219 protein-coding genes, 2 tRNA genes, 1 pseudogene, 2 CRISPR repeat arrays and 1 other annotated feature (2 of these 225 cut by a window edge) are annotated in these 230,686 nt (G+C 53.6%); of the genes and pseudogenes, 100 read left to right on the forward strand and 122 right to left on the reverse strand.

The window, feature by feature from the left end; all coding sequences use genetic code 11:
* Nucleotides 1-7: the 5' end (the start) of a LysR family transcriptional regulator gene (locus tag ACMV5I_RS00965; RefSeq protein ID WP_024486679.1), read on the reverse strand. It extends 896 nt beyond the left edge of the window; only the first 7 of its 903 coding nucleotides appear in the window; the start codon lies at nt 5-7; its stop codon lies beyond the left edge, outside the window.
* Between the two features lie 144 nt (nt 8-151).
* Between ACMV5I_RS00965 and ACMV5I_RS00970 the strand changes: the two genes are divergently transcribed.
* On the forward strand, nt 152-1,408 hold the full coding sequence (locus ACMV5I_RS00970; protein WP_174334074.1) for an MFS transporter: 1,257 nt from the start codon (nt 152-154) through the stop codon (nt 1,406-1,408).
* Between the two features lie 125 nt (nt 1,409-1,533).
* Here ACMV5I_RS00970 and ACMV5I_RS00975 read toward each other — a convergent pair whose 3' ends face one another.
* From ACMV5I_RS00975 to ACMV5I_RS00990, 4 genes are read right to left on the reverse strand one after another with little or no spacing between them, the layout of a single operon-like run.
* Nucleotides 1,534-2,103, reverse strand: a complete 570-nt coding sequence (locus ACMV5I_RS00975) for a TetR/AcrR family transcriptional regulator (protein ID WP_414823454.1) — start codon at nt 2,101-2,103, stop codon at nt 1,534-1,536.
* A complete protein-coding gene (locus ACMV5I_RS00980; RefSeq protein WP_414823455.1) occupies nt 2,024-2,458 on the reverse strand; it encodes a DUF4158 domain-containing protein in 435 nt (144 codons plus the stop codon). The genes ACMV5I_RS00975 and ACMV5I_RS00980 overlap by 80 nt, the downstream gene beginning before the upstream one ends.
* 23 nt (nt 2,459-2,481) lie before the next feature.
* A complete protein-coding gene (locus ACMV5I_RS00985) occupies nt 2,482-4,872 on the reverse strand; it encodes a TOTE conflict system archaeo-eukaryotic primase domain-containing protein (RefSeq protein WP_414823456.1) in 2,391 nt (796 codons plus the stop codon).
* A 28-nt stretch (nt 4,873-4,900) separates the two neighbouring features.
* Entirely contained in the window at nt 4,901-5,476 is a 576-nt protein-coding gene (locus ACMV5I_RS00990) for a recombinase family protein (protein WP_368444284.1), read from the reverse strand.
* 2 nt (nt 5,477-5,478) lie between these two features.
* Between ACMV5I_RS00990 and ACMV5I_RS00995 the strand changes: the two genes are divergently transcribed.
* From ACMV5I_RS00995 to tus, 4 genes are all read left to right on the forward strand, one after another.
* Nucleotides 5,479-6,546 (forward strand): MFS transporter, encoded by a 1,068-nt coding sequence (locus ACMV5I_RS00995; RefSeq protein ID WP_414823457.1) that lies wholly within the window; start codon nt 5,479-5,481, stop codon nt 6,544-6,546.
* Entirely contained in the window at nt 6,543-7,268 is a 726-nt protein-coding gene (locus ACMV5I_RS01000; protein WP_197724499.1) for a hypothetical protein, read from the forward strand. The genes ACMV5I_RS00995 and ACMV5I_RS01000 overlap by 4 nt, the downstream gene beginning before the upstream one ends.
* Complete coding sequence (locus tag ACMV5I_RS01005; protein WP_414823458.1) at nt 7,256-8,323, forward strand: metal-dependent hydrolase; 1,068 nt, start codon at nt 7,256-7,258, stop codon at nt 8,321-8,323. The genes ACMV5I_RS01000 and ACMV5I_RS01005 overlap by 13 nt, the downstream gene beginning before the upstream one ends.
* Nucleotides 8,324-8,503: 180 nt before the next feature.
* Entirely contained in the window at nt 8,504-9,439 is a 936-nt protein-coding gene (gene tus, locus ACMV5I_RS01010) for a DNA replication terminus site-binding protein (RefSeq protein WP_414823704.1), read from the forward strand.
* Between the two features lie 88 nt (nt 9,440-9,527).
* Here the strand turns inward: tus and ACMV5I_RS01015 are convergent, their stop codons facing one another.
* The 3 genes from ACMV5I_RS01015 to ACMV5I_RS01025 all read right to left on the reverse strand — a co-directional run bounded on the left by ACMV5I_RS01015 (nt 9,528) and on the right by ACMV5I_RS01025 (nt 11,559).
* A complete protein-coding gene (locus tag ACMV5I_RS01015; RefSeq protein WP_261147508.1) occupies nt 9,528-9,899 on the reverse strand; it encodes a VOC family protein in 372 nt (123 codons plus the stop codon).
* Between the two features lie 82 nt (nt 9,900-9,981).
* Nucleotides 9,982-10,668 (reverse strand): helix-turn-helix transcriptional regulator, encoded by a 687-nt coding sequence (locus tag ACMV5I_RS01020; RefSeq protein ID WP_414823459.1) that lies wholly within the window; start codon nt 10,666-10,668, stop codon nt 9,982-9,984.
* A gap of 3 nt (nt 10,669-10,671) precedes the next feature.
* Nucleotides 10,672-11,559, reverse strand: coding sequence for a LysR substrate-binding domain-containing protein (locus ACMV5I_RS01025; protein ID WP_414823460.1), 888 nt, complete (start codon nt 11,557-11,559; stop codon nt 10,672-10,674).
* Between the two features lie 106 nt (nt 11,560-11,665).
* Between ACMV5I_RS01025 and ACMV5I_RS01030 the strand changes: the two genes are divergently transcribed.
* Entirely contained in the window at nt 11,666-12,322 is a 657-nt protein-coding gene (locus ACMV5I_RS01030) for a peroxiredoxin-like family protein (protein WP_121606767.1), read from the forward strand.
* A 41-nt stretch (nt 12,323-12,363) separates the two neighbouring features.
* On the opposite strand, the gene fumC is transcribed toward ACMV5I_RS01030, so the two are convergent.
* Entirely contained in the window at nt 12,364-13,761 is a 1,398-nt protein-coding gene (gene fumC, locus ACMV5I_RS01035; RefSeq protein WP_414823461.1) for a class II fumarate hydratase, read from the reverse strand.
* Between the two features lie 204 nt (nt 13,762-13,965).
* On the opposite strand from fumC, the gene manA reads away from it, so the two are divergent.
* The gene (gene manA, locus ACMV5I_RS01040) at nt 13,966-15,144 is read left to right on the forward strand and encodes a mannose-6-phosphate isomerase (RefSeq protein ID WP_414823462.1); all 1,179 of its coding nucleotides are present in this window, start codon (nt 13,966-13,968) and stop codon (nt 15,142-15,144) included.
* 135 nt (nt 15,145-15,279) lie between these two features.
* Nucleotides 15,280-16,839 (forward strand): YdgA family protein, encoded by a 1,560-nt coding sequence (locus tag ACMV5I_RS01045; protein ID WP_414823463.1) that lies wholly within the window; start codon nt 15,280-15,282, stop codon nt 16,837-16,839.
* Between the two features lie 38 nt (nt 16,840-16,877).
* Here the strand turns inward: ACMV5I_RS01045 and ACMV5I_RS01050 are convergent, their stop codons facing one another.
* Complete coding sequence (locus ACMV5I_RS01050; RefSeq protein ID WP_414823464.1) at nt 16,878-18,017, reverse strand: serine hydrolase domain-containing protein; 1,140 nt, start codon at nt 18,015-18,017, stop codon at nt 16,878-16,880.
* Nucleotides 18,018-18,117: 100 nt separating this feature from the next.
* Here ACMV5I_RS01050 and ACMV5I_RS01055 point away from each other — a divergent pair, with 100 nt between their 5' ends.
* Nucleotides 18,118-19,035: a LysR family transcriptional regulator gene (locus tag ACMV5I_RS01055; protein ID WP_284121589.1), complete on the forward strand. Its 918-nt coding sequence runs from the start codon at nt 18,118-18,120 to the stop codon at nt 19,033-19,035.
* Nucleotides 19,036-19,104: 69 nt separating this feature from the next.
* Here the strand turns inward: ACMV5I_RS01055 and ACMV5I_RS01060 are convergent, their stop codons facing one another.
* On the reverse strand, nt 19,105-20,142 hold the full coding sequence (locus ACMV5I_RS01060; RefSeq protein WP_414823465.1) for an alpha/beta hydrolase family protein: 1,038 nt from the start codon (nt 20,140-20,142) through the stop codon (nt 19,105-19,107).
* Nucleotides 20,143-20,263: 121 nt separating this feature from the next.
* Nucleotides 20,264-21,295 (reverse strand): Mal regulon transcriptional regulator MalI, encoded by a 1,032-nt coding sequence (locus tag ACMV5I_RS01065; RefSeq protein WP_046808213.1) that lies wholly within the window; start codon nt 21,293-21,295, stop codon nt 20,264-20,266.
* Nucleotides 21,296-21,519: 224 nt separating this feature from the next.
* Between ACMV5I_RS01065 and malX the strand changes: the two genes are divergently transcribed.
* From malX to ACMV5I_RS01085, 4 genes are all read left to right on the forward strand, one after another.
* Nucleotides 21,520-23,103: a maltose/glucose-specific PTS transporter subunit IIBC gene (malX, locus tag ACMV5I_RS01070; protein WP_029711750.1), complete on the forward strand. Its 1,584-nt coding sequence runs from the start codon at nt 21,520-21,522 to the stop codon at nt 23,101-23,103.
* Between the two features lie 46 nt (nt 23,104-23,149).
* Nucleotides 23,150-24,331 (forward strand): MalY/PatB family protein, encoded by a 1,182-nt coding sequence (locus ACMV5I_RS01075; protein WP_021178043.1) that lies wholly within the window; start codon nt 23,150-23,152, stop codon nt 24,329-24,331.
* Between the two features lie 294 nt (nt 24,332-24,625).
* Nucleotides 24,626-25,624: an adenosine deaminase gene (gene add, locus ACMV5I_RS01080; protein WP_414823466.1), complete on the forward strand. Its 999-nt coding sequence runs from the start codon at nt 24,626-24,628 to the stop codon at nt 25,622-25,624.
* A gap of 230 nt (nt 25,625-25,854) precedes the next feature.
* The gene (locus ACMV5I_RS01085) at nt 25,855-26,757 is read left to right on the forward strand and encodes a LysR family transcriptional regulator (protein WP_202673134.1); all 903 of its coding nucleotides are present in this window, start codon (nt 25,855-25,857) and stop codon (nt 26,755-26,757) included.
* A 14-nt stretch (nt 26,758-26,771) separates the two neighbouring features.
* On the opposite strand, the gene ACMV5I_RS01090 is transcribed toward ACMV5I_RS01085, so the two are convergent.
* The 8 genes from ACMV5I_RS01090 to ACMV5I_RS01125 form a co-directional block, all read right to left on the reverse strand.
* Nucleotides 26,772-28,049, reverse strand: a complete 1,278-nt coding sequence (locus tag ACMV5I_RS01090; protein WP_414823467.1) for an MFS transporter — start codon at nt 28,047-28,049, stop codon at nt 26,772-26,774.
* Between the two features lie 181 nt (nt 28,050-28,230).
* Complete coding sequence (locus ACMV5I_RS01095) at nt 28,231-28,536, reverse strand: NIPSNAP family protein (RefSeq protein ID WP_414823468.1); 306 nt, start codon at nt 28,534-28,536, stop codon at nt 28,231-28,233.
* 16 nt (nt 28,537-28,552) lie between these two features.
* Nucleotides 28,553-29,548: a bile acid:sodium symporter family protein gene (locus ACMV5I_RS01100; protein ID WP_059200737.1), complete on the reverse strand. Its 996-nt coding sequence runs from the start codon at nt 29,546-29,548 to the stop codon at nt 28,553-28,555.
* A gap of 74 nt (nt 29,549-29,622) precedes the next feature.
* Nucleotides 29,623-30,663 carry an oxidoreductase gene (locus ACMV5I_RS01105; RefSeq protein WP_414823469.1) on the reverse strand — a complete coding sequence of 347 codons (1,041 nt, stop codon included), beginning with the start codon at nt 30,661-30,663 and terminating at the stop codon, nt 29,623-29,625.
* A gap of 270 nt (nt 30,664-30,933) precedes the next feature.
* Nucleotides 30,934-31,851, reverse strand: a complete 918-nt coding sequence (gene araC, locus ACMV5I_RS01110) for an arabinose operon transcriptional regulator AraC (protein WP_414823470.1) — start codon at nt 31,849-31,851, stop codon at nt 30,934-30,936.
* 438 nt (nt 31,852-32,289) lie between these two features.
* Entirely contained in the window at nt 32,290-33,273 is a 984-nt protein-coding gene (gene araH / locus ACMV5I_RS01115) for an L-arabinose ABC transporter permease AraH (RefSeq protein ID WP_024486688.1), read from the reverse strand.
* A 17-nt stretch (nt 33,274-33,290) separates the two neighbouring features.
* Complete coding sequence (gene araG / locus ACMV5I_RS01120) at nt 33,291-34,814, reverse strand: L-arabinose ABC transporter ATP-binding protein AraG (RefSeq protein ID WP_414823471.1); 1,524 nt, start codon at nt 34,812-34,814, stop codon at nt 33,291-33,293.
* A 60-nt stretch (nt 34,815-34,874) separates the two neighbouring features.
* Entirely contained in the window at nt 34,875-35,858 is a 984-nt protein-coding gene (locus ACMV5I_RS01125) for an arabinose ABC transporter substrate-binding protein (RefSeq protein WP_024486690.1), read from the reverse strand.
* A 359-nt stretch (nt 35,859-36,217) separates the two neighbouring features.
* Between ACMV5I_RS01125 and ACMV5I_RS01130 the strand changes: the two genes are divergently transcribed.
* The 7 genes from ACMV5I_RS01130 (at nt 36,218) to rsxC (ending at nt 45,117) form a co-directional block, all read left to right on the forward strand.
* Nucleotides 36,218-37,897 (forward strand): ribulokinase, encoded by a 1,680-nt coding sequence (locus ACMV5I_RS01130; protein WP_174332901.1) that lies wholly within the window; start codon nt 36,218-36,220, stop codon nt 37,895-37,897.
* A gap of 54 nt (nt 37,898-37,951) precedes the next feature.
* On the forward strand, nt 37,952-39,457 hold the full coding sequence (araA, locus tag ACMV5I_RS01135) for an L-arabinose isomerase (protein ID WP_414823472.1): 1,506 nt from the start codon (nt 37,952-37,954) through the stop codon (nt 39,455-39,457).
* 101 nt (nt 39,458-39,558) lie between these two features.
* Entirely contained in the window at nt 39,559-40,971 is a 1,413-nt protein-coding gene (locus tag ACMV5I_RS01140; protein ID WP_021178054.1) for a glycoside hydrolase family 1 protein, read from the forward strand.
* A gap of 189 nt (nt 40,972-41,160) precedes the next feature.
* Complete coding sequence (locus tag ACMV5I_RS01145) at nt 41,161-41,601, forward strand: DUF2569 domain-containing protein (RefSeq protein ID WP_024487067.1); 441 nt, start codon at nt 41,161-41,163, stop codon at nt 41,599-41,601.
* Between the two features lie 144 nt (nt 41,602-41,745).
* A complete protein-coding gene (gene rsxA / locus ACMV5I_RS01150) occupies nt 41,746-42,327 on the forward strand; it encodes an electron transport complex subunit RsxA (RefSeq protein WP_021178056.1) in 582 nt (193 codons plus the stop codon).
* Entirely contained in the window at nt 42,327-42,902 is a 576-nt protein-coding gene (gene rsxB, locus ACMV5I_RS01155) for an electron transport complex subunit RsxB (RefSeq protein ID WP_021804523.1), read from the forward strand. Before rsxA ends, rsxB begins: the two co-directional genes overlap by 1 nt.
* Nucleotides 42,895-45,117: an electron transport complex subunit RsxC gene (gene rsxC / locus ACMV5I_RS01160; protein WP_414823473.1), complete on the forward strand. Its 2,223-nt coding sequence runs from the start codon at nt 42,895-42,897 to the stop codon at nt 45,115-45,117. Before rsxB ends, rsxC begins: the two co-directional genes overlap by 8 nt.
* A 34-nt stretch (nt 45,118-45,151) precedes the next feature.
* On the opposite strand, the gene ACMV5I_RS01165 is transcribed toward rsxC, so the two are convergent.
* Nucleotides 45,152-46,045 carry a helix-turn-helix domain-containing protein gene (locus tag ACMV5I_RS01165; protein WP_121606745.1) on the reverse strand — a complete coding sequence of 298 codons (894 nt, stop codon included), beginning with the start codon at nt 46,043-46,045 and terminating at the stop codon, nt 45,152-45,154.
* Nucleotides 46,046-46,340: 295 nt separating this feature from the next.
* Between ACMV5I_RS01165 and rsxD the strand changes: the two genes are divergently transcribed.
* The 6 genes from rsxD (at nt 46,341) to ACMV5I_RS01195 (ending at nt 51,949) form a co-directional block, all read left to right on the forward strand.
* Entirely contained in the window at nt 46,341-47,426 is a 1,086-nt protein-coding gene (gene rsxD / locus ACMV5I_RS01170; RefSeq protein ID WP_141132151.1) for an electron transport complex subunit RsxD, read from the forward strand.
* A gap of 9 nt (nt 47,427-47,435) precedes the next feature.
* Nucleotides 47,436-48,065 (forward strand): electron transport complex subunit RsxG, encoded by a 630-nt coding sequence (rsxG, locus tag ACMV5I_RS01175; RefSeq protein ID WP_196062534.1) that lies wholly within the window; start codon nt 47,436-47,438, stop codon nt 48,063-48,065.
* Entirely contained in the window at nt 48,062-48,763 is a 702-nt protein-coding gene (locus tag ACMV5I_RS01180; RefSeq protein WP_024486620.1) for an electron transport complex subunit E, read from the forward strand. Before rsxG ends, ACMV5I_RS01180 begins: the two co-directional genes overlap by 4 nt.
* The gene (gene nth, locus ACMV5I_RS01185; protein ID WP_121606743.1) at nt 48,760-49,401 is read left to right on the forward strand and encodes an endonuclease III; all 642 of its coding nucleotides are present in this window, start codon (nt 48,760-48,762) and stop codon (nt 49,399-49,401) included. The genes ACMV5I_RS01180 and nth overlap by 4 nt, the downstream gene beginning before the upstream one ends.
* 594 nt (nt 49,402-49,995) lie before the next feature.
* Nucleotides 49,996-51,504: a dipeptide/tripeptide permease DtpA gene (dtpA, locus tag ACMV5I_RS01190; RefSeq protein WP_024486618.1), complete on the forward strand. Its 1,509-nt coding sequence runs from the start codon at nt 49,996-49,998 to the stop codon at nt 51,502-51,504.
* Between the two features lie 292 nt (nt 51,505-51,796).
* Complete coding sequence (locus ACMV5I_RS01195; RefSeq protein ID WP_414823474.1) at nt 51,797-51,949, forward strand: Hok/Gef family protein; 153 nt, start codon at nt 51,797-51,799, stop codon at nt 51,947-51,949.
* Between the two features lie 103 nt (nt 51,950-52,052).
* Here the strand turns inward: ACMV5I_RS01195 and ACMV5I_RS01200 are convergent, their stop codons facing one another.
* Nucleotides 52,053-52,616, reverse strand: coding sequence for a helix-turn-helix domain-containing protein (locus ACMV5I_RS01200; RefSeq protein WP_046808208.1), 564 nt, complete (start codon nt 52,614-52,616; stop codon nt 52,053-52,055).
* A gap of 109 nt (nt 52,617-52,725) precedes the next feature.
* Between ACMV5I_RS01200 and ACMV5I_RS01205 the strand changes: the two genes are divergently transcribed.
* Nucleotides 52,726-53,910: a benzoate/H(+) symporter BenE family transporter gene (locus ACMV5I_RS01205; RefSeq protein WP_414823475.1), complete on the forward strand. Its 1,185-nt coding sequence runs from the start codon at nt 52,726-52,728 to the stop codon at nt 53,908-53,910.
* Between the two features lie 6 nt (nt 53,911-53,916).
* On the opposite strand, the gene ACMV5I_RS01210 is transcribed toward ACMV5I_RS01205, so the two are convergent.
* Nucleotides 53,917-54,771 carry an aminoglycoside phosphotransferase family protein gene (locus tag ACMV5I_RS01210; RefSeq protein ID WP_121608966.1) on the reverse strand — a complete coding sequence of 285 codons (855 nt, stop codon included), beginning with the start codon at nt 54,769-54,771 and terminating at the stop codon, nt 53,917-53,919.
* A gap of 126 nt (nt 54,772-54,897) precedes the next feature.
* Between ACMV5I_RS01210 and ACMV5I_RS01215 the strand changes: the two genes are divergently transcribed.
* A complete protein-coding gene (locus ACMV5I_RS01215; RefSeq protein ID WP_098931222.1) occupies nt 54,898-55,275 on the forward strand; it encodes a RidA family protein in 378 nt (125 codons plus the stop codon).
* A gap of 12 nt (nt 55,276-55,287) precedes the next feature.
* Here ACMV5I_RS01215 and ACMV5I_RS01220 read toward each other — a convergent pair whose 3' ends face one another.
* Nucleotides 55,288-55,668: a nuclear transport factor 2 family protein gene (locus ACMV5I_RS01220; protein ID WP_021804535.1), complete on the reverse strand. Its 381-nt coding sequence runs from the start codon at nt 55,666-55,668 to the stop codon at nt 55,288-55,290.
* 31 nt (nt 55,669-55,699) lie between these two features.
* Nucleotides 55,700-56,011 carry a hypothetical protein gene (locus tag ACMV5I_RS01225; protein WP_414823476.1) on the reverse strand — a complete coding sequence of 104 codons (312 nt, stop codon included), beginning with the start codon at nt 56,009-56,011 and terminating at the stop codon, nt 55,700-55,702.
* 187 nt (nt 56,012-56,198) lie between these two features.
* Between ACMV5I_RS01225 and ACMV5I_RS01230 the strand changes: the two genes are divergently transcribed.
* The 5 genes from ACMV5I_RS01230 to gstA all read left to right on the forward strand — a co-directional run bounded on the left by ACMV5I_RS01230 (nt 56,199) and on the right by gstA (nt 59,458).
* Entirely contained in the window at nt 56,199-56,468 is a 270-nt protein-coding gene (locus tag ACMV5I_RS01230) for a hypothetical protein (RefSeq protein ID WP_121606739.1), read from the forward strand.
* A gap of 38 nt (nt 56,469-56,506) precedes the next feature.
* Nucleotides 56,507-57,172, forward strand: coding sequence for an HD domain-containing protein (locus tag ACMV5I_RS01235; RefSeq protein WP_202810973.1), 666 nt, complete (start codon nt 56,507-56,509; stop codon nt 57,170-57,172).
* A gap of 83 nt (nt 57,173-57,255) precedes the next feature.
* Nucleotides 57,256-57,519 carry a DUF3811 domain-containing protein gene (locus ACMV5I_RS01240; protein ID WP_024486509.1) on the forward strand — a complete coding sequence of 88 codons (264 nt, stop codon included), beginning with the start codon at nt 57,256-57,258 and terminating at the stop codon, nt 57,517-57,519.
* A 357-nt stretch (nt 57,520-57,876) separates the two neighbouring features.
* Nucleotides 57,877-58,758: a 4-hydroxy-tetrahydrodipicolinate synthase gene (gene dapA / locus ACMV5I_RS01245; RefSeq protein WP_121606738.1), complete on the forward strand. Its 882-nt coding sequence runs from the start codon at nt 57,877-57,879 to the stop codon at nt 58,756-58,758.
* A 97-nt stretch (nt 58,759-58,855) separates the two neighbouring features.
* The gene (gene gstA, locus ACMV5I_RS01250; RefSeq protein ID WP_021178076.1) at nt 58,856-59,458 is read left to right on the forward strand and encodes a glutathione transferase GstA; all 603 of its coding nucleotides are present in this window, start codon (nt 58,856-58,858) and stop codon (nt 59,456-59,458) included.
* A gap of 54 nt (nt 59,459-59,512) precedes the next feature.
* Here gstA and tyrS read toward each other — a convergent pair whose 3' ends face one another.
* From tyrS to anmK, 4 genes are all read right to left on the reverse strand, one after another.
* Nucleotides 59,513-60,787, reverse strand: coding sequence for a tyrosine--tRNA ligase (gene tyrS, locus ACMV5I_RS01255; protein ID WP_261444721.1), 1,275 nt, complete (start codon nt 60,785-60,787; stop codon nt 59,513-59,515).
* 141 nt (nt 60,788-60,928) lie between these two features.
* Nucleotides 60,929-61,582 carry a pyridoxamine 5'-phosphate oxidase gene (pdxH, locus tag ACMV5I_RS01260; protein WP_021804541.1) on the reverse strand — a complete coding sequence of 218 codons (654 nt, stop codon included), beginning with the start codon at nt 61,580-61,582 and terminating at the stop codon, nt 60,929-60,931.
* A 230-nt stretch (nt 61,583-61,812) separates the two neighbouring features.
* Nucleotides 61,813-62,130, reverse strand: coding sequence for an MliC family protein (locus ACMV5I_RS01265; protein WP_024486512.1), 318 nt, complete (start codon nt 62,128-62,130; stop codon nt 61,813-61,815).
* A gap of 44 nt (nt 62,131-62,174) precedes the next feature.
* Nucleotides 62,175-63,296: an anhydro-N-acetylmuramic acid kinase gene (anmK, locus tag ACMV5I_RS01270; RefSeq protein WP_414823477.1), complete on the reverse strand. Its 1,122-nt coding sequence runs from the start codon at nt 63,294-63,296 to the stop codon at nt 62,175-62,177.
* Between the two features lie 368 nt (nt 63,297-63,664).
* Here anmK and ACMV5I_RS01275 point away from each other — a divergent pair, with 368 nt between their 5' ends.
* Entirely contained in the window at nt 63,665-64,129 is a 465-nt protein-coding gene (locus ACMV5I_RS01275; protein WP_021178081.1) for a glycine zipper 2TM domain-containing protein, read from the forward strand.
* An 89-nt stretch (nt 64,130-64,218) separates the two neighbouring features.
* Here ACMV5I_RS01275 and slyA read toward each other — a convergent pair whose 3' ends face one another.
* Nucleotides 64,219-64,653 (reverse strand): transcriptional regulator SlyA, encoded by a 435-nt coding sequence (gene slyA, locus ACMV5I_RS01280; protein ID WP_021178082.1) that lies wholly within the window; start codon nt 64,651-64,653, stop codon nt 64,219-64,221.
* 179 nt (nt 64,654-64,832) lie between these two features.
* Between slyA and ACMV5I_RS01285 the strand changes: the two genes are divergently transcribed.
* Genes ACMV5I_RS01285 through ACMV5I_RS01295 form a run of 3 tightly spaced genes read left to right on the forward strand, consistent with a single transcriptional unit; the run spans nt 64,833 to nt 67,967 of the window.
* Nucleotides 64,833-65,069 carry a DUF1656 domain-containing protein gene (locus tag ACMV5I_RS01285; RefSeq protein WP_024486868.1) on the forward strand — a complete coding sequence of 79 codons (237 nt, stop codon included), beginning with the start codon at nt 64,833-64,835 and terminating at the stop codon, nt 65,067-65,069.
* Between the two features lie 3 nt (nt 65,070-65,072).
* Complete coding sequence (locus tag ACMV5I_RS01290; RefSeq protein ID WP_121606735.1) at nt 65,073-65,936, forward strand: HlyD family secretion protein; 864 nt, start codon at nt 65,073-65,075, stop codon at nt 65,934-65,936.
* 3 nt (nt 65,937-65,939) lie between these two features.
* Nucleotides 65,940-67,967: an FUSC family protein gene (locus ACMV5I_RS01295; protein WP_174332891.1), complete on the forward strand. Its 2,028-nt coding sequence runs from the start codon at nt 65,940-65,942 to the stop codon at nt 67,965-67,967.
* A 14-nt stretch (nt 67,968-67,981) separates the two neighbouring features.
* Here the strand turns inward: ACMV5I_RS01295 and sodC are convergent, their stop codons facing one another.
* From sodC to ACMV5I_RS01315, 4 genes are all read right to left on the reverse strand, one after another.
* Nucleotides 67,982-68,506: a superoxide dismutase [Cu-Zn] SodC gene (sodC, locus tag ACMV5I_RS01300; protein ID WP_284121601.1), complete on the reverse strand. Its 525-nt coding sequence runs from the start codon at nt 68,504-68,506 to the stop codon at nt 67,982-67,984.
* 515 nt (nt 68,507-69,021) lie between these two features.
* The gene (locus ACMV5I_RS01305) at nt 69,022-69,918 is read right to left on the reverse strand and encodes an aldo/keto reductase (protein ID WP_414823478.1); all 897 of its coding nucleotides are present in this window, start codon (nt 69,916-69,918) and stop codon (nt 69,022-69,024) included.
* A 108-nt stretch (nt 69,919-70,026) separates the two neighbouring features.
* Nucleotides 70,027-70,266 carry a DUF1289 domain-containing protein gene (locus ACMV5I_RS01310; RefSeq protein ID WP_414823479.1) on the reverse strand — a complete coding sequence of 80 codons (240 nt, stop codon included), beginning with the start codon at nt 70,264-70,266 and terminating at the stop codon, nt 70,027-70,029.
* Between the two features lie 21 nt (nt 70,267-70,287).
* Entirely contained in the window at nt 70,288-71,217 is a 930-nt protein-coding gene (locus tag ACMV5I_RS01315; protein WP_414823480.1) for a LysR substrate-binding domain-containing protein, read from the reverse strand.
* A gap of 138 nt (nt 71,218-71,355) precedes the next feature.
* Here ACMV5I_RS01315 and ACMV5I_RS01320 point away from each other — a divergent pair, with 138 nt between their 5' ends.
* The 6 genes from ACMV5I_RS01320 to rnt all read left to right on the forward strand — a co-directional run bounded on the left by ACMV5I_RS01320 (nt 71,356) and on the right by rnt (nt 77,294).
* Nucleotides 71,356-71,997 carry an NAD(P)-dependent oxidoreductase gene (locus ACMV5I_RS01320; protein WP_414823481.1) on the forward strand — a complete coding sequence of 214 codons (642 nt, stop codon included), beginning with the start codon at nt 71,356-71,358 and terminating at the stop codon, nt 71,995-71,997.
* A gap of 122 nt (nt 71,998-72,119) precedes the next feature.
* Nucleotides 72,120-73,754, forward strand: coding sequence for a phosphoethanolamine transferase EptA (eptA, locus tag ACMV5I_RS01325; protein ID WP_414823482.1), 1,635 nt, complete (start codon nt 72,120-72,122; stop codon nt 73,752-73,754).
* 194 nt (nt 73,755-73,948) lie between these two features.
* On the forward strand, nt 73,949-74,554 hold the full coding sequence (locus tag ACMV5I_RS01330) for a TetR/AcrR family transcriptional regulator (RefSeq protein ID WP_037413224.1): 606 nt from the start codon (nt 73,949-73,951) through the stop codon (nt 74,552-74,554).
* A gap of 81 nt (nt 74,555-74,635) precedes the next feature.
* The gene (locus tag ACMV5I_RS01335) at nt 74,636-75,733 is read left to right on the forward strand and encodes an alkene reductase (protein ID WP_021178092.1); all 1,098 of its coding nucleotides are present in this window, start codon (nt 74,636-74,638) and stop codon (nt 75,731-75,733) included.
* A 394-nt stretch (nt 75,734-76,127) separates the two neighbouring features.
* Nucleotides 76,128-76,535 carry a lactoylglutathione lyase gene (gene gloA / locus ACMV5I_RS01340; RefSeq protein ID WP_021178093.1) on the forward strand — a complete coding sequence of 136 codons (408 nt, stop codon included), beginning with the start codon at nt 76,128-76,130 and terminating at the stop codon, nt 76,533-76,535.
* A 69-nt stretch (nt 76,536-76,604) separates the two neighbouring features.
* On the forward strand, nt 76,605-77,294 hold the full coding sequence (rnt, locus tag ACMV5I_RS01345) for a ribonuclease T (RefSeq protein WP_121606728.1): 690 nt from the start codon (nt 76,605-76,607) through the stop codon (nt 77,292-77,294).
* 197 nt (nt 77,295-77,491) lie between these two features.
* Here the strand turns inward: rnt and ACMV5I_RS01350 are convergent, their stop codons facing one another.
* Complete coding sequence (locus ACMV5I_RS01350; RefSeq protein ID WP_172413932.1) at nt 77,492-77,839, reverse strand: Grx4 family monothiol glutaredoxin; 348 nt, start codon at nt 77,837-77,839, stop codon at nt 77,492-77,494.
* Nucleotides 77,840-78,249: 410 nt separating this feature from the next.
* Here ACMV5I_RS01350 and ACMV5I_RS01355 point away from each other — a divergent pair, with 410 nt between their 5' ends.
* The gene (locus ACMV5I_RS01355; protein ID WP_021804551.1) at nt 78,250-79,065 is read left to right on the forward strand and encodes a C40 family peptidase; all 816 of its coding nucleotides are present in this window, start codon (nt 78,250-78,252) and stop codon (nt 79,063-79,065) included.
* Between the two features lie 214 nt (nt 79,066-79,279).
* A complete protein-coding gene (gene sodB / locus ACMV5I_RS01360; RefSeq protein WP_021178097.1) occupies nt 79,280-79,858 on the forward strand; it encodes a superoxide dismutase [Fe] in 579 nt (192 codons plus the stop codon).
* A 64-nt stretch (nt 79,859-79,922) separates the two neighbouring features.
* On the opposite strand, the gene ACMV5I_RS01365 is transcribed toward sodB, so the two are convergent.
* Nucleotides 79,923-80,012 (reverse strand): YnhF family membrane protein, encoded by a 90-nt coding sequence (locus tag ACMV5I_RS01365; RefSeq protein ID WP_158006235.1) that lies wholly within the window; start codon nt 80,010-80,012, stop codon nt 79,923-79,925.
* A gap of 324 nt (nt 80,013-80,336) precedes the next feature.
* Between ACMV5I_RS01365 and purR the strand changes: the two genes are divergently transcribed.
* Entirely contained in the window at nt 80,337-81,362 is a 1,026-nt protein-coding gene (purR, locus tag ACMV5I_RS01370) for an HTH-type transcriptional repressor PurR (RefSeq protein ID WP_021804552.1), read from the forward strand.
* Nucleotides 81,363-81,394: 32 nt separating this feature from the next.
* On the opposite strand, the gene punR is transcribed toward purR, so the two are convergent.
* Nucleotides 81,395-82,315 (reverse strand): DNA-binding transcriptional activator PunR, encoded by a 921-nt coding sequence (gene punR, locus ACMV5I_RS01375; protein WP_414823483.1) that lies wholly within the window; start codon nt 82,313-82,315, stop codon nt 81,395-81,397.
* 125 nt (nt 82,316-82,440) lie between these two features.
* Between punR and punC the strand changes: the two genes are divergently transcribed.
* Complete coding sequence (gene punC, locus ACMV5I_RS01380; protein WP_046808203.1) at nt 82,441-83,646, forward strand: purine nucleoside transporter PunC; 1,206 nt, start codon at nt 82,441-82,443, stop codon at nt 83,644-83,646.
* A gap of 340 nt (nt 83,647-83,986) precedes the next feature.
* Nucleotides 83,987-85,138 (forward strand): cyclopropane fatty acyl phospholipid synthase, encoded by a 1,152-nt coding sequence (gene cfa / locus ACMV5I_RS01385; protein WP_046808202.1) that lies wholly within the window; start codon nt 83,987-83,989, stop codon nt 85,136-85,138.
* 40 nt (nt 85,139-85,178) lie between these two features.
* Here the strand turns inward: cfa and ACMV5I_RS01390 are convergent, their stop codons facing one another.
* Both ACMV5I_RS01390 and ACMV5I_RS01395 read right to left on the reverse strand, forming a co-directional pair.
* Complete coding sequence (locus ACMV5I_RS01390; protein ID WP_037374799.1) at nt 85,179-85,472, reverse strand: I78 family peptidase inhibitor; 294 nt, start codon at nt 85,470-85,472, stop codon at nt 85,179-85,181.
* 36 nt (nt 85,473-85,508) lie between these two features.
* Entirely contained in the window at nt 85,509-86,159 is a 651-nt protein-coding gene (locus tag ACMV5I_RS01395; protein WP_024486163.1) for a riboflavin synthase, read from the reverse strand.
* A gap of 279 nt (nt 86,160-86,438) precedes the next feature.
* On the opposite strand from ACMV5I_RS01395, the gene ACMV5I_RS01400 reads away from it, so the two are divergent.
* The 6 genes from ACMV5I_RS01400 (at nt 86,439) to ACMV5I_RS01425 (ending at nt 90,996) form a co-directional block, all read left to right on the forward strand.
* Nucleotides 86,439-87,815: an MATE family efflux transporter gene (locus ACMV5I_RS01400; protein WP_414823484.1), complete on the forward strand. Its 1,377-nt coding sequence runs from the start codon at nt 86,439-86,441 to the stop codon at nt 87,813-87,815.
* Between the two features lie 192 nt (nt 87,816-88,007).
* Nucleotides 88,008-88,084, forward strand: a tRNA-Val gene (locus ACMV5I_RS01405).
* Nucleotides 88,085-88,105: 21 nt separating this feature from the next.
* Nucleotides 88,106-88,182: transfer RNA gene (locus tag ACMV5I_RS01410), tRNA-Val, on the forward strand.
* Between the two features lie 122 nt (nt 88,183-88,304).
* A complete protein-coding gene (locus ACMV5I_RS01415; protein ID WP_202727219.1) occupies nt 88,305-88,610 on the forward strand; it encodes a cupin in 306 nt (101 codons plus the stop codon).
* Between the two features lie 429 nt (nt 88,611-89,039).
* Nucleotides 89,040-90,452, forward strand: coding sequence for a pyruvate kinase PykF (pykF, locus tag ACMV5I_RS01420; RefSeq protein ID WP_414823485.1), 1,413 nt, complete (start codon nt 89,040-89,042; stop codon nt 90,450-90,452).
* A gap of 307 nt (nt 90,453-90,759) precedes the next feature.
* Nucleotides 90,760-90,996, forward strand: coding sequence for a major outer membrane lipoprotein (locus tag ACMV5I_RS01425; RefSeq protein ID WP_005165631.1), 237 nt, complete (start codon nt 90,760-90,762; stop codon nt 90,994-90,996).
* Between the two features lie 152 nt (nt 90,997-91,148).
* On the opposite strand, the gene ACMV5I_RS01430 is transcribed toward ACMV5I_RS01425, so the two are convergent.
* From ACMV5I_RS01430 to sufA, 7 genes are all read right to left on the reverse strand, one after another.
* Nucleotides 91,149-92,168 carry a L,D-transpeptidase family protein gene (locus ACMV5I_RS01430; RefSeq protein WP_414823486.1) on the reverse strand — a complete coding sequence of 340 codons (1,020 nt, stop codon included), beginning with the start codon at nt 92,166-92,168 and terminating at the stop codon, nt 91,149-91,151.
* A gap of 280 nt (nt 92,169-92,448) precedes the next feature.
* The gene (sufE, locus tag ACMV5I_RS01435; protein WP_121606723.1) at nt 92,449-92,865 is read right to left on the reverse strand and encodes a cysteine desulfuration protein SufE; all 417 of its coding nucleotides are present in this window, start codon (nt 92,863-92,865) and stop codon (nt 92,449-92,451) included.
* A 17-nt stretch (nt 92,866-92,882) separates the two neighbouring features.
* Nucleotides 92,883-94,103: a cysteine desulfurase SufS gene (sufS, locus tag ACMV5I_RS01440; RefSeq protein WP_121606722.1), complete on the reverse strand. Its 1,221-nt coding sequence runs from the start codon at nt 94,101-94,103 to the stop codon at nt 92,883-92,885.
* A complete protein-coding gene (gene sufD, locus ACMV5I_RS01445; protein ID WP_414823487.1) occupies nt 94,100-95,386 on the reverse strand; it encodes a Fe-S cluster assembly protein SufD in 1,287 nt (428 codons plus the stop codon). Before sufD ends, sufS begins: the two co-directional genes overlap by 4 nt.
* The gene (gene sufC / locus ACMV5I_RS01450) at nt 95,361-96,107 is read right to left on the reverse strand and encodes a Fe-S cluster assembly ATPase SufC (RefSeq protein WP_021804565.1); all 747 of its coding nucleotides are present in this window, start codon (nt 96,105-96,107) and stop codon (nt 95,361-95,363) included. Before sufC ends, sufD begins: the two co-directional genes overlap by 26 nt.
* A 43-nt stretch (nt 96,108-96,150) precedes the next feature.
* Nucleotides 96,151-97,650, reverse strand: coding sequence for a Fe-S cluster assembly protein SufB (sufB, locus tag ACMV5I_RS01455; protein WP_414823488.1), 1,500 nt, complete (start codon nt 97,648-97,650; stop codon nt 96,151-96,153).
* 14 nt (nt 97,651-97,664) lie between these two features.
* The gene (gene sufA / locus ACMV5I_RS01460; RefSeq protein WP_021178114.1) at nt 97,665-98,036 is read right to left on the reverse strand and encodes a Fe-S cluster assembly scaffold SufA; all 372 of its coding nucleotides are present in this window, start codon (nt 98,034-98,036) and stop codon (nt 97,665-97,667) included.
* Between the two features lie 475 nt (nt 98,037-98,511).
* Between sufA and ACMV5I_RS01465 the strand changes: the two genes are divergently transcribed.
* Nucleotides 98,512-98,916: a hypothetical protein gene (locus ACMV5I_RS01465; RefSeq protein WP_024486172.1), complete on the forward strand. Its 405-nt coding sequence runs from the start codon at nt 98,512-98,514 to the stop codon at nt 98,914-98,916.
* A gap of 36 nt (nt 98,917-98,952) precedes the next feature.
* Here ACMV5I_RS01465 and menI read toward each other — a convergent pair whose 3' ends face one another.
* Nucleotides 98,953-99,369 carry a 1,4-dihydroxy-2-naphthoyl-CoA hydrolase gene (gene menI, locus ACMV5I_RS01470; RefSeq protein ID WP_021178115.1) on the reverse strand — a complete coding sequence of 139 codons (417 nt, stop codon included), beginning with the start codon at nt 99,367-99,369 and terminating at the stop codon, nt 98,953-98,955.
* Nucleotides 99,366-102,422, reverse strand: a complete 3,057-nt coding sequence (locus ACMV5I_RS01475; RefSeq protein WP_414823489.1) for an FAD-binding and (Fe-S)-binding domain-containing protein — start codon at nt 102,420-102,422, stop codon at nt 99,366-99,368. Before ACMV5I_RS01475 ends, menI begins: the two co-directional genes overlap by 4 nt.
* A 376-nt stretch (nt 102,423-102,798) precedes the next feature.
* On the opposite strand from ACMV5I_RS01475, the gene ydiK reads away from it, so the two are divergent.
* Nucleotides 102,799-103,899: an AI-2E family transporter YdiK gene (gene ydiK / locus ACMV5I_RS01480; protein ID WP_121606718.1), complete on the forward strand. Its 1,101-nt coding sequence runs from the start codon at nt 102,799-102,801 to the stop codon at nt 103,897-103,899.
* Between the two features lie 453 nt (nt 103,900-104,352).
* Here ydiK and ppsA read toward each other — a convergent pair whose 3' ends face one another.
* Complete coding sequence (gene ppsA / locus ACMV5I_RS01485; RefSeq protein WP_414823490.1) at nt 104,353-106,728, reverse strand: phosphoenolpyruvate synthase; 2,376 nt, start codon at nt 106,726-106,728, stop codon at nt 104,353-104,355.
* Nucleotides 106,729-107,200: 472 nt separating this feature from the next.
* Here ppsA and ACMV5I_RS01490 point away from each other — a divergent pair, with 472 nt between their 5' ends.
* Entirely contained in the window at nt 107,201-108,022 is an 822-nt protein-coding gene (locus tag ACMV5I_RS01490) for a pyruvate, water dikinase regulatory protein (RefSeq protein WP_021804571.1), read from the forward strand.
* Nucleotides 108,023-108,191: 169 nt separating this feature from the next.
* Nucleotides 108,192-109,238: a 3-deoxy-7-phosphoheptulonate synthase gene (locus ACMV5I_RS01495; protein ID WP_414823491.1), complete on the forward strand. Its 1,047-nt coding sequence runs from the start codon at nt 108,192-108,194 to the stop codon at nt 109,236-109,238.
* Nucleotides 109,239-109,320: 82 nt separating this feature from the next.
* On the opposite strand, the gene ACMV5I_RS01500 is transcribed toward ACMV5I_RS01495, so the two are convergent.
* Complete coding sequence (locus tag ACMV5I_RS01500; protein WP_414823492.1) at nt 109,321-109,632, reverse strand: hypothetical protein; 312 nt, start codon at nt 109,630-109,632, stop codon at nt 109,321-109,323.
* 348 nt (nt 109,633-109,980) lie between these two features.
* Between ACMV5I_RS01500 and ACMV5I_RS01505 the strand changes: the two genes are divergently transcribed.
* The 7 genes from ACMV5I_RS01505 to ACMV5I_RS01535 all read left to right on the forward strand — a co-directional run bounded on the left by ACMV5I_RS01505 (nt 109,981) and on the right by ACMV5I_RS01535 (nt 116,694).
* The gene (locus ACMV5I_RS01505) at nt 109,981-110,466 is read left to right on the forward strand and encodes a glutathione peroxidase (protein WP_141132125.1); all 486 of its coding nucleotides are present in this window, start codon (nt 109,981-109,983) and stop codon (nt 110,464-110,466) included.
* A gap of 155 nt (nt 110,467-110,621) precedes the next feature.
* On the forward strand, nt 110,622-110,816 hold the full coding sequence (gene hemP / locus ACMV5I_RS01510) for a hemin uptake protein HemP (RefSeq protein ID WP_414823493.1): 195 nt from the start codon (nt 110,622-110,624) through the stop codon (nt 110,814-110,816).
* A 94-nt stretch (nt 110,817-110,910) separates the two neighbouring features.
* On the forward strand, nt 110,911-112,983 hold the full coding sequence (locus ACMV5I_RS01515; RefSeq protein WP_414823494.1) for a TonB-dependent hemoglobin/transferrin/lactoferrin family receptor: 2,073 nt from the start codon (nt 110,911-110,913) through the stop codon (nt 112,981-112,983).
* 67 nt (nt 112,984-113,050) lie between these two features.
* Nucleotides 113,051-114,085, forward strand: coding sequence for a hemin-degrading factor (locus ACMV5I_RS01520; RefSeq protein WP_414823495.1), 1,035 nt, complete (start codon nt 113,051-113,053; stop codon nt 114,083-114,085).
* Nucleotides 114,082-114,912: a heme/hemin ABC transporter substrate-binding protein gene (locus ACMV5I_RS01525; protein ID WP_414823496.1), complete on the forward strand. Its 831-nt coding sequence runs from the start codon at nt 114,082-114,084 to the stop codon at nt 114,910-114,912. The genes ACMV5I_RS01520 and ACMV5I_RS01525 overlap by 4 nt, the downstream gene beginning before the upstream one ends.
* Nucleotides 114,912-115,916 carry a FecCD family ABC transporter permease gene (locus ACMV5I_RS01530; RefSeq protein ID WP_024530002.1) on the forward strand — a complete coding sequence of 335 codons (1,005 nt, stop codon included), beginning with the start codon at nt 114,912-114,914 and terminating at the stop codon, nt 115,914-115,916. Before ACMV5I_RS01525 ends, ACMV5I_RS01530 begins: the two co-directional genes overlap by 1 nt.
* The gene (locus ACMV5I_RS01535; protein ID WP_414823497.1) at nt 115,909-116,694 is read left to right on the forward strand and encodes a heme ABC transporter ATP-binding protein; all 786 of its coding nucleotides are present in this window, start codon (nt 115,909-115,911) and stop codon (nt 116,692-116,694) included. Before ACMV5I_RS01530 ends, ACMV5I_RS01535 begins: the two co-directional genes overlap by 8 nt.
* Nucleotides 116,695-116,721: 27 nt before the next feature.
* On the opposite strand, the gene ACMV5I_RS01540 is transcribed toward ACMV5I_RS01535, so the two are convergent.
* The 23 genes from ACMV5I_RS01540 to thrS all read right to left on the reverse strand — a co-directional run bounded on the left by ACMV5I_RS01540 (nt 116,722) and on the right by thrS (nt 139,482).
* Nucleotides 116,722-118,164 carry a protein adenylyltransferase SelO gene (locus ACMV5I_RS01540; RefSeq protein ID WP_414823498.1) on the reverse strand — a complete coding sequence of 481 codons (1,443 nt, stop codon included), beginning with the start codon at nt 118,162-118,164 and terminating at the stop codon, nt 116,722-116,724.
* Nucleotides 118,165-118,448: 284 nt separating this feature from the next.
* Nucleotides 118,449-119,186, reverse strand: a complete 738-nt coding sequence (locus tag ACMV5I_RS01545) for an EAL domain-containing protein (RefSeq protein WP_141132120.1) — start codon at nt 119,184-119,186, stop codon at nt 118,449-118,451.
* 299 nt (nt 119,187-119,485) lie between these two features.
* Nucleotides 119,486-120,499 carry a lipoate--protein ligase A gene (locus ACMV5I_RS01550; protein WP_121608964.1) on the reverse strand — a complete coding sequence of 338 codons (1,014 nt, stop codon included), beginning with the start codon at nt 120,497-120,499 and terminating at the stop codon, nt 119,486-119,488.
* A gap of 57 nt (nt 120,500-120,556) precedes the next feature.
* Nucleotides 120,557-121,015, reverse strand: a complete 459-nt coding sequence (locus ACMV5I_RS01555) for an NlpC/P60 family protein (RefSeq protein ID WP_021178133.1) — start codon at nt 121,013-121,015, stop codon at nt 120,557-120,559.
* 168 nt (nt 121,016-121,183) lie between these two features.
* Nucleotides 121,184-121,573 (reverse strand): 4-amino-4-deoxy-L-arabinose-phosphoundecaprenol flippase subunit ArnF, encoded by a 390-nt coding sequence (gene arnF / locus ACMV5I_RS01560; RefSeq protein ID WP_024486712.1) that lies wholly within the window; start codon nt 121,571-121,573, stop codon nt 121,184-121,186.
* The gene (gene arnE, locus ACMV5I_RS01565; protein WP_261457775.1) at nt 121,570-121,914 is read right to left on the reverse strand and encodes a 4-amino-4-deoxy-L-arabinose-phosphoundecaprenol flippase subunit ArnE; all 345 of its coding nucleotides are present in this window, start codon (nt 121,912-121,914) and stop codon (nt 121,570-121,572) included. Before arnE ends, arnF begins: the two co-directional genes overlap by 4 nt.
* Nucleotides 121,911-123,575, reverse strand: coding sequence for a lipid IV(A) 4-amino-4-deoxy-L-arabinosyltransferase (gene arnT / locus ACMV5I_RS01570; RefSeq protein WP_414823499.1), 1,665 nt, complete (start codon nt 123,573-123,575; stop codon nt 121,911-121,913). The genes arnE and arnT overlap by 4 nt, the downstream gene beginning before the upstream one ends.
* Nucleotides 123,572-124,483 (reverse strand): 4-deoxy-4-formamido-L-arabinose-phosphoundecaprenol deformylase, encoded by a 912-nt coding sequence (gene arnD, locus ACMV5I_RS01575; protein WP_414823500.1) that lies wholly within the window; start codon nt 124,481-124,483, stop codon nt 123,572-123,574. Before arnD ends, arnT begins: the two co-directional genes overlap by 4 nt.
* The gene (gene arnA / locus ACMV5I_RS01580; protein ID WP_414823705.1) at nt 124,480-126,462 is read right to left on the reverse strand and encodes a bifunctional UDP-4-amino-4-deoxy-L-arabinose formyltransferase/UDP-glucuronic acid oxidase ArnA; all 1,983 of its coding nucleotides are present in this window, start codon (nt 126,460-126,462) and stop codon (nt 124,480-124,482) included. The genes arnD and arnA overlap by 4 nt, the downstream gene beginning before the upstream one ends.
* The gene (arnC, locus tag ACMV5I_RS01585; RefSeq protein ID WP_174332860.1) at nt 126,462-127,442 is read right to left on the reverse strand and encodes an undecaprenyl-phosphate 4-deoxy-4-formamido-L-arabinose transferase; all 981 of its coding nucleotides are present in this window, start codon (nt 127,440-127,442) and stop codon (nt 126,462-126,464) included. The genes arnA and arnC overlap by 1 nt, the downstream gene beginning before the upstream one ends.
* Nucleotides 127,429-128,583 (reverse strand): UDP-4-amino-4-deoxy-L-arabinose aminotransferase, encoded by a 1,155-nt coding sequence (gene arnB / locus ACMV5I_RS01590; protein WP_414823501.1) that lies wholly within the window; start codon nt 128,581-128,583, stop codon nt 127,429-127,431. The genes arnC and arnB overlap by 14 nt, the downstream gene beginning before the upstream one ends.
* A 396-nt stretch (nt 128,584-128,979) precedes the next feature.
* Entirely contained in the window at nt 128,980-129,735 is a 756-nt protein-coding gene (gene btuD / locus ACMV5I_RS01595; protein WP_414823502.1) for a vitamin B12 ABC transporter ATP-binding protein BtuD, read from the reverse strand.
* Between the two features lie 16 nt (nt 129,736-129,751).
* Entirely contained in the window at nt 129,752-130,303 is a 552-nt protein-coding gene (locus ACMV5I_RS01600; protein ID WP_414823503.1) for a glutathione peroxidase, read from the reverse strand.
* Nucleotides 130,304-130,373: 70 nt separating this feature from the next.
* Nucleotides 130,374-131,381: a vitamin B12 ABC transporter permease BtuC gene (btuC, locus tag ACMV5I_RS01605; RefSeq protein ID WP_414823504.1), complete on the reverse strand. Its 1,008-nt coding sequence runs from the start codon at nt 131,379-131,381 to the stop codon at nt 130,374-130,376.
* A 174-nt stretch (nt 131,382-131,555) separates the two neighbouring features.
* Entirely contained in the window at nt 131,556-132,005 is a 450-nt protein-coding gene (locus ACMV5I_RS01610) for a DUF2502 domain-containing protein (RefSeq protein WP_414823505.1), read from the reverse strand.
* A 235-nt stretch (nt 132,006-132,240) separates the two neighbouring features.
* Nucleotides 132,241-132,537, reverse strand: coding sequence for an integration host factor subunit alpha (gene ihfA / locus ACMV5I_RS01615; RefSeq protein WP_004943604.1), 297 nt, complete (start codon nt 132,535-132,537; stop codon nt 132,241-132,243).
* Between the two features lie 4 nt (nt 132,538-132,541).
* Nucleotides 132,542-134,929, reverse strand: a complete 2,388-nt coding sequence (gene pheT / locus ACMV5I_RS01620; protein ID WP_174332858.1) for a phenylalanine--tRNA ligase subunit beta — start codon at nt 134,927-134,929, stop codon at nt 132,542-132,544.
* Between the two features lie 14 nt (nt 134,930-134,943).
* Nucleotides 134,944-135,927: a phenylalanine--tRNA ligase subunit alpha gene (gene pheS / locus ACMV5I_RS01625; RefSeq protein ID WP_021804595.1), complete on the reverse strand. Its 984-nt coding sequence runs from the start codon at nt 135,925-135,927 to the stop codon at nt 134,944-134,946.
* 139 nt (nt 135,928-136,066) lie between these two features.
* Nucleotides 136,067-136,191 (reverse strand) — a sequence feature (Phe leader region).
* Nucleotides 136,141-136,185, reverse strand: coding sequence for a pheST operon leader peptide PheM (gene pheM / locus ACMV5I_RS01630; RefSeq protein WP_121608962.1), 45 nt, complete (start codon nt 136,183-136,185; stop codon nt 136,141-136,143). (Overlaps the previous feature by 45 nt.)
* Nucleotides 136,192-136,303: 112 nt before the next feature.
* On the reverse strand, nt 136,304-136,660 hold the full coding sequence (gene rplT / locus ACMV5I_RS01635) for a 50S ribosomal protein L20 (protein ID WP_004963673.1): 357 nt from the start codon (nt 136,658-136,660) through the stop codon (nt 136,304-136,306).
* Between the two features lie 43 nt (nt 136,661-136,703).
* Nucleotides 136,704-136,901 (reverse strand): 50S ribosomal protein L35, encoded by a 198-nt coding sequence (rpmI, locus tag ACMV5I_RS01640; RefSeq protein ID WP_024485856.1) that lies wholly within the window; start codon nt 136,899-136,901, stop codon nt 136,704-136,706.
* 97 nt (nt 136,902-136,998) lie between these two features.
* Nucleotides 136,999-137,550 carry a translation initiation factor IF-3 gene (gene infC, locus ACMV5I_RS01645; protein WP_071683678.1) on the reverse strand — a complete coding sequence of 184 codons (552 nt, stop codon included), beginning with the start codon at nt 137,548-137,550 and terminating at the stop codon, nt 136,999-137,001.
* A 3-nt stretch (nt 137,551-137,553) separates the two neighbouring features.
* Nucleotides 137,554-139,482: a threonine--tRNA ligase gene (gene thrS, locus ACMV5I_RS01650; protein ID WP_021178149.1), complete on the reverse strand. Its 1,929-nt coding sequence runs from the start codon at nt 139,480-139,482 to the stop codon at nt 137,554-137,556.
* A gap of 304 nt (nt 139,483-139,786) precedes the next feature.
* On the opposite strand from thrS, the gene ACMV5I_RS01655 reads away from it, so the two are divergent.
* From ACMV5I_RS01655 to ACMV5I_RS01665, 3 genes are all read left to right on the forward strand, one after another.
* On the forward strand, nt 139,787-140,365 hold the full coding sequence (locus ACMV5I_RS01655) for a DUF2239 family protein (RefSeq protein WP_414823506.1): 579 nt from the start codon (nt 139,787-139,789) through the stop codon (nt 140,363-140,365).
* A gap of 77 nt (nt 140,366-140,442) precedes the next feature.
* Nucleotides 140,443-141,807: an MATE family efflux transporter gene (locus ACMV5I_RS01660; protein WP_024485854.1), complete on the forward strand. Its 1,365-nt coding sequence runs from the start codon at nt 140,443-140,445 to the stop codon at nt 141,805-141,807.
* Nucleotides 141,808-141,879: 72 nt separating this feature from the next.
* Nucleotides 141,880-142,566, forward strand: coding sequence for a MarC family NAAT transporter (locus ACMV5I_RS01665; protein ID WP_202671059.1), 687 nt, complete (start codon nt 141,880-141,882; stop codon nt 142,564-142,566).
* A gap of 37 nt (nt 142,567-142,603) precedes the next feature.
* Here the strand turns inward: ACMV5I_RS01665 and ACMV5I_RS01670 are convergent, their stop codons facing one another.
* The 6 genes from ACMV5I_RS01670 to ACMV5I_RS01695 all read right to left on the reverse strand — a co-directional run bounded on the left by ACMV5I_RS01670 (nt 142,604) and on the right by ACMV5I_RS01695 (nt 150,738).
* Entirely contained in the window at nt 142,604-143,887 is a 1,284-nt protein-coding gene (locus tag ACMV5I_RS01670) for an HAAAP family serine/threonine permease (protein WP_414823507.1), read from the reverse strand.
* A gap of 355 nt (nt 143,888-144,242) precedes the next feature.
* A complete protein-coding gene (locus ACMV5I_RS01675) occupies nt 144,243-145,127 on the reverse strand; it encodes a PHP domain-containing protein (protein WP_121606699.1) in 885 nt (294 codons plus the stop codon).
* Between the two features lie 782 nt (nt 145,128-145,909).
* Entirely contained in the window at nt 145,910-147,244 is a 1,335-nt protein-coding gene (locus ACMV5I_RS01680) for a cytochrome c (RefSeq protein WP_186580298.1), read from the reverse strand.
* Between the two features lie 11 nt (nt 147,245-147,255).
* On the reverse strand, nt 147,256-149,040 hold the full coding sequence (locus tag ACMV5I_RS01685) for a GMC family oxidoreductase (RefSeq protein WP_202727199.1): 1,785 nt from the start codon (nt 149,038-149,040) through the stop codon (nt 147,256-147,258).
* A gap of 2 nt (nt 149,041-149,042) precedes the next feature.
* Nucleotides 149,043-149,768 carry a gluconate 2-dehydrogenase subunit 3 family protein gene (locus ACMV5I_RS01690; protein ID WP_202671093.1) on the reverse strand — a complete coding sequence of 242 codons (726 nt, stop codon included), beginning with the start codon at nt 149,766-149,768 and terminating at the stop codon, nt 149,043-149,045.
* Between the two features lie 307 nt (nt 149,769-150,075).
* A complete protein-coding gene (locus tag ACMV5I_RS01695; RefSeq protein ID WP_021804606.1) occupies nt 150,076-150,738 on the reverse strand; it encodes a transglycosylase SLT domain-containing protein in 663 nt (220 codons plus the stop codon).
* 109 nt (nt 150,739-150,847) lie between these two features.
* On the opposite strand from ACMV5I_RS01695, the gene ghoS reads away from it, so the two are divergent.
* From ghoS to ACMV5I_RS01720, 5 genes are all read left to right on the forward strand, one after another.
* Nucleotides 150,848-151,147, forward strand: coding sequence for a type V toxin-antitoxin system endoribonuclease antitoxin GhoS (gene ghoS / locus ACMV5I_RS01700; RefSeq protein WP_098931367.1), 300 nt, complete (start codon nt 150,848-150,850; stop codon nt 151,145-151,147).
* Between the two features lie 129 nt (nt 151,148-151,276).
* Nucleotides 151,277-152,215 carry a metal ABC transporter substrate-binding protein gene (locus tag ACMV5I_RS01705; protein ID WP_273543228.1) on the forward strand — a complete coding sequence of 313 codons (939 nt, stop codon included), beginning with the start codon at nt 151,277-151,279 and terminating at the stop codon, nt 152,213-152,215.
* Entirely contained in the window at nt 152,212-153,102 is an 891-nt protein-coding gene (locus tag ACMV5I_RS01710; RefSeq protein ID WP_202727197.1) for a manganese/iron ABC transporter ATP-binding protein, read from the forward strand. Before ACMV5I_RS01705 ends, ACMV5I_RS01710 begins: the two co-directional genes overlap by 4 nt.
* Nucleotides 153,102-153,965 carry a metal ABC transporter permease gene (locus ACMV5I_RS01715; RefSeq protein WP_024486841.1) on the forward strand — a complete coding sequence of 288 codons (864 nt, stop codon included), beginning with the start codon at nt 153,102-153,104 and terminating at the stop codon, nt 153,963-153,965. The genes ACMV5I_RS01710 and ACMV5I_RS01715 overlap by 1 nt, the downstream gene beginning before the upstream one ends.
* Complete coding sequence (locus tag ACMV5I_RS01720; protein WP_202727196.1) at nt 153,965-154,825, forward strand: metal ABC transporter permease; 861 nt, start codon at nt 153,965-153,967, stop codon at nt 154,823-154,825. Before ACMV5I_RS01715 ends, ACMV5I_RS01720 begins: the two co-directional genes overlap by 1 nt.
* 20 nt (nt 154,826-154,845) lie before the next feature.
* Here the strand turns inward: ACMV5I_RS01720 and ACMV5I_RS01725 are convergent, their stop codons facing one another.
* Nucleotides 154,846-155,295, reverse strand: a complete 450-nt coding sequence (locus tag ACMV5I_RS01725; RefSeq protein ID WP_202810995.1) for a GNAT family N-acetyltransferase — start codon at nt 155,293-155,295, stop codon at nt 154,846-154,848.
* Nucleotides 155,296-155,529: 234 nt separating this feature from the next.
* On the opposite strand from ACMV5I_RS01725, the gene ACMV5I_RS01730 reads away from it, so the two are divergent.
* The gene (locus ACMV5I_RS01730; RefSeq protein ID WP_046808194.1) at nt 155,530-156,399 is read left to right on the forward strand and encodes a fructosamine kinase family protein; all 870 of its coding nucleotides are present in this window, start codon (nt 155,530-155,532) and stop codon (nt 156,397-156,399) included.
* 39 nt (nt 156,400-156,438) lie between these two features.
* Here ACMV5I_RS01730 and ACMV5I_RS01735 read toward each other — a convergent pair whose 3' ends face one another.
* Nucleotides 156,439-156,999, reverse strand: a complete 561-nt coding sequence (locus tag ACMV5I_RS01735; protein ID WP_021178205.1) for a YniB family protein — start codon at nt 156,997-156,999, stop codon at nt 156,439-156,441.
* Between the two features lie 214 nt (nt 157,000-157,213).
* Here ACMV5I_RS01735 and hxpB point away from each other — a divergent pair, with 214 nt between their 5' ends.
* The 7 genes from hxpB to ACMV5I_RS01770 all read left to right on the forward strand — a co-directional run bounded on the left by hxpB (nt 157,214) and on the right by ACMV5I_RS01770 (nt 164,058).
* Nucleotides 157,214-157,879 carry a hexitol phosphatase HxpB gene (gene hxpB, locus ACMV5I_RS01740; protein WP_248945673.1) on the forward strand — a complete coding sequence of 222 codons (666 nt, stop codon included), beginning with the start codon at nt 157,214-157,216 and terminating at the stop codon, nt 157,877-157,879.
* A gap of 211 nt (nt 157,880-158,090) precedes the next feature.
* Nucleotides 158,091-158,852 carry a 2-dehydro-3-deoxy-D-gluconate 5-dehydrogenase KduD gene (gene kduD / locus ACMV5I_RS01745; protein WP_414823508.1) on the forward strand — a complete coding sequence of 254 codons (762 nt, stop codon included), beginning with the start codon at nt 158,091-158,093 and terminating at the stop codon, nt 158,850-158,852.
* Nucleotides 158,853-159,051: 199 nt separating this feature from the next.
* A complete protein-coding gene (locus tag ACMV5I_RS01750) occupies nt 159,052-159,600 on the forward strand; it encodes a metal-dependent hydrolase (protein ID WP_021804614.1) in 549 nt (182 codons plus the stop codon).
* A 183-nt stretch (nt 159,601-159,783) separates the two neighbouring features.
* A complete protein-coding gene (locus ACMV5I_RS01755; protein ID WP_414823509.1) occupies nt 159,784-161,175 on the forward strand; it encodes an L-cystine transporter in 1,392 nt (463 codons plus the stop codon).
* A 115-nt stretch (nt 161,176-161,290) separates the two neighbouring features.
* On the forward strand, nt 161,291-162,211 hold the full coding sequence (locus tag ACMV5I_RS01760) for a LysR substrate-binding domain-containing protein (protein WP_414823510.1): 921 nt from the start codon (nt 161,291-161,293) through the stop codon (nt 162,209-162,211).
* 82 nt (nt 162,212-162,293) lie between these two features.
* A complete protein-coding gene (locus ACMV5I_RS01765) occupies nt 162,294-163,172 on the forward strand; it encodes an SDR family NAD(P)-dependent oxidoreductase (RefSeq protein WP_414823511.1) in 879 nt (292 codons plus the stop codon).
* A complete protein-coding gene (locus ACMV5I_RS01770) occupies nt 163,165-164,058 on the forward strand; it encodes an SMP-30/gluconolactonase/LRE family protein (protein WP_414823512.1) in 894 nt (297 codons plus the stop codon). The genes ACMV5I_RS01765 and ACMV5I_RS01770 overlap by 8 nt, the downstream gene beginning before the upstream one ends.
* 98 nt (nt 164,059-164,156) lie before the next feature.
* On the opposite strand, the gene kdgR is transcribed toward ACMV5I_RS01770, so the two are convergent.
* The gene (gene kdgR, locus ACMV5I_RS01775) at nt 164,157-164,948 is read right to left on the reverse strand and encodes a DNA-binding transcriptional regulator KdgR (RefSeq protein ID WP_021178210.1); all 792 of its coding nucleotides are present in this window, start codon (nt 164,946-164,948) and stop codon (nt 164,157-164,159) included.
* Nucleotides 164,949-165,176: 228 nt separating this feature from the next.
* Here kdgR and ACMV5I_RS01780 point away from each other — a divergent pair, with 228 nt between their 5' ends.
* Nucleotides 165,177-166,568 carry an MFS transporter gene (locus tag ACMV5I_RS01780; protein ID WP_414823513.1) on the forward strand — a complete coding sequence of 464 codons (1,392 nt, stop codon included), beginning with the start codon at nt 165,177-165,179 and terminating at the stop codon, nt 166,566-166,568.
* Nucleotides 166,569-166,739: 171 nt separating this feature from the next.
* Here ACMV5I_RS01780 and htpX read toward each other — a convergent pair whose 3' ends face one another.
* From htpX to ACMV5I_RS01800, 4 genes are all read right to left on the reverse strand, one after another.
* Nucleotides 166,740-167,618 (reverse strand): protease HtpX, encoded by an 879-nt coding sequence (htpX, locus tag ACMV5I_RS01785; protein WP_414823514.1) that lies wholly within the window; start codon nt 167,616-167,618, stop codon nt 166,740-166,742.
* Nucleotides 167,619-167,884: 266 nt separating this feature from the next.
* Nucleotides 167,885-169,933: a carboxy terminal-processing peptidase gene (gene prc, locus ACMV5I_RS01790; protein ID WP_202811202.1), complete on the reverse strand. Its 2,049-nt coding sequence runs from the start codon at nt 169,931-169,933 to the stop codon at nt 167,885-167,887.
* A 19-nt stretch (nt 169,934-169,952) separates the two neighbouring features.
* Nucleotides 169,953-170,666, reverse strand: a complete 714-nt coding sequence (gene proQ, locus ACMV5I_RS01795; RefSeq protein WP_021804621.1) for an RNA chaperone ProQ — start codon at nt 170,664-170,666, stop codon at nt 169,953-169,955.
* 95 nt (nt 170,667-170,761) lie between these two features.
* Complete coding sequence (locus tag ACMV5I_RS01800) at nt 170,762-171,259, reverse strand: GAF domain-containing protein (protein ID WP_021178215.1); 498 nt, start codon at nt 171,257-171,259, stop codon at nt 170,762-170,764.
* Nucleotides 171,260-171,499: 240 nt separating this feature from the next.
* On the opposite strand from ACMV5I_RS01800, the gene yebS reads away from it, so the two are divergent.
* The 3 genes from yebS to rsmF all read left to right on the forward strand — a co-directional run bounded on the left by yebS (nt 171,500) and on the right by rsmF (nt 176,954).
* Nucleotides 171,500-172,747 (forward strand): membrane integrity lipid transport subunit YebS, encoded by a 1,248-nt coding sequence (gene yebS / locus ACMV5I_RS01805; RefSeq protein ID WP_202671207.1) that lies wholly within the window; start codon nt 171,500-171,502, stop codon nt 172,745-172,747.
* Nucleotides 172,716-175,349 carry a PqiB family protein gene (locus tag ACMV5I_RS01810; RefSeq protein ID WP_024486121.1) on the forward strand — a complete coding sequence of 878 codons (2,634 nt, stop codon included), beginning with the start codon at nt 172,716-172,718 and terminating at the stop codon, nt 175,347-175,349. The genes yebS and ACMV5I_RS01810 overlap by 32 nt, the downstream gene beginning before the upstream one ends.
* Nucleotides 175,350-175,517: 168 nt before the next feature.
* Nucleotides 175,518-176,954, forward strand: a complete 1,437-nt coding sequence (gene rsmF, locus ACMV5I_RS01815) for a 16S rRNA (cytosine(1407)-C(5))-methyltransferase RsmF (protein WP_414823515.1) — start codon at nt 175,518-175,520, stop codon at nt 176,952-176,954.
* 3 nt (nt 176,955-176,957) lie between these two features.
* On the opposite strand, the gene ACMV5I_RS01820 is transcribed toward rsmF, so the two are convergent.
* The 7 genes from ACMV5I_RS01820 to ACMV5I_RS01850 all read right to left on the reverse strand — a co-directional run bounded on the left by ACMV5I_RS01820 (nt 176,958) and on the right by ACMV5I_RS01850 (nt 182,947).
* Complete coding sequence (locus ACMV5I_RS01820; protein WP_065685977.1) at nt 176,958-177,929, reverse strand: spore coat protein U domain-containing protein; 972 nt, start codon at nt 177,927-177,929, stop codon at nt 176,958-176,960.
* Nucleotides 177,926-179,674, reverse strand: a complete 1,749-nt coding sequence (locus ACMV5I_RS01825; protein ID WP_414823516.1) for a fimbria/pilus outer membrane usher protein — start codon at nt 179,672-179,674, stop codon at nt 177,926-177,928. Before ACMV5I_RS01825 ends, ACMV5I_RS01820 begins: the two co-directional genes overlap by 4 nt.
* A gap of 39 nt (nt 179,675-179,713) precedes the next feature.
* A complete protein-coding gene (locus ACMV5I_RS01830) occupies nt 179,714-180,448 on the reverse strand; it encodes a hypothetical protein (RefSeq protein ID WP_414823517.1) in 735 nt (244 codons plus the stop codon).
* Nucleotides 180,449-180,466: 18 nt separating this feature from the next.
* Entirely contained in the window at nt 180,467-181,264 is a 798-nt protein-coding gene (locus tag ACMV5I_RS01835) for a molecular chaperone (protein WP_021804627.1), read from the reverse strand.
* A gap of 18 nt (nt 181,265-181,282) precedes the next feature.
* Nucleotides 181,283-181,807 carry a spore coat U domain-containing protein gene (locus tag ACMV5I_RS01840; protein ID WP_121606684.1) on the reverse strand — a complete coding sequence of 175 codons (525 nt, stop codon included), beginning with the start codon at nt 181,805-181,807 and terminating at the stop codon, nt 181,283-181,285.
* 12 nt (nt 181,808-181,819) lie between these two features.
* Nucleotides 181,820-182,338, reverse strand: coding sequence for a spore coat U domain-containing protein (locus ACMV5I_RS01845; RefSeq protein WP_065685973.1), 519 nt, complete (start codon nt 182,336-182,338; stop codon nt 181,820-181,822).
* A gap of 63 nt (nt 182,339-182,401) precedes the next feature.
* A complete protein-coding gene (locus ACMV5I_RS01850) occupies nt 182,402-182,947 on the reverse strand; it encodes a spore coat U domain-containing protein (protein WP_202727186.1) in 546 nt (181 codons plus the stop codon).
* 508 nt (nt 182,948-183,455) lie between these two features.
* Here ACMV5I_RS01850 and ACMV5I_RS01855 point away from each other — a divergent pair.
* The gene (locus tag ACMV5I_RS01855; protein WP_021178226.1) at nt 183,456-183,704 is read left to right on the forward strand and encodes a DUF1480 family protein; all 249 of its coding nucleotides are present in this window, start codon (nt 183,456-183,458) and stop codon (nt 183,702-183,704) included.
* 53 nt (nt 183,705-183,757) lie between these two features.
* On the opposite strand, the gene ACMV5I_RS01860 is transcribed toward ACMV5I_RS01855, so the two are convergent.
* Both ACMV5I_RS01860 and ACMV5I_RS01865 read right to left on the reverse strand, forming a co-directional pair.
* Entirely contained in the window at nt 183,758-184,363 is a 606-nt protein-coding gene (locus tag ACMV5I_RS01860; RefSeq protein WP_414823518.1) for a hypothetical protein, read from the reverse strand.
* Between the two features lie 3 nt (nt 184,364-184,366).
* Nucleotides 184,367-184,753 (reverse strand): ASCH domain-containing protein, encoded by a 387-nt coding sequence (locus ACMV5I_RS01865; RefSeq protein WP_021804633.1) that lies wholly within the window; start codon nt 184,751-184,753, stop codon nt 184,367-184,369.
* A 338-nt stretch (nt 184,754-185,091) separates the two neighbouring features.
* Here ACMV5I_RS01865 and yniD point away from each other — a divergent pair, with 338 nt between their 5' ends.
* The gene (gene yniD, locus ACMV5I_RS01870; RefSeq protein ID WP_223499378.1) at nt 185,092-185,199 is read left to right on the forward strand and encodes a small membrane protein YniD; all 108 of its coding nucleotides are present in this window, start codon (nt 185,092-185,094) and stop codon (nt 185,197-185,199) included.
* On the opposite strand, the gene ACMV5I_RS01875 is transcribed toward yniD, so the two are convergent.
* Nucleotides 185,196-185,384 (reverse strand): hypothetical protein, encoded by a 189-nt coding sequence (locus tag ACMV5I_RS01875; protein WP_024486130.1) that lies wholly within the window; start codon nt 185,382-185,384, stop codon nt 185,196-185,198. The genes yniD and ACMV5I_RS01875 overlap by 4 nt on opposite strands.
* A 172-nt stretch (nt 185,385-185,556) precedes the next feature.
* Between ACMV5I_RS01875 and ACMV5I_RS01880 the strand changes: the two genes are divergently transcribed.
* On the forward strand, nt 185,557-185,766 hold the full coding sequence (locus ACMV5I_RS01880; RefSeq protein WP_024486131.1) for a DUF2767 family protein: 210 nt from the start codon (nt 185,557-185,559) through the stop codon (nt 185,764-185,766).
* Between the two features lie 152 nt (nt 185,767-185,918).
* Here the strand turns inward: ACMV5I_RS01880 and ACMV5I_RS01885 are convergent, their stop codons facing one another.
* Together ACMV5I_RS01885 and ACMV5I_RS01890 are read right to left on the reverse strand one after the other, a co-directional pair.
* Complete coding sequence (locus ACMV5I_RS01885; RefSeq protein WP_414823519.1) at nt 185,919-186,491, reverse strand: HutD family protein; 573 nt, start codon at nt 186,489-186,491, stop codon at nt 185,919-185,921.
* Nucleotides 186,491-187,861 carry a formimidoylglutamate deiminase gene (locus tag ACMV5I_RS01890; RefSeq protein ID WP_414823520.1) on the reverse strand — a complete coding sequence of 457 codons (1,371 nt, stop codon included), beginning with the start codon at nt 187,859-187,861 and terminating at the stop codon, nt 186,491-186,493. Before ACMV5I_RS01890 ends, ACMV5I_RS01885 begins: the two co-directional genes overlap by 1 nt.
* Nucleotides 187,862-188,044: 183 nt before the next feature.
* On the opposite strand from ACMV5I_RS01890, the gene hutC reads away from it, so the two are divergent.
* The 5 genes from hutC (at nt 188,045) to ACMV5I_RS01915 (ending at nt 193,522) form a co-directional block, all read left to right on the forward strand.
* On the forward strand, nt 188,045-188,800 hold the full coding sequence (gene hutC, locus ACMV5I_RS01895) for a histidine utilization repressor (protein ID WP_021178234.1): 756 nt from the start codon (nt 188,045-188,047) through the stop codon (nt 188,798-188,800).
* 194 nt (nt 188,801-188,994) lie between these two features.
* Nucleotides 188,995-190,215 (forward strand): imidazolonepropionase, encoded by a 1,221-nt coding sequence (hutI, locus tag ACMV5I_RS01900; protein ID WP_414823521.1) that lies wholly within the window; start codon nt 188,995-188,997, stop codon nt 190,213-190,215.
* Nucleotides 190,212-191,012, forward strand: a complete 801-nt coding sequence (hutG, locus tag ACMV5I_RS01905; RefSeq protein ID WP_414823522.1) for an N-formylglutamate deformylase — start codon at nt 190,212-190,214, stop codon at nt 191,010-191,012. Before hutI ends, hutG begins: the two co-directional genes overlap by 4 nt.
* Before the next feature lie 348 nt (nt 191,013-191,360).
* Nucleotides 191,361-192,914, forward strand: a complete 1,554-nt coding sequence (locus tag ACMV5I_RS01910; protein WP_414823523.1) for a serine hydrolase domain-containing protein — start codon at nt 191,361-191,363, stop codon at nt 192,912-192,914.
* A gap of 425 nt (nt 192,915-193,339) precedes the next feature.
* Complete coding sequence (locus ACMV5I_RS01915) at nt 193,340-193,522, forward strand: hypothetical protein (protein WP_202811211.1); 183 nt, start codon at nt 193,340-193,342, stop codon at nt 193,520-193,522.
* Nucleotides 193,523-193,575: 53 nt separating this feature from the next.
* Here ACMV5I_RS01915 and ACMV5I_RS01920 read toward each other — a convergent pair whose 3' ends face one another.
* The 5 genes from ACMV5I_RS01920 to ACMV5I_RS01940 form a co-directional block, all read right to left on the reverse strand.
* A complete protein-coding gene (locus ACMV5I_RS01920; protein ID WP_121606676.1) occupies nt 193,576-194,454 on the reverse strand; it encodes a nucleoside-specific channel-forming protein Tsx in 879 nt (292 codons plus the stop codon).
* Nucleotides 194,455-194,845: 391 nt separating this feature from the next.
* Nucleotides 194,846-195,118 (reverse strand): hypothetical protein, encoded by a 273-nt coding sequence (locus ACMV5I_RS01925; RefSeq protein ID WP_021804644.1) that lies wholly within the window; start codon nt 195,116-195,118, stop codon nt 194,846-194,848.
* 84 nt (nt 195,119-195,202) lie between these two features.
* Entirely contained in the window at nt 195,203-196,096 is an 894-nt protein-coding gene (yddG, locus tag ACMV5I_RS01930; protein ID WP_024486745.1) for an aromatic amino acid DMT transporter YddG, read from the reverse strand.
* Nucleotides 196,097-196,189: 93 nt separating this feature from the next.
* On the reverse strand, nt 196,190-197,560 hold the full coding sequence (locus ACMV5I_RS01935) for an APC family permease (RefSeq protein WP_098931394.1): 1,371 nt from the start codon (nt 197,558-197,560) through the stop codon (nt 196,190-196,192).
* 127 nt (nt 197,561-197,687) lie between these two features.
* On the reverse strand, nt 197,688-199,106 hold the full coding sequence (locus ACMV5I_RS01940) for a glutamine synthetase family protein (RefSeq protein ID WP_046808188.1): 1,419 nt from the start codon (nt 199,104-199,106) through the stop codon (nt 197,688-197,690).
* Between the two features lie 236 nt (nt 199,107-199,342).
* On the opposite strand from ACMV5I_RS01940, the gene puuD reads away from it, so the two are divergent.
* From puuD to ACMV5I_RS01965, 5 genes are all read left to right on the forward strand, one after another.
* A complete protein-coding gene (gene puuD, locus ACMV5I_RS01945) occupies nt 199,343-200,104 on the forward strand; it encodes a gamma-glutamyl-gamma-aminobutyrate hydrolase (RefSeq protein ID WP_024486944.1) in 762 nt (253 codons plus the stop codon).
* Nucleotides 200,101-200,658 (forward strand): HTH-type transcriptional regulator PuuR, encoded by a 558-nt coding sequence (puuR, locus tag ACMV5I_RS01950; RefSeq protein WP_024486945.1) that lies wholly within the window; start codon nt 200,101-200,103, stop codon nt 200,656-200,658. Before puuD ends, puuR begins: the two co-directional genes overlap by 4 nt.
* Before the next feature lie 15 nt (nt 200,659-200,673).
* A complete protein-coding gene (gene puuC / locus ACMV5I_RS01955) occupies nt 200,674-202,170 on the forward strand; it encodes an aldehyde dehydrogenase PuuC (RefSeq protein ID WP_414823524.1) in 1,497 nt (498 codons plus the stop codon).
* A 10-nt stretch (nt 202,171-202,180) separates the two neighbouring features.
* Nucleotides 202,181-203,461, forward strand: coding sequence for an NAD(P)/FAD-dependent oxidoreductase (locus ACMV5I_RS01960; protein WP_046808186.1), 1,281 nt, complete (start codon nt 202,181-202,183; stop codon nt 203,459-203,461).
* A 339-nt stretch (nt 203,462-203,800) separates the two neighbouring features.
* Nucleotides 203,801-204,448, forward strand: a complete 648-nt coding sequence (locus ACMV5I_RS01965) for a winged helix-turn-helix domain-containing protein (RefSeq protein ID WP_174332827.1) — start codon at nt 203,801-203,803, stop codon at nt 204,446-204,448.
* A 57-nt stretch (nt 204,449-204,505) separates the two neighbouring features.
* Here the strand turns inward: ACMV5I_RS01965 and ACMV5I_RS01970 are convergent, their stop codons facing one another.
* Nucleotides 204,506-205,135, reverse strand: coding sequence for a LysE family translocator (locus tag ACMV5I_RS01970; protein WP_024487014.1), 630 nt, complete (start codon nt 205,133-205,135; stop codon nt 204,506-204,508).
* Between the two features lie 538 nt (nt 205,136-205,673).
* Here ACMV5I_RS01970 and ACMV5I_RS01975 point away from each other — a divergent pair.
* On the forward strand, nt 205,674-205,835 hold the full coding sequence (locus tag ACMV5I_RS01975; RefSeq protein ID WP_021178250.1) for a YnfU family zinc-binding protein: 162 nt from the start codon (nt 205,674-205,676) through the stop codon (nt 205,833-205,835).
* A gap of 495 nt (nt 205,836-206,330) precedes the next feature.
* Nucleotides 206,331-206,838: a CRISPR direct-repeat array (repeat unit 28 nt; unit sequence TTTCTAAGCTGCCTATACGGCAGTGAAC).
* Nucleotides 206,839-206,967: 129 nt separating this feature from the next.
* Here ACMV5I_RS01975 and cas6f read toward each other — a convergent pair.
* The 14 genes and pseudogenes from cas6f to ACMV5I_RS02045 all read right to left on the reverse strand — a co-directional run bounded on the left by cas6f (nt 206,968) and on the right by ACMV5I_RS02045 (nt 225,414).
* Complete coding sequence (gene cas6f, locus ACMV5I_RS01980; protein ID WP_414823525.1) at nt 206,968-207,522, reverse strand: type I-F CRISPR-associated endoribonuclease Cas6/Csy4; 555 nt, start codon at nt 207,520-207,522, stop codon at nt 206,968-206,970.
* A gap of 11 nt (nt 207,523-207,533) precedes the next feature.
* Nucleotides 207,534-208,535, reverse strand: coding sequence for a type I-F CRISPR-associated protein Csy3 (csy3, locus tag ACMV5I_RS01985; protein WP_414823706.1), 1,002 nt, complete (start codon nt 208,533-208,535; stop codon nt 207,534-207,536).
* Nucleotides 208,536-208,546: 11 nt separating this feature from the next.
* Nucleotides 208,547-209,470, reverse strand: a complete 924-nt coding sequence (gene csy2 / locus ACMV5I_RS01990) for a type I-F CRISPR-associated protein Csy2 (RefSeq protein WP_414823526.1) — start codon at nt 209,468-209,470, stop codon at nt 208,547-208,549.
* A complete protein-coding gene (gene csy1, locus ACMV5I_RS01995) occupies nt 209,467-210,819 on the reverse strand; it encodes a type I-F CRISPR-associated protein Csy1 (RefSeq protein WP_202811218.1) in 1,353 nt (450 codons plus the stop codon). The genes csy2 and csy1 overlap by 4 nt, the downstream gene beginning before the upstream one ends.
* A 31-nt stretch (nt 210,820-210,850) precedes the next feature.
* Nucleotides 210,851-214,117 carry a type I-F CRISPR-associated helicase Cas3f gene (cas3f, locus tag ACMV5I_RS02000; protein WP_414823527.1) on the reverse strand — a complete coding sequence of 1,089 codons (3,267 nt, stop codon included), beginning with the start codon at nt 214,115-214,117 and terminating at the stop codon, nt 210,851-210,853.
* Nucleotides 214,114-215,094, reverse strand: a complete 981-nt coding sequence (gene cas1f / locus ACMV5I_RS02005; RefSeq protein ID WP_414823528.1) for a type I-F CRISPR-associated endonuclease Cas1f — start codon at nt 215,092-215,094, stop codon at nt 214,114-214,116. The genes cas3f and cas1f overlap by 4 nt, the downstream gene beginning before the upstream one ends.
* Before the next feature lie 243 nt (nt 215,095-215,337).
* A CRISPR array of direct repeats spans nt 215,338-217,772; the repeat unit is 28 nt; unit sequence TTTCTAAGCTGCCTGTACGGCAGTGAAC.
* A 302-nt stretch (nt 217,773-218,074) separates the two neighbouring features.
* Nucleotides 218,075-220,654 carry a fimbria/pilus outer membrane usher protein gene (locus ACMV5I_RS02010; RefSeq protein WP_414823529.1) on the reverse strand — a complete coding sequence of 860 codons (2,580 nt, stop codon included), beginning with the start codon at nt 220,652-220,654 and terminating at the stop codon, nt 218,075-218,077.
* Between the two features lie 60 nt (nt 220,655-220,714).
* Nucleotides 220,715-221,419: a fimbria/pilus periplasmic chaperone gene (locus ACMV5I_RS02015; protein ID WP_414823530.1), complete on the reverse strand. Its 705-nt coding sequence runs from the start codon at nt 221,417-221,419 to the stop codon at nt 220,715-220,717.
* Nucleotides 221,420-221,478: 59 nt separating this feature from the next.
* Nucleotides 221,479-222,024: a fimbrial protein gene (locus ACMV5I_RS02020; protein WP_065685954.1), complete on the reverse strand. Its 546-nt coding sequence runs from the start codon at nt 222,022-222,024 to the stop codon at nt 221,479-221,481.
* A gap of 905 nt (nt 222,025-222,929) precedes the next feature.
* Entirely contained in the window at nt 222,930-223,346 is a 417-nt protein-coding gene (locus ACMV5I_RS02025) for a fimbrial protein (protein WP_414823531.1), read from the reverse strand.
* 315 nt (nt 223,347-223,661) lie between these two features.
* Nucleotides 223,662-224,033, reverse strand: coding sequence for a hypothetical protein (locus ACMV5I_RS02030; RefSeq protein WP_024485967.1), 372 nt, complete (start codon nt 224,031-224,033; stop codon nt 223,662-223,664).
* Nucleotides 224,034-224,039: 6 nt separating this feature from the next.
* A complete protein-coding gene (locus ACMV5I_RS02035; protein WP_024485966.1) occupies nt 224,040-224,558 on the reverse strand; it encodes a hypothetical protein in 519 nt (172 codons plus the stop codon).
* A 339-nt stretch (nt 224,559-224,897) separates the two neighbouring features.
* A pseudogene (locus ACMV5I_RS02040) lies at nt 224,898-225,077 on the reverse strand (isocitrate/isopropylmalate family dehydrogenase); the annotation flags it as partial.
* A 130-nt stretch (nt 225,078-225,207) separates the two neighbouring features.
* Entirely contained in the window at nt 225,208-225,414 is a 207-nt protein-coding gene (locus tag ACMV5I_RS02045; protein ID WP_414823532.1) for a hypothetical protein, read from the reverse strand.
* Nucleotides 225,415-225,658: 244 nt separating this feature from the next.
* Here ACMV5I_RS02045 and ACMV5I_RS02050 point away from each other — a divergent pair, with 244 nt between their 5' ends.
* Complete coding sequence (locus tag ACMV5I_RS02050) at nt 225,659-225,895, forward strand: DinI-like family protein (protein WP_223538503.1); 237 nt, start codon at nt 225,659-225,661, stop codon at nt 225,893-225,895.
* Between the two features lie 298 nt (nt 225,896-226,193).
* Here ACMV5I_RS02050 and ACMV5I_RS02055 read toward each other — a convergent pair whose 3' ends face one another.
* The 4 genes from ACMV5I_RS02055 to ACMV5I_RS02070 form a co-directional block, all read right to left on the reverse strand.
* Nucleotides 226,194-226,457: a hypothetical protein gene (locus ACMV5I_RS02055; protein ID WP_414823533.1), complete on the reverse strand. Its 264-nt coding sequence runs from the start codon at nt 226,455-226,457 to the stop codon at nt 226,194-226,196.
* A 229-nt stretch (nt 226,458-226,686) separates the two neighbouring features.
* Nucleotides 226,687-228,009 (reverse strand): phage tail protein, encoded by a 1,323-nt coding sequence (locus ACMV5I_RS02060; RefSeq protein WP_414823534.1) that lies wholly within the window; start codon nt 228,007-228,009, stop codon nt 226,687-226,689.
* Nucleotides 228,010-228,023: 14 nt separating this feature from the next.
* Complete coding sequence (locus ACMV5I_RS02065; protein WP_223535725.1) at nt 228,024-229,049, reverse strand: DUF6453 family protein; 1,026 nt, start codon at nt 229,047-229,049, stop codon at nt 228,024-228,026.
* Nucleotides 229,046-230,686: the 3' portion of a host specificity protein J gene (locus tag ACMV5I_RS02070; RefSeq protein WP_414823707.1), read on the reverse strand. The gene runs 1,563 nt beyond the window's last position; only the last 1,641 of its 3,204 coding nucleotides appear in the window; its start codon lies beyond the right edge, outside the window; the stop codon is at nt 229,046-229,048. The genes ACMV5I_RS02065 and ACMV5I_RS02070 overlap by 4 nt, the downstream gene beginning before the upstream one ends.

Raw genomic sequence — 230,686 nt, forward strand, 5'->3', positions numbered from 1 at the left:
TATTCATACTTTAAACATCTTAATTAGGATGATTAATATATTAGACAAAAAACTGATGGCTCCCTATGATTTTGTGATTCAAGACGTATTTTTCATCTCCCGAACCCGGTAAGGAACCGCTGTGACAACCGCTTCGCGTTCTGCGGCCAGTATGCCAAAAACGCTGCCAGCCCCTGACAGTGCCCCAACAACCAAACGCACCACGCTGAATAAACTCCCCTACATCGAACGCGGTACACCGCAGTTTATGCGTGTGACCTTGGCGCTGTTCTCTGCCGGGCTGGCTACCTTTGCACTGCTGTACTGTGTGCAACCGATCTTGCCGGTGCTTTCGCAAGATTTTGGCATCTCCCCCGCGGAGAGCAGCCTTTCCCTCTCCTTCTCCACTGGGATGTTGGCCATCGGCCTGATGTTTACCGGCCCGCTGTCAGATGCTATCGGCCGTAAGTCGGTGATGGTGGTGGCCCTGCTGTTGGCGGCGATCTGTACGCTGATTTGTGCCTTCATGACCAGTTGGCACGGCATCTTGGTGATGCGGGCGTTGATTGGGCTTTCGCTGAGCGGGGTTGCGGCAGTCGGTATGACCTATCTGAGCGAAGAGATCCACCCGAGCTTCGTGGCCTTTTCTATGGGCCTCTATATCAGCGGCAACTCGATCGGTGGAATGAGTGGGCGTCTGGTGACCGGGGTGCTCACCGACTTCTTCTCCTGGCGGATCTCGCTGGCGGTGATTGGGGTGTTCGCCCTGGCGGCGGCCTGCATGTTCTGGCGCATTCTGCCCGCCTCCAAGCACTTCCGCGCCAGTTCGTTGCGGCCAAGAACGTTGCTGATTAACTTTAAGCTGCATTGGCACGATAAGGGGCTGCCGCTGCTGTTTGCCGAAGGTTTCCTGCTGATGGGCAGCTTTGTGACAATGTTCAACTACATTGGCTACCGCCTGCTGAGCGATCCTTATCATCTTAGCCAGGCAATTGTAGGCCTGTTGTCGGTGGTGTATCTCACCGGTTCTTACAGTTCCCCCAAAGCGGGTGCCCTGACCTCAAAGTATGGCCGCGGCCCGGTGCTGCTGGCGTCCATTATCATTATGCTGATCGGGATACTGATCACCGCCCTGGCCCCTGTCACTGTGATCTTTATTGGCATGATGCTGTTCACCGCCGGTTTCTTTGCCGCCCACTCGGTTGCCAGCAGTTGGATTGGCCGCCGCGCACGCCGGGCCAAAGGCCAGGCTTCTTCGCTCTATCTGTTTTGTTATTACGTGGGTTCCAGCGTTGCCGGTACGCTGGGCGGCGTGTTCTGGCATAACTTTGGCTGGGGCGGCGTAGTTGCCTTTATCAGCGTGATGCTGTTGCTGGCCCTGCTGGTTGGCCACTACCTGAAGAAATTGCCGGAAGCCGCGCGTATTTAATATCCTGCTCAGGGAAAACCAAGGGGCGCACATGCAGCGCCCCTTCTGCGCTTATTATGACTGAGGAAAGCTACTGTCATGATTTTGCTTAATGGGTATTACCCGTGCTTTTTCCAACATTCATTTTATGGGGCTGTCGCCAGGCGCCGGGCAGCCTCTACGACAGAAGCTCTCCGTCTGGCATGCTCTTCAGCGCTGTCTGGCCCCGTTAACATACGCGCGACCTGTGGTACTGCAGACCACCATCCAGCAAGAGCCAATATCAGAAAAGCCAGGTGATCGGCGTCAAGGGCCCGGGTAACAACTCCCTGGTGCTGCCCATCGGTCACGGCCTGAACCTTATAACCATAATATTCACGTCGCAGTTCTTCGTCCGGCACCTCTCCGTCGTAAGCTAGTCCTTCCCAGCGCATAAGCCTGCTAAGCTCAGGGTTTTCGAGGTGATAGTCATAAGCACGCCCCGCGTAATCTCCAATATCTTCAACAGCAAAGGATTGTACAGGCACAGCCAGTGCCACCTTGGCTAGTTCATTGCGTAACACGGCTGCGAATAACGCCGGCTTCAGATGGAGTTCAAACTGTTGGAAAGACGAACGTACCAGCCGTTCCAGCTCCTTATCGGCGGGACATTCGACCTGGCGTTGCTGGAACCAGCCAAATGGCAGCCTCGGTGGCGTCAGCAGGATCAGAGCCATGAGGATAAAGGGTGGCAATCAGCCAGTCTGAAAACGCGTGTTTATCTGTTGCTGATATCCGGCGGATGCCCAGGAAGCTAAGGATCTCCTTGCGATGCCGTGCCCCGGTTCGCCCGGACCACTCATATTCCTGAACCCCGAAAACATCCACTTCCAGCTGCTCGGCTAAATAGTGGAGTGGCGTTTCCGGGATCTCATTGATTGCCGAAGGGAAACGTCCGGTGTTCTGATAAAACTTAAGCTGAACGGCAAATGGCAGGTGGTTTCTGGCGGGCTTGGTTTTGAGCAGTCGGGTTTCTTCAAACTTCAGACTCCAGTGTTCTGCCAGCTCATCAATATCCCAGATCCGTTTCATTCAGCCGTCCCATTATCAGTGTCTTACCATAATGTTAATTTGACTGGGGTTTCAGGATCGGGTTCTGCATCATTTTCAGCCACGATCCGGTACCCCATCGCCTTATAACCCCGCTGACGTTTATCCCACATCCTGAGCAGCGCAGGATAACCTGTATCCACAAAGTCGATTATTCTGACATCAGTTTTGCCCGAATGCTCCCTGTGGAGGCGGCCAGCATACTGCTGTAGTGTGCCTTTCCACGACACGGGCATGGCGAGAACCAGCGTATCCAGTGGAGGATGGTCAAACCCTTCGCCAACCAGTTTACCCGTTGACAGCAGAATACGGGGCGCATCCGGTGGCAGGGCATTCAGCTCGGAAATAAGCATCGTACGCTTTTTTTTCGATAACCGTCCGTGAAGAACAAATGGTGATAATTTCAGTAATGCCAGTTCGGACGCTATGTCATCCAGGTGATCGGTACGTTCGGTCAACACCAGAACTTTACGTCCCTGTCCGAAAGCGCTCCTGGCCTCGCCAGCAATAGCTGACGTTCTTTCCTGATCCAGCGTTATTTCTCTGAAAACATCCTGTATTCTGGCATCAGATGGCAGATTCCCGCGTGTAAAACGGGTACGGGGAGCCACTTCCAGATTATGGGGACTTTCTTTTGGGCGGGCTGCTGTATGGCGAATGGGTCCACAGTGCATAAATATGATGGGATGCAAGCCATCCCGTCGAACCGGCGTTGCAGTCAGTCCCAGCACATATCTGGCATTTGCCTCTTTCAGTATCGCATCGAAAGAAGCCGCGCCAATATGATGGCACTCATCAACGATGATTTGCCCATAATTCTTAACCAGCGGATCCACCTCTCCATGCCTGGATATTGACTGCATCACCGCAATATCAATATCACCGCCAGGTTTGTTTTTGCCGCCCCCGATAACACCAATATCGTTACTGGTTTGCAGAAACAGACGGAGGCGCTCCTGCCATTGTTTCAACAATTCAGTTCGATGTACCAGCACAAGCGTATTGACTTTTCGACGGGCGATAGCTGCCGCCGCAATGACCGTTTTACCAAAAGCGGTTGGCGCGCAAAGCACACCGCAATCATGGCGCAGTAACTCAGAAACCGCAGCGTCCTGGTCTGGCCTCAGTTTTCCCAGGAAAGCCACATCACATGCTGTTCCTGCGAACCGCTCATCTGTTATTTCACAGGCAATGCTGTTGTCGTGCAGTAAAGATAACGCCGTATCCAGACACCCACGGGGCAAAGCAATATGCTGGGGATAATTCTCAGCACAGCCTATTACACGGGGCTTATCCCATACTGACATGCGCATGGCCTGAGCTTTATAAAACTCAGGGTTCTGAAATGCTGCCAGCCGGATCAGTCGGTTGGCCAGCGCCTGGGGTAATTGTGCTTTTTCGAAGTAGATCAGGTTAGCAAGCGTGACCTTCAGTGAATCCGGTAGCGGAAGGTTAAGCCTGGTATCTGATGATTTTTCGGGCTTCCATGGTGTGGCCAAATCCTCTTCGTTGATAAAGGTCACATCAAGAGGATGAGTATTTCCGGTAGCCCGTAATATCGTCGGCTCAATATCATGAGCGTTCATGGGTATCACCGATGCCAGGAAAGCCCACTGGTCAGGATAAGGCTGGAGGGTAGCATCAACAAAAATACTCCCACCCGACTCTCGCGGCCCTTTTTGCAGAGGCAGCGCAATCAGGTTACCGAATCCACCTTTTGGCATAATATCCTGATTCGGAAACAACCGGTCATAGGAGCCCAACTGGAGCTGTCGGGTCCGGTTACAGGTATGACTGATAATAGCCGTCCCCAGACGGCGGGCATCCCTGGCCAGAACGCGGGACGCAAAAAACACCCAGATATGAGCCCCCTGACGCGATCTTGATACTTCCAGTGCTGCTGGCACACCGAGTTCATCGCAGGATTGCATGAACGCTGACGCATCGGCCTGCCATTCTGCTTCGTCAAAATCAACGGCCAGAAAATAACAGAAGTCATCTTCAAGCAAAGGATATACACCGATGGTGTGTTCGCCAGCCAGATGCCGGTAGATAACGGGATACGATACGGGAATGAGCCGACGGTGAGAGCAGTCGCTACATTTTATCCGGGGTTTACCACATATACCTGGCTGCCATTCGTTGGCACAGGCGGGAGAATAGCCCGACTTTCCGCTGTTTTTACTTTCCCAGCGCAGAGCCCATACATCGTCCCGCCCCCGGAACAGTCGGCGAAACAGCGCAACCTTGTCGTCAGTAGATAAGGTTGATAATTTTTGCACCGAAACCTGCCGCTTAAGTCGCCACTCGATCCCATGGGCATCAAGTAACGAAATCAATCGGGCATTTTCTGCCCGCAGTGCCGATAATTCATCGCTGTCAGATTGGCGAACCATACTCTGCTGTAAATACCTCCGAATCGATTTATGTCTGTCCGATCTCAGTCATCCGATGTCTGGCAAGAAGCCGCACCACGGTGGAAGGGTGAACACGGAACAGACGTGCAGCATCAGCGCCAGTTTTCTGCCCCGATGTGACGAGCGAGACAATCTCTTTTTGCTGCTGAGGTGTTAATTTGGGGCGTCGTCCACCAACCCGACCATCCTGGCGTGCCGCCTCAAGCCCGTTCCTTGTTCGTTCACGAAGCATGGCGCGTTCAAATTCAGCAAAGGAGCCAACGATCTGCATCATCATCCTTCCTGCCGGAGTTGATGTGTCAATATTTTCGGTAATACTGCGGAAATCAGCCCCCGTGTTTTCAATCTTCTCCAGCGTCAGCAATAAATCCTTCAGAGAACGGGAAAGACGATCCAGTTTCCATACAATAACCTGATCATCTTTGCGTAGCTGCTGTAAAAGACGTTGTAGCTCGGGTCGATCCCATCGTCCTCCCGAAGCTTTTTCCTGGAATATCAGTTCACACCCGGCTGACTTTAGTGCTGATATCTGAGACTGAGTATCCTGTTCCTGTGTCGAAACCCGGGCATAACCAATGAGCATGATTGCGATTTCCTGTTGCCATTTGCTTTTATATTGCAATACATTTTTGCAACGCACAAGGCCGCATCATTACGTTGGGACAGGGATGGTTGCACAAACGTTCGTTTATGCGTGAAGGTGGAGGGAAGAAAAGTTGGCAGTTATCGCAGCTACCCGGTCACTACCCCTTCTGGGGGCCGTTATCCGATCAGTATGGTCGTCGGCTAATCATGCTGGTCGGGCTGAGTGCGCTGTCGGTTGCCACACTCGCCTGCGTTTTTGCGCCTTCCTTGCCCTGGTTGGCGGGGCTACGGATGTTGCAGGGGCTCGCTGCATCCAGTTTCGCCCCTGTGGCACTGGCCTATCTTGCCGAAGCGGTATTGCCACGCCATCGGGCAATTGCCATCGGGGCCATGTCTACGTCTTTTCTCGTGGCGGGTATCCTAGGGCAAGTGTTCGCTGCCTGGGTGGCGCTACAATGGGGTTGGATCTGGGTATTTATAGCCACGGGAACTGGCCTGATGGCCGTGCTCCCATTCATTGTGCTACTGATCCAGGAACCCGTCCGCACCGCCGTTGATGGCCACCTGGGCCATCGTTTCATCGCACTAGGCAAGATTGCCATGCGGCCCGCCATTGTGCTGCTTTCATGCGCGCATATCACACTTCTCCTGTCTGGATTGCCAGGTATGTTCATGGCCTTGCTGGTTGGACCGCTTGCAAACAGATTCGGGATGCCGGGAGTCGCAAGTGTGGGTTACCTGGTTGCAGCTGTCGGCCTCACCCTGGAGGCGATTTTGTCGCAGACGATAATAGGTATTGGCATCGGGAGCCTGCTCTTCGTTACCGGTGTCGCTTTGGCTGTCCCGGCAATGATTAGCCGATTTGGCGATCTGGCCGCACCTGACCGCGCAGCTGGCATGGCACTGAATGGCTTTGTCTTGTTCATCGGCGCCAGTATTGGCCCGCTTATCGCGTCATGGGTACCCGGTTTCGTCCCGCTCCTTGCGGGGCTCACGGTGGCGCTTTTACTGGCCAGTATCTGCGTGATGAAAAGCGCATCACTTACCTCATCCCCGAGGAAATCATGAACGCTAAACGTTCTTCGCTCACTTCAGTCCTCGCTGTCTGGTGGAACCTCTACCGCTTTGTCCTGGTGTTCCACATCGGTATTGGGCTTACTGCTGGTTTTTCCTCGTTCGCCTTGCAGGCAGCTACTGGCGCAGTTGATCATGACTCAGCCAGCATCCCTGATACTCATCACCTCACCAGTCAGCGTTCAGTGACTCTGGATAGTAAGCCCGTCGTGCTTAGCCGCTACGAGAGGCGTGACGGACGGAATGCCTTCCTGGAGGGGGAACACTTTAGTACTGTGTTCGCCTCCGATGGAACACTCAAAGGTTTTGCTAACATCTCGCTAGAGCTGGCAGGAAAACCTTTACCATCCCGAGAACGCTCTGAGCAGATTGCAACAGAATTCCTGCGCAGGGCTGCGCCCGATTTGCTGGTCAACATGAAGGTGGCCTCTGTCGCTCCCCACAGTGAACCGGTGCGTATTACACACGCTGGCCGTAGTGAGACAGTTCAGGTCACCGGTATAAAATTCAAGGCACGTAATCTTGCTGATGGGAGTTGGTTCTGGGTCATAGTCGGCAGCGATGAGAAACCCATGTTGTTCGAGCGAGATTTGCAATGGGCAACCCTGCTTGCTCGCCGTAAATCGGAACAATGGCTGCATGACCGGTGGATAAAGGCACAGCTTGCCCAACAGAACGATAAAACAGACCGTTGGAACCTACCATGGACTCATTAACACAAATTGTTCTTGGCAGCAGCGTTGCTGCACTTGTCGTCCCTCCACGCCATCGGCGCATGGCGATACTGGCTGGAGGTATACTCGGGACTTTGCCCGATCTGGACGTGGTTTGGTTTAAACTGTTCAGCCGCGATGTTGTTACAGAAGTGACCTGGCACCGGGGGCCATCGCATTCACTTTTGCTGTTAACGGTGTTGGGATTATTGCTCTGGTTAGTGCTTAAATCCCGCAGCAGCCTAGTGCAAAGATCCCCGCTGCGGTGGCTATTGGCGATCTGGCTTGCCTTGATAACGCATCCTCTACTGGACGCTTTTACCGTCTACGGTACCCAGTTGTTCTGGCCCATGAAGACCCCGCCAGTGATGTGGGCGACAATCTTCATCATTGATCCGTTGTATACCGTACCCTTGCTGGCAGGGGTTATTGCTGCCTGGCGGCTAACCTACCAACCCTCGCAGCAAACAAATGAGCCAGGTCGAGACAAGGCGGCACGCAACTGGCTGGTCGCGGGTTTGCTGGTGAGCTCGGTTTACCTGGCGTGGAGTGTCGGCGCCAAAGCACTGATCGACAGAGCGGCATCACAAAGCCTGGCGGTCCTCAACTTACAGAACGCACCTCGTTTTTCAACCCCCCTGCCGTTCAACACCCTGGCATGGCGAGTGATCGTGATGGAGCCAAAAGGTTACTGGATCGGTGACCGGTCCCTTGTTGCAGATCGAGAAGCAATGCCATTTACTTTTTACCCAAGCGACAACGTTATACTGGAGCAGTTGATATCCGAGCCAAAGTTGGAACGTCTGCGGTGGTTCACACATGGATTTTTCGCTGCCCATACGCAACAACGAAACGATGGTGAGCTTCGTCTGATCCTTGCCGATCTACGCATGGGATTAGAACCCGACTATCTTTTCCGTTATGACATTGCTGGCAAAGATGAACATGGCGTTTGGTCCGTCACCCCCGAAATTACCCAATTATCCACATCTGCTAATTTCTCCAACACGCTAAGCTGGGTGTGGCGGCGCATTTTTGACAGTAAAGCAATACCGTGATTAGGGCGCATCAATGGAGCGGTTCATGCTGGATTAGTTTCGTGCTCCTCACCTCCGCATGCAGACAGGATTAAGCGCGGGATATTTTCCGCTCCTAAGCGGCCCCTACACTTAGGCCGAAGTTGCCACCTTGGTTACTCTGCCCTACAATGTATGTTGTAACTAAAATGCGAGGTAATGATGGATAAGTACAGCCTGATCGGCAGAATGAATGCGCGTTTTAGCGAGCTGGAACAGGCATTGGCGCAACTCCACCAGCAAATCCAGCCGTTGCGGTTGCTGGCAGCAAGGGTGTTCAGCCTGCCAGAAATCGAGAAAGGTAAGGAGCATAGCGCCATCGAACAGATCAGCGTGGAGCAACATGTGGGCCAGGCTGCCCGTGACCTTGCCCTGGAACACTACCAACGGCTGTTTATCCACCACAACCGCCAGCATATCAGCAGCAAGGCGGCGGTAAGATTGCCCGGTGTCATTTGCCTTGAGACCGAACGAGCCGAGTATCTGGTGCTACAACAGCAGATCGCCTTGATCAACCGGCTGAAGGCGGAGCTGGAACAGATCATTACCGTAGAGTCTGGCCTGGCCCCCGAGCAACGTTTTGAGTTTGTGCACACCCACCTGCACGGTTTGATCACCCTCAGCGCCTATCGCTCCATCACCCTTCTCACCAACCCGGACTCGGTACGTTTTGGCTGGGCCAACAAGCACATCATCAAGAAGGTGAAACGCGACGATATCCTGGCGCAATTAGAGAAAAGCCAGAAAGCCGGGCGCGCCGTTCCGCCCTACAACCGCGAACAGTGGGCCGAGTTGGTGGGCCGTGAAATTGACGACGTCAGCCGCCTGCCGCAGAACGCCATGCTGAAAATCAAACGGCCGGTAAAGGTGCAGCCAATCGCGCGCGTCTGGTATCAACCACAGCAAAAACAGGTACAGCACCCCTGCCCGCTGCCGCTGATTGCCCTGTGCCAACCAGAGAGGGGCGCACAGGTACCGAAGATCGGTGAACTGCTCAATTACGACGTGACGGCGGTAAAACACAAATATAAGCCGGAGGCTAAGCCGCTGCGCCTGCTGGTGAAACGCCTGCATCTGTATACCGACATTGAGGAATAATTAACGGGCGTAAAATCAGTTTATCGGGGTATTTTGTTGAACGGGCACAGCATGTGTGCCCTACATGGCGTATCGAGCAGTGAAAGAATTACTCGTCGTTAAGCTTGTAAACACGCAGACGATGGCCATCAGGATCGGTCGCAACAAAGGTGTAGCCGAAGTCGAGCTCGACCGGAGATTGCACGATAGTTAACCCTTTATCCCGCCACTGTTGATAGAGTGCATCGACCTGTTGTGGTTGTTCACACATAAAGCAGATCTCTGTGCCGCCACCGGTCGTCGCTGGCGCAGGCTCTACGGTATGTTTTGACCACATGCCCAGTTTGAAACCGTTATTGAAGATAAATAAGGCAAAGGTGGGAGACTGCTCGACAGGTTCAGTGCCCAACAGTTGGCGATAAAATTCGGCGCTTTTTTCTGGGCTGTCGACATAAATCATGGTCATGCTTGGGGTAGTCATCACGTTATCCTCTGAATGGGAACCGGCTGGCTCCTGATAACGTCACTCTAGTGCACCCTACTGTCAGTTTATGGCAGCAGGATCATTGGGCAATACCCTCACTTTCACGCCACAGCTTCATCAATGCCCGGCGGCCGCGCGGGTAACGGTGCTCCAACAGCGTTAACCGGCCAATACGGTCAAGGCGGAAATGGCGTATCGAGCCACGCAATTCACACCAGGCCATCAGGATCTGCACCTGTTCAAAGTAGCCCATGGCAAACGGCCACAAGATACGCTCACTGCCATTACCGGCATAATCCCGATACTCCACCTTGATCTTACGCTCCAAACGGATGGCTTCACGGATCGTCACCAGCGTCTCATCCGCCACATAGGCGGTAGGCACCGGGCCGATCAGCAGCGTATTGGCATCCAGCTCTTCACGCAGTTCCGCAGGCAATACGGCGGCAATTTTTGCCAACGCATTGGTCGCCGCGCCGGCAAGCTGGCTGTCACCCCGGCGTTCCACCCAGCGCATACCCAGAACCAGCGCCTCGATTTCAGTTTGCGAGAACATCAGCGGCGGCAGCATAAATCCCGGCCGTAATACATAACCGATCCCCACTTCGCCAACAATATCCGCCCCCTGTTGCTGCAAGGTGGCAATATCACGGTATAAAGTGCGCATACTGATCCCCAGCTCTTCGGCCAGGGAATGCCCGGCGACCGGGTAACGATGGCGGCGCAGGATCTGCATCAGATCGAGCATGCGTTGAGTGCGGGACATGGGTTACTCTCGTTGCAGCAGTTGTTGAATAAAGTCGGCAAAGGCACGGGCCTTGGCCGAGATGAAGTGCCCACTGGGAAACACCGCCCACATCGCCAACGGCGGTAGCTGCCATTGCGGCAAGACGGCAACCACCTTGCCCTCACGTAATTCGCTACGAAACAGCCCTTCACAGGCTACCGTCGCACCAAAGCCAGCCACCACCATTTCACGTAAGCATTCGGTAGCACTCACGCGCACCCGGCCCTGTAATCGGACCTGTTGCTGCTGTTGTTCATGGGTGAACAGCCACTCCTCAGCGCCACCAGCACGGTGATGGATCACCATATCATGCTGTAGCAACTCCCGTGGCATTTGGGGCATCCCCGCCCTGGCAAAATACGACGGTGCCCCGATGACTCGTTGTGTTGCTGAGCCCAATTTGCGGGCGGTAAAGCCGGAGTCAGCTAAATCACCAATACGCAAAGCGATATCGATCCCCTCAGCGATCAGCCCTAACTCGCCTTCATCAAGCAGCAGATCCATTGCCAACTCAGGGTTGTCGTGTAGAAACCGGGTCAAGTCCGGCAGTTCAATCATGCGGGAAAACACCGCAGACGAAGCGACCCGCAGCCGGCCGGTCAACACCTCGGCCACGCCTGACACGGCTGATTCGGTTTCCGCGACCTCATGCAAGATGTGCTTGGCCCGTAGATAGAGCTGTTGCCCAGCTTCCGTCGGCCGTAAACCGTGAGTGGAGCGAAGTAGCAAGCACGTATTCAGCTGTTGTTCCAACCGGACAATCGCCTTGGATACCGCCGGTTGACCAACGTTAAGCCGCCGGGCCGCAACGGAAAACGATCCCGCCTCAAACACGCTGATATAGGTAGCATAGTCGCCTAGCTTGTCCATCCTGTCATTCCCCGTTGGAATAACCATTAGTGATCACCGCACTCTACCCCCATACAACGACAATAGGCAAACTGGTTGCTGTCCATTCGTCATCTTAAGGAACAACATGAAACTTCAGGATCAGCTCGACGCGTTCAAGGCCGCTTTTGAAGCAGGCCAACTGCCCTTCAAGCTTGCGCCCTCGGATCATGAACTCTTGCGTCAGGGTATCGACGAGCTTATCAGTACAGAAATGGCCAACAACGCCTTGTCGGTCGGAGATCGAGCCCCTGAGTTTACGTTGCCGGATACCCAGGGTAACCCAGTCTCTTCCCGGCAATTGCTGGCGCAAGGACCGCTGGTCATCAGTTTTTATCGGGGAGGATGGTGCCCATACTGCAATATGGATCTCCAGGCACTGCAGGCCGTTCTGCCTGAGTTGCGTGACCGTGCCAACCTGGTGGCCATCTCGCCACAGTTGCCGGTTAACGGCCTACAAATGCAGCAAGCGCATGGCTTAACGTTTCCTTTGCTGACGGATAGCGGCAATAGCCTGGCAGCACAGTTTGGTTTACGTTTCGCGTTGGCGGATGATCTTGTCGAGCTGTACACCAACAGCTTAGGTATCGACCTGACCAAGCTTAACGACGAAAGTGGTTGGACATTGCCGATGCCTGCCCGCTTCGTTATCGCGCCTGGCGGTGACATCATTTATGCCGAAGTTAACCCGGATTATACCCAACGTGCGGATCCGTGGGCGTTGGTTTCATTGCTGAAAGGTTGAGCCGCGCTGCCAGGCGCTATCACCGCGCCTGGCCTTTGGCGTTATTTCCTCATGCTGCCGACCATCTCCTCTGGCCGTACCCATTCGTCAAACTGCTGCTCGGTCAGATAGCCCAACTTCAGCGCCGAGGCTTTCAGGGTTAATCCTTCCTTGTGGGCCTTTTTGGCGATTTCCGCCGCCTTGTCATAACCGATATGGGTATTCAAGGCGGTAACCAACATCAGCGACTCGTTAAGCAACTGGCCGATGCGTTCGCGGTTCGGTTCAATCCCCACCGCGCAGTGCTCATTGAAGCCGCTCATGCCGTCTGCCAGCAAACGAATAGATTGCAGATAGTTGTGAATAACCAGCGGACGGAATACGTTCAGCTCAAAGTTACCGGACGCGCCGCCAATGTTCACCGCCACGTCGTTGCCCATCACCTGTGCACAGAGCATGGTCATGGCTTCACACTGCGTTGGGTTGACCTTCCCCGGCATGATTGAGCTGCCTGGTTCGTTTTCAGGGATAGAAATTTCACCGATGCCGCAACGTGGGCCAGAGGCCAGCCAGCGCACATCGTTGGCGATCTTCATCAACGAGGCGGCCAAGCCCTTCAAAGCACCGTGGCCATGCACCAGCGCATCGCAGGTTGCCAGGGCTTCGAACTTGTTCGGCGCGGTGACAAAAGGCTGACCGGTCAGTTCTGCCAAAGCCTTCGCCACCCGCACCGCGTATTCGGGATGAGTATTCAGCCCAGTCCCTACAGCCGTGCCACCCAAGGCCAACTCACTGAGATGCGGGATGCTGGCTTCGATATGTTTGAGGTTATATTCCAACATCGCCGCCCAGCCGGAGATTTCCTGGCCCAGCGTCAGTGGCGTAGCATCTTGAAGATGGGTGCGACCGATTTTAACGATATCGTGGAAAGCTTCCGCCTTGGCATGCAGCGTGCGGTGCAGCGCCTTCAGCTCAGGGATCAGATGCTCGCGCACCGCGATAACCGCCGCCACATGCATTGCGGTAGGGAAAACGTCGTTGGAACTCTGGCTTTTGTTGACGTCGTCGTTGGGGTGGACCCGCCGCGCTTCACCACGTTCGCCCCCCAGCAACTCGCTGGCACGGTTGGCCAGCACTTCATTCATGTTCATGTTGGTCTGGGTACCGGAACCGGTTTGCCAGATCGACAATGGGAATTCATTGGGGTGCTTGTCCGCCAGCACTTCATCGGCAGCCAGGATAATCGCCTTGCCCCGCTCTGCAGGCAGCAATCCCAGCTCCATATTGACGCTGGCTGCCGCACGCTTGGTCATCGCTAACGCATGGATCAGCGCCGGAGGCATTTTTTCTGATGAGATACGGAAATGTTCCAACGAACGCTGAGTCTGAGCACCCCATAACTGATCGGCGGGTACTTCGATGGGGCCCATTGAGTCTTTTTCAATCCGAACGCCTGCCATCACGGTCTCCTTAGCACAATTCCTAAAAATGAAAGGGTATGCCAACGAGTGACAACCCGTTGGCGAGCCACCTCAGTATAGCCAGATAATAACTATTCGCATTAACGCCCAGACTAAAGAGCATTTTTAGCCATCTTGGCTTGCATGCGCCTGCGCCACATTGTTTACTTAGCGCAATTTTCTTGAGAAAGCAGGGATACGATCATGCAAAAAATGACTAATGCCATCCAAAACTACGCCTGGGGCAGCGTTGATGCGTTAACCAAGCTGTATGGCATTGCCAACCCGACGGGCAAACCAATGGCCGAACTGTGGATGGGTGCCCACCCTAAAAGCAGCTCACAGGTCACGGATCAGGCGGGGAACCTGCGTTCTCTGCGTGAGGTGATTGATGCCGACCAGCCTAAACAGCTGGGTGCCGAAGTGGCACAACGCTTTGGTGAACTGCCGTTCCTGTTTAAGGTGTTGTGTGCCGACCAGCCGCTCTCCATCCAGGTTCACCCAAGCAAGAGTGCCGCAGAGGTGGGCTTTGCCAAAGAAAATGCCGCCGGTATTCCGTTTGACGCCGCTGAGCGTAACTATAAGGATCCGAATCACAAGCCGGAGCTGGTGTTTGCCCTGACGCCGTTCCTGGCGATGAATGGCTTCCGCGAACTGGACGATATCGTTGCGCTGTTACAACCCCTTTCCGGCGCACATCACGATATCGCCGCCTTCCTGCAACAGCCGGATACCGCCCATCTGGCGACCCTGTTTGCCAGCCTGCTGGGGATGAACGGTGAGCAAAAAACGCTGGCGCTTGGCGTGCTGAAAGCCGCTTTGAACAACCAGCAGGGTGAGCCTTGGGACACCATCCGCTTTATCGCGCGTTTCTATGCCGACGACAGCGGCCTGTTCTCTCCGCTGCTGTTGAACGTGGTCAAACTGGCACCAGGTGAAGCCATGTTCCTGTATGCCGAGACCCCACATGCCTATCTGAACGGCGTCGCGCTGGAAGTGATGGCAAACTCTGATAACGTGCTACGCGCGGGTCTGACGCCAAAATTCATCGATATTCCTGAACTGTTGGCCAACCTGCAGTTCCGCCCACAACCGGCATCTGGCCTGCTGACTCAGCCAGAGCAACGTGGCAAAGAACTGTTCTTCCCGATCCCCGTTGAGGACTTCGCCTTCTCGCTACACGATCTCGATGCCACACCGCAGCCACTGGCGCAAAACAGCGCGGCAATTGTGTTCTGCGTTGAAGGTGAAGCAACGCTGGAGAAACAGGGCCAACAGGTCATCTTGCAGCCAGGTGAATCGTGCTTTATTGCTGCCTTTGAATCCCCGGTTACCGTCACCGGGAGCGGCCGTATCGCCCGCGTTTATAATCAGTTGTCCTAATTGACGGTAAAATATAGGTAAATAAGTTGCTAAGATGATTAGTTTACCTACACAATAAAACGCCTACGGGCGTTTTTTTGCAGACCCAATTGGTCGCCCTGCCCTCTACCGGCTTAACAAAGGAAGAACAGAACTATGAAAAAATCGTTAGTCGCTGTCAGCGTCATTGTGGTGCTCGGCGCAGCATGGACTGGGGCCTCTTGGTACACCGGCAAGCTTATCGAGCAACGGATGGGGGAAATGGTAGACACAGCCAATAGCCAGTTGAAAACCCTACTGCCTAAGGCTGGGGTCAAGATGAGCTATGAAAACTACCAACGCGGGATTTTCAGCAGCCAAGCCCGTTTTGTGCTGCGTGCCGATGGTAACATCACCACCGACGATGCCCTGCTGAAGTCCGGCGAAGAAGTGGCCTTCATTGAAACCGTCGATCACGGCCCATTCCCGCTGGCCCAGTTGAAAAAATTCAACCTGATCCCAAGCATGGCTTCGGTACATACCGAGCTGGAAAACACGCCAAAAGTCAAAACCCTGTTTGAAATCACCAAAGGCAAGTCGCTGTTCAGCGCCGATTCACGCATTGCTTACAGCGGCGATGTCGCCAGCTCCATCGATGTGATCCCGGTGGAATACCAGAAAGACAAGTCCTCACTGAAATTCAGCGGTGCAAAAATTGACGCGGATATCGGCAAGGATATGCAAACCGCTGTCCTGGACGCCAGCAGTGATAGCCTGGTGATCAGTGGCCCAAATCAGTCCGGCCAGAACGAACAGATGACGATGCAAGGGCTGACGCTCAAAAGCAACACCCATCTGGGCCAATACAGTCTGAGCCTGGGTGAGCAAGCGCTGGGCATGAAGCAACTGACCATGGCTATCGACGGTAAAGACGCCATGACGATGGAAGGCTTCAACCTGGCCAGCCAGTTCGGCGAGAAAGGCAACAGCCTCGCAGGCCAGCTGGACTACACCATGGCAGCGTTGAAAATTCAGGGTACCGATTTTGGCGCGGGTAAGCTGCTGCTGAAAATCGACAACCTGGACGGTAAAGGGCTGAAAGAGTTTGCCGATCGTTACAACCAGCAGGCCATGGCCTTGCTGCAACAGGCAGAAACGCTGTCACCAGAAGCCTACCAACAACAAACGGCTGAGATGCTGGTGCAAAACCTGCCGCTGTTGCTGAAAGGCAACCCAACCATCAGCATCGCACCGCTGAGCTGGAAAAATGCCAAGGGTGAAAGCGCCTTTACCCTTAACCTCGATCTGCTGGATCCTTCAAAGGCTGGCGCTGCGGCCGAATCACCGGACCAACAGCTTGCCCGTTCGGTCAAGAAAATCGACGCGCAGTTGACTATTCCGGTCGCTATGGCGCAGGAAACCATGGCCCAAGCGGCACAGCTGCAAGGTGCCAGTGCACAACAAGCACAGCAGCAGGCCGAGCAGCAGGTGAAAAGCCTGGCGGCAATGGGCGAGATGTTCAAGATCACCACGCTGAAAGATAACGTGATTAGCAGCAGCTTCAAGTATGCCGATAACCAGATTGAGCTGAACGGCAGCAAAATGTCGCTGCCGGAGTTCGTGGGTATGTTCGGGATGCTGGGCGGCGCTTCCGCTCCAGAAGAAGATAGCGCTCCAGAACCCGATCAGCAGGATGCCGCTCCGGCACCTGAGCAGCCAACTCTGCAAGGGCAATAAAAATACTCTAGGGCCAGGCGATATCTGGCCCTTTATTTTTACCCATAAACAGCATCGCGGATCTGCACGGGATATAAACCGCTCATACCCTCAATTGCGGTGTTGGTCAGCGCTACCACGCTCAACTGCGCGACCGGATCGTAAAACCAGCTGTGCCCATATACGCCGCCCCACTGCATAGTGCCATTATTCTGCGGCGTTGCTGCCAATGCGGCATCCACCAGCACCGCGCCACCAAAACCAAAGCCCCAACCCGGCCCCTGAATTTCTGCCTGCGCTCCTACATGGGGTTGTCGCATCAATGCGGCGGTTTCTGGCTGCAAAACTCCGTCGCTACCATTACGCAGCGTCTCCACCAGGCGCAGCATATCGTCAGCGTCGCCAACCATTCCCGCGCCAGCCGAAGGATAAGCGTGGTGGTCAAGCGCTCGCGAAGGCGCAAACTCTACGTCAAAACCAAACTCCTCAGGAAGCCTCAGCAGAAAGCCGTCATACATCGCTGCCGGTTGCGGTTCAGTATTGTAATAGGCCGTAGCCAGCTTATCGGCGTTCAACGCATAAAAACCGGTATTCCCCAGCCCTAGCGGTTGACCAGCCCAGCGCTCGAATAGCTGTGGCAAAGGCACACCAGCCACCTGCTCTAGCACCGCACCCAATACGTCAATGGCCAGTGAATAGCTGAATTCGCTCCCCGGCTCTGTCTGCAATGGTGCCTGCGACAACCGACGCAGATTTTGCTCCAGCGTTAACGAGGACATCTCCAGGCCATCGTGGATCCCTAACCGCTGATAGATCCCGCCCTCTGGTTGCTTGAAACGGTAGTCCAGCCCGGCGGTGTGGGTTAACAGGTGGCGAATAGCGATCGCTGGCCGACGTCCATCGGGCAACGCCGGAGTAAACCACGGTAGCCAACGGCTCACGGCATCATCCAGACTCAGCAATTGCTGTTCTATCATGCGCATCGCTACCAGCGTGATGTAGGGTTTAGAGACCGAAGATAGCCTGAATTGGCTGTTACGCTGCATGGGTTGCCGCTGCTCGCGATCGGCATAGCCGCTGGCACCGGCGTAAATCACCGCCCCCTGTTGAGCCACCAGCACCACGCTACCTACGATCCGCCCTTCGGCGATCGCCTGCTGATTAACTGCCTCTATCCGTTGTGTCAATGCCTGAGCCATAACTGTGATCCTCTTAAGGTAATCAGGCCAGTCTACGGTTTCGATCATTAAATAAAATAGGCTAAAATTTAATGAATCATTAAGTTGGAATTATTAATAGATGAGCTCACTGCTGCAATTACTGCCATTTTTCGACGCCGTTGCCAAATTGGGCAGCTTTACCCAGGCGGCCAATCATCTGGGCGTCACACCGCCTGCGGTTTCACAAAATATCCGCGCGCTAGAGGCCCTTTTGGGAGTACGCCTGTTCAACCGCACCAGCCGTTCAGTCAGGCTAAGCGATGAAGGGCTGGCATTTTATGAAAAAATCGCCCCCGCGATGGGCCAGATTGAGATCGCGGCAGAAAATGCCAGCAGCCAACGTGGTGAACCAAGCGGATTATTACGTATTACCTTGCCGCAGTTGGCCGCGTCGATGCTGGTCATGCCCTATCTGCCGGAGTTCCATGCGCGCTATCCTGAGCTTAAGCTGGAGATGTTTACCGACGACCGTTTTGCCGATCTGGTGCTGGATAATTTTGATGCGGGCATCCGCATGCAGCGCATGTTGCAAAAAGACATGGTGGCCGTCCCTATCGACAATGGCCAACAACATGTGATCGTGGCTTCTCCGGGCTATCTGGCACAACACGGTCAGCCCGAAACGCCGCAGGAGTTACAGCAGCATGACTGCATGCGCTACCGCTTTCCCGGCAGTGGCAAACTGGAACCCTGGTATTTCAGCAACGGTACTGAGCATTTGACGCTGGAGGTCAACGAGCGGCTGATCTTCAATGAAAACCAGCTGCTTAAAGACGCGGCGATAGCGGGATTAGGACTCACCCAACGCTTTCGGGCTGCCGTACACCAAGAGTTGCAGAGCGGGCAACTGCAAGAGGTTCTGCAGGACTTTAGCAACGTCGCGCCGGGGTTCTTTATCTACTTTCCGGCGGGCCGCCATATGCCGCTCAAGCTGCGCGCCTTTATCGATTTTATGCGGGAAAAACGCGAGCAGCAGATCAAGCCGATCCGCGCTTGAGCCTCTGGGTATTGAAGGCCTGGGAGGGATCTTTCACTTTTTGCTTTCAGCGTGGCATCAGAATGCGATTCACTCATGGCATTGCTGATTAAGTATCCAGGCAGAAATTGCACTTAGGGAACCCGGCGAGTAAGCCTGTTGTCCGGCCAGCAGAAATCCCCCTTGCTTCCACCAAGGCCACTGAGAGGATAGCTGGTAGTCAAACCATTCGCTCCGTAATAGCCCATGGGTAGCATCAGCGACCCGTCTGATGCAGCGAGGTGTTTTGGCCGGTAGTTCTTCGCTCCAGACAGCAATCGTTTCGTGAGGATCGACATTCCGATCGTCCGCCCCCATCAGGATCATTACCGGCGTTTGCATCGCTGAAATAGCTTTCCTTGCATCGGCCTGTGAGTTTCGACGCTCAAAGTCCTCCCGGGTACAACGAGAAATACAGGGAGATGCGGCTGCTTCCTGCGTAAACTGCCTGTCAAAAGCGGTGGCTTCTCGTGCTTGCGCCTTCACGATATTTTCAGCTGACAGGCCCTCAGATTGCAGACGTTGCCCCGTATAATAAATCCCCTGAGCTCGCCAATTTATCGCCGCCCCCACCAGAATAACAAAGTCGGCTTTTACCTGTTGGCTGGCCTTTGGCACGACCCAACCCGCCTGAGAAAAGCCAAGAAAGCCTATATCGCTGTGGTTAAACTCCGGTTCCTGTTTCAGTTTTCTCAGAGCAGATGCCGCTTCATCTGCACGATCTGACAGGGTTTGTGCCAGCCAGTTACCACTGCTTGCCCCAACGCCGGGTTTATCCCATGAATAAACCGCGATCCCCTGGGCAACCAGGAAATTCACCAACGGAATATAGCCGCCTTCAGACCAACGGTCTTGAGCGCCATCGCCATGAACCAGCACGATAAGCGGTGGGGATATCTTCCCAGGTGGGAGGATTAATGTGCCTTCCAGAATGTCCTGATGATGCTCAAAGCTGATAGTTCGTTGGTGCGCATCATCGGGAAGTTCAAATTCAGATAACCGAATCAGCGAAAAAACGACCAGGAAGCTCACCATGCAGAAACCAAATATCCCATATCTGTTCATAGCTGCTCCCAAATTAAATCTCATATCGTGTCGGTTATATCAAAATTTCGCTTTAATTTAATCAAGCATCAGAGCAAGGCTGTTTAGAGACACCTGAGAATTTATAATACTGGGACAACAGCAAGATTGGAGATATAGCTGCGGATCAGGCCGATCCGCGCTTGATCAGCTCTGGGGACAGGATCACATTCTGCGGTGCTAATGAATCATCGCCAATACGTTGTAACAACCGCAGAGCAGCACTGCGTCCAACTTCTCGAGCCGAGCTGGAGATAAAGGTCAGCGGGGGTTCGGTCAGTTCGGCCTCCGGCACATCGCCAAAACCGATCAGCGCCACCTGTTGACCATAAAAACTGTCCATCCCTTCCGAGCCAATACTACGGCCACTGCGCACGATACCAAAATAGGCACCCAACGCCACCGAGGCCTTATGGCACACCAACGCACTGATATTGGGATACTGACGCAACAGGTTTTCGGCAGCTTCAGCGGCAGCCCGTTGATGACAATCGCATTCGACGATCCACTCTGAGCGGAATGGCAGGCCGTATTGCACCAGAGTGGCACAGAATCCCCCCAGGCGTTCGGCGCGGGTGAGTGAATCGCTTTGTCCACCAAGGTAAGCGATCTGGCTATGACCCCGTTTGATCAGAAATTCGGTGGCCATTTTTGCGGCCTGCATATTATCGGGCCGCACCACGTCTACACCTTCCAGCCCATTGGAGCGCGCGGCACACACCAGCGGCACCCCTTGAGCTTCGGCTTTCTCTTTCAACCCTTTCGCGGTACGTACCCCACCCGCCAGCACCATGCCGTCGACGCCGTGCTCCAGAAGCATATCAAAACAGCGCATCAGCCCTTTACCTTCGCGCCCGCTTTGGGTCAAAAACAGCACTTTGCCATTGGCTTCCAGTACCTCACTCACCCCGGCGGTCATCTCGGCATAAAACGGTTCGCAGATATCACGCAGGATCAGCCCTACCACCCCCGATTCGCCACCGCGCAGCGTCGCGGCCTGACGGTTGCGAACATAGCCAAGCTGCTCGATCGCCTGATTCACACGGGTCATGGTGGTGGGAGAAATACGCCCTTTGCCGCTCAGCACCAGGGAAACGGTGGTCACGGATACGCCTGCCAACTGCGCGACGTCAGTGATAGTGATCTTTTTGATGGTAATAACCTCTGCAATGCCCTATCAGGGCGAGTTTCACCCTGATAGCAAATGGTATACCGAATCTCTCAATGCAGTAAAACGATTTACCCACATAAGTATTGTCACCGCAAAGCACCGTTCATAATTGTGATTAGGGACGCATTTTTACTAGGTAAAACGTTTTATCTTATTTTTACCTAATCGGGTACACACAACATTGCATGCTTTTTCGCCAGGAGTCGTCGGTTATGCCAGCGTCTAAAAAACAAAAAATTACGCTTTGGGAGTTTTTCCAAAGCCTGGGCAAGACATTTATGCTGCCCGTTGCACTGCTTTCATTCTGCGGCATCATGCTGGGGATCGGTAGCTCACTAAGCAGCCGTGACGTGATCACCTTGCTGCCTTTCATTGGTCATCCGGCTTTCCAACTGCTGTTCACCTGGATGAGCAAGATCGGTTCCTTTGCTTTCAGCTTCCTGCCGGTGATGTTCGCCATTGCCATTCCTTTGGGCATGGCGCGTGAGAACAAAGGCGTGGCCGCCTTCTCTGGTTTTGTCGGCTTTGCCGTGCTGAACCTGGCGACCAACTTCTACCTGACCACGTCAGGCGTACTGCCTACCGTCGATCCACTGGTGCTGAAAGCCAATAACATCCAGAACATCCTGGGCATTCAGTCTATCGATACCGGTATCCTCGGTGCGGTGATCGTCGGGATCATCGTTTATCTGCTGCACGAGCGTTTCAACACCATCCGCCTGCCGGATGCGCTGGCGTTCTTCGGCGGTACCCGCTTCGTCCCAATCGTCACTACCGTGGTACTGGGCCTGTGCGGCCTGATTATCCCGCTGATCTGGCCTTGGTTCGCTGCCGGTATTAACGGGTTGGGCCGTATGATTAACGGCGCTGGCATGTTTGGGCCGATGATTTTCGGCTCCGGCGAACGTCTGTTGCTGCCGTTCGGGCTGCACCATATTCTGGTGGCACTGATCCGCTTTACTGAAGCGGGTGGTACGCTGGACGTCTGCGGCCGTGAAGTCAGCGGTGCCTTGACCATCTTCCAGGCGCAGCTCTCTTGCCCAACCACCCACGGCTTTGCCGAAAGCGCTACCCGCTTCCTCTCCCAGGGTAAAATGCCTGCCTTCCTCGGCGGCCTGCCGGGTGCAGCGTTAGCCATGTACCACTGTGCCAAACCGGAGAACCGTCACAAGATCAAAGGGCTGCTGATTTCCGGTGTCGTGGCTTGTGTCGTCGGCGGTACCACCGAACCAATCGAATTCCTGTTCCTGTTTGTGGCTCCGTTCCTGTACCTGATCCACGCGATCCTGACCGGTCTGGGCTTCACCGTGATGGCCTTACTGGGCGTCACTATCGGTAACACCGACGGCAACATTATCGATTTCGTGGTGTTTGGCATCCTGCACGGCACCGCAACCAAGTGGTACCTGGTGCCGTTGGTGGCCGCCATCTGGTTCGTTGCCTACTATGCGATCTTCCGCTTCGCCATCCAGCGCTGGAACATTAAAACGCCGGGCCGTGAGACGGAAACCACCGCGACACAGAGCGCCCCTGTCGGTGCCGTGGGTAAATCCGGCTATAACGTGCCAGCTATCCTGGCGGCGTTGGGCGGTAAAGAGAATATCGTTTCGCTGGATAACTGCATTACCCGCCTGCGTATGTCGGTTAACGATATGAGCAAGGTGGATGACGCGGTGCTGAAAGCCAACCGGGCTATTGGCGTGGTGCACCTTAATGACCATAACCTGCAAGTGGTCATTGGCCCGCAGGTGCAATCGGTGAAAGATGAGTTAGAATCACTGATGGCCAACGCATAACCTTCCCCCCGGGCGCAGCCTGCTGCGCCCTTGTTCGGAGTTTCACATGTTTGATTTTTCTACCCCGGTAGATCGTCACGGTACCTGGTGCACCCAGTGGGACTACATCGCCGACCGGTTTGGTACCGCAGATCTGCTGCCTTTCACCATCTCCGATATGGATTTCGCCACCGCCCCCTGCATTCTTGAAGCCCTGCAACAGCGCCTGCAACACGGCGTGTTGGGCTATAGCCGCTGGCAGCATGAAGACTTTCTTGGTGCGGTACGGCATTGGTATCAACAGCGCTTCAATGCCCCCATCGATACGACCAAGGCGGTCTATGGCCCTTCGGTGATTTACATGGTGGCGCAGCTGGTGCGTATCTGGTCGGCTCCGGGAGAATATGTGGTCACCCATACGCCAGCCTATGATGCGTTCTATAAGGTGATCCTGGGTAATCAACGCCAGGTGTTACCTTGCCCGCTACACAAAGTGGATAACGATTGGCAATGCGATATGGCGCATCTGGAAGCCCTGCTAGCACGGCCGCAAACCAAGATCCTGCTGTTATGCAGCCCGCAGAACCCCACCGGCAAGGTGTGGACACAGCAGGAACTGGAGCAGATGGCAGAGCTGTGCGAACGCCATGACGTGAAGGTGATCAGCGATGAGATCCATATGGATATGGTTTGGGGGGAACATCGTCATACGCCATGGAGCCAGGTGGCCACCACCCCGTGGGCATTGCTGACTTCCGGCTCTAAAACCTTCAACATTCCGGCGCTCACCGGGGCCTATGGCATTATCAGCGATGATAGTGCGCGGGATAGCTATGTTCAGGCGCTGAAAAGCCGCGATGGATTATCCTCTCCGGCGGTGCTGGCGGTTGCAGCCCATATTGCCGCCTATCGCCACGGCGAGCCTTGGCTAGACGCACTGCGCGACTACCTGCAAGATAACCTGACCTACGTTGCAGAACGGCTCAATCAGGCGTTGCCACAGCTAAACTGGCAGCCACCGCAGGCCACCTATCTGGCGTGGATCGATATACGCCCGTTAGGCATTGACGACCGCGAATTGCAGCAGGTGCTGATCGAACGTGAGAAAGTCGCCATCATGCCTGGCTTTACCTATGGCGAAGAGGGCCGTGGTTTCCTGCGCTTGAACGTCGGCTGCCCACGCAGCAAGGTTGAGGCCGGGATGGATAAGCTGATCGCCGCGTTGCAATTTGTCCTGGATGCAAAATAAGTTATATCGCCAGGGGCGTAGTGCCCCTGGTTTTTCATTGAGTGCCAACTCCCCTCAGCATTGTCATGCTACCCGTTAAAACCAGAACCATTGCGATTGACCTGATTTCATCGACTAATGACCTGAAAGCATGCCTCTGCTTACCCGCCTTATACATCTTCCTCTTATCCTGAAGTGCGAACTTACGATTTAATGTGACTACAATCACTTTTTTATGCAACTCAATAGCTATTTTCATTCGTTTGTTTTTATACTGATCTGCACTTTACCTATACAAAAATAATGAGTGCCGCCATGATTGACTCCCGCTTGCCCCTTACCGATATTCACCGTCACCTGGACGGTAACATCCGCGCGCAAACCATTCTTGAACTGGGCAGCCAGTTCAATCTAGCCCTGCCTGCCAACGAGCTGGCTGCCCTGCTTCCCCATGTGCAAATCACCCAGACTGAACCCGATCTGATGAGCTTTTTACAAAAGCTGGACTGGGGCGTAGCGGTGCTGGGCGATCTGGATGCCTGCCGTCGCGTGGCCTATGAAAACGTGGAAGATGCAGCAAACGCTGGATTGCACTACGCCGAACTGCGTTTCTCCCCATACTACATGGCGATGAAGCACCAGTTACCGGTGGCTGGCGTGGTGGAAGCGGTGATTGATGGCATTCGCTCTGGTTGCAGCGACCGCGATATTGACGTGCGCCTGATTGGCATCATGAGCCGTACTTTCGGCGAAGCGGCCTGCCTGCAAGAGCTAGACGCTTTGCTGGCCCACCGCGACGGCATTACCGCGTTGGATCTGGCCGGTGATGAGCTGGGCTTCCCTGGCAGCCTGTTCCTCAGCCATTTCAACCGTGCTCGTGACGCAGGCCTGCGCATTACCGTTCATGCCGGTGAAGCCGCTGGCCCAGAAAGCATCTGGCAGGCGATCCGTGAGTTGGGTGCAGAGCGCATCGGACACGGGGTTAAAGCGGTAGAAGATCCGGCACTGATGGATTACCTGGCGCAGCATGCCATCGGCATTGAATCGTGCCTGACCTCGAATATACAAACCAGCACTGTAGCTTCGTTGGCACAACATCCGCTGGCCACCTTCCTGCGCCATGGCGTGGTGGCCTCAATCAATACCGACGATCCGGCCGTGCAAGGCATTGAGATTGAGCACGAATATCGCGTAGCGGCTCCACAGGCGGGATTAACGCCGCAGGAAATCCGCACCGCGCAGGAAAACGGCCTGAAGATGGCCTTCCTCAGCGAGCAGGAAAAACAGGCGTTACGCGCGAAAGTACTTGGCTAATCCCCTGTTGCAGACTCAGCGGCCTTGCCCGTTGGGTCTGCTCTCAGGACCTTGCCCTGGCGGTTCTGGATATTTTCATCTCATAACGTAAAACTCAGTAAACCTGAATTTTCACTCTAAAAGTATCAGACTATAGCCCCAGAATAAAATGTGTTATGGTTGATTTTTGAACTCATCATTTGTCCTCAACAGCATAAACGTCAGAAACGAAAGTTATAAATGGTGTGCATATGGACTTGTACAGATATACGGAAAACTTATCGCTATTTATTGATATTGCCAGAAATGGTTCATTTTCTTCTGTTGCACGCAGGCACGGGGTGAACCCATCCTCGATCATGCGCAAAATAAACAGGCTTGAAGATGTGATGAGGATAAAGTTATTTATCCGTTCTCCCCGTGGACTGATGCTTACCGATGCCGGAGAGGCCTTATATCTTCGATCAATAAAAATCCTTGATGCTCTCAGTGATATGTATAGTGAAATAGGCTCAATGAACACAGGGCTAAAAGGAATTTTACGTGTTAGCTGTTTGCCCACCTTCGCCAAACTTCATATATTCCCATGGCTGTCTGAGTTCAAGAAAAATTTCCCTGATATTGATCTTGCGCTGGATTTGACGGAACGGTTGGCCAATCCATCGATCGAACGACTTGATGCCGTCATCAGAATTGGTCCCCTAAAAGATAGCGCACTGTATGCCACTCATATTGCGGACCAGTATTGGATAGCATGTGCAAGCCCGTTTTATCTGCAGAACCATGGTCATCCAAGCGGGCTTGATGAACTTGAAGGGCATCATCTGCTAGATAAATTTCAGGATCCCTATTCGATATGTTGGCGGAGAGTGATCTATCAGGATCCAGAGAGGAAGCACCATATCTATTTACGCTGCAATGATTTTGACGCACTGCGCATTTCGGCTGTCCATGGATTAGGTATTGCATTCCTGCCTAACTGGGTGGTCGGTACTGATATTAACGCAGGGCGACTCGTGAAAGTCTTTGATGATCCTCAACAGCAGACTCAGGAAATCCACCTCTTACGTGCCGAACCAAAAGTTTCCCCTAGGTTGACAGTGTTTCTTCAGGCGCTATATAAACACCTGGCCAACGAATTGGGGAAACCTTAGGAATAATTCTCATATTATAACGAAGGGGGAGACGGTCGCCGGAACAAAGACAGCATCCCTTTGAAGTTGAAGAATATGACGATCAGGGAGGTGATAACGCCAAGCAACGCAATGCCAAACCATCCAAATCGCAGGCTTAGCTCTGCACCTATGCGTGTGCCTAAGGCTCCGCCGAGAAAATAGCAAAACATAAAGACAGTATTGAGCCTACTGCGGGCGGTTTCCGACAGTGCCAGAGCACGTAACTGATTGCCAACTAGGCCTGCCCGTCCTCCAACATCTAGAAAAATGACGCTGATGATGAGTGCGGTCAAGTAGTGTCCTGACATTGCCAGCAGTAAAAAACCGACTATAGCGCAGAGGCTGCCTAATATAACAATCGCCTGTGGAGTATACCTGTCCGCCAAATTACCGATAATCGGCGTCATCAGGATCCCTGCGATTCCTGCAAAACCGAAAGCACCAACAATATCACTACCGAAATGATAGGGAGGACGAGACAGAAGCAAAGCCAGGGCCCCCCATAATGCACTGAAAGAACCAAACATTAACGCTCCAGAAAGACAGGCTTTGCGTAACTCGCTCTCTTGCCGGAAATAGGCTAAAAGCGATACGATTAACTGTCGGTAAGGCATCGGATTTTTTGATGGGCAGTTATGAGGCAGTAAACGATAGATTATCACTATCATTATCACATTGATGGCTGCTGCCACGATGTACATGACACGCCATCCCCAATGCTCACCAATAGTCCCGGAAAGGATACGAGCAAACAGCACTCCGGCCATCAGTCCACTCATCACTATTCCGACAGCCCGTCCCCGTTGTTCCTGGGGCGCCAACAAAGTCGCCATAGGAATAATTATTTGTGCACCCACTGCGGTCATACCAATGGCGACATTACTTATCAGCAGTTGTGCAATATCTTGAGCCATAGCGGCGAACAGTGAAGCAACAGCATTAATCCCCAACAAAATGCCCAGCAGCCTTCGCCGCACAACGCGATCGCCCAAGGGGACAAAAAAGACCAATCCTGCGGCATAAGATAACTGAACAACCATCGCAATTGAGCCTACCGTCTTGGCATCAGCGCTGAATTCCCTGGAAAACAACTCCAGCAACGGTTGGTTATAATAAATATTCGCCACAGACAGCGCGCACAAACAGGCTAACGAAAAGTAAACCCTCGTTTCTATCATAGTAAATTCACCATTATCATTAACTGCTTCAGTCGAATTAAAATGAGGCCAAAATAGTAAATACCCTGCCTTCATTTTATTTACTGATGACAATAGTGGAATACCATTAAATCAGATAATGGCTTTGCAGGTATCGCAAAGCTCATGCAAGAAAATAAGAGATTTATCCAAAGTTTACAATCCGTTTGCCAGTTGGAGATGGCACCGATCCGATATCAACCAGTGCCACCTCCCCCGACCGGACAATCCCGTTTAGCCCACAACCCACGGCAGGTCAGGGCTGATACGGCAGCACCACCCGGTGGCTCTCCTCGATCAAGGCCACAATCTCGGTACGTGGCCCCTCCAACCAGGCTTGGCTGCGGTAGAAGGCCTGCAATACCTGTTCCATTTCCGCCATGCCGTCAAACCGCCGCATCAGGTAGTAGGCATCAGGATCGTGTAGCGAGACACCGTGCTCCAGCACGGTGATCCCTGCGGCATTATGCAGCGGCACGCTATCATGCTGCATGAGGTGGTGAAAACGCTTGCCACTGCCCGCTTGTAAACGATATTGCAAAATCTCGACTACCTTGCTCATGCTACGTCCTTGTCTTTTATTTAGTTACGGCAACTTCGCGTTGCTGTGCTGTTTTACGCGCATAGCGCTGTGCCAGTACTGCACATACCATCAACTGTACCTGATGGAAAATCATCAAGGGTAATACCATAGCCCCAACGGCAGCGGCCGGAAATAGCACGTTAGCCATCGGAATGCCGTTGGCCAGGCTCTTTTTCGAACCACAAAACACGATAGTGATCTCATCGGCGGTATCAAAGCCCAGCCAACGTGCAGCATAGGTGTTGATAATCAGTACCACCGCCAACAGCACCAGCGACATCACCAGGATCGTCAGCAGCGACCAGCCGTCAATGGTGTGCCAAATCCCCTCAACCACCGCCGCGCTGAACGCGGTATAGACCACCAGCAGGATCGAGGAACGGTCGGTGAGGTTAATCAGTTTGCGATGGCGATCGATCCATTTGCCAATCAGCGGGCGTGCCAGATGGCCAATAACAAACGGCACCATCAGTTGCAGAATAATCGAGCCGATGGCATGCAACACATCAGTATTGCCTCCTTGCGTATGCATCAATGCCCCCACCAGCAGCGGAGACAGGAATACCCCAAGAATGCTGGATGCCGAAGCGCTGCAGATCGCCGCCGCCACGTTCCCTCCAGCTGCGGAGGTGAAAGCGATTGCCGATTGCACCGTGGCAGGCAGAGCACACAGATAGAGGAACCCCAGATAAACGGTGGGCGTCATTAAGCCCGGCACCAGCAGGTTCATCGACAACCCTAGCAGCGGGAAGAGCGCAAAGGTACTGAGAAACACCACCAGGTGCAGCTTCCAGTGGCTCATTCCGGCAACGATCGCCTCACGGGAGAGTTTCGCCCCATGCATGAAGAACAACAGGGCTATTGCGGCGGTGGTTAAATGTTCGAAGAAGGTCTGCCAAATCCCTTCACAGGGCAACAATGAGGCCAACAGCACCACCATCAGCAGTACCAGTAAAAACTTGTCGATACGTAGACGTTGTAACCAGGACATCCTGCAAAATTCCTTGCTATTAATGCGTAAAAAAGGGTTCAGAAGCGCTCTGAACCCTACTGTTATTATTGATATTAGCTGACCGATAGCGCTTTTTGCTGTTTGGCTGACTCAATGCCCAGCTCGATCATTTCCATGACCTGTATCGCCTCGCTGGCCGGAACCGGGTTGGTACCGACACCGGAAATTGCGTCGCGAATGGCGGCGTAATAGGCTGGGTAATTGCCCGGAATGGTCAACAGCGGCTGTTCCGCCACCATACCGTCACATGACAACGTCACCACTCCGTCGCGCATATCGTAACCCCAGTCGGCCTGCGGCAAACGCTCACCGGCTTTCAGGCGGTCTTCCTGAGGATCCAGACCATACTTGATAAAGCTGCCCTGTGTACCGTGCACAATGTAACGGGCGGTTTCTGCCGCTGCCAGTACCGTGCCATGCAGCACCACACGCCGATGGCCGTAATTAAGCACCGCATGGAAGTAATCTACCGATTGTGAACCCGGACGTAGCTCGCCGAGATCGACAAACAGCGTTTGTGGCTTGCCAAACAGCTGCAACGCCTGGTCGATCAGATGCGGCCCCAGATCGTACCAAATACCGCTGCCAGCCCCACCTTGCTCACGCCAGCGCTGGCGGACTTCCGGGCGGAAACGATCGAAATGGGATTCAAAATAGACCACTTCTCCTAAAGCGCCGTCTTTCAGCAAAGCTTTTAAGGTGAGGAAATCGCTGTCCCAGCGGCGGTTGTGAAACACCGAAAGCAGTTGTCCACTCTGCTCTGCCTGCTGTTGTAGCTGCTGCGCCTGTGACAGTGTCACGGTAAACGGTTTATCCACCACCACATGCTTGCCCGCCGCCATCGCCTGTTGTGCCAATGGGAAGTGGGTATCGTTCGGTGTTGGAATGACAATCAGGTCAATCGAGGGATCGTTAAACAGCGCCTGCGGGTCGCTGACCACCGTCATCATCGGCCAGTCGGCGTGGACTTTACCGGCGTCGCTGCTGGAAACAGCGGCCAACTCCATGCCAGGGGTTCCCGCGATCAGCGGAGCATGAAAGGTCTTGCTGGCGTAACCATAGCCCACCAGGCCAACGCGGATTGTTTCAGACATCTTGTTTCCTCATACAGGGCGATATACGCATCAATTCCAGGCGGTTGAATTGCTACGTCCGTGTAAGTTGGAGTGAGAAACCCGCTCCTGAGTGTTGCCGCGAGAAAAAGATGAAGTAGCGATTGATTCGATTTGACACCATGATGCGGGCTGGAACAAGAGCTAAATGCAGATTGATAACAAACTGGCAATATGGCTAAGCGGGCATGGCATGCGGTAAATCGGGCGCAGCACGCGGCGCCCCCAACAACGGTCGTATCCTCAGGCCGATTAACGAGATACGGCAATCAGTGGCCGATCCCGGGAATGGTTCACCGGGTAGTTGATCTCCAGGCTACGGCGGCGAAAATCGCTGGGGCTGACGCCAACCCGCTTGCGAAACACCCGGGAAAAATAGAGCTGATCGTCATAGCCAACTACCCGGCCAATAGTGGCAATCGACTCCTGAGTGGTTTGCAGCAGCAGTTTGGCGCGGATCACCCGCTGATCTTCACGCCAGCGCAGGATATTTATCCCGACCTGGTCACGGAACAGATGTGCCAGCCGCGAAGGCGAAAGACAAACGTGGCGGGCCACTTCATCGATACGCAGCTCCCCTGCCAGATTGCCGGTAATAAACTGGCAGGCCTCAATCACCCGTGGGTCCATAATCTTCTGTGGGCTGAGGGGATCCTCCTCCATCGCGCGGAGCAACAGTCGTTCCAGCAGGTTCATGCCAATTTCTTCGGCAAAACGGCGGCCGGAGCGTTGGGTCTGCTCAATGTTGGCAAACAGCCGGTCAAACTCGGTCAGCAACTGGTTGTTGGGCAAGGTCAGACGCCCTACCTGATGCGCCTTGCTGTGCCATTCCAGCCAGTCGGCCCAATAGGCCCGCGGGCGGAAATAAACCCAGCGGTGATACCAGCAGTCACTATCCGGTGATCGGCCATAGTTATGTGCAGCCTTGGGCGGAAACAGCAGTAGATCGCCGGGGTTACAGTAAAGCGTCTCCTCACCGTCAAACACTTTGCCCCGGCCTTTAATGGTCAGATTGAGGATGTAACCCTTCATGCCGCCGGGGCGGTCGATAAAGAAATCCAGTGGTCCGTCCGCCATTATGGGCGTCAGCCCGGCAACCAGGTAGGCGTTAAAGGTGTAACCCGGCAACAACGGGTTCGGTTGGGGTTCCTGAACCATGCGATGATACATCTGGCCTCCAAAAGTGTCGTTTCTTTATCCCAAAACTTGGCAAAATGAGTGGCCTGTTCCCCTCACCCTAACCCTCTCCCACAGGGAGAGGGGACCGATCGAGTTCATTGATTTTTCTGTGTAAAACCTATATTTCCTCTTGCTCCCTACTTTCCTAAGTTGCACGGGTCAACCACGCGCTCCGTGCAGCTCCCATTCCCTGTGGGAGAAAGTTCGTTGATTTTTCTGTGTAATACCTGCCTTTCCTCTTACTCCCTACTTTCCGAAGTTGCACGGGTCAACCACGCGCTCCGTGCAGTTCCCTCTCCCTGAGGGAGAGGGTTGGGGTGAGGGGGAAATAGAGATTGCTGAATAACGACAAAACACTATCGCACCTATAGCAAGTTTACCCATTCGGCAAAATGCTGCTCATAGCAATCGCAAAATTGTGATGGGCCTTCACGCCCTGCTCTTCGCTTGTTGCTTGTAGCGGTCAAAAATCACCGCGGCCAGCAGGATCACGCCGCGCACCACATACTGCGAGAACGGTGAGATATTCAGCAGGTTCATGGCGTTCTCTACCGTGCCCAGGATCAGGATCCCGGCAATAACATAGGAAATTTTGCCAATCCCCCCTTTGAGCGAAACGCCACCCAGCACGCAGGCGGAAATCACGATCAGCTCATAGCCGATGGAGGTCATCGGCTGGCCGCTGGTCATACGCGAAGCCAGAATGATGCCCGCAGCGGCAGATACCAGCCCGGAAAGCACAAAGATGATGATCTTGGTACGCACCACCGGCACCCCAGCCAGCCGAGCCGCCTCCTCGTTACCACCGATAGCCAGAGTATTACGGCCAAAGGTGGTTTTATTGAGCAGGAAACCAAACAGGATCAGGCAGCCAATGGTGATCCAAATCGGTGCAGGCAGCCCCCACCAGTTGGCATAGCCGAGCGCAAAGAAACGCTCGTCTTCGATCCCCACCGCTTTCCCATCGGAAATGATATAGGCCAGGCCGCGGAAGATCTGCATGGTGGCCAAGGTGGTGATCAGCGCGTTAATCTTCAGCCGGGCGATCACAAAACCATTGATCAGCCCAGAGAGCACGCCCAACAGCAAACCGGCAGCCACGCCGATCCACAAGCTCTCCGTCATGTTGATGACCACCGCCGCGGTGACACCCGCACAGGCGATAACCGACGCCACCGACAGGTCAAAATCGCCCGAGGCCAGGCAAAACAGCATGCCGCACGCCACCATACCAGACATGGAGATCGCCAGCCCCAGACCCTTCATATTGATAAAGCTGCCAAAATTCGGCACAAACACGACGCAGGCAACAAACAGCACGGCAAATACCACCAGCATGCCATAGCTGTCCCAGATACGCGCCAACCCAAGGCCGCCGCGGTTTTTCACAGAATTGGTTGTCATGCTCGACATCTCTTGCTCCTTCACAATCAGGCCATCGCCGCTGCAATATCGGGGGTACGTAACATCGCCAGGCTGAGGGCTTTTTCCTCAGTGGCCTCGCTATGGGTCAACTCGCCAGAGATTGCCCCTTCACGCATCACGATGATGCGATCTGCCAGCCCCAGCACTTCGGGCAAATCGCTGGAGGCGAACAGCACCGCAATGCCCTGCTGCGCCAGTTGATAAATCACGTGGTAGATTTCGTGTTTTGCGCCAACGTCAATGCCGCGTGTCGGCTCATCCAGCAGGATCACCTTCATCTCTTCCGACAACCAGCGGCCCAGGATCGCCTTCTGTTGGTTGCCACCGGAGAGGTTCATGATCAGCTGTTCGGCGCTGGGGGTTTTGATATTCAGCGCGCGGATATGGTGATCGGCATTGCTGGTTTCCCAGGCGTTATCGATCAGGCAGCCCGCCTTGATGCTTTTGCGGCGCGCGCTAATGTTGATATTGTCGCGTACCGAGTGCACAGGAATGATGCCGTCGGCCTTACGATCTTCCGGGCACAGCATCACGCCCGCACGGATAGCGTCGATCGGTGAACGAACATCGAGCCGCTTGCCATCCAGCATCAATTGGCCCGCAGTTACCCGCGTAGCGCCAAAAATTCCTTTCATCAATTCGCTACGCCCTGCGCCTACCAAGCCAAACAGGCCAACAATTTCTCCAGCGCGTACGTTAAGGCTGATAGGCGTTTTCACCCCGGTGGCCTGCAAATCGGTAAGCTGCAACCGCATTTCTCCCAGTTCGCGTGGCTGATAGCCATAGACATCACCGAGATCCCGCCCCACCATCGCTTGCACCAGCACTTCATTGTTCACCTGCTGCATATCGTCGAAGGTGCGTACATAGCGGCCATCCTTAAACACGGTAATGGCATCGCTCAGCGCAAAGATTTCCTCCATACGATGCGAGACATACAGGATCACTCGCCCTTCGGACCGCAACTCGCGGATCACCCGGAACAGTTGCTCAATTTCACGTGCCGACAGCGAACTGGTTGGCTCATCAAACGCAATCACTTTGGCGTTACGCGCCAGGGCCTTGGCAATCTCCACCATCTGCCACTGGCCAATCGACAGATACTTCAACGGGGTATCCGGATCGATGTCCAACCCGAGGTGTTCCAGCTGTAAGCGGGACTCATAACGCAGCAGTTTGCGATCCACCAGGCCATGTTTGGTCGGCAACTGGCCAAGGTAGATGTTCTCTGCCACGGTCATTTCCGGCACCAGGTGCAGTTCCTGGTAGATAATCGCCACCCCGGCGTTTAACGCGTCGGTAGTATTGGCAAACTGCACCGCTTGCCCCTGGAGATGGATCTCCCCTTTGCTTGGGGCGTAATTACCGCTGAGAATTTTCAGCAGCGTCGATTTCCCGGCGCCGTTTTCCCCCATCAGCGCGTGGATCTGTCCGGCCTGACAGTTGAAACTGATATCATCCAGCGCTTTGACGCCAGGGAAGCTTTTACCGATGCCTTTGAAAGCCAGATAGGGCGTGACGGCAGTCATAGTGCTTTCCTCAATGCTATGCGATAAATGGCCGCCCGCTTGATGCAGGCGGCTCGCCCCTTACATCAGACCTTTTTTCTGCAGTTCCACCTGGAAGTTGTCGCGGGTGATCAGCACCACGTCAGTCACTTCGGTGAATTTCTCTGGCTCCACGCCTTTCTCTACCCAGTCATGCAGCATCTGAATGCTCTTATAGCCATGAATATCCGGGCTTGGCAGCAGTGAACCGTAGAAGCCGGTAGCCTGTTTCTTGGAAAGCTCGCTTACCGCGTCAACGCCGTTGATACCAATGCCGATCACGTTAGGCGCTTTAAAGCCCTGGCCTTCGGTGGCTCGCACGCCGCCCAGCACGGTGTTGTCGTTCATCCCGACGATCAGCCAGTTTTTCACTTCCGGATGCTGCACCAGCATCGAGTTGGCGGCATCGAACGCCCCAGGGATATCGTTGGATTTGGTCGGTACCTTGTAGATCTGCTGCTCTGGGAAACCAGCGGTTTTCAATGCGTCCATCGAGCCACCGGTACGGCGGCGTGCAGTGTCCAGTTCATCGGAGGTGATCGCCATTACCCCCGTCTCTGCCACTTTCCAGCCACGCTTGTTCATCTCTTTCCACAGCTCTGCGCCTTGGCGTTCACCTATCTTGGTGGCCGCCATCATCACTAGCGGCACGCTCTCCATCGGTTTGCCTTTGGCGTTAACAAACTGGTCGTCAACCGCGATCACTTTCAGATCGTAGCTGCGCGCCTTGGCGACAATCGCCGAGCCGAGTTTCGGATCTGGGGTGCAGATGACAAACCCCTTGGCCCCGCTGGCTGCCAGGCTGTCGATGGCATTGAGGGTTTTCTCGCCGTCCGGCACGGCAATCTTGATCACTTCAAACCCCAGGTCTTTACCCGCCTTGTCGGCAAATTTCCATTCGGTCTGGAACCAGGGCTCTTCTGGCTGTTTAACCAAAAAACCCAGTTTCATGGTCTCTGCGACAGCTGAATGTGACATAACCGCCGTCAGACCAATCACTGCCAACGCCTTAGTGAATTTATGCATGGTACTCTCCGCTGTTTTGCTTTCATCGGCAGAAAAACCGGGCCACCGTGAAAACGTTATCATTATGAGATCCTGTCACGACAATGGCCTTATATCTCGCTTATTGCCGTAGACTCAGGTAAGACGCAAACAGTTTTAGCCGGTATTTGTTAGTTAAATGTAGAGCGCTATCACATCCCGAGATAACAGCAGATATGTGCATACATTTAGCAAATTTAACCAAGTGATAACTTTTGACCCCCATCACAAAATCACTGTAGCAAGCAGAAAAGTGCATACTTCCAGCCAATGATTCCTCACCTGCCTCCCCGTCCCGCTCCTATCGTTAACCTCAACCTAACAAGTAAGGAGTCCGCATCATGACGGCAGGTGCTATTGCCCTGGGATTAGACTTCGGCAGTGATTCAGTGCGGGTACTGGCTGTCGACTGTCAAAATGGTAACGAACTGGATACCGAGGTGGTCTACTACCCTCGCTGGCAGCGTGGTGACTTTTGTAACGCCGCGCAGAACCAGTTTCGCCACCATCCACTCGACTATATCGAAGCCATGGAACAGGCCGTCGTCGCCGTGGTGCAGCGCATGAGCCAGGAACAGCGGCAGGCCGTGGTCGGGATTGGGGTAGATTCCACCGGATCCACTCCCGCACCGATTGATGAACATGGCGACGTATTGGCGTTGCGGCCGGAGTTTGCCAGCAATCCCAACGCCATGTTTGTGCTGTGGAAAGACCACACCGCCATCGAGGAGGCGGAGGAGATTAACCAACTGTGCCGCCGTGGCGATTTTCCCGATTATTCGCGCTATATCGGCGGCGTTTACTCCTCTGAGTGGTTCTGGGCCAAGATCTTGCACGTTTCACGCCAGGATGAAGCGGTACGCCACGCCGCCGCCTCTTGGGTAGAACTGTGCGATTGGGTGCCGGCGCTGCTTTCTGGCACTACCGCACCGGATCGGTTAAAGCGCGGCCGTTGCAGCGTTGGGCATAAAACGTTATGGCATCCGGACTGGGATGGTTTACCACCTAAAGCCTTCTTTGCGGCCTTGGATCCGTTGCTGGTGGAAGATCTGCCCTATCCGCTGTTTACCGGTTCTTACACTGCCGATCTTCCGGTAGGGACTCTGAGCAAAGAGTGGGCCACACGGCTTGGGTTGTCAGAAAGCGTGGTGCTGTCAGGTGGTGCGTTTGACTGTCACATGGGGGCCGTCGGAGCCGGTGCGCAGCCTTATACGCTGGTGAAGGTGATTGGCACGTCGACCTGCGACATTCTGATCGCCGATCGTGAGCGCGTGGGCGATCGTGCCATTAGCGGCATCTGTGGCCAGGTGGACGGCAGCGTAGTGCCGCAAACCATCGGGATGGAGGCCGGGCAATCCGCTTTTGGCGATATGTACGCCTGGTTCAGCCGCCTGCTGAGCTGGCCACTGCGTGAAGCAGCCAAGACGCAACCGCAACTCCAGACACAGCTGCAACAAATCGAGCATGACATGCTGGCCGCCCTGACCGCCGCCTGGGCCAAAAACCCGTCGCTTGACCATCTACCCGTGGTATTGGACTGGTTCAATGGCCGCCGCACCCCCTACGCCAACCAGCGCCTGAAAGGAGTGATCACCGATCTCAACCTCGGCACCGATGCGCCCACGCTGTTTGGTGGCTTTATCGCCGCAACGGCTTTTGGCGCTCGTGCCATCATGGAGTGCTTCGAACAGCAGGACATTCCCGTCGATAACGTGCTGGCTTTGGGCGGGATTGCCCGCAAGTCACCGGTGATTATGCAGGTTTGTGCCGATGTGATGGATCGTCCGCTACAGATCGTCGCCTCCGACCAATGCTGTGCACTGGGTGCGGCCATTTTCGCCGCAGTGGCCGCCGGGCACTTCAGCGACGTTCCGCAAGCTCAGCAGCATATGGCTTGCAGTATTGAACGTACTTTGCAGCCCGATCCGGCAAACGTCGCGCGCTACCAACAGCTTTATGAACGCTATCAACAGTGGTGCCAAGCCGCAGAGCCGCGCTTTGCCGCAACCACCAAAAATTAATACGCCGGGCAGACCCCCTTGGCTCAATAAAACCTCTAGATCCAGGAGTTTTTGATGAACATCTTTAAGCAACGTGAAGTGTGGTTCGTGATCGGTAGCCAGCATCTCTATGGGCCCAAAACCCTGCAACAGGTGATGGAAAATGCCGAGCAGGTCGTGAACAGCCTGAACCGCGACGCGGGTTTACCTGTGAAGATGGTGCTGAAACCGCTGGTCACCACGCCGGACGAAATCACCACCGTCTGTCGTGATGCCAACTATCACCAGGACTGTGTCGGCATCATCACCTGGCTGCACACCTTCTCACCGGCAAAAATGTGGATTGCCGGCCTGTCGATCCTCGATAAGCCGCTGCTCCAGTTCCATACCCAATTTAATGCCGAGGTTCCCTGGGACAGCATGGATATGGACTTTATGAACCTGAACCAGACCGCCCACGGTGGCCGTGAGTTCGGGTTTATCGGTGCTCGTATGCGCCAGCAGCACAGCGTGATCGCAGGCCACTGGCAAGACAAAAATGCCCAGGAACGTATCGCTCAATGGATGCGTGTTGCCTGTGCCAAACAGGAAAGCCAGCAGCTGAAAGTGGCGCGTTTTGGTGACAACATGCGCCAGGTCGCCGTGACCGATGGCGATAAAGTGGCCGCGCAGATCCAGTTTGGCTACTCCGTGGATGCTTACGGCATCGGCGATTTGGTCAGCGTAATCGATGAAGTGAGCAAGGGCGATATCGATACCCTGGTCGAGGAGTACGAAGCCAGCTATGAGCTGAGCGACGTAGCAAAAGTTAACGGGGCCAAACGGCAGAACCTGATCGATGCCGCGGCTATCGAACTGGGTATGAAACGTTTTCTCGAACAGGGCAAGTTCCACGCCTTCACCACCAACTTTGAAACGCTGCACGGCATGAAGCAGTTGCCAGGTTTAGCGGTGCAGCGCCTGATGCAACAAGGCTACGGCTTTGCCGGTGAGGGCGACTGGAAAACCGCGGCCCTGCTGCGCATTATGAAAGTGATGGGCAGCGGCTTAAACGGCGGCACCTCGTTTATGGAGGATTACACCTACAACTTCCAGCCGGGCAACGATCTGGTGGTGGGTTCCCATATGCTGGAAGTCTGCCCTTCCATTGCCAAAGAACAGAAGCCACTGCTTGATATTCAATATCTTGGCATCGGTGGCAAGGCCGACCCGGCCCGCCTGATCTTCTCTACCCCGGCAGGCCCGGCGGTGAATGCCAGCCTGATCGATATGGGCGATCGTTTCCGCCTTCTGGTCAATCAGGTTGATACCATTGAGCAGCCTAAACCGTTACCTAAACTGCCGGTGGCGCGGGCGATCTGGCGTGCTCAACCTTCCCTGGCTACGGCGGCGGAAGCCTGGATCCTGGCAGGTGGCGCACACCACACGGTGTTCTCGCAGTCACTGAACGCAGACTACCTGCGTCTGTATGCCGAAATGCACAACATCGAATTCCTGCTGATCGATAACGACACCACCCTGCCAGCGTTCAAGAACGAAATCCGCTGGAATGAAACCTACTACCAAATCAACCGTCGCTAAACGCGCCCGCAAAAACTGCAACCGGTTTCAGAAACCGGTTGCAAACTCATTTCAACTCGACCTAAACTAGACTCAATATTTAACGTATAGAGAGAATAGTTATGTCTGCTTTCCCGAAAGAGTTCCTCTGGGGCGCGGCTAGCGCGGCGTATCAGGTTGAAGGCGCACACGATGCCGACGGCAAAGGCCCATCCATCTGGGATACCTTCTCCCACCTGCCAGGTACCACTTACCAAGGCACTAACGGCGATGTTGCCGTCGATCACTATCACCGCTTCCGTGAGGACGTGGCGCTGATGGCCGAAATGGGGATGCAGAGCTACCGCTTCTCTATCTCCTGGCCGCGCCTGCTGCCACAGGGCCGGGGCACCATCAATGAGGCCGGGGTCAAATTCTACAGCGATCTGATCGATGCCCTGTTGGAACACAACATTGAGCCAATGATCACCTTGTACCACTGGGATCTGCCGCAGGCATTGCAAGATGAAGGCGGTTGGGAGGCACGCAGCACTGCGGAGGCTTTTGAAGAGTATGCCCGCCTGTGTTACCAGCGTTACGGCGATCGTGTCAAACTGTGGTCTACCTTCAATGAAACCGTGTGCTTTATCGGCTTCGGTTACATCACCGGCGGCCACCCACCAGGCGTACAGAGCCCGGCGCGTGCGATCCAGGCCTGCCACCACGTCTTTGTGGCCCACGCCAAAGCGGTGGCCGCATTCCGCACCAGCGGCATTGCCGGCCAAATCGGCTTCGTCAACGTGTTGCAAACCCATACCCCGCTCAGCCAATCTGCGGAAGACCTGGCGGCCTATCAGTTGGCCGAAGGGATCTTTACCCACTGGCTGTACGATCCGGTACTGAAAGGGGAATATCCGGCTGAACTGCTGGCGCAGACTCAGGCACTGTGGGGCGTGCCACAATTCGCACCTGGTGATGAGCAACTGCTGCGCGACAATATCTGTGACTTTATTGGCCTGAACTATTACAAACGTGAAACCATCGCGGCCAATAATCAAGAGTCACATCTGACCATCAACACCACCGGTGAGAAAGGCAGCGGCCACCAGCAGGGTAATGAATTCGGCTTTAAGGGGCTATTCAAGTTCGTCCGCAACCCGAATGGCGTGTATACCGATTGGGACTGGGAGATTTATCCGCAGGGCCTCACCGAAGGCATCATGAATATCAAGGCACGTTACGGCGATATCCCTATCTACATCACCGAGAACGGTCTGGGAGCCAAAGATCCGATTATCGACGGTGAGGTGGTGGATGACGATCGCATCGACTATCTGCGCCAGCACATTGGTGCCATTGAAGACGCCATCAAACAGGGGGCCGACGTACGCGGCTACTACCCATGGTCGTTTATCGATCTGCTGAGCTGGCTCAACGGCTTCCAGAAGCAGTACGGCTTTATCTACGTTGACCACAACAAAGATCTGGCACGCCAGCGTAAGAAGAGCTTCTTCTGGTACCAGAAGCTGATCGCCAGCAACGGTGCGGAACGTTAACAGCCGCTAAGTGGGCGCAGCATGCAGCGCCCCTACAATAAGAACCGGCTGAGGTTTGTAAGCCATGTCATGCCAGTCAGTGCAATCTGACTGGCATTTTGCCGTTGGTACCGCCTTATCCTCGCGCATTGGCACATATTTGAGTAAGCTATGCCGCTAACTTCGTTGGAATACCACTCAGGATCTCGTATGACCCAAGCTGAATATTCGCGCATCGGCGGTTGGCTGCTAGCCCCGATGGCCTATCTGATCGTTACCCTGCTCAGTGCCAGCCTTATGTTGGCTCTGTACGGTATGGCCATTTTTATGCCGGAATCACGCGAGTATCTGAGCACCAATGCTCACGCCTTCTCCACGCAGTGGTATCTATCGGTGATCACTACGCTGGTGATGTGGTGCTTTACGCTGTACCTGCTGTGGCTGTTCTGCCAGCGTTCACAACGTTTTCCAAAGCTGTTCCTGGTCTGGCTGCTGATCACCGTGCTATTGGCAATCAAGGCGTTCGCCTTTGCCCCCGTGCCCGATGAACTTGCCGTGCGTAGCCTGCTATGGCCGTTGGTGATGGCCGCCCTGCTGGTGCCCTATTTTAAGCGCTCCCAACGCGTGAAAGGCACCTTCACCGAGAAGTAACCACGGCAAGGCACGATTTGATCGCACTGCTGTGTAAATTTTCAACAAAACAGGCAAAAAAGCGCAATACCCTTGCGATTAGTATGTTGTCGTTACGCCGCCGATTACCGATAATAGGCGGCTTTTATTTTTTTAGGCATTGCAATGACCGAATACCTGCTCTTGTTTGTTGGCACCGTACTGGTGAACAACTTTGTCCTGGTGAAATTCCTGGGCCTGTGCCCCTTTATGGGCGTTTCCAAGAAACTGGAAAGTGCCATCGGCATGGGCATGGCGACCACATTCGTGATGACGCTGGCCTCGGTCTGCGCCTGGCTAATTAACAGCTTTATCCTGATCCCGTTGGATCTGGTTTATCTGCGCACGCTGTCCTTTATTCTGGTGATCGCCGTCGTGGTGCAATTCACCGAAATGGTGGTGCGTAAAACCAGCCCGGCGCTGTATCGCCTGTTGGGGATTTTCCTGCCGTTGATCACCACCAACTGCGCCGTGTTAGGCGTGGCGTTGCTCAACGTCAACCTTGGCTACAACTTCCTGCAGTCTGCGGTTTATGGCTTTAGTGCCGCCGCAGGCTTCTCATTGGTGATGGTGCTGTTTGCCGCCATCCGTGAACGCCTGGCGGTAGCCGATGTGCCCGCGCCGTTTCGCGGTTCCTCCATCGCCTTGATCACCGCTGGCCTGATGTCTCTGGCCTTTATGGGCTTTACCGGGCTGGTGAGATTCTAATGACTGCGTTGTGGATTGCGGTGGCGGCATTAAGCGCTCTGGGGCTGCTGTTTGGCCTGGTGCTGGGCTTTGCCGCGCGCCGCTTTGAAGTCGAAGAAGATCCGGTTGCCGAACAGATCGACGAAATTCTGCCGCAGAGCCAATGTGGCCAGTGCGGTTATCCTGGCTGCCGCCCCTATGCCGAAGCGGTTGCCAATGGCGAGATGATCAACAAATGCGCCCCGGGTGGCGAGCAGGTGATGCTCAAGCTGGCCGAGTTACTCAACGTCGAGCCACAACCGCTGGACGGCGGTGCCGCCGTGGCCGAACCGGTACGTAAGGTCGCCTTTATTGACGAAGCCAACTGCATCGGCTGCACCAAGTGCATTCAGGCCTGCCCGGTCGACGCCATCGTGGGTGCCACCCGCGCCATGCACACGGTCATTACCGATCTCTGTACAGGCTGTGATCTGTGCGTTGCGCCCTGCCCAACCGACTGTATTGAAATGAAACCGGTCGCCACCACGACCGCCAGCTGGAAGTGGGATATGCAAACCATTCCGGTGCAAGTGATCCCCGTGGAGCAACATGTTTAATCTGTTCGCCGCTTTGAAAAAAGATCGGATTTGGGATTTTGACGGTGGCATTCATCCACCCGAAATGAAGACCCAGTCCAGCGGTGTGCCACTGCGCGTGGCTCCCCTACCCGACATTTTTATCGTCCCCTTGCAACAGCATCTCGGGCCAGAGGGTGAGCTGTGCGTCAAAGCCGGTGACCGCGTACTGAAAGGCCAACCGCTGACCTTTGGCCGTGGCCGCACCTTGCCGGTACATGCGCCAACCTCGGGCACCATCCGCGCCATTGAACCTCACGTTACCGCCCACCCTTCAGGGCTGGCGGAACTGTGCGTGATTATTGATCCAGACGGTGAAGATCGCTGGTGCGAACTGACGCCGGTCGCCGATTATCGCCAACTGGACGCGGCAGAGCTGATCCAACGTATTCATCAGGCCGGGATTGCCGGTCTGGGGGGCGCAGGTTTCCCAACGGCCAGTAAGCTGCAAGGCGGCCGTGAAGAGGTGGAAACCCTGATCCTCAACGCTGCCGAATGCGAGCCCTATATCACCGCCGACGACCGGCTGATGCAGGAACAGGCCGCTCAGATTATCGAAGGCACCCAGATCCTGCGCCACCTGCTACAACCCAAGGTGACGCTGATCGGCATCGAAGATAACAAGCCGGAAGCCATCGCCGCTCTGAAAGCCGCTTTGCGCGGGCAGGATGGGATCGCCCTGCGGGTGGTTCCCACCAAATACCCTTCCGGCGGTGCCAAGCAGTTAACCAAAATTCTGACGGGTAAAGAAGTGCCTCACGGCAAGCGTTCGTCCACCATCGGCGTGCTGATGCAAAACGTGGGCACCGCCTTTGCCATCAAGCGGGCGATTGTCGATGGCGAACCGTTGATTGAGCGCGTCGTCACCTTAACCGGTGATGCCATGAGCCAACCGGGCAACGTCTGGGCGCGCCTCGGCACGCCGGTGCAACACCTGCTGGCCTTTGGCGGCTATCAACCACAATCCCCGCAGATGGTGATAATGGGCGGCCCGCTGATGGGCTTTACGTTGCCAACGTTAGACGTGCCGATCGTCAAAATCAGCAACTGCTTGTTGGCCCCGACGGTTGACGAAATGGCCGTACAAGAGCCAGAGCAGTCATGTATCCGCTGTGGGCTATGCGTTGATGCCTGCCCTGCCGGGCTGTTGCCACAGCAGCTTTACTGGTTCAGCCGTGGCGAAGAGCACGAGAAGGCGCGTAAGCACAATCTGTTCGACTGTATCGAATGTGGTGCCTGTGCCTACGTCTGCCCCAGCAATATTCCGCTGGTGCAATATTATCGCCAAGAGAAGGCCGAGATTAACGCGTTGGATCAGGAAGCGGCACGTACCGCCGAAGCCAAAGCACGTTATGAAGCCAAGCTGGCCCGCTTAGAGCGTGAGAAATTGGCACGTGAAGAGCGTCATAAAAAGGCCGCGGTGAAACTGACCGACAGCGATCAGGATGCCGTACAGGCGGCGCTGGCTCGCGTGCGCAGTAAAAACAGTGAGGCTGCTGGCATTGCTATCAGCGGCCAGGAGCCGGATAACAGCGCTGCCATTGCTGCCCGCGAAGCGCGTAAAGCACAGGCTAGAGAGCGCAAGCTCGAGCAAGCTAGTGAAATGCCTGCGGCGGCAGCGGTGCAAGAGGAAGACCCACGTAAAGCGGCCGTGGCTGCAGCATTGGCACGAGTCAAAGCCAAGAAAGAGGCACAGGCACAAGACGCTGAAAGCGTGGCGGAAACTGTAGCTTCAGAGGATCCGCGTAAGGCTGCGGTAGCGGCGGCATTAGCCCGCGTGAAGGCGAAAAAGGCTGCGCAGCAGGCTGAGCTTTCTCAACCACCAGTTGACGAGGAACCCATCCCTACGGCTGAATCGGAGGATCCACGCAAGGCCGCTGTTGCCGCCGCGCTGGCCCGAGTCAAAGCCAAAAAGGCGGCGCAGCAGGCTGAGCTTTCTCAACCACCAGTTGACGAGGAACCCATCCCTACGGCTGAACCGGAGGATCCACGCAAGGCCGCTGTTGCCGCCGCGCTGGCCCGAGTCAAGGCAAAAAAGGCCGCACAGCAAGCTGAGCTTTCTCAACCGCAAGTTGACGAGGAACCCATCCCTACGGCTGAACCGGAAGATCCGCGCAAGGCCGCCGTTGCTGCTGCACTGGCACGAGTCAAGGCAAAAAAGGCCGCTCAGCAACTGGCGATGGTAGATAAAGAGTAAGCGGTATGGGGTCTTGCTGAATGCAAGACCCCACTTAATCGATAGAAATCAGGTAGGTGTAATTGACATCGATCTGCCGCAGTTTCGCATCCTGGTTCCACGCCTTAGCTTCGATCACCTCCATCTCTACGCTTCCGCGTACTTCATTACGCAGCCCTGGCATCACATGCGAGATCAGGTAAAAGATAAATTTCACGCACTCTTTGGCCGTCCCCTGATGGGTAATAGCGATATACTCACGCGCTGGCAAGCGAATATCTTCAATCTTGTGACCAGAAAGGATGTCCTTCTTGAATTCCGGCTCCACCGCCATGGTATGCGTGACTGAACACTCGCCTTCGCCGCGCTCATTGTCAGAATGGATGCTGTAAACCTTGTGGCACTCCATATTCAGCCCTTTGAAGAAGTCATTAAAGATTTCCCCCTTCATGGCGATACAGGAAGAAATGGCCATCTCTTGGGCAGTATCAAATTCCATCTCACGCGTAAAACCGACCAGGTGCGTATCCGGCAACGTCAACCGTTGAATCTCCGGATAAAAACCGGCCTCATATACGGCTTCGAAGTCGAAGCGCGGCATCAGGCTCTTCACGTCCCATTTATCCATGGTACGGTAGCGGTTTGGCGTAATGCCAAAACGTTGCTTAAACATCCGGGTAAAGGTTTGCTGTGAATCAAAGCCCAATTCATCGGAGATATCGATAATCGTACGGTTGCTGATGCGCAGCGCGACCGCCGCGCGGGTAAGAATGCGTGAGCGAATATAGGTGGCGAGCTGGATACCGGTGATACGCTTGAACTTACGCTGCAGGTGCCACTTGGAGTAGCCGGAGATACGCGCAACTTCATCCAGATTGGGCCGCGTCTCAAGATGAATTTCGACCCATTCAATCAGCTCTTCAATAAATAAAATATCTTCATTAGTCATTATTAGATGTTCGCTACTTCAAAAATGCTCAGGATAGTAACCTGCGTTAATTATATGAAAGTTGTTATTCCGTGCGCAAAGCAGTCCAAAAATAGCAGCTCGATCATCAGTATGACAACCCATACTGCACGTTTTACATCCAGCCTGGCTTTTTCTCACCGCAAAAGCTGAATATCCTTATGATTAGCACGTATTACCCGGCATATGATTGAGGTAGAATGCAGCGCTGTAATTTCCCCCGGTGCCCGCACCGTGAATGCACTGATTAACATGGCAAAGAAATGGTAGTTATTCTATGAAGTTCAGGCCGGTACAACAGGCAGCCCCCAAGGGCTTACACATCGCCAGCTCTCCGTTTACCCATAACCAGCAAAGCACCAGCCGCATCATGCTTTGGGTTATGCTGGCCTGCATTCCCGGCATGGCCGCACAGGTGTGGTTCTTTGGCTATGGCAACCTTATTCAGACCGCGCTGGCCATGGTGACCGCCCTCGGGGCCGAGGCCGCCATTCTTGCGCTACGTAAACAGCCAGTCAAGACACGGCTGGCAGATAATTCCGCCTTGCTCACTGCGCTGTTGCTGGGCATTAGCCTGCCACCGCTGGCTCCCTGGTGGATGATCGTTATCGGCACCTTCTTCGCCATTGTGATCGCCAAACAGCTATACGGCGGACTGGGGCAAAACCCTTTCAACCCGGCCATGGTGGGTTACGTGGTGCTGCTAATCTCCTTCCCGGTACAGATGACCAGTTGGTTACCGCCGGAAGAGCTGCGCGCAACCGCCCTGACCCTGCCGGATACCCTGCTAGCTATTTTCAGTGGCCACACCGCCCAGGGAGCCACTCTGCACGAATTGCAGATGGGCGTTGATGGCATCAGCCAAGCGACGCCATTAGACGGTTTTAAAACCGGCCTACGCAGCGGCCACTCGGTCGAACAGGTACTCCAGCAACCGCTGTTCGGCGGCACCCTGGCCGGTATCGGCTGGCAGTGGATTAACCTGGGCTTCCTGCTCGGCGGCCTGTTTATGCTGGGTCGTAAGCTGATCCACTGGCAAATCCCGTTCAGCATGTTGGCCGTCATTGCCCTGTGCTCAGGATTAGCCTGGACGTTAGATCCGGCCCATCAGGCTTCCCCACTGATCCACCTGTTTTCCGGGGCCACTATGCTCGGGGCTTTCTTTATAGCCACCGACCCGGTCAGTGCCTCTACCACGCCCAAAGGTCGGCTGATATACGGCGGCCTGGTTGGCTTGCTGGTCTGGCTGATCCGCGTGTATGGCGGTTATCCCGACGGGGTAGCCTTTGCCGTACTGCTGGCCAACATTACCGTACCGTTGATCGATCACTACACGCAGCCACGCGTGTATGGCCACCGTTGAGGAGTCATTATGCTTAATTCCATGAGAAAGCATGGCACCACACTGGCCGTGTTTGCCGCTGTCACCACCGGCCTGACCGCCGTAGTGTATCAGTTAACCAAAACCACCATTGCCCACCAGGCGGCGTTGCAACAAAAAGCGCTGCTGGACCAGGTCGTCCCGCCGGAACATTATGACAACGATATGCAGAGCGAATGCCTGCTGGTCAGCGATCCGGCGTTAGGCAACGGCGCGCCGCACCATCTGTATCTGGCCCGCAAAAATGGTCAACTGGTGGCAGCCGCGTTGGAAACGACCGCGCCAGACGGTTATTCTGGGGCGATCCAACTGCTGGTCGGGGCCGATTTTAACGGCACGGTATTGGGAACCCGCGTGATAGAACATCACGAAACGCCTGGGCTGGGCGACAAAATCGAATTACGTATCACCGACTGGATCACCTTCTTCAGCGGTCAAAAGATCGACGGCCCGGATGATAAACGTTGGGCAGTGAAGAAAGACGGCGGCATGTTTGATCAGTTCACTGGGGCCACCATCACCCCGCGAGCAGTGGTCAACGCCGTGCGTCGTACAGCGTTGTTTATGGAGACGCTGCCACCTAAACTGGATACCTTGCCTGCCTGCGGAGCCAGCGAATGAGTGAAGCCAAAGAGTTAATCGTACAGGGGTTGTGGAAAAACAACTCTGCGTTAGTGCAATTATTGGGGCTGTGCCCGCTGCTGGCGGTAACGTCAACTGCCACCAACGCCTTGGGGCTTGGGCTGGCCACCACGCTGGTGCTGACCATTACCAACGGTTCTATTTCCGCCCTGCGCCGTTGGATCCCGAGTGAGGTCCGAATTCCGATTTATGTGATGATCATTGCTGCCGCGGTGAGTATCGTGCAAATGCTGATCAACGCCTACGCTTTCGGCCTGTATCAGTCGTTGGGGATTTTTATCCCGCTGATTGTCACCAACTGCATCGTGGTCGGCCGGGCTGAAGCAGTCGCGGCGCGAAAACCGGTAGGACTGGCATTGATCGACGGTATGGCCATCGGCCTTGGTGCCACCAGTGCCATGTTTGTGCTGGGCTCGCTACGCGAGCTGATTGGTAACGGTACGCTATTTGATGGCGCTGACCTGCTGCTGGGCAGTTGGGCCAAGGTGTTGCGCATTGAGATTGTCCATTTCGACACCCCTTTCCTGCTGGCCATGCTGCCACCGGGTGCCTTCATCGGTCTGGGCTTGATGCTGGCAACCAAATATCTGATTGACGAAAAAATGAAGGCGCGTAAAGCCAAGGCCTTGGCAGTTGAACCTAATATGGAACAGGGACACGTAGAGAAAGCGCTATGAATAAAGAGAAACGCCTGGAGATCCTGACCCGCTTGCGGGATAACGACCCGCATCCGACCACCGAGCTGGTGTATACCACCCCTTTTGAGCTGTTGATTTCCGTGCTGCTCTCCGCTCAGGCAACCGACGTCAGCGTTAACAAGGCCACGGCCAAGCTCTACCCGGTTGCCAACACGCCAGCGGCCTTGCTGGCGTTAGGGGTAGACGGCGTCAAGGAGTACATCAAAACCATCGGCCTGTTTAACAGCAAAGCCGAGAACGTGATTAAAACCTGCCGTATCCTACTGGAAAAGCATGAGGGTGAAGTGCCGGAAGATCGCGCTGCACTCGAAGCCCTGCCCGGCGTGGGGCGCAAAACGGCCAATGTGGTGTTGAACACGGCCTTCGGTTGGCCAACCATTGCTGTTGATACCCATATCTTCCGCGTCTGTAACCGCACCCACTTCGCCCCTGGGAAAAACGTGGAGCAGGTAGAGGAAAAGCTGCTGAAAGTGGTTCCCGCCGAGTTTAAAGTCGACTGCCATCACTGGTTTATCCTGCATGGCCGCTATACCTGTATCGCCCGTAAACCGCGCTGCGGTTCATGCATTATCGAAGACCTATGCGAGTTTAAAGAGAAGGTCTATCCGCTTGATTGAGAGTACCGGACACGGCGATCCGTGTCCGCGACTCTTCCCTCCGGTTTTTTATCAAAAATGTGACGTCGAGCAGCATTAACCTTGGTGGAACCCGGGATTACCCTACAAACTCGCTGTTTCAGATATTTTCAACCGTAAAATTAGTCAAAAATTGTGGTTAACCTCACGTCTTGACGATCACATCTCATTTACAAACCTCACTATCGATCTGTTCATTTTCAGATATTTTGCATAACCCAATTTATGCACAACAAACCAAGGCCTAATCAATCATGAGCATTGATATGGACTGGATATGAATTAAATAGCAGAACATATAACTAAATTAATTCAGGGTAGCTTTTAATCAAAACAAAAACTCGGCAAATTTAAAAATGGCAAACGTTAATACTGCATAACATTTGCAACATAGTTGCATAGCGTTGCCTATGTTATATGTAACAGAACATGTCAAAAAGCTTGCCACGTTGACAAAGATAGTGAACATTAACCGCCGGCATTCATCCTATAACAATGCAGAAGGGTGCAGCCCTGCATCACATTCTGCTATTTCCCGTCCTGACAATACGGGTAGTGAAAAAACCAGAGGTACCAGTGTCAACTGCAAACAACAATTCTTCGGAAAACATTAGCCTTAACGCGTTTAAGCAACCTAAGGCCTTCTACCTGATCTTCTCGATTGAACTCTGGGAACGTTTCGGCTACTACGGTCTGCAAGGCATCATGGCGGTCTATCTGGTCAAGATGCTTGGCCTGAGTGAAGCCGACTCGATTACGCTGTTCTCCTCATTCAGCGCGCTGGTGTACGGTTTCGTGGCCATTGGTGGCTGGTTGGGGGATAAAGTTCTTGGCTCCAAGCGGGTGATCGTATTGGGGGCCATTGTGCTGGCCGCCGGCTACGCCATGGTGGCCTATTCTGGTCATGATATCTTCTGGGTTTATCTGGGGATGGCCACCATCGCCGTGGGTAGCGGTCTGTTTAAAGCCAACCCTTCTTCCCTGCTGTCTACCTGCTATGAGAAAGACGATCCGCGTTTGGACGGTGCATTTACCATGTACTATATGTCCGTCAACATCGGATCATTCTTCTCCATGCTGGCAACCCCATGGCTAGCAGCCAAATATGGCTGGAGCGTCGCCTTCTCACTGAGCGTGGTGGGGATGCTGATCACCCTGGTCAACTTCATGATGTGCCACGGCTGGGTTAAGCAATACGGTTCAAAACCTGACTTTAAGCCCCTGCAGGTCAAAAAACTGCTGATGGTGATCGTTGGTGTTGTGGCGTTGATCGCCATTTCCAGCTGGTTACTGCACAACCAGATTATCGCACGCTGGGCACTGGCTATCATCTCTGTGGGTATCGTCATCGTGTTCGCCAAGGAAACCTTCGCCTTACACGGCGCTGCTCGTCGTAAAATGATCGTGGCCTTCCTGCTGATGCTCGAAGCGGTGGTGTTCTTCGTGTTGTACAGCCAGATGCCAACCTCACTGAACTTCTTTGCTATCCACAACGTTGAGCACAATATTCTGGGGATCGCTTTTGAACCAGAGCAGTATCAGGCACTGAACCCGTTCTGGATCATGATGGCCAGCCCTATTCTCGCCGCGCTGTATAACAAGATGGGCGATCGTCTGCCAATGCCGCACAAGTTTGCCTTCGGCATGATCTTGTGTTCCGGTGCATTCCTGGTGCTGCCGTGGGGCGCAAGCTTCGCCAACGACCAAGGCATCGTGTCCGTTAACTGGCTAATCTTGAGCTATGCGCTGCAGAGTATCGGTGAGTTGATGATCTCTGGTCTGGGTCTGGCCATGGTCGCCCAGTTGGTACCACAGCGCCTGATGGGCTTTATCATGGGCTCATGGTTCCTGACCACCGCCGCCGCCGCGTTGATCGCCGGTAAGGTAGCGGGTCTGACTGCCGTCCCAAGCGACATTAACGATGCGCATGCTTCTTTGGCTATCTATAGCCACGTGTTTATGCAGATTGGTATCGCCACGGCAGTGATCGCCGTGCTGATGATGCTGACCGCACCGAAGCTGTATCGCATGACGCTGGATACCGCAGAAGATACGGCAGCAAAAGCGAAAGCTGCTGCTCTCTAATCTCTGCTGTAACCTGACCTCAAAAACGCCGGAGCCTAGCTTCGGCGTTTTTTATGATGCACAGAAAAATTGCGAAACGCTTCGTTATCTGAACAATCGCGTGCATTCAACAGCGAGGGTATTAAGTAGACTGCAGGTGGGTGCTCTGGATCTTTCCGTCTGGAGCATTTGGTAAAGGATGGAAAGAGAAAAGCCCCGGACCGATTTACATCAATCCGAGGCCGATCTCACTCCCTAACGAGGTGAGATTATCCTCTAAAATTCCCGAAATCAAGGGACAAGGAGGTTAAGAATGCCGCAAAAACTGCTGGTTTTATGCCTGATCGTTATCTGTGTGACGCTGATCGCAGTCATCTGGATAACACGTGATTCGCTGTGTCAATTACGCGTCAGGCAAGGAACAACGGAAATTGCCGCCATTCTGTCTTGCCTGAAACAGCGGTAAGGCGATCCCACGGATGGGGTTCGCCCCATCCGTAACTTGCTGGGAGGCGATCCGCGAGCACCCTTTTAGCACGTCAAAATTCACTGCTGCGATTAAATCCGGTTTAAACCAGGGGGTAATGGATCAAGTCGTGAATACGTACCGGCTCTGCGCTGGCATTATGATACGCATGTGGGCAATCCGCCTGGAAACGCATGGCTTCGCCGCTGGCAAGGCTATGCCACTCACCGTTAATCGCCAGTTCAAGTTGGCCACTGATGACAATGACATGTTCAATCACGCCCGGCTCATGAGCCGAGGATTCACTGAGCGCACCAGGGGCTAAATCGATGACAAACATATCAAAACCCAGTTGGTGGTCGAACGGGAAAAGCGGCACCACACGCATGTCGGCATTGTCTTGATTGAAGATTGGCAACTCGCCATAACGATGCAACATAGCCGCCGGCTGCAACGGCGCCGTTTCCAGAAAGGCAGAGAAAGCCACGTTAAACCCGGTAGCAATTTTCCATAAGGTCGCCACCGTTGGGCTGGACTCACCCCGTTCGATCTGCCCCAGCATCGCCTTGCTGACGCCGGTATTTTCGGCAGCCTGATTAAGGCTCCAACCGCGTTGCGTACGTAATGACTTCAGCGTTTGCGCCAAATGGCTGGCAAGATCCTGCATAGCTATTCTCCTGAAAAACCTGCGGCGATTATAGCCCCTTGTGCGTTATAACGCACGATGCTATGCTCCGTCAATTCGACCGTTATAACGCACACTACTAGGAGCGGTTATGCGTCCTGCACTCTCATTACGTGATATCTCCTTTTCTGCCATCGTTGCCGGTTTTGTCGCCGTGCTGGTAGGCTATACCAGTTCTGCAGCGATTATCTTCCAGGCCGCTGCTGCTGCGGGGGCAAGCCCGATACAAATTGGCGGCTGGTTGAGCATGCTTGGTCTAGGCATGGGTATCACTTCGTTGGGGCTCTCGCTCTATTACCGTACGCCAATCCTCACCGCCTGGTCGACGCCTGGTGCCGCGTTGCTGGTCACCAGCTTGCCCGGTACCCCGCTCAATGAGGCCATCGGGGTATTTATTTTCGCCAGTGGGCTAATCCTGCTGTGTGGTGTCACCGGCCTGTTTGCCAGGTTGATGAATCATATCCCGCAGGCCATATCGGCAGCGATGCTGGCCGGAATATTGCTCCGCTTCGGGTTGGACGCCTTTGCTTCCTTGCAGATCAACTTTTCTCTCAGCGCCGGTATGTGCCTGGTGTATCTGTTCACTCGCCGCTATCTGCCGCGTTACGGGATCGTTCTGACGTTGCTGGCCGGGCTGATCATCGCAGCGTTACAGGGTAACATTCATTTCACCCAACAAACGCTGTCCTTCGCCAAGCCGGAATTTATCGCTCCGCACTTCACGCTGTCGACGCTGCTGGGCATAGGTATTCCTTTCTTTGTCGTGACGATGGCCTCGCAGAACGCGCCTGGCATCGCCACTCTCAAGGCTGGCGGGTATGACGTCCCCACTTCACCATTAATCAGTTGGACTGCCCTGACGGCTTTGGTGCTGGCCCCCTTTGGCGGCTTTACGGTGTGTATTGCGGCCATCACCGCCGCCATCTGTATGGGGCCGGATGTTCATCCCGATCCCAAGCGCCGTTATATGGCCGCCGTGGCCGCCGGTGGTTTTTATCTGTTAGCTGGGGTGTTCGGGGGTACCATTGGCATGCTGTTCAGCGCCCTGCCGGTAACCTTGATCCATACCATCGCCGGGCTGGCGTTATTAGGCACCATTGCAGGTAGTTTGCAACGCGCGTTCCAGGATGATAAACAGCGGGACGCCGCGGTGATCACCTTTCTGATCACCGCTTCCGGGCTGACGTTGTTAAACGTGGGGGCTGCGTTCTGGGGGCTGATTGGCGGTGTACTGGCATACGCTATCTTCTCATTACCACGGCGCAAAATGCCTTGAATCCCGCTATTGGCTCTCAACGATTGGCAGGATAAATCCGCTATCACCCTGCGGCAGCGCGATACCCAAGGCACGCGCTGCCAGTTCTGCTACGCGAAAATCGATATCCGCTTGCTCACCATCTTCCAAAAACCAGGCCGCGGAAAGTCCCGCCCAGGCCAGGATCCACTGCAGCAGACGGCAACGTTCCAAGCCAGCCAGCGAGCAAACCTGTTCAACGCGACTATGGAAGATATCGGGATCGGTGGCGACACCGTAATTGGGGTTGCAGAAGATATTGGCGTAATCAAATCCTCGCTCGCCATACAGACGCTTGGGATCGATCACTAGCCAGCCGCGTTCGGCAAAATCCAGCACGTTGTCATGGTGAATATCCCCATGCAACACCCCTTGATCCCGCGGGCTGGTCAACAGTTCTGCCGCAGCGGTGGCACTCAAGCGCAGCATGCCTCCGTGAGCCTGCGCTGCGGGCCATAGGGCATTAAACCACTGATGCAAGGGGATCAGTTCAGGGTAAGGTTCATCTCGTGGCGCATGCAATCGAGCAATGACCTTGCACAGAATAGCGGTTGCCCGTTGGTCTTCACCGTTGCGTACCAGCTGTGCCAATGATAAAGGCCCCATGGCCCTTTCCAGCAAAATGCCGTCATCATGCCAGGCCAGCACCCGCGCAGCACCTTCTCCACGCCACCAGCACATCAGCTGGCCGCCAAATTTTTCTTCCTGTTCGCGGGCAATTTTCAGCATTGCAGGCATCATTTGATAGCGTACCGGCATCAACAGGCTGCTATGGGTTTCAAACGCTTGCCCGTCTGGCTCAAGTTGCCAACGTTGCAGATAAGGAATAAATGCCTGGTTGATCACCCTTATGCACCCTTATTGCGTGAACGACTGCTTGGGATGATAGTATTACCAGGCAGCATCATGCAAAACTTTCGGCTGCACGCACTGATAAGTGCGTGCTCTTGGTCATCTCGTGGGGTCATCATGTCATTACTCAAACGTACCAACTATGCAAAATTACCTAAGCCGGGTGGGCCCTATGTGCACGCGGTACGCCACGCCGATACGCTGTACGTTTCTGGCCTGACCGCCTTTGCCACCGAAGCCCAGGGGCAAGCGGTACAAGACCAGGCTCGCGCCATACTGGAACAACTGGCGGCCGTGGCTGCCAGCGAAGGCACCAATCTTAAATCACTGATCAAAATCACCGTTTTTCTGACCGAGATAGCCGACCTGGCCGCCATCCGTGACGTCCTGTTCGACTATCTGGACGGTGCGCTCCCTGCCAGTTCTTTGGTTGCCGTCAGCGCCCTGTTTTCGCCCGATCTCAACGTCGAGATCGAAGCCATTTTGGCACTGTAAATCAGGGGGGCGCTATAATGCGCCCTCATCCAGTTCACAAGGCCCAATCTTAAACCAGGCCTTGGCGATCTTCCCTTGCTCAATCTCATAGATGGCAATAACGTCCATCTTCCCGCGTCCCTGCGGAAAATTGCGCGTGACCACCTCTTGGTCGATCACCAAATTCTCCACCACCATACGTTTGATTCGCTCACCGTATAGGCTAGGCTCTTGGAATCGGGCAAGATGACGCTCACGGATTTCACCTTTACCACGGGCAAGCAGCGTATCCGGATGCTGATAATACAGCGCATCATCGGCCCAGCAGGCCATAAAGGCGTCGATATCACGGGCATTGTAGGCATCAAGCTGCTGTTGCACGATCTCTTCTGGGCGTACTGTTTTGCTGTTCATCGTAATCCCCTGCATAACGTTGAATCCGAGGTTAAAGCTCTACGATTTCATCAACCTGATGGTGAAACACGTAAGGATCGGAGATCAGCGCGAAGGCTTCATCATCCGGATAAGTGACCGCCACCTGATAGGCTTCACCGGCGAAAAACTTGATGGCCTCCAGCGAGGTCCAATAGGTTGCCAGAAAGAAATGCGCATACTCTCCCTGCACTTCTTGCCTGACAAAAGCCCCACGGTTGCCCGCAATCTCTTTAGCATGCTTGACGCCTGTGACATGTAAATGATCGGCAAATCCTTGCCGATGTTGTAGCGGCACGCAGCCGTGCCAGGTTCTGACAATCATCGCCACCCACTGAATATAAAACCGTAAATAGTGAATAAATAACCTATCATGTTTTTGGCCGATTTCAATCCGTCAGCGCATGATTTTTAAACCGATGCAAAAAGTGACATAACAGCCATTATCCGCTATGACGCTGTCGGGAATAATCTGCTAATTTAGCAACTGGACTGATTGATGATGAGTGACTATGCAGCAAAAGCCGGTTTTGCATGAAGCCAGACAGTTGAAACGCCTTAACGCCGCAACGCGGCGGCAGTCGCACATGTATAAGTGGATTGCCCTGGTGGCGGCGCTGGATGCATTGTTGGTGTTTTATTATGACCGGGATATGCGTAATGTTTCATTTTCAACGCTGGTGGCCCTGGTTTGCGGCTATCTATGGATACGCGATCGCAATAAGGCACGCGGCTATCGGCGCGAGTACGACAACAAATACGGCAACCTTCGCAACGAGTAATCCCTCCTCACTTCCAGCCTATTGATAAGGATCGATTTGTGCATTCTCCAACTGTCTCCCCAGAGCTGTTACAACCCTTCTCTCCATTTCAGGCATTAGCCCAGGAATTGCTGCCGCTGACGCTAGAGGGCGATGATGGCTCGCACGATGTAGCCCACCTGCACCGCGTGTGGAAAAATTGTCGCCAAATCAGCCAGGATGAAGGGGGAGACCAGCAAATTCTGTGTGCCGCCGTGTTGCTGCATGACTGCGTTGCGGTAGAGAAAAACTCCCCTCAGCGCCATCTGGCTTCCCGCATGGCGGCAGAAAAAGCTGGCATCGCGCTGGCAACCCTTGGTTGGTCAATTGACGATATCAACAAGACTGCGCACGCGATCGAGGCTCACAGCTTTTCTGCCGCTATTCCGCCGCAAACGCTGGAGGCCAAAATCCTGCAGGATGCCGACAGGCTGGATGCGATTGGTATGATCGGCGTTGCCCGCTGCTTCTACATCGGTGGCCGCATGCGTAGTGCCCTATACGATGCCACCGACCCGCTGGCGCAACAGCGCCAGTATGATGACAAGCGATTCACTCTGGATCACTTCGAAACCAAGCTGTTCAAACTACAGGAAGGGTTTCAGACTGCGGCAGGCCGAAGGATGGCGGCATTACGCACCGAACGCATGCGCCGCTTTCTCAGCGAACTACTGGAAGAAGTTTGATAGGCTCATTGATAACTTCAGAACAATATCTTTGCCATAAATGCTGTACACTGAAAGTCAACTTCACAACACAGGTTGCCAAAATGAAGAGACTAACGCTGAAAGAGATGACAGAAAGCGAACAACGTGAAGTAAAAACCGATCTGGACAGAGCAAGCAAAAACCTCGAGCGCCAGTTGACCAACTCCGAACATAATAGAATTAAAGACGAAGCCATCGATCGCATTATGGCCGCGCGTGAAAAGATTGCCAAAGCGACCCGCGCAGAACGCAAAGCCAACCGGGCACAGCCAACAGGTGCCACCTTCAGTTGGACTGCCTCCATCAGCACGCGCCCACATCGTTGATCACAGACCCCGCTTCGGCGGGGTTTCTGTTTGATAAGCCAGATTCATATGCACCCTGCCATTATTAATATCCCTATTATCATCTAGTTATCCATTGACAGCTAACCGTGACCTGTCCACTATCGGGTGACATTCACTGGTTACGAGATCGCCATGGCCCCTTTCATCCATCAGGCAACACCGCAGCAAACCGCGTTGACCGTGGGTGAAGCTTTGGCGCTTACTTCGAAGAAACAGCCGCTCATTTGACCGGGGCGCGCTGTCCCGTCAGATGAGCTGACTGGATGGTGTGCAACGCGATACTCCTCTCTGGTTTTCTCATCTGACTCCTAGTCGGTCACGCAGCAGGAGTTTTACATGGCTTCATTTTCCGGTATTTGGGTAGCACTGGTTACCCCATTCAATCATGACGACGTGGATTTCCCGGCAGTCAAAAGGCTGGCTCAGCATCTGATCGCCAAAGGCGTCGCTGGCGTGGTGGTCTGCGGTTCAACCGGCGAAGCCGCGGCCCTGAGCAAAGAAGAACAGTTGGCGGTGCTGGATACCGTTCTCGAGGTGGTGCCAGCCTGCCAGGTGGTCATGGGCCTTTCCGGAAATAACATGGCTAGCACCTTGCAGATGCAGCAAGCCATCAACCAGCGCGATATCGCCGGTGTGCTGATCCCCGCCCCATACTATATTCGCCCTTCGCAGGCGGGCCTGGTGGAGTATTTTACCCGCCTTGCCGATGCCTCTCGCGTCCCGGTGATTTTGTATAACGTGCCTTATCGCACCGGAGCAACCTTTGAGCTGGCAACGCTGCGGCAACTCGCCCGCCACCCGCAAATCAAGGCGATCAAAGATTGTGGCGGCTGCCCCGAGGCCACCATGGCGCTGATCCAGGACGGAGAGATCGACGTGCTGACCGGTGAAGACCATCTGATCCTGACCACGCTATGTTTGGGAGGAAGTGGCGCGATTTCCGCTGCGGCACACCTGCACCCGGAACGCTTTGTTGCTCTGGTTGAACAAGTCGTGCAAGGCGATCTGGCCGCCGCACGCAGCAATTTCTATACCCTGCTGCCGATGATCCAACAGATGTTCAGCTACCCGAACCCAGGCCCGGTTAAAGCGGCGCTGTCTCAGCAAGGGCTGATAAAAAACGAGCTTCGCTCCCCAATGCAAATCGCGCCACAGGCATTGCAACAGCAAATCGCCGATTTACTGGCGCAGATGCCAGCGCTCACTTTGGTGAAGTAATAAAATATTGTTGGTAAAACCGCTGTAATTTTTCTGGCCTAGGACTAGGATGGTAGGTTAAACCTGCCTGTCCTTCATCACCATCAAGGAGTTTTCGATGAAATTGTTCTATAAAGCTGGCGCCTGTTCCCTGTCCCCTCACATCGTATTACGTGAGGCCGGGTTGGATTTCACCGCAGAGAAAGTCGATTTAGCTCACAAGAAAACCGAAAGTGGTGCCGACTATCTGGCGATCAACCCGAAGGGGCAAGTCCCGGCGTTGGTACTTGACGATGGCAGCCTGCTGACCGAAGGCGTGGCGATTGTGCAATACCTGGCGGATCGTGTACCGGATCGTAACCTGATCCCGGCCGCTGGTACGCTTTCTCGCTATCATGCGATCGAATGGCTGAACTACGTGGCCACCGAGTTGCATAAAGGCTTCAGCCCGCTGTTTAACCCGAAAACGCCGGACGAATATAAAGCGATTGCCCGCGATAAGCTGGCTAGCCAGTTCAGCTATCTGGACTCGGTACTGGAAAAGCAGCATTACCTGTTGGGCCAGCGTTTCAGCGTGGCGGACGCGTATCTGTTCACCGTGTTGCGTTGGGCGAAGGCGTTACAGTTTGATCTCACGAAGCATGCACACCTGACGGCTTATTTCGATCGCGTAGCGGCTCGCCCTGCGGTGGCAGCAACGTTAAGTGCCGAAGGCCTGTAAACCCAGAATAAAAGAAAGGGGCCACATTGGGCCCCTTGTCAGCATCAAAACAGATTATTTCCAGTCAACCAGGCAGTAATGCTTTTTGCCACGACGCAGCAGCGTGTAACGGCCAAACAAGCGATCGCTATCGGTAAACAGATATTCTGGGTTGGATTGCTTCTCACCGTTGACGGTCACTGCGTTGGAACCGATCATGGTGCGAGCCTGGCCACGAGAAGGAACCAGCTCCGCATTAACCAATGCCTGTTGCAGATCGGCATCGTTCTCCAGCTTGATGGTTGGCATGCCATCCTGAGCCAACTGCGCAAAGTCCGCCTCGGTCATATCATGCAGTGCGCCAGAGAACAGGCTCTGGGTGATACGTTTCGCCGCGGCCAAGCCCTCAGCGCCATGCACCATACCGGTCACTTCCTCTGCCAGCACATACTGGGCGCGCGGCGCTTTGCCGCTGTTCTTGTCTTCTTCTTCTAGCGCATTAATCTCTTCAATGCTCAGGAAGGTGAAGAACTTCAGGAAGCGATAAACGTCCGCATCCGCGGTGTTGATCCAGAACTGGTAGAATTTGTACGGGCTGGTTTTTTCCGGAGCCAGCCATACCGCACCGCCTTCGGTTTTACCAAACTTGGTACCGTCTGACTTGGTGATCAACGGCACCGTCAGGCCAAACACCTGTTTCTGATGCATGCGGCGAGTCAGGTCGATACCCGAGGTGATGTTGCCCCACTGGTCTGAACCCCCGATCTGCAGCTCCACCTGATGGCGGTTATACAGCTCGGAGAAGTCGAACCCTTGCAGCAGGTTGTAGGAAAACTCGGTGAAGGAGATCCCGGAATCATCACGGTTCAGGCGCTGCTTGACCGCTTCCTTGTTGATCATCTGGTTAACCGAGAAGTGTTTACCGATGTCACGCAGGAAGGTCAGCACGTTCATGCCGCCAAACCAATCGTAGTTGTTGGCCGCAATGGCGCTGTTGCTGCCACAGTCGAAATCGAGGAACGGAGAAACCTGCTTGCGGATTTTCTCGACCCATTCGTTGACCGTTTCCGTGGTGTTGAGTTTGCGTTCGGCGGCTTTAAAGCTTGGGTCGCCGATCATACCGGTCGCGCCACCTACCAACGCTACCGGCGTATGGCCGGCCAGTTGGAAACGCTTCAGGCACAGCAGAGGCACCAGATGGCCCAAATGCAAGCTGTCAGCGGTCGGATCGAAGCCGCAATACAGTGCAATTGGCCCTTGCGCCAGTCGCTCTGCTAACGCTTCCTCGTCCGTCACTTGAGCCACCAGGCCCCGCTCTTGCAGTTGTTGAATCAGGTTGATGCTAGCCATCAATTTCTCCATGTATAAACGAATGCACCTTTGCCGGTACACGGCCTTCGCCCATTGGCGAAAATCACAAAATTCGGGGTAGCGCATAGAATAAAGCGCCAGCGGCATCAGTGCCAGCGCTTAAGGGGGATTTTCCGTCTATCAGGGTGCCAGTCGGTCAATTTTCCAGTCATTTCCCTCGCGTTGATACAGGAAACGGTCGTGCAAGCGGTGCGCGCCCCCTTGCCAGAACTCAACGGAGTCGAATCTGACGCGGAAACCACCCCAGAAACTGGGCAATGGCACTTCCCCTTGCTGGAACTTTTGCTTCAGTTCGAGGAACTTGCTTTCGAGGATGCCACGGGCAGAAATGCGCGTTGACTGTTGCGACACCCAAGCGCCGATCTGGCTGTCTTTGGGCCGGCTGTTGAAATACTTCATCACTTCCAGCGTTGACAGCCGCTCGGCCTTGCCGAGGAAGATCACCTGGCGATCCAGCATATGCCACGGGAACAGCAGGCTGATATGCGGGTTTTGCGCCAGTTGTTGCGCTTTGCGGCTGCCCAGGTTGGTATAAAACACCAAGCCCTGGTCATCGAAGTGCTTTAGCAACACGATGCGTTGGAAAGGCTGCCCCTGCTCGTCCACGGTAGCGACGCACATGGCGGTAGGATCGGCCAGACGCGCCTCACAAGCCTGTTTGAGCCAGCGTTCGAACAAATCCAGGGGGTTGGCGGTCAGATCGTTACGGCGCAGACCGCCACGGGTATATTCACGGCGCAGATCCGCCACATCAAACTCATTATTATCAGTCATCTGGATTAGCAACCAAGCGGTAAATTCGTTGTCATATTCTGCGCCTGTAGCAGCAGGATCTCAATCATTCTGCTAGCAAATAGCTCCCCCGATAATGCAACAGGTGAGAGTCATGCAGAACGCCGACACGCCGTAAATCCATCCATGGAGGCTCGTATCGCGCATCCTTGCGCTCAACGGTCGGCTAACCTGCACAACTCCCACCTGCCTCAGGCTTCAGTGGCGCGGTATTAAGCGTGGTTCGCGTCTTGAGCCAGCACGCAGTCGCTCATGATCACTTTATCATTGCGCTCGATAAAGGCGTTTGGCCCTTTCGACCAGAAGGTGTATTTACCGTCGCTGTATTTAGCACCGGACGCCGCCAGCACCTGTTTCAGCTTCAGCTGTTCGCCATCCATCAGGAAGCTGACCGTGCTCTCTTCACCATTGAGCTCTACGGTGAGCGGCGTCGTTCCGCATTGATAGTGCAGCGTTTCGCTTTTTTGCGGGACTACGTAACTGCAACCCGCCAACACGAGAACCCCGACAACCATCGCTATTTTTTTCATCTGGTGCTCCTTAAGATATTAACCCTTTCTTTATCCTAACAGAGCTAGCGGTAGCCCAACGGCAAAACCGGATAAATCCCACCCAGCAGAGTTTCACAACTGGCACCGGTAACCGAAGGCAGATTTCCCGGCAGACCGGAAATGGTCCGGAATGCCAGCCAGGCGAAGGCTAACGCCTCCATGTCATCCCCACTGACGCCAAAGTGATCGGTGGTAGCCACCTCGGTCCCCGGCAGTAAAGCGGACATTCGCGCCATCAGCAGTGGATTACGGGCACCACCACCGCAGACCAGCAGACGCTCACAGCCCCCAGCCAGCATCACCTGCTCGCAGATGGTGGTGGCGGTCAGCTCCACCAGCGTGCTCATCACATCCACCGGAGTTAACCCCGGCAACGTCGCCAGCTGTTTTTCCAGCCAACTGATATTGAAATATTCCCGACCGGTACTTTTCGGTGCCGGTAAGGCGAAATAAGGATCGGCCAACATCTGTTGCAATAGCGGTAAGCAGACGCGCCCTTCCATCGCCCAAAGGCCGTCTTTATCAAAAGGTTTTGAGCGGTGGCGCCATACCCACGCATCCAGCAGCATATTCCCCGGCCCGGTATCAAAACCGCGCACCGGTGCGCCGGGCAGTAGCAGTGACAGGTTGGCGATGCCGCCAATATTCAGCACCATACGGCGCTCGGTCGGGTGAGCCAACAAAGCCTGATGAAACGCGGGAACCAAGGGCGCGCCTTGGCCACCATAGGCCATATCACGGCGGCGAAAATCCCCTACGGTAGTGATATTGGTCAATGTCGCCACCCGGTTATTGTCCCCAAGCTGCATCGAAAAGCGCGTCTCGCCCTCCGGTTCATGCCACACCGTTTGGCCATGACAGCCAATGGCGGTGATTTCATGGGCAGGAATACCGGTTTGCTTTAACAGCCCCAGCACCGCTTCACCGAACAGCGTGCCCAACTGGGCATCCAACCGTCCTACGGCAGAAAGCGTGGTCTGCTGCCCTTGGCACATCCCCAGAATATCTTTTTTCAGTTGGATCGGCATTGGGTGGCTATAGCTTGCCTGTTGCGCCACCATACGTTCATCGATCGCGGCAAGCACCACGTCGATCCCATCCAGACTGGTGCCAGACATAACACCAATATAGCGGCCTGACTTCATCAGCACTATCCTTTACCCTTTCCAGGTTGCAACCGTTTTCACCCTTTAAATAGACCAGAATTGTGCGATTAACGCCATGAATTATGATGTCTTTTTTACAGCCTGTGAGCGAAGTTGTTTATTTTATGTCGAGCACTGGTTACATAATAAACAATTCAGGGGAGAATAAAGCGCCGGTTATTTGTTTTCAGTTCTGTCACAAAGTTAAACCACCGTTTATTATTGGTTGAACAGAGAAAAGCTAAGCTGTATACAGAAGGCAACACATGGGTGATATCAAACCGATTCAACCATAATTGCTGTAAGATTTATAGAACTTGGTTTGGGCCTATCTCCCAGATCTGGATTACCAACTGCAGGAGCTTTATATGATCAAGCGTCTTCTTGTTGTCGCTCTCGCCTCAGTCACACTGGCGGGCTGTGCAAACCAAACCGCGTCCGGTGATGTCTATTCCGCCTCTCAGGCCAAACAGGTACAAACCGTGACCTTTGGGACCTTGGTGTCCGTACGCCCGGTGCAAATTCAGGGCGGTGAAGGCTCAAGCATGCTTGGCACTATCGGCGGCGCAGTCCTGGGTGGATTCCTGGGGAATACCATTGGTGGCGGCACAGGCCGTAGCCTGGCAACCGCAGCGGGCGCCGTAGCCGGTGGTGTGGTAGGCGACAGCGTCGGTAGCGCAGCTAGCCGTAGCAACGCTTGGGAGCTGGAAATCAAAACCGATAATAAAGAAAATATCGTAGTGGTACAGAAAGCCGGGTCGACTAAATTCAGCCCAGGCCAGCGCGTTCGTATGGCGCAAAATGGCAGTACCGTTACCGTTTCTCCACTGTAACGTCCTTGCCTGAATGCAAAACCGGAGGCCCCTGGGCCTCCGGTTTCTGTTTGTTGCTGTGACTAAGCATAATAATAAAGGCGCTGGATTTATTGTTTTTCTTGCAGTTCGATGATGTTCTGTTCCAGCTTGCTAATCAGACCAACTAAAAGTCTTACTTCTTCTGCCGAGATACCGCTGAGAATTTCGCCTCTGGTCGACGTGATCACACTATCCACTTCACGAATAATCGGCTCTGCCGCCTCGGTCAATTTGATGCGCTTGGCACGGCGATCGTTAGCGCAGGTGTGTCGGGTGATCAACCCTTTTTCTTCCAGTTGATCCAAAGTACGAACCAATGAAGGCTGCTCAATACCTATCGCTTTTGCCAATTGGATTTGCGACTGTTCTGGCGGTAATCGATTGATATTGTGCAATGTCACCCAATGCGTTTGTGTAAGCTCCAACGGCTTTAGCCGATGATCGATCAGCGCACGCCAAACACGAACTAATCGTGCTAAATCTGAACCTAACGTTGATTCCACTTCCCCCTCCTTATAGTTAGCATGCTAACATTACTCCCCAAAGTGTAGCCCATTTTGGTTAATTAACATTAAAAACACAAATGTATATAATCCAAATCGCAAAAATAGACACATTTTTATCGGTAATTGGTTATCCTCTATGCAAACATTCTTCATATTCACTCATCGGGATTGCTAACGTGAATACGACTTGGCTCCATACTGCGTCACCACTGCCCGATCTGGTGCTGGGTGCATCGCTTTATTTCCCACCTCTATTTAAAGCTTTCTTACTCGGTTTAGTCTTCTGGCTGCTGGTGCATCATTTGCTACGCGACTGGATGTACTCCGGTGATATCTGGCACCCTATGCTGATGGATCTGTCCATCTTCGTCATTACCGTCAGCGGTTCCCTGTGGCTCCTAGCGAGTTGGTAGCTCATGAAGCATAAGACATTAAAGTATTTTTCGACGGTTATTGTTTGCGCCATCGCGCTTTGTGCCGGCTGGTGGTTATGGAATTACTACATGCAATCCCCTTGGACACGCGACGGTAAGGTGCGGGCTGAGCTGGTCAATATTACCCCGGAAGTCTCTGGCAGATTAGAGAAGATACTAGTTCATGATAACCAGTTCGTTTCTGCGGGCAGCTTGATTTTCAGCATTGATCCCGTGCCTTACCAAATTGCGTTGGACAATGCCGAGGCGGCACTAGCCAAAGCGCAGGCCGATATGGCCAAGGCCGACCATGAAGCGGCCCGCCGCCGCAGCCTGCCCCGTAACGTCATCTCCTCTGAAGATCTGGATGAGTCAAACCTGGCCGCCGCCTCCATGAAAGCCTCGTATAAGGCGGCTCAGGCCAATCTGGAACAGGCCAAATGGAACCTCAGTAAGACACGGATCTATGCCCCAACCGACGGTTACATCACCAACTTACAGGCCCGCGTCGGCAACTACGCCACCGCAGGAACGCCGTTGGTGGCGCTGGTAGACACCCATTCGTTCTATGTGCTCGGTTATTTCGAAGAAACCAAGCTCAGGCATATCAGAGAGGGCCGCAAGGCGGATATCGTGTTGTATAACGGCAATATTCGGCTGCAAGGGGTGGTCGAAAGCATTGGCCGGGCCATTTACGACCAAAGCGCCGACAGCAGCAGTGACTTGCTGATGGATGTGAAACCCAACGTGCCTTGGGTGCGCCTGGCACAACGGGTGCCGGTACGTATCAAGCTGATCGATATTCCGGCCGACCTGACTCTGGTAGCCGGTACCACCTGCACCATTTCAATTCATCAGCAGGACTAATGTGTGAACCTGCCCTTTCTTGAATGGAAGCGCTCGCCCTGGGGTAAAGCCACCGCAGGGCAGTGGCGCTATGCGTTACGCAACACCCTGGCAATGTGTCTGGCTCTGTGGGTCGCCTTCGTTCTACAGCTGGATGAGCCCTATTGGGCACTAACCTCCGCCGCCGTCGTTAGCTTCCCGACAGTTGGCGGCGTGATCAGCAAAAGCATTGGCCGCATTTTTGGCAGCCTGATCGGCGCCATGGCTTCACTGCTGATTGCCGGTTGCCTGAACGATCCCTGGTTGTTCACCCTGTCGATTGCCAGTTGGTTGGGGCTGTGCACCTACATTTCCAACCACTACCAGAACAATGTCTCCTACGCCTTTGCCCTGGCGGGCTATACCGCCGCGATCATCGTGTTTGGCACGGTTAATATTACCGACACCCAGCAAATTTTTGATATCACCCAGGCACGCGTCTGTGAGGTGATCACCGGTATCCTGTGCGGCGGCCTGATGATGATGATCCTGCCAAGCACGTCGGATGGTGAGACTTTGCTGGTATCGCTACGCCGCATGCACTTACGCCTGCTGGAACACGCCGCCATGCTGTGGCAACCGGAAATCAGCCTGCGGATGCGTACCTCCCACGAGGGCGTTATCGGCCAGATCCTGACCATGAACCTGCTGCGAATTCAGGCCTTCTGGAGCCATTACCGGCTGCGTCGGCAAAACAATATCCTCAACTACATGCTGCACCAGCAATTGCGCATCACCAGCGTCATCTCCAGCCTGCGCCGCATGTTGTTAAACTGGCCAGATCGTCCGGAGAATCTGGCGGCGGTGTTGGAGCAGGTGTTGAATGAATTACGCGACCCCACCACAGATAAATACCGGCTGGCTCATATTCTGGTCGCCATCGCCCCCCAGGATCCAGCCGATTATCGCCATCGGGCCTTCTTCCTGCGCCTGCGCCACTTTTGCTGGCTCTATCTGCGCTGTACCCGTTGGCTACAACGGCTGGAAAGCGCTACCCAGGTCAGCGATATCGAACCACCGCGGGTTACCTCACTCGCGCGCCATACCGACAGCGTTGAGGCCGCCTACAACGGGCTTCGCACCTTCTTATGCATCCTGATCGGTTGCGCTTATTGGATCACCACCCAGTGGGACGCCGGTAGCTCTGCGCTGACGCTGATCGCCATCAGTTGCGTGCTCTATTCCTCTACCCCTTCGCCGATCAAATCCATCACCACCTTACTGAAGGCCGTTTCCCTGCTGTTTGCCTTCTGCTTTGTGATGAAGTTTGGCCTGATGATCCAGATCGACGACTTCTGGGTGTTCTGCGCCTTCCTGTTCCCGACCCTTGTCACGATGCAGATGATGAAACTGCAAAATCCCCCCTATGCCCCACTATGGGGTCAGTTGATCGTGTTTATGGGATCGTTTCTCGCCGTGACCAACCCGCCGAGCTACGATTATCAGGGCTATATCAATGACAGTCTCGCCAAGATTGCCGGCGTGCTGTTGGCAGGGCTGGCTTTCCAAATCCTGCGGCCAAGTTCGGACAAACGCAAAAGCCGACGGATTATCCGCGCGTTACGCCGTGATTTTATCGATCAGTTGAGTAAGAAACCGCAGCAAAGCGAAAGCCAGTTTGAGTCGCGTATCTATCACCGCATCAGTCAACTGAATCAAAGCCTGGATCAGGAGGCTCGCACCTGGCTATTGCGTTGGGGAGTCGTGCTGCTGAACTGCAGCCACGTGGTCTGGCAACTGCGTGATTGGCAAACCCGTTCAGATCCGCTGGCCGCCGTGCGCGACGTCTGTATTCATTGTTTGAAGGGAGTCATGACTGAGAAAGGGGTGCAGCATGCGTCGTTGGATGCCACCTTGCAGGAGCTGCAGCGTATGAGTAACGCGCTTGCCCAGCATCCAGAACAGGCAGCACGTGATTTGGCGGGTTTGATTTGGCGGCTGTACTGCTCACTGCAACAATTGCAGCAGGCGATCATTCCACCGGAAGCGGTAACAGCGCCCACGCCAGGCTGACGCGGGCGGCTGATTTATTTGATTACGCCACAGGCGAAGCGATCGCCACCACCACCCAGAGGTTTGGGTTGATCGGAGTGGTTATCCCCCCCGGCGTGTACCATCAGCGCTTTGCCTTCGATTTCGCTGATTTTCTTCAAGCGCGGAGCCAGGACTTGGGTGTCAGCCATACCGTCCGCCGTGACATAGATTGCTGGCAAATCGCCTAAATGCCCGTTGGCATCATAAGGCCCGAGATGCTTGCCGGTTTTTTCAGGGTCAAGGTGGCCCCCCGCAGCCAGTGCGGCTACCGCCTTGCCGTCTTTCATACCCGGCTCACAGCTGCCTTTCTCATGAACGTGAAAACCGTGCACACCAGCAGGCAAGGCTTTCAGCTGCGGGGTGAACAACAGGCCATAAGGCGTTTCGCTAATTGTGATTTTACCAATGTCCTGACCAATTCCCTGGCCGGTCACCAGATTCATTTCGACATCAACCGTTGCCGCCTGCGCAACGCCACAGGCCATCAAACCCAATGCCGCACACCAATAACGTTTCATCACTCAATCTCCATGCGATAGTTATAGTCCTTAGGGAGTATATACCGAATTGATTTTGTCACAGTTGCAATTAGCCATTAATCAGAACTACCAGTGAGCTGGCTATAATATTTTGTGACCTTCCTCCCGTTACAGCAATTACACCGCACACTACAATCCACCCGATTAATCGCGGCTTATAGCGGCGAGTTGGGGCGAGGAACCTGTTCTCGGCCAACAACCTGATCCGCTTTGTTGCGCCAGATGAAGGCGAGAATGGCGAGATTGCCGCCTACCGTTTGGATAATTTCCTGTCCGCTATCGGTCAAAAATATGAATTTAGCCAGGGTAAAGTGATCGTCTTCACCCACCCGCTAATACTGAATGCATTCTTTAACAAGCGGTTGCCAGATTCCTCATGGCAACCAAGCCAAGGGCTGCAAGTTGTCACCTTGACATATAAAAACGAAACCTTCAGCGTTATGCAAGTGAAGTAGTGGCAAAGGCTGGCACAATGCCAGCCTTACCAGCTCAACTTAAGGTACGTCGTAACCCAGTGCCGCTTTACGAATGCGGAACCACTGCTGGCGGCTCAAGATCAGATCTTGCGCCTTCAGGGCCGAACGTACGCGTTCGATCTTGCCGGAACCGATAATTGGCAGCGGTGCCGAAGGCAGACGCATCACCCAGGCATACACCACCTGCTCAATGGTTTCGGCACCAATCTCTTGTGCCACCGTTTGCAGCTCATCGCGTAACGGCTGGAATTCAGCATCGCTGAACAACCGCCCGCCGCCCAGGCAAGACCAGGCCATCGGTTTAATACGCAGTTGCTGGCATTGATCCAAGGTGCCGTCGAGGATCGCTGGCTGATAAATCGGGGATATCTCAACCTGGTTGGTCACCAGTGAGAACGGCAGACGCGACTGCAATAAGGAAAACTGTGCTGGCGTAAAGTTCGAAACGCCGAAATGGCGCACCTTGCCGCTTTTATGCAGCGCCACAAAGGCTTCTGCTACCTCATCGGCCTCCATCAACGGATCGGGACGATGGATCAACAATAAATCCAGGTAGTCCGTATGCAGGTGCGATAAAGACTGCTCTGCGCTGTGCACAATATGCTCGCGATCGGTGATGTAATGCCCGATTGGGTTACCCGGCTTGGCGGTGGTAGCGATGCCGCACTTCGACACCAGCTCCATCCCCTGGCGCACCGAGGGCTGTAGCTTGATAGCCTCGCCAAAAGCCTGCTCACAGGCATAGCCACCATAAATATCCGCGTGGTCCGCCGTGGTCACCCCTAGCTCAACGTGTTGCTTGATAAACGTCAACAACTGCTGCGGTGACATGCCCCACTCCATCAAACGCCAGTAGCCGCAAATCATGCGTGAGAACTCGGGCCCAAGTGGTGCCAGCTTAATACGATTCAGCATTGTTAAACCTCATGACAATAGTTAACGCCAGCATACACAAGCGCCCAAGCCGTAGGAAACGCAAAAGTAGCCTTAACGTGCGGAAGATCGAGAAAATCAGCAATAAAGTTAAAACAGCGAGGGCTGCTCTGGCGGGATCTCTTCTGGCTGCTTGCCGGTACGCAGTGAGCGCAGGTAACGCTGGCGACACAGGCGCAGAACGTCCTTTTTCTGGACATCGTTCATTTGTATCCAGCCAAAGCGCTCCTCGCGGCTGCGCAGGCAGCCACGACAATAGCCGCGCTCATCGGCCTGGCAAATGCCACGACACGGGCTTGGGATGTCAAAGAACTCGAGTTGCTGCGCCACACGTCCTCCTGCGTTGTCATGCTAATTGAAGACGTCATCGGGGCCATTGGCAAGTGGCTTTTCCCCATGACGGCGAAAATATTCTCGCAAATAGTGCAGCGCCTGGCGCGTTTTCTCCGGCAGAACCCGTTCCAGAGTCAACGCATGCAGCCGATATGGCGCTGGCCGCCACTGCGGTAACAGGGCGATTAATTCTCCCCGGCGCAGTTCGTCACCAATTTCATACAGCGGTTGGCCGGAAATCCCCAGACCATTGCGGGTAAAGGCCCGGATCACGTTCATGCTACCGCTGATAACCTGCCCCGCCGCCAGGCGTAGTTTGAATGTTTCATCCGCATGGTGATGTAAATCGAGATGTAACCCGTGACCGCTGCCGGTGATCCAGCGGTGTTGCACCAGCTCCTGGGGCGTTTCTGGCACGCCATGCTGGCTAAGATAACGAGGCGCGGCGCAGAGCACCATGGGCCAGGCGGTCAGCGGGTGAGCAATCAGGTTGGTATCTGCCAGTTGTAGATTTACGCGCAGTGAGATATCTACCCGCTGCTCGATCATATCCACCACCTGGTCGTCTGCCAGAATGCGCAGCGTCAGCTTTGGGTGCGCCAGCAGCAAGGGAGCCAGGGCCTCTGCCAAGGGGCCGCTACCGATCCCGACGGTGGTGGCAATACGTAGTTCGCCCACCAGCGTATCCCGCAGTTCCGCCAGCCGCTGCTCCGCGCGCTGTGCTTCCTGCAACATGGCTTCGCAACCGGGATAAAAGGCTTCCCCCGCATCGGTCAATGCCAAGCGGCGAGTCGAGCGGTGCAATAACGGCACCCCCAGCGACTTTTCTAACGACCGTATATGCTGGCTGACAGCAGAGGGCGTCATCTCTAGCCGACGGGCCGCCGCAACAAAAGATCCCTCGGCCACCACGGTGGCGAATACCGCCATTCGATTCAATTTATCCATGATTATTAAGTTTTACTTAATCAAGAAAGCATAAATATGGCACTAATCAGCCGCATTGTTAAGGTTTATAGTATTTCTACTGCGCCGCCACTGAGTGGTACGGCAACCCGCTTAACAACATTTCACAGGAGAGACCTCATGAAAATCGCCATTATTGGAGCAACCGGTTTTGTTGGCCGCCGCGTAGTCGATGAAGCTTTGGCCCGCGGCCTGCAAGTGACCGCCATCGCCCGTCAGAAAAAAGATCTGCCGGATAATGCCAATCTCACCATCGCCCTGGGTGACGTGGCCGACGGCCCGTGGTTGGCACAACAGTTAGCTGGCCATGATGTCGTGATCAGCGCCTATAACCCAGGTTGGGCAGAAGCGGACCTGTATGAGAAAACCGCTAAAGGTGCTCAGCAGATCCTGGCGGCGGTAAAACAATCCGCGGTTAAACGCCTGCTGTACGTTGGCGGTGCCGGTAGCCTGGAAGTGGCTCCAGGAGTTGAGCTGGTTGATACCCCGCAGTTCCCGGAAAATATTCGTCCAGGGGCCCAGGCGGTACGGGATTTACGTAATGCGTTGAAAAAAGAAACCCAGTTGGATTGGACCTACCTTTCTCCTGCCGCGTTGCTGGAACCCGGCAAGCGTACCGGCCAGTTCCGTTTGGGCACGACACAATTGCTGATGAAGGGGGACGCACCGGCCAATATTTCGGTAGAAGACCTCGCGGTTGCCATTATCGACGAAGTTGAAAAACCACAGTTCATCAAGGCACAGTTTACCGCTGCCTATTAATCGTCCGCCAGCGGCTGTAATCTTTGCAGCCGCTGTCCTGCCGCTCACTACGTCTAAGGTTATCTTAAGTTTCATCTGGTAAATTTCGGCGCATTACCTCATGGCAGGATCCAGATTTGGCAATGCGCTTACGTAAATCATTACAATGCAACAGCTTGGGTTTTATCCTGGCTTGCGCCCTATTCTTCACGCTTTTCCAGAACCTGCTATTTATTCACCAGGCCTGGTCATATATCACCTTTGATAGCGTACATAGCATCATTTTTGCGGCGACTATGCCGGTGGTTATTTTCTGTGCCCTGAATATTATCTTCAGCATATTAACCATTCCGTTTCTGCGTAAACCTCTGGTTATTCTGTTGCTGCTCGGCAGCGCGGCGGCCAACTATTTTATGTTCAGCTACGGCGTGGTGATTGATGGCAATATGATGCAGAACGCCTTCGAGACCAACCCGCAGGAAGCGACGGCGTTGCTCACCCCTCGTATGGGGCTATGGCTGCTGTTGCTGGGTATTTTGCCTGCCGTTTTCGTGTGCTTTGTACGCATCAATAAAACCCGCCCTTGGTGGTACATGATTGGCCTGCGCGCGGCCAATGTGATGCTTTCCGTGGTGGTGATCCTGTTGGTTGCGGCGTTGTTCTACAAAGATTACGCCTCGCTGATCCGCAACAATAAAAGCGTGGTGAAAATGCTCACCCCAAGCAATTTTGTGGCTGGCACCATCAAGTACGCTCAACACCGCTATTTGCACCAAAATCTGCCGCTGGTCAAAATTGGTGAAGATGCCCATTTAGGCCCGGTGATTAGCAGCCAGGCCAAGAAGACCCTGGTGATACTGGTGGTCGGTGAAACCGCGCGGGCGGAGAATTTTTCGCTAGGTGGTTACTCACGGGAGACCAATCCCCGCTTGAAGCAGGACGATGTGGTTTATTTCAAGAATGCCAGTTCCTGCGGTACCGAAACGGCTATCTCCGTGCCCTGCATGTTCTCCAACATGCCACGCAGCGATTACGACGCCACCTTGGCCGCACACCAGGAAGGCATACTGGACGTGATGGCACATGCCGGAGTCAACCTGCTGTGGCGCGAGAATGACGGCGGTTGTAAGGGCGCCTGCGATCGTATCCCACATATCGACATGACCAAACTGAAGCTTTCACAGTATTGCGACGGCGATGTCTGCATGGATAATGTGCTGCTGCATAAACTGGACGATTATATCGACGGCCTGCAAGAGGACGGTGTGATCGTACTGCATCAGATGGGGAGCCACGGTCCGGCCTACTATCGCCGTAGTACGCCAGAATTACGTCAGTTCTCACCAACCTGTGACAGCAACCAGATCCAGGACTGTACCCACGAGCAACTGGTGAATACCTACGACAATTCACTACTGTACACCGACGCCATGCTGGACAACACCATCAAGCTGTTGCAGCAATACAGCGGCAAATTCAATACGGCGATGGTCTATCTTTCCGATCACGGTGAATCGCTCGGGGAGAATGGCATGTACCTGCACGGTACGCCGTATATGTTCGCACCTTCTCAGCAGACCCACGTGCCTTTCCTGATGTGGATGTCGGCCGATTATGAACGCAATTTCGGCATTAACCGCCAATGCCTGCAATCCCTGGCGGAGACCGATAAGGTTTCACAGGATAATCTGTTCCACACCCTGTTGGGCATGTTAAACGTGCAGACAAGGCAATATCAGCCCGACCTGGATATTCTGCAGCGCTGTCGCAAGGCTTAACCTTAGCCGCTCCCTCTGGCACAATAGCTTTTCGGGCGCAGCATGCGGCGCCCCTACGGTGTGATGGAGCACACAGCACCACTACAGAGTGTAAGTTGGCTGAAATGTTTACCGTCAGAACCGGAAATTTTTTTACCGGTTTTTTTATCTGCGACTTGACCTAGACCAATCGGTCTATTATTCTCATTTTCATTATGACAAAACAGACGAATTGCAACGGGGATACCCGAGAACATCTGCTCGCTACCGGCGAAACGCTCAGCCTGCGCCTTGGTTTTACCGGCATGGGCCTCAGTGAGTTGCTCGCTACCGCTGGCGTGCCAAAAGGGTCGTTCTATCACTATTTTCGCTCGAAGGAAGCCTTCGGCGAAGCAATGTTGCAACGCTATTTTGCCCATTACGACGCTCAAATGCAGGCTCTGTTTGCTGACAGCCGCAGCGATGCGCGTAATCAGTTATTAAGTTATTACGCCCAGGCCATCAGCTTCCACTGCCGTAGTGAGTGCCATAACGCTTGCCTGGCAGTGAAACTCTCCGCAGAGGTCAGCGATCTTTCTGAACCTATGCGCCATGCCTTGGAAGCGGGCACCAGTCGTGTGATCGGTCATCTGCAAGACGCGATCGAACGCGGCATCCGTGAAGGTTCACTGGCTGTCACCATGAGCCCAGCGGCCACGGCGGAAACGCTGTATTCGCTGTGGTTGGGCGCATCGTTGCGGGCTAAAATCCGCCACTCGGTCGCCCCACTGACCTGTGCGCTGGAAAGTATCGAATTGCTGTTGCGCCCAGCGCAGCCATGAACTCCCTTTTTTACCCGAAAGACATTGTAGCGATATTGTTTATCATCACTAGTCGACTGGTCTAATACTATAGGATGCACTATGAAGATTGAAAAATTGTTCTCTCCGCTCAAAGTTGGCCACACCACCCTCCCCAACCGTGTGTTCATGGCTCCGCTGACTCGTCTGCGCAGCATCGAGCCAGGTGACATCCCAACGCCGTTGATGGCGGAATATTATGCACAGCGTGCCAGCGCTGGCCTGCTGATCACCGAAGCCACCCAGATTTCTTTCCAGGCGAAAGGTTATGCCGGAGCTCCCGGTCTGCATACCCCAGAACAAATCGCCGCGTGGAAAAAAATCACCCAGGCGGTACATGACAAACAGGGTCATATCGCTGTCCAGCTGTGGCACGTAGGGCGTATCTCCCACTCAAGCTTGCAGCCGGGCCAGCAGGCTCCGGTCGCGCCTTCAGCGATCAATGCCGAAACCCGCACCACGGTGCGTGATGAAACCGGTGCCTGGGTTCGTGTGCCAACCTCAACCCCACGTGCGTTGGAAACCAACGAAATCCCGGGGATCGTCAACGATTTCCGCCAGGCTGCTGCCAACTCGCGTGAAGCCGGTTTTGACTATATTGAACTGCACGCCGCGCACGGTTACCTGCTGCACCAGTTTATGTCTCCGGCGTCCAACCAACGTACCGACCAATACGGTGGCAGCATTGAAAACCGTACCCGTCTGACGCTGGAAGTGGTCGATGCCAGCATTGCTGAAATCGGTGCCGATCGCGTTGGTATCCGTATTTCTCCGTTGGGCCCGTTCAATGGCTTGGACAACGGCGAAGATCAGGAAGAAGCGGCGCTGTATCTGATCGAAGAGCTGAACAAACGCGGTATCGCCTACCTGCATATTTCCGAGCCGGATTGGGCCGGTGGCAAGCCTTACTCAACCGCGTTCCGCGATGCAGTAAGAGCACACTTCCAAGGCGTGATTATTGGCGCGGGTGCCTATACGGCGGAGAAAGCGGAAGAGTTGATCGCCCAAGGCTTTATTGATGCCGTCGCCTTTGGCCGCAGCTATATCGCCAACCCAGATCTGGTGGAACGCTTTAAGCAGCAGGCTCCACTCAACGAGCAGCGTGCCGATTTCTTCTACGGCGGCGGTGCCGAGGGTTATACCGATTACCCAACTCTGTAAAGCTCAGCTAAATAGGTGCGCTTAATACCGCGACACACTAAGCCTCTGACAGGTGGGGATCATACAGGTTAGCCGACCGTTGAGCGCATGGACGCGCGATACGAGCCTCCATGGATGGATCCACGGCGTGTCGGCGTTCTGTGTGATCCCCATCTGTAACACCTTAATCACAGCTATTTTGTCACAATCCAGAGTCGAACGTTTTACCCCACTAACACGTTGATAATCTAAACGGGCGCAGCATGCAGCGCCCCCAACCAATCACTATTGTGACACTGTAACCTGACAACCTTACTACCGCACGCGTTGAATTGCCTTATGCGACAAGGCTATACTGTCTGACGCTGTTCAAGTCACCTGCCGTCAGCCGCGGCATATCCAATCAGAGGAAATTATGCGCTTACTCCATACCATGCTCCGTGTCGGCGATCTGCAACGCTCCATCGACTTCTATACCAAGGTATTAGGCATGCGCTTACTGCGTACCAGCGAAAACACCGAGTACAAATACTCGCTGGCCTTCGTGGGTTATAGCGATGAAAGCGAAGGCTCGGTCATCGAACTGACCTATAACTGGGGCGTAGACAGCTACGACATGGGCTCCGCATTTGGTCATCTGGCACTGGGCGTCGATGATGTAGCAGCCACCTGCGACAACATCCGTCAGGCCGGTGGCAAAGTCACCCGCGAAGCCGGCCCAGTCAAGGGCGGTACCACCGTGATTGCCTTCGTCGAAGATCCGGACGGTTACAAGATTGAACTGATCGAGAACAAGCACGCAGGTCACGGCCTCGGTAACTGAGGTTTCTCCAGGGCGCCCCCTGCGCCCTGCTTTCTATCTCCGCTGCACCAAGACAAGAAATTTGTCATAATGCGCGCTGAATTCGCTAAAGATAAGAAACTGATGGCCGAAAAAAGTGATCTTAACGCCCTGAGTGGCCGTTTCCGTGGGTTTTATCCCGTTGTTATTGATGTGGAAACCGCTGGGTTTCATGCTCAGACCGATGCGCTGCTAGAGATTGCCGCCGTCACGCTGAAAATGGATGAAAATGGTTGGTTGCAGCAAGATGAAACGCTGCATTTTCATGTAGAGCCGTTTGAAGGGGCGAACCTGCAACCGGAAGCGCTGGCCTTCAACGGTATCGACCCACATAACCCACTGCGTGGCGCAGTGAGTGAATATGATGCGCTGCATGCGATTTTCAAAGCCGTACGTAAAGGTCTTAAGGATCAGGGGTGTAACCGGGCGATCATCGTGGCGCATAATGCCAATTTTGATCACAGTTTCCTGATGGCTGCCGCCGAACGTGCCAGCCTGAAGCGCAACCCGTTCCATCCGTTCGCCACCTTTGATACTGCTGCGCTTAGCGGGCTGGTATTGGGGCAGACAGTACTGGCTAAAGCCTGTATCGCCGCCGGTATGCCGTTTGATAGCAGCCAGGCTCACTCAGCCCTGTATGATACCCAGCAAACCGCCCAACTGTTCTGTGAACTGGTCAACCGCTGGAAACGTCTCGGTGGCTGGCCGATTGCCAACAGCCATAATGACGGCGCGGAGTAATTTAGAACGTATACCCTATGGATTTCAAGCCGCAGCTAGGCGACAAGCTTGCTCATCCCCAGGAGCTTACTTTAGTAAGTGACTGGGGTGAGCAAGTGCAGGTAACAACGCTGCGGTTTGAAAGACGACGGGTATAAAAAAATCGGGCGGCACTGTTAAAGGTGCCGCCCGATTTTATTTGGTAAAAACCTGCGCCATTAAGGCTGCTGGTCTTCCTGATCTTTATACTTCTCGGCCGTTTCTTTGATCAACGGCTGCAGTTCACCACGCTGGTACATCTCGATGATGATATCGCAGCCGCCAACCAGTTCACCATCAACCCACAGCTGCGGGAAGGTTGGCCAGTTTGCGTACTTTGGCAGCTCAGCGCGGATGTCCGGGTTTTGCAGAATATCAACATAGGCAAAACGTTCGCCACAGGCTGAAAGCGCCTGCACGGCCTGAGCAGAGAAACCGCAGCTTGGCAATTTCGGTGAGCCTTTCATATACAGCAGGATCGGGTTGGCAGAAATTTGCTGCTGAATTTTTTCAATCGTCGTCATTATTGCTTCCTCAAGCCACATCATGGCTACAACATGCATCACACTGGCTATTGTAGCGGCAGGACCGGTGCCAAGAAAACGCCATCTTTTGCAGGGACATTCTCTGATTGCCTTAGCAAAAGCGGCGGACACACCGAACCGGTTAAAACATGGCCCCAGAATAACATTTTTAATCGGGACGTTTCACTATTATATTTGCCCTGCCCAATGCCGGCGAGCAATAAGCCAACCACATGATCTCTGTCGCTTTTTTAGGCGCCAGGCGTTTGATTTTGCAACAATAAAAATGCCATTAACGTTTTCTCACAATATGGATTAGTATTTATGAGATCCACGCTGTTTTATAGGGTGAATTTCGGGAATACTGTGACTCATTCGATTTCTGTTTCGGAGCCAAGGTTGGTAACGTCGATATGCGGTTAATTATTACACTTTTTGTGCTGCTATTTACGCAGCTCTTCTTCAATTTGGCGCACGCTGCGCCACAGGCACGTGTTTCTGCCGAGCAGCGCAAGAGTCACGTTAATGAAGCCCGGCCAGACGACCGCAAGAAAAAGAAAGCGGAGAAAGCCAATAAAAAAGTGAAGGCAGCCACCCCTCCGAAAACGCTAAAAACCAAACCAGCAACGATAAAGACCGCAAAAAAAACCACCAGCGTTAAAACCAAAAGCCAGGCAACCAAAACGGCCAAGCTAAAAGTAACTCCGCCTAAAAAAGGCTATAAAAAAGGTTATGGTCGCCATCGTGAAGAAGGCAAAGCTACGGCAAAATTGGCTGGCCGCGAAAAGCCGTTGAAACTTTCCGCCGCTCACAAAAAACGTTATCAGCACGCCAAGCAGACCGCCATGGCCAAGCTGATGGGGCAAATGGGTAAGCCCTACCGCTGGGGTGGGTCTTCACCTGGTACAGGCTTCGACTGCAGCGGGCTGATTTATTACGCGTACAAAGACGTGGTGAAAATCAAAATGCCGCGTACCGCCAACGAAATGTACCACCTGCGTGATGCAGCGCCGATCAAGCGTAATGAGCTTGAGAAAGGCGATCTGGTGTTCTTCCGCATCAACAACCGTGGCACCGCCGATCACGTTGGCGTCTATCTTGGTAACGGTAAGTTCATCCAGTCACCGCGTACCGGTGAAGAAATTCGCATCAGTCAGTTAGATAACGACTATTGGCAAAACCATTACATTGGTGCCCGCCGCGTAGTGACCCCTACCACCATCCGTTAACCTTTCACGGCTGAGCCAACTGCTCGGCCGTGCTCTCTATCACCCGCTGCAACTTTAAACAATCAGTCACTTGGCACACTTTGGATGTTCTTTTCGCTCGGAAAGTTGTTAAGATTAATAACCATAACAAAAGTGGTGCAATTGCGTTTTTCCGCTCTCGGCCCCTTAGGCCTGCAGCGTCGGAGAGGCGTATTGTCTATAAAAGGAGAAAGCAATGTCGTTTGAATTACCTGCATTACCATATGAGAAAAACGCTCTCGAACCGCACATTTCCGCAGAAACGCTGGAATACCACTATGGCAAGCACCATAACACCTACGTGGTTAACCTGAACAATCTGGTGAAAGGTAGCGAGTTCGAAGGCAAATCCCTGGTCGAGATCGTCAAGACCTCCACCGGCGGCGTGTTCAACAACGCCGCTCAGGTCTGGAACCACACCTTCTATTGGCACTGCTTATCACCGCAAGGTGGTGGCGAGCCAACGGGCGCAGTGGCAGAGGCCATCAATAAGTCATTCGGCTCCTTCGCCGCCTTTAAAGAGCAGTTCACCGATGCCGCCGTGAAAAACTTCGGCGCGGGCTGGACCTGGCTGGTGAAAAAAGCGGACGGTAGTCTGGCGATCGTCAGCACCTCAAATGCGGCAACCCCGCTGACCGGCGCAGACGTTCCGTTATTGACCGTTGACGTGTGGGAGCATGCTTACTACATCGACTACCGCAATGCGCGGCCAAAGTACCTGGAAAACTTCTGGGCGTTGGTGAACTGGGCGTTCGTGGCAGAAAACCTGGCTTAACGGCGGGTGGCTAGCTAATAATAAGGCGCGGCATCAAGCTGCGCCTTTGTTTTTCTGCTGCGGATCAGTTCAATGCGGCAATAAAACTGAAAGCAATAATCATTGCCAAAGCACCCACGGTGGTGAGTAATGACATCTTCAAATTGGTATCCATATACAACTCCCTCTCAGATTGGCTTTTCCAGAGCATAAGCCACACAGTTTATACGTCAAATCATTTTCCCACAGTTCGTGATTAAAATCTTGTTATGATTTCCCCGCTGATAATTACCGATTAGCTCTTCCACTTTTCTTCAATATGCGACAAAATCCGCAGTTCACAACTGCGTACCGATAAACTGCCCCTCCCTGTTCAAGCGATTTACGACTTCAGCACTAAAAACTCAGTTTTCGCTTATCTGGGAAAGGATCTACGCAGGCAAACGATTAACATCATACTTACATGCTGTAACATGTGGGTTTAGGAGTCATTTTTTACATGGCAACGATTAAAGATGTGGCCAAACGCGCTGGCGTTTCTACCACTACCGTTTCGCACGTTATCAATAAAACGCGTTTCGTCGCCGAAGATACCAAAACGGCCGTTTGGGCCGCCATCAAAGAGCTGCACTATTCACCCAGCGCCGTGGCCCGCAGCCTCAAGGTCAACCACACCAAATCGATCGGTTTGCTCGCCACTTCGAGCGAGGCCCCCTATTTTGCCGAAGTGATCGAAGCGGTGGAAAACAGCTGCTACAGCAAAGGCTATACCCTGATCTTGTGTAACTCGCACAATAATCTGGATAAACAGCAAGCCTATCTGGCGATGTTGGCGCAAAAACGCGTCGATGGCCTGCTGGTGATGTGCTCAGAATATCCAGATCAGCTACTGGGCATGCTGGAAGATTACCGTAATATTCCCATGGTAGTGATGGATTGGGGTACCGCGCGCGGAGACTTCACCGATACCATTATCGATAATGCCTTCGAGGGCGGCTACCTGGCAGGCCGCTACCTGATCGAACGTGGACACCGTGACATCGGTGCCATTCCTGGTCAACTGGCGCGTAATACCGGTGGAGGTCGCCACCAGGGCTTTCTGAAGGCCATGAAGGAAGCTAACATTGAAGTGCGCGAAGAATGGATCGTGCAGGGGGATTTCGAGCCTGAATCTGGCTACAAAGCCATGCATCAGATCCTGTCGCAAAAGCATCGTCCAACCGCCGTTTTCTGTGGCGGCGATATTATGGCCATGGGGGCGATCTGCGCCGCCGATGAGCTGGGGTTGCGTGTACCGCAGGATATCTCGGTGATTGGCTACGACAACGTGCGTAATGCCCGCTACTTCACCCCGGCGCTGACCACCATTCACCAGCCGAAAGAGCGCCTGGGCGAGATGGCCTTTACCATGCTGTTGGATCGCATCATCAGCAAGCGTGAAGAATCGCAGGTGATTGAAGTGCATCCAAAACTCATCGAGCGCCGCTCAGTCGCCGATGGTCCTTTTGTCGATTACCGCCGTTAACTCCTGTTGGGGCGCTGCAATACTGCGCCCGATTAACCACCCGGCACCTCTTCACTGAGCCATTCCTGATTGAGCGTTTCGCTGTCGCCCAGATAGTCCAACAGCCAGGCCATGGCCGGAGACTGGGCGTTTTGCTGCCAGGTCAGGCAGCAGGCACTGGGCGGGAAAGGCTCATGCAGTGTCAACACCACCAGTTCGCCACTTTGCACCAACGGCAATACCCGATGTGCAGGCACCATGCCGACACACAGTCCGGCACGCAAACAATCTACCGCCGAAACCCAGTCAGGCACGGTCAGCCGCCGCTGGTTGTCCAGCGACCAGGTCACCCGCTTGGGTAAATTGCGCGAAGTATCTTCCAACAACAACGAGGGATAAGGCCGTAGCTGATCGTCGCGCAGCTTTCCTTGCAAGGCGGCGAGCGGATGTTTAGCATGTACTACGCAGAGCCAATTCATAAAGCCCATATCGCGAAAGGCAAAACCGCCGCCTACCGGCACCGCCCGCGTTGCACCAATGGCCATCTCCGCGCGGCCATCGACCAGCGCATCCCATACGCCGTTGAATACTTCCGGCTGCACTATCAGTTCCACGTCGGGGAAATGGCGATAAAAATCCAGCACCAGCTGGCGGCTGCGCTGGGGTTTGACGATCAGATCGACCGCAATCCGCAGTTGTCCGCGCCAACCGTTGGCCACCTGCTGACACTGTCGTCGGGTATCGAGCATTTTTTTGATAACAACTCGCGCCTCCTTAATAAACAGCGCCCCCGCTGGCGTGAGTTCCACATCGCGGTGACGGCGTTCAAACAGCGGCACCGCCAGCCATTGCTCCAGTTGGCGCACCGTATAGCTCACCGCAGAAGGAACTCGGTGCAACTCCTGTGCCGCTGCGCTGAAACTGCCGGTCCGCGCTACCGCATCTACCACATCGAGTGAATATTCAGACCACATATGTTTGCCTTCAAATTTTTTAACAGCACCTTGCAAATATTACCGTTTCACAAGCAGAGATCCAGCCGTATACACTTTCCGGCGCTTCAAAACCTGCGACAACATAATTTTAACGAGAAATAGCAATGCGAAATTTTGGATTTATGTTCTACCTGGCCGGCCTGAGTATGTTGGGCTATCTGGCTACCGATATGTACCTGCCCGCCTTTGGGGCAATGCAGCAGGATCTGCAAATCTCCGCTGGGGCGATCAGCGCCAGCCTGAGTATCTTCCTGGCAGGCTTTGCCTTTGCCCAGTTGCTGTGGGGGCCACTGTCCGACCGTATTGGCCGTAAGCCCGTGTTATTGATTGGCCTGGCGCTGTTCGCCGTCGGCTGCCTCGGTATGCTTTGGGTCGAGAACGTGGCACAACTGTGGTCACTGCGCTTTATTCAAGCCATTGGCGTCTGTTCCGCCGCCGTCACCTGGCAGGCGATCGTGGTCGATCGCTACCGCGATGGCAAAGCCAACCGCGTTTTTGCCTCCATTATGCCGCTGGTCGCCCTCTCTCCGGCGCTGGCTCCACTGCTGGGTGCCTGGTTGCTCAACCATATGGGATGGCGGGCCATCTTCGCCGTGCTGTTGGGGATCACCGCCCTGCTGCTGATCCCCACCTTGCTGCTGAAAGACCGCAGCAGACTGGTACCTTCCGCCGATAAAAAGCCCAGCCTTGGCTTTATGCAGATCTTGAAATCCCCGGTGTTCAGCGGCAACGTGATGGTTTTTGCCGCCTGTTCTGCCGGGTTCTTTGCCTGGCTGACGGGCTCCCCCTTTATCCTCGGCGATATGGGGTATAGTCCCAACGATATTGGCCTGAGTTATGTGCCACAAACGCTGGCTTTCTTATTAGGAGGTTACAGCTGCCGTAGCGCCTTAAATCGCATTTCTGGCAAAACCTTGCTGCCATGGCTGTTGGTAGCTTATGGCATCAGCATGGTAGCGCTGTATCTGATTGCCACCCTGAGCGAACCGACGTTGACCACTCTGCTGATCCCGTTCTGCTTTATGGCGTTAGTAAACGGTGCCAGCTATCCTATTTTAGTGGCCAATGCGTTGATGCCCTTCCCCAACAACAGTGGCAAAGCCGCTGCGCTGCAAAACACGCTACAATTGGGATTATGTTTTATCGCCAGCCTGTTGGTTTCGGCATTTATCGCCCAACCGCTGTTAGCCACGGCTACCGTAATGGTTGCTACCGTATTTTTAGCGGCCTTGGGCTATCTGATCCAGCGTGGGAAAGGAACGGATGAAACTCAGGTAACACGGCAGGAGCATGCCGACTCCGTCTCATAATTACCTATGTAAATAGTCACTTAATGAAAATTCTTGCCGAGCGCGATTTGCAGTTGAGTCTACGCCTCGGCAAGCCTATACTCAAAAACGACCTTTTAGAATAACAGTTATACTAAGCTCTTATTGCAGCAACTGCTGCGTACGTGGATGGCATCACACTTTATTTAAGGTTGCATTTACCCGCGTCCTTTGACGCAGGGAGTCTCTTAAATTTCCTCTGTTCAAGTCGGATTTCAGACACCACGGTGAATTTTTACCGTAGGTATACGTATGTCCCTGTAGAAATTGTCTACGCTAAATTCTGCAGGATCATAAGTCAGAAGAAGGTGATGGAGAAGCTATGAGTTCATCGTGTATAGAAGATCTGAGCATCCAGGATAACCATTGGTATCGTATCGCTCATGAAATGCTTAGCATGGCCGGTATTGAAATCAATGGTTCACGCCCTTTCGATATTCAGATCAATAATCCCAATTTCTTTAAACGCGTACTGCAAGACGGCTCTCTGGGGCTGGGCGAAAGCTATATGGACGGTTGGTGGGAGTGCGAACGGCTGGACATATTTTTTCAGCGGGTTGTCGCAGCTGGCCTGGAAAAGAAACTGCCCCACCACCTGAAGGATATCTTGCGTATTGCCGCCGCCCGCCTGACCAATCTGCAATCCCAAAAACGTGCCTGGATCGTTGGCAAAGAGCATTACGATCTGGGTAACGATTTGTTTACTCAGATGCTGGATCCCTATATGCAATATTCCTGCGGCTATTGGCAACAGGCCACGACGTTGGAAGAAGCGCAAGAGGCCAAGCTACGGCTAATTTGCGAAAAACTGCACCTGCGGCCCGGTATGCGGGTATTGGATATCGGCTGTGGCTGGGGCGGTCTGTCTGCTTATGCGGCCAAGCACTACGGCGTTTCCATGGTGGGGGTCACCATCTCCGCCGAACAGCAGAAAATGGCGCAAGAGCGCTGTGCCGGGCTGGACGTGGAAATTCTGCTGCAGGATTACCGCGATCTCCACCAGCAGTTTGACCGCATCGTCTCGGTCGGCATGTTCGAACACGTTGGGCCGAAGAACTACCGAACCTATTTCGAGGTGGTGGAACGTAATTTAAAACCTGATGGCATTTTCCTGTTGCATACCATAGGGTCCAACGAGACCGATATGAACGTTGATCCGTGGATCAATAAATACATCTTCCCCAACGGCTGCCTGCCGTCGGTGAAACATATTGCCCAGGCCAGCGAAGGCCGTTTCGTCATGGAAGATTGGCATAATATCGGCGCAGATTACGATCGCACCCTGATGGCCTGGTATGAACGTTTCAAACAGAGCTGGCCACAGCTGGCATCGCGCTATTCCGAACGTTTTGAAAGGATGTTCAGTTATTACCTTAATGCCTGCGCAGGAGCGTTCCGCGCTCGCGATATTCAACTTTGGCAGGTGGTATTCAGCCCTAAAGGCGTCGAAGGCGGTCTGCGAGTTCCCCGCTAAAATCCTTTACCCCAACCCACAGGGTTGGGGTAAAGGGTTATTAACCGCAATAAACGCGAATGATTTTGTCTTCACTGTCACCCAGGAAGTTCAAGCGCTTTAGATTGAAGTCCATGGTTACCATCGAGTTATAAGGAATAGTCCGTACCTGCTGGGGAATATTGACCCCGTCCAACGCAGACAGCGGTTTACCCACATAATTCTGATACTGCGATGCACCACAGGTATCATCTTCAGCCTCGGCAGACTGTGAGTTCGCCTGTTCTGGGGAGCTTGAACAGGCGGTCAGCGCCAACAGCGCCGCTAGCATCATCGTTTTCCCGTAAAACTTCACGTTTGGCTCCTATATGTGGTTCTTAGTGCAGGGTTATCAGGCTTTGGGTACAGACGGCTTGGTGACAGCTAACGCAGCCTCACGATTAGCTAGCACACGCTCGACGGTATCCACCACCGCTTGAGTTTGCGGATCGATTTCTATATTGACCTTATCCCCCAGGCGCTTTTTACCCAGCGTGGTGCGCTCAAGGGTTTCCGGGATCAAATGCACGCAGAAACGGTTATTGACCACCTCACCTATGGTCAGGCTAATGCCATCAATGCCGATGAAACCCTTATGCAGCACATATTTCATCAAATCGATATTCGGCATACGCAGCCAGATCTGGCGATTATTTTCCGAGGTATAAATCTTGGTGACTTCCGCGGTACAGATAATATGCCCGGACATCAGGTGCCCGCCGATTTCATCGTTAAACTTGGCGGCTCTTTCCAGATTGACCACATCACCCAGTTTAAGATCGCCAAGATTGGTCAACCGCAGAGTCTCTTTGATCAAATCAAAGCTGACGCGATTGCCTGCAATCTCCGTGACGGTCAGACAGCAGCCGTTGTGGGCCACCGAGGCCCCCAACTCCAGCCCTGGTAACAGCTCATCAGGCATTTCAACAACGTGGGTACGGAAGTTGGGTTTTTCATCAATGGCAACCAGCGGGGCAGTGCCTTGTACGATACCGGTAAACATGTTGGCCTCTTCTTTATGACTATGTTCAACGCGCTGTAAGCAGTTTGCCCCAGTTACGGCAGAAAACCAAACGCACAACGGCAAAAAAGCAGTGCTTGCCTAGTTTATGCCCTGGGGGCTAACAGCACTGTAGTTTCAAGACGACGAGTATAACTATTTCGTTACAACCTTTGCTTAACCCCGGCTAGCAGGTACAATCTTTTCGGCATATTCCGCAGTTTTTAGTTGTTGCTGATGCAGCGACACCCCTTCCCCATAAATAATTAGAAAGGTGTATACGTGCAGAAGTACTTTATTGAGGCGCGTAGTTTATTGGCCCTCGCAATTCCGGTCATCATCGCGCAAATATCCCAAACCGCAATGGGCGTGGTCGATACCATCATGGCTGGCTCTTATAGCGCCACGGATATGGCCGCCGTTGCCGTCGGGACCTCTATCTGGCTGCCGACCATTCTGTTCGGCCACGGTTTACTGCTGGCCTTGACCCCGGTGATCGCCCAGCTCAACGGCGCGGGCCGCCGCGATCGTATCGCGTATCAGGTGCGCCAGGGCTTTTGGCTGGCATCGGGGGTTTCACTCCTCATTATCGCCGTGATTTATAACAGCCAGTTGGTGATCGACATGATGCACAACATCGATCCGCTGCTGGCTGAAAAGGCCGTTGGTTTCCTGCATGCCATTATGTGGGGAGCTCCCGGCTATTTGTTCTTCCAGGTCGTCCGTGGCCAGTGTGAAGGCTTATCCAAAACCAAGCCCGGCATGGTAATAGGGTTTTTGGGTCTACTGATCAACATCCCGATCAACTACATATTGATTTTCGGCAAGTTTGGCATGCCGGAAATGGGCGGCATCGGTTGTGGTGTCGCCACCGCCAGCGTGTATTGGATGATGTTCCTGATGATGCGCTGGTATGCCAAACGTGCATCCTCGCTGCGGGATATCAAGCTGGAGGAAGGCGCACATCGTGGCCCGGACTGGCAGGCGTTAAAACGCCTGATCGGTATTGGTCTGCCGGTTGCCCTGGCCTTGTTCTTTGAGGTGACGCTGTTTGCCGTGGTGGCATTATTGGTTTCACCGCTGGGCATCGTTGCGGTTGCCGGACACCAGATTGCCCTGAACTTCAGCTCACTGATGTTTGTACTGCCGCTGTCGCTCGGCGTTGGGGCCACCATTCGCGTTGGGCATCGTCTGGGCGAAGGCTCGGTAGAGGGCGCTCGGATTGCCGCCTATGCGGCGATTGCCGTCGGCATAGCCATGGCCAGTTGCTCGGCGTTGTTCACCGCTGCCTTCCGCGAATCTATCGCCCTGCTGTATAACGATAACCCTGCGGTCGTGACCATGGCCTCCCATCTGATGCTGCTGGCGGCGATTTATCAGATATCCGACTCCATCCAGGTGATCGGTAGCGGTATTCTGCGGGGCTATAAAGATACCCGGGCGATCTTCTATATCACCTTTGTTGCCTATTGGGTTCTCGGGTTGCCAAGCGGCTATCTGCTGGCGCTGACGGACTACATCGTGCCAGCGATGGGGCCTAGCGGATTCTGGTTCGGCTTTATTATCGGCCTGACCTTCGCCGCCATCATGATGGTATTGCGGATGCGTTGGTTACAGCGCCAACCCCCGGCGTTGATTTTGCAGCGTTCCACCCGTTAATAGCGTTCGCCGGTTTGTCACAGGCAAACCGGCGAGTTCCTCGCCAGCCATTGCAGAAAAAACCGCCTTACTGCACATAAGCTCAGCAATCGCGTGAAATACCAAATAAAATTGCGTTTTTCCCCTTGCCAGCGGCCAGGTTGCTCGTTAATATTCGTCCCCGCTGTCAGCCATGACAGAGAGGAAAAAGATGCGTCTGTAGCTCAGTTGGTTAGAGCACCACCTTGACATGGTGGGGGTCGATGGTTCGAGTCCATTCAGACGCACCAAATTCCTGAAAGTAGCACAGTGCGTCCGTAGCTCAGTTGGTTAGAGCACCACCTTGACATGGTGGGGGTCGATGGTTCGAGTCCATTCGGACGCACCACTTCTTGTTTCGCTTCCCAGTATTATCTCTCGCCTAACGGCAACCCAATTTAACAGTAATACCGGACAGAGCGTCAGCCCGTCGCGTATCATCAGCGCAGTATCCTGATGGAGGTAATTTTGATGTCGGTTTTTAAATCACAGCTGCCGTTCGAACAACTCGACAATGGCCTCGCCCGCCGCCAAGGGCTAATGAGCGATGGTAGCACCGCCTGGGAAGTCAAGTTTGCCGCAGGCACCTTCGACCAACTGCAAAAACGCCCCTACTCCCAACACATCCGCATCCTTTCTGGGATCTTCGAGTTCACCGTCGGCAGTGACGTGCATACTCTGATGGCCCAGGAAACGTTGGCGATCCCTGCCGCTACCGTATTTGGCTGTTTCTGTCTGGATGACGGAGTCCTGTTGGAAATTCAGCAAAATGTTTGAAAGCGTGAAGTCCGTCACTTTATTTTTTTTGAAAACATAATCCGTTACAGTAATGCTATTTGCGCAACAAACCCGCTGGCAGGCGGCCAATTTGCGCCACATTTGCTGACTTTATGTACAAAACTGCCGACAACTGCGGTTTTTTGTTTTGTTTCCAGCCGCATAGCCTTATAATGCGCAACGTCTTTCAGTTGAATGGTTTCAGCCCTTGATCTGCGAAAACGCAATTACAACAAATTCTCATCCTCGCTTTTTGCGCAGCTTACCCGCACCTGGGCATCGGCCGAATTTTTCCACCCCATTTCGACCAAGGTCACCTATCCTTAACTATGTTTTGCATTGCCAGGCACAGCCCAAATCCCTTACCGATGGCCTAGCCGCCGGTACCGTTAGTTTTATTATCCATCACAACTTGCAGAAAAAATCGTCATGAAAAAGACCAAAATTGTTTGTACTATCGGCCCGAAAACCGAGTCGGAAGAAATGCTGACCAGCCTGCTGAACGCGGGCATGAACGTAATGCGCCTTAACTTCTCCCACGGCGATTATGAAGAACACGGTAACCGCATCAAGAACATGCGTGCGGTAATTGCCAAAACCGGTAAAAACGCCGGCATCCTGCTCGATACCAAAGGCCCGGAAATCCGTACCATGAAGCTGGAAGGCGGCGTTGATGCAGCCCTGGTTGCTGGCCAGACCTTCACCTTCACCACCGACCAGAGCGTTATCGGCAACAAAGAGCGCGTTGCTGTGACCTACCCTGGCTTTGCTGCTGACCTGAAGATTGGCAACACCGTACTGGTGGACGATGGCCTGATCGGTATGGAAGTGACTGCGGTTACCGAAAGCGAAGTGATCTGTAAAGTACTGAACAGCGGCGATCTGGGCGAAAACAAAGGCGTTAACCTGCCAGGTGTTTCCATTAAGCTGCCAGCGCTGGCCGAAAAAGACAAACGTGACCTGATCTTCGGTTGTGAGCAAGGCGTAGATTTCGTTGCGGCTTCCTTTATCCGTAAGCGTTCCGACGTGCTGGAAATCCGTGAGCACCTGAAAGCCCACGGCGGCGAAAACATTCAGATCATCTCCAAGATCGAAAACCAGGAAGGCCTGAACAACTTCGACGAGATCCTCGAAGCGTCTGACGGCATCATGGTAGCTCGTGGCGATCTGGGTGTTGAAATCCCGGTTGAAGAAGTAATCTTCGCGCAGAAGATGATGATCGAGAAGTGTAACCGCGCACGCAAAGTGGTTATCACCGCAACCCAGATGCTGGATTCAATGATCAAGAACCCGCGCCCTACCCGTGCAGAAGCCGGTGACGTTGCCAACGCCATCCTGGACGGTACCGATGCGGTGATGCTGTCTGGTGAAAGCGCCAAGGGTAAATACCCGCTGGAAGCCGTTACCATCATGGCAACCATCTGCGAACGTACCGATCGCGTGATGCCTAGCCGTATCGACACCCTGAACGACAACCGTAAACTGCGTATCACCGAAGCGGTGTGCCGCGGTGCGGTAGAAACTGCCGAAAAACTGGACGCGCCACTGATCGTGGTTGCCACCAGCGGCGGCAAATCAGCCAAATCCGTGCGTAAGTACTTCCCTAACGCCGTGATCCTGGCGCTGACGACCAACGAAGTCACCGCTCGTCAACTGATCCTGAGCAAAGGTATCACCACTCAGATGGTCAAAGAAATCGCTTCTACCGACGACTTCTACCGCATTGGTAAAGAAGTTGCTTTAGCGAGCGGCCTGGCACAGAAAGGCGACGTCGTAGTGATGGTTTCTGGTGCTCTGGTACCAAGCGGCACCACCAATACTGCCTCGGTTCACGTGCTGTAATAATAAACGTGACAACAAGTCTGTGACCCAAACGCCGCTTAGCGGCGTTTTTTTTATCTGCAATAACGCACTTTCAGAAAAACGCAACCATTAAAGCGGTTTATTTCGCCAATTTCATTTGAGAGTTGTCCCATAGAATCAGGCTGTTTTCCTTCGATTTTTTAACTATTTTGCAAAACAAGATGCAAGTTTGAGCGAACGATCAAAATAAAGGGCCTTAATACAAAAAATTTATTCTCTTTCGAAAAAAGTTTGTGTAATACTTGTAACGCTACATGGAGATTAACTCAATCTAGAGGGTGTTATAATGAATCGTACTAAACTGGTACTGGGCGCGGTAATCCTGGCTTCTACTATGCTGGCTGGTTGCTCAAGCAACGCTAAAATCGATCAACTGTCTTCTGACGTTCAGACTCTGAACGCTAAAGTTGATCAGCTGAGCAACGACGTGAACGCAATCCGTTCTGACGTTCAAGCAGCTAAAGACGACGCAGCGCGCGCTAACCAGCGTCTGGACAACCAAGCACACGCTTACAAAAAGTAAGTTTGCTTCGGTTATTGAAAACGGTGCACATTGTGCACCGTTTTTTTTTGCCTATAAATAAATAGCCCCTGCACATCATCCCATCCCATACCTAGGCACAAAAAAAGGGCCAGGCTCAATGCCGGACCCCACTACTTTCGCACCATTAAGGTTTAGTTCACCGAGCTAATCGGTGCACCAGTCTCGCCAGAGGTGTCAGCTCCCTCACCAGGAAGCGCTGTAGGCGGTGTAGCGACCTCAGAAGGGTCTTGCCCTACACTTACCAGCACCGGCATGCCAGAACGCCGTACGATGGCGCTGTCGAGCATTGCCTTATCGGTCTGTGGATCGGTAGCAAAGGCTTTCTGATTTTTAGAAAGTGCGAACGGCATGGTCTGCGGATCGTCACTGGCCACTCTCGACAATGGCTGATGCACTTCTACATAGCGTTTGCCGTCTGGTTCAACGGAGACCTTCAGCGGTTCATTGACGATTTGCACTCTGGTACCTTGTGGCACCTGGTTGAACAGCGCTTCGATATCGTCCGGGCGCAGGCGGATACAACCTGAGCTCACGCGCATCCCGATACCAAAGTTGGCATTGGTGCCGTGGATCAGGTATTCACCGTGCCCCATGGCCAGACGCATGGCAAACAGCCCCATCGGATTCTCTGGCCCAGCCGGTATTACCGCAGGCAGAGTCACGCCCTGTGACTGGTAGCGCTTGCGGATGTTGGCAGTTGGCGTCCAGGTTGGATTCGGGATCTTCTGGCTGACCGAGGTCACCTTCAACGGTGTATTCATACCGGTCTGGCCGATACCGATCGGATAGACGATCACCTTATCTTCCCCTTTCGGGTAATAGTACAAGCGCAGTTCCGCTAGATTGACCACAATGCCTTCACGTGGAGTATCCGGCAGCAGCATCTGAGTCGGGATCGTCAGCGCCGTCCCCGGTTTAGGCAGATAGGGATCGGTACCCGGGTTAGCTTCCAGCATGCCCAATAGCCCAATCTTGTAGTCAGCCGCAATGGCTTCCAGCGAACGGCCATCATTTGGCACGTTGTAAATCGTATTCTCACCAATCAGACGGCTGCCTGGCGGCGGCAATGAGTATTCGTTCGCACTGGCGACCTGGGTGCCGGTCAGTACGGTGGCGAATAACACGCCCATTAGAGTCAACGCACGTTTCATTCTTATCCCTATTGATTTTACGGTTCATTGCAAGGCTAGCGGTCGCTGGCCAGCAGGTAAATAAGATAAATGCTCGTTCGATATTAGCAAGATCCGATTTAAAGGCAATAAATTGCAAAAAATCAACATGTTATAACGTAATCAAACGCAGGAATTGTCAAGGACTCGTCAACGGGTAAACGGCTGAAATACTTATAATTTGTGGAAAAATGACGGGACTTGGCAGGAATTGTAAAGGCTCATTGACATAACATGCCATCAATAAGCCTTGGGTGCCCGCTCAGACGAGCTGGGCCGCTTTACTGCGAATAGCGCGGATCATCGCCTCCAAACCTTGAGAACGAGAAGGCGTCAGATGTTGGCTCAAGGCCAGTTCGCTGAAGAATGGGCGCACATCCAGATCGAGAATTTGCTGCGGCGTAAGCTGGTGATAAACAATAAACACCACCGCCAGCAGCCCCTTGACGATAGCGGCATCGCTATCACCATGAAACTCTACCTGCCCTTGCGCGTTGTTGCTCATCACGATCCAGACCTGGCTTTGACAGCCAGAAATCAGGTTAGCCGCCTGCCGCTCGCTTTCATCCAGCGGTGGCAACTGGCTACCCAGTTCGATCACATACAGGTACTTCTCTTCCCAGTTCAGGCAGCGGGAAAAGTTACGCACCAATTTATCTTTGTCCGGCAAATGCGCCATGGGGCTCCCTTTAATGATTAGCCTAACAAGCTGTGGATGCGCTGCAAACCGGCGACCAGCCGATCCACTTCCTGGCGGGTATTGTACAACGCCAGCGAGGCACGGCACATACTTGGTACCTGGTAGAACTCCATCAGCGGCATGGCGCAGTGGTGCCCAGTGCGGATCGCAATACCGTATTGATCCAGGAAACTGCCCACGTCGTAGGCATGATGTTCACCCAGGTTAAAGGCTATCACACCGGCACGCTGTGCAGGGCCGTAGATCTTCAGCGTTGGCACCTGCTGCAATTCATCCAATGCGTAATGCATTAAAGACTGCTCGTAATCGTGAATATTTTCCAGCCCCAGAGCCTCGACATAGTCGATGGCCGCCCCTAGCCCCATCATCCCCGCCGTATTAGGTGAACCGGCCTCAAAACGCCATGGTGGCGCTGCAAAGGTAGTGCCTTGCGTCAAGCTGACCCGTTGGATCATCGCGCCGCCGCCTTCCCACGGAGGCATCTGTTCCAGCAACGCCTGCTTGCCATACAGAATGCCGATACCGCTTGGCCCATACAGCTTGTGGCCGGAGAACACATAAAAATCACAGTCAAGCGCCTGGACATCGATACGCTGATGCATTACCGCTTGAGCGCCGTCCACCAGCACCTTCAGCCCAGCCGCTTTGGCCACGGGAACGATCTCACTCAGTGGGTTGACGGTTCCCAGCACGTTCGATACCTGGGTGATCGCCAACAGCTTGGTGGAGGCATCGATCAGGCCCGGCAGTTGCGCCAGATCCAAGGTGCCGTCTGGCTGCAATGGCCAGACACGCAGCGTGATGCCTCGCTCCTGCGCCAGCATTTGCCACGGCACAATATTGGCGTGGTGCTCCATCTCAGTGATGATGATACTATCACCCGCCGTCAGCAAATGGCGGCCAAAGCTGTTAGCCACCAGATTGATGCCTTCAGTGGTGCCTTTCACGAACACAATTTCTTCCGCCGAGCCCGCGTGGATAAAGCGCGCCACTTGCTCACGCACGGCCTCCATCTGCTGGGTAGCTTCGGCGCTCAACGTATGGATACCGCGATGAACCGCGGCATAACCGTGACGGTAGAAATCCAGTTCGCGGTCAATCACGCTCTGCGGTTTCTGCGCGCTGGCAGCACTGTCCAGGTAAGCCAACGGTTGCCCATTGACCTCCCGAGCCAACAGGGGGAAATCGCTACGTACCCGTTCCAGGGGATAACTCATGCCGCCTCCTGGGGTAAACGATCGGCGATACGCGCCAGCACCAACTCCCGAATGACCGGGTCGGCAATGCCCTCCGTCAGTTCAGCGGCAAAGGCAAAGATGATCATCTGCTGCGCCGCGTGCTTATCAATACCGCGCGATTGCAGATAGAACAGCTGTTCTTCATCGATGCGGCCCACGGTGGCACCGTGGCTGCATTTGACATCATCGGCGTAGATTTCCAGCTGCGGTTTGGTATCGACCTCCGCCACCTTGCCCAACAACAGGTTGTGGTTGTTCATTTGGCCGTCGGTTTTGATCGCGTATTGCGCGACCTTGATCATACCGTTAAATACCGCCTTGGCTCGATCGCTGACCACCGTTTTGTGCAGTTGGCGGCTTTCGCAGTAGCCTTTGTTGTGTTCCAGATAGGTACGGGTATCGCACACCTCTTTACCCACCGGCAACACCAAACTATTGATTACCACATTGCTCCCCTCACCGTTTAACTGCGCACTGGTGTGGTGGCGAGTCAGCCCAGCTCCCAGCAGGAAGCTATCGCTTTTAACTCGAGCGTCGCGGCCTATCATCAGGTCGTTATGGGCAAAGTGATAACTGGCCTGGCTCTCGAACGCCAGTTTGCAATGATGCAGCTCGGCATTATCCCCCACCTTCACGGTCAGGCGCGCACCGGTGAAGTGGGCCGCAGCGCTGATGCTGGCATAGTGTTCGATGACCGAAGCTCGTGCACCACTTGCAATCTCCAGATGGTGCCGGTGATGCAGCGTATTCACTTCTCCGGGCTGCTCGCGACCGGTGCTGAGATGCAACAGATAGAGCGGCTTAACCGGAGCTTTGCCCGCCGCCAGGCTAATCACGCTGGTTTCCTGCGCCAGGCTTTCGGTCAAATGCAGAAAGATTTCTGGCTGGATCGGCTCCGGCAGCGTTAGTGGCGCATCATAGGCCACCCTGGTCAACTGGTAGTCGCCAAGATCCTCATCGCTCAGTTGTGGGCATAAGCGCCCATCGACAAACACCAGGCGATACGCATCGATCTTCAACGCCAGTTTGTCACGCTGCTCCGCGCTGAACACGTTGTCCGCAGGCTCCAGAAACTGCTGCTCCAGCAAGCCTTCCAGCGGGGTATATTTCCAGTTTTCCTGCTTGCGAGTCGGCCAGCCTTGGCGCAAAGCCTGCTGCCAATGGGCTAACGCATGCGCAGACTGCTCGCCGCCGCGGGCTTCGAAAAGGCTGTACATCTGCTGTAACGCCCGTGAATTACTGTTGGTCGGAAAGCCAGCCATAGCCCTGCTCCTCCAACTGTTTCACCAATGAGAAATCACCGGATTTCACGATGCGCCCCTGGGAAAGCACGTGAACGTAATCCGGTTTGATATAATCGAGAATGCGCTGATAGTGGGTGACAATAATAAAGGCGCGCTTGCCGTCACGCAGCGAATTGACTCCGTTGGCGACGATCTTCAGGGCATCGATATCCAGCCCGGAATCCGTTTCATCCAGAATGCACAGCTCCGGCTCCAGCGCGGCCATTTGCAGGATGTCGTTTCGTTTCTTCTCGCCGCCGGAAAAACCGACGTTGACCGAACGGGTCAACAAATCCGCTGGCATATTCAGCAACTCAATCTTCTGTTCGATAAAGTCAGCGAAGTCGAAGCGATCCAGCGCCTCTTGGCCACGGTAATTACGCACCGCATTCACCGAGGTCTGCAGGAAGAAATGGTTGCTGACGCCGGGGATCTCTACCGGGTACTGGAACGCCAGGAATACGCCCTCACCGGCCCGATCCTCAGGAGCCAGTTCCAACAGATCTTTGCCTTTAAACGTCACTTCACCTGCGGTGACCTCATACTCTTCCCGGCCAGCCAACGTGGCGGAAAGCGTGCTTTTGCCGGAACCGTTGGGCCCCATAATGGCGTGCACTTCGCCCGGTTTGATGTCCAGGCTCAGCCCTTTGAGGATTTCATTTCCTTCGGCGCTGACGTGCAAATTCTTGATACTTAACATGCTGTGTCCTCTGATCGCGCTACTGCGCTATAAATACGGGTGCTTAACCGACGCTGTGTTCCAGGCTGATAGCCAGTAACTTCTGTGCCTCTACGGCAAATTCCAGCGGCAGCTCGGAGAACACGTCCTTACAGAAACCATTGACGATCATCGAGATGGCGTTATCTTCGCTGATGCCCCGTTGCAGGCAGTAGAACAGTTGGTCGTCACCAATCTTCGAGGTGGTAGCCTCATGCTCAAGCTGGGCGCTGTGATTGCGCGTCTCCACATAGGGGAAGGTATGCGCCCCGCTATTGGGCCCGATCAGCATCGAGTCGCACTGGGTAAAGTTACGGGCGTTTTCCGCCCCGGGCAGGATCTTCACCAGCCCACGATAGGTATTTTGGCTGTGCCCAGCGGAGATCCCTTTGGCAATAATGGTCGACTTGGTGTTTTTACCAATGTGGATCATCTTGGTACCGGTATCCGCCTGTTGGTAGCCGCTGGTCAGCGCCACCGAGAAAAACTCACCGATCGAGTTGTCGCCCTGCAAGATCACGCTTGGGTATTTCCAAGTGATGGCTGAGCCGGTTTCAGACTGTGTCCAGGACATTTTGGACCCTGAGCCTTCACACAGCGCACGCTTGGTGACGAAGTTAAGAATGCCGCCCTTGCTTTCGCCGCCGCCGGAGAACCAGTTTTGCACCGTGGAATACTTCACTTCAGCGTCTTTATGCAGGATCACTTCTACTACCGCCGCGTGCAGCTGATAGCTGTCGCGTACCGGCGCTGAGCAGCCTTCAATGTAGCTGACATAGCTGCCTTCATCGGCAATCAGAATGGTGCGTTCAAACTGGCCGGTTTTCGCGGCGTTAATGCGGAAATAGGTGGAAAGCTCCATTGGGCAGCGTACGCCCTTCGGCACGTAGACGAAGGTGCCGTCGGAAGCCACCGCAGCGTTGAGTGCGGCAAAGAAGTTGTCGTTATGCGGCACCACTCGGCCCAGATACTTACGGACTAAGTCTGGATGGTCGTGAATGGCCTCACCGAACGAGCAGAAGATCACCCCGCTCTCCGCCAGCTTTTCACGGTAAGTGGTCGCGACGGAAACCGAGTCGAAAATGGCATCTACCGCCACTTCATTACCTTCACGCACCGGTACACCCAGTTGATTAAACGCCAATTCAACTTCGCTGGTCAGGTAGCCGTTTTCCGTACTGGCGCCAGGCTGCTGCTCCGCCCCAGGCTGAGAACCGCAGGCGTCATCACAGCTGCCGCAGGACGGCGCTGAATAGTAGCTGTAATCCTGATAGTTCAGCTTGTCATAGTTAGCTTTCAGCCAGTGTGGCTCTTCCATTTGCAGCCAGGCACGGTAAGCCTCCAGGCGGAATTCCAGCATCCACTCGGGTTCGTTACGCTTGGCCGAGATGGCGCGTACCACCTCTTCGTTGATACCTTTGGCCAACTCATCGGTGGCCAGTTGGGTAAAGAATCCTTCCTTGTAGCGACCTTCGCTGACCCAAGCCGGTACATCTTTCGCTGTTTCTACGTTGCTTCGTGTCATGTTGATTGCATCGCTTAAACGCCAAAGCTCTCACCGCATCCGCAGGCGTTCTGAGCTTTAGGGTTATTAAATTTGAACATCTGATTCAGCCCTTCCCGAACAAAATCTACCGTGGTGCCATCGATAAACGGCATCGCTTTGAGCGGCACGAATAGCTTGGCCCCGTCACGTTCAAACAACAGATCGTCGCTGGCCGGTTCGCGGGTCAAATCCAGTACGTAGGCAAAGCCCGCACAGCCAGATTGTTTGACGCCGAGTTGCAACCCTTTCACCTGCGCATCCTGCTGCATGAGTCTGATTATCTGCTTCACCGCGCTGTCGCTCAGCGAAATGCCTTGCCAGACGTTGTCTGCCAAGGAAAAAGTACCAACATCTTCCGTATGCATATGGCCTACCTCACATTCGTGTTTTACTACAGCCGATCTGGCTTACCGCCCATGTTAGTGATAATGATTATCACTTCAACCGTTTGTTTTGCGGGGGTATTTACCAAACGCCCGGATTTACGCTCGGCAACACGATAAATCGATGGAGCATCCAGGCAAAATAGACGCGGGGATAATTTTTATCCCTCTGAATTCATAGTAATTCATCATATCTCGTACGGCTTATCCCGCTGTCCCGACAAGGTTATAGCGCCGAATAAGTCGTCTGTTTTAAACATTCATAGAAAATACCTATTTCTGCATTTTGTCTGTCTGAAAAATGCCTTTCCCTGCTTTAAGTCTAGTCGCTCGCGTGTTTTTAGCCCGTGAGGGTCAAAAGACCCACAACAGAAAAAAATCTGCGAGGAGCATTGATCATCGCCACAGCTGCAAATATGATAATGATTATCATTAAGCTTTAATTGGGCGTGGACCTATGGCTATCTCGATGAATGCGTGGCTGCTGAGCAAAATTGATGAATACAAGTTCAACATCCGTGATGCCACGGTGGATTTCTATATGGCGGAAGCGGCGCTACAGCGGCCGGAATGCAACATCAATCATCTGAAGCGTTACAACGGTGTCAGCTTGGGCATGGCGAATTTATGCCTGGAAAATGGCGATGACGAGAGTTATCTGCATGCGCTGAGCAAACTGCATAACCGGCTGATCGTCGAGATCAACAACCCACAGCGCTGTCAGCTGTTCCGCGTGCAGTGCTATCATTTTGCCCGGCATACGCTAACGCTGATTTGCCAGAAATATTCGATGGAAGGCGGCTGGGACAAGGCTACCGCTTTTCAGAAGGATTTTGTGAAACGGGTACCGTTCCAGCTGTAACGTTTGCCCCGCAGGCGAAAACCTGCGGGGTAGGTGTTACTCCAATACTGCCGTGGTCAGCCGCGAGGTACAGCACAGGCGATCGCGATCGTCGAAGATCTCGATCTGCCAGACCTGATTGCGGCGGCCAGCGTGTAACGCACGACAAACCCCGCGTACCTGCCCTTTAAATACCGCGCGCAGGTGATTGGCGTTAATCTCCAACCCCACCACCTTTTGTTCCCCTTCGGTGCACAGATAACCCGCCATTGAGCCCATCGACTCGGCCAGCACCACCGAAGCCCCGCCGTGTAACAGGCCAAACGGCTGGGTAGTGCGGTGATCGACGGGCATCACCGCCTCTAAATAGTCATCTTCCAAGCGGGTAAACTGAATGCCCACATGGGCCACCATGCATCCTTCACCGCTTTGGTTGAGTTGTTCCAGCGTTGTTTCACGTTTCCACAGCTTCACGCAATCATCTCCAGAAGTGCCTGTAATGGATGCCGCACGCCATTGCCTTCAATGCGTTTTACCTGGCTGCGGCAAGAATAACCGGTCGCCAGACAGCGTTGCCTTGGCAAACGTTGTAGCGCCTGATGCCATGATAGCTCATAAATCCCCAGGGAATTTTGCAGATTCTTGGCTTCGTGACCGTAAGTGCCCGCCATGCCACAGCAACCCACGCTGACGTTTTCCAACTTGGCGCCAAAACGGGCAAAGATGGCAGCCCACTGCTGGGTACTCGCAGGTAATGCGGTGGTTTCGGTACAGTGGCCAAACAGATACCAGGCTTCCCCGGTCGCAGGCTGTTCCGCACGTTCTGCCAGCAACTTTTGCAACCATTCATGGACCAGTTGCACCTGGAAACTCCCCCGTTCGGCCCCGAGAATTTCTTGATACTCGTCGCGATAACACAGCACCAGCGCCGGATCGACACCCACCATCGGCATCCCCAGTTTGGCTACCCGGTTCAGGAAGTCCGCGGTCTTGCGCGCCGTTTTGGCAAAGCGCGTCAGGAAGCCTTTGATATGCTGTGCCTTACCGTTCGGTGAGAAAGGCAACAGTACCGGCTTGTAGCCCAGCTTTTCCACCAGCCGTACAAAGTCTGCCACGACCTGGGCATCGTAATAGCTGGTAAACGGATCCTGCACCACCAGCACATGCTGTTCGCGCTGGCTTTCGCTCAATGCTTCCAACTGTTCAAGCGTCATGCTGAACGCGCTATGGCCCGACAGTTGTTGGCGTAATGTTGGGCTGGATAGCAATGGTAAATCCACCATGCCGATGCTGTTGCGGCTCAGTTCGCGCACCCATGGCTGCTTGAAGAAGAAGTTGAACACCTTCGGCGCTTTGGCCATCAACGGGGTATAGCTCTCGACGCCAGCGACCACGTAGTCACGCATTGGGCGCAGATAACGGGTGTGATAAAGCTGCAGGAAGCGCGAACGGAAGCCCGGCACGTCGATCTTGATCGGGCACTGGGTCGAACAGGCTTTACAGGCCAGGCAGCCAGACATCGCTTCTTTGACTTCATGGGAGAAGTCATATTCGCCCTTGCCTGCATGCCAGCTATTACGGGTTTTCTCGACCAGGGTGCGGAAGCTGAGGCGCTGCTGCGGCAACTGCTTTTCCAGTGCGACGGGGTCCACGCCCTGCTCTGCCAATAACCGTAACCATTCGCGCACCAGGGCCGCACGGCCTTTCGGCGAGTGGATCCGATTCGCGGTGATCTTCATCGATGGGCACATCGGGCTGTGGACATCAAAGTTGAAACACAGTCCGTTGCCGTTACACTCCATCGCGCCACGGAACGAGGTGCGGACATCGATGGGGATGCGGCGATCCAACGTGCCACGTTTCACCGCATCGACTTTCATCATCACGGAATCTACGCCCAGCGGCGGGCAGATTTTCCCCGGATTGAGGCGATTGAGCGGGTCAAACGCGGCCTTGATGCGGCGCAGTTCTTCATAGAGCTCCTCGCCGAAGAACGCCGGGCTATACTCCGCCCGGAAGCCCTTCCCGTGTTCTCCCCACAACAGGCCGCCATACTTGGCGGTTAACGCCACCACCTGGTCAGATATTTGCTTCATCAGCACTTCTTGCTGGGGATCGCACATATCTAAGGCCGGGCGCACATGCAGCACACCAGCATCAACGTGGCCGAACATACCGTAGCTCAGGTTATGGCTATCCAACAGTTGGCGGAACTCGGTGATATAGTCAGCCAGGTGCTGCGGCGGCACGCAGGTATCTTCAGCAAACGGGATGGGCTTGGCCTGCCCTTTGGCGTTACCCAGCAATCCAACCGCCTTTTTGCGCATATTGTAGATGCGCTCAATACCGGTCAAATCGCCGCAAATCTGATAACCGATCACACCAGCCTGTTGCTCGGAGATCAGATCGTCCAGACGCTCGCACAGCGCTTCCATCTGGCCGTCGATCAGTTCCTTATCATCACCGGCAAACTCAACGATGTTCAACCCGAGCATCTCTTTATCCGGCACATTGGTGATCAGTTCGCTGACCGAGTGCCAGACGATATCTTCGCGGGCCAGATTCAGCACCTTGGAGTCAATGGTTTCCACCGACAGCGCCTTGGCTTCCACCATAAAGGGCGCATTGCGCAGGGCCGAATCGAAAGAGTCATATTTGACGTTTACCAGGCGCCGCACCTTCGGCAGCGGTGTGATATCCAGCCGCGCTTCGGTGATAAAGGCCAAGGTCCCTTCGGCACCGGTCAGAATGCGGGTCAGATCGAAGGTTTGCAGATCGTCGCTCAGTACGTGGCACAGATCGTAGCCGGTGAGGAAGCGGTTAAGCTTGGGGAATTTCTCCAGGATCAGCGCCCGTTGCTCACGGCAACGGTTCAGCACGGTGTGGTAGATCCGCCCCTCTGGCGTATCTTCCTGGGCAATCGTTTCCGCCAGCGGCGTTGGCATGGCGCGGGTGTCGATCATTTCGCCCCCCAGCAACACCGCCCGCAGCCCCAGCACATGGTCTGAGGTTTTACCGTACACCAGCGAACCCTGGCCAGACGCGTCGGTATTGATCATACCGCCAAGGGTAGCTCGGTTGCTGGTGGAAAGTTCCGGCGCGAAGAAATAGCCGAACGGCCGTAAATACTGGTTGAGTTGGTCTTTAATCACCCCGGCTTCTACCCGCACCCAACCCTGCTCGACGTTGATGTCCAGAATGCGGTTCATGTAACGCGACATATCAACCACTATGCCGGTGTTAAGTGCCTGTCCATTGGTGCCGGTGCCGCCACCGCGCGGACTGAAGGTCAGCTCCTTGAAGCGTTCTTCGTCGGCCAGCCGGGCGATTAGCGCCACATCAGCGGTTGAGCGAGGAAACACCACCGCATCGGGCAACAGCTGATAAATGCTGTTGTCCGTCGCCATCGTCAGCCGATCGGCATAGCTAGTGGCGGTATCGCCGTTGAATCCGCTCTGTTTTAACGCGGCCAAAAAGTCCAGCACCCGTTGAACGAGGCCGGATGCCTGAGAAATTTGTGGGATCATTCGCTTGTTTGACTCTGTCTGCTCTTAATTGCTTAATCGGGCCCGGAACTGGCCCTCCCCTGTCTTTTATTATCACGATAACCGCAAGGGCCGTTACCCGCCCCTGCATCATCGCTATCTACCTCATAATGGCGGGTGTTTTGCCGCTTGTACATCCTGAATTTGGCATTATTTGGCTGGGAAAATGATAGCGCAGCCGATGGCTGCGCTTTAGGAAGAGGAAAGTCTGGCGGTTATTCCACTGCGCTTAATAATGAAAGGCTGTACCACGGATGGTGTTCCACGACAAAATGTGCGGCTGACTGTGAAAGTTGCCAAAAATGCTCCATGATAAAAGGGTACCAAGGAATTAACTCACTAGGATGAAAATGCATTCATGACACAACCGCAACGCCGCTACGATTTACCGACGATAATTTTTGGTGTGCTGTTTATCGCCATTATGATCGTCGCCAGTTTTTGGGTCATTCAACCCTTTATTCTGGGATTTGCCTGGGCATCGATGGTGGTGATCGCCACCTGGCCGGTATTGATTAAACTGCAGAGCCTACTTTGGGGCCGCCGGTCGCTGGCAGTGGTGGCGATGACTATCCTGCTGCTCTTGCTGTTTGTGCTGCCTATTGCCCTGCTGATCAGCAGCGTGGTGGATAACAGCGCGCCAATCGTAGCCTGGGTGAACTCGCCGGGCCAGCTCCATGTTCCACAGTTGGAGTGGCTGCGCTCCATTCCGGTGATTGGGCACAAAGTCTATAACAGCTATCATCTGTTGGTGAACACCGGTGGTAACGCCCTGGTGGCCAAAATTCAACCTTACTTCGGCCAGACCGCCACCTGGTTTGTCACCCAGGCAGCGCATATTGGTCGTTTCCTGATCCACTGTTCGCTGATGTTATTGTTCAGTGCCTTGCTGTACGCCCGCGGTGAGCAGGTCGGCATGGCGATCCGCCATTTTGCCGTGCGCCTTGCTTCCACTCGGGGCGATGCGGCCGTATTACTAGCCGGGCAAGCGATCCGTGCCGTTGCATTGGGCGTGGTGGTGACAGCATTGGTGCAGTCGATCCTGGGCGGTATTGGGTTGGCCATTTCTGGCATTCCCGCGGCCACCTTGCTGACCGTAGTGATGTTCATCTTTTGCCTTGCCCAACTGGGGCCATTGTTGGTCTTGATCCCGGCCATCATTTGGCTGTACTGGACCGGTGACACCACCTGGGGCACCGTGCTATTGGTGTGGAGCTGCGTGGTCGGAACGCTGGATAACTTCCTGCGCCCGGCGCTAATCCGCATGGGTGCCGACTTGCCGTTGATTCTGATCTTGTCAGGCGTTATCGGTGGCCTGCTGGCCTTCGGGATGATTGGCCTGTTTATCGGCCCAGTCGTGCTGGCGGTCTCTTATCGGTTGGTTAGCGCCTGGGTGAACGAAGCTCCAGAGCCCACAGCCGATCTGGAAGAAGTCGCCAAAGATTTAGAACAGTTGTGATCCCTACATCGCCTGCCCATTCATTGGGCAGGCGATTAACCCGCATATTCCCTTTCGCCGCCGCATCGCTGCCGATAATTATTCTGCTGACTCACTTGTTGCAATAATAGATGCCGTTCAAATACCTGTTCTCGCAATGAACCAGTACAATCCAGGCTATTTTATTGGGACGATTCTTAATGACGCGCGCCAGATAACTGCCTAGTATAAAACTCTATCTTGCTGAAAATCATTGCTTTCCATGCATTGTTTTCCAGTCAAGTCAGCCAACAAGGTAACCCCGAATCACTGAATTGCTGTGTGTAGTCTTTGCCCGTCTGTTGATGGGCTTTTTTTTGTGCAAAATAACCCGCCGATATAAAAAAACCGCCAGGTTTAACCGGCGGTTGGCAATTAATGAAAAAATGGCAATGTTATTTAACTTGACGGGCGCAGCATGCAGCGCCCCTAAAACTATCTTTGTGACAAATTAACCCAGGTCTGCACCACGGTATCCGGGTTAAGCGACAGGCTATCAATCCCCTGATCCATCAGCCACTCGGCAAAGTCCGCATGGTCTGACGGGCCTTGTCCACAGATGCCGACATATTTGCCATGACGCTTGGCCGCCTGGATCGCCATGGAAAGCAGCGCCTTGACCGCCTCATTGCGCTCGTCAAACAGCTCAGAGACCACTCCGGAATCGCGATCCAGCCCCAGCGTGAGCTGCGTCATATCGTTGGAACCGATAGAGAAACCATCGAAGTGCTCAAGGAACTGATCGGCCAGCAAGGCGTTGGATGGGATCTCACACATCATGATCACTTTCAGCCCGTTCTCGCCGCGCTTGAGCCCTTGGCGCCCCAACTCTGCCACCACGGCCTCCGCCTGAGCCACGGTACGCACAAACGGTACCATCACCTCAACGTTGGTCAGGCCCATCTCATTACGTACCCGCTTCATCGCGGCACATTCCATGGCGAAGCAGTCGCGGAAACTGTCTGCCACGTAACGACCCGCGCCACGGAAACCTAACATCGGGTTTTCTTCGTGCGGCTCATATCTCTCGCCGCCGACCAGGTTGGCGTATTCGTTAGATTTGAAATCGGAAAGGCGTACGATGACGCGCTTCGGCCAGAATGCAGCGCCAAGCGTAGCGATCCCTTCGGTCAAACGACCGACATAGAACTCGACCGGATCGTCATAACCCAGCATCAGCGTCTTGATTTCTGCCTGCAGCTCCGGGGTTTGCTGGTCGAACTCCAACAGGGCACGCGGGTGTACGCCGATCATGCGGTTGATAATAAACTCCAACCGGGCCAGCCCCACACCTTCATTTGGCAAGCGAGCGAAGTCGAACGCACGGTCAGGGTTTCCGACGTTCATCATAATCTTCAACGGGAGTTCCGGCAGTTCAGTGACTTCCGAGCTTTGTACGCTGAATTCCAGCATGTCGCTGTAGACAAAACCGGTGTCGCCTTCGGCGCAGGAGACGGTGACTTTCTGCCCTTCTTTCAGCAGGTCCGTTGCGTGGCCACAGCCTACAACAGCAGGGATCCCCAGTTCGCGGGCAATGATCGCCGCATGGCAGGTACGCCCGCCACGGTTGGTAACGATCGCTGCCGCCTTCTTCATGATCGGTTCCCAATCCGGGTCGGTCATGTCGGTGACCAATACGTCGCCCGGTTCGATGAGATCCATTTCGCTGATATTGTGGATGACCTTCACCGGGCCTGCCCCAATACGATGGCCAATGGCTCGCCCTTCCACCAGCACGGTGCTGTTACCGTTCAGTTGGTAGCGTTCCATCACCTGCTCATTGGAGCGCACGGTTTCTGGCCGCGCCTGGACTATCAGCAGTTTGCCGGTGTGGCCGTCTTTGGCCCACTCGATATCCATCGGGCGGCCGTAGTGTTTTTCAATCAGCAACGCCTGATGCGCCAGTGCCTGAACTTCATCATCGGTCAAAGAGAAACGATTGCGTTGCTCTTCTGGCACATCCTCGATACGGACCTGCTTGCCGTGATCCTGTGAAGGTGCGTACACCATGCGGATTTTTTTCGAGCCAAGGTTGCGGCGCACAATGGCCGGTTTGCCCTTGAGCAGCGTCGGTTTATGGACATAGAACTCATCCGGGTTGACCGCACCTTGCACCACCATTTCCCCCAGGCCAAACGCCGAGGTAATAAATACCACCTGATCAAAGCCGGACTCGGTATCGATGGTAAACATCACCCCAGAGGAAGCCAGGTCGGAGCGAACCATGCGCTGTACACCGGCGGAAAGCGCCACGCCACGGTGATCGTAACCCTGATGCACACGGTAGGAGATGGCCCGGTCGTTAAACAAAGAGGCGAAGACGTGTTTGATCGCCACCATCACCGCATCAATGCCCTGCACGTTGAGGAAGGTTTCCTGCTGGCCAGCAAACGAGGCGTCTGGCATATCTTCGGCCGTGGCGGAAGAACGCACGGCAAAGGAGGCTTCGCTTTCGCCCTCGGACAGTTGTTGGTACGCTAGGGTAATTTCACGTTCAAATTCCGCGTGGAAAGGCGTATCGATCACCCATTGGCGAATTTGCGCACCGGCCTTGGACAGTTGAGCAATATCGTCCACGTCAGTCTGATCCAGCAGCTGATAAATGCGCTGGTTAACCCCACTTTGCTCAAGAAAATCGTTAAATGCCTGGGCGGTGGTGGCGAAACCGTTGGGTACGGCCACGCCCAAATCGGAGAGATTGGTGATCATTTCACCGAGGGAGGCATTTTTGCCACCGACACGGTCAACGTCGTGCATGCCAAGCTGGTTGTACCAAAGCACATTACGCAAGTCTGGGCCATTGTTAGACATCGAGACAATCCTTATTGCTATCAGTAGGGTATTGACGGATTTTTGACTGGTACCGCAAAAACGGCACCCACCCACACTAGCACAATGATCCATAGACAATGGACAGGTGAATCGATCAAGCCAATGAAGAAAATAGCAATTAAGAGAATTCCAGCGAGCACAATTTTATTAGGGATCGTTCCCTAACTGGCTAAAAGCTTACAATTCAACAAATTATGTATTATTTAAACTTTTGCTTAAATACCCATATTTTTAGTGATTGATTTGACGAAAATAACGCCAATTTGCATCGGAGCTGGTAGTTGAAATAGCACCATTCATTTTATTAAAAATGAAATTAGGTTTTATTAAATATATTCAATTGCCGCGAATGATCCCCGGCGTCACAAAATTTCTGTCCCCCTCTTTACCGTATGTGGGTATGCAGACCATGATGTTGCTATCAGTCGTTTCAGGCATTAAGGAGTTATGGGTGGAAAGAAGCGTTTTTTATATCTCGGATGGCACGGCCATTACCGCCGAAGTTTTGGGGCATGCGGTGCTGTCACAGTTTCCCGTCAAGGCCACCACTTTCACTCTGCCCTTTGTGGAAACCGAAGCGCGTGCGCGGGGCGTATGCCAGCAGATCAATGATATTTACCAGCAGACCGGGGTGCGCCCACTGGTGTTTTATTCGATTATCTCGCCGGAAGTGCGCCAGGTGATCACCCAAAGTGAAGGGTTCTGTCAGGATATCGTGCAGGCCCTGGTTGGCCCGCTACAGGGGGAATTAGCGGTGGATCCAACGCCGGTACCTAATCGCACCCACGGACTGACCGAAAACAACCTGGGCAAGTATGACGCCCGGATCGCGGCCATTGAATACACCCTGGCCCATGATGATGGCATATCGCTGCGCAATCTCGATCAGGCGCAGGTGATCCTGCTCGGCGTATCCCGCTGCGGTAAAACCCCCACCAGCCTGTATCTGGCGATGCAATTTGGTATCCGCGCGGCCAACTATCCGTTTACTGCCGATGATATGGATAATTTGCAGCTACCCGCCGCGCTAAAACCGTTTCAACATAAATTATTTGGGTTGACCATCAACCCAGAGCGGTTAACGGCGATCCGCGAAGAACGCCGCGAAAACAGCCGTTACTCTTCCCCGCGCCAATGCAGGATGGAAGTTGCCGAGGTGGAAGCGCTGTTTCGCAAAAACCAGATCCGCTATCTCAATACCACCAACTATTCGGTGGAGGAGATCTCCACCAAAATCCTCGATATCCTCGGTATGAGCCGGAGGATGTTCTGATAGTAGGGGCTGGCGGATAGTCGTCAATGCCCCCTTTTTTGTGCTTTTTTACCGGTTTTAATCAACCGATCACAATCTCTACGGTTGAATTCAGCGGTTTTTGCGTTATTGTGATCGCCATCACTTCCCGGTATTCCTGCCGTCGCGAAGAACAGTTTTAGAGACAATCATGCACAAAACAGATGAACTGCGGACCGCGCGCATCGACAGCTTGGTCACGCCTCAGGCGCTGGCAGAGAAGTTGCCGATCTCAGCATCGGTAGCCGATAACGTGACAGCGTCACGTAAACGTATTGAAAAAATCCTCACCGGCGAAGACAAGCGCCTGTTGGTGGTGATTGGCCCCTGCTCCATTCACGATCTGGATGCGGCGATGGACTATGCCACCCGCCTTAACGCACTGCGCGAGCGCTATCAGGACCGCCTGGAAATCGTGATGCGCACCTATTTTGAAAAACCGCGCACCGTGGTGGGCTGGAAAGGCTTGATTTCCGATCCCGATCTGGACGGCAGCTATCAGGTCAACCGTGGCATTGAGATGGCGCGCAAACTGCTATTGTCAGTGAACCAACTTGGCCTGCCAACAGCGACCGAGTTCCTGGATATGGTGATCGGCCAGTATATTGCCGACCTGATCAGCTGGGGCGCGATTGGCGCTCGCACCACCGAAAGCCAGATCCACCGTGAAATGGCCTCGGCACTCTCCTGCCCGGTCGGTTTCAAAAACGGCACCGACGGCAACACCCGCATCGCCATTGATGCCATCCGTGCCGCGCGCGCTGGTCATATGTTCCTGTCACCAGACAAAACCGGCCAGATGACCATTTACCAGACCAGCGGCAATCCTTATGGCCATATCATCATGCGCGGCGGCAAGACGCCAAACTATCACGCGATCGATGTGGTTGCCGCCTGTGATAGCCTGCGCGAGTTCGATTTACCTGAACAACTGGTGATCGACTTCAGTCACGGCAACTGCCAGAAATTGCATCGCCGCCAGTTGGAAGTGGCGGAAAACGTCTGCCAACAGATCCGAGCGGGCTCCGTGGCCGTGGCTGGCGTGATGGCCGAAAGCTTCCTGGTGGAAGGCACGCAGAAGATTGTGGCTGGCCAATCACTAACCTACGGGCAATCCATTACCGATCCTTGCCTGAGCTGGTCGGACAGCGAGCAGTTGCTGGCTATGCTGGCCGATGCGGTAGATACCCGTTTCTGATTATTTTAGCCAGCATGCTTTTGGCCTGCTGGCTCTCATTTATCCGTTCACGCAGTATCACTTTCGTAATGGAATTGAAAACTCAATAATTCATCCACTCAATCATAAAAACCAAAAAAGGTATGAAAGAAAGAGTTACGTACAACATACCTATGTTATCTATTTCTTTTAGACGCTTCTTTCCTTTAACCCACCGTATTGCACAAGCCAATAGCATGAGAATAATGCAAAAATTTGCAGTGAAAATCTTATAGCCACTAGATACCCCTGCAAACAAAAGCATCAAAGAGGCAAGTATCATTGTATTTCTCTTAACGTCTGGAAATACTCTCGAACCCACAAAAAAGTGGCAACAGACTGATAATATTAAAAATCCCACACTTAACACATTCATATCATCTCCCTATGCAACAATTAGCTCATACTTTCCCTATTTACGTAGATATCACAAAAATAATATTACACATTCAAAAACCCAAGCGTCAATGCCTGTAAAATAAAAGCTGAATACCTATTATTACTTAATCAATTAAACATTTTCAATATAACATGGCATTTACATGTGATGCTGACTTTAATTTAATTATTGCTTTTCAACGAGTAAGTGGGAATTTTAAACACTGCATTATCGGATTTTCATCACCTAAATCAGGTTATTGATGCCATATTCTACGAAGTATTCTTACATCATTCAGCTATACTTGCCAAACGTCCGAGCTAAACCGATCTGGAGCCCTCTTCTGTGAACCATTCACTGCTGTCCATTCCCTGCGTCACCCTGCAAGGGGAACATAAAACGCTGGCCGACTTTCCGGCGCGAGCTTACCTGGTGGTCAATACCGCCAGCAAGTGTGGCTTTACCCCGCAGTATGCAGGCTTGGAGAAGCTATGGCAGTATTATCGCTCACGCGGGTTGATGGTGCTGGGCTTCCCCTGCAATCAGTTTGGCGGGCAAGAGCCGGGCAACCCGCTGGAGATTGCCAACTTCTGCACCCTCAACTATGGCGTCAGCTTTCCGCTGTTCAGCAAGATCGACGTCAACGGCGCGCAGGCGCATCCCCTGTTCAGCGAGTTAAAACGCCGTGCTCCTGGTCTGTTAGGCAGCCAACGTATCAAGTGGAACTTCACCAAATTCCTGCTCACCGCCGATGGCGAGCGCATCACACGCTTTGCCCCCATCACCAAACCTGAGCGCCTGTTCAGCCGTATCGAAACCCTGTTGAAATAGCCGTTTTATCAGCAAATTGATCGCAATCAATCTAGCTCCGGTAAGCATGACGACAAAAAGGTTCCATCGGTAAGAAAATTTCCCTTGATGTAACCTTTCGTTCACATGATAATGATTATCAATTTGATATTAATTACCATTTACCGGTTGAATTTATGGACAATCTCAATAATTGCCAACAGTCCAACAACGCTTTGGTTATCCCTGACGGCAGTGCTCCTGCCGCTTTACCGCCCTGCTTCGACAGTGCCGAGCTGCTGGGCACTGATGGGTTGGCGGTGATCATCCATCAAGGGCAACGCTATCAACTTCGCCAAACCAAAGCGGGAAAATTGATCTTAACCAAATAACGTCTTAGTTCCTTTTAACGCCAGCCACCCCGATCTTGCGATCCAGGCAGCCAGCAAATCTATTGATATGTTGAGTCATACGGAGAGTTGCCACATGCCTGCCATTTTTGCCTCCCGGCTGCGTTTATCCGCATTAAGCCTGGCCATTGCCTGCGCTTTGCCTACGGTGGTTTTTGCCCAGACCGACACCAGTGTTTCCGCTGCCACCAAGGCACAAGAAAAAAACAGAGATGAGGCCATGACCGTGGTCGCCACCGGTAATCAGCGCAGCAGTTTTGAAGCGCCGATGATGGTGACGGTGATCGACGGCAACAGCCCTCAGAGCCAAACCGCCACCACCGCTGGTGATATGCTGCGTCACGTGCCAGGGGTTACCGTAACCGGTACTGGCCGGAGCAATGGGCAAGACATTATGATGCGGGGTTACGATCGCCGTGGCGTGCTGATCCTGATTGATGGTATTCGTCAGGGAACCGATACCGGCCATATCAATGGCACCTTCCTGGATCCTGGCTTGGTAAAACGGATTGAAGTAGTGCGTGGCCCATCGGCATTGTTGTACGGCAGTGGCGCATTAGGTGGGGTTATCTCCTATGAAACGGTGGATGCCGCCGATCTGCTGTTGCCCGGCCATAACACCGGCTATCGCGTGTTCGGCACCGGGGCTACCGGCGATCATAGCCTGGGCATGGGCGCCAGCGCTTACGGTAAAACTGACGATCTCGATGGTCTGATCTCTTTCGGCACCCGCGATATTGGCGATATTCGCCAGGGCGATGGTTTTAATGCACCGAACGACGAGACCATCAGCAACGTTCTGGCTAAAGGCACCTGGACCATCGATGACAACCAGTCCCTGAGCGGTAATCTGCGTTATTACAACAACCGAGCGCAAGAACCTAAGAACCCGCAAACGCCTGATGTTTCCAGCAGCAATGTGTTAACTGACCGTTCAACGATTCAGCGTGACGCACAGCTCGGCTATAAGCTGAAGCCCACTGGCCAAGATTGGCTGGATGCCGATGCCAAGCTCTATTACTCCGAAGTAGAGATCAATGCGCATACCGACGGCAGCACGGATGAAGCTCGCAAACAAACTACCAAAGGTGGCAAGCTGGAAAACCGTACCCGCCTGTTTGCTGACAGCTTCGCTTCGCACCTGTTTACCTATGGTAGCGAAGCCTACCGACAGGAACAGACGCCGGGGGGGGCAACAGAGAGCTTCCCGCAGGCCAAAATCAACTTCGCTTCCGGCTGGATGCAGGATGAGATCACTCTGCGTGACCTGCCCGTCTCTTTCCTGGCCGGGACGCGTTATGACAACTACAAAGGCTCTAGCGACGGTTATGACGACGTCAATGCCAACAAGTGGTCATCCCGTGGTGCGATGAGCGTTACCCCTACCGATTGGCTGATGATGTTCGCCTCCTATGCTCAGGCGTTCCGCGCACCAACCATGGGCGAGATGTACAACGACTCCAAGCACTTCTCGATCCCGATGGGCCCGACCACCATCACCAACTATTGGGTGCCTAACCCGAATCTGAAGCCGGAAACCAACGCCACGCAGGAATACGGCTTCGGCTTACGCTTTGACGATCTGCTAATGGCCGATGACAGCCTGCAATTCAAGGCCAGCTACTTCGATACCAAAGCCAAAGATTATATTACTACCGGTGTCACCATGGAGTTAGGCCGTGGCCCGCGCGGTATGTACTGCATCAGTTGTACTACCTTCTCAACCAATATCGATCGCGCCAAAATTTGGGGATGGGATACCTCGCTGAACTATAAAACCCAGTGGTTCGGTTTGGATCTGGCCTACAACCGCACACGTGGTAAAGATGAAACTACGGGTGACTGGCTCTCCAGTATCAACCCGGATACGGTCACCAGCGTGTTGGATATTCCTATTGCCGAGACCGGTTTATCCACCGGCTGGGTTGGAACCTTTGCCCAGAGTGCCCACCACGTGGCTACCGGCTACACCAAGCAAGCCGGTTATGGCGTGAACGATTTCTACCTAAGCTATAAAGGCCGCGAAAACCTGCAGGGCGTCACCACTACCGTGGTACTGGGGAACGCCTTCGATAAAGAATATTACTCACCACAGGGCATTCCGCAGGATGGTCGTAACGCCAAACTGCTGGTCAGCTATCAGTGGTAACCCATTGAACTACAGCGGGCAGACCGTTTTTGCCCGTTCCTCACCCACAAATACAGGAAGCAAACTAATGAGCGAGACCCTATACCAACGTTATGAGCAGGCGAAAATTGATCACCCAGGTAAATATGCCCGCGATCTGGCCGAGCTGTTGGGTATCAGCGAAGCCGAACTGACCCACGCCCGCGTCGGCCACGATGCTCGTCGCCTGCAAGCCGATGCCCGTACGCTGCTGACCGAACTGGAACAGGTTGGCGTCACCAAGTCCATTACTCGTAACAGCTATGCGGTACACGAGCAGGTAGGGCGTTATCAGAATCAGCACCTCAATGGCCATGCCGGGCTGATCCTCAACCCACGCGAGCTGGATCTGCGCCTGTTCCTCAATCAATGGGCCAGCGTTTTTGCCCTGAGTGAAACCAACAAGCGTGGCGTGCGCCACAGCATTCAGTTCTTTGATCATCAAGGCGACGCGCTGCATAAGGTCTACACCACCGACGAAACCGATCTCGCCGCCTGGTTCGCCTTGGTCGAGCGCCATCAAAGTGCGGAAAACCCGACACTGGAGCTGCAACCGGCCGAAATTAAAGAGAGCAACAGCGCGCCAGATGCCGCCAAAATCGATGCCGACTGGCGGGCTATGACCGACGTCCACCAGTTCTTCCAACTGCTGAGCCGCAATAATCTGACCCGCCAACAGGCCTTCCGCGCAGTGGGTAACGATCTGGCCTATCGCGTGGACAACAGCGCGCTGACGGCGATCCTGGAAGCCGCCAAGTCTGCGCAGAACGAAATCATGATCTTCGTCGGCAACCGGGGCTGTGTGCAAATCTTTACCGGCCAGATCGAACGCCTGATGCCGCAGGACGGCTGGATCAACATCTTTAACCGCCACTTTACCCTGCACCTGATTGAAGGGGCGATCGCCGAAAGCTGGATCACACGTAAGCCAACCAAAGATGGCATGGTCACCAGCCTGGAGCTGTTTGCTGCCGATGGCACCCAGATCGCCCAACTTTACGGGCAGCGTACCGAAGGCCAACCGGAGCAGCTCCAGTGGCGTGAGCAGGTTGCTGCACTTGAACCGAAGGAAGTCGCCGCATGATAGCTTCATTGCCCCGTCGCCTGGCGCTGTGCATTGCGCTGGCGTTTCCATTAGCCGCCGTGGCGGCCGAGAGGATTGTTTCGATAGGTGGTGACGTGACCGAAATTGCCTTCGCGCTGGGCGCGGGCGATGAAGTTGTGGCACGAGACAGTACTAGTTTGCACCCTGCTGCGGTGCAGAAATTGCCCGACGTAGGCTATATGCGCCAGCTGAATGCCGAAGGTATTCTGGCGCTGAAACCCACCCTGATCCTGACTACCGAGTTGGCAGAGCCAGCGTTGGTGCTCAAGCAATTGGAAGACAGTGGCGTGAAGGTGGTGCGTATCCCTGGGGATACCACCGTGCAGGCGGTGCCTAAAAAAATCAGCGTGATAGCCGATGCCACCCATCGCAGTAGCCAAGGCAAGCAGTTGGCCGAACGCTATCAGCAACAGTTGGCAGCGGTAGCCAATACGCCGCTACCGGTGAAAGTGCTGTTCGTGATGAGTCACGGAGGTATCACCCCCATGGCCGCGGGCCAGCAAACCGCGGCAGATGCCATTATCAGAGCGGCTGGGTTGAAAAACGCGATGCAAGGTTTCAGCCGTTATCGCCCGCTCTCGCAAGAGGGCGTGATTGCCAGCGCACCAGACTTGCTGTTGGTGACTACCGATGGCGTTCGCTCCATCGGTGGCCAGGAAAACCTGTGGCTGTTGCCCGGCATGGCTCTGACACCTGCGGGGAAAAACCGTCGCGTGCTGATCGTTGATGATATGGCGCTGCTCGGTTTTGGTCTGGAAACGCCGCAGGCGCTGGGCCTGTTGCGTAAAGCGGCGGAGCAAAAGTAATGCGTTGCCGAACCTCACCCCGCCTGGCGATCGGCAGCCTGCTGATCCTGCTGACGATACTGGCGCTTGGGGCCGCTAACCTTGGGGCGTTGACACTGTCATTTCGCACCCTGTGGCAGGCACCTCTCAGCGATACCTCCTGGCATATCTGGCTGAATATTCGCCTGCCACGCGTGCTATTGGCCGTGGTGATCGGCTGCGCGTTGGCGGTTTCCGGGGCGGTGATGCAGGGGTTGTTCCGCAACCCCTTGGCCGATCCCAGCCTGTTGGGGATCAGCAGCGGCGGCGCACTGTTCGTCGCACTGGTGATCGTCATGCCGCTGGCTCTGCCCCCGCTCATCGCTCTGTACAGCCATATGCTGGCGGCGTTTCTTGGCAGCCTGCTGGTTTCAATACTGATTTACGGCATCAGCCGCAGCGGGCACGGCAGCCTGTCGCGGCTGTTGCTGGCCGGTATCGCCATCAATGCGCTGTGCATGGCAGCGATTGGCGTGCTGTCGTACCTCAGTAGCGACCAGCAATTGCGTCAGTTTTCGCTGTGGATGATGGGCAGCCTTAGCCAGTCACAGTGGCCCACCCTGGTGGTATCCGCTTCGCTGATCCTGCCTGCCGCATTGCTGACGCTGTTACAGGCTCGTCGTTTGAATCTGCTACAGCTGGGCGATGAAGAGGCACATTACCTTGGGGTCAATGTGCAACGCGCCAAGCTGCAGTTGCTATTACTCAGCGCCCTGCTGATTGGGGCCGCCGTAGCGATGAGCGGCGTCATCGGTTTTATTGGCCTGGTGGTTCCCCATCTGGTGCGTATGCGGCTTGGGGGCGATCACCGCTGGTTGTTACCAGCCTCTGCCCTCGGCGGTGCCTGCCTGCTGTTGGTGAGCGATACGCTGGCACGTACGCTGGTCGCCCCGGCAGAAATGCCAGTAGGCCTGATGACCAGCCTGATCGGTGGTCCCTATTTTCTGTGGCTGGTGATGCGCCAGCGGGAGCGCACGGGTGGATGATTCATCAACGCTGACAGCACGGCAATTGCGTTACAACCTGGGGGAGCGCCGGTTGATCACCGATGTTTCCCTCAGTATCGCCAGCGGTGAGATGGTGGCGATTATCGGCCCCAACGGCGCGGGGAAGTCTACCCTGCTTCGCTTACTTACCGGTTATCTGGCCGCTGAATGTGGCGAGTGCCGTCTGCAAGGTAAACCGCTTGAGCAGTGGCAACCTCAGCAGTTGGCCAAGGTCCGGGCGGTAATGCGTCAACACAGCGAGCTGGCCTTTCCGTTTACCGTGGAAGAAGTGGTTGCCATGGGACGCTCTCCGCATAGCGGGCGCGATGCCAAACGGGCGATCCAACAGGTGATGGAACAGACCGATTGCGCCAGCCTGGCCCAACGCGATTACCGCCAGCTATCCGGCGGGGAACAGCAGCGGGTGCAACTGGCCAGAGTATTGGTGCAGTTGTGGCAGCCGCAACCCGCACCATCCTGGTTATTCCTTGATGAACCTACCTCGGCGCTCGATCTGTATCATCAGCAGCATACCTTACGCCTGCTGCGCTCCCTGACGCGTCAGCAACCGTTGGCGGTCTGTTGCGTATTGCACGATCTTAATCTGGCCGCGCTGTACGCCGATCGTATTCTGTTGTTGCATCAGGGCCGCCTGGTCGCTTCCGGTACCCCGCAGCAGGTATTACAGACGGATATCCTGACACGTTGGTATCAGGCCGATCTCGGTGTCACCGCCCACCCGGAAACCGCACTGCCGCAGGTGTTTTTACGTCAGTAACGGTAAGCCATGGAGGGCTTGCTGCATTCAGCTCGAACAGGAAATTTCCAGGTGCTTGCCCCAATCCGGTGGTAAGGCCGCCAGATCGTCATACTGAGCATCATCGGCAAAAGGTTGCAGCAACGCCTGGTGCAAACGTGCCAGCTTGCTGACATCGTCCTGCTCTGCCGCTTCGATGGCCTGTTGCGCCAGATAATTACGCAAAATCAGTTTAGGATTCGCCAGCTTCATCGCTTGCTGGCGCTCGGCATCACTCACCTGTTCAAGCTGTAAGCGCTGGCGATATTTTTGATACCAGCCGTCGAACGCATCGCGATCGATAAATTCGTCGCGCATTGGCGTTTGCGCCTGCTGCTGCTCAACGTCGCTCAATAAACGGAAGGTCCGGGTGTAGTCACGCCCCTCTTGCGCCATCAGGCTCAATAAGCCGGTCAGCAGATCGTTATCCTGTTTCGACTGGGTAAACAAGCCCAGTTTGGCACGCATTTGCTCGCCATAAACCTGCATCAGCGCCGGTTCATAGGCGGCCAGTGCCTGCTGTAACTGCTCGGCACTCAGTAAACCGGACAGCGTTTGCGCCAATCGATGCAGGTTCCATAACCCCACGGCTGGCTGGTTATCGAACGCATAACGGCCCTGATGATCGGAGTGATTGCAGATATAATCGGGCCGGTAGTCATCAAGGAAACCATAAGGCCCATAATCCATCGTCAGGCCGAGGATCGACATATTGTCGGTATTCATCACGCCGTGGGCAAATCCCACGCACTGCCAATGGGCAATCATACGTGCGGTGCGTTCCACCACATCGGTAAACCACAGCAGATAGCGATCTTGTTCATCAACCCATTGCGACCAGTGGCGCGCAATAACGAAGTCCGCCAGTTGCCTGACCTGTTCCGACTGTTTGCGGTAATAGAAATGTTCGAAATGGCCAAAGCGGACATGGCTTTCCGCCACCCGCAGCAGCATTGCCCCGCGCTCCGGTTGTTCACGGAACACCGGATGTTCGCTGGTGACTATCGTCAGAGCCCGCGTCGTCGGGATCCCCAAATGGTATAGCGCCTCGGAGGCCAGGAATTCACGGATCACCGAGCGTAGCACCGCCCGCCCATCACCCATGCGGGAATACGGCGTCAACCCGGCGCCTTTCAGATGCCAGTCCATACTGCGGCCGTCCACGAGCCGCTGTTCGCCCAGCAGGATCCCCCGGCCATCTCCCAATTGCCCCGCCCAGGAACCAAACTGATGGCCGCTGTAAACCTGCGCCAAAGGCTGCATGCCGGGTAACAGGGTTTCACCTGCCCAAATTGGCGTTTTCTCTGGGGTAAACCAGCTTGCGTCCAGCCCCAGTTCCTGAGCCAGCGGCTGGCTGTAATACAGCAGACGGGCTGCTTTAAGCGGCGTCGGTGGCAGTGCGGTATAAAAACCGGGCAGCTGTTGGTAATAAGCGTTTTCAAATTGCGGCATAGGCCCTCCGTAACGTTTAGTGTAGAGCCTGAAGGTGCGGATTAACACGGAGGATTTACAAGGGATTCGCCCCTGGCCGATAACCTTAAGGGGCGTGGTACACTAAAAAGCGGCGGTGAGCCTTATTAGCTTGGTTATTTAACGCCGGCGGCGTGAGTCTTTTAATGACCTACTACGCGCATGGCTAAAGTGCTTTATCAATGATAAAGCGACAATAATTATCAGTACTGGGATCACGGTAAAAATCATCCAGTCCACTATTTACCCCGGTATGTAAGAAAAAATCAGCTATTATTATCGAACTCTTCAGCAATCCTGCGTAGAGACCGCAGATTATCCACACTGATGGCAGGCCATAAAAACCCCTGTAGCCCTAAAACACCGGTGTTGGTCAGTTTATTGAAATACTCATGTTTCTCAATGCCGCAAACAATAACTCCCTTACAAAGTTGATTGATATTCTTAAGCAGTGAATCGATAACCAGGTCATATCCCTGTTGGGTAACCAATTGCCAATAAAAGCGTTTGTCGATCTTCACAAAATCAAATAAACCATCGTACAACGCGGTCAACGTCGCTTTGCCAGAACCGAAACCATCGAGCCACAGCGAAAAGTAGTCACTTAACGAGCGTATTTTCACATTGTCTTTCCCAGCGGAAAGGTTGGGGAAACTCTCATTGATTTCAAAAGCAATAAACGGCAGCTGCTGCACTCGTTGACGACGTGTTTCGCTGCCAAGCAGCCAATCGACAACCGTTTCTTCGATATTAATGGTCAATGTCACCCCGTTGGCAACAAACCATGACGCGTGCTTTTCAGCCAGCGTGAGTTGATCGGTGAATAACTCAATCCTTTGTTCTGGGGTTAATAACCGCAGGCCGATCTCCGTAGGCATCGCCAGGTTGTCGCCCGAGCCAGTAAAACGGGTGAGAAGTTCCACCGCCAGTAATCTTCCCGTCATGGCGTAAATCGGCAGGAAGACGTACTGACTAATAAAATCAACGTCAGATTGAATATTCATTTTAATGCCAGAGGCTTAATGGCGTGCAAACCATCGTATAACAATAAGTTATACCGATCAATCCCTGGGAGATAGTTCAGAAATAGTAATGTGATTAGCCCGTCGTTGCCAAGCAATTGATAGTTTTAGCGATGTTTTTTGTACAGGCAGTCAGGTGCGTTAATTTAATTTGCGGCATGTATCATTACAAATTAAAAGCTTTACGCAATAGGTGAATTATTTTTTATGTTCAACGATCAGATGATGCGGCGACCACCTGATTTTATTAATAAAATTCCTAATTTATTTACCACACAGCACTACTTAATGGTTTCCAACAGCCAACGCCGCAACTCACTAAGCTCGCTCTCCTGCTGCGGATATTGCGCTACCAGCTGTGCACAACAGTCTGCCAACGCCTCGCTGCGATAGGCACAGCCCACCAGCTTTTCGGCCAAAGTCTGTAATGGCGCAGGGTTAAGGCTGTCGGTGAAGATCTGCGCGCGTACAATCGCGCCCTTCTCCACGTCAAAGAAGATATCCACCCCACCCCAGGTAAAGCGCTCATTCAGCAAGTGGCTAAACGCTGGCGCTTTGCCAAAATTCCATTCCCAACTGCTCTGCTTGGCAAATTGCTGGGCAAAATCGGGCAGGTCTGGGAAGACATCCGGGGAGATCACTTCCGGCTGTGCCGTTTCACCATAATGAGCGAAGAAAGCCTGAATGACGGCGTCACAAACCTGCTGATGGTCGATTTCTGGCACAAACTCGGCCAAGTTGGCGACCCTGGAACGCACGGAGGTAATGCCTTTCGCCTGCAATTTTTTCGGATCGGGATTGAGATAATCCGCCAGGCGATTGAGATCGGCATTCAACAGCAGCGTACCGTGATGAAAACCACGATCCTGAGTTTCGCGGTAGGCTGAGCCGGAGATCTTGCGCACTCCGTCGGCCGTTTCGACCACCAAATCGTTACGCCCGGAAGCCGAAGCATCAACACCCAACTGTTTCAGCGCCGCCAGAATAATGCCGGTAGAAACGGTTTTATCGTAGCCGGGCTTACCGGCCATAAAGGTAAAGCAGGTATTGCCCAAGTCGTGAAACACCGCCCCGCCGCCGCTGCTGCGCCGTGCCAGACGAATGCCATCCTGCTCCATCCTCCGGGTATTGCACTCTTTCCACGGGTTCTGCGACTGGCCGATCACCACGGTTTCGGCATTACGCCACAGGAAGAGGATTTTTTGCGTGGTCATTTCGCGGAAGATGCACTCTTCTACCGCCAGATTAAACCAGGGATCGTAGGAATCGGAAATCAATAAACGTAAGGAATTCATGGCAGTCACCTCATCATGCAGTGCTGCCATAATACACCAGATAGGGGGTTTGGGGCGTTAAATCCGGCGCGCCTGCCAGTACACCTTGCGCCAATAGACGTTGTTGAGTGAGGAACGCGTCACGCCTTTACTGGTAGAGGCATGAATAAACTCGTCGTTGGTATCGTAGATCCCCACATGCAGGCCATTCTCTCCGCTGCCGGTTTTAAAGAACACCAGATCGCCCGGCATCAGCTCGTCGCGCGAGACTTTGGTCCCCAGCCCGGTTTGCTGCGCCGTGGATCGCGGTAATTGCATATCAAAACGATCGCTGAAGGTGCGATAGACAAAGCCGGAACAGTCAACACCGCCGCGATCTAACCCACCATAGCGATACGGGGTACCATACCATTGACGCAGTTGCTCGTTCAATTGCGCTACCACCACGATGGAATCGGACAAACGGCCACTCGGCGGCGGCGCATGGCTGCTGCAACCGGCGAGAATTAAACTGGCTAATAGAAACCACACACGCATCGCATTTTACCTTTCACTTGAACACCGAAGCGGATCAACCGCCTGCGATATTTCACCACGCCACCCCAGGTAAGGAGAATGCTGTTTGGCATTAATTTATCGCTCAAGTTAATAAAAAGGCAAGTTTTGTCCATGAGATATTCGAGTCGACAACGATTTTTTCCGCTATTAACGGTTTTTTGCCGCCCGATGGCTGTTAATCAACCACACACCGAACAGAATAAACAGCGTCCCCAGCGTTTTGAGCAAGGTGGCAGATTCATTAAACCAGGGCAGGATCACCGCCGCCAGGTAAACCAGCGCATAACTGACGCTCAGTAGCGGATAAGCCCGGTTCAGCGGCAGATAATGTAGCGCGAAGAACCAGCATAGCATTGATAATGCATAGCCGAAAATGCCAACGGCCACCGCTATCAAGGCCATTCCGTACTGGTTGAGTAACGGCCAGGTAACATCGGCAAAGGACAACAGCGGGATTTGTCCCATGCCCCATTTCATCAGCAACTGGGCCAACGTCACTAACAGAACGCTGCCCGCCCCCCAAAGATAACCTTTCATGATTGCAGACTCATCAGCAGGATCCCCAGCATGATCGACGCCACGCCGCACCAGTGACGCACCGTAGTCGGCTCGTTGAACAACCAGCGTGCCGCCAGCGTCACCAGGACAAAATTGAGGCTCAGCATCGGATAGGCTAGGCTAAGCGGCAGGCGCTGCAACACATTTAGCCACACCAGCATGCCCAGCCCCATTAGCAGCACCGCCAGCGCCAACCAGCGCAGCGTTAAAGCCCGCCGCCGATCGCCAGCCTGTTGCCAGGTAAGGGCAGCCTGTTTCTGACACAGTTGCCCCGCACAGGTGAACAGGCTAACCAGGATCACCAAAAAATACGCCATCATGGTTGCTGCTTATACCATACCAATGCCATGCGATGCATCTCGACCACGCTGTCTGGCGGTGGCAAATCTGTCGGCACGTGCTCACCACGGGAGAGTTGCATTACCAGTGACACATCCCCCTGTTTACGAGCCTGAGCCAACCAGCCAGCAAAATCCTCTTCGCCGATATAGTGACCGCGCGCATCAGGATACGCCAAGCCATAAGTGAGCTCGCCTTTTTCACCGTACATCAGCACATCGCTGCGTTTCAGTTCCCAGGCCAGGCCAGCGGCGATACCCACGCGATCGGCCAATACAAACTGGCTCTGGCTGAGCGTGGCGATATTGTCACGAATGAAGTTTTGCGGCTGCTTGGAGTCGATCACCTGCTGTGGGATAGCGTAGCCGATCAACAGACAAAGCAGCAGCGGGCAGGCGGCCGCCCAGGTCCAGCGTTTCGCGTTATCACGAGAGGAAATCACGGCAAACAGCAGCCAACCACCAAAGGCAATCAGACCGAGCACGATTTTCGGCCACTCATCGGCAGTAAACAGATGTACTTTATGTAACACACCGGAGCCGATGAGCAACAACGCGATAATGCCAATCAGACCAAACAGGCCATTCAGTAGAGCATTCACCTTGAAGACCTGAGTACGTAACTGCCCTGCGCAATCCTCGGCGTAAGCCGCCATCAGCAGTGCCAACGGCGCCATGCAAGGCAGAATATAGGTAGGCAGCTTGCCTTTGGCGATGCTGAAGAAGATCAGCGGCATCACCACCCAGCTCAACAGGAAAAACAGCTCTGGGCGCTGCACTCGCTCACGCCATCCCTTAAGCAGGGAACCAGGCAATAACCCCAACCACGGCAGTACCGCAGCGATCAGGATCGGGATGTAATACCAGAAGGGTGCCTTATGCTGGGCATTGTCTTCGGCAAAGCGCTGAATATGCTCCACCCAGAAGAAGTAGTTCCAATAGTCCGGCTCGCGTTGGGCCACCGCCAGCGCCCACGGCAGGCTGAGCAGTACCGCCACCACGATCGCCACTGGCCCATAGCAGAACAGATCTTTGACTTTACGCTGCTGAATAACAATGGGGATAACGGCAATCACCGGCACCGCCAGCGCCAGAAAGCCTTTGGTCATAAACCCCATGCCACAGGCCAGCCCGAGCAACACATAGCCCCCCAGCTTACCTCTGGCGGTGGTGGCTTTCAGCGTCAGATAATAGCTGACCATGGCTGCCGTCAACCACAGCGAAATCATCGGATCGAGGACGCTGTAAGTACCGATACTGAATACCAGCACCATCGACAGGAAGATCAGCACTGCCAGGCTGGCACGACGCGCATTTTTCCACATCAGCCAGGCCAGGGCAAAGACCAGCAAGGCGGTCATACCGGTGCTGAATATCGAACCAAAGCGCACGGCAAAGTTGCTATCGCCGAACAACCACTGGCTAATGTTGTTAAACCAGTAACCGGCGACCGGCTTTTCAAAATAGCGCAGGCCGAGCAGGTTAGGCACAACCCAATCTCCGCGCGCCAGCATTTCACGGCTGATTTCGGCGTAGCGGGTTTCATCCGGCTGCCACAGCAACCGCCCATTCACCGGCAGCAGATACACCAGGGCAAAAAAAATGGCCAATACGATGGCCCAGGATCCTTTCAACGCTTTCATGAAACCTTTTCTCCCCCAACTTCGGTTTGATAACCCAACCAGCCTTCTCGGCCAGGAAATGGTGCGCGAGTAATGCGGCCTAGCGGCAGTGATGACACGTCTTGGGGCAGTAACGCGCTCAGCGGGCAGAACTCGATACCTTGCTGTTTTGCACGCTGTAACAACTGTTCGAACATGGCCGACTGCGACATACCTTCCACCTCGGTATGTATGGTGTACACTGGCACCCCACCATCGTTTTCTATCGCTCGCAGAATATAATCATTGAAATCCGCCATGCTGGTTTCACGGCCAATCACCTCATCAAAGGTGGGGAGCGTCACGGGGATTTGCACCGTGCCCGGCTGGCCGTTCTCTAATAGCGGACGGAACGGGTGGGTGCCACGGCAATCGCTGTTATACTCGAAACCAAAATCTTGCTTAACCTCCACGACGCGCTGATCGGCACGCCACCCCGCCACCGCCGAAAATCGGACCGGTTGGCCGATCGCATTGGCCAGTGCATCAACACCCAACTGAACCTGACGCGTCAACTCGGGTTTGGACCATTGCCCCACCTTGGCCTGCCACCCTTGATGATCCCAGGCATGCAACCCTACTTCGTGGCCCATCTCCAACGTGCGCTTCATCAACGGCCCCAAAGGTCGGGAAATATTCCGCCCAGGCCACGCAGTTCCCGCCAGCAGGATATCCCAGCCATACAGGGAAGCGGCCTTGGAACGTAGCATTTTCAACAGGAATTGGGGACGAAGCAGGCGCCACAAGTGGCGCCCCATGTTGTCCGGCCCGACGCTGAAGAAGAAGCTGGCCTGAATATCGTATTTGGCAAACAGTTCCAGCAGGCGCGGCACCCCTTCACGGGTACCGCTAAAGGTGTCTACATCAACTCGCAGGCCGACCTTCTTCATGCACCATCACCTTCCTTTACCGTAGTACGCAGGAAGTAGTCCAGCGTCTCGGCAACGGTTTGCTGCATGGCGATCGTCGGCTGCCAGCCGAGCAGGCGGCGCGCGTTCTTGATGCTTGGTGTACGGTGCTCAACGTCCTGATATCCTTTGCCGTAGTAGCTACTGCTTTCCACGTCCTTGAAACCGGCAAACGGCGGGAAATTGCCGCGCAGCGGATGCTCATTGAAGCTAGCCAGCAGCATTTCCGCCAGCTCACGAATACTGGCTTCGTTGGTCGGGTTGCCGATGTTGACGATCTGACCATCACATTGACCGTCGCGGTTTTCAATAATGCGGTACAGCGCTTCAATACCGTCGTTGATATCGGTAAAGCAACGTTTCTGCGCCCCACCGTCCACCAGTTTGATCGGTGAGCCTTCAACCAGGTTCAGGATCAACTGGGTGATCGCACGCGATGAGCCGATGCGCGCCGCATCCAGGTTGTCCAGGCGTGGCCCCATCCAGTTAAACGGACGGAACAGCGTGAACTTCAGGCCTTCTTTAGCCCCATAAGCCCAGATAACCCGGTCCAACAGCTGTTTGGAGACCGAATAGATCCAGCGCTGTTTGTTGATTGGCCCGACGATCAGACGCGAAGTGTCCTCATCAAACTCTTTATCGTCACACATGCCGTAAACTTCGGAGGTGGACGGGAAGATGATGCGTTTGTTGTATTTCACGCAGTCGCGAACGATTTTCAGGTTTTCTTCGAAATCCAGCTCGAACACGCGCAGCGGATTGCGGGTGTATTCGATCGGTGTGGCGATCGCCACCAGCGGCAATACCACGTCGCACTTCTTGATGTGATATTCGATCCACTCCGAATGAATGCTGATATCCCCTTCCACAAAGTGGAAGCGCGGGTTATCCAGGAAACGGCTGATGGCATCAGAGCCGATATCCAGGCCATAGATATCGTAACGATCTTCGCGCAGCAGGCGTTCGGTGAGATGGTTGCCGATAAAGCCGTTAACTCCCAGGATCAGCACGCGGGTCCGGCGCTTCATCACCGAGCTTGGCTTGGCAGCCAGACGTACGTCGCTCACCATGCCCATTTCCGCTGCCAGGCGGTTGCCTTGCACATACAAACCAGACTCGCTCTGGCCAGCCACGATTTCCAGCGCCCCTTCACCACAGGCAATCACCAGTGGGGTGGTGCTCAGCACCGTACCAGGCTGCTTATCATGCGCAGTATCCAGCACGCGTGCGCGCCAAACGGTCACCTTGCGCTGGCCCAGATAGCTGAAGGCGCCCGGATAAGGTTCAGTGACAGCGCGCACCAGGTTGTTGATTTCACGGGCAGATTTGTGCCACTGGATTTCACCGTCGGTAGCGGTACGGCGGCCAAAATAGCTGGCATCCGCTTCGTTTTGTACCGTCAGGCTGGCCGTACCGTTTTTCAGTTTCGGCAGTTGTTCTTTCAAGACGATCTGCGCCGCTTCCAACACTTTTTTGTGCAGCGTCAGCGCGGTGTCCTGCTCGGAAATCGCCACTTTATGCTGACCAACGATATCGCCGGCATCCGGGCGTTTGACCATCTTGTGCAGCGTGGCACCGGTTTCGGTTTCGCCATTCACCAGCGCCCAGTTGATCGGCGCGCGGCCACGGTAGCTTGGCAACAGTGAACCATGCAGGTTAAAACCACCTTTTGGAGCCAGAGAAAGGATCTCATCGCTCAACATATTGCGGTAGTAGAAAGAGAAAATGATATCCGGCTGCAGCTCACGGATACGTTCCACCCACAGCGGATGATTGACATCTTCCGGTGCATACACCGGCAGCTCCAGTTCAGCCCCTTGGCGAGCAACGGAAGAGAAGAAGTTGTTTTCACCTGGATCATCGGTATGGGTAAATACGGCCTGTACGTCATAGCCCGCTTCTGTCAGCGCTTTCAAGCCTGCGCAGCCGATGTCATGGTAAGCAAATACAATAGCTTTCATCATTCTTCTTCCTGATTATTTTGGGTTGGTTTTGCACCGACCACTTTCTGGACAAAATAGCGGGGACGAGCACGGACGTCGTTATAAATCCGGCCGATGTACTCCCCTAACAATCCCATACCGACAAACTGTGCACCGATAAAGGTGAATAACACCGCAAACAGCGTGAACACTCCGCCTGCCGCCCATTCCGGCCCCAGGACCAAACGCAGCACGATCAACAACACCGCCAGCACGAAGCCTGACAGCGCAATCACGCTGCCTACCACGCTGAGCAGACGCAGCGGCGTAGTGGTCAGGCAGGTGATCAGGTCATACATCAGGTTGATCAGCTTCATCAGGCTATATTTGGAGTCACCGAACTCGCGTTCAGCGTGACGCACCTCGATCTCCGTGGTACGGCGAGCAAAGGTATTGGCCAGGATCGGAATAAAGGTACTGCGCTCATGGCAGTGCAGCATCGCCTCAATGATATGGCGGCGATAGGCACGCAACATGCATCCATAGTCGCCCATGGATTTACCGGTCGCGCGCTGGATCATCATATTGATCATGCGGGAGGCCGTCTTGCGGAACCAGGAGTCCTGACGGTTGGCACGCACGGTACCTACCACGTCATAACCCTCTTCCGCGACGCTGACCAGACGGGGGATTTCCTCCGGCGGGTTTTGCAGATCGGCATCCAGGGTGATCACCAGATCGCCGCTGACCTGATTGAAACCCGCCATGATGGCGGAATGCTGGCCGTAGTTACGGTTCAGCAGCACGGCAATAATGCAACTCCCCGGTTGTTCCGCCGCAGCGGTCAGCATGGCGGCAGAGTTGTCGCTGCTGCCATCGTCAATCAGAATAATTTCATAAGGTTGCAATAGTTGTTTACAGGCGGCGGTGGTGCGCTCCAACAAGGCAGGTAAACTCTCCTGCTCGTTGAACACCGGGATCACCACCGAAACTTTGCTAATAGGTTCAGCGCGAGACACGGGAAGACTCCAATACGGAAGACAAGGCATTGACCACGCGATCGACATCGGCTTCGGTCATATCCGGGAACAGCGGTAAAGTACACAGGCGTGCCGAATTCCATTCGGTATTAGGCAGTGACAGCTGTGGGTAACGTTCGCGGTAGAATTTTTGTGTATGGGCGGCGCGGAAATGCAGACCGGTACCAACCCCAACTTCTTTCAGCCGTTCCATCAGTTGATCGCGCCCAATGCCGCAACGTTGTTCATCAACACGCACCATAAACAGGTGCCAGGCGTGATCGTGCGGATAATCTGGCAACCCCAACGGCTGGAAAGGCGAGTCTTGCAGCGCGGCCAGGTAACGTTCCGCCAGCACCTTGCGCCGGGCGTTCAGCTCTGGCAAGCGCGCCAGCTGCACCACAGCGATCGCCGCATGAATATCTGACAGGTTGTATTTATAGCCAGGTTCAACCACTTCTGCCTGCGGCTTACGCCCCTGCAGTTGGCGGTCAAAAGCGTCAACGCCCAGGCCGTGGAACTTCAGGCAGCGGACGCGATCGGCCAGTTGGTCATCATCGGTCGCGATCAGGCCACCTTCCGCACAGGTCAGGTTCTTGATGGCATGGAAAGAGAAAATCGCGGTACCCCGCGAGCCAACCCATTCACCATTGAAACGGGTGCCCACGGCGTGAGCTGCATCTTCAATCAGGGGAAGATTGTGGCGTTGAGCCACTGCACGCAGTTCATCCATCGGTAATGGTGCGCCCGCATAGTGAACGGGAATAATCGCTTTGGTACGTGGGGTGATGGCCGCCTCAACATCGGCTGCGCTGACCATTAGCGTGTCACGGTCAACATCGATCATCACCGGCGTAGCGCCAAGCAATTCGATCATATTAAGGGTGGAAACCCAGGTTTGAGAGGGGGTAATGACTTCATCCCCTGGCCCGATATCCAGAGCCATAAGGGTAATGTGCATCCCCGCCGTTGCAGAGCAGACGGCAACCGCATGCTTGCAGCCGAAGGTTCGGCAAAACTCACTTTCCAACTGCTGATTTTGCGGTCCGGTGGTGATCCAGCCGGAACGCAATACCTTTTCTACCGCTGCAATCTCTTCATCCCCAATTGCCGGGCGTGAAAAAGGCAGGAATTGATCCATAATTAAACCCCAAACGTCTCGATTTTCTTTAAGCCACTGTAAGACTTTTACATTTAACGAATAGTAAACGTCGCAAAGAATGATCACTGGTGGAATAACTGCCAATCTACGTGGGCAAGCTTAACTAAACCTTAAGGAAGAAATTATTATCAGGACACACTCTGTAAAACCTCCTCATCAAGGAAAAAATAATTAGACGCATAATCATTAAGTTATGCTGTTATAATTTTTTACTTAATTTCTTTCAACCCGATTAGCCTAGCAGGTAATCGTGGATTTACCATGTTATTTTGTGAGTTTAGCCGCAGGATTTGTACCCTTATTGGGTAATTATATCGAGCACGTTTACTTTTCGTTTAATCTCCGTTTTATCGGTTAAAAAACGTCTAAACATCGCTAGGCCGTTTTAGTAATAATCCAGCGCTGTTCTCCCACCGCCTGCAGATGAAAATCCACGTCATATACCTTGGATAATAACCCCGGCTCCATTACCTCGTGGGTGCCCCCCTCGGCCACCAACCGTCCTGATTGCAGCAACCAGACCCGATCGGCCTGTTGCAAGGTATGATTGAGATCATGAGCACAGACCAGGGCGCTGCGGCCACTTTGGCAAAATTCGCGCAGCAGGCGATCGAGCGCCACCTTTTGCGCCACATCCAGACTGTTGGTCGGTTCATCGAGCAGCAGTAATTGGCTAAGCGGGTTGACCGTCGGCCAAACCTGTAACAACACTGCGGCCAGCCGCACCCGTTGCCATTCCCCCCCAGAGAGTTGAGTCAACATGCGGGATAATTTATCCGCCAGTTTTAGGCTACGTGCCAAATACAGGATGGCTTTTTCCAGCTCGCTTTCTTCCGCCCCGGCGGGCTGATGTAAGGCGAGATATTGAAATACCGGCATTAGCGCAACCGGAGGCTGCTGCTGACACAGATAAGCCCGGTGCCTTGCCAGTTCATTCCCCGTATACGCTTCCAGTAAACGCCCAGACAGCCGAACTTCGCCAAGCCCTGGCAACATTCCCGCCAATCTGGCCAACAACGTGCTCTTACCTGCGCCGTTAGGGCCGATCAGGTGCACCTGCAACCCAGCGGCGATCTGCCCAGAAAACGGCACCAATCGCCCTTCTACCCCTACCTCACTGAGTTGCAGCATGGTTCTGTTTGCTCCTTTACTTGGCCAAAGCCTGTTTGATGGCCTCGGACACCTGTGGCTCTTCCGGCGTCATATCCGGCGAGAAGCGTTGGATCACCTGACCATCACGGCCAATCAAGAATTTCTCAAAGTTCCACAGGATATCGCCGGTGTGCTTCGGCGCACAACCTTTGCTGCTCATCCGCTCCAGGAAACCACTGCCTTCTGGTACGACGGCCTCTGGCTGTGCGGCAATCAGTTCCCGATACAGCGGATGACGGCCCTCACCATTGACTTCGATTTTGGCAAACATTGGGAACTGGACGCCAAAGGTGCCACGGCAAAACGCCAGGATCTCTTCATTGCTGCCCGGCTCCTGGCCAAGAAACTCATTGGAGGGGAAGCCCAACACCGCAAAACCCTGCTCACGCCAGGTTTCATAAAGCTTTTCCAGACCTTCGTATTGCTTGGTCAGGCCGCATTCCGACGCTACGTTGACCACCAGCAGCACCTTGCCGGCATAAGCGTTCAGCGTGGTAGATTGGTTCTCAATGGTTTGCAGGGGAATGGCATAAATGGGGTTGCTCATCAGATGTTTTCCTTTGGTTTTATTTGCAGGTGAGACAGAAAAACGCCGCCGGGCATTACCGGCAGCCGGTTTACCTTACGCTTTTTGTCCGCGCCAGTAACCAGATAAAAAGAGGGGCCCCCAGCGTAGCAGTGACCACACCGATGGGTAACTCCGCCGAAAACAGCGCAATCCGCGCCACCACGTCCGCCACTAACAATACGCCCGCGCCTGCCAAGGCGCAGCCAGGCAGCAGGTAACGTTGGTTGGTCAAACCGCTGAGGCGCAAAATATGCGGGATCACCAGGCCGATAAAGCCTATCACGCCCGCCAGGGCCACGCTGGTGCCCACCAGCCAGCCGATGGCCAGCACCAGCAGATTACGCCATACGTGCAGGGAAAGACCCAACTGCCGGGCCTGCATTTCGCCAAGGGCCATCAAGTTCAGCACCTTACCTTGCGCGCATAGCCACAGCAGCGCCGGCAACAGGGCTAACAGTAGCCATTTCTGCCGCCAATCCACCCCGCCGAAACCGCCCATCATCCAGTACATTAGCTGCCGCAGGTCGAGGCTCGAACTGAAATAGACGGCCCAGGTCATAATCGCGCTGCACACAATCCCCAGCGCTACCCCCACCAGCAGCAAACGTGCGTTGCTCAACCGACGACGGCGGGCAAAAATCAGCAACAGGAAGGTCATCACCAGGGCGCCAGCGATGGCGTTCATGCTCATCAGTGCTACCGGCAGCAGGCCGTTACCAAACAGCACCGTCAGCACCAGCGCCAATCCGGCACCGTTGGATACGCCAAGCAGTCCAGGCTCCGCCAGCGGGTTCTCAAACAGAGCCTGCATCGCCGCCCCGGCCACCGCCAGGCTTGCCCCCACCAGCATCACCGCCAGCGCTCGTGGCAGGCGCAATTGCCAGACAAACAGCTGTGCAGGCTCACTCAACCACTGCGCAGGCCAGAGCCACAGGTCCCCGGCGCTCAGGCTGAAGGCAAATGCCAACACGACGCCCAGCGTCAGCCAGGTCAAATAGCGTTTATCGCGGCGGTGTTGATGCTGTTGTAACAAAGTGAAGGTCTGACTGCTCGGCATAACTACACAACTTCCCTACTGGCCGATAGCGGCCTGAAAATAACGTCTTGCAGCAAATAGTAGGAGGTTCGGGCGCTTAGGGGAAGGACTGAGTGAGCGAATGGCGGGGAAAACAGCGGCTGGCACTGCCGGTCATCAAGGCGATGATGGCAATACCAACCTCCGTGAGATTAATTAACGCTGTGAGTTGTTGCCCTTGGCTGGATAAGGTTTGCCCTGCCCATTGCCGTTATCGCTGTTGCCCCGCTGATGATCGTTGCCACGATCGTGCTCGTTTTCACGGCCGCCATTGTCCTGCTGTTTTTTTTGCGAATTGCCATTGTCATGACGTTCACCACGGAAAGGATTACCGCCACGCTGTTCATTACCGCGTTCAGGAGCAGGTTGCCAGCGGCCACCGTCCCAATACAGGCCGCGGTCATTACGCTCCCCTATGCCACGCCCCTGATGCTCATGCCACCACTGCGGTGGACGCCAGTCGTAGCCATCCCAGTAGTAACCCCGCTTATCCTGATCGCCAAGATGCAGCGAAACACCCGGTACGTTGATATCAATAGAGACGTCTGCCTGAGCCGCCATCGGCAGCAGCAGCGGTAAACACACCAGCAACAGGATCTTTTTCATTAAGCAATTTCCCTTTATTTAAAGCTGGCTCGGTTATATCAAGGCCATCCTGGCACGCCTATTGGTGCAAAGCCGATTTTCAGATCGCTTTCACTTTCCTTACGCAATACCTACACGGCTTTTGTGGTGAAGCGACGTGCGGCTGAACGGGCGCAGCATGCAGCGCCCCTACAAGTTTGATCCAGCAGCACCAAAGAAAAAGGCCGCTTGCGCGGCCTTTTTGGCGTTGTGTAACCTACTCTTTCGGGCTGGCGTTCTCCACCCGGCTTTTCAGTTTCTGTCCCGGACGGAAAGTGACCACGCGGCGCGCCGTAATCGGAATGTCCTCACCGGTTTTCGGGTTGCGTCCCGGACGTTGGTTCTTGTCTCGCAAATCAAAATTGCCAAAACCAGACAGCTTGACCTGTTCTCCATTCTCCAGAGCTCGACGGACCTCTTCAAAGAACAGTTCTACCAGGTCTTTGGCATCCCGTTTGCTAAGCCCTAGCTTCTCAAACAGGTGTTCTGACATTTCAGCTTTAGTAAGCGCCATAGGTTCAATCCCTCAAGGATGCTTGGAATCGCTGTTTTAGAGCCTCTACACATTTTGCAACGGTAGCGGCAATCTCCTCTTCTTCCAGTGTACGGGCGGTATCCTGCAACACCAGACTGATAGCCAGGCTCTTATAACCCTCAGCTACGCCCTTGCCACGGTACACATCAAACAAGTTTACGCCAACTACCTGATTTGCGCCAACTTTCTTACACTCTGCCAAAATATCTTCTGCGGCGACGTTTTCAGCCACTACAACGGCGATATCGCGGCGGTTTGCAGGGAAGCGAGAAACCTCACGGGCCTGAGGCACGGCGCGGCTTGCGAGCTTGTTCCACTCCAATTCGAATACCACAGTACGGCCGTTAAGATCCAGTTTACGTTCAAGTTCTGGGTGAACCACACCGATGAAACCGACACGTTCGCCGTGTAAATAAATGGCCGCACTTTGCCCAGGATGCAGGGCGGGGTTGGACTCTGCCTTGAACTGAATTTCGGATAATTTACCGGTCAGCTCCAATACCGATTCCAGATCCCCTTTCAAATCATAGAAGTCCACTGGCTTTCTTGCCAGATCCCAATGCTCATCATGGGTATGCCCGGCAATCACGCCAGCCAGCATGACATCCTGGCGGATACCCAGATTTGCCGCAGTATCAGGGACAAAGCGCAGCCCGCTCTCAAACAGGCGCACCCGAGTTTGCTGGCGATTCTGGTTGTATACCACCGCCGAGAGCAGGCCGGTCCACAGTGACAGACGCATCGCGGACATCTCTACCGAGATAGGGCTTGGCAGGATCAGGGCTTCTTCACCTGGGTGCAGCAACGCCTGCACTTTCGGGTCAACAAAACTGTAAGTAATTGCTTCCTGATAGCCATGATCGACCAACATGGTCTTCACGCGCTTCAGGGTCAGATCGGATTCGCGGTGTTTGGTCATCACCAGATCGGCGCGCACTGGCACATCCGGGATGTTGTTGTAGCCATAGACACGGGCCACTTCTTCCACCAAATCTTCTTCGATCTCCATATCGAAACGCCAGCTTGGCGCCACCGCCAGCCAGTTGTCGCCCTGCTCGGTAACCTGGCAACCCAGGCGGCGCAGAATATCGCTCACCTGCTCGCTTGGCACCACGTGGCCAATCAGACGGTCCAGTTTTTCACGGCGCAGCGCAATGGTGGCTCGCTTCGGTAAGGTGCTCTCATCGCTAACGTCAATGATTGGGCCAGCCTGACCACCGCAGATGTCAATCAGCAGGCGTGTGGCACGCTCCATCGCCTTATGTTGCAGTGCCGGGTCTACGCCACGCTCGTAACGATGTGAAGCATCGGTATGCAGGCCATGACGGCGAGCACGGCCAGTAATCGACAGCGGGCTGAAGAAAGCACACTCCAGCAGCACATCCTGGGTTTCGTCATTCACGCCAGAGTGCTCACCACCAAAGATGCCGCCCATGGCCAGCGCTTTTTGCTGATCGGCAATCACCAGGGTGTCTGCCTGCAGTTTAGCTTCGTTACCATCCAGCAGGCGCAGGGTTTCACCTTCGTGAGCCATACGCACCACGATACCGCCCTCAATACGATTGAGGTCAAAGGCGTGCATTGGCTGGCCTAGCTCCATCAGCACGTAGTTAGTCACATCAACCACGGCATCAATCGAGCGAATACCGGCGCGGCGCAGTTTCTCACGCATCCACAGCGGTGAAGGTGCCTTCACGTTGATGCCTTTCACTACGCGGCCAAGGTAACGTGGGCAGGCCTGAGGGGCTTCTACACGGATTGGCAGGGTGTCGGTGATGGTGGCAGCAACCGGGCTCATATCCGGCTCGGTCAGCGGCAGTTGGTTCAGCACGGCAACGTCGCGCGCGACGCCAATGATGCCCAGGCAATCGGCACGGTTCGGCGTGACGCTGATTTCGATCGCGCTATCGTTCAATTGCAGATAGTCACGGATATCGGTGCCGATCGGCGCATCTTGCGGCAACTCAATGATGCCGTCATGATCGTCTGAAATCGCCAGTTCGGAGAACGAACACAGCATGCCTTCAGAAGGCTCGCCACGCAGCTTGGCGGCCTTGATTTTGAAGTCGCCCGGCAGCACGGCACCGACGGTAGCAACGGCTACTTTCAGGCCAGCACGGCAGTTTGGCGCGCCACAAACGATGTCTAACAGGCGTTCACCGCCCACATCGACTTTGGTGACGCGCAGTTTGTCGGCGTTCGGGTGCTGACCGCACTCCACCACGTGGCCCACGACTACGCCGTTGAACACGCCAGCCACCGGCTCAACGCCGTCTACTTCCAGGCCAGCCATGGTGATTTGATCGGATAATGCTTCGCTGCTGATGGCCGGGTTTACCCACTCGCGCAACCAGAGTTCACTGAATTTCATGTGATATTCCCGCCTTACTTAAACTGTTTGAGGAAACGCAGATCGTTTTCGAAGAACGCACGCAGGTCGGTGACGCCGTAACGCAGCATCGTCAGGCGCTCCATACCCATACCGAAGGCAAAGCCGGAATAGATTTCAGGGTCAATGCCCACGTTGCGCAGTACGTTCGGGTGCACCATGCCGCAACCCAACACTTCCAGCCACTTGCCGTTTTTGCCCATTACATCCACTTCGGCAGAAGGTTCGGTGAACGGGAAATAGGAAGGACGGAAACGAACCTGCAGGTCCTCTTCAAAGAAGTTGTTCAGGAAATCGTGCAGCGTCCCTTTCAGGTTGGTGAAGCTGATGTCCTTGTCGACGATCAGCCCTTCCATCTGGTGGAACATCGGGGTATGCGTCTGATCGTAGTCGTTACGATACACGCGGCCCGGTGCGATGATGCGGATCGGTGGCTGCTGGTTCTTCATGGTGCGGATCTGCACGCCAGAAGTTTGGGTACGCAGCAGGCGCGTCGCGTCAAACCAGAAGGTATCGTGGTCGGCGCGCGCCGGGTGATGCCCAGGGATATTCAGCGCGTCGAAGTTATGGTAATCGTCTTCGATTTCCGGGCCGGTCTCAACCGAGAAGCCCAGTTCGCCAAAGAAGGTTTCGATACGATCGATGGTGCGAGTGACAGGGTGCAGGCCACCGTTCTCCAGGCGACGCCCCGGTAGCGAGACGTCGATGGTCTCCGCCGCCAGGCGAGCGTTCAGCACCGCAGACTCCAACGCGTTCTTACGCGCGTTCAGCGCATCCTGAACTTCCTGTTTTGCCTGGTTGATCACCGCCCCGGCTGCCGGGCGATCTTCCGCTGGCACTTCACGCAGGGACTGCATCTGTAAGGTAAAATGACCTTTCTTGCCAAAATATTCGACGCGTACCAAATCCAACGCGGCAACATCTTGGGCATCTTCTACGGCTGCCTTGGCGTTGGCAACCAGCTCTGCGAGATGTGACATTGCTTTCCTCTTCCTCTGGCCTTGTGGCCCTAAGTAATTGTTATCTATTATTCCAACACGCCTTTGGTTGATCTTCAAAGAATTTCAAGCCGTAGCCAAGCAAGTGCCGCGGGCCCGAAAGGCGCAGAAGGTGGCCAAAAACAAAAAAGCCTCCACTTGGGAGGCTTGGGCGCTACTTTCCGTTTCTTTTCTTACGCGCAAAGCCTCCTGAAGTCAGGCGCTAAAGTAAAAAAAGAAGCGGAAAATAACAGCGTGCATGTTGGTGATACCTTGTCGATAGAGTGGCAACCAGTGTTAAAGCGCCAGCCAAAAAAGTCAATATCTGTATTGGGAACAAACAGTAAAAGAGGGAGCAAGCTCCCTCTTTTCAACTAGCTTACGCCAGTGCTGCTTTCGCTTTTTCAACCAGTGCGCCAAAGGCCACTTTGTCGAATACTGCGATGTCAGCCAGGATCTTACGGTCAATTTCAATAGAAGCTTTTTTCAAGCCGTTAATGAATTTGCTGTAAGACAAGCCGTTCTGACGAGCAGCTGCGTTGATACGTGCAATCCACAGCTGACGGAACTGACGCTTACGTTGACGACGGTCACGGTAAGCATACTGACCTGCTTTGATTACTGCCTGGAAGGCAACACGATAAACGCGCGAACGGGCACCGTAGTAACCTTTCGCTTGTTTCAGTATTTTCTTGTGACGTGCGCGTGCAATTACACCACGTTTTACGCGAGCCATATGCTCTCTCCTAAAGTCTTATTCTAGATTCAAAAAAAGTGGCTTATGCGTACGGCAGGCACGCGATAACCAGGACCAGATCGTTTTTAGACACCATGCCTTTCGGACGCAGATGACGTTTACGCTTGGTTGCTTTTTTGGTCAGAATATGACGCAGGTTAGCATGTTTGCGCTTAAAACCACCGCTGCCGGTCTTTTTGAAGCGCTTGGCTGCACCACGTACAGTTTTAATCTTTGGCATGTTAATTAAATCCACTTCGCATTGTTAAACAACGAATCAGTGAGGCGAATAAAACCCACGCACGCTTGCACGGCGTGGGTTCGATTACTTGGAAGCCTTACTGTTTCTTCTTGGGTGCGAGCACCATAATCATCTGACGGCCTTCGATCCTTGTTGGGAAAGATTCGACCACTGCCAGATCAATATCTTCACACAGGTCTTTACGGACGCGGTTAAGCACTTCCATACCGATCTGCTGGTGCGCCATTTCACGCCCACGGAAACGCAGGGTGATCTTGGCTTTATCGCCGTCTTCCAGAAAGCGAATCAGGTTGCGTAGTTTGACCTGATAGTCGCCATCATCGGTGCCAGGACGGAATTTGATTTCCTTAACCTGGATAACTTTTTGCTTCTTCTTCTGTTCTTTTGTCGACTTGCTCTTCTCGTAGAGGAATTTGCCGTAATCCATGATCCGGCAAACTGGCGGTTCGGCATTTGGGCTGATCTCTACTAAATCAACACCCGCTTCCTCAGCTTTTTCAAGAGCTTCATTCAGACTGACAATACCAATCTGCTCGCCATCGACGCCGGTTAGGCGAACTTCTTGCGCGCGAATTTCTTTGTTAATGCGATTTGGACGCGCCGGTTGAACTCGTTTTCCGCCTTTAATACTTTATTCCTCCAGTTGATGAAGACTTCGGCTGCGTATCTCATGTAGCAGCTTGTCTACGACTTCTTGTACGTCCAGGCTCCCCAGGTCTTTGCCACGGCGGGTACGAACGGCAACTTTGCCTGATTCGACCTCTTTATCACCGCACACCAACATGTATGGAACCCGTCGTAAAGTATGTTCGCGAATTTTAAAGCCAATCTTCTCGTTTCTCAAGTCCGCTTTTGCCCGAATGCCTGCATCTTGCAGTTTTTTGGTCAATTGCTGGACGTAATCAGACTGGCTGTCGGTGATATTCATCACCACTACCTGCACTGGAGCAATCCAGGTTGGGTAGAAACCGGCATATTCTTCGGTAAGGATACCGATGAAGCGCTCCATGGAGCCAAGAATAGCACGGTGTATCATTACAGGGACCACGCGTTCGTTGTTTTCGCCAACATACGACGCGCCTAAACGGCCCGGTAAGAAGAAATCGAGTTGCACGGTACCACATTGCCATGCGCGATCCAAACAATCATGCAAGGTAAATTCAATTTTTGGTCCGTAGAAAGCGCCCTCACCCGGCTGATATTCAAACGGAATCCCGTTTTCAGTCAGCGCAGCGGCCAGATCGTTTTCGGCTCGAGTCCACATTTCGTCAGTCCCAATGCGCTTCTCTGGACGGGTGGACAATTTCACCACAATCTTTTCGAAGCCAAAGACACCGTACATATCGTAGACCATTTTGATGCAGTCGTTCACTTCGGAACGCACCTGATCTTCGGTACAGAAGATATGGGCATCGTCCTGGGTGAAGCCACGCACACGCATCAGGCCATGCAGCGAACCTGATGGTTCGTTACGGTGGCAGCTACCGAACTCGCCCATACGCAGCGGCAGATCACGGTAAGACTTCAGGCCCTGGTTGAAGATCTGCACGTGGCCCGGGCAGTTCATCGGCTTGATGCAATATTCACGGTTCTCTGAAGAAGTGGTGAACATGGCGTCTTTGTAGTTTTCCCAGTGGCCGGTTTTTTCCCACAGCACACGGTCCATCATGAACGGCCCTTTCACTTCCTGATACTGGTGCTCTTTGAGCTTCATGCGCACAAAGGCTTCCAGTTCGCGGAAGATGGTCCAGCCGTCGTTATGCCAGAACACCATGCCAGGGGCTTCTTCCTGCATATGATACAGGTCGAGCTGCTTGCCGATCTTGCGATGGTCACGCTTGGCCGCTTCTTCCAGGCGTTGCAGGTAGGCGTTCAGCTGCTTCTTGTCTGCCCAGGCAGTGCCGTAGATACGTTGCAGCATTTTGTTTTTGCTGTCGCCACGCCAGTAGGCACCGGAGGTTTTCTGCAGTTTGAAATGGTGGCAGAAACGCATATTCGGCACATGCGGGCCACGGCACATATCCACGTATTCTTCGTGATGATACAGGCCTGGGCGATCGTCATGGCTGATATTTTCATCCAGAATCGCCACCTTGTAGCTTTCGCCACGGGCTGCGAAGGTGTCGCGGGCTTCCTGCCAGCTCACTGTTTTCTTGATGACGTCATAATCTTTGTCGGCCAATTCATGCATCCGCTTCTCCAGCAGATCCAGATCTTCCTGCGTCAGGGTATGGTCGAGGTCAACATCATAGTAAAAACCGTTGTCGATCACCGGACCAATGGCCATTTTGGTGTCTGGCCACAGCTGTTTGATCGCATGACCCAGCAGGTGCGCACAGGAGTGGCGCATGATTTCCAGGCCTTCGGCATCTTTGATAGTAATGATGGCCAGCTGTGCATCGGCTTCAATGGCATCGTTGGCATCGACCAGTTCACCGTTAACGCGGCCGGCGATACAGGCTTTGGCAAGGCCAGGGCCAATATCACGGGCAACATCCATCGGGGAAACGGCATGGTCGTATTGACGCTGACTTCCGTCAGGAAGAGTAATAACAGGCATTCATAATTCCTTATCTACAGTGGTGACCCACACGACAGATCACATGCAGTACAGATATTTTGGTTAGTGTTGAGTCAGTTATGCGTCATATCTCGCCCACAATTGCCAGATTGACGCACAACTTGGTCCGTTAGTAACACGCGAACCTCCAGTGGCTGTTCACAGCCTTGCGAATAGTAACATTAAAACTGTGGAGGATAAATAAAGCGCAGTTTACCCTGCGGCATAATTGATCGCACTTGACTTACCACGGTAATTCAGCCAAATTACCCGGGTAAAACAATTTAACCCGGGTATAAAGCACATGAAAACTATCAGTACGCCAAGCTGCACCGCCTTCTTGCAGCATCAACGAGTGGCTGTCGGGTCTTATGCCGATGTCGCTCAAGCGCTTGCTGCGATGGATCTTACTGCCGGTGGGCTGTTAGTGTTTGATGATGCCACCGGCTCCCAGGTGGATTACCCTTGGCCAGCAGGCTACGTTTGGCCTCAGCCTGGTGGCGATGTCGCTGAGCTTGACAGCGAACCGGCAGCTCAGCCCTCAGTTGGTCGGCCCAAGCTCGGCGTAGTAGCCCGCGAAGTGACCCTCCTGCCCCGTCATTGGGAATGGCTGGCACAACAGCGTGGTGGAGCCTCTGCGGCACTACGTCGCCTGGTTGATGAAGCCCGGCGTACTACGATCGAGCAAGACAATGAGCGCCGCATCAAAGAGAACAGCTACCGCTTTATGAGCGCCATCGCCGGTGCTTTGCCAGGCTATGAAGAGGCCACGCGCGCACTGTTTGGCCACGATGGTAAACTGTTTGCCGAGCGAATTGCGCACTGGCCTGCCGATATTCAGGTACATCTGGCCTGGATGACCCGAGATGCATTCCCCCAGTGATTGCGGTGCCCCTAAATATGAGTCTCAGTATCACTGGAGCTCTTTACACGCCTTTAAAGCGCAGGAAAAACGATTAAATGCAAACTCGTCCGCAGCACAAGCAGCCACCGCTTTGGCGCATCTATCTGATCTTTTTGGTGCCCATGGTGCTGTCCAACTTCCTGCAAGGATTTTCAGGCACGCTGAACGGCATCTATATCGGCCAGATGCTCGGCACCCATGCGCTGGCCGCCATCTCCGGTATGTTCCCGGTAGTGTTCTTCTTTATTTCACTGGTGATTGGCGTTGGTGCCGGTGCCTCGGTGCTGATTGGGCAGGCATGGGGCGCGAATGAACCAGAAAAAGTCAAAACCATTGCCGGTACGGCCTTGATGCTGGGCGTGACGCTTGGCTTACTGGCGGCGGTATTTGGCAGCCTGTTTGCCCGCCAGGCGCTACAAGCGCTAGGCACACCAGCTGACGTGCTGGAAGAGGCGGTCTCTTACGCCCGCATCATGATGCTGATTATGCCGTTACTGCTGGTATTTGTGTTGTTCACCCAGTTGCTGCGCGGCGTCAGCGATACGGTCTCGCCACTCTTGGCCCTACTGCTGTCTACCATCGTCGGCTTGCTGCTCACCCCGGCCCTGATCCGTGGCTGGCTGGGCTTTGCCCCCATGGGCATACAGAGCGCGGCTCTGGCGGGTATGGTCGGTAACGCACTGGCGATGGTGTATCTGACATTGCGCCTGCGCCGCAAAAAACACGTGCTGGCTCCCGACCGGGCGATGCTGGCCGCGCTCAAGCTGGATACGGTGGTACTACGCAAAGTTTTACGTATTGGCCTGCCTACCGGTTTGCAAATGGTGGTAATTTCTATCTCTGAATTGATCATCCTGACGTTGGTCAACCGCCACGGTTCGGATGCTACGGCAGCCTACGGCGCAGTGACACAGATCGTTAACTATGTGCAATTCCCTGCCCTGTCGATTGCCATCACCGCCTCTATTTTGGGTGCTCAGGCCATCGGCGCTGGCAAAACCGAACGCATTGCCCCCATTTTGCGTACCGGGTTGTATATCAACCTCTGGCTGACCGGTTCGTTGATTATTCTCGTCTATCTGTTGTCACATTGGCTGCTGGGCTTGTTCCTGACCAGCCCGGTAGTATTGGCAGAAGCGGAGCATTTATTGCATATCATGCTGTGGAGCATGCTGGTATTTGGTTTCCAGGCGATTGTCGGCGGCATCATGCGCGCCAGCGGCGTGGTGTTGGTACCGGTGACGATCTCCATTCTCTGCATCGTGGCCGTACAGTTGCCAGCGGCCTATCTGCTCAGCAATCACTTCGGATTAGAGGGGGTATGGATGGCGTTCCCTATCGCCTATTTGACAATGCTGGCATTGCAGACAACGTTCTATAGGTTGGTATGGCGACACAGAAAAATTGAGCGTCTGGTCTGACGCTGATAGTCACAATACTTTTTGGGCGTAGTGACTGCGCCCCCATTTCATTCTCTTGCTGGGGTTTGTTTTATGTCGAGTATTCTGCAGTTGTTTCAGGCCATCGGGCTGGGGCTAGCCCTACTGTTGCCGCTGGCCAACCCGCTCACCACCGTGGCGTTGCTGCTTGGTCTGTCGGGAAATATGACCAACGAAGAGCGCAACCATCAGTCGCTGATGGCTTCGGTCTACGTGTTCTGCATCATGACGGTGGCGTTCTATGCCGGTCAGCTAGTGATGAGCACTTTTGGGATTTCCATCCCCGGCCTGCGGATCGCCGGGGGGTTGATTGTCGCCTTTATCGGTTTTCGCATGTTGTTTCCGCAGCAAAGTGCCGATGAAGCACCAGAGGTAGAATCCAAAAGCAGAGAACTGCACAAGAAAACCTCGGCCAATATCGCCTTTGTCCCACTGGCCATGCCAAGTACTGCCGGGCCGGGAACTATCGCCATGATCATCAGCACCGCATCCAGCGTCCACGAAAATACGCTGGGCTTTGCCCACTGGGTGCTGCTGGCCGCACCGGTGGCCATTTTCCTGTCGATAGCGATCATTCTGTGGGTCTGTTTACGCAGTTCCACGGCGATCATGAAACTGGTTGGCGAAAGCGGTATCGAGGCCATTTCGCGCCTGATGGGCTTCCTGCTGGTGTGCATGGGCGTGCAGTTTATTATTAACGGCGTGTTGGAGCTGATCTCTACCTACGTACCTGTTGCCTGACCCAACCGGCCCCGCAGTCGCGGGGCCAATTTGATCTCTATGCCAAACCGTAAATTAAAGCGGAAAGCGCAATCAGCCCCATCACCAGTACGAAGGCATTACTCAAGGCACGGTAACGGCGCATAGCCGGAACCGCGCGCACCGCATACATCGGCAAAATAAACAGTATCACCGCAATTAGCGGACCACTGATGGTTTCAATGATATGCAGGGCGCTCGGATTCCAGACGGTGGCCGCCCAGGTCAGCAAGAACAGCACCACGCCGGAAATACGATGAGTTGTGACGGCAGTTAGCGGCTTGCCAACGGCGCGTGTTAGCCCATCAATCAGACTGGTTGCTCCTTCGGTTACGCCTAATGACGTGCCAAGATAGGACTTTGCCATCGCCAACATCGCCATCACCGGCCCAAGATAAGCTATCAGCGGGTTGGAGAACTTGTTGGCCAAAGTGGTCAACACCGTGATGTTCTGCGCTTTCGCCTGCTCCATCTCCTGGTGCGAAAGGCTCAGCACGCAGCTGAACACGAAGAACAACACGGTGACGCAAATCAGCAGGTAGCTGTAACGCATAATCCGCGCACAACGGCGCTCGGCCTTGTCACCGTATAAGCTGTTCTGGGTGGAAGCGAACGACGAAATGATCGGCGCATGGCTAAAGGAAAATACCATCACCGGGACCGCCAACCACAGCGAATGCCACAGCTCGGGGCTGTCAAATTGGGTATTGGCCAAACCACTGACAAAGTTCTCGGTCTGCCAGGTGGGTACCAGATACAGCGAAATCCCGATCAGAAACACCAGCAATGGGAATACCAGAACGCCCATCGCGGCCACGATCGTATCCTTTCCACGCAACAGCACCAGATTGAGCACCACCACCACCGCCAAACTCAGCCAGATGCGGGGTACCGGGGCGAAGTGAAATTGGTGAGTCAGGAAGCTGTCCAACGCGTTGGTGATGGAAATACTGTAGACCAGCACGATGGGGAAAAACGCCATCAGGTACAGCACCATAATGATCTTGCCGGCTAACACGCCGAAATGCTCGACCACCACGTCCTGAATGTTGCCATCACGGCTGGAGCCGGAAAGGACAAAGCGGGTTAGCGCCAGATGGGGTAAATAGGTCAGAGGGAAAGCGAACAGTGCCATCAATAACAGCACCAGCGGGCCATTCAGACCGGCATTGATCGGCAGAAACAAGGTGCCGGCACCCACGGCCGTGGCGTAAAGCCCGAACATCCAGACGGTGTCGGTCTTGTTCCATTTGGCAGGTTGTGCAATGGCCAACCTGCCATGATCTGGAGAAATCGTACTCATGAGACAGCTTACCTTAATCTACAGCGCCAACGATTGCGCCCGACGGAAACTCCCTTCTCCGTAGAATGTTTATGTAAAACAGGATATTAATGGCGAGAAATACCCGTCGTCTTTCAAATTGCAGCGTTGTTACCTGCACTTACTCACCCCAGTCACTTACAAAAGTAAGCTCCTGGGGATGAGTAAGCTTGTCGCCTAGCTGCAACTTGAAATCCATAGGGTAGAAGTTCACCTACCTGATAAAAGGACGGCAAAGGATAAAGAAAATCTCTGGAATGGTCTATATTTCGGCGGTTAACTGCGCGCTTCGTGAGCAGCCGATGCCGCTCACGAGCCATATGGAATGAAACAATGCCTAGGCGCTGGCGGCGGCCACAAACCGGCGTATTTCGCCGATATGCTGCGGGCCATAAGCACATTGCCCTACTTCTATTTTTGGCTTGTTACGCCCGTGGAAATCACTGCCGCAGGTAACAAAAGCTGAACGACCAACGGTAAACTCATACAGCTGGCTGGCCAATTCGGGTGAATGATAGCTTGAGAACACTTCGACCCCCATCACACCAATCTTCAACATTTCATCTATGACTTGGGTATGATCCTGTTTAACGTTGGCACCGATATGCGCCAGGATCGGGATCCCCCCATTATGGCGGATCACCTCCACCATGCGGCTCATGGCGGGATAGGTGACCGGCATATAGCACACCTTCCCTGGGCCAAAGAAATCCCAGTAGAAGTTGATTAACGGCATATCAGCTCTTTCACCACCGGGGCGATAAGGCATCAGCAACGGATGCCCATCATTACGTGGGTCTTCTAGTATCACCTCGCCCATCTGCTCTTCCTGCGGGATAGCGCCACCGCATACCTGCTCCAGGCGTTGCTCATCCAGATGGAATTTCAATCCACGCAGCTTGGCAAACTTTTGCGGCGTCAGTTCCCGTTGAATGGCACTGAAATTGTTATAGATTTCAACAAAGTCATTGCTGGGGGTAAACCCGTAGCCCAACAGGTGGAAGTTGCGCCCAGCGAAGGTGCAGTCGATCTCGATACCAGACAGGACATTGAGGCTGGACGATGCCAGCGCCTTGGCTTCCGGCACCGAGTTGGCATTATTATGGTCGGTCACCGCCAACGTACTGATGCCGTTGGCCAGGCAGCGTGCAATCACCGTCTCAACCGGGAAGTCTGCATCATCGCTGTAGTTGGAATGCATATGCAGGTCGATTTTTTCCATGGCAATGTCCTTTGGCGAATGCTCAAACCAAGACCATACTAAAGCCGCCCCTGACTGCATACAGTGGATTTGACACTTTTTATCGTCGGGATCACAAAAGCGTGGGTCTGCTCACGGGGTGTAGATCGACATGTTGACGAGATCGGTAACGATGCAGACTGTTAACAGGCATTGACGATGTCAAATAACTGCGGCTACTTGGTCATCCATCTAAAATGCCCCACTTTTCCGGGGCATTTCACCTGATGAAATCTGCTTTTTTTGCCAAAGATGGCAAACCGCAACACATCATGTTCGAAAAAGCAGCGTATCGATTAACCTCGCACATTTCCTTTTGAACTTGATGCGCTTTCTGTAGGTATATTTTCGACCAAGACTGATACAGATACGCTTACGTCTATCAACCTCAAAAGCAATGGAAATGTACACCACCATCAATAAAACTATTACCATCACGCCCATAGCCTCCCTTTGATTTCAACGCTCCCTTGCGATTAACATTAATAACATTAATAACATTAATAACATTAATAACATTAATGGAATTTTTATTCACCAATAAATGAAATTACAACAACCCAATCAATAACAGCGACATAGCACAAATATGAAGTGCAATATATCGCAGACATGGTAACAACCTCAGATCAAATAGTTTAAAACCCCAGGAATGCACCGTTAAAGGTGATTAAAAATCACACACCATGAAATGATTAACAAATCTAACTTATTTAAGGATAATTAAGATAATTAAAGGGCCCCGAACGAGGCCCTTGGGAAGATTACTTGGCACCTACTGGCTCTGGGACAGCAGAGCTGCCCATCGCCTTCTCATCGCGAATTATTGAACGATCCTTACGCACGTCAGCCACATCGGAGGCACTGATGGCTTTGGCGTTGTTACCCCAACTGGAACGGATAAAATTCACCACGTCCGCTACCTGCTGGTCGTTCAAGCGCCAGCCAAACGGTGGCATGGTGAGGTTGGAAACCGCCCCTTTCACCGCTGGAGTAGTATTGCCGACCAGCACAATGTGGATCAGCGAGGTCGCGTCTTCGGTCTGCACCACCGGGTTGCCCTTCAGCGCCGGGAAGGCACGCTTGTAACCAACTCCATCGGTACGATGGCAAGCGGCACAGTTATCGACATACAGCGCGGCGCCGGGCTTGCTGTCGTTACCACGCCACAAATCTTTGGCGACGCTGTCTTCAACCGGGGCGGCCTGCTGTTTACCGTCTTTCGGCGGCAAGGTTTTCAGATAGCGGGCAATCGCGGTCAAATCCTCATCGCTGAGATATTGCAGGCTATGTTCGACCACGTCGCTCATGCCACCAAATACCACCGACTTATCGTTGCGGCCGGTTTTCAGGAACTCGGTCAGTTCACTCTCGCTCCAGGTGCCTAAACCATCTTTATTGTCGCCACGCAGGCTGGATGCCACCCAACCGTCGATCGGCGCGTTGCTGCCGGACAGGTAATCATCCCCTTCCGTATTGCTCAACGCCTTCTCTTGCATGGTCAGGCTACGTGGCGTATGGCATGCACCACAGTGCCCCAACCCTTCGACCAGATAGCGGCCACGTTCGATAACCGGATCGGCGTTGGCGTTGGCCGCAAAATCGGCCGGTGTTGGTGCAAACATCGAACGCCAGATGTGCAGTGGCCAACGCATGGACAGCGGCCAGGGAATATCGGAGTCTTGGTTCGCTTGTTCGACTGGCTGCACGCCGTGCATGAAATAGGCATACATGGCACGCATATCCTCCTCTTTCACCAGCGCAAACGAAGGATATGGCATCGCCGGGTACAGGGTGCTGCCGTTCTTGGCGACGCCTTTGCGTACCGCATTGTCGAAATCTTCAAAACTGTAATCGCCAATACCGGTGGTTTTGTCCGGGGTGATGTTGGTGGAATAGATAGTGCCAATCGGCGTTTCCATCGCCAAACCACCAGCAAAGGGCACGCCGCTTTTGCCATTGGTGTGGCAGGCCACACAGTCACCGGCACGTGCCAGATATTCACCGCGTTTGAGCAATTCGCTGCTGACCGTCGCGTCTTGCGCCAATACGGAAAAACTCAGTGCACTGAGAACCAGTGCGGGAACCAAAGCTTTCATCACTCGCCTCCTCATGCCTGCACCAATGGGCCTGGGTTTTTCAGATACTGCTCGCGAATGGCGCGGGCAGACCAGTAGGCCAACGCGGCAACGGTGCCGGTCGGGTTGTAGCCTAGCCCCTGCGGGAAGGCCGATGCGCCGATCGAGAACACGTTATGCACGTCCCAGCTTTGCAGATAACGGTTTACCGCGCTGGTCTTGGGATCTTCTCCCATCACCGCACCGCCGTTCATATGCGTAGTTTGGTAGCTGGTGGTATCGAAATGGCTGTTGGCGTTTTTCGGGCTGCCGGAAATCAGTTTCGGGTTCATCGCCTTGGCGATCGGGGCCATCTTGTTAAACATAAACTGCGCCATCTTGATGTCGTTTTCCTGCCAGTCGAAGGTCATGCGTAGCAGCGGTTGGCCAAAGACGTTCTTGTAGGTCGGATCGAGATCGAGGTAGTTGCTACGATAGGACTGGTGCGCGCCATGCGCATCCATAGAGACATGGTGCGTATAGGCATCCGCCACCGCAGCTTTCCACTTACTGCCCCAGGCTGGAGTGCCAGGAGGCGTTGGCAGGCCGGAGATCGGTTTGGTACCCGCCTGGTTGACCCAGAACGGTGAGCCACCGACAAAGCCCTCTTTGCCGTGGTCAAAGTTATCCGCGTTGAAATCATCCACGCCGACGCCGTTACCGCCCGCGCCAATAAACGGGTTGGTGTGGACGTCCTTATCAAAGAACGCTTTGATGGTAGTCATGTTCTGGTAGGCAAAATTACGCCCAACCACCCCTTCGCCGGTCTGTGGATCGTAAGGTTTGCCAATACCGGAGAGCAGCATCAGATGCACATTGTGGAACTGGAAGGCACCTAGGATCACCAGATCGGCAGGTTGTTCAATCTCGCGCCCCTGGGCATCGATATAGTTGACCCCGGTCGCCCGGCTTTTGTCAGCGGTCAGGTTAACTTTCAGCACGTTAGCGTTGGTGCGCAGCTCAAAGCGCTTCTCCATACGCAGTGCTGGCAAGATATTGACGTTTGGCGAGGCCTTGGAATACATGTAGCAGGCATAACCGCTGCAATAACCGCAGAAGTTACAAGGCCCCATCTGCGCGCCATAGGGGTTGGTGTAGGAATCTGACGTATTGGCAGAGGGCAGATTGTAAGGGTGATAACCCACGTCACGCGCGGCCTTTTCAAACAGCTGCGCGGAGAAGGTGTTCTTCTGCGCTGGCAGTGGGAAATGGTCGGAGCGGTCTGGTGCAAAGGGGTTTCCGCCTTTGTCTTTACCCACCAACTGCCCCTTCACCGACCAGGCAGTGCCTGAGGTGCCGAATACCTTCTCGGCCTTATCGAAGAACGGCTCCAGCTCGTCGTAGCTCACTCCAAAATCCTGGATCGTCATGTCTTTTGGAATAAAGCTTTTGCCGTAGCGCTCTTCATAATGGCTACGCATACGCAGCTCGATAGGATCGATACGGAAATGCACGCCAGACCAGTGCAGCCCAGCTCCGCCCACGCCGGTGCCCGGCAGGAAAGCCGCCAACTGGCGATAAGGCACTGCGGTTTGGCTGGTGTTGTGACGGATGGTCACCGTACTTTTGGAAAGGTCCTGGAACAGCTTGCGGCGGATATTATAGGTCAGTTCATCGATCACCTGCGGGTAGGAACCGTCTGGGTAGGTATCGCGCATCGGGCCACGCTCAAGCGCCACCACGTTCAGCCCGGCCTCGGTCAACTCCTTGGCCATAATGGCACCAACCCAACCAAAACCGACGATCACCACATCCTGCTTCTTCATTACCGTTGCCATAATTACCCCCTCTCCCCACGAATCGATACCGGTGGGAAGGGATAACGTTCCCCTCGCTCAACCCAGTCCATAAAGTCGGCGCGCGCGCCCGGAAAATTAATCAGCTTCCATCCCACCATTTCTTTGTTACCGCCATGGATTGGATCGCTGAAAAAACCTTCACGGGTGTTTTGCAACAGGTAAGAGAAGAACAGTTTGGCAGGTAGTTGCGCAAACTCGGCCTCACCGGATTCAAATTTCTGCAACAGCGCATCCTGTTGTGCGCCATCCAGCTCGGCGAATACTTTACCTGCTGTTTTCTTGCTGTAGGCATCCGCGTCGCTGATACCCAGGTTATAAATCTGTTTCGGCACCAACGGCAGTTGATAACCCATTTCCGGTGCGACATCTGGATTGAACGGCCCTTGCATATACCAGATTGAACCGGTGGCATAAGGCGTATTCATCTGCCGATCGATAAACTCCGGCACGCCTGCTTCCAAAGCGCCCGGGCCGCGCTCGTCCGCAGGGATCAATCGCGCGACCGCCGCCTGAACAAAGGCCCACTCTTCGGGGGTAAAGAAGGTCGGTTGATACTCTGCCTGCTTGGGAGTATCGCTAGCGGCAAGCGCGGGTGTGGGCGCCGTCAGGGCACTCACACCGCTGCCACCGATAACGGCTGCGGGGATCAGCGTCATCGACTTCAGCAAGAAATCACGCCGGGAGTTGTTGGTTTTATCGTTCGACATAGCACATTCCTTCCAAAAAAAATCACAACTATTTAACCTCAACCTCGCGGTCTAAACGGAGTTTAAACATATATTGTTACGTAATTGTTTATTTTTTGAAGGTCAGAATGTGAGCTTTGGCAGCAATGTTACCGGTAACTATTTGATTGAACGTAAAGTTTTCTTTGTTAATGTAAAATTAACAATTTGTGCGGTTTTTTAGTTCAAAAGGCGGGAGAACAGCGAAAATGGGATACGGAGCACATTTTTACCGGCAATAAATAGCAAAACCGGCCCTTTATTGGGGCCGTCTGTAGGTAATCTGAGGCTAGTCGGCCATCGCTTGATAAGCAGTGGTAACCTTCCACAAGTAACGCGGCGCTTGCGGTGCCGGGTGCTTCTTCTGGATATGCTGATAAAACTCGTCCGGGCTCATCTGATTGATGCGGTTAACCGCCACACGTTTATCTGATGAGAAGGTCCGTAACATCGCGCCTGCCCCGTTCACATAGGAAACGATGGTGGCATAGCGTAACGTTTGTGGATTGGTGATCCCGGCTAGCTGCTGGCTTTGAAGAATATTGATATAGGCTGTTCCCAGATCAATATTGACCGCCGGATCCTTCAACTCGCGTGAACTTGGCTGCCCGTTCTTTCCCTTCATACGGTAAGCATCGCGTCCAGCGGTTGAGGCTTTCAGCTGCATGAGCCCCACGGCATTCGAGGTGCTGACCACATTCGGGTTAAACCCGGACTCCACCTGAATGATCGCCTTAATCAGCGTTTCGTCGACGCCATAGTTACTGGCGGCCTGACGGATATAATCGTTATAAGCGACCGGTGTCCCGGTACGGTTGCTTGGTGTTTGCGGTGGGTTTTTTAGCCAACCGCCCGAAGTGCCACTGCCTGCCTGGTTGCCGGTTGTTTGCGGATCTTTCGCACAACCGGCTAATAGTACGATTGCCATCAGGCAACCTATTTTTGTTTTCACAGAATCCCTCACTCCTTTCAATGAGTTGCGTAGCATATACAACTGGTAAGGATACCTGCATAACTTTTTTGGTCTATTCTCAGGCTATCCATATACCAAGAGGTGATTTATGAGTCAATCTTCGTCCATAGGATTTGTGGTGTCTTTCACCTATCCGGAACAGAGCTTAACCGATTTAGCTAAATTAACCGGACAAATGACGCTGGCCGGTTTTTCCACCATGCTCAGCGACAGCAATGGCGTTCCCCATGAGCTGGGGATCAACAGTTTTTCGCTAACAACGCCATTAAATCAAGAAGATGTCAAACAGTTGGCACAAGGGTTGGGCGAGGTGGCATTGGGGGCAAAACCCGAGGTGGAGGTAGTCACTGGCAGTGACTACTTTAAGCGGTTACATCCCGATACATAAAATGTTATAACTCACATGGCGGTACTATTTCATTAACAACAAAATAACCCCTTGGCAAAGCTTGGTGATGCTTGACTTCCGCTCAATTGATATTAATAATCATTTTCATTTGAATAAGGAGACGTCATCATGCCAATGAAAAACAACGTATTTACTCGTCGTCGTTTTAGCTTGTCCCACTTTCGCCCCCTTGCCCTGCTCTGTGTATGCCTTAGCGTTGTTGCTGTGAGCCAACCGGCTTCGGCAAAGGAAAAGCTGCGCGTGGTGACAACCTTCACCATTATCCAGGATATCGCCCAGAACGTGGCGGGCGACGCCGCCGTGGTAGAGTCCATCACCAAGCCTGGGGCGGAAATCCACGACTATCAGCCCACGCCGCGCGATATCGTTAAGGCACAGCACGCCGATCTGATTTTATGGAACGGGATGAACCTGGAGCGCTGGTTCCAACGCTTCTTCGAAAATATCAAACAGGTGCCCGCCGCCGTGGTGACCGAAGGGATCACCCCGCTGCCGATCCACGAAGGCCCATATAACGGTAATCCAAACCCCCATGCCTGGATGTCGCCAAGCAACGCGCTGATCTACATTGAGAACATCCGCAAAGCGCTGGTACAGCACGATCCTGATAACGCCGAAACCTATAACCGCAATGCCAAAGCCTACGCTGAAAAAATCGCGGCGCTGGATGCCCCGCTACGCGAGCGTTTGTCGCGTATTCCGGCAGCCCAGCGCTGGCTGGTAACCAGCGAAGGCGCCTTTAGCTATCTGGCCAAAGACTATCAGCTGCAAGAAGTCTATCTGTGGCCGATCAATGCCGACGAACAGGGCTCACCGCAGCAGGTGCGCCGGGTGATTGATACCGTTCGGGCCAACCACATTCCGGTGGTGTTCAGCGAAAGCACCATTTCGGATAAGCCTGCCAAGCAGGTGGCCAAAGAAACCGGCGCGCAATACGGCGGCGTGCTGTACGTCGATTCGCTGTCTGCCGCCGACGGGCCGGTGCCCACCTATATCGATCTGCTCAATGCCACCGTGCAAACCATCGCCAAAGGATTCAATCAATGAGTGCAGAGACCTTTATCCGCCCCGAACTTAGTGTGGATGACGTATCGGTCACCTATAACAACGGCCATACCGCGATCCATAACGCCAGCTTTACCCTTAGCGGTGGCTCGATCTGTGCGCTGGTGGGGGTTAACGGCAGCGGAAAATCGACCCTCTTCAAAAGCATCATGGGCCTGGTAAAACCGACATCCGGCCAGGTGACGCTGAGCGGGCAACCGGTTGTCGCTGCGCTGAAGAAAAATATTATCGCCTACGTGCCGCAGACCGAAGAGGTTGACTGGAATTTCCCGGTGCTGGTGGAAGACGTGGTGATGATGGGCCGTTACGGCAAAATGAACTTCTTGCGCATTCCTACCAAGGAAGATCGGCTGCGGGTCGATAAGGCGCTGGAGCGCGTAGGCTTGAGTGAGCTACGTAGCCGACAGATCGGCGAGCTTTCCGGCGGGCAGAAAAAGCGCGTATTCCTGGCCCGTGCCCTGGCTCAGCAGGGGACGGTGCTGCTGCTTGATGAGCCTTTTACCGGCGTGGATGTCAAAACCGAGAACGCCATTATCGAGCTGCTACGTTCGCTGCGCGATGAGGGGCACCTGATCCTGGTATCGACCCACAACCTCGGCAGCGTACCGGAGTTTTGCGATCGAGTGATCCTGATTAACCGTACCGTGCTTGCCGCCGGCCCGCTCGAGACCACGTTCACGCAAAGCAATCTGGAACTGGCGTTCGGTGGCGTATTGCGCCATATCAACCTCTCCGGGCCCGATCTGCACGATGACAACGATCCCCGCACCGTGACGGTAATCACCGATGACGAGCGCCCTGCGGTGTTTTATGGCCATACCAAGAGCGATCCTCCGGCGCAAAGTCAGCAAAAGGAGAATAACCCCTGATGCTCGAGATCCTGCTGCAACCGTTCAACTACAACTACATGGTCAAGGCGATGTGGGTCAGCGCCATTGTCGGTGCGGCCTGCGCTTTTCTGTCGGCGTATCTGATGCTGAAAGGCTGGTCGTTGATGGGGGATGCGCTTTCCCACTCCGTGGTGCCTGGCGTGGCCGGTGCCTATGCCCTCGGCCTGCCCTATGCAGCCGGTGCGTTTTTCACCGGCATGCTGGCCGCGCTGGCGATGACGTTGGTACGCCACGTTACCCGCCTGCGTGAAGATGCGATTATCGGCTTTATTTTCTCCACCTTTTTCGCCGTCGGCCTGTTGATCATTTCGCTCAATCCTACTTCGGTCAACGTGCAGTCAATCATCTTCGGCAACATTCTCGGTATCGCAGATGAAGACGTGTTACAGGTGGAGATTATTATCGGTGTTTCGTTACTGATCTTATGCCTGGTGTGGAAAGACCTGCTGGCGGTATTTTTCGATGAAAACCACGCGGTATCGATCGGGCTTTCGCCACTAAAGTTGAAGATCCTGTTCTTTACCCTGCTTAGTGCCTGCACCGTGGCCGCGCTGCAAACCGTCGGCGCCATTCTGGTGATCGCCATGGTGATCACTCCCGGTGCCACCGCCTATCTGCTGACAGACCGTTTTGGCCGGCTGGTGATTATCGCCATCGCCATCGGTGCCTTGACCAGCGGACTGGGTGCATACCTCAGCTTCTTCGTCGACGGGGCAACCGGCGGCGTGATCGTCACGCTGCAGACGCTAGTGTTCCTGGCGGCCTTCCTGTTCGCGCCGAAGCACGGGCTGTTAGCCTCAAAACGCCGCGTCACCCGTGGCAACTCTCCGGAGGGCAACTGATGGAACTCCTGTTGCAATGGTTCTCAGAGCCGTTCGCCTATCCCTTTATGCAACGCGCCATCATCGCGGCTATCGTCACCGGTGTCGTCTGCGCCGTGCTGTCTTGCTATCTGGTGTTGAAAGGCTGGTCACTGATGGGGGATGCCATTTCTCACGCCGTGCTTCCCGGCATTGTGTTGGCCTTTGTGTTCAGCATTCCACTGGCGATTGGCGCATTTCTTTCCGGTATTTTCTGCGCGGTCGCGACGGGCTATCTGAAAGAACACAGCCGGGTAAAGGAAGATACGGTGATGGGGATCGTATTTTCCGGCATGTTTGCCTTTGGGCTGGTGCTGTTTGCCCGCATCGATACCGATCAACACCTCAGCCATATCCTGTTCGGCAATATGCTGGGGATCACCGACGGTGAACTACAGCAAACATTGTGGATCGCCGGGATCACGCTGGCGATCGTACTGCTCAAGCGCCAGGACTTTATGCTTTACTGTTTCGATCCCAATCATGCACGCGTCATCGGCCTGCCAGTGAAGTTACTGCACTACGGCTTACTCTGCCTGCTGGCGTTAACCATTGTGGCCTCGCTACAGGCGGTGGGGGTGATCCTGGTGATTGCGATGCTGATCGCACCGGGGATCATTGCATTCACCCTGTGCCGCAGTTTCAACCGGATGCTGATTGTCGCCACCATCGCTTCGGTTTTTTCCTGCGTGTTGGGCACGTTGATCAGTTTTCATATCGACGGCGCAACCGGGCCGTGCATCGTGATCGTGCAGGCGCTGCTGTTTGTCATCGCCCTGCTCTATAGCCACTTCAAACCCGTGCAACGTCACGAAATCACCGTAGTTAAAACCAACTCGTAGGCGCCGCATGCGGCGCCCGTTTATTGCTGCTGATAAATATCGGGCCGGGCGATCTGCCAGACAAAGTCCTGTTTATTGACCGGCTGATAACCTACCTGTTGATACAGCCCTGGGGCACTGCTGGTCACCAACATAATGCGCCGCAAGCGTTGTAACACCGGATGCTCCAGCATGCAGGCCATCAACCATTTGGCCAGCCCCTGCCGCGTAAACTCGGGGATAACGAACACGTCACACAAATAGCCGAACGTGGCGTAGTCCGTCACCAACCGGGCAAAACCAATCTGCTGGCGCTGATGATAAAGGCCAAAACACAGGCTGTTATCGATCGACTGCTGCACCGTTGCCAACGATATCCCCTGCGCCCAACTGGTAGTCGCCAAAAAAGCGTGGGTGGCAGCCAGGTCCAACTCGCTTTTATCACTGTTGATACGAAACTCACCACGCTGCCACTGCTGATTCTGCTCCATTGCCTACTCCCGGGAAAATTGATTGGTTTGAAAGTAACGTCTAAACATCATCGAGCTTTTGCCAAGTTGCAAGCTGAGACGTACTTAAATTAATCAATAGCGTATATACTTTGACCAGACACGCGGCGATGATATTTTCGTCAATAGATGGCGCAGCTGTGCGCCACATCGTGTTTTCGCCGCAGGAAAGACGCTAACCTAATGAAATCGCAGGCAACACAGAAGGGGATTACTATGTGGCAAGCCGTTAGCCGTCTGTTGAGTGAACATCTTGGCAGCGCAGAAATCCGCGAAAGGACTGAACTGCCCGGGGGAGAAATCCACCCGGCGTGGCGCGTGAGTTACGGTGACAGCGAGGTGTTTGTTAAATGTGATGCCCGCGAAATGCTGCCGATATTCACCGCAGAGGCAGACCAACTGGCGCTGTTGGCGCGCAGTAAGACCGTGCGTGTCCCCGAAGTGTATGGGGTTGGCAGCGATCGCGATTACAGTTTCCTGCTGCTGGAGTATCAACCCCTTAAGCCGCTGGATGCGCACGGGGCGCACTGCCTCGGGCAACAACTGGCCCGTCTGCACCAATGGAGCGAACAACCGCAGTTCGGCCTCGACTTCGATAACGACCTTTCCACCACGCCGCAGCCCAACGCCTGGCAACGCCGCTGGGCGGAATTTTTTGCCGAGCAACGCATCGGCTGGCAGCTACAGCTGGCGGCGGAAAAGGGCATGACCTTCGGTGATATCGACGAAATTATCGACGTGGTGTATCTGAGGTTGCAACACCATCAGCCACAGCCTTCCCTGCTGCATGGCGATCTGTGGCCTGCCAACTGTGCTCAGGCCGCGGATGGGCCTTTGCTGTTCGATCCAGCCTGTTACTGGGGCGACAGAGAGTGTGATTTAGCGATGCTGCCGCTTTATCCTGAATTACCCGCCCAGATTTATGACGGCTATCAGAGCGTGTGGCCACTGGAGGCCGGGTTTATCGAACGCCAGCCGCTGTATCAGCTTTATTACCTGCTCAACCGCAGCAACCTGTTTGGCGGCCAACATCTGGTCATGGCGCAGCGGGCCATCGACAAGCTGCTCCATCCGGAAACGCTGTAATATAATGGGCGCCGCATATGGCGCCCGTTCATTGCAGATCTACGCCACTCCGGCCATTTGCCCTAGCAGCTTGAGCACAAAATAAGCCACCACGGCGATCACCACCGGCAAGATATACAGCGGGAAGTATTGCAGCAATATGGTGTGGTGCGGCAACGTCACCCGCTCTTCCAATTGCTCACGCGTGTGCCCTTCGCTGCCCTTGGCCTGTTCCAGGATCATCTGATCTTCCAATCCTTCACGGATAAACTTCACCTGACGCGACATGCGCGCACCGGAAGTCTGCAATGCCAGGCCGACAAAAATCAGGAAATAGATAATGATAAACATCAGATTAGCGCCGCTAAACAGGCTCTTATCCACGTCCGGTACCGGTGAGTTGTACCAGAAAATATTCAGGAATGGCGTATTGAAGCGTACCATGTCGACCATGACGTGGACAAAATCCAGCATCACGGCGTTGATCCCTCTGGACTTCTCACTGTGTTGATAAACAAAACCCAGCAGTGAAACCAGCGTTGAAAGTAACGCCGGGATGAAAACGACCCATCCGAAAATGCGTTTCAGTATGGCAACGCGCCCAGCCTGTTGATACGTCATGTGTTCCCCTTGTAAGTGACGTAACCGTTGTTGCGCTAAGTCTACCTGTAGTTAATGAAACTCGCCCACCGTTTTCTTTATCTTCCCCCTCAGTTCCAGAGAGATCCTGTACTTTGGGAAAACACCCCGGGCCCGAAGGGTGCAGGTGCCTGAACAAAAATGATAGAGTGGCGAAAACATTTTCTTTTACTGGTGCTGCAGGAGTTAATTGTTAATGGCTTATTCGCAACGCATAGCAACCGCAATTTTTGATATGGACGGTCTACTGATCGACTCTGAACCCCTGTGGTTACAGGCGGAAATGGACATCTTCAGCTCATTGGGGCTGGATCTGTCTGACCGTCACAAACTTCCGGATACGCTAGGTTTACGCATCGATCTGGTGGTGCGGATGTGGTTCCAGGCCATGCCGTGGCAAGGACCCTCTCAGGAGGAAGTCGCTGGCCGCATTATCGAGCGGGCCATCGAGTTGGTACAGGAAAAGCGCCCGTTGCTGCCTGGGGTGCAACAAGCGCTGGAACTGTGCCGTAGCCTGGATTTGAATATTGGGCTGGCCTCCGCCTCTCCGCTACATATGCAGCAGCAGGTGCTGAAGATGTTCGATCTGGAGAGCTATTTCGATCAGTTGGTTTCGGCCGAATACCTGCCCTACAGCAAACCGCACCCGGAAGTCTATCTGATCGCCGCCGAACGCCTGGGCAGTGATCCACAGCACTGCATTACTCTGGAAGACTCCTTCAACGGTATGATTGCCACCAAAGCGGCGCGTATGAAATCGATCGTGATCCCTGCGCACGAATACAGCCAGGATCCGCGCTGGGCCTTGGCCGACCTTAAGTTGCAAAGCCTCGAGCAGTTGACTGCCGCCCATCTAGCCTGATCTTAACGGCATCGGCCCGCCGGTGCCCTTTTCCCTCCCCTGCATCCACAAAATAAATAAAACACCATTTCATTTTTATTGAATTAAGACACCATTCAAATTATGCTAGTTGTATAAAGAAAGCACCGGGCGAATCGGTGACACCGTCACTGCCACGCGGTTGCCATCGAAAGCCCGGTGCTTTCTTCCCTCACGGCAAGAGAGCAAAGCTATGATTTTGAATTCCTTCGACTTAACGGGAAAAATGGCGCTGATCACCGGCTGCAATACCGGCCTGGGGCAAGGCATTGCGATTGGGTTGGCGCAGGCCGGTTGCGATATTATCGGCGTGAACCGCAGTCAGCCCCTTGAGACCATGAGCAAAGTCACCCAGACCGGGCGCCGATTCCTGAATCTGAACGCCGATCTCGGCAATATCGACGCCATCCCTTCTCTGCTAGCCGCCGCCGTTGAGGCGTTTGGCAGAATCGATATCCTGGTGAACAACGCAGGGATTATCCGCCGTGAAGACGCCCTGAATTTCAGTGAACAAGACTGGGATGAGGTGATGGACGTCAATATCAAGACCCTGTTCTTTATGGCACAGGCGGTGGCCAAACAGTTCATCAGCCAGGGCAATGGCGGTAAAATTATCAATATTGCTTCGATGCTTTCTTTCCAGGGCGGCATTCGCGTACCGTCTTACACCGCGTCGAAAAGCGCAGTACTCGGCGTCACCCGGCTATTGGCCAATGAATGGGCACAATACCAGATTAACGTTAACGCCATTGCACCGGGCTATATGGCCACCAACAACACCCAACAGCTGCGTACCGATGAAGACCGCAGCCAGCAGATCCTCGAACGCATCCCCGCAGGGCGCTGGGGCACTCCGGATGACTTGATGGGCCCGATCGTGTTCCTTGCCTCGGCAGCATCCGACTACGTTAATGGCTACACGCTCGCAGTAGACGGCGGCTGGCTGGCTCGCTAATTCCAACTCGTCACGGGCGCAGCATGCAGCGCCCCTACATAATGAGTCTGCCTGTATCCCACGTTCGTAAGGCATGAGGTTTCAACCCTTTGTAAAACGGCGTAAAATTAACAAATCGTTACAGGGTAACCGCTTCCGTAACTGTAAAAATTCCCATATACTGGATAAATTAACAGTTTAGTGGCCGGAATATAGCAACATGACCGCGGAAGGACATCTCATATTCTCTGTTGCCTGCGCGATCTTTGCCAAGAAAGCGGAGGTGACTCCCGTGCTTGCCGCTGGCGATTGGTGGCACATCATTCCTGCCGCGCTGCTGACGTCGCTGTTACCCGATATCGATCACCCTAAATCCATCCTGGGCCAGCGCCTGCGCTGGATCGCAATCCCGATCTCACGCGCCTTTGGCCACCGTGGTTTCACCCATAGCCTGCTGGCGATCGTCGGCGGCATGTGGCTATTTCAGCTAGAAGTGCCGCGCGGTTGGCCTATCCCCGCAGACGTGCTACACGCCATGATTATCGGTTATTTCAGCCACCTGCTGGCCGATATGCTCACCCCTGCCGGCGTGCCGTTGCTTTGGCCCTGCCGCTGGCGCTTCTGCCTGCCGATATTGAACTCACAAAAAGGCAACCAGCTGGAACGGGTACTGTGTATAGTTTTGGTGGCTTTCGCCATCTACTGGCAAGGGGATTACACCTTTCCCGTGCAGTCGTATTTTGAGCAAATAAAAAATATCCGACTGTGATCACAAAAAATCGTCTATTTCCCCACCTTTCCGCTCATTACATCAACGATTTTAAGCCAAAAGTTATATTAAATTCTTTTTGGATATAAGTGCGCTGCACCGCAAACTGTTAGGATATTTACATCGCATTACATCGGTGCGTGGCACCTTTTATTATAAGAAAACAAGATTGGAGAACTGGGGATGAATCTACCGCTCGTATTAAACGTGCTGGTTTTTGCCGCCCTCCTTTTGCTGTTGGCGCAAACCCGCCATAAGCAATGGAGCCTGGCTAAAAAAGTGCTGGTTGGCCTGGCACTGGGTGTGGTGTTCGGTTTGGCACTGCAACTGGTATACGGCTCGGACAACCCGGTGCTGAAAGAGTCCATCGGCTGGTTTAACATCGTCGGTAACGGCTATGTACAGCTGCTGCAAATGATCGTGATGCCGCTGGTTTTCGCCTCTATCCTGAGCGCGGTAGCCAAGTTGCATAACGCTTCTTCGCTGGGCAAAATCAGCTTCCTGACCATTGGTACCCTGCTGTTTACCACGCTGATTGCCGCACTGGTGGGCGTATTGGTCACCAACCTATTCGGGTTGACCGCAGAGGGTCTGGTCCAAGGCACACAAGAAACGGCTCGTTTGTCGGCGATCGAAACCAACTACGCAGGTAAAGTGGCCGATCTGAGTGTGCCACAATTGATCCTGTCATTTGTGCCGAAAAACCCGTTTGCCGATCTGACCGGGGCTAACCCAACATCAATCATCAGCGTGGTGATTTTCGCTGCCTTCCTCGGTGTGGCTTCTCTGCAACTGCTTAAAGATGACCAACCGAAAGGCCAGCGCGTGCTGGTAGCTATCGATACCCTGCAAGCCTGGGTGATGAAGCTGGTCCGTCTGGTGATGAAGCTGACTCCTTACGGCGTACTGGCGTTGATGACCAAGGTCGTTGCTGGCTCCAACATCCACGACATTATCAAGCTGGGCAGCTTTGTGGTTGCCTCTTACCTTGGTCTGGCGATCATGTTCGTGGTTCACGGCCTACTGCTGAGCTTCACCGGCGTTAATCCGCTGAAATTCTTCCGCAAGGCGTGGCCGGTGCTGACCTTTGCCTTCACCAGCCGTTCCAGCGCTGCCAGCATCCCGCTGAACGTCGAAGCACAGACTCGCCGTCTGGGCGTGCCGGAGTCGATTGCCAGCTTCTCGGCTTCCTTTGGTGCCACTATTGGTCAGAACGGTTGTGCGGGCCTCTACCCGGCAATGCTGGCGGTGATGGTTGCGCCAACCGTAGGCATCAATCCTCTGGATCCACTGTGGATTGCAACGCTGGTCGGCATTGTTACCGTCAGTTCAGCCGGCGTTGCCGGTGTGGGCGGTGGTGCAACCTTCGCTGCACTGATTGTGCTGCCAGCGATGGGCCTGCCGGTGACCCTGGTCGCCCTGCTGATTTCGGTTGAACCGTTGATCGACATGGGCCGTACCGCGCTGAACGTTAGTGGTTCGATGACCGCAGGTACCGTCACCAGCCAACTGATGAAGCAGACCGACAAAGCCATTATGGACAGCGAAGACGAAGCGGAACTGGCTCACCGGTAACCCTAGACTGATTTGCAACTGAACCGGCGCCCAGGCGCCGGTTTTTTTTCGCCAGGACTGCCAATGATATCTCATTAGTATTAGTGTGTAGCAAATAGGATCCGTGGAGCCCATTATGATTGAAACACGCCTGCTACATCAGTTCATCGCCGTCGCCGAGGAATTGCACTTCAATCGCGCAGCACAACGGCTGCATATGGCACAACCCCCGTTGAGTCAGGCTATTCGTCGGTTGGAGCATGAGATCGGCGCTCCCCTGTTTGAACGCACCAATCGCTGCGTGTCGCTCACGCCTGCTGGAACCGACTTTCTGGCAACGGCAAGAAAGGTGTTGCGCCTGCTTGATGAAGGCGTCGAACAGACCAGGCGAGTAGCGCAAGGCATCGAAGGCCATCTCACGTTAACCTTCATCAATATCGCCCCCTATGACGCATTGCTAGGCGCATTGCAGCGCTTCCGCTCTGCATTCCCCGCCATCTCCTTCACGATGCGTGAGGCCACGACTCAAGAGCAGGTCGAGGCACTGGAACATGGCCGCGCCGAGCTCGGTTTCATGAGGCCACCGGGCAGGACGGCTCCGGAGCTGCGCTTCGAGTCCATTCTGCGAGAACCCATCATGATTGGCCTACCAGCCACACACCCTCTCGCGTGCCATGAGATCATTCCACTGGCCGCACTGCGAGATGACGCCTTCGTATCGTCACCACGGCACCTGGGCCAGGGCTTCCATGACCAGCTGGTTCAGCTTTGCGCAGCGGCAGGGTTCATACCACGCATTGCCCAACAGGCGCGTCAGCTGCAAACTCTGGTTGCTTTGGTGGCCAGCGGCTTCGGCGTTGCACTGTTGCCCGCGTCGCTGGCGCAGGAGGGTCGCAAAGACGTGGTATTCCGGCCAATCCAGGTCAATGCACCAGACGCACTGCGGCATGTGGAATTGCTGATAGCTTGGAACCCGCACTCGCCTTGTCCTATTCGAGACAAACTGATCGATGAGGTGCGAGATGCCATGGCATCGGCGCCCTTGATTGAAACCTGATAAGTCTTGTTTCGGTACAAATAAGATATTTTACACTCATAAGCGGTCGCTCCATCATCGTGCTATTGCCAAACGGAGGTACATGATGACAGATCGACGCTTAAACGAGCCGTTCAAAGACAAGGTAGCGATTGTCACTGGCGGTGGCCGGGGACTTGGGAAAGCTTACGCCAAGGCCCTCTTGGAGCGTGGCGCACGGGTAATCGTTAGCGACCTGGGAACCAGCCTTACCGGAGACGGGGCTGACCCAGACGTGATGAGCAAGGCGATACATGCCTTGCAGGTCGACGGTGGATCGTTCATCACCCACAGCGGGCGCCTGGATAACGAGGATGGCTGCCAACAACTCGTAGCGCTGGCCATCGAGCAATTCGGCGCGCTGGATATCCTGATCCACAACGCGGGTTGGGTCGGCTATCAGCCCATTGAGACACAGAAAGAGGAATTCCTTGAGCGCTCCCTTGGCATCAACGTGCGTACGCCGATCTGGTTGAGCAAGCACGCCTGGGCGCATCTCAAGCTTTCCCCATCACCACGGATCGTGCTGACAACCTCAGACCGTGCCATGTATCAACGCTACGCGCAGCCAGGCCTGACGGCCTACGCCGCTGGCAAGATGGCCCAAGTGGGCATCATGAATGCCCTGAGTATGGAAGGAAAACCGGACGGCATTCTGGTCAACGCCATCTCTCCAGTAGCCAAGACCCGCATGTGGGGGATCACACAGCCACCCACAGACCTAAAGCCCGAGTGGGTGGTGCCGGGCTTGCTGTATCTGGCCAGCTCGTTATGCCAGGACACAGGCGTTATCCTGCGCGCCAGCAACGGCCAGTTCACTGCAACCCGCTTTTGTGAAAACCCCGGCGTAACCTATCCTACGGATCTGGCGCGAATTGAGTGTGCCAGCGTGGAGGATGTCGCCCACAATTGGCCGCGCATCAAGGAGTTTGGCGATGCGTGACGAGTGTCGTCTGCACAAGATCGCCGAAGTCCGTGCCGACCTTGGCGAGAGTCCAGTCTGGGATAAAGACAACCGCCTTTTGTACTTCGTCGATATCTCTGGTGGCAAGATTAACGTCATGACCCCGCAAGCACGAGTGGCAACCGTCTATCAATCGACGGCGCGCATCGGTGCCCTGGCCCTTACGGATAGAGACAATCTGATCTTCACCGAAGATACGCGGGTTGCCATTCTGGATCCCAAGGAAGGCGTGGTCCGCACGCACTCTACCGCTGTCCATAACAAAGCCAGCTATCGGTTCAACGACGGGGCCTGCGATCCGCAAGGACGCTTTATCACCGGCCTGATGCACGAGGGGCCGAACCGTGAGGCCGGAGCGCTGTACCGCTATGACAGTGAACTGAACGCCCAAACGATCCAGAGGAATATCGCGCTGCCTAATGGCCTGGCCTGGTCGGAAGATGGCCACACGCTGTTCTTTGTCGATTCCATCGCACGTTCAATATTTCGGGCCGCATACACTCCCAACGGGGAACTGGAGGCCGTAATGCGCTTCGCCGAAACCCCGGCAGAACTTGGACGTCCCGATGGTATCGCCCTGGATCGAGCCGGAGAATTGTGGGTCTGTATGTTCAACGGAGGATGTTTGCTGCGCTACGACAGTAACGGCAACCTGAGCGAGCGCGTCGCCATGCCCGTGCCGCGCCCCACCAGTTGCTGCTTTGGCGGGGAAGGTCTGGAAACCTTATTCATCACCACGGCGCGCTTTGCCATGATGCCCGCAGAACTGGCTGAATACCCTGATTCTGGTGACCTCTTTGCTATTCGTCCAGCCATTGCTGGGGTTCCACGTCACTTGTTCAAAGAGTGCAAGATAGGCAGATAGCAGACAGTTGGATTTTATAAACCGAGGGGATATTTCGAAGGTTGGGCGAGAAAGCGTAGGGGCGAAGCTATGTTCGGCCCCCTACAACTACGGCATGCTTAAAACGGATAGTCGTGATAACCCATTTGCGCTGAAATCAGACGAGCGGCGGTATGCAACTGCGCCACGTAGCCCTCTTTGCCTTCTTCGGAGAAGCGGATGGTCGGGAAGGAGATGCTCAAGCCCGCGATCACCACGCCAAAACGGTCAAACACTGGCACCGCGATGCAGCGCAAGCCTTCTTCCTGTTCTTCGATATCTTCGCCAAACCCCTGCTCACGTACCTTATCCAACAGCGGCAGTAACTCTGCAGCGCTGGCGATGGTGTGCGGAGTGCTACGGGTAAACTCGACGTGGGACAGGATTTCTTCCACTTCGCCGCGATCGCGCCAGGCTAGCAGGACTTTACCAATAGCGGTGCTGTGCAGCGGGTTGCGGCGACCGATGCGTGAATACATACGCAGGTTATACATGGAGTCGATTTTGTGGATATAGACGATGCTGTCTTCATCCAGCGCTCCCAGGTGGATGGTCTCACGCGTCTGGTTAGACAGTTCACGCATCTGGATGTCCGCGCTGCGGATCAAATCAACGTTTTGCAGAGATTTGGCACCCAGTTCAAACAGCTTGAGGGTCAGCGAATATTTCTCCGACTCCCCTTCCTGTGAGACATAACCCAGCGACTTCATGGTTTGCAGGAAACGGTAAACGGTACTTTTGGACATCATTACCCGCTGTGAAAGCTCGGTAATGCCGATCTCGCGCTCATCACCCAGTGCCTGCAGGATGCCAAACACTTTCAGCACTGATGAAACGGAATCCGGTTGTTTGTCTAGATCTGCGTTAGCCATGGTTAATACCTTAACTTAACTATTTTTGTTTTAGGAAATTTGAACAAGAGTTTCAGTATAATCGGAACATTTCACCCCATGCAATGGAAGTTGCGCAATATTCGCCATTATTGATGGGATTAGCGGCAGACATCCCACTACTTTTACATTTAGCACAGAAACGGCGGGTGCATTCGGCGGGAAATATGATTAGCATTGTAATATTCCCCCTGTTTAATAAATACCTCCATGACAACGCTTGCTCATTGCGACGGCCTACCCGTCCCGCAACGCTACGGAGCGATCCTGGCCATTGCGCTAGGCATTACCGTTTCAGTGCTTGACGGGGCGATCGCCAACGTGGCCTTGCCGACCATCGCCCGCGATCTTAACGCCAGCCCGGCCAGCTCGATCTGGGTGGTCAATGCCTATCAGTTGGCGATCACCATCTCGCTGCTATCGCTGGCTTCCTTAGGCGATCTGATTGGCTATCGCCGTATCTATCAGGCTGGTCTGCTGGTATTCAGCATTACCTCGTTATTCTGCGCCCTGTCCGATTCACTATTCACCTTGACGATTGCCCGCGTGCTGCAAGGGTTTGGTGCCGCAGCGATTATGAGCGTCAATACCGCCCTGATCCGCATTATCTATCCGCAACGCTTTCTTGGCCGTGGCATCGGCATAAACTCGTTGATCGTAGCCTTCTCTTCCGCCGCCGGGCCTACGGTCGCCGCCGCCATTTTATCCGTGGCCTCCTGGCAGTGGCTATTTGCCATCAATCTACCGATCGGCATCGTCGCACTGATGCTGGGGATGAAATTTTTGCCGGCTAACAGCCAGAAAAGCAGCAATCAGCGCTTTGACCCTACCAGCGCGGTGATGAATGCCCTGACGTTTGGCCTGCTGATCACCGCCATCAGCGGTTTTGCTCAGGGGCAAAGCCTGCTGCTGATTGCCGCTGAAATCGCGGCGTTGCTGGTGATTGGTTACTTCTTTGTGCGCCGTCAGTTGCGGCAGACATCCCCTTTACTGCCGGTGGATCTGCTGCGCATCCCTATTTTTGCGCTGTCGATGGGCACCTCGATCTGCTCTTTTGCCGCCCAGATGCTGGCCATGGTGTCGTTACCCTTCTTCCTGCAGGCCTCTCTGGGCCGTGACGAGGTAGCGACAGGTTTGCTGTTAACTCCCTGGCCGTTGGCCATTATCGTGATGGCACCGATTGCAGGCCGCCTGGTGGAGCGTGTTCATGCGGGGTTACTGGGAGGGATTGGTTTGGCGACCTTCGCGCTCGGCTTGTTCCTGCTGGCGCTGTTGCCACATAACCCGACGGATCTGGATATCATCTGGCGCATGGTGCTGTGCGGTGCGGGCTTTGGGTTATTCCAGTCGCCTAACAACCACACCATTATTTCTGCTGCCCCACGCCACCGCAGCGGCGGAGCCAGTGGCATGTTGGGCACTGCACGATTATTGGGGCAAACCTCTGGCGCGGCGCTGGTGGCCTTGATGTTCAACCTGTTCCCCACCAGCGGCACGCACGCTTCGTTGGTGTTGGCGGGGATCTTCGCCAGCGTTGCTGCCGTAGTGAGTTGCCTACGTATTACTCAACCCCGTGCGAACCTCGCTGAACCTGGTAACTAGCTTATCGGGCAGAACGCGGGTATCGGGCGCAGCATGCAGCGCCCCTACGCCATAAGCCCGGTGAGGGTTTGAAACTGCGATATCAACCTAGCCACCTCGTAGGGGCGCCGCATGCTGCGCCCATTTAAACAGCAAAAACCCCGGCGAGCCGGGGTTTTGTTTGATGCAGGGTTATTTCAGATACTGGCCGGAACGCAGCGCTTCGATACGCTTGTCCAACGGCGGGTGTGACATAAACAGCTCGCTGAACGACTTGGTTTTGCCGTTGATGCAGAAAGCCATCAGGGTGCCCGCTTCCTGCGGTTCATAGCTGGTTTTCAAACGTTGCAGCGCAGAGATCATCTTCTCGCGGCCAACCAGTTTGGCTGAACCCGCATCGGCGTGGAATTCACGATGACGTGAGAACCACATGGTGATAATGCTGGCCAGAATACCAAATACCAGCTCCAACACCATCGACACGCCGAAGTAGATCATCGGGTTGCCGTTACCTTCGCCTTCCCCATCACGGTTACCCAGGAAACCGGCGGCCACCTGAGCAATCAGGCGCGATACGAAGATCACGAAGGTGTTCACTACCCCTTGGATCAGCGTCATGGTCACCATGTCGCCATTGGCAACGTGGCTGATTTCGTGGGCGATCACCGCTTCCGCCTCATCACGACTCATGCTTTGCAGCAGGCCGGTACTGACCGCCACCAGCGATGCATCGCGGCGTGCGCCGGTCGCAAAGGCGTTGATGTCCGGTGCCTGGTAGATGGCCACCTGCGGCATGGCGATACCCGCCTGCTGCGATTGGCGGCGCACCGTGTCCAACAGCCAGCGCTCGGTTTCATTACGCGGCTGTTCAATCACTTCCCCACCGACGGAGCGCAGCGCCATCCATTTGGACATCAGCAGTGAAACAAACGCACCACCAAAACCGAACAGACCGGCCATGATCATCAGGCCCTGAACGCTACTGGATTGGATCCCTGTCAGGCTAAGCACCAGCCCGAAAACCAACATCACCGCCAGGTTGGTGAGCAGGAACAAAGCTATACGCATCATAGAATGTTTACTTCCTCGTTATTTGTTAACAAAACGCGACCTCAGATACCCAGATCTTATGGGCATTGGTCACAATTTCAAGATTGGCAGGCCATTAACCCACTAAAAATACGTAACTTTACAAAGTCACGAAGAAACAAGGGTTTTACAAAGTGTAAACGATCTCGGAGCCCAGGGTGGAGACTTCAACAGAAATTTTAGTGCGGATATAGCGAAAAAAAAGCGCACCCGAAGGTGCGCTCAATAACGTTAAATCCGCAAATAACTTACTTGGCGGCGGCCGTCTGTTGTGATGGCTGCTGCTTTTCGTTATTGGCCAGATCCAGCGCGATCTTGACCGTTTCATCCAGATACGGATCCGGTTCCTTGTAGTCCTTTGGCAGATCTTCCAGGGACTTCAGCGGTTTCTTACCCTCACGCTCCAGACGCTCATTAATACGTTTCAGGCGCGTAGCATCATCGTCATGGTTCTCTTTCTCACGGGTAGCCAGATTAAGAGAAACGATGTTGCGCTTGTCTTTCAACGCCTTGTAATGGGCAATATCCTGCGCGATGTATTGGAACTCTGGATCCTTGGCGATACGCTGCGCATGGTCTTTCAGCAGTTGCGGTTCAAACGGCTTCAAATCACCGGTTTTGGTGTAGGCAGCCGCATTGACGCTATCCCACGGCATGGCGTTATCTTCGAAGCTCTCGCCGGTTTCTGCCGGATCGATCCCCGTTGGCATCAGAATATCTGGCGTGACGCCTTTACGCTGGGTGCTGCCACCGTCAACGCGGTAGAACTTCTGGATGGTGTACTGGACAGAACCCAGCGCAGGCCATTCAGGACGCAGCATCTGATCGTAAATGCGGTTCAGTGAACGGTACTGCTGCACCGTGCCTTTACCGAAGGTAGGCTCGCCCACGATCAGCGCACGGCCATAGTCTTGCATTGCCGCAGCAAAGATCTCGGAGGCGGAGGCGCTGAAGCGGTCAACCAACACCACCAGCGGGCCTTTGTAGTAGACAACACCGTCGTTATCCGCATCTTCGCGGATCTTGCCGTTGTTATCACGCACCTGAACAACCGGACCACTTGGGATAAACAGACCAGAAAGCGATACCGCCTCGGTCAATGCCCCGCCGCCGTTGCCACGCAGATCGATAATCAGACTGTCGACGTTCTGCTTGGCCATCTTTTGCAGCTGGACTTTTACGTCATCGGTCAGGCCGACGTAGAAGCCAGGGATGTCCATCACCGCGACCTTCTGCTTGCCGACGGTCTTGATAGTCATTTTAACTGCGCGATCTTCCAGGCGGATACGCTCACGAGTCAGCGTAACTATACGGGTTTTGGTGCCTTTACCTGCCGGCAGGATCTCCAGGCGAACCTTGCTGCCCTTCGGCCCTTTGATCAGCGAGACAACATCGTCAAGACGCCAACCGATCACGTCTACCACCGGTTTGCCTGCCTGGCCAACGCCGACAATACGGTCGCCGACGGCGATCGCCTTGCTCTTGGCTGCCGGGCCGCCTGCCACCATGGAGTTGATCACGGTGTAATCATCATCCATCTGCAACACGGCACCAATCCCTTCCAGCGAGAGGCTCATCTCCGTATTGAACTGTTCGGTATTGCGCGGCGACAGGTAGTTGGTGTGCGGATCGATTTCGTGGGCAAACGCGGTCATGATCAGCGAGAACACGTCTTCGCTGTTGCTTTGCGTCAGGCGTTTGATCGCAAACTGATAACGCTTGGTCAGTGTGTCACGGATCTCTTTATCCGTTTTGCCGGTCAGCTTCAGGTTCAACTGATCGTATTTGACCTTGGCATCCCACAGGCGGTCCAATTCAGCCTTGTCTTTCGGCCATGGCGCTTTGCTGCGGTCTACGTCAATGGTGTCGTTGCCGGTGAAGTTCATCGGCTTGTCGAGCAGCGATAGCGCATACTGATAGCGCTCAAAGCGGCGTTTTTGCGCCAGATTGAACAGCGCATAAGGCGTAACCAGTTTGCCGGATTTCAGCTCTTCACCCAGCGTGCTGCGTTTGTCGGCAAATTGCGCGACGTCGGAGGCCAGCAGCACATTGTGGCTGTAGTCCAGCATATTCAGGTAGCGATCGAAGATCTTGCCTGAAAAATCCGCATCCAGAGCAAACTGGCGATAATGAGAGCGAGTGAAGCGCGATGTTACGCGCTCACTCACGGTTGCATGTTCAGCTTCCTGCTCAAGCTTGGGCAGTTGATCGATGCGGATGTTGGCTGTATCCGCTCCGTAACTGACACCCGCCCACAGCAAAGCCGCAACTGCGGTTAATCTGACAAATTTGTTCATGCCTTGGTTGGCCTCCGTATCAGAACTGCAAGTGTTCTGCGCGCACAATCATCGCCAGACCGGAGGAGAGCTGTACACGAACGCCATCTTTAGCGATTTCGAGTACGGTTGCGTCCATCGCGCTCTGACCTGCTCTGACTTTGATTTCCTGGCCAATTTGCAGTTTTGAGATGTCTGTGACTGGCACATGACGCGGCTGGCTGGCCTCTTTGGCTACACGAGGTTCACGAGCTTGCTGTGGGCGTGCTTGTTGTGGGCGCGGCTTGCGGTTCTCTGCTGCGGCTCCGCCTTCACGACGTACGGCTGGCTTTTTGCCGGCAGGACGCGGACGACGAGGCTCGGCAGTGGCAGACTCACCAGCAGCTTCACGTTTTTTGGCATTCTGTTCGGCACGCTGTGCCTGAACGCGCGCTTTGGCTTCTTCAAGCTGCTGGCGAGCATGATCGACATGCTGCTGTTCCAGCTCACCGCACGGGTTACCGTCCAGGTCTACACGCTGGGCGCCAACTTTGACACCGTAGAGGTAACGCCAGCTTGAGGTATACAGGCGCAGAGCTGAACGCAGCTGCGTTTTGCTGAGGTTCTCTTCCCCTTGTACACGTTCTACCAGATCCTGAAAAATACCGATTTTCAGCGGGCGTGCTTCGCCTTCGGCGCTAAAGCAGAGCGGGAAACGCTCGGCAAGAAAAGCAATGACTTCTTTAACTGTGTTCAACTTGTGTTGATTTTCCATGAAATTTCCTGATTACAACGGGTTGCCAACAAGCCGCAGGCATGAACAGGCGTCATTATAATGACGTCATCGCTAAATGCCACGTTAACCGTAGATCAACTTGCCGCTACAGTGACATATTTCGCAAAATTGCTCTGTGCCAGCCGTGCGCAAAGCCCCGCCACCACTGCTTTCAGGCCGATTTCGTCCTGTTCATCGAAGCGTTGATAAACTGTGCTGTCGATATCCAGAACCCCGATGACCTGACCACTGACGTCTAACGGCAACACAATTTCCGCGTTGCTGGCGGCATCGCAGGCGATATGTCCAGGAAATGCATGAACATCGCCAACGCGCTGCACCTGGTTCTGCGCCGCTGCCGTACCACACACGCCCTTACCCAACGGGATCCGCACGCAGGCAATCTTGCCTTGGAACGGACCTAGCACCAGTTGATGGCCTTCCATCAGATAAAAACCGACCCAGTTTACGTCATCAAGACGCTCATTGAGTAGCGCACTGGCGTTAGACAATGCGGCGATAAAGTTATCTTCCCCATCGAGCAATGCGCTCAAATCGCGTTTTAATTCCGCGTAGAATGATTCTTTAGTCATGATTAACCGTTCAAATACTCAAATAGCCTCGACTTAACCCGTATAAAATAAGCATTAAATGCGTATAGCCACAAGGTTAATCATCTGTTGCTTCACAAAACACGGTACAACAGGGTATGTTTGCCGTCTAAAAATCATTTGTAACCTGCGATGCTAATCCCTTTTTACCGGTTGATAGCATTGACGGGTTGGTTTTCAAGCTACGCTAAGTAGACCTCAGGTCGCCAAACAGCACTCATGATGAAGATACTCGCCATTACCGGCCCGCTCTCCAAGGCTCGCCACCAACGCTGTTGTGAATGCGATTTGCTGTTCACGTTGCCGCCGTTAACCCGCAATCAGGCCGCCTACTGCCCACGTTGCAACGCCAAAGTGGTGAATGGCCGCGACTGGTCAATGACCCGCCTGACCGCCGTTGCCGTCACCATGCTATTGCTGATGCCCTTTGCCTTTAGCGAGCCGTTGATCAGCATTCGCCTGCTCGGCACGAAGATTAACGCTAGCCTGTTGGAAGGCATCTGGCAAATGAGCAGCCAAGGGGATCCGTTTACCGCCAGCATGGTCGCCTTCTGCACCATCGGCGCGCCGCTGACGCTATCACTGTCATTACTGTACCTATGGTTTGGCCATGCGCTCGGCATGAACCTGCGGCCAGTGCTGCTGATGCTGGAGCGTCTGAAAGAGTGGATCATGCTCGATATTTACCTGATCGGTATGGTGGTCGCGGCGATCAAGGTCAAGGAATATGCAGATATTGAACCCGGCAGCGCCCTGATTGCCTATCTGGCATTGACCCTGCTCAGCCTGCTGACGCTGATCCACATGAACCTGGAGCAGATGTGGGAACGCTACTATCCACAGGAACAGCCAGAGGGAAAACCAGAGGCATTACACGTTTGCCTGGCCTGCCATTTTACCGGCTTTCAGGATGAGCGTGGCCGCTGTCCCCGCTGTCATGTACCGATGTGCCATCGCCAGCCTTACAGCCTGCAAAAAACCTGGGCCGCGCTGATTGCCGCCATCGTGCTGCTAATCCCCGCCAACCTGCTGCCGATCTCGGTGGTTTACGCCAACGGCGCGCGTATGGAAGATACCATTTTCAGCGGCGTCGTCTCGCTGGCCAACTCGGGTAACATGCCGATCGCCGCCATCGTATTTATCGCCAGCGTCCTGGTACCCTTTACCAAGGTGATCGTGCTGCTGGTGCTGCTATTCAGCATTCATTTCAAAACATCGCACAGCCTCAAAACCCGCATCCGGCTGCTCCGGCTGGTCACCTGGGTTGGCCGCTGGTCGATGCTCGATCTGTTCGTGATCTCGTTGATGATGTCGCTGATCAATCGCGACCAACTGTTATCTTTTACTATGGGACCAGCAGCTTTTTACTTTGGGTCTGCGGTTATTTTAACTATCCTTGCCGTACAGTGGCTGGACAGCCGATTGATTTGGGATGCACATGCAACAGGAAACGCCGAATACGCCGACTGAGGCGCGGGTCAAAAACAAGCGCCGTATCTCGCCATTCTGGTTACTGCCGTTTATCGCCCTGCTGATTGCCGGGTGGCTGGTCTATACCAATTACCAGGAGAGCGGCAATAGCGTCACCATAGACTTCCAGTCTGCGGCAGGTATTGTCGCTGGCCGCACGCCTGTTCGTTACCAGGGTGTGGAAGTGGGCACCGTGCAAAGTATTTCGCTGAGCAAGGATCTGCGTAGTATCGTGGTTGAAGCCAGTATCAAGAGCGATCTGGAAGACTCACTGCGGGAAGGCACGCAATTCTGGCTGGTAACACCCAAAGCCTCATTGGCAGGGGTTTCCGGCCTGGATGCGCTGGTCGGTGGTAACTACATCGGCATGATGCCGGGCCGCGGCAAACCACAAACCCACTTCACCGCGCTGGATACGCAGCCGAAATACCGCCTGAATACCGGCGAGCTGATGATCCACCTGCAAGCAGATGACCTCGGTTCCCTGAACACCGGCTCGCTGGTCTATTATCGCAAGATCCCGGTAGGTAAAGTGTATGACTACACTATTTCGCCGGGTAACAAAGGCGTGATCATCGACGTGCTGATCGACCGCCGCTTTGCCAATCTGGTGAAGGACAACACCCGCTTCTGGAACGTTTCCGGTTTTAAAGGCGATTTCAGCCTGTCCGGTGCCAGTGTGCAGATGGAGAGCCTGGCAGCGTTGGTAAACGGTGCGATAGCCTTTGACTCCCCGCTCGACGGCAAGCAGGCCAAGGCCGATCAAAACTTTACGCTGTATCCGGACCTGGCCCACAGCCAGCGTGGGGTTAACATCTCGCTGGACCTGCCCGACGGCAACAGCCTGAGCGAGGGACACACGCCGCTGATGTATCAAGGATTGCAGGTCGGCACCTTGACTCGTCTGGCTCTGCAACAGGATAGCAAGGTAACCGGCGAACTCACCATCGATCCTTCGGTGGTCGATCTGATGCGTACCGGCACACGCATTGAGATGCGCAGCCCAAAAATCAGCCTTAACGACGCCAAGCTGAGCCAGCTGTTAACCGGCAACACACTAGAGTTGGTGCCGGGTGAAGGTGAACCCCAGCAGCATTTTACCGTGTTGGACAGCAGTAAAACGCTGCTGCAACAGCCTGGCGTGGTGACGGTCACCTTGAATGCCCCGCAAAGCTACGGCATCGACGTTGGGCAGCCATTAATCGTGCACGGTATCAAGGTCGGCCAGATCCTGACCCGTACCCTGACCGACGGCGGTGTGACCTTTACGGCAGCGATCGAAGCACAACACCGCAGTTTGCTGCACAAAGACAGTAAATTTGTGGTCAACAGCCGAGTGGACGTCAAATTCGGTCTGGACGGTGTGCAGGTGTTGGGGGCCAGCGCCCAGGAGTGGCTGGACGGCGGCGTACGCCTGATCCCTGGTGGTAAAGGCGAGCCGGACGCGCAGTATCCGCTGTACAGCAACGCGGAAAAAGCCGCCGAGGGTATCGTCGGCAACAACCCACTGCCTACCTTGACGCTTACTGCCACCAGCCTGCCAGATGTGCAAGCCGGTTCGGTGGTGCTATACCGCAAGTTCCAAGTGGGTGAGATTGTCAACGTACGGCCCAAGGCCAACGAGTTTGACGTTGAGGTCTATATCAGCCCGGAATACCGCAAGCTGTTAACCAGCGAAAGCATTTTCTGGGCGGAAGGCGGTGCCAAGGTGCAATTGAACGGCAGCGGCCTGACGGTGCAGGCTTCCCCGCTCAACCGCGCGCTGAAAGGCGCCATCAGCTTTGATAACCTGCAGGGCGTTACGCTGGATAAAGGGGCCAAACGCGTGCTGTACGCCTCAGAAACCGCCGCTCGCGCCGTGGGTAGCCAGATCACGCTACGCACCTATGATGCCAGCAAACTGTCCCCTGGCATGCCAATACGCTATCTGGGCATTGATATCGGCCAGCTTGAATCACTGAAACTGGCACCAGAGCGTAACGAGGTGCTGGCGAAAGCGGTATTGTACCCGGAGTATGTGAAAACCTTTGCCCGTCTCGGCAGCCGTTTTGCCATCGTTTCACCGGAGATTTCTGCCGCTGGGGTCAATAATCTGGACTCCCTGTTGCAGCCCTACATCAACGTGGAACCTGGCCACGGCGGTTCAATGCGCTCGTTTGAGCTGCAGGAAGCCAGCATTACCGACTCCCGCTACCTGGATGGCCTGAGCGTGATCCTGGACGCCGCCGAGACCGGTTCGCTGCAAATCGGCACACCGATCCTGTTCCGTGGCATTGAAGTGGGTACCGTGACCGGTTTCTATCTGGGGGCGATGTCAGATCGAGTACACGTCTCGCTGCGAGTCAGCAAGAAATACCAGCATCTGGTGCGTAACAACACCGTCTTCTGGTTGGCCTCTGGCTATAACCTGCAGTTTGGCCTGACGGGCGGCGTGATCAAGAGCGGTACCTTCCAGCAGTTTATTCGCGGCGGTATTGCCTTTGCCACCCCACCTAGCATTCCGCTGGCCCCTAAAGCCACGCCGAACAAACACTTCCTGCTGAATGCGGAAGAGCCGAAAGATTGGCGCGAATGGGGCACCGCCATCCCAAGGGACAACTGATAGCTAGCGGCAGGGTTCAATGTTCTGAACCCTGCCGCGCCCACCAAGATAATCCATACCATTACTGCTTTGCCATTCAACTCATTGACCGAAACTTACCGATATTCTCAGGGCGGGTGTTTATGGTAAACTAGCCCCTTCGATTTTTTTCCGCCCTGAGAGCTCCCTGTGGCTAATCCTGCCCCTGCTTTTTTGCCTCCTGCTTTTCTCGACGCAACTCGCGCCATCATGCCTGACCATTTATCCATGGATGACTTCATCGCTATTTGCCAACAACCCTTGCGGCGGAGCCTGCGAGTCAACACGCTGAAAATCAGCGTTGCGGACTTTCTGGCGTTGGTAAAAGACTACGACTGGCGGCTGGAACCCATCCCCTGGTGCCCCGAAGGCTTTTGGATCGAGCGCGAGGACGAAGCCTTACGGCTGGGCAGCGCGGCGGAGCATCTAAGCGGCCTGTTCTACATTCAGGAAGCCAGTTCCATGCTGCCGGTGAGCGCCCTGTTTGCCGGGCGTGAAACCCCGCGCCGGGTGCTGGATGTCGCCGCCGCGCCGGGTTCCAAAACCACCCAGATCGCCGCGTTGATGGGCAATCAGGGCGGCATTGTCGCCAATGAATATTCGGCCAGCCGGGTCAAGGTGTTGCACGCCAACATCAGCCGCTGCGGCGTCAAAAATACGGCGCTGACCCATTTCGACGGCCGGGTGTTTGGCGCAGCCTTACCGGAAAGCTTTGACGCCATCCTGCTGGATGCGCCCTGCTCTGGTGAAGGCGTGGTGCGTAAAGATCCGGATGCCATGAGCAACTGGTCGCCAGAAAGCGTAACCAGCATCGCACAAACCCAATGGGAACTGATCGACAGCGCCTTCCACGCCCTGGCCCCCGGCGGCGTGATGGTTTACTCCACCTGCACGCTGAATGCCCAGGAAAATCAACAGGTGGTACATCAACTGTTGGCAACCTATGGCGACGCCGTCAGCGTTGAACCACTGGGCGAACTGTTTCCACAGGCGCAACTGGCCCTCACACCAGAAGGCTTCCTGCACGTTTTCCCACAGATTTATGACAGTGAAGGCTTCTTCGTCGCCCGGCTACGCAAAAATCACAGCGTTCCGGCTTTGGCCAAACCAAGCTATAAGCTGGGCAAGTTCCCTTTCGCCCCACTTTCGGCCCAGGAGTCCTCGCTGGTGGCGCAGGCGGCTGCAGCCTCGGGTTTAGTTTGGGATGAAACCAGTAAATTATGGGCGCGGGATAAAGAAATCTGGCTGTTCCCCGCTGCGCTGGAGCCTTTAGTCAGCAAAGTGCGTTTTTCACGCATTGGCCTTAAGTTGGCGGAACGCTTCCCAAAAGGGTTCCGCTGGCAGCATGAGGCGGTGATCGCCTTGGCTGCCAGTGGCAACCCACAGACTTTTGAGCTCGATGCGGCACTGGCTCAGGAGTGGTTTCATGGCCGCGATCTCTACCCCTCGCAACCCCCACAGAGCAATGAGTGTATCGTCACTTATCAGCATCAGCCGCTAGGGTTAGCCAAACTGATTGGCAGCCGGATTAAAAACAGTCTGCCCCGCGAACTGGTGCGCGATGGAGTACTGGATTTCCATCAATAACGTTTAATAGGCCACGGTCACCGTTACGGTGTCACTATAACTTCCCGCTGGCTGGTTATTTTGCGAGAGATTAACCGAAGCAGTATAGGGGAAGGATTGCGAGGTGCCCGTGCCCGTCGCGTTGCTATTGGTGGCAGCGGTCCAAACGGTGCTATCCCCTTTGAACAGTTGATATTGAATATAGCTGGTGGTGCCGTTTACCGTAGACGCCATTTGCCTGTATTGGCCCGAACTGGCGACGCTGCTGGTCAGGTTGACCGAATAACTGGCGCTGAGGGTGCAACGTACGCTGATGGTATTGGAAACTACCGTAGTGAGGCCAGACGGCAACGCCGCGCTTCCGAACCCAACATTTGGCGCGCTGTCGATATAGCAATAGTTGCTGACAACCAGCGAAAGGTTGATATTGGAGCCGGACGTTATACTCCCGGAGTCTGCGACACAAATGGGGCCAAGCGCAATCGAGCAGATGTTCCAGTCCCAAGAGATCGGGATAGTATCAGTATAAGTGCCAGCAGCCAGGTTAGAGTTCATTTGTGGCCGGATAAAAATCGGCAGCGTGCTGTTTGGTGCGGTAAAAAGACCTAGTAAATCCAGTGCAGTAGTACTGGTCCAGGTAATGACGCTGCCCTGATTATATAGGGTGCTACACCCCCCATCCTTGCACAGACTGTATGGCAGATACTGGCCGGTCGCCGCACTGTATAAACGTGGCTGGGTGCCAGATGGATGTAAAGTCGTACCGATGGTGGCCTTGATAGTGTTAGTGCCACCAAGATTAAGCAACGAGCCAGTACATTTCAGCCCGCTACTGACAGAGGTGGTTAACGGGGTACTGCTGACATCAAAGGAATTCTGCGTGCCCAGACTGCCCGCGGTTGCCGGAGCCGTGCAGCCCGCCCAACCGAACGGCATTACCCCCGCTAACAGCAGCAATGCCAATCCTGCCCGCATCCATCGTAATTGCATAATCATGATTTTTTCTCTTCGGCACTGCCTTGGCAGACCAGCGGCCCGACCTGTTCAATGCTGTGATAATTGGGGTTCAGGTCAAAATCCACACGGCACATTGAGCGGTCGTCCTGCTGAATACTTAACTGGCCGTGGGATTGTAAATGTGAGAAGTACACCAGCCCGTCATAGCCGACAACGGTGGTTTGTTGCGTGGTTTGTTCCGTGACCAACGTGCCCAGTTTCAGCGGTTGCCCGACGGCGTCATGCAACGTGATATTGGCCGAGAGGACTTTTTGTACCGGGAATTTCACCACCATCCCGCTGCCTTGCTTAACGGCAATGCGATTGTTGACCTGATTGGCCACCACGTCCGCCGGTAACGGCAGCGTGTCGATCTCGACCTTGGCCGGATAGTACGAACTGATCGAGGGGATAAGTAGATGCCCGTTGCTGTCGGTGGTGCCCATCTTCTGATTCTCGTACAGTACCGAAACCCCGGCGTAACTGTCAGTATCCACCACGATAAACGCGTCGTTGATCTTGTCCGACAGGAACCAGGAGTTGGCCATGAACACCACTGAGCCGCTCAGGTCTGCCCAGTTGGTATATTCCCCTTGTGGGCCGAAGATGCCGCCTTGCAGCGTGGCATAACGGGTTTTCCAGGTGACATCGGCCTGTTGATAGGCATCGCCACCGCCGCTGTAAGCCAGGTTCCAGCCCATGCCGCCATCCGTGGGAGCGGCCTTGCTGGCCCCCACCTGCTGCTGATAATGCCCAGTATTGTTACGTGCTAACCCCACATTGAGGCTGACATCACTGCCCAGTGGAATAATAAATTGCAGCTGCGCACTGTAACCGTTATCCCCCAACGTTTTGTTGAGTGAGACAAACATGCTGCTCTGGCCCCACAGGGCACGGCTGTAAGAGAGGTTCACCAGGCGGGTATGCGAGTTGTCATAGGCCTGTACGTCGTAATAGCCCAAGCCCAAAGTGCCATTACTTGAACCAAACGGCGAAGCACTGAAGGTGGCCTGATCGGATTGACGGCTCAGGCGGGTATTGCTGGTGTAAGACGTGAGATCCTGATAGCCCACGGTGCGCGAGGCCCGCTGCGCCGAAAAACTGAATAGCGTCGAATTATAGGAGTAGCCCAACGTGTACTGGCTACCGTCTTTTTTGTCCGTCACGTTAGTGCCCAGCGGATTATCAATATCCTGATTGGGATCAGGCATACCTGGCGTATTCGGCCGGACAATCTGGTCGTTCACCACGTTGCTGGTCGCCACCGGCGGATGATTAGCCTTACTCTGGCTTCCTGACAGGCTCAGTGTCCCCCAGGTTCCCACCGCGATATCGGCCCCTAACCCGCCGAGTGCCAGCCCTTGCGTAGCCTCGCTGTGCCCGGAAAGCGTCAGATAATTACTCAGCCCGTAGCGGTAAATCCCGCTGAAGGCTGCATCTGAATAATCGCCATTAGAGATGCCATAATCCTGGCGCACCGCGCCGAGTGACACATCAAAGTCGCTCAGGTTTTTACGCAGCAGGGTGTTGGAAACATAAAACGGCACCGTGGTCGATACCTGGCGCCCAACCGCATCGGTGGTGACGATCGTCGCTTCACCGGCACCGTTGATGTAAGGCACATTGGTGAGGGTAAATGGCCCGGAGTTCAGATTATTGCTGCTGGCCTTAAAACCGTTGAGAAATAAATCCACGGTGCTGGGGACTGCGGCGGTACCGCTATATTGCAGTAACGGATAAGTCACCAGATCCGGGCGCAGGGCAAAATTGCGGCTGATGCGTAATCACCCCATGCGGGCCGAATTACTCCAGGTTAGCGAGTTGCTGACAAAATCCCCAAGCTGATAGCTGATCAGATCTTGTTCATCGCTATAACGCCAGAACGTGTCGTAGCGCAGATAGCGGTCTTGTACGGCACTGCCACCCTCGCCCGATACGGTGTCGATATTGTAGCGATAGGTCCCGGTATTACTGATAAACCCCAGGTTGCTGAACAAACGCTGCTCCATCCAGGTGGCAACCGATCTGGAGCCTTCGTGGGGATCGGTATAATAGGAATCGTAGTTTAGCAGCAGACCTGTGCTGCTTTGCGCCACCGTGTAATTCATCAGGTTGCCGCCGCCGACGTCCTGTTTTGGCAGCCAGGCATCCGGTACCTGGAAAATCAGCTGCTGGGCGGCAGAATCATATTTCACCTTCACCCCAGGCAACTCCTCGACCTTAATCAACCCTTGCTGACCATTGGTCTGCACGTGGTTCTTCGCCAGCACGCCAGCCTCCACGTAATACGCGTTGTCCCGATAGGTCACGGGAACCACCTGCCCGTCGCTCTGGCCATTGACGACAAGGGTCAGGTAGAACATCGCATTGGTGATCACCGGTGCCGCACGCGGGGCATCGGGCAATGATGAGTATTCCTGCGCCTGAACGCAGAAGGTACTCAGGCAAAGCAGGCACAGACCGCCTCGGCAATACAGCGGATACTGATGACCGGGACGAGTAATGGCTCGGATCGGCATTCGTCGCGCTTCCTGCCGCTATTCGCCGCGCGGAATGACGATGGGTTTGGTGTTATCGGCAATTTGCGCATTGAGTTGCGCACCAGGACTAACCCCGGCAGGAACCGGCCAGCGCATCGACTGCCCAGGCAAGACGTAGCCCATAAAACCGGCGATCATGGTTTTCACGCCCTGCTGTTGGTTGCCTTTCTCTGACCAGAACACATTACTCAGCCGCGCATGCACAATGCCGCTATTACGAACCTGTAAATAGGTTTTTCCACCGTCATTGACCGTGTGCCATTGCAACACTGGGCGCGTCGCCGTAGCAGCATCGCGTTTGATATCGCTACGTTCGTTGGTCCACAAGCCGCCACCATCCATAAACAGCGGCAGCAGATAGCGCATCTGTAATTGCAGTCCTACTACCGCTTTGCTTTGCCCCCCGGCAGCGCCGTTGATCGGCGACGGGATTTCATCAACGATGATGCGGTAGGCCTGCTCAGTATTGGCCGGTACCGGCGTATTGCGGATCAGCCTGATCAACTGCCGTTGCCCTGGCGGTACGGTGGCAAACGGTGGGCTGGCGACCACGTTATTCTGATCGGCATAGCGCTCGTTAAAATTTTCCTGTTTCCACGCCAGCACCCGCACCTGAAGAGAAACGGGTTCTGCCCCTCTGTTTTCCAGCCATAAGGCGGAACCATTCTGATCGGATTCAATGATTTGATACACCGGCCAGACCAGCACCGAGCTGGCGGCTTGTGCCGTGATTGAAGCACACAGGGTGTAACTCAGTACTACAGCGCTGATAATGCGGGTAAACAAGGTCGACATGGCTCATATCCTGATGATTCAATAAGTTAATGTTACGGTGACCGTATCGGTATAAGTTCCTGCCGAAGGCAGTGTGGTCACGGCGTATAAACGGGCATAAACCGGGTAGGTTTGTGTGGTACTGGGAAAGCTGGGGATAGACATTGCCAATGCGCCATTGCCCCAGACCTGACTACGGTTGGCATCACGAAACAACTGATAACCCAGCGTGTCGCTATTAGCACTGTTTTGCATGAAACGACGGGTGGCATTGCCCCCGTGGGTACCGTAATCCATGGCAATAGTGACCGTCGCTCCCGGCGTACAGGTCACCACCACCGAACCGGCACCCGCAGTGCTCACGGTATCGACATTACTGGCAATGGTTGTCATGGTGCCGAAATTGATGGTACCGAGGTTGGAAGTGGGGCTGGAAATCGAGCTGCCAAAAGCGCAGCCGTTGGTCAGAGTTGCCGTTACGGTAAAGGTCGTGGTGGTTGGCGTGGCGGCACGTAGCTCACCACACATCATCAACGGCAGCAGGATCAAAGAGAAATAGCGCATCAATGGCCCCCGCTACCAGGACACGGTGACATTCACCGTATCCAGATAAACACCGGCAGCCGGCGTGGTTTGCGCCGGAACACGACCATAGACGGTGTGCCATTGATCGGCACCGTTGCCGGTGTCACTCAGCCCGGTGGTATTATCCCAAATCGTCCCCCCGGGTTGGTTGGTGTAAAGGTTGTAGAGCACGCTAGCCGAACTGTTGGTGGTATTCACCATTTTGCGATTCGTGACCACGCCGCTGCTGCCTCCATCCAGCAAGATTTTATAACTCAGCCCACTGACGCATTTGACACGAATCGAGCCCGCCAACTGGGCGCTGGTCGCGTTAATCACAGTGTTCACAGCGGCAAAATTGCCGAAATTCATCGTGCCAAAGCTGGTATTGCCAGACGTCGTTGTTCCCGCTTCACAGGCGGGCAGCAACGTGGCCGCAATGCCGATCGTCGCCGCCTGGCCTAAGGGAATGTTGAGCAGCAAAGACTGCGACAAGATCGCTGGCAACAGCAGCAATACCCTGATCCCCATGCTCATTCCTTCCCGTATAAAAAACCAGCCAGGGGCTGATTCGCCCCCGACGGAATAACAGCCTTACCAGGAAAGCGTGGCGACTACGGTATCGTTGTAAGTCCCTGCGGTTGGTGTGGTACTGAGTTGGTCGCCAGGTAATACGCGGCCATAAATCGGGATGTTTTGCGCCGTTGTGCCCGTCGTTAAAGCAATAGGCGTATTGATGGCGATTTCCGTGGTACGCGCACTATCTGAATAGAGACGATAAGGAATGGTGTCGCCACCGGAGCTCATGGCGCGCAGCGCCCCCGTTGCCGCCAGACCGCCATTGAGCGACAGCGTCGGGCTAAGGCCGGTGCTGCAGGTGATGGTGACCGCGCTGGAGCCATTGGCACCAAACACCGTACCGTTGATTACGCTGGTCAGATCGGAGTAACTGCCAAAGTTCAAGGTCCCCCATTGGTTGGCGCCGCCAGTCGCACCGCCATTACCCACGGTACAGCCGCTACCGATCGTCAACTGAATACCGACTTGCCCTGTCAAGGTCCCCGCCGCTTGCACACCAGAAGCCAACGTCAAGGTTGCAGCAGCCAGCAAGGCCAGTAATAAACTCTTTTTTTCGCCCATGATAACTCCCAATAACAACTTACACCGATGTGTATTCATGCAACCAGGTTGCGTATGGAAATTCTCTGGTGGACTCACGCACTGCCAAAAACTGCCAAAGGACGACGCTCAAGCCGGGTTCTGATTTTTTGCAAGCGAACCCTGACGGTAACAACCTGATGACACAGGCTATCGTGGTTAAATATAGATTAATAAATTTAGCTTAAGCAGAATTTATCTGCCTTAAATGAAATAAGAATAAAAAACCATTTTTCATATTATTAACAAATTTTACTCCAGAAAAACACGCCACACCTCGACTTTAAAATGGTTAAGAAGTGCGATAGTGAGGATCGTTAATATTTATCGTGGCAACTAAGTGACCCTTGACGGTTGGGGTGAGTGCCTAGAGCAGCGCCCAGCGGGCCGATGGCATCTTTTTTTGTGACTTTTTCGCCCCTTTGTCTATGCTTATTGGGTGGTCGCAACTGGTCACACCTCATACCACTAGCTTCAGCAAGGAGTTCCAATGGGCAAAACCGTCGTGAAAATAGGCAGCTTCGAGGTTGATGACGCGCATTTAACGCCAGCATCTGAACACGCCGAAGGGAAAAGCACCCTGGCGATCCCCTGCAAATCAGACCCCGACCTGTGCATGCAGCTGGACGGTTGGGACGAGCACACCAGTATTCCGGCTATGCTGGATGGCCAACAGTCGCTGCTGTACAAACAGCATTACGATCGACATGCGGATGCCTGGGTGATGAGGCTGGAGTAGAGAGGTTCAGGAGAAAGGACGCGCCGTGTTCCCATTGGGCACGGCACGTTGTGTTATGCGATGGCGATACCGCGTCCGGCAAAGAAACGGCCGAAATCCGCCAGTGACATTGTCACCTTCTGGCGGCTGGCGAGGCTGTCACCGGAAGGATTATGAAAGGTAACGCTATGCCGATCGGCAGCGAACACCAACACCAGATGCCCACCCCGGGATGGCGGTTGTGACGCTGGTTGCCGGATACTCGGATGCACCGAGGCGATAAAATAGCGGTGCTGCTCCAGCAACGACGGCAACTGATGTTCATCGAGATTGACTCGCACCTCTGCCGTTAGCGCAAACTGTTCACGCACAAACACCACAAAGGGTGCATAAATCAGCCCTTTTATCCGTTCGCCGTCACGCACATAGGCCCCGTAAGGCAAGCTGCGGCGTGCCAACTCCAGCAATGGCGGTGCCGTGCCGTCCCGGTGCGTCAGCACCATTTTCAGACAGGCCATGCCGCACACGTGGTTGGCCCACTCGACATATTCCGCCGGGCTGGCCGCCCCACTCTGCACCCAGCTGGCATCATCCGCCAACGTGGCACGCCCGGCAATCAGATCGGCAGCCAGCTCTGGCGTCGCCCATTGGCACACGTAGGGCACTTCAGGCTGTGACATCACTCAGAACTTTTCGATAACCTTGAAATGCATCAACACCAGCGTCATATCCGGTGAGAACAGTTCATACTCTTCAAAGAAGCGTTTATGCTCTTTGCGCCAGTAATCCAGCGAGCGATCGCCTTCACCTTCCGCCAGGGCATGAGCCGCATCCACCTGCTCATAGGTGCTCATATCCACCTTCGTCAGCTCAATGGCGCACACCGGCTCATTCTTGCCGTCCACCACCACAAAGACATCGCCAGGCTGCGGAATACCTTCGCCATCCAGATTGGAGCAGGTGGCGGTCTTGACGCCATCCAGCACCAGTTTCACCAACTCATCCGCCTGCTGTTCGGTATCACCAAACGCCCAACGTTCTACATTTTCATACTTTTCAGGAATGGCCATTGCTTTACCTTTATTGATTGAGTCACAGGTGCTCAGGCAATATTACACCGTATTCCCTCACGTCTGCATCCATCACGTTGCCACTCCACCTGGTAGCCCCTGCTTTTTACCTGACTTTACGGTAAAGTTCTGTGCGTATCGCAGCGCAGCATTCATACTGTGGATCAACACGTCCTCAATGGCAGCCAATCTGCCAGGGCAATAAAATGAATCAGGCAGAGCAAGATCCCGATGACACCTTCAGTGATTTACTGAAAATCATCACAGTTATAGCCATCACCCTTATCGCTCTGGGTAGCTGGTACCTCTGCGTCTAAAGGAAAATAAGGAATCCCGACTTGCCAACCAAGCGTATGCGTACCAAACACTGGAAAATGTTTGTGATCCTGGTGCTGATCTGTCTGGCCCTATTGTTATTGCGCTGGGCGGCTATCGTCTTCGGTTAACCCTGCGTTTTGTTAGTCGCCTCTCCCGCTCGGGCAGCAGGCGCTTTGGACACCGGCTCCAGCAGTTCACGCAGATAGGCGATCCGGGCCTCCCCCTGTGGTAGCCACCAACGGCACCAACGATTTTTCACTTCGGCATGTCGGCTAAGTTGATAATAAGCCGCTAATTGTTCGACCAGTTTCATGGTTTCGCCCCCCTCATTGATTTGACAAAACCAGTATTGAATATAAAAACCAGAAGAAACACTGATGGGATGATTTTTATACTTCCGGTTTTATTTTCTCTGTGGCCTGGCGGGTAGCGCAGCCGGTTGGCAACTGCTACATTGAGCAAAAATCACCCAGCCGAGGTTAGCGATGAAGTTCTCGGAACAGGAGATCAAACCAGTATGGGATGAGGTTGCCCGATTGATTGGCGACAGCGTGATGCAGTTGCGTCATCGCGGAGAGGAATTATCGGTGGAGAGCCTTTCCAAGCAGTTGGCGCAGCATTTGGCGGAAAGCCACGATATTGAGCAGCGCATCCTGATCGGTGCGGCGATCAACATGCTGAAAGAGGGAAAGTGAATCGCCAACCGAAATGGTTGGCGATCCTGTAAGAGCCCAAGGTATGCAAGCCCGGCCTCTCTTAGTGCTATATTCTCATGTCAGCCTTGGCAGAGTAATCGGAATAGTCCAGATTGGCGACAAAGAATACGCGGGTACGGCCTACAGCGCCCCTACAACAACGTGGCAGGCACGATATCGGCCCATAGGGCCCGCGCATCATTGCCCTGAGCCACCAGCCGTAGCGGGCCATTCCCTGGTAGCCACCAGCAGCCCTGGCGTGCGGCCAGCAAGCTGCCGTCTGGCAACTGCCATTGCCCTCGCAGCACATACAGCACACCGGCATGTTGTAACGATAGCCCGATGGTCTCAGCAATGCGTTGCACCTGCGCCTGGTAGCAGCCACGCCGCGTCATGATGTTGAAATCCTGGCTGCTGCCGCCTAATAATCTGGCCTCTAGCGCCACATCCCCAGAGAAGACAAAAGGCTCTCCGATGCGCTGCAACTGGTGGTCGATCAAGCCTTCGCTGTACAAATGTACGCCATCGCCTTCCAGCAAAGTGATGGAACGGTCAATGCCGTTAAAGGCCGAGAAAGGCCCATCCTGCGCGATAGTAGCAATGCTGGCGCGCCAGCCGAATTCGGCGTTGCCCGGTGGTTGGCAGGTAATTTCGCGCGTTTCTCCGCCGCCATTACGCCACGGGCTCACCGGAAGATCGGCAAAATCGAAACGGTTCAGTTTCATCACGCCTCCTGTTGGAAAGTTTTCAGCACCCGTAGGAACTCAGCGCTGCTTTGCTGTTGCAACGCGTGACGCCCCTGCTCAATCACCTGTCGGCCGGCAACAAATACGTCGCGGATCTGTTCTTTGCCCCCGGCAAACAACCAGCGGTTGAGGATAGAAGCATCAGGCGCGGATGCCAGATACGGGTCGTCACCATCCAGCACCAACCAGTCCGCACGATAGCCTACCGCCAGTTTGCCAATTGCCGTACCACAGGCCTGAGCGCCGCCCCGTAATGCCTGTTGATAAAGCACGTCTGCCACAGCGGGTTGCTCTGGCGTGGTCAGCCGGTTACGGCGCTGATCGCGCAGCCGCTGCCCATACTCAAACCAGCGTAACTCTTCCACCACGTTTAAGGAAACGTGGCTGTCCGAACCGATCCCCCAGCGCCCCTGGTGATGCAGGTAACTGTCGCCAGGGAAAATGCCGTCACCCAGATTGGCCTCTGTGGTCGGGCATAATCCGGCTACCGCTTTACTCCGAGCCAGTTGTTCAAGCTCCTCACGATCCAGATGAGTGGCATGCACCAGACACCAGCGGCTATCTACCGGTAAATGTTCATACAGCCAGGCCACCGGGCGTTGACCGCTCCAGGCCAGGCAGTCGTTAACCTCTTTTTGCTGCTCGGCGATATGAATATGTACCGGCAAGGTCTGGTCGGAGGCCGCCAGGATCTGCTGCATCTGCCCCAGTTCAACCGCCCGCAGCGAATGGAAACATAACCCCTGATTCTGCAATGGCTGACCTGCCAGTTGGCGAGCTATCACCTGTTGCTGTTCGAGGTAGCTCTCCGCACTCTGAATAAAGCGCCGTTGCCCCGCTTGCGCAGGTTGGGCACCAAACCCGGCGTAGCTGTAGAGCACCGGCAATAGGGTCATGCCAATGCCTGCCTGAAGCGCTGCCTCGCTGAGACGCCCGGTCATCTCGCCCCGGTCGGCGTAGGCTTTTCCTTCCGGTGTGTGATGCAGGTAATGGAACTCGGCAACCTGGGTGTAGCCGCCCTTGAGCATTTCGATATACAGTTGACGGGCGATAACCCCAACCTGCTCCGGGGTTAAGCGCTGGACCAGGCGATACATCAGATCGCGCCAGGTCCAGAAGCTGTCTTGTGGGTTGCCCGCTACCTCTGCCAGCCCGGCCATCGCGCGCTGGAAGGCATGAGAGTGCAGGTTCGGCATGCCCGGCACCACGTCGCCGTGCAGGCGCAGGCAACCGTCTGAGTCAGCATTGGGGGTCACTTGGGCCAATTGGCCGTGAGCGTCGACTTCGAGCCGTACGTTATGGGCCCAACCGGTCGGAAGCAGTGCGCGAGAGGCAAAATAAGCAGGCATAGCAGTATTCCAAAGTAGGTGTAACGGCTAAGAACGCACGACTGTCAGGCCGCGCAGGTAAAAAATTTGTAAACCAGTTTCATTCATCTGGTGAACGGACGCTTACTTGTATATACATATACATATCTTCAACATCAACAGTAAACTGGTGTTATTATTTTTTTATTTGACGAGGTTAACGTCGTGGTAGATCAACAGACCGTGTTGCAGCTGGCTGCAGCAATGAGCGAAACCCCCGCCCCGATCTATCAACGGGTCAAACAGGCCATCGTAAGCCAAATCCGTGCGGGCCACTGGCAGCCGCACCAACGCGTTCCCTCGGAAAGTGAACTGGTCAGCGAGCTGGGCGTCAGCCGCATGACCATCAACCGGGCCTTGCGTGAATTGACCAGCGAGGGTTTTTTGATCCGCATGCAGGGCGTTGGCACCTTCGTGGCCGAGGCCAAGGCACATACCGCGTTGTTGGAAGTGCATAATATCGCCGATGAGATCGCCGCCCGTGGGCACCGCCACAGCAGCAAAATTTTGCAGCTGACCGCCCGCCCGGCCAGCGCAGAGGAGGCGACGGCATTGGGGATCCCGCCGGGCCAGCAGTTGTTCTACTCGCAGATTGTGCATTATGAAAATGACGTGCCGGTGCAGGTGGAAGATCGCTGCGTCAACCCGCTGGCCGCCCCCGATTATATGAAGCAGGATTTCGATAGGGTCACGCCCTATATTTACCTGACCCAGTCCGCTCCGCTGACCGCAGGTGAACATATTGTCGAAGCCGTGGTGCCAACCAAGCAGGAGCGCGAACTGCTGCAATTGGAAGACCACGAGCCGGGCCTGCTGATCCATCGTCGAACCTGGTCTGGCAAAATGGTGGTGACCTCCGCCCGCCTGCTCTATCCAGGCAGCCGCTATCAGTTGTTTGGTCGTTTTACCAATCAGGTTTAAGTTCGACAGAGCGTGCTACCCAGTGGGCGCTGCGTAAAGCGCCCCTACGGTCGAATCCAATGACGTTCAACCCTACCTTTTTCGCGTTTCATCACATCTCGGTAACAAATATTTATCCCCTCTCTTGTCGCAGCCCGGCGAATGCGCTAGGTTGTTTTTAATTGTATATACAACCATGTGGGAGCGGGAACACCATGACGTCTGAGATCCACTGCGACAGCCTATGGCACGGGGCCGATATCGTCACCATGCGTGACGGCAAGTATCACATCATCAGCAACGGCGCGATCGCCGTACGCGCAGGCAAGATTGTCTGGATGGGTGAACAGGCCGCCATGCCTGCCTTGGCCGCGACCAAAACGGTGAAACTTGACGGTGGCATCATCACTCCTGGCCTGGTGGATTGCCATACCCATCTGGTGTTTGGTGGTAACCGCAGCGGCGAGTTTGAGCAACGTTTGAACGGGGTGAGCTACGCAGAGATTGCTGCTCAGGGCGGAGGTATTATCTCTACGGTCAAGGCAACGCGCGATGCACAAGAAGAGTTGTTGCTGGAACAAGCACTGTTCCGCCTACGGCCATTGCTGGCCGAGGGTGTCACCTGCGTAGAAATCAAATCCGGCTATGGCTTAACGCTGGCAAGCGAGTTGAAAATGCTACGCGTGGCGCGTCGTCTGACAGAAATATTACCTGTCGAAGTGAAAACCACCTGTCTGGCCGCTCATGCCCTGCCACCGGAATATGCCGGACGCAGCGACGACTATATCGATCTGGTGTGCAATACCATCATCCCTGAAGCCGCAGCAGCAGGTCTGGCAGATGCAGTAGACGCGTTTTGCGAACATCTGGCCTTCTCCCCTGAGCAGGTTGAGAGAGTTTTCGCAGCCGCAGAACAAGCTGGCCTGCCGGTGAAACTGCACGCGGAGCAGCTTTCGGCGCTCGGCGGTAGCGCTTTGGCGGCACGGCATCATGCCCTTTCCGCCGATCACCTGGAATATGCCACCGAACAAGATGCGATAGCGATGGCGGCAGCCGGAACCGTCGCGGTGCTGTTGCCGGGCGCCTACTACCTGTTACGCGAAACGCAGTGCCCACCGGTTGAGCTGTTCCGCAAACACGGCGTAGCGATGGCTATTGCCAGCGATGCCAACCCAGGCACCTCACCCGCGCTATCGCTGCGTCTGATGATTAATATGGCTTGCACCCTGTTCCGTCTCACACCGGAAGAAGCGCTGGCAGGCGTAACGCTGCATGCCGCCAAGGCTCTGGGCCTGCAGGAAACCCACGGCTCACTGGAAGTGGGCAAAGTGGCCGATTTTGTTCACTGGCCGCTGGCACGCCCGGCAGAGCTGGCTTACTGGTTGGGCGGCCAACTGCCCTGCACGGTGATTTTCCGAGGAGAAGTCCGTAAATGATGATTCGCGATCCTTTCGAGTTCCAGAGCGGCCAGCTGCCGCTGTTGATCAGTATTCCCCATGCCGGTACCCGCTTGACGCCAGCGGTTGAGAAAGGGCTAACCGATGAGGCCCGTCCCCTGCAGGATACCGACTGGCATATCCCACGGCTGTACGATTTTGCCCGTGCCATGGGTGCCAGCATCCTGGTGGGTAACTATTCGCGCCTGGTGATTGACCTCAACCGCCCAGCAGATGACAAACCGCTCTACACCACTGCCACCACCGGTCTGTTTCCGGATGTGTTGTTCGATGGCCGCCCCAGTTTTCTGCCGGACGCAGCCCCTTCGGACGAAGAAAGGGCCGGATACCTGCAAAACATCTGGCAACCCTACCATCAGCAACTACAAAATGAGCTGGCACGGCTAAAAGCCCAACACGGTTACGCCTTACTGTTTGACGCCCACTCGATCGCCTCCGTGATACCGCGCCTGTTCGACGGTAAGCTACCCGATCTCAACTTGGGCACCAACGGGGGGGAAAGCTGCCCAGCCTCACTGAGTGACAGGCTGGTCACCTGTTGTCAGCAGCAACAACAGTTCAGCCACGTGCTCAACGGACGCTTTAAAGGGGGCTACATTACCCGTGCCTATGGTCACCCGCAGGAACACCAGCACGCGGTGCAGTTGGAGCTGGCGCAGGTGAACTATATGTCCGAGCAGACATTTGAATTTGATGTCGCCCGTGCCGCACCTTTACAACGCCTGTTACAGCAGATGATAGAAAGCATGCTGGCCTGGGGCGAGCAACAACGCTAATCCGCCACAACTCCGGTGCCGCTATCGCGCCGGAGTCAACCTTGCCCTCACCGTTGTCCCCTCCTGTCTTTTCACGCCCTTCCATGACGATTTGCGCACTGCATCCCAATTTTGATGGAAAGGTTGCCCACTGGTCTGAACAGCGCACAAAACAGCGGCCCGTGACTTTTGCCTTACGCCACAATTGGGCCTCTTTCATCCCATGCCCACCCGTTGCAGGCCAGAGATCAGGGATTGAAAGACCACCCTTGCCATACCCGCCATCCACTTCTTTATCGTGGCTGTGGTAGACACTCGTGTGTAGTCGGCCACGGTGATGTGTGGCGTTCGTTATCTCAGGAGGAAACTATGTCTGACACCCCGCTAAACTGGCGCGCCGCACAGGCAGCCGCCGCTCAACTGTTGGCAGGCTGGCAAACCGCAGGCCAACCCGGTGGGGCTATCACCCTGTTTGACAAAGATATTACCCAGGCGGTGGTGTGCGCTGGGCTGGCCGATCTGGCACGCCGCGAGCCTTTCACTGCCGATACCGTGGTGCGCTATGCCTCCATCACCAAACATATTTTTGCCGCGCTGGCGCTCAATGCCACCGATAACGCCCTGCAGCTCGACGATCGCCTTGGCAGTCTAATGCCTGAATTGCAGGGGCAATTGGCGGAGGTGACGGTAGGCCAGGCTTTGGACATGACCAGCGGGCTACCCGATATTCGGCAAACGTTGGGGCTGCTTGGCGTTTCGGTCAACACCGTCAGTGAGGCCCAGCCGGTGATGGAGTTTATCCATGGTTTAACCCGGCTCAACTACCCGGCAGGGAGTGAGATCACCTACACCAATACCGGCTACCGCCTGGTAGAGGCGGCATTGAAGACTAAAGGATACACCTTTGAGGATCTGGTTCAGCAGCATCTGGCCCGCCCTCTGGACGTACAACTACAAGCCCCCGAAAGCTGGTTTGATGTGGTGCCTGGGCTAGCTCCCGGCTATTGGCATACGGCCAACGGTTGGCAGCAGACCAGCGCCGGTTTGCATCTCTCCGCCTCTGGCAGCCTGACAGGGAGCGCCAACGCCCTCACCCGCTGGTTGCAATGCCTGCTGGCCAATAGCGGCCCTGGCAAAGGAGTTCTGACGCAGCTAAGTGCCCCGCGTCACCTCAGCCAGGGGCAAATCAGCCATTACGGACTAGGGCTGGCGCAAACGCCGCTTGGCAGCCAGACGTTGCTGGGCCATGGCGGTTCTCATGCAGGCTACAAGACCTATTTTCTGCTAGCGCCAGACCGGCAAGCCGGTGCCCTGCTGGTCGCCAATCGTGAAGATTGTGACAGCTTTGCCATCATTTTACAGGTGATGGCGGCGCTGCTGAATGAACCCCTGCCCCAACGCAGCACGGCGATCCCAGATGGCATCTACGCCACCCGGGCGGAACCCTATTGGTTGGAAGTTAAAGGGGGCAACGTGGCTTATCTGGGCTCCAACGAACCGCTGTATCAAAGTGAAGACGGTTATGCGGTATCACTCTCGGCCCATCAGCCAATGCGCCTTAAGTGGACGGGTGAAGCCGTAGAAGGTGAAGTTGGCCACGTTGCACGCCGCTTTTTGCCGGTGGCTAGCGAAACGGTCTGTCTCAAGCAGGTTCAAGGGCACTGGTATCATCCACAATACCGCACCGCGTTCGAAATTTGCGGCAACCAGATCCACATTGGGGTCGGCCCGGCGGTACAAACCGGCACCCTGAGTTCGCTGGGGGATGGGAGGATATTGGTTGAAAGCAACGATGGGCCCAACCTGAATCGTTTTTGTCTATATTTCCGCGGTTATCAGGTCGATCTGATCGCCAGCCGCAGCAGGGTACTCACGTTCAAAAAGAACATCAGCGCGCGCGTAAAGGTTCGCCGTGCTCTGTAGGGGCGCCGCATGCTGCGAGCGCCTAACAGCCTGACATATCATTCACACAAATTATTAAAAAATAGATCGTGGCCATCAGACAAAAAATTGTTCACGCTCAAAACTACTCATGATTTCCGAGCAAATACCGTAGATTTTTCTTGCGGCAAAATAAGCCATCCAGTAATTTTAGTGGGCCACAAAAATGAGTAAACCTGCTCTTTTTCGTTGCACCTCAAAACCTATTTTATGTCATCGATAAATGATAGTACTCAATTTCCCGCCGTCCCGTGCGGGAATTCTTTTACTACTTTTCACTACTATAACACCACTTCTTAGTCTTTTTTGTTGCTGTTTTGTTGCGAATAATTTACCTTTAGGCCTTGAAAAGCTCAACCACTCAGCGTGGCGAAACCGCTATTTCTGGGCGTTTAGGAGATATATCCATGCACATGACGTTGATGGAGTACATCCAGCTGCACTTCAATGGTGATATTTATCGCTATGCGCAATTTGAAGGTGTCAGCCGTGAGCAAATCCTCAAGTGGATCGACAATGAGTGCTACGTTATCAAGGGAAAATTGGTTATGCCGGTTAAACATTTACCCGCGGAAAATTACCTGAGATGATGATAAAAAAACCCCGCCAGTGCGGGGTTTCCTGTTTCTGATACCACGAAAAATCAGAAGTTATAACCGGCAACCAGGTAGTAACCCCAGCCAGTAGACTTGATTGGCCCCTGCGGCGTACCGATGTCCACCCCATCATTCCATTGACCACCGTTATGGAAGTAACGTGCCACGAAGGAGTAATGCCAGTGATCGTAGTTCAGCGCCAAAATGTGGCTGGAGGCGATAGAGTTGCTGGTACGTGCCTGACGACCATCCACCACGAAGTTGTCGCTGCCCAGATCGGAATCAAAGTCAAAGTTGGTGAAACCGATATAGCTCAGGTTGCCGCCCCACATTTCGGTCAACGGCACGAAGTATTTCACCTTGAAGCGATAGCCGTCCCAGCTGTTTTCGTTGGATGCGCCATAGTTCTGCCATTGGTATTTGGCATAAATGTTCATCGATAGGCTCATCGGCAGACCGGTTTCGATATCGGTGCCCAGCCCCATGTACCAGGTGCTTTGACGGGAGGCGTCGTTACGCCCCATGTCGTAAATATAGTTGTTGGCAAAATACCACTCTTTGAACGGCCCAAAGCCCAGGTTGGTGCCGGTCAGTTTATCGATGGAGAAGCGCGGTTCGATCTCCATAAACAGCGGTGAGCCTTTGTCCCAGATACCACGGTTTGGGGTGTTACCGGTGCCGAAGAACTTTGGCACGTCCACGTAGCCATAGAAATCCAGCCAGTCTTTCTTGGCAAAGGCTTCATACTCCAGATACACGTCATTGTTCAGCTGCGGCCCGAAGCGGGTATGGTAGCTGCCTACTACGTTGACACTCTGATGCCACCAGTCTGAAAGATACTGGCTGTCTTTGCTTTCTGCCGCCATGGAAGCGGGGCTGAAAGACGCGGAGAGAAGCACACCTGCTGCGAGAGCTATTTTCTTCATTTTATTACCACATGCTGAGTGGGCCAATTCCCTGCCCGTTGGAATGATATGTGTCTGGCGACGCCTGCTGTAAACAAACGGTTACCTATTGCCGGTTGCCGTGCGCATTATAGAAAGCTCTCGCTGTAATAATCTGTGATCCAGTTAGGCATTTTACCATCGCGTAATCGATTGCGTTCTCATTTTATAAAATAAATTGCAGTGCAAAACATTTTTGATGTGATTTTCATCATATCGATAAATTTTCAAGCGACGACTTTTGGTGTCTTTGTGTTCAACACCAAATTTTAACCTGGGGTTAAAAAGCGCGTAAAAAAGCCGACGCTTATGTCGGCTTAGTGGCAGGCGGGCGCAGCATATGGCCCCTTATATCGCGAACCGGTTGGTTTTGTCAGCGGGCTCCGGGTACGGCCTTGGCAATGTTCTCTTGCCGGAATACCACCTCATCACCCGTGGCAATTTCCCATTGGCTCACTGGGATATCGACTTTCGGCGAGGCCACGACGACCGAACCGTGGATCAGCTTGTCGTCACGGCGCAGGATCATCACATCCAACTGGTATTCATGCGGCAGGTTAGCGGTGGTCAGGCGAACGATATCGCCGGTGCTGAAACTGTGGCCATTAAGCGCTGGCTGCTGAATAAATTGAATATCTTTTCTCATTTTCCCGTTCCTTCTGGCAGAACACTTACCTTGAGATTAGCTCGAAATTCATTATTCTGCCGCCTGCGCAGGTAAAAATAGGCCTCAGTCAGCGCGGGTGGCCCGCCAGCAAATCAGCGATCCTAGCGTTACCATTATCACCCCCTGCCAGAAGTTGAGGGTCAGTGCGGTGCTGAGTACCACGGCGGCAAACACCGATGACAACACCGGGGTAAAGTAAGATACGGTCGCCAGCAGCGTCATATTGCCATGCAGGATCCCAACGTTCCAAGCGGCATAGCCAGCCCCCATCGCCGTCCCCACGCACAGCAACGCCACCACAACCGGCAGGCTAAAGTGCATGCCGCTTTCATTGCTGAAAGGATAAATCAGCCACAGCGCCAGCGCGGTGAGCGAGATAAACAGCACCACCGCGTTTTTGCCCTGGGCGATCCTCTTGGTCACGTTGCAATAGATGGCCCAAATCACCGCACCGCTGAATGCCAGCCCGTAACTCAACGGATTGCTGCGCACGTTGGCCAGCATTTGCGCTGGTGACCAACCGCCGCTGCCGCTCATGATCCAGCCAATCCCGAACAGGGAAAGCAACAAACCAGGCACCACCCACCATTTGGCCTTTTGCCCATTGAACAGGATGGCCATCAATACGGTAAAACAGGGCCAAAGATAGTTGATCATCCCCAGCTCAATGGCCTGCGTACGGTTGCTGGCATAGCCCAGCGACAGCGAAAGGCAAATCTCATACAGCACAAACAGCAGGCTGCCGAGGATCAGATAGGAACGACGGAACTCGCGCAGCTTGGGAATGCCCATCACCACCAGCAGAAACAGCGTGCCCACGCTATAGATCATCGCCGCCCCGCCTACCGGCCCCAGCCCTTCACTGACGCTGCGGATCAGACCAACCACGCTGCTCCATAACACAATGGCCAGCAGGCCGAGCAAGGTAGCTTTATGGGAAGCGGACAACGGAGGCATTAGCGTAGGATCCAATTAGTTATTTTTATACGGTTTTTTTACTCTACTGCCCTACCGGGGAAAAAGAAAGGGCGCTGCGCTGCGCCCATACCTTTACTGCTGAGGTTGGCGCTCCAACTGCGGCGGCGGCTGGCGGAAACGACGGGTGAGATAGGCCAGATAGCCAAACCCGAGCGCCGCCCACAGTAGCCCCATGGTCAAGGAGCTTTTTTCCAGGTTCAGCCACAAGATCCCTACCGTCAACGCCCCCACCAGCGGCAAAATCAGGTAATGGAAGCGGTCTTTCCAGCTCTTGTTGCGCCCTTGACGAATATAGAAGTGACTGATCACCGAAAGGTTGACGAAGGTAAAGGCCACCAAAGCACCAAAGTTGATCAGGGCGGTCGCCGTCACTAAATCGAAGGAGAGTGCCGATAATGCCACCAAGCCAACCAGCAGCACGTTAAGCGCTGGGGTACGCCATTTAGGATGCACGTAACCAAAGAATTTTTCCGGGAACACATTATCGCGCCCCATCACATACAGCAGCCTGGACACGCTGGCATGGGAAGCCAGGCCAGAAGCCAGGGTGTTGATAAAGGTGATGCACAGGAAGATGGACTGGAACAGCTTGCCACCCACATACAGCGCAATTTCCGGCAGTGCTGCATCAGGCTGTTTGAAACGCTCCAGCGTCGGGAAGAACAGCTGAATAAAGAACGATACGGTGATGAAGATTACCCCGCCATAGAGTGCGGTAAGGAAGATAGCGCGCGGGATCACACGGGCGGCATCAGGCGTTTCTTCACACAGCGTGGTAACGGCATCAAAACCCAGAAACGAAAAGCACAGGATGGTGGCGCCGGTAATGATCGGCAATAGATGGGCGTTTTCACTGATAAAGGGTTGCAGACTCCACACCTGGCCAACCCCTTCGCCATTGTGCAACCCTCGAACCACCAGGAAGATAAACACCACGATAATCGCCACCTGCGCCACCACGAACAGGGTGTTGAAGTTTGCCACCAGGCTGACGCTTTTCAGGTTGATGGCGGTGATCAGGATCACAAACCCGACCACCCAGATCCACGGTGGGACCTCTGGGAACAAGGCCGTAAGATAGATTTTGGCCAATAGCGTATTGATCATCGGCAAAAACAGATAATCCAGCAGCGATGACCAACCAACGAGGAAACCCACGTGCGGGTTGATAGCCTTTTGCGCGTAGGTATAAGCCGAGCCCGAGGTCGGGAACTGGCGCACCAGCTTGCCATAGCTGATGGCGGTAAACAGCACCCCGGCCAATGCCAACAGGTAGGACGCCGGAACGTGCCCGTCCGTCACTCCAGAAACGATACCGAAGGTGTCAAACACCGTCATTGGCGTCAGATAGGCCAAGCCCATCATCACCACTTGCCACAGTTTCAATGTCTTGCGCAGTTGCGGTTTGCCCGCGCCATTATCGTCGATGGCACTTATCGTCATTGGGTTATTCCTCACCGGCGTCCTGTACGCCAAGTTGGAAGAAGTCATCACCGTCGCGCACGGCTTCGCCAGGCCACAGGTAGCCCGCGGGAATGCGCCGGCGCGCGGTAGGATCGGGCTGAGGACGTCAGGCGTTTTTCAGCATCCACTCGATTTCGGTTTCGGTGATCAGCCGCTCAAACTGCTCCAGCTCATCGGTCTTACAGGCCAGATAGACGTGGCTGAAACGTTCGCCCAGCAGCGCATTGAGCACTGGCTGGTGTTCGAACTCATACAGCGCATCGCTCTGGCGGATCGGGAACGGCAGCCCCTCTTGCTCCAGCCCGTTGCCGGTGACTGGCTCAAGCAGCGGTAACTGAGTGTCGAGGCCGTAGACAATCCCGGCCAGAATGGTTGCCATCACCAGATAAGGGTTGGCATCGGCCCCCGCTACGCGATACTCCACGCGGTGGCTGTCGCGATCGCCACAGGGAATACGTAACGCTACGGTGCGGTTGTTATGGCCCCAGGATGCCTGGGTAGGAACGTACATCCCCGCCTGGAAGCGGCGATAGGCGTTGACGTTGGGTGCCAGCAGCGCCATAGAGGCAGGCATCAAGGCGATCATGCCAGCCAGCGCCTGCTTCAACAGCGTGGAGTCTTCACCATCCGCATCGGCAAAGACGTTGTTACCTTGCTTGTCCAGCATGCTGATATGCACATGCATACCGCTGCCCGCATGTTCCTCGTAAGGCTTGGCCATAAAGGTTGCATGCATATGGTGCTTCTCTGCCACCATGCGTACCAGCCGCTTTAACGCCAGGGCATGGTCACAGGCCTGCAACACATCATTGGTGTGATGCAGGTTAACCTCAAACTGGCCCGGTGACGCTTCCGCTACCGCACCGTCGGCCGGGAGCCCTTGCAGGCGGGCCAGTTCGTCGATTTCGCTCAGCACGTCGGCAAAGTGGTTGAGGTTGTCCACCGAATAGACCTGGCTCTGGGTGTTACGCTCCTGGGTACCGGGGGCGCAAGGGGGTTGCAAATAACCTTCCGGATCGCGCTGGCGATCGATGAGATAGAACTCCAACTCTACCGCTACTACGGGGAATAACCCGCGCTGACGCAAACGCTGCCACACTCGGTTCAGCACATTGCGCGGTTCAACGTCAAAGGGAGTACCATCTTCATCCAGCATGGTGAGCAGTACCTGGCCCAGATATTGCGGATCGGCCGCCGATGGCGTCAGGGTTCCGGCTACCGGCACGCAAATATGGTCCGGCTCACCCAATTCCTGCCCCAAACCCGCCTCTTCCACCACGTTGCCAAGAATATCCATCGCGAACACCGAGGCTGGGAAGTAACAGCCCTTCTCCAGTTTACCCAGCCCGCTCACCGGGATGCGCTTGCCGCGGAAGCTGCCGTTGAGATCGGTCAGCAGCACGTCGATATGCTGGGTTAACGGATAACGTTCCAGATACTTCTTCACTTCGCGCTGGAACGTGCTACTTCGCCTTTCTTCATTGTGTTGCACAAAGTTTTCGACTTCTACGATGTTGGTTTGCATGTTTCACCCGCCGTTGTGTTTGGTCTGTGGTTCTCACACTTACTGACTTCGATGTTTTGACCATCTTGCTCAATATAATGTCCACCAATGAAACATAGATGCAACAAAAATGTTTTGCAAGTGTTAATTTTGGTTTGAATATTGGCCATTCGACTGCTAGATTTAGTGAATATTGAACAAAAAAGGCGATTAAACGGCTTATCGGTCATAATTTCGAACAACCTGTAGGGGATAGCATGGGCAATATATTTAACAGACCAATCGTCGGCGTCGTGATGTGCAGGTATAGGTTAAACCAGCACCTCACCCAGACCTTGCAAGAAAAGTACCTAAATGCGGTGTTAGCTGCCGGAGGATTACCGATCGCCTTGCCACACGCGCTCGCAGAGCCGGAAATGCTGGCAGAGTTGCTGCCCCATCTCGACGGCATCCTGCTGCCGGGCAGCCCCAGTAATGTGCAGCCGCACCTTTATGGTGAAAACGGCGATGAGCCTGACGCCGATCCTGGGCGCGATGAATTGAGCCTGGCGCTGATCGGCCTGGCACTGAGCAGGCGCATCCCCCTTTTCGCCATTTGCCGCGGTATGCAAGAGCTGGTGGTCGCGACTCAAGGCACGCTACACCGTCGTTTATATGAACAACCTGAGCTGCTCGAGCACCGTGAAGATCACGATCTGCCGCTGGAGCAGCAATATGCCCCTGCTCATGAAGTTACCGTGCAAGACGGAGGATTGCTGGCACAGCTGCTGCCGGATTGCCACCGATTCTGGGTGAATTCCCTGCACGGCCAAGGAGCCAAAACCCTCGGCCCCAGCGTACGTGTTGAAGCCTATGCCGCCGACGGTCTGGTGGAAGCCCTCAGCATTCGCGATCAGCCCTTTGCCTTAGGGGTGCAGTGGCATCCTGAATGGAACAGCGATGAATACGCCCTGTCCCGCCTGCTTTTCGAGGGATTTATTAACGCCTGCCAGCACTACCAAAAGGAAAAACGCCTATGAGCGACGTCAGCTTGGCACCGGGGAAACGCTTATCGCAGATCCGCCAGCAGTTAGGGCTATCACAGCGCCGGGTAGCCGAACTGTCTGGCTTGACGCACAGCGCCATCAGCACCATTGAACAGGACAAGGTCAGCCCGGCCATCAGTACGCTGCAAAAGCTGCTGACAGTGTATGGGCTGTCGCTATCGGCTTTTTTTACCGAGCCGGAACAGCCGCATGAGCCGCAGATTGTGATCGACCATGACCATCTGATCGAAATCGGCAGCCAGGGGGTTTCGATGAAGCTGATCCACAACGGCGATCCCAACCGCACCCTGGCAATGATGATCGAAACCTACGATCCGGGCACCACCACCGGTGAACGGCTCAAACATCAGGGGGAAGAGATTGGCACCCTGCTGGAAGGCGAAGTGATGCTGCAGGTCAACGGGCAAAGCTATCACCTACAGGCAGGCCAGAGCTACGCCATCAACACCGCGATCCCCCATAGTTTCAGCAACACCTCGGCGCGCATTTGCCGAATTATCAGTGCACATACGCCGACGACATTCTGATTAACGGAGCAAGGTATGGACTTCCACCACCTGGAATATTGGCAACAACGGGCACAGGCCCTGAAGATTGAGAACCGGCTGTTTATCAATGGCCGCTACCTCCCGGCGGCCGAAGGGGAAACCTTTAGCGTTCAGGATCCTGCCGGGGTTCGTGAACTGGTGCAGATGGCCCGTGGCAGCCAAATCGATATCGATTTGGCCGTCAAGGCGGCGCGCGAGGTGTTTGAACGCGGCGACTGGTCGCAAGCCTCCCCCGCCAAACGCAAGGCAACGTTGTTCAAACTCGCTAACTTGATGGAAGAGCACAGCGAGCAGTTAGCGCTACTGGAAACGCTGGATACCGGCAAGCCCATCCGCCACAGCCTGCGCGATGATATTCCAGGGGCGATCCGCTGTATCCGCTGGTACGCCGAAGCTATCGACAAGGTGTATGGCGAAATTGCCCCAACTGGCCATGATGCGCTCGCTCTGATCCAGCGGGAACCCATCGGCGTGGTGGGTGCCATCGTGCCGTGGAACTTTCCGCTGCTGTTAGCCTGCTGGAAGTTAGGCCCGGCGTTGGCGGCCGGTAACAGCGTGGTGCTTAAACCCTCGGAAAAATCACCGCTTACGGCGATTTATCTTGGCGCTTTGGCACAGCAGGCAGGATTACCGGATGGCGTCCTGAACATTATTCCTGGTTTCGGCCACGATGCGGGCAAGGCGTTGGCACTGCATAACGACGTTGATGCCCTCACCTTTACCGGCTCTACCCAGGTAGCCAAGCAGTTGATGAAGTACGCCGGTGAATCCAACATGAAACGCGTGTGGCTGGAGGCCGGTGGCAAGAGCGCCAACATTATCTTCGCCGACTGCCCGGACCTGGATAAGGCGGCGCAGGGAGCGGCGGCTGGGATCTTCTATAACCAGGGCCAGGTGTGCATTGCCGGTACGCGCCTGTTGGTAGAGGAAAGTATTCAGCAGGCCTTTTTACAAGCATTGCAGCGACATGCAGCAGCCTTCGCACCGGGCAACCCGCTCGATCCGCAAACGCTGATGGGTACGCTGATCGACCAACAGCATTGTGAAAAAGTCACCAGCTATATCGAACAGGGTTTGAGCCAGGGAGCCTCGCTGTTCCTTGATGGACGTGCCCATCCGCAAGGCAATCATCACGGCTATCTCGGCCCCACCATTCTCACGCAGGTGGACAATGCAATGAACGTTGCGCGGGACGAGATTTTTGGCCCGGTCTTGGCCGTCACGACTTTCAACGGTGAGCAACAAGCACTCGCATTGGCCAACGACAGCGAATACGGGTTGGGTGCGGCAGTCTGGACCCGCGATCTGTCACGGGCACACCGCCTGGCCCGTCAGTTGAAAGCGGGCACCGTGTTCGTCAACAACTACAACGACGGCGATATGACCGTACCGTTCGGCGGCTACAAACAAAGCGGTAACGGCCGCGATAAGTCGCTGCATGCGCTGGATAAATTTACCGAACTGAAAACCACCTGGATTTCACTGGAATAAGGAATTGATGATGACTGAACACGTAAAAAGCTACTACGCGGCAACGGCCAATGACCATCAGCCTTATCCGCAGTTGAATGAATCGATCGACTGTGACGTCTGTATCGTGGGGGGCGGCTATACCGGCCTGTCATCGGCGCTGTTTCTGGTTGAAGCCGGTTATAACGTGGTGCTGCTGGAGTCTGCCCGCATCGGCTTTGGTGCCAGTGGCCGCAACGGTGGCCAACTGGTCAACTCTTACAGCCGTGACATCGACGTGATTGAAAGCCGTTACGGTGCAGAAAGCGCCAAGGTGCTTGGTAGCATGATGTTTGAAGGCGCAGAGATTATCCGCAGCCGCATCAAACGCTATGCCATTGACTGTGACTATCGCCCCGGCGGGATCTTCGCCGCGCTGAACAATAAACAGTACCACGCGCTGATCGATCAAAAGCAGCACTGGGAGCGTTACGGCAATACGCAACTTGAACTGCTGGATGCCGACCGTATCCGCCAGGAGGTCAGCAGCGATCGTTACGTTGGCGCATTACTCGATCACAGTGGCGGCCATATTCATCCACTCAACCTGGCATTGGGCGAGGCCGAGGCCATTCGCCTGCAAGGAGGACGGATATTCGAACAGTCCGCAGTCACCAATATCCGTCACGGAGAACCAGCGGTGGTCAGCACCGCCAACGGCCAAGTCACCGCTCGTTACGTGATCGTAGCTGGAAATGCTTATCTGGGCGATAAACTGGAGCCAAGGCTGGCCAAACGCAGTATGCCGTGCGGGACTCAAGTGGTCACCACCGAGCCCTTGGCTCCAGAAGTCGCAGCCTCACTGATCCCACAAAACTATTGCGTGGAAGATTGCAATTACCTGCTGGATTATTACCGTTTAACCGGCGATAACCGGTTGCTGTACGGCGGAGGCGTAGTCTATGGCGCCCGCGATCCCGATGATATCGATAACCTGATCCGCCCTAAACTGCTGAAAACTTTCCCGCAGTTGAAAGGCGTACGCATTGATTACCGCTGGACCGGCAATTTCTTGCTGACACTATCGCGTATGCCGCAGTTTGGCCGGTTGGAAAACAATGTCTACTACATGCAAGGCTACAGCGGGCACGGCGTGACCTGCACCCATCTGGCGGGCAAGCTGATTGCAGAACTGATGCGTGGCGATGCAGAACGTTTTGACGCCTTTGCCAAACTGCCGCACCTGCCGTTCTTTGGCGGCCGTAACCTGCAAATCCCCTTCACCGCCATCGGCGCTGCCTACTACACCCTGCGCGATCGAATTGGGGTTTAATTCAACGCTGCCTCCGCACAAATCTGCTACTTAAATTGATACATTTTTCTAACTAGGCTGATTCTTACAGGTCGGACTAGTTAGAACCTTTGTTTAGCAAAATTATCAGTAAGTTAGCGATCTTAATTTTTATTAAATACCGTTTAATATTTTACAGGCCATTTACTTAATATTAATAACTACCGTGATGAAATAGAGCGGATTTTAAACTGAATTTTGTTGATTACACTATATTTTATATTGTTTATTTGTTGCCCTACCGCCGAAAAAACAATATTATGAGACTTAAGATTAACGTTAATTAAGTTAATTACACTGTCTGACATGGAGTGAATCAGCATGACAAAACCACAATACCTCATCGAAGGAGATGTCCTTTTCTGCCCGAATAGCGTCGGTTTTTATCATCAGGAAGTTCAGGAAGAAATCGTCACCATTTCCTCGTCTGCAGCTCGACTTTTCTCCTTTCTTATTAAAAATAAAGGAGAAATTGTTGAGAGAGAAGTGCTTCTGCAAAAAGTGTGGGATGATTACGGCCTACAGGCCAGCAATAATAATCTCAACCAATGCCTGAGCACGCTACGGCGGATTATCAAGAGCATGGGTATTGATAAAAACATCATAGAAACCATACCAAAAGTAGGGTTAAGAATTGCCAGTGATGTCGCCATTGAAGAGATCGCAATTAATCAGGGTGAACCTGAATTACCTCGTAAAGAGAAAAAGAACTTTCTGAGCAAAGTTAAAATCACTTACGTTTTAATTGCGCTGGTGATTATATTAACGGTGACTACCGTGGTGCATATATTTCACATCTACCAGCACTACTACCAATCAGATGCGAACTATACCGCTATGACGTGGAACAATCCGGGTTGCGAGTTAACTGCAGATCCGTCAGTAGGTCATATGCCTAAGCTTTCTTCTTTTGCTAACACAGGCAGTCACCTATTAAAAAGGGAGCTGGTTAGCTCCCTGAAACTGTAGACATACTCGCCAAGTAGCGGCGCAGCATGCTGCGCCCGCTGATTCAACCGACAGGCTCTAGCTCACATCGCTACGCCGATAAAGCGCAACACCTACGGCCAACACGCCAAGCATGCCGGCACAGCTACGGTTTACCCAGCGCATCACGTTCGCCGAGAATTTACGCATCGCATGGCGACCGCCGTAGGCATAGATCGTCATCATCACACAGTCGATCATCGCGCTGACCAATGCCAGGATCAGGTATTGCATGGCGATCGGCTTTTCTGGCTGAATAAACTGCGGCAGAAAGGCCGAGAAAAACAGCAGGCCCTTAGGGTTGGACAAACCGACCATCAGGGAACGCAGGAATGCCGTTTTCCCGGTCGCTGCGGCGGCGCTAGCGCTTACCGCTAAAGCCTTTACCGGCGCCCGCCACAGCACCCAGGCCAGGTAGACCAGATATAACGCACCACCCCACTTCACCACGGCAAACAGCTGCTCAGAGGCCTGCAACAACGCCCCTAGCCCGCAACCGACGGCACCGATCAGCAACAGATCGGCCAATACCGCCCCCAGGAAACCGTAACTGGCAATACGCATACCGTGGATTGCACCATTGTTTAGCGCCAACAGCATGGAAGGGCCAGGCGTCACCATCACCGCACTGACGGCAATCACGTAAAGCAAAAGCGTAGTTAACTCCATCAACAACTCCGGACAAATGTAAAACTCTCTGCGTCGCTGCATCGCAATACGACAACTTCGTTATGGGTGGGGAATATAGGGGATCTGCCCGATGTGATTCAAGTCACATTCTGTCTGGAACGGGGTGATGGAGCAAGAAACCATCCCCCAAGCCATCAATTCAACAAAAAATAACCAGCATGCGGACTTATTGCTCACAAATAGCGAACAAATTCACAAAACGTATGAATAAAGCCAAATACATACAAATTAATTAACTATAATGTTGCAATAATGCAGCAATTTATTGATGAACTCTCGTCTCAAAAAACATATAGTAATAGCAGATTAATCATCAACGATTTCCCTGGTGTTGTTGTGTTTGCCCCTCATTTTTTGCGGGGCTTTTTTCTGCCCCCTCGCCCCTACACCCCACTTGTTACTCCCTTTTTAGCGCGCAGCTAGCCACGTCTCTACCAGTGGTTTACCAATCTATGTGGAGCTATCACCGAGCGATAAAGGTACACTGAACTCCTCCTACCTCTACCCGGTGAAAAAGATGTCTTTCTTTGATGCTTTTAAGCTGTTCGGTGACGCCCCCGTTGATGTCACCTGCCCTGAATGCGCAAAAAGTTCGCCGCAAAATCGCAGTAAGGTGAAAAAAAACGTCACGCTGATCTGCCCCCACTGCGGGCATTATTTCCGTAAACGCGAAGATTGAGAGTGCCAGGAACGAACTGCGTCGGCTGGGATACCGTGGGAATGGCTGTGAAAAAAACCGCTATCAATATCAATGGGCTCGATAGCGGCAAAGACCACAAAGGACTTCGGAACGTTGTTTGAATGGATATGACAAACACGGTGATTATACCCATGATCATTGAATGGGTAATGCCTGCCTTCTTCATTTAGGAATTTACCCCGGAATTTCACTCCAGGCTGACCCCATGACTGTCGACTCCCCGCCTCTGATGCTCAAACAGGTTGGAAGCTAAGCACTGTTTGTTTGTGGGGGCTACAGGCCAAGACAAATAACAAGCTGGGTAGACAAACTAAAGACTGCTGATAAACCTTCACCGGCCTCACACGTAGGGGCGCTGCATGCTGCGCCCATTTTTTTATCAATAGGTTAGCTAGTTCCGAACAGTTTGTGCCGTTAAATACCTAGCGACATTGTCATTTTGTCGCCAATCAAAAGGAATTTAAAATCCCTTGTTTTCTGAGCTGCCTGTACGGCAGTGAACATAGGCTTTTTTGGTGGCAAGGAATACCAGTATTTCTAAGCTGCCTATACGGCAGTGAACAAAAAAGAGGTGCTGGAAGGCATCCGGGCACTTTTCTAAGCTGCCTATACGGCAGTGAACATTGCCAAGAATTGGCGACATAACATGCATCTTTTCTAAGCTGCCTATACGGCAGTGAACCGATCATGCTGGCTAGCGCAAGAATTGCCGCATTTCTAAGCTGCCTATACGGCAGTGAACGTTGTTGCGTAGTGCTCTTCAGTGGCGTGGTTTTTCTAAGCTGCCTATACGGCAGTGAACCGGATGGTGACTTGCGTGATGCGGCGACCGTTTTTCTAAGCTGCCTATACGGCAGTGAACGTGATAAAAATCAGATAGGCAGGCTCACATTTTTTCTAAGCTGCCTATACGGCAGTGAACACGAAAGGAGCTGATTTTGGTTGTCTGAACGGTTTCTAAGCTGCCTATACGGCAGTGAACTGTGACATGCCACCGGTAACCAACTGTTAATACAATGGAATACAGCCACCTTACCCAAAAACCCTTTTCTAAACATGACTGACTCCAACCTTTAAAATCAATAGGTTAGAATCAGCCATTAAATTAGGGTTAAAACCACGGGATGGTTGCCGTTGCGCTTAGACCATAAGCACTAAATACCCCCTCTGTTGCGTTATCGCAAATCTTGCCCTGTTCGATAAACAACAAAAAGGTTTGCTCGCTGGATAGACTTTTTAAACGAATAAATGGCAACGCTGAGCGTTTCTCAACGGCGTCAGGAATACGCAGGCGAGCCTCTTCTTCAGTTACCCATCCCTTGCGAACAGAACGACGACGTAATCTCTCGGCGCTGCTTTTGATCTGCACTCGTCGCACTGTACGATATTTTACATTAGAGGGTATCGGCAGAATTTCGCCACATTCCGTGTAATCCCGTAATCCTTTACGCCAAGGTAAAGTCTCAAAGGCAGTGAGCACCGCTAGAGGGCCATGTAGCCGTAACCTATCGCCCAGTGTTTTACCGGCAGAGGGGAAACTGACGCCTATTTTTCCCTGCCCAGCACTACCTAATGCCCTATGCAACTTGGCAAAGAGTGCTTCCAGTAATTCCGTCGTTGAAAACTCCGGATCCGGCAGCACACGAATCTCGAGGTAATGATCCATACGTCGCCCCTTTATTCGCCTTTCTCGCCAAATACGCCGCCACGGATCAGTATGGCCATGACATAGTGTTGTTGTTCGACTTCTGGCACCTTCCCTTTAGTCACCCAGTTATCCAACAGTGTATAAAAATCCATTTTTTGTTTCGGCTGACGATAGGCTTGCCCCCTGCTGGTCACTGACCCATAGGGTTCCACTGCAATTGGCCCTAACGCCAACTCACTCGCATCGGGGTACCAACTATCGACGGTACGCAACGCATTACCGATTTTCTGCGAGTGCATGGCAGCAATATCATCCACGTGATAAAGCACCTTACTTTTCTTACTGTTGCTATCTAGCACCAGTTCCTGCGATGGGAAAATCTCTTGTCCTTTGCCCAATCGCACACAGGCTTCCACGCTAAAGAATGCAAAGTTTTCCCCTGCCAAGCCTTGCTCAATTTCTTTGGCCAACTCCGCTAAATCGCCTTTCGGCTGGCTAAACGTACGCAAGCTGTAATCACTAGCGTTAAATTGCCAGGTTTTCTCCTTCCCCTTAACGGTAATAGCAATCTCATCGGCACCAACGCGGTTGCGCCATAGGAAGCGACCATTTGCCAGATTCTCAGCATAACGCCCGGCCAGTTCTTTAAACCCATGCTCTTTGATATAACCTTGGATCACCTTCGCCAATTCGGTTTGGTAATCTTGATCGTTACATACCGAAGGTTGCGATAAATTACCCAACACACGCAGGGTAAAACTGACTTTCAAGGTATCAGTGTCGAACGGCAATGCCGCGACATCCACACGCTGCAAGTTGGGTTTTTGGATTTCGGCATCCAGTTTAGCCGGATCGCTGGCAATCGCATTTTTCAAACGATTGGAAATCGTACCACGCACCGCTTTCTCTTGAATCGCAATCGGCGTCCATTCAGGTTGTTGCCAGTTACCAGCAAACATAATGGCATCGGAGTTTGCCAATTTACGTTCGAAAGCCAGGACAGATGCAGTCTTTACAGTAGCCATATAGATAATCCTTTAAGTTAATCTTCTTCGTTAAATTGGTAGTCTTCCGTGATGACCGGCACCGCACTGCGGCAGAGGTAGTCATCGCCTTGATGATGGTATTGCCATAACAACTGATTCAGATCGGTAATGCGGTGCAAGCTGCGCCACTCGCCAATGCCATAGACAGGTTCTGCAAAACGAAAAGGCGTTGTTGGATCACGTGATTTCTCGACTTCACCCGGTGCATAGAGTTGAGAGATCGCACGATATCCAGTCTGTAGCGGCACCAGATAACCAGCAGCAGGTTTTGGCTGATAACACCATTGAGGATTTTGTTCGTCCTGCGCCTGATATTTCAGCGCCGCAAAATCTAGCCATGCGTCAATTAGCTCCGCCTGTGGGTTACTCTCGCGTAACGTTTGATAATGATTTGCCAGTAATTCGGAACGATTGAGCAAGGCAAATCCGGGTAACAAACGGCGCATCAGCTTGCGTAGATCCTCTGGTTTTTCAGGAGTACCCATCACCTTAATTGCGCCAATGTCGGTGATCACGCCACCGGCCAAGCGCTGGGTTGGACAGACCTCGGCAAGGTGCGCTTCCAACGTTTTAGCGCCTTGATCGCCATTAACTATGGTGCCATGGCACTCCATCAATAACGAAACTGTGATATGCATCCGACCTTCTTCGTTGAACGCTGCCGTTTTCGCCTCTTTCGTCAATGGGTTGCGCGTCAAGGCAAAAGCATAATCACGCCCGGAGGAATACGCATGAAGCTGTTGCTGATGGCAAATCACACCGCAGTTTGCCAAGGTTAAACCATGGCTCTGCTGCAATTTGCGGGATAATGCGTGGCTGTAGCCGAGAAAGTGAGTGATAGCTGGAAAACCATAGGTCAGCCCGGCGATGGCATTGGCGTTCTCCACTCGAACGTGACGTAATACGATCAAAGTGCTCATGCGAAGTCCTCCTTAAACTCTTGTTCAAACTCACGCAGGCGCCGTTTAAACAAAGACGTGGTTGACCATTCACGGCGTTCAACCTCGCTAAACTTCATCTCTTCGGTTTTTAACTGGTGATTGAGCCAAACGCCGAAGTCGATAGCGATTTCCTTTTTCCAATCCCCGCCTTCACGCTCAAACTGGAAATCTTTATCCTGTTTAATCCGCCATGGATCGAGCCACAACTGCTGAGCACGCGAGAGCTGGCACCCTTCTTCCATGCTCCAGCATTGCCAATCTTCCCTGTTTTGGATACCGGCCACGTAGCTAAACAAAGTATCGACAATCTCATCCACGAAGGCAGCACGCTGCTGGCGGATCTCTACATTTCGATCCTGTGGATTAAGGCTGCGCAGGTATTGCTTCAACTGCCACACAGCGTCTCTCGCCATAGCCGAGAATGCTTTACGCTCTTGGAAAATAGAGTTCTGGTTCAACGGCGGCTTATTCTGGCTTTGCCATATCGGCGCAGCACAAGGCAGTAACCAAGCTCGGCCACCGCGTACGCTGTTAAGGTAGGAAATATTTTGCGGCTTGGTCCCCCCCATATTTACCACTGCCGTTTTGGGATAAATCACACGGGGTTCAGGGTGCCAATCACCAGCTTTGAAGGCTTGGTATATCTCTTTGGAGGCATCGCTAAAACGCGCTTCACTAATGCGACTGTGCATTGCATGAGCCAGCGATGAAGAGAACAACGGGCTCAGTAAATGGTATTCGCCCGGCGCTATCGGAAAATAGATCTGCTTGGCCAAAGTGTGAGAAGAGAGATGTTTATCGTTTAATACCTGCCTGAACCCTGTGACCCACTGTTCCAGCTGTTGGGGATCCTCTGCCAATTCCGCCAGCGGCACAGTGTTGTCGCGAGCCAAGCAGGCAATCAACGATTCACCTTCATATTCCAACTGTAGCAATTTTGCCACGTCCAATGCCGCCGCGTTGCCGACCGCATCAACAGCAGGCTGAGATAATGATGAGGTAGAAAGAGTGTTCGTTGTCTGCTCCTGCGACCCCGAACTGTAAATACTGCTGCCCTTGGCATCGCTGTGAGTAAATTTCAGCGCATGCGTCACCAAGCTGATTTGCCCGGCACGGCCAGCAGCGTCGGTCAGCCAATTGCGTGGCGCATAGTTTTTCTCTAGCTCCTGCCGCTGCTCTAATGCCGTTTGTTTAGCAACTGCGATCTCTTCGGGATCAGCCAGCCCAGCCAGTTTTTTTGCCGTCTCTTTCTCCAGCGCCTCCAACTTGGGCTGTTTGCGACTGGCGATATATTCAACAATTAAAGCGGTTAATCCGTTCTGACTCATACGCCTCCTTACCTCAATGTTATTAGATTATTTATTCGAGTGCGCCAAACACCCCTAACAACGGGTGGAAATGCCATTGATCTGACTTATTTTTTCGTAGATTAATCTCACCGAATTTCTGACTCACCTCGGGGAGTTCCATCCCCAACATATCGGCCAGCCCTTGGTAAATTGTGGGGTAGTCCTCCGTGATCCATGCGCCATTCCCTTCGGCGAAAACCACTTCAATCTCGCGAAATTTATCGCTGGGCTTCCACTGGCCAGGGACACTATCTGGGAATTTAAAGCGCGGCCTATCCACTTCATCTTCCATCCACAGATAATGCGGTTCTTCCTCAGTAGATTGCCGAAACGGGCTCACTCGCTGCTGTTCTGCGCACCAGGTGGCCTGTTTGCGCCACCAGATCGCAGCGTAATATTTGCCCTCAAGATCCTGTCGCCCCTGCAACACGCTGCGTAAACAGGCATGCTCCAGGTCAACCAAATTGTCGTGAGCTCTCAGTTTCAAAGATTCCTGTACTCGGGGAATTGCACTAATCGTTTCATATTGCGCGGGCTGCAAAATCTCCGCCAGATCGTGGCTGTTGAGCTGTAACCGGTATTTCTCAGACTCAAACCCTGGCCGATAATAAGCCGGTTTATTACCCTGCAATGCCATCACGTTTTTTTGCAAAATATGCAGATTTGGCGACGTACAAGGCTTCTGCCTATGGCGTTGAATTCGCCCTGCCAATTGGATCAACGAACGCATTGAACTCGGTTCGGCAATAGCCCAATCGTAATCATGATCTCTCCCTACTTCGGCAACGGATGTCGCCAGCACCACAAACAGGTGATGCTGTTCTGGATAATTCGCCAATGCATTTTTGATTTCTGAGATTTGCCACAGCGCCGTTTCACAATAACGCGTCAGGGTTTCGTCCAACCGCCGCTCGATATGTGAACGCATCGCCAATGGATGTTGGCTGTGATAAACACAATAATGAATTCGAGTATTCTCTGGCGCTGGCATGCGTAATAATCGCTGAGCTACCGCCACCAACGGATTAATGTTTGCCATGCGGATCACCCCCAACGACACGGTTTTACCCTCGGGGTGTTCTTGATGATGAAGCGCATGCAACTGCCGCATGGCGACCGATAGTGTTTCCGCCACGCTATCCAGTACCGTACTTTTCCGCTGGTTTGCCGGTTGCACCGCAATCAACTGTGCACGGCGCAATACCGCGATGTTTTGCAGTTTTGCCACCCTTTGAGCGACAAACGCTTCATGCGCAGCTTTAAAATCTTTCGCACCTTGAATATCGTGCTGTTCGGCATCGTTCTCATCAAACCAGGCACAACAGATATTTAATGGCGTATCTGGCTGGCCACACACTTGCTGATAATCCGCCCGGCCCGCTTTATAAGCATTAAACAACGCCTGAACCAGCGCAGGGGGCAAAGTGGCGGAAGAAAGCAGTACGCGGGAACCTAACATTCCAGCCCAGTTGACCAGGCGGCATAACGCAGGAAGATCGGCAATATCAAAATCGTCCGGTTCATCCAACACCAGATCGGCAGTCATAAGGCGCAACATCGGTGCGATTTGCTTACCACCGCGTACACCTTCGGTCGCACTAATCAGATGGTCGATCGTGGTCACTAATACCGGCGCACTTAATAGCTTGTGCAAGTTGCCACTACCTTGCAACCAACGACTTAAGCGACCATCGTCCAGGCTGCCACCGTAGCTGACATAGTGATGTTCGGCGAACAACTCCTCTGCCGAGGCACTGCCTGTACCACGCAGTTCAGCTTTATCATTATTGAGTTGATGCAGTTCCCGCACAGCAGCAGAACCCACTAATACGGCTAGATCGTCATCATCCAGCATTAATCTGGTTTTAAGCGCATCGCCGGTTTGCAAGGTTAAAGTGCGAAGCCCTAAAGCAACAGAAAAGCGGCAGCCTGACTTTTCATCGGCCAAGCCATACATAATTCGCGCATTAGCAAACGTTTTGCCGCAGCCCGTAGAGGCCATGTTAACGCCAAAGAAACCTTGCTTAACCGATCGTTCACGCGCGGCACACGCAAGATCATAAGCTTTGTCCTGCCAACGGAACTGCTCTGTCTTACTTCGCTGTTTGAAACCTTTATGACGTGTGATTGCCGGTAATGTGGTGCGGATATGCGGTAAACTTCGCCCCAATAACAACGCGTTCTGCCCCACACCGATATTGTGCTCATCCAGTTGTTGCTTCAATCCACCGGTTAGGCGATCGGTATTGGCATACGCTAGATAATCAGCATCTTGCCAACCTGCCGTCGGCGCTAAAGATGAATAATGATGATCTGCCAACATCAGCACTAAACGCGCCATATGGCTAGTGAAACGTTGTTCCAATACAGCAAATTGCATCAATGAGGGTAATTGCAATGCGCGTTGGGCAAATTTGCGTGCTTTTTCACGCCAGATAGCACTGCGCATTGGCGTGCCATGCGGGAAATCCCATACCGCATAGTGTTCTTCCGTTGTCCAACCTTCAATTAGGCTGTTCGTGGAGTTCCATTCTGCAACCAATTGTGTTGTTAACCAGCCATCCATATCCTTTAACTCTGGCGGGCTCCCACTTTCCTGATCCCTGTTAGGGTAAGCAGGCAAACGGTGATGAGAGACAATCAACCAGGCAATGGTTGTTGCCAGCGGAGGCAAAGAGAGAAATGGATTGATAAAAGCGTCAACGGAGTCCTTTACCAGCGCGGTTATCATCTGGTTTTCATCGCTCTCGTCGATCGCCGCTAACGCCGTTATCCATTGTTTATCGCTACGTTCTCCTACCCAGGCACAAAACAGTCTCAATGAAACCCATTCATGCCGATAGGGTTGGAAATGTTTCCCTTTGCCAAGTAATCCATTCTGGAATAAGAAATTAGCCTTACCGAAATCATGAAAAAGCCCGGCAATCCCAGCCATCAACGCAATCGCTTCTACGCTATGCCAGCTATTTTCATCCTGGCTGCGGAGGATATCGCGCTCGGTAGTATTGGTCGGCACCGAACCCTCGGAGTTAAAACGCCGGAGATTGCCCACGATCCATAGCAGCTCGGTCTGATTACCGCCTTTTATCCAGTGACAAGCCACCGCAGTATTGCGCCTGGCGGTTTTACGCAGCAGTTTTCTTAGCGTATTCAGCCCTTCCAGGGTTATAGCCGTTTGCCAGGTTCTATCACCTTTGCGTTCCGCGAACTGATCTAAAATGCGGCGCGTTTCTACTAATGCATTTTTATTGCACTGTGCAATCAGCAAAATATTCACTTGCTCACCTGAGATAGACTTTCCGCCGTTTCTTTCAGCGTATCAATCATCACATCCAGCGCATCCGCTTGTTGAAACCCGCGCAGGCAGCGCTGGCGAAATTCCTGCTCGTCTTCCCCGGCCATAGCGGCAATAAACGCCTGCGGTAGAATCAAAGCGTCCTTAATCAGATCGGCGATATCAAATACCAGGCCACCGCGTCGGGTTTTACCATGCAGTATCGACAATCCATGTGGCAAACCAATGACCCAAGCCGCTGTAGCAGCAAGCCCATAGGCAAGATAATTACCATGATCTAAAAACCGGTTAGCGATATCTATCCCGCCACCGCGCTTAGCTCTGCTAAACTCGCCGTAATTCACACCATTGGCCGCCAGTTTATAGAGCGCCTTGGTCATAACGGCCTCTTGCACCAGGACATCGTTGCTATTTTGGCAGGAAGATAAACGTTGCATAAAGCTGTCTAACACTGGATTAAGCCGTGCCGCGTCAATATCGAATCCTTGCTCGCGCTGCATACGTGAAGAAAGCCAGTGAGTGCGGATCTGAGCGATACGCTGTTGCTGAAAAGCAATAGCCGCCGCCAGGCGCTTATCATCATCAAACCAGAAGCTGACCCAGTGCTGTAAATATTCCGTGGGGCGATATTCACTTTGCGAGGTTAACCACGAGACATCCACCTCCACTTCATTAGCGGCAAATAAAGGTGTACCTCCGCCGCCACAGAATCCAACCAGCACCCCGGCTTTAGCAAACTCACGCATTGCCGCTTGAGTAACAGAAGTTCCCGTCCCCAACATTACAGCTGTGGTATTAGCGATCGGGATGTTCCAATACAAGGATTGCTTACCTTCATCCGTAACGTACTCCACCCTGCCGCCGTTGACCAAGATCCGGCAATGCTGCAGGTAGTAAAGATTCGCACGCTTTGAATGCAGGATGGTTTTTAGATCAGAAGGCGAAAATTGATTTTGCATTAAATGAAAACATCCCTGCTTTATGCCATAAAATCATCCAAGACGTGATTACCTATGACAGATGCCAACGCGATATTGTTGTTTTAACATAATAGGCTCACTGTATAGAGTGATTGATGTTAGATTTTCATTTAATTTATATTGATGATGAATCATAGAGATAGATACATGGCATGAATCATTCACATCAATTACTTTAACAATAAAAACAAGCTTGGGGTGGAAAGTTGACGGTGCGCCAACCTTCCAAGCTGCCTGTGCGGCAGTGAACGCCAGCTTATTTTAAATGGCAAAACGTTATCTTTTCTAAGCTGCCTGTACGGCAGTGAACCACATCAACAAAGCCATATGGCTTGTGCTGGTTTTCTAAGCTGCCTGTACGGCAGTGAACGAGAGCGCGCCATATTGGGACGGTGGTGGGTTTTTCTAAGCTGCCTGTACGGCAGTGAACTATCTGGCGTTACAGCACCTTTTCCGGCGTAATTTCTAAGCTGCCTGTACGGCAGTGAACCTTGGTTCTGAATGCCAAGCTTTTCGTGGCGCTTTTCTAAGCTGCCTGTACGGCAGTGAACGTAGCGCTAACGTACTTCTGGGAGCGCATTACTTTCTAAGCTGCCTGTACGGCAGTGAACTCTGTCGAGTTTGCAGATATCGTTAAGCCTCGTTTCTAAGCTGCCTGTACGGCAGTGAACGCTGTTGTTTACGCTCCCGGATATCTGGGTCAGTTTCTAAGCTGCCTGTACGGCAGTGAACAACACTAATGGCCCTGCCGTTTGCGTTCGACTTTTCTAAGCTGCCTGTACGGCAGTGAACTTAATATCAGCATGCCATTGGGCGGACGACTTTTTCTAAGCTGCCTGTACGGCAGTGAACGTTTTCTTCCTTTTGAGCATCCTTTGTTGCCTTTTCTAAGCTGCCTGTACGGCAGTGAACGCCGATGGTTGTGCTGAGACAAGGCCAGAAGATTTCTAAGCTGCCTGTACGGCAGTGAACTCTCTCTCAGATGACCGACTAATTTTTTTTGCTTTCTAAGCTGCCTGTACGGCAGTGAACGCGCTACCAATGCGCAATTCAATATCGGTTCTTTTCTAAGCTGCCTGTACGGCAGTGAACGCAATTATTATTCTGGCGGTATGGGCGGTTTTTTTCTAAGCTGCCTGTACGGCAGTGAACTATTGGCCTGGATGCATATTGTATTGTATGAATTTCTAAGCTGCCTGTACGGCAGTGAACAGTCAGCGAGGCTAACCCAGTAGGTGTTACCTTTTCTAAGCTGCCTGTACGGCAGTGAACATCTAAATTTGTCACCGTCGAAGGCCACTCAATTTTCTAAGCTGCCTGTACGGCAGTGAACTCAAGGCCGCGCCCATCGCTGCACATACCGTCTTTTCTAAGCTGCCTGTACGGCAGTGAACTGACGGTGCTTACAAAGATGATTGGACGGGTATTCCTAAGCTGCCTGTACGGCAGTGAACTCGTTGGCGTGAATGTTTTGGTCTACCGGATCGTTTCTAAGCTGCCTGTACGGCAGTGAACCTATCAGGCATTTTTGTACCTGAACAAGCGAGTTTCTAAGCTGCCTGTACGGCAGTGAACCAGCGTAAACAAAAACACATTCCGTGGCTCAGTTTCTAAGCTGCCTGTACGGCAGTGAACAAAATTCCCGGCGTCAATATCGACTTGAAACCTTTCTAAGCTGCCTGTACGGCAGTGAACACAGGGGGCGATCATGTGTACTTTGCAGGATATTTCTAAGCTGCCTGTACGGCAGTGAACCCAGCTCGGGCTTGCTGCGCAGTTCGTCCACACTTTCTAAGCTGCCTGTACGGCAGTGAACGTCATACCGGGATACAGCGAAAAGCGGTGAAAGTTTCTAAGCTGCCTGTACGGCAGTGAACCTTATTGAGGATTCTCGGCTACGCTGCCGGAATTTCTAAGCTGCCTGTACGGCAGTGAACGAAGAGCCATTAGTTTTGGCCCCGATTGTTCCTTTCTAAGCTGCCTGTACGGCAGTGAACTCCGGGTAATTCAGAGCGATCGTCGCATTGCTTTTCTAAGCTGCCTGTACGGCAGTGAACATACGTCTCTAGGTCTGAGCGCATATTCAGTTTTTCTAAGCTGCCTGTACGGCAGTGAACTGGATGCTGGATAGCTTCACGCGGCTTCCTCTTTTCTAAGCTGCCTGTACGGCAGTGAACTCGCGTTTAACCTTGAGATCGTTATCAGCATTTTTCTAAGCTGCCTGTACGGCAGTGAACGTCGTTCTGGGGCAATCGACCAGCAAAATGAATTTCTAAGCTGCCTGTACGGCAGTGAACGGCATGCGCCTGATCCCCGCCATTACCCCTTTTTTCTAAGCTGCCTGTACGGCAGTGAACGGCCTCACCTGTTATCGTTGCGCCGTTTTCCGTTTCTAAGCTGCCTGTACGGCAGTGAACTACATGGGCTCATGGGCCGTGCTGGGATTTTTTTTCTAAGCTGCCTGTACGGCAGTGAACAGTGGTGGGCGAGGATTGAAGCTATCGTGTGCTTTCTAAGCTGCCTGTACGGCAGTGAACATGCTGAGGTTGCCAATGCACTGTGGCTAGTTTTTCTAAGCTGCCTGTACGGCAGTGAACGCCGTCGAATGTCGCATTATCAAGTTTAGGAATTTCTAAGCTGCCTGTACGGCAGTGAACTGTTACATCCTAGCGCTAATTCTCTGTTACTTAAACAGTAACCTTGAAACCCTTCGGAAAACCCTTTTTTCATCCACTCACTATCCTTATTTTAAAATCAATGGGTTATGAATAGCTTCAAAATTAGGGTCTGGAGGGACACTACGAGTATCAGGGATTGATACAGGTTCGAGGGATGATTACAGAACTACCAAGGGATGAATGCAGCTCTTTTGTATACCACCGTGCGGAAGAGTTTCAGTGGAGGGAAAGGAGATGGAAGCCATAGCTCCCGTCAGATTAATGGCTAAGACTACGGTTCTCTATTGGCAAACCGAATCGAAGACCTGGATCGCCGAAACGGGACTGTTTATTGCCTGCGGCATCAGCATATATCCCACAGTACATTGCATGTCATTACCGGCACCCCATTTCACAATCAGTTCTCCTTTGTCTTCCGCTACACGAGCATACATTTGCCCACCTTGCCCCACAGAACCCACACTGTTGCCTTTGCTATCAAAGATATCGGCGCCGAACGGTACCGGTTCACCCTGATAGGTCGCATTCACCAGAATTGCCGCCCCCTGTTTGGTGTTGTATTTCAATTTCACCACCGCCCCGGAATACGGCGCAACTTTCTGGCTGGTGTTATCCAACTCAACGTCCGCCGCGGTACCTTTCGGATCAATACTGATTTCATTCATCTGGTAGGGATTCAGGTAAGGCACCATTGCGTAGCCGCGGGAGTTAACGTTCACCCCAGGATACGACGACACGCTGGCACCTTCTGCTCCCTTGGCCTCTACCAGGGCAAAGGTGTCTGAGGTGTAGGGAGTAAAGGTGATCCCTCCTGCGTGGGCGATCACCGTCCCTGTCATACCGGCAGAGCCGCTCTGGTAGCCTTTCCCGGTGCTGTAGGTTCCACTCAGTGCACTGACCCGGCTGCGATAGTTACCATTCACCGACCCGCTGGTGCCCATCCCCTGGTTGGCGTTCATCGCGGTTATGCCATAACTGAGCTGGTTCTCCACACCGGAAGTACCGGATACCGTGGCCTGCTGGCCATAACGCCCACTGCTGTCATGAGACAGGTCCATTCTCAGCTGTGGCGTGTGGAGTTCGTCATTCCGGCCCAGCGGCAAACTGAAGCTTAGCAGGTAGTTGGTTTGCATCTGCCCGATGCTCGAGTGACTGCGGTTGGCACTGATGCCGTAGGACAGGCTCTTATAACGGTTGTTATACCCCACCTGATACTGTATATCGCTGCCATCCTGATTCCAGTAGTCCTGCACTGAGCCACTGACATACAGTTGCCCCCAGTTATCCGGCAAGCCTTGCCCTGCGGTCAGCGTCAGGCGGTTTTTGACTCGTGATATGGAGTCCAGAAAATCCCCCTGTTCCGCCGCATCACGGGTTTGCGCGGCGGTCAAAAAATCCAGGTAATTTTGGGAAGAAGAGCGATGGAATACCGCCGAAAGGTTGCTGTTGGTTTCGCTGATAAGCTTGCTGTAGCTCAGTTGATAACTCTGCCCGCTTAGGGTGCCGCCTGGCTGGCTCCGCCCGTTCGCATCGGTGCTATCACCCAGTTTCGTGCCGGCCTGAGTGACGTCAAAGGCCAGTGCCCCGATCGGGATCCCCAATGCCGCCCCAACCTGCACCGCATAGTAGTCCTGGCTGATTTGCAGCCCACCATAGCCGGTAATGGCATTGGTCAGGCCATATTGATAGGTACTCTGGAATAAAGTCGGTTCATCACGCAGGTTTTCGCTACGCAATTGACCCGCTGTGACGGAATAGCGCGATGATCCCGGGCGCAACAGTTGTGCCACCGAAGCATAAGGCACACTGAAGGTCTGTTCGGTGCCGTCGGACTCACGCACGGTAACCACAAGATCGCCACCGTAGCCGGTCGGGTAAAGGTCATTAATCAGGAACTCCCCCGGCGTCACCGTGGTTTCATACAATACCTGGCCCCCCTGGGTCACGGTCACCCGGGCATTGGTGCGGGCAATCCCCCGAATCTCCGGCGCATAGCCACGCAGGGATTCCGGTAACATCCGCTCGTCGCTGGCCAGTTGAGCCCCGGTAAATGGCAAGGTATCAAACAATTGCCCGGTAGTATTCGATTCCCCCAGCAACATACGCCCTTTCAGTTGCGGGATGTCGCGCTGTAAATAGGTATTGAGACTGCTGTATTGGCTGGGCCCGTCACTCATCTGGCTATAAGAGCCGTTGTGGCGCAAATACCAAGCCCCCACGTTCACCCCGGCATTCACCCCGGCAAACAGCGAGTTAAAGGTGTTGCCGTGCGATTCGCTGGTGTAGCCATTAACGTTGTAACCAAACAGGAACGCCGGGATACCGCTGTCCCATAATTCCGGGCTCACGGTACCCCGGGCAATATTGAGCATGTAAATCTGAGGGATAATGATGTCCAGGCGTTGTTCATTACTGTCGAAATTCACCTGGGCTTCGGGAAGCTTATTTTGCAGATCCATGCATAGGGCGCCGCTAGACTGCTGTTTCAAAAAATCGGCGGGCAGTTTTTCGTAGTTGAACGCAATATTTTTAATAATGTCGCTGGTCAGGCATGGATAGACCGATTTATCGGCCCGAGACTTGAATTCAATATCGGTATTACTGATCAGTTGATCGTTAACATACAGCGCGGTTTTGTAAATTCCGGGCAACCCGGAGGCGCCTTCGGCGAAACGGCTGAGATCGACCGACTGAATATCATCAACGTTCAAAAAAGACGAGTCGAACTCCAGGCTCTTGGTACTGGTTTGCGGTGCATTCTCAGTTGCCGCGTCGACGCTTCCCGCCACAAGAATCGATAGCGCCGCTACCGCCAAAGAGGCGAACGGCTCACGAATAGCGTAGCGCAAAAATTTTGACATCCCGCCCCCTCAAGAGCTTGATACCAGGTGAGTCACTAATCGAAATAGTGATGAATATTTTTACTTAATCACGGCATCGAAGGGGTTGACCGCACCATAGTCATTAACAACACTTCCACTGATTTTGTTGCCCCCATTGCCAGCCAGATTCAACACCATGCTTGAGCGCGGTGCCACCATGGCGTTGTCGAGTTTTTTGCCGTTGACTGACAGATTCACAAAATTGACATAAAACGGCGTAGGATTGGTTGCCTGTACTTTGCCGCCTTGCGTATTCCAGGTGACGGTTTTATAAGCATCATTGGCATTACCTTGCAGGCCCGCAGGGCGATAGAACAGCTTTATCCGGGTACGGAAAGCCATTTGCAGACGGTTTTCGCTCGTTTTGGCTTCGCTTTTGGCCGGAACTTCCAGCACATTCAGCCAGAACACCGATTCCCTATCCATTGGCAAGCTTCCACCAGCATAGCTGATACGTAGTGTCTGGCCTTTACCCTGCTCCACCCGGTTCATCGGCGGAGTCAGTACAAAGGGAACTTTGATAGCAGCAGGTTTGGCATTGGGATCGCCATTATCTATCCAGCTCTGAAGCAGTACCGGCGAGGGGCCGACATTATTGATTTTGACACTGACTTCTTTGGCATCCGACGGATAAATCACCCGTGTGCCGCTGAGTACCACGCTGGCCAAGCTGCTGCTGCTGAAAAGAGCAATCGCTGCAAAAATGCCAACCTGACGCGCAGTATTTAGAGGAAAAAGTTTCATTAAAAACTCCTAACCCAACGGGAGATAAAGGGGGATGACTCCCCCCCTTCTAAAACTGATTATTGATACTGAATAGAATAGACTACATTGCTGATCACGGTGCCAGCAGTAGTGGCTCCTTCAGCATAATAACGCACTGCATAAGGCAGGGTAGCGCTACCGCTGGTAACATCTTGATAAGTGGTGTTGGTCACCTGGTTCGCGTTACCGGCCTCGATCACTGCCCGAGACGAGCTGGACGCGTCCAGCAGTTGCAGACTGACGTTGGAAGCCGTGCCAGTCAGGTTTTTCAGACGCCCGGTCACGGAATCTACCGAAGCACCCGCTTCAAAGAAGGCTGAGGCAGTCTGCAGTGTGCCTGAACAGTTGTTCAGTGCCATCACGAAACCTGTTTCACCTGCGGTTTGGGTCGCGCCATTCAACTGGCTGGTGCCGACGGTTGGCAGCACGACAGTGGCATCTGCCGTCTGACCATCGACTACGACATCACAGGTGTTGGCGGTCAGTTCACCGTTAAAGGTGATGGTACCGGTAGAAGCAGCCTGAGCCAGACCCACTGAACCAAATACTGCAACCAGGGAAGCTACGATTGTTAAGTTTTTCATGTTTATTCCTATTTACCTTGCGTCATTAAACTATTAGGTTACCCACGGAGGGTAGATATATTTGTGCAATACATATCTCTATAAACATGGCGAGTATATGTCGGCAATAACACAGCATTTAAAATGCAGGGCAATAACTGGCGTTATCAAATTAAATGAAGACAAACTACATTCACAAGATATCAATGAACGGCAGTTCCTTGTTGAAAGCCTTTCAGCGTTCCTTTATCCCTTACCTATCACGAACCATCCGTCCGGTACTGCATACTGCTTTGCTGTTGGAATAAATATTACCGCCAAATGCGGAATATTCTTAGTGAAGTAGTATAAAACGCAGGGAAAAGCATTTATTTTCATTAAAATCAATAGATTAAACAACGTTCTTATATGAGAAACCGGATTTCTTTATTGTTCTAACAGCACTGCACTTCCATATAAGAAAACTAAGCAACAAATTGATATATAACAAAAAACACCAAGAAAAGGGATTTTGGCAGCGATACACAGATAGCTTTGCTTACCTGTAAGTTACTTACTGCTCTGCCACAAAGTTACACCTCATCAGCGTTTGGCTGCTATTTCCCCAACCGATCTGTTTAGACGGGCGCAGCATGCAGCGCCCCTACGCTGTGAGACCTGCGAGAGATTGTTAGCAGATACAGTTTGTCGTGATGATTGTGGTCAACCAAGGATTAATGCAGCTCATTTTACATAAAGTTTTGCAGAAGAATATTTTGGAGAAAACAAATGGGAGCCATCAGGCTCCCGATATTCAATAGTGAATTTTTGAGTTACTGGAAATTCAACATGAAACCAGCCGCAGCCTGATAATCACCCGCTTGAATATTTCCCGGCACACCATCTCCCTGAAGGTAAACGGTAAAAGGAAGGGTGTTATTACCATTCTAGAGCGAAAAATTTTTGCTGGGCTTCCCCAGTTCGAGAACATTTCCTGAACCATCGGTCAATGCAACACTGGCACCGCTAGCCGTACCTGTAATGCCAAGACGACCATCCTTTCCTTCCATGCCAACAAAAGTAACGGTTACGCTATTACCTGCAGAAACTTCACAATTTTCCAATTGAATATTGAAATGTTGCGGAACCGACTTACCAGAGCCATTGTTTTCAAGCAGTGCGGCATCGGCCACCTGCCCTAATGCGATTGTCTGGTCAAGAGACTCGGGAGCTAAAGAGCAGGATGTTTGTGTCTTAATAATACTACCTGACACTGTCATTCTTCCATTACCTTCGGCCATCGTTGCCGAGCTAAAAGCAATAGTTGTTAAGAATAGTACAGCTAACAAGTTTTTAATTTCCATAATAGAACCCATTGTTGAAAATAATAGCACAAAATGTGCATGGCTATAATCGCATTTTACGGAATAATTGAAATTCGTTTGCGTTGTGCCAGTGACAGGCAAAATTATTTAATCTATTCATACCTCGTGTACTTCTTGGGGCGTATTTCACCGACTACGCTCACAATAGTTAACATTTTTCAAGGGTGGATATAGCCGCTAGCGATCTGCAACCATTCATTATTGAAATAAGATTTAGGCCAATTGTACTCAGGATGTAAAAAAGCCAGCATTAATGCTGGCTAGGTTAGATTAGATTAACTATAGGGGTATCGTTTAAAGGCAGCCTTTTATACCGGAAATTAATATTTTCTTACTACCCCAAATTCTATCCCCGTTATGGTAAAAAACGACTCTGCTTTTACCATCAACTGAAGGTGAAACATCAACTATTTCTGTATAATTAAGAGTATATAGTGTTATCATATCGCCGGTGTTTCGCTGACTGACACCAGCTGCGGTAAGTCCCATGTGAACATCACTGTTTTGCCAAGCATTTTTTATACATGCTGCCGTAATTTCCGTATTCATAGATGAGGTGTATTCACTATCCATCCCGTTATACGCTCTTCCTGACTCAACGTTGGCAATGAAACAACCAGATAAAGCGACAGGAAGGATGAGGGCAATCCATTTATAAACTTTCATTTTTCCTCACATTAGCAAGTATTTATTTGCAGCTGCTTTAAAGTTGTTTAATTCTTGAGCAGCATCATTATTAACAGATATTTTTTGCATAAAGGCGACCCAGTCTGCGTATGTATCTATAAGTGCTGCTTTTTCCTGTTCATTCATTGGCACTGACTTTAGCTGTTGGAATTGTTGTTCTGAAAATTTAATAGCATTTTCGCGCGTTGTTAATGTACATGCGTGTACTTCTTCTATGTACGCTTGATCTGCTTTAGCTTGAGCGGTTTTTAGCTTTTTTGCCCCTATATCATTGAATAAACTAGCTAGAGAGGCCATTTGTTGCAAGTTGTTGATGAAGTCAGATTTACCAACCGTATCACGCTTCACATTTTCAGTTATATTAGGGCATTCAAACCTATGAAGATCCCAACCTTTACCTGTTACATCATATGTGCAACCTGATAAAAGAACCGTTCCTAAAAGAATAAAAGTTAAACTTACCGTCCTCACATCCTCATCTCCATACCTAACATTTTGTAACATCCTAATGCCAATAGAACACAAAAGAAAGTGAGAAAAACAGCAATCGGAACTAGCTAGTCATCTTTGTGATGAATAGAGCCCCCCCAGAAGTACCGTGCCGCGTTGGCGGTCTTTGCCGTACTGATGCCAGCGTTGTTTGCGTAGTGGTTACCAGGAATTTGTTAATCATCTCGACAATAACTTTCAAAACCGAGGCACTAATCTGCTTGAATGAGATTTTAGCGGTTGGTTATTAGGCATGAAAAAGCTCATCTTTTACGCAGTCTTGCGGAGAGGTTTTTGAGGGTAAAAAAAACGGGAACCATCAGGCTCCCGTTATCAATCAACGCTAAATCACAATTACATGTGTTTAACGATAGCGTCGCCAAACTCTGAACATTTCAGTAGTTTAGCGTCTTCCATCAGGCGTTCGAAATCGTAAGTCACGGTCTTTGCAGCGATAGCGCCTTCCATGCCCTTAACGATTAGGTCAGCAGCTTCGAACCAGCCCATATGACGCAGCAGCATATACTTGGTCAATCATAACTAATTGATTATAATAGCTAAAATAACAATTTACATCGGTAAAAATCGGCCTTAGTGAAGCCTTGATTGGCGCTGATTTCAGTTGAGTTTTGCAGAAAGAGAATTTCTTCAGACTCTACATTTATCATGACCGATCACCATTATTTCTAACAAGGGCTGCGGCATCTCGACACCCCCCTTTATGAAGGGTGTTTCCTACTGTTCTACGTTTCGACTCCAACGCATTCACGATAGCCATTCTGTCGACAAGCTGGCCATGATGAACCAGCTCAAGAACTGCCGCACCGATCTCCGAAGCAATAAGTCCAAATCGTTCTTCATCCAATTCCATAGATACCTCCGGTTATTTTTCACCCAGATTAGCATGGTGATATCTGGCTGGATAGTTTGCCGGAATTTTTCCCGGCGTTGTAAATCACTCCTTGCTTTCTTCGATAGGTACAGGCGCGTCACCTGGAACCTATTCTTTAAAACCTTCCTTCTCGAAAAATTTGAAGCTTTGCTAAAATCCATATTGAACAAAGAATAATTTAACTGTACAAATAAACAGTCAAATCGTGGAGGGCTAAACCATGCTGCATATTGAAGTGACTATCGATAAGAAAAAAAAGCTGCCGGCAGGTGCTGCGTCTGCTCTGGCCATTGAACTGAACAAGCGCCTACAGCGTAAGTTTCCTGACGCGGTGGCTACTGTTCGGCTAGGTGGCATGGATGGGCTATCAGTTGGCAGGGCGACACCAGCAGATAGAGAGGCGATCGAGGAAATACTGCAGGAGACGTGGGAAAGTGCTGATGACTGGTTTCAGTCGTGAAAATTGCAAATTAATGTGTAGCAACTATATTTGCTAAATTAATCCTATCAAAGAGCTTTAGCGTGAAAAAAGGACTTGACAAAGATGCGTTATTCACAATTTCCCTGTTCGTCTCAGCGATATGCATTTTTGTATTAACGTGGCTAGTATGGCGTTGACACTTCATATTATGTCCGAGCTCTGCATGAATGCTAGCGGAGCTCACAGATAGCTATCGAGTACAGAGTACTGCCCCGGTATCGTTATTGCAAATTCAGCACGCATTGACAAAATGATACAGAGGCGGCACCATTAAAACTTAACTCTTGGCGCTTTCGGCGTCAACTGTAACAGTTTTTTCATGAGCAGCTTTAGAGCGTTCCATTGCTGAAGCTGATTCTTTCTTGGCTTCTTCGTGCTTTCCTTCTTTATGATGCTTAGCAGCCTTCTTGTGGTGCTTCGCGGCGGTTTTATGCTTAACCGCTGCGTCTTCATGTTCCAGAGTTGTAGCATCGGCAGCAATCGAAGCGAAAGAAGGTAGACCCAGAGCAAACATGGAAATAATTAAGCCTTTATTAGTCATAACAATTCCTTTGATTTAAATCATAACCAGACTGCGCCAGTAAACCTAGTCGATAACTCAGAAATTGCAAACCGGTATTTACCCTAGCCTAGTTTTCACTTCCTGGGTTCTTAGATAGGGACTGGCGTTTCACCCTGTGAAAACTCCGAATACAGCTCATCACGGCGGCATCTCGACACGCAGATCAATCCAGCGACCGCCTGGGATATCCATTGACTAGCCTGACTTTTTAGTCAGTTAGTGCTGACTCTGGTATGGGGATTGAATCATCCGGAACATATTCGGCGAATTGACTGTTTGGAACGTTTAGGCGAACCATTAAAAACTTACCTTCAGGGATGTCGATGCTGTCACCATTGGCGTAACCGTCAATGTTATTCTGCAACGCAGAAATGGGACAATCATTTGTCCTGTGGTACGTCTTGAATATAATGGAGCCGTCCTTTTTCACTTCATAGTCCACCCACAATAATGCACTGCCGTTTTCGTCCTTGGGTACTTCGAATTTCCAACCATTATCGTTATAAAAACCCAAACACCCATCAACGTGATAAATGCCTACATCAAGCCGCTTGCAGGTAACTCCCTCCGACTCCATATTGTTTTTGCAGGTGCCATCCCGATAAATACTCGTTATTGGCGAGGCTTTCTTAATAAATCCATTACCATCAACAACTGTATTAAAACTATGCCAAATGACTTTGTGCATTACCCAGCCTTCGCGAAGGTTGCCACATGATACTGATAGATGGTTTGCTGTTGATGCCATGTTAAACGCAGCATAAACGTCTTCTGTTCGGCACCATATCGACGGTCCCCAAGCAGGAGTATACCATCCGTCACCGTTGTCATTTATTGGCGCATTGTTTCTAAAGGCTGTAAGGCCACGCTCGCCAAGTTCATTAAGTAGGTAATTAACATTATTGCTATTAATGGTTTTAAATCCTTTATAGCTCCCCCCCAGCCCCCATGCGCCATTTAACATGATTTGATTACTATTGGCACCTACGTTAGCCGTTGCTGCTGTTCCCAGGCCAAGGCTAGTACGAGCGGCGGCTTTATCGCTTAAGTCAGATAGATTTTTATCTTTTGCTAACTTACCTGCGGTTGTCTCCGCTACTGTATTAATATCATTTCTTAGAATAGATAATTGTCCTGCGTAACCTCGCCATGCTGGCCCGGTGAAAGTGCTGCCATCGGGCAACTTGACCGTTACATTACCCGTGCCGCTGAATACCTGCTGCCAATTGTCCTTGTCATAGTTTAGCCCGCGTATCGCTCTTGATGCTTCAGCGACGAGCTGGGCGGTGATTGAGTTCTGTGTTTCACGCGGCACGGCTGACCATGCTGCTCCGGCTTGCGTAGGTCCATCGTAGACGCGGACTAGCGTCACCTGCGTCGCGTTATCGACGGTTTTCACCGGCAGCGTATACGTAACACCACCGACAACCACTACAACAAAATCGCCGGGCTTCAGTTCTGTGATGAACGCCGTACCCGCGCCTTTAACGGTAGCCGAGTTGGTCGTGAGCGTGATAGTTCCTGCTGGCATAAGCTGCCCCTTATTTAAAGACTAAAATAATCTGCGGCGTCCAGTACGGGCAGATTGATTGTTGTCAGCCGATACTGAATATTGATTTTGCTATGGTCGTAACTGTTGATATATTTCGTGCGCCAGGCTGTAACGCCACCGCCAGCCATTCGCATTCCAGCATGGCGATAATCAAGATAGTTATTCGATAAATTCATTCCATCATGAATACCAAGGCGGCAAATCGGCACCAGTGGCTTTGCTGTGGCCGCTACGGGGTATGCATAGTTACCCGGTATACGCTGTGTGTTTAATGAATTACCACGATAAAGCATCGGTGCATTATCAGAGGAGAATGTGCATTGCCCTGCGGCATTCCAGATTGCCAATCCATAGCGTGGAGGAACCGGATAAGAGCCGTTTGAAAAGATGCATATCCACATCTGGCAATCTGCACTGCCGTCGCTGATGACATCTCTACCTGCTTCTCTATAGACATTCACAGTCATGCTTTCACGGTCAAAATCCACAGCGCGATCATCACGATCCCAGTAAGCAAAAACAATCGCGTTGGCACGATCAGGAATGTCGGGGATTGCCCAGGCACCGCGCACGGTAACAACACCACGCCAGACGCATTTCCCCGCAACGCCCAGATCGTTAATTTCGCTGTAATCTGTTGCATCGATAAGCTGGAGTCCATAACGAGGTACACCTCCAGCTCCTGATACCTGAAAGGCATCAAACTCGATGGGACGCCTGCCTTTGTCCTGCCTGGAATTAAATCCATCAAACCAGGCATGCACTGTACCTCCCGATATTTGCACACCACTGCATGATATTACTCTGGGAACCGCGCCTGTTTGAATAATGGCAACCGTTCTTCTTGGGACAATAAATAATGAGGCTCCAGGCGAGAGGTCCGGGTATGACCATGTTTCTCCGTTTTGGTCAAACTCTGGGTTAAAAAAGCCACGATAGGCGCAGGCTTTAGAACCGTTACTGATATCTACACCCGCGCCACCATCTTTGGGATAAACTACAAGTCCGTATCGGCTCAATATATCCTCCCGAGCTTTGTTCTTATTTGCCCTGCACCGTCGTAAACTGCCACACCATCGTTATTGACAACAGTTCGTCCAAGCCCAGGTACTGAACCATTGATTTCAACATAACCATTCCTAAAGCCCAGCTTCATTCCAACGCTTCCGGGGGAATAATTATCTGACTGGAGATAATCCGTAATTTGAGCACCACCGATTGATGCATGCTTAATTTTTGCAGAAGTAATTGATGCATCCTGAATAAATGCATCGCTGATAAATACCTGCCCGTTAACCACAGCAAAAGGCGAATATTGATTACTGCCACTACCACTCATCAGTACGAACTGATTGGCATTAAATCCAACGCGAGTTACTACTGGCTGGCCAGCTTGCGCCAATACCGCAATAGACATCCCGGCGCTGTAATACACGCCATTTATCTTTACACCGGCTTTCAGCGTATGCACCGCAGTTGCGCCAGCAACATCAACCGTAGCCGTCAGTTTATCTTCCAGAGCCGCGGTAACGTCCCCGATCTGCGCCTGCACCTGCGTCGACATTTCAGCAAATGCCTTATCAACCTCAGCAATCGTTGTTTTGACAACCAGGATATCGGCACGCACTTCGCCGTACTGCGCCCACTGGTGATCCACAGTGGCGTTATTGGCCAGTGCGTTCTGCAGGATTGCGTCGATATTCGTGTCGATCTGGCTGGTTAAGCGATCTCCATCGGCTGACGACATAAAGCCATCACCAATATTTTCAAGATAATCCCCTCCATTGGCGTTGGATTGCCCCCGCATCCACTCAATCCAGTCGCCCTGGTTTCCTGTGCGATCAACCAATCGCGCGCGATACCAGAATTCTTGGCCCGCTTTCAGACCTGATTGTTCATAACTGCGCTGCGGATAGGGTACGTCTGAAAGCAACATGGCGTTATTGCCCGCGGCATTATTTGCGTACTGAATTTCGGTTTTCAGGGTATCCCCGGCCCCGGCAGGAAAGCCCCAGGAAAGGCCTATTCCCCACAATAAGGGGGTTGTAGCGAATCCCACAGGCTTGGGTGGTTTTCCTTCCTTGCCATTTAGCCGAGTTTCCTTTGATGTTCCCCAGATAGAGGAAACATCACTGGCATTTATGGCCCGGACCCGCACCAGATATCGCCCGGCAAAAATATTCTGCACTTCGAATCCCAGGGCCGATGTGCGCGCCGCAGTAATCCAGTTACTATCGTCGCGCCGCCATTCGGCTTCATACGCCACAGCATTCTCTACAGCATCCCAGTTGGCGCGCATCGTAGTGATTGCGAGCCCTTGGTTCACCTGTGTAAAGCTACTGATCTGAATATTGCGTGGAGGCGCCTGCACGCCTGGCGGGATAACTGATATCGGCCGCTCATCCAGCCGGGCGCCAGTATCGATCGCATCGTATTTGCCCGGACTATGCCAAACAGCAGAAATGGTAAACGTGCCGTCATCATTATCGGTAACGTTTGAAACCCGATACTGTTGGACTGCCAGATCGCCTGCATCGACAGACCATACGGCCTCCGGTTCTGGGTTTGGGTTATAGGCAGTGCTGACCGTGACGCTGGTCCCACTGACGACGGAAACAGTGCGTGCCTGGGAACTGCCGTTCGGTAAATTGATAAT

The organism is Serratia sp. T13T92 (assembly GCF_047530105.1).
Taxonomy (GTDB): domain Bacteria; phylum Pseudomonadota; class Gammaproteobacteria; order Enterobacterales; family Enterobacteriaceae; genus Chania; species Chania fonticola.

Bases quoted from the DNA above. Each gene is read 5' to 3' on its own strand.
- ACMV5I_RS00970 (WP_174334074.1), top strand. From the start codon at position 152: ATGCCAAAAACGCTGCCAGCCCCTGACAGTGCCCCAACAACCAAACGC.
- ACMV5I_RS00975 (WP_414823454.1), bottom strand. From the start codon at position 2,103: ATGGCTCTGATCCTGCTGACGCCACCGAGGCTGCCATTTGGCTGGTTC.
- ACMV5I_RS00980 (WP_414823455.1), bottom strand. From the start codon at position 2,458: ATGAAACGGATCTGGGATATTGATGAGCTGGCAGAACACTGGAGTCTG.
- ACMV5I_RS00985 (WP_414823456.1), bottom strand. From the start codon at position 4,872: ATGGTTCGCCAATCTGACAGCGATGAATTATCGGCACTGCGGGCAGAA.
- ACMV5I_RS00990 (WP_368444284.1), bottom strand. From the start codon at position 5,476: ATGCTCATTGGTTATGCCCGGGTTTCGACACAGGAACAGGATACTCAG.
- ACMV5I_RS01000 (WP_197724499.1), top strand. From the start codon at position 6,543: ATGAACGCTAAACGTTCTTCGCTCACTTCAGTCCTCGCTGTCTGGTGG.
- ACMV5I_RS01005 (WP_414823458.1), top strand. From the start codon at position 7,256: ATGGACTCATTAACACAAATTGTTCTTGGCAGCAGCGTTGCTGCACTT.
- tus (WP_414823704.1), top strand. From the start codon at position 8,504: ATGGATAAGTACAGCCTGATCGGCAGAATGAATGCGCGTTTTAGCGAG.
- ACMV5I_RS01015 (WP_261147508.1), bottom strand. From the start codon at position 9,899: ATGACTACCCCAAGCATGACCATGATTTATGTCGACAGCCCAGAAAAA.
- ACMV5I_RS01020 (WP_414823459.1), bottom strand. From the start codon at position 10,668: ATGTCCCGCACTCAACGCATGCTCGATCTGATGCAGATCCTGCGCCGC.
- ACMV5I_RS01025 (WP_414823460.1), bottom strand. From the start codon at position 11,559: ATGGACAAGCTAGGCGACTATGCTACCTATATCAGCGTGTTTGAGGCG.
- ACMV5I_RS01030 (WP_121606767.1), top strand. From the start codon at position 11,666: ATGAAACTTCAGGATCAGCTCGACGCGTTCAAGGCCGCTTTTGAAGCA.
- fumC (WP_414823461.1), bottom strand. From the start codon at position 13,761: ATGGCAGGCGTTCGGATTGAAAAAGACTCAATGGGCCCCATCGAAGTA.
- manA (WP_414823462.1), top strand. From the start codon at position 13,966: ATGCAAAAAATGACTAATGCCATCCAAAACTACGCCTGGGGCAGCGTT.
- ACMV5I_RS01045 (WP_414823463.1), top strand. From the start codon at position 15,280: ATGAAAAAATCGTTAGTCGCTGTCAGCGTCATTGTGGTGCTCGGCGCA.
- ACMV5I_RS01050 (WP_414823464.1), bottom strand. From the start codon at position 18,017: ATGGCTCAGGCATTGACACAACGGATAGAGGCAGTTAATCAGCAGGCG.
- ACMV5I_RS01055 (WP_284121589.1), top strand. From the start codon at position 18,118: ATGAGCTCACTGCTGCAATTACTGCCATTTTTCGACGCCGTTGCCAAA.
- ACMV5I_RS01060 (WP_414823465.1), bottom strand. From the start codon at position 20,142: ATGAGATTTAATTTGGGAGCAGCTATGAACAGATATGGGATATTTGGT.
- malX (WP_029711750.1), top strand. From the start codon at position 21,520: ATGCCAGCGTCTAAAAAACAAAAAATTACGCTTTGGGAGTTTTTCCAA.
- ACMV5I_RS01075 (WP_021178043.1), top strand. From the start codon at position 23,150: ATGTTTGATTTTTCTACCCCGGTAGATCGTCACGGTACCTGGTGCACC.
- add (WP_414823466.1), top strand. From the start codon at position 24,626: ATGATTGACTCCCGCTTGCCCCTTACCGATATTCACCGTCACCTGGAC.
- ACMV5I_RS01085 (WP_202673134.1), top strand. From the start codon at position 25,855: ATGGACTTGTACAGATATACGGAAAACTTATCGCTATTTATTGATATT.
- ACMV5I_RS01095 (WP_414823468.1), bottom strand. From the start codon at position 28,536: ATGAGCAAGGTAGTCGAGATTTTGCAATATCGTTTACAAGCGGGCAGT.
- ACMV5I_RS01100 (WP_059200737.1), bottom strand. From the start codon at position 29,548: ATGTCCTGGTTACAACGTCTACGTATCGACAAGTTTTTACTGGTACTG.
- ACMV5I_RS01105 (WP_414823469.1), bottom strand. From the start codon at position 30,663: ATGTCTGAAACAATCCGCGTTGGCCTGGTGGGCTATGGTTACGCCAGC.
- araC (WP_414823470.1), bottom strand. From the start codon at position 31,851: ATGTATCATCGCATGGTTCAGGAACCCCAACCGAACCCGTTGTTGCCG.
- araH (WP_024486688.1), bottom strand. From the start codon at position 33,273: ATGTCGAGCATGACAACCAATTCTGTGAAAAACCGCGGCGGCCTTGGG.
- araG (WP_414823471.1), bottom strand. From the start codon at position 34,814: ATGACTGCCGTCACGCCCTATCTGGCTTTCAAAGGCATCGGTAAAAGC.
- ACMV5I_RS01125 (WP_024486690.1), bottom strand. From the start codon at position 35,858: ATGCATAAATTCACTAAGGCGTTGGCAGTGATTGGTCTGACGGCGGTT.
- ACMV5I_RS01130 (WP_174332901.1), top strand. From the start codon at position 36,218: ATGACGGCAGGTGCTATTGCCCTGGGATTAGACTTCGGCAGTGATTCA.
- araA (WP_414823472.1), top strand. From the start codon at position 37,952: ATGAACATCTTTAAGCAACGTGAAGTGTGGTTCGTGATCGGTAGCCAG.
- ACMV5I_RS01140 (WP_021178054.1), top strand. From the start codon at position 39,559: ATGTCTGCTTTCCCGAAAGAGTTCCTCTGGGGCGCGGCTAGCGCGGCG.
- ACMV5I_RS01145 (WP_024487067.1), top strand. From the start codon at position 41,161: ATGACCCAAGCTGAATATTCGCGCATCGGCGGTTGGCTGCTAGCCCCG.
- rsxA (WP_021178056.1), top strand. From the start codon at position 41,746: ATGACCGAATACCTGCTCTTGTTTGTTGGCACCGTACTGGTGAACAAC.
- rsxB (WP_021804523.1), top strand. From the start codon at position 42,327: ATGACTGCGTTGTGGATTGCGGTGGCGGCATTAAGCGCTCTGGGGCTG.
- rsxC (WP_414823473.1), top strand. From the start codon at position 42,895: ATGTTTAATCTGTTCGCCGCTTTGAAAAAAGATCGGATTTGGGATTTT.
- ACMV5I_RS01165 (WP_121606745.1), bottom strand. From the start codon at position 46,045: ATGACTAATGAAGATATTTTATTTATTGAAGAGCTGATTGAATGGGTC.
- rsxD (WP_141132151.1), top strand. From the start codon at position 46,341: ATGAAGTTCAGGCCGGTACAACAGGCAGCCCCCAAGGGCTTACACATC.
- rsxG (WP_196062534.1), top strand. From the start codon at position 47,436: ATGCTTAATTCCATGAGAAAGCATGGCACCACACTGGCCGTGTTTGCC.
- ACMV5I_RS01180 (WP_024486620.1), top strand. From the start codon at position 48,062: ATGAGTGAAGCCAAAGAGTTAATCGTACAGGGGTTGTGGAAAAACAAC.
- nth (WP_121606743.1), top strand. From the start codon at position 48,760: ATGAATAAAGAGAAACGCCTGGAGATCCTGACCCGCTTGCGGGATAAC.
- ACMV5I_RS01195 (WP_414823474.1), top strand. From the start codon at position 51,797: ATGCCGCAAAAACTGCTGGTTTTATGCCTGATCGTTATCTGTGTGACG.
- ACMV5I_RS01200 (WP_046808208.1), bottom strand. From the start codon at position 52,616: ATGCAGGATCTTGCCAGCCATTTGGCGCAAACGCTGAAGTCATTACGT.
- ACMV5I_RS01205 (WP_414823475.1), top strand. From the start codon at position 52,726: ATGCGTCCTGCACTCTCATTACGTGATATCTCCTTTTCTGCCATCGTT.
- ACMV5I_RS01215 (WP_098931222.1), top strand. From the start codon at position 54,898: ATGTCATTACTCAAACGTACCAACTATGCAAAATTACCTAAGCCGGGT.
- ACMV5I_RS01220 (WP_021804535.1), bottom strand. From the start codon at position 55,668: ATGAACAGCAAAACAGTACGCCCAGAAGAGATCGTGCAACAGCAGCTT.
- ACMV5I_RS01225 (WP_414823476.1), bottom strand. From the start codon at position 56,011: ATGATTGTCAGAACCTGGCACGGCTGCGTGCCGCTACAACATCGGCAA.
- ACMV5I_RS01230 (WP_121606739.1), top strand. From the start codon at position 56,199: ATGCAGCAAAAGCCGGTTTTGCATGAAGCCAGACAGTTGAAACGCCTT.
- ACMV5I_RS01240 (WP_024486509.1), top strand. From the start codon at position 57,256: ATGAAGAGACTAACGCTGAAAGAGATGACAGAAAGCGAACAACGTGAA.
- dapA (WP_121606738.1), top strand. From the start codon at position 57,877: ATGGCTTCATTTTCCGGTATTTGGGTAGCACTGGTTACCCCATTCAAT.
- gstA (WP_021178076.1), top strand. From the start codon at position 58,856: ATGAAATTGTTCTATAAAGCTGGCGCCTGTTCCCTGTCCCCTCACATC.
- tyrS (WP_261444721.1), bottom strand. From the start codon at position 60,787: ATGGCTAGCATCAACCTGATTCAACAACTGCAAGAGCGGGGCCTGGTG.
- pdxH (WP_021804541.1), bottom strand. From the start codon at position 61,582: ATGACTGATAATAATGAGTTTGATGTGGCGGATCTGCGCCGTGAATAT.
- ACMV5I_RS01265 (WP_024486512.1), bottom strand. From the start codon at position 62,130: ATGAAAAAAATAGCGATGGTTGTCGGGGTTCTCGTGTTGGCGGGTTGC.
- anmK (WP_414823477.1), bottom strand. From the start codon at position 63,296: ATGAAGTCAGGCCGCTATATTGGTGTTATGTCTGGCACCAGTCTGGAT.
- ACMV5I_RS01275 (WP_021178081.1), top strand. From the start codon at position 63,665: ATGATCAAGCGTCTTCTTGTTGTCGCTCTCGCCTCAGTCACACTGGCG.
- ACMV5I_RS01290 (WP_121606735.1), top strand. From the start codon at position 65,073: ATGAAGCATAAGACATTAAAGTATTTTTCGACGGTTATTGTTTGCGCC.
- sodC (WP_284121601.1), bottom strand. From the start codon at position 68,506: ATGAAACGTTATTGGTGTGCGGCATTGGGTTTGATGGCCTGTGGCGTT.
- ACMV5I_RS01305 (WP_414823478.1), bottom strand. From the start codon at position 69,918: ATGCTGAATCGTATTAAGCTGGCACCACTTGGGCCCGAGTTCTCACGC.
- ACMV5I_RS01315 (WP_414823480.1), bottom strand. From the start codon at position 71,217: ATGGATAAATTGAATCGAATGGCGGTATTCGCCACCGTGGTGGCCGAG.
- ACMV5I_RS01320 (WP_414823481.1), top strand. From the start codon at position 71,356: ATGAAAATCGCCATTATTGGAGCAACCGGTTTTGTTGGCCGCCGCGTA.
- eptA (WP_414823482.1), top strand. From the start codon at position 72,120: ATGCGCTTACGTAAATCATTACAATGCAACAGCTTGGGTTTTATCCTG.
- ACMV5I_RS01330 (WP_037413224.1), top strand. From the start codon at position 73,949: ATGACAAAACAGACGAATTGCAACGGGGATACCCGAGAACATCTGCTC.
- ACMV5I_RS01335 (WP_021178092.1), top strand. From the start codon at position 74,636: ATGAAGATTGAAAAATTGTTCTCTCCGCTCAAAGTTGGCCACACCACC.
- gloA (WP_021178093.1), top strand. From the start codon at position 76,128: ATGCGCTTACTCCATACCATGCTCCGTGTCGGCGATCTGCAACGCTCC.
- rnt (WP_121606728.1), top strand. From the start codon at position 76,605: ATGCGCGCTGAATTCGCTAAAGATAAGAAACTGATGGCCGAAAAAAGT.
- ACMV5I_RS01355 (WP_021804551.1), top strand. From the start codon at position 78,250: ATGCGGTTAATTATTACACTTTTTGTGCTGCTATTTACGCAGCTCTTC.
- sodB (WP_021178097.1), top strand. From the start codon at position 79,280: ATGTCGTTTGAATTACCTGCATTACCATATGAGAAAAACGCTCTCGAA.
- ACMV5I_RS01365 (WP_158006235.1), bottom strand. From the start codon at position 80,012: ATGGATACCAATTTGAAGATGTCATTACTCACCACCGTGGGTGCTTTG.
- purR (WP_021804552.1), top strand. From the start codon at position 80,337: ATGGCAACGATTAAAGATGTGGCCAAACGCGCTGGCGTTTCTACCACT.
- punR (WP_414823483.1), bottom strand. From the start codon at position 82,315: ATGTGGTCTGAATATTCACTCGATGTGGTAGATGCGGTAGCGCGGACC.
- punC (WP_046808203.1), top strand. From the start codon at position 82,441: ATGCGAAATTTTGGATTTATGTTCTACCTGGCCGGCCTGAGTATGTTG.
- cfa (WP_046808202.1), top strand. From the start codon at position 83,987: ATGAGTTCATCGTGTATAGAAGATCTGAGCATCCAGGATAACCATTGG.
- ACMV5I_RS01395 (WP_024486163.1), bottom strand. From the start codon at position 86,159: ATGTTTACCGGTATCGTACAAGGCACTGCCCCGCTGGTTGCCATTGAT.
- ACMV5I_RS01415 (WP_202727219.1), top strand. From the start codon at position 88,305: ATGTCGGTTTTTAAATCACAGCTGCCGTTCGAACAACTCGACAATGGC.
- pykF (WP_414823485.1), top strand. From the start codon at position 89,040: ATGAAAAAGACCAAAATTGTTTGTACTATCGGCCCGAAAACCGAGTCG.
- ACMV5I_RS01425 (WP_005165631.1), top strand. From the start codon at position 90,760: ATGAATCGTACTAAACTGGTACTGGGCGCGGTAATCCTGGCTTCTACT.
- ACMV5I_RS01430 (WP_414823486.1), bottom strand. From the start codon at position 92,168: ATGAAACGTGCGTTGACTCTAATGGGCGTGTTATTCGCCACCGTACTG.
- sufE (WP_121606723.1), bottom strand. From the start codon at position 92,865: ATGGCGCATTTGCCGGACAAAGATAAATTGGTGCGTAACTTTTCCCGC.
- sufS (WP_121606722.1), bottom strand. From the start codon at position 94,103: ATGAGTTATCCCCTGGAACGGGTACGTAGCGATTTCCCCCTGTTGGCT.
- sufD (WP_414823487.1), bottom strand. From the start codon at position 95,386: ATGGCTGGCTTTCCGACCAACAGTAATTCACGGGCGTTACAGCAGATG.
- sufC (WP_021804565.1), bottom strand. From the start codon at position 96,107: ATGTTAAGTATCAAGAATTTGCACGTCAGCGCCGAAGGAAATGAAATC.
- sufB (WP_414823488.1), bottom strand. From the start codon at position 97,650: ATGACACGAAGCAACGTAGAAACAGCGAAAGATGTACCGGCTTGGGTC.
- sufA (WP_021178114.1), bottom strand. From the start codon at position 98,036: ATGCATACGGAAGATGTTGGTACTTTTTCCTTGGCAGACAACGTCTGG.
- ACMV5I_RS01465 (WP_024486172.1), top strand. From the start codon at position 98,512: ATGGCTATCTCGATGAATGCGTGGCTGCTGAGCAAAATTGATGAATAC.
- ACMV5I_RS01475 (WP_414823489.1), bottom strand. From the start codon at position 102,422: ATGATCCCACAAATTTCTCAGGCATCCGGCCTCGTTCAACGGGTGCTG.
- ydiK (WP_121606718.1), top strand. From the start codon at position 102,799: ATGACACAACCGCAACGCCGCTACGATTTACCGACGATAATTTTTGGT.
- ppsA (WP_414823490.1), bottom strand. From the start codon at position 106,728: ATGTCTAACAATGGCCCAGACTTGCGTAATGTGCTTTGGTACAACCAG.
- ACMV5I_RS01495 (WP_414823491.1), top strand. From the start codon at position 108,192: ATGCACAAAACAGATGAACTGCGGACCGCGCGCATCGACAGCTTGGTC.
- ACMV5I_RS01500 (WP_414823492.1), bottom strand. From the start codon at position 109,632: ATGAATGTGTTAAGTGTGGGATTTTTAATATTATCAGTCTGTTGCCAC.
- hemP (WP_414823493.1), top strand. From the start codon at position 110,622: ATGGACAATCTCAATAATTGCCAACAGTCCAACAACGCTTTGGTTATC.
- ACMV5I_RS01515 (WP_414823494.1), top strand. From the start codon at position 110,911: ATGCCTGCCATTTTTGCCTCCCGGCTGCGTTTATCCGCATTAAGCCTG.
- ACMV5I_RS01520 (WP_414823495.1), top strand. From the start codon at position 113,051: ATGAGCGAGACCCTATACCAACGTTATGAGCAGGCGAAAATTGATCAC.
- ACMV5I_RS01525 (WP_414823496.1), top strand. From the start codon at position 114,082: ATGATAGCTTCATTGCCCCGTCGCCTGGCGCTGTGCATTGCGCTGGCG.
- ACMV5I_RS01530 (WP_024530002.1), top strand. From the start codon at position 114,912: ATGCGTTGCCGAACCTCACCCCGCCTGGCGATCGGCAGCCTGCTGATC.
- ACMV5I_RS01540 (WP_414823498.1), bottom strand. From the start codon at position 118,164: ATGCCGCAATTTGAAAACGCTTATTACCAACAGCTGCCCGGTTTTTAT.
- ACMV5I_RS01545 (WP_141132120.1), bottom strand. From the start codon at position 119,186: ATGAATATTCAATCTGACGTTGATTTTATTAGTCAGTACGTCTTCCTG.
- ACMV5I_RS01550 (WP_121608964.1), bottom strand. From the start codon at position 120,499: ATGAATTCCTTACGTTTATTGATTTCCGATTCCTACGATCCCTGGTTT.
- ACMV5I_RS01555 (WP_021178133.1), bottom strand. From the start codon at position 121,015: ATGCGTGTGTGGTTTCTATTAGCCAGTTTAATTCTCGCCGGTTGCAGC.
- arnF (WP_024486712.1), bottom strand. From the start codon at position 121,573: ATGAAAGGTTATCTTTGGGGGGCGGGCAGCGTTCTGTTAGTGACGTTG.
- arnE (WP_261457775.1), bottom strand. From the start codon at position 121,914: ATGATGGCGTATTTTTTGGTGATCCTGGTTAGCCTGTTCACCTGTGCG.
- arnT (WP_414823499.1), bottom strand. From the start codon at position 123,575: ATGAAAGCGTTGAAAGGATCCTGGGCCATCGTATTGGCCATTTTTTTT.
- arnD (WP_414823500.1), bottom strand. From the start codon at position 124,483: ATGAAGAAGGTCGGCCTGCGAGTTGATGTAGACACCTTTAGCGGTACC.
- arnA (WP_414823705.1), bottom strand. From the start codon at position 126,462: ATGAAAGCTATTGTATTTGCTTACCATGACATCGGCTGCGCAGGCTTG.
- arnB (WP_414823501.1), bottom strand. From the start codon at position 128,583: ATGGATCAATTCCTGCCTTTTTCACGCCCGGCAATTGGGGATGAAGAG.
- btuD (WP_414823502.1), bottom strand. From the start codon at position 129,735: ATGCTGCAACTCAGTGAGGTAGGGGTAGAAGGGCGATTGGTGCCGTTT.
- ACMV5I_RS01600 (WP_414823503.1), bottom strand. From the start codon at position 130,303: ATGAGCAACCCCATTTATGCCATTCCCCTGCAAACCATTGAGAACCAA.
- btuC (WP_414823504.1), bottom strand. From the start codon at position 131,381: ATGCCGAGCAGTCAGACCTTCACTTTGTTACAACAGCATCAACACCGC.
- ACMV5I_RS01610 (WP_414823505.1), bottom strand. From the start codon at position 132,005: ATGAAAAAGATCCTGTTGCTGGTGTGTTTACCGCTGCTGCTGCCGATG.
- ihfA (WP_004943604.1), bottom strand. From the start codon at position 132,537: ATGGCGCTTACTAAAGCTGAAATGTCAGAACACCTGTTTGAGAAGCTA.
- pheT (WP_174332858.1), bottom strand. From the start codon at position 134,929: ATGAAATTCAGTGAACTCTGGTTGCGCGAGTGGGTAAACCCGGCCATC.
- pheS (WP_021804595.1), bottom strand. From the start codon at position 135,927: ATGTCACATCTCGCAGAGCTGGTTGCCAACGCCAAGGCAGCCGTAGAA.
- rplT (WP_004963673.1), bottom strand. From the start codon at position 136,660: ATGGCTCGCGTAAAACGTGGTGTAATTGCACGCGCACGTCACAAGAAA.
- rpmI (WP_024485856.1), bottom strand. From the start codon at position 136,901: ATGCCAAAGATTAAAACTGTACGTGGTGCAGCCAAGCGCTTCAAAAAG.
- thrS (WP_021178149.1), bottom strand. From the start codon at position 139,482: ATGCCTGTTATTACTCTTCCTGACGGAAGTCAGCGTCAATACGACCAT.
- ACMV5I_RS01655 (WP_414823506.1), top strand. From the start codon at position 139,787: ATGAAAACTATCAGTACGCCAAGCTGCACCGCCTTCTTGCAGCATCAA.
- ACMV5I_RS01660 (WP_024485854.1), top strand. From the start codon at position 140,443: ATGCAAACTCGTCCGCAGCACAAGCAGCCACCGCTTTGGCGCATCTAT.
- ACMV5I_RS01665 (WP_202671059.1), top strand. From the start codon at position 141,880: ATGTCGAGTATTCTGCAGTTGTTTCAGGCCATCGGGCTGGGGCTAGCC.
- ACMV5I_RS01670 (WP_414823507.1), bottom strand. From the start codon at position 143,887: ATGAGTACGATTTCTCCAGATCATGGCAGGTTGGCCATTGCACAACCT.
- ACMV5I_RS01675 (WP_121606699.1), bottom strand. From the start codon at position 145,127: ATGGAAAAAATCGACCTGCATATGCATTCCAACTACAGCGATGATGCA.
- ACMV5I_RS01680 (WP_186580298.1), bottom strand. From the start codon at position 147,244: ATGAAAGCTTTGGTTCCCGCACTGGTTCTCAGTGCACTGAGTTTTTCC.
- ACMV5I_RS01685 (WP_202727199.1), bottom strand. From the start codon at position 149,040: ATGGCAACGGTAATGAAGAAGCAGGATGTGGTGATCGTCGGTTTTGGT.
- ACMV5I_RS01690 (WP_202671093.1), bottom strand. From the start codon at position 149,768: ATGTCGAACGATAAAACCAACAACTCCCGGCGTGATTTCTTGCTGAAG.
- ghoS (WP_098931367.1), top strand. From the start codon at position 150,848: ATGAGTCAATCTTCGTCCATAGGATTTGTGGTGTCTTTCACCTATCCG.
- ACMV5I_RS01705 (WP_273543228.1), top strand. From the start codon at position 151,277: ATGCCAATGAAAAACAACGTATTTACTCGTCGTCGTTTTAGCTTGTCC.
- ACMV5I_RS01710 (WP_202727197.1), top strand. From the start codon at position 152,212: ATGAGTGCAGAGACCTTTATCCGCCCCGAACTTAGTGTGGATGACGTA.
- ACMV5I_RS01715 (WP_024486841.1), top strand. From the start codon at position 153,102: ATGCTCGAGATCCTGCTGCAACCGTTCAACTACAACTACATGGTCAAG.
- ACMV5I_RS01720 (WP_202727196.1), top strand. From the start codon at position 153,965: ATGGAACTCCTGTTGCAATGGTTCTCAGAGCCGTTCGCCTATCCCTTT.
- ACMV5I_RS01725 (WP_202810995.1), bottom strand. From the start codon at position 155,295: ATGGAGCAGAATCAGCAGTGGCAGCGTGGTGAGTTTCGTATCAACAGT.
- ACMV5I_RS01730 (WP_046808194.1), top strand. From the start codon at position 155,530: ATGTGGCAAGCCGTTAGCCGTCTGTTGAGTGAACATCTTGGCAGCGCA.
- ACMV5I_RS01735 (WP_021178205.1), bottom strand. From the start codon at position 156,999: ATGACGTATCAACAGGCTGGGCGCGTTGCCATACTGAAACGCATTTTC.
- hxpB (WP_248945673.1), top strand. From the start codon at position 157,214: ATGGCTTATTCGCAACGCATAGCAACCGCAATTTTTGATATGGACGGT.
- kduD (WP_414823508.1), top strand. From the start codon at position 158,091: ATGATTTTGAATTCCTTCGACTTAACGGGAAAAATGGCGCTGATCACC.
- ACMV5I_RS01750 (WP_021804614.1), top strand. From the start codon at position 159,052: ATGACCGCGGAAGGACATCTCATATTCTCTGTTGCCTGCGCGATCTTT.
- ACMV5I_RS01755 (WP_414823509.1), top strand. From the start codon at position 159,784: ATGAATCTACCGCTCGTATTAAACGTGCTGGTTTTTGCCGCCCTCCTT.
- ACMV5I_RS01760 (WP_414823510.1), top strand. From the start codon at position 161,291: ATGATTGAAACACGCCTGCTACATCAGTTCATCGCCGTCGCCGAGGAA.
- ACMV5I_RS01765 (WP_414823511.1), top strand. From the start codon at position 162,294: ATGATGACAGATCGACGCTTAAACGAGCCGTTCAAAGACAAGGTAGCG.
- ACMV5I_RS01770 (WP_414823512.1), top strand. From the start codon at position 163,165: ATGCGTGACGAGTGTCGTCTGCACAAGATCGCCGAAGTCCGTGCCGAC.
- kdgR (WP_021178210.1), bottom strand. From the start codon at position 164,948: ATGGCTAACGCAGATCTAGACAAACAACCGGATTCCGTTTCATCAGTG.
- ACMV5I_RS01780 (WP_414823513.1), top strand. From the start codon at position 165,177: ATGACAACGCTTGCTCATTGCGACGGCCTACCCGTCCCGCAACGCTAC.
- htpX (WP_414823514.1), bottom strand. From the start codon at position 167,618: ATGATGCGTATAGCTTTGTTCCTGCTCACCAACCTGGCGGTGATGTTG.
- prc (WP_202811202.1), bottom strand. From the start codon at position 169,933: ATGAACAAATTTGTCAGATTAACCGCAGTTGCGGCTTTGCTGTGGGCG.
- proQ (WP_021804621.1), bottom strand. From the start codon at position 170,666: ATGGAAAATCAACACAAGTTGAACACAGTTAAAGAAGTCATTGCTTTT.
- ACMV5I_RS01800 (WP_021178215.1), bottom strand. From the start codon at position 171,259: ATGACTAAAGAATCATTCTACGCGGAATTAAAACGCGATTTGAGCGCA.
- yebS (WP_202671207.1), top strand. From the start codon at position 171,500: ATGAAGATACTCGCCATTACCGGCCCGCTCTCCAAGGCTCGCCACCAA.
- ACMV5I_RS01810 (WP_024486121.1), top strand. From the start codon at position 172,716: ATGCAACAGGAAACGCCGAATACGCCGACTGAGGCGCGGGTCAAAAAC.
- ACMV5I_RS01820 (WP_065685977.1), bottom strand. From the start codon at position 177,929: ATGATTATGCAATTACGATGGATGCGGGCAGGATTGGCATTGCTGCTG.
- ACMV5I_RS01830 (WP_414823517.1), bottom strand. From the start codon at position 180,448: ATGCCGATCCGAGCCATTACTCGTCCCGGTCATCAGTATCCGCTGTAT.
- ACMV5I_RS01835 (WP_021804627.1), bottom strand. From the start codon at position 181,264: ATGTCGACCTTGTTTACCCGCATTATCAGCGCTGTAGTACTGAGTTAC.
- ACMV5I_RS01840 (WP_121606684.1), bottom strand. From the start codon at position 181,807: ATGCGCTATTTCTCTTTGATCCTGCTGCCGTTGATGATGTGTGGTGAG.
- ACMV5I_RS01845 (WP_065685973.1), bottom strand. From the start codon at position 182,338: ATGGGGATCAGGGTATTGCTGCTGTTGCCAGCGATCTTGTCGCAGTCT.
- ACMV5I_RS01850 (WP_202727186.1), bottom strand. From the start codon at position 182,947: ATGGGCGAAAAAAAGAGTTTATTACTGGCCTTGCTGGCTGCTGCAACC.
- ACMV5I_RS01855 (WP_021178226.1), top strand. From the start codon at position 183,456: ATGGGCAAAACCGTCGTGAAAATAGGCAGCTTCGAGGTTGATGACGCG.
- ACMV5I_RS01860 (WP_414823518.1), bottom strand. From the start codon at position 184,363: ATGTCACAGCCTGAAGTGCCCTACGTGTGCCAATGGGCGACGCCAGAG.
- ACMV5I_RS01865 (WP_021804633.1), bottom strand. From the start codon at position 184,753: ATGGCCATTCCTGAAAAGTATGAAAATGTAGAACGTTGGGCGTTTGGT.
- ACMV5I_RS01875 (WP_024486130.1), bottom strand. From the start codon at position 185,384: ATGAAACTGGTCGAACAATTAGCGGCTTATTATCAACTTAGCCGACAT.
- ACMV5I_RS01880 (WP_024486131.1), top strand. From the start codon at position 185,557: ATGAAGTTCTCGGAACAGGAGATCAAACCAGTATGGGATGAGGTTGCC.
- ACMV5I_RS01885 (WP_414823519.1), bottom strand. From the start codon at position 186,491: ATGAAACTGAACCGTTTCGATTTTGCCGATCTTCCGGTGAGCCCGTGG.
- ACMV5I_RS01890 (WP_414823520.1), bottom strand. From the start codon at position 187,861: ATGCCTGCTTATTTTGCCTCTCGCGCACTGCTTCCGACCGGTTGGGCC.
- hutI (WP_414823521.1), top strand. From the start codon at position 188,995: ATGACGTCTGAGATCCACTGCGACAGCCTATGGCACGGGGCCGATATC.
- hutG (WP_414823522.1), top strand. From the start codon at position 190,212: ATGATGATTCGCGATCCTTTCGAGTTCCAGAGCGGCCAGCTGCCGCTG.
- ACMV5I_RS01910 (WP_414823523.1), top strand. From the start codon at position 191,361: ATGTCTGACACCCCGCTAAACTGGCGCGCCGCACAGGCAGCCGCCGCT.
- ACMV5I_RS01915 (WP_202811211.1), top strand. From the start codon at position 193,340: ATGCACATGACGTTGATGGAGTACATCCAGCTGCACTTCAATGGTGAT.
- ACMV5I_RS01920 (WP_121606676.1), bottom strand. From the start codon at position 194,454: ATGAAGAAAATAGCTCTCGCAGCAGGTGTGCTTCTCTCCGCGTCTTTC.
- ACMV5I_RS01925 (WP_021804644.1), bottom strand. From the start codon at position 195,118: ATGAGAAAAGATATTCAATTTATTCAGCAGCCAGCGCTTAATGGCCAC.
- yddG (WP_024486745.1), bottom strand. From the start codon at position 196,096: ATGCCTCCGTTGTCCGCTTCCCATAAAGCTACCTTGCTCGGCCTGCTG.
- ACMV5I_RS01935 (WP_098931394.1), bottom strand. From the start codon at position 197,560: ATGACGATAAGTGCCATCGACGATAATGGCGCGGGCAAACCGCAACTG.
- ACMV5I_RS01940 (WP_046808188.1), bottom strand. From the start codon at position 199,106: ATGCAAACCAACATCGTAGAAGTCGAAAACTTTGTGCAACACAATGAA.
- puuD (WP_024486944.1), top strand. From the start codon at position 199,343: ATGGGCAATATATTTAACAGACCAATCGTCGGCGTCGTGATGTGCAGG.
- puuR (WP_024486945.1), top strand. From the start codon at position 200,101: ATGAGCGACGTCAGCTTGGCACCGGGGAAACGCTTATCGCAGATCCGC.
- puuC (WP_414823524.1), top strand. From the start codon at position 200,674: ATGGACTTCCACCACCTGGAATATTGGCAACAACGGGCACAGGCCCTG.
- ACMV5I_RS01960 (WP_046808186.1), top strand. From the start codon at position 202,181: ATGACTGAACACGTAAAAAGCTACTACGCGGCAACGGCCAATGACCAT.
- ACMV5I_RS01965 (WP_174332827.1), top strand. From the start codon at position 203,801: ATGACAAAACCACAATACCTCATCGAAGGAGATGTCCTTTTCTGCCCG.
- ACMV5I_RS01970 (WP_024487014.1), bottom strand. From the start codon at position 205,135: ATGGAGTTAACTACGCTTTTGCTTTACGTGATTGCCGTCAGTGCGGTG.
- ACMV5I_RS01975 (WP_021178250.1), top strand. From the start codon at position 205,674: ATGTCTTTCTTTGATGCTTTTAAGCTGTTCGGTGACGCCCCCGTTGAT.
- cas6f (WP_414823525.1), bottom strand. From the start codon at position 207,522: ATGGATCATTACCTCGAGATTCGTGTGCTGCCGGATCCGGAGTTTTCA.
- csy2 (WP_414823526.1), bottom strand. From the start codon at position 209,470: ATGAGCACTTTGATCGTATTACGTCACGTTCGAGTGGAGAACGCCAAT.
- csy1 (WP_202811218.1), bottom strand. From the start codon at position 210,819: ATGAGTCAGAACGGATTAACCGCTTTAATTGTTGAATATATCGCCAGT.
- cas1f (WP_414823528.1), bottom strand. From the start codon at position 215,094: ATGCAAAATCAATTTTCGCCTTCTGATCTAAAAACCATCCTGCATTCA.
- ACMV5I_RS02010 (WP_414823529.1), bottom strand. From the start codon at position 220,654: ATGTCAAAATTTTTGCGCTACGCTATTCGTGAGCCGTTCGCCTCTTTG.
- ACMV5I_RS02015 (WP_414823530.1), bottom strand. From the start codon at position 221,419: ATGAAACTTTTTCCTCTAAATACTGCGCGTCAGGTTGGCATTTTTGCA.
- ACMV5I_RS02020 (WP_065685954.1), bottom strand. From the start codon at position 222,024: ATGAAAAACTTAACAATCGTAGCTTCCCTGGTTGCAGTATTTGGTTCA.
- ACMV5I_RS02025 (WP_414823531.1), bottom strand. From the start codon at position 223,346: ATGGAAATTAAAAACTTGTTAGCTGTACTATTCTTAACAACTATTGCT.
- ACMV5I_RS02030 (WP_024485967.1), bottom strand. From the start codon at position 224,033: ATGAAAGTTTATAAATGGATTGCCCTCATCCTTCCTGTCGCTTTATCT.
- ACMV5I_RS02035 (WP_024485966.1), bottom strand. From the start codon at position 224,558: ATGTTACAAAATGTTAGGTATGGAGATGAGGATGTGAGGACGGTAAGT.
- ACMV5I_RS02045 (WP_414823532.1), bottom strand. From the start codon at position 225,414: ATGGAATTGGATGAAGAACGATTTGGACTTATTGCTTCGGAGATCGGT.
- ACMV5I_RS02055 (WP_414823533.1), bottom strand. From the start codon at position 226,457: ATGACTAATAAAGGCTTAATTATTTCCATGTTTGCTCTGGGTCTACCT.
- ACMV5I_RS02060 (WP_414823534.1), bottom strand. From the start codon at position 228,009: ATGCCAGCAGGAACTATCACGCTCACGACCAACTCGGCTACCGTTAAA.